The organism is Arenivirga flava (assembly GCF_030161575.1).
GTDB lineage: Bacteria > Actinomycetota > Actinomycetes > Actinomycetales > Microbacteriaceae > Arenivirga > Arenivirga flava.
Window position 1 is genome coordinate 2,929,006 of record NZ_BSUL01000001.1, and the last position, 221,010, is coordinate 3,150,015.

General features: G+C 71.8%; 221 protein-coding genes, 5 tRNA genes, 8 pseudogenes and 1 riboswitch (2 of these 235 cut by a window edge). Of the genes and pseudogenes, 149 read left to right on the plus strand and 85 right to left on the minus strand.

Annotated elements, in window-relative coordinates:
* The 3 genes from QQK26_RS14355 to QQK26_RS14365 form a co-directional block, all read left to right on the plus strand.
* Positions 1-483 carry the 3' portion of a DUF1206 domain-containing protein gene (locus QQK26_RS14355; RefSeq protein ID WP_284233968.1) on the plus strand. Its footprint begins 315 nt before the window's first position, so only the last 483 of its 798 coding nucleotides appear in the window; the start codon falls outside the window, past its left edge; the stop codon is at positions 481-483.
* An 81-nt stretch (positions 484-564) separates the two neighbouring features.
* Complete coding sequence (locus tag QQK26_RS14360; protein ID WP_284233970.1) at positions 565-972, plus strand: GAF domain-containing protein; 408 nt, start codon at positions 565-567, stop codon at positions 970-972.
* Positions 945-1,733 (plus strand): sensor histidine kinase, encoded by a 789-nt coding sequence (locus QQK26_RS14365; protein WP_284233972.1) that lies wholly within the window; start codon positions 945-947, stop codon positions 1,731-1,733. The genes QQK26_RS14360 and QQK26_RS14365 overlap by 28 nt, the downstream gene beginning before the upstream one ends.
* A 287-nt stretch (positions 1,734-2,020) precedes the next feature.
* Here the strand turns inward: QQK26_RS14365 and QQK26_RS14370 are convergent, their stop codons facing one another.
* Entirely contained in the window at positions 2,021-2,653 is a 633-nt protein-coding gene (locus QQK26_RS14370) for a TetR/AcrR family transcriptional regulator (RefSeq protein WP_284233974.1), read from the minus strand.
* Positions 2,654-2,761: 108 nt separating this feature from the next.
* Between QQK26_RS14370 and QQK26_RS14375 the strand changes: the two genes are divergently transcribed.
* Entirely contained in the window at positions 2,762-3,145 is a 384-nt protein-coding gene (locus QQK26_RS14375; protein WP_284233976.1) for a VOC family protein, read from the plus strand.
* A gap of 5 nt (positions 3,146-3,150) precedes the next feature.
* Here the strand turns inward: QQK26_RS14375 and QQK26_RS14380 are convergent, their stop codons facing one another.
* Positions 3,151-4,839 carry a hypothetical protein gene (locus QQK26_RS14380; RefSeq protein ID WP_284233978.1) on the minus strand — a complete coding sequence of 563 codons (1,689 nt, stop codon included), beginning with the start codon at positions 4,837-4,839 and terminating at the stop codon, positions 3,151-3,153.
* Between the two features lie 99 nt (positions 4,840-4,938).
* Between QQK26_RS14380 and QQK26_RS14385 the strand changes: the two genes are divergently transcribed.
* The 4 genes from QQK26_RS14385 to glsA all read left to right on the plus strand — a co-directional run bounded on the left by QQK26_RS14385 (position 4,939) and on the right by glsA (position 8,022).
* Positions 4,939-5,484 carry an MOSC domain-containing protein gene (locus QQK26_RS14385; protein WP_284233983.1) on the plus strand — a complete coding sequence of 182 codons (546 nt, stop codon included), beginning with the start codon at positions 4,939-4,941 and terminating at the stop codon, positions 5,482-5,484.
* A gap of 22 nt (positions 5,485-5,506) precedes the next feature.
* Positions 5,507-6,436: an antitoxin YezG family protein gene (locus tag QQK26_RS14390; RefSeq protein ID WP_284233986.1), complete on the plus strand. Its 930-nt coding sequence runs from the start codon at positions 5,507-5,509 to the stop codon at positions 6,434-6,436.
* Between the two features lie 88 nt (positions 6,437-6,524).
* Positions 6,525-7,046 (plus strand): hypothetical protein, encoded by a 522-nt coding sequence (locus tag QQK26_RS14395; RefSeq protein WP_284233988.1) that lies wholly within the window; start codon positions 6,525-6,527, stop codon positions 7,044-7,046.
* Positions 7,047-7,107: 61 nt separating this feature from the next.
* Complete coding sequence (gene glsA, locus QQK26_RS14400) at positions 7,108-8,022, plus strand: glutaminase A (RefSeq protein WP_284233990.1); 915 nt, start codon at positions 7,108-7,110, stop codon at positions 8,020-8,022.
* A 1-nt stretch (position 8,023) separates the two neighbouring features.
* Here the strand turns inward: glsA and sufU are convergent, their stop codons facing one another.
* Positions 8,024-8,467 (minus strand): Fe-S cluster assembly sulfur transfer protein SufU, encoded by a 444-nt coding sequence (gene sufU, locus QQK26_RS14405; RefSeq protein WP_431308018.1) that lies wholly within the window; start codon positions 8,465-8,467, stop codon positions 8,024-8,026.
* Entirely contained in the window at positions 8,464-9,753 is a 1,290-nt protein-coding gene (locus tag QQK26_RS14410) for a SufS family cysteine desulfurase (RefSeq protein ID WP_284233992.1), read from the minus strand. Before QQK26_RS14410 ends, sufU begins: the two co-directional genes overlap by 4 nt.
* Before the next feature lie 401 nt (positions 9,754-10,154).
* On the opposite strand from QQK26_RS14410, the gene QQK26_RS14415 reads away from it, so the two are divergent.
* The 3 genes from QQK26_RS14415 (at position 10,155) to QQK26_RS14425 (ending at position 12,552) form a co-directional block, all read left to right on the plus strand.
* Positions 10,155-11,000: a DUF3097 family protein gene (locus QQK26_RS14415; protein ID WP_284233994.1), complete on the plus strand. Its 846-nt coding sequence runs from the start codon at positions 10,155-10,157 to the stop codon at positions 10,998-11,000.
* Positions 11,001-11,091: 91 nt separating this feature from the next.
* Positions 11,092-11,721 (plus strand): spermidine/putrescine ABC transporter substrate-binding protein, encoded by a 630-nt coding sequence (locus tag QQK26_RS14420; protein ID WP_284233996.1) that lies wholly within the window; start codon positions 11,092-11,094, stop codon positions 11,719-11,721.
* Between the two features lie 222 nt (positions 11,722-11,943).
* The gene (locus QQK26_RS14425; protein WP_284233998.1) at positions 11,944-12,552 is read left to right on the plus strand and encodes a hypothetical protein; all 609 of its coding nucleotides are present in this window, start codon (positions 11,944-11,946) and stop codon (positions 12,550-12,552) included.
* A gap of 139 nt (positions 12,553-12,691) precedes the next feature.
* Here the strand turns inward: QQK26_RS14425 and QQK26_RS14430 are convergent, their stop codons facing one another.
* Positions 12,692-13,354 (minus strand): NAD(P)H-binding protein, encoded by a 663-nt coding sequence (locus tag QQK26_RS14430; protein WP_284234000.1) that lies wholly within the window; start codon positions 13,352-13,354, stop codon positions 12,692-12,694.
* A gap of 101 nt (positions 13,355-13,455) precedes the next feature.
* Positions 13,456-14,010 (minus strand): YceI family protein, encoded by a 555-nt coding sequence (locus QQK26_RS14435; protein ID WP_284234002.1) that lies wholly within the window; start codon positions 14,008-14,010, stop codon positions 13,456-13,458.
* A 192-nt stretch (positions 14,011-14,202) separates the two neighbouring features.
* Here QQK26_RS14435 and QQK26_RS14440 point away from each other — a divergent pair, with 192 nt between their 5' ends.
* Together QQK26_RS14440 and dinB are read left to right on the plus strand one after the other, a co-directional pair.
* Entirely contained in the window at positions 14,203-15,078 is an 876-nt protein-coding gene (locus QQK26_RS14440) for a glycosyltransferase family 2 protein (protein WP_284234004.1), read from the plus strand.
* Complete coding sequence (gene dinB / locus QQK26_RS14445; RefSeq protein ID WP_284234006.1) at positions 15,075-16,289, plus strand: DNA polymerase IV; 1,215 nt, start codon at positions 15,075-15,077, stop codon at positions 16,287-16,289. The genes QQK26_RS14440 and dinB overlap by 4 nt, the downstream gene beginning before the upstream one ends.
* Before the next feature lie 124 nt (positions 16,290-16,413).
* Here the strand turns inward: dinB and QQK26_RS14450 are convergent, their stop codons facing one another.
* Positions 16,414-17,214 (minus strand): TerC family protein, encoded by an 801-nt coding sequence (locus tag QQK26_RS14450; RefSeq protein ID WP_284234008.1) that lies wholly within the window; start codon positions 17,212-17,214, stop codon positions 16,414-16,416.
* Positions 17,215-17,310: 96 nt separating this feature from the next.
* Positions 17,311-17,411, plus strand: a riboswitch (TPP riboswitch).
* Positions 17,412-17,466: 55 nt separating this feature from the next.
* Here QQK26_RS14450 and QQK26_RS14455 point away from each other — a divergent pair.
* The 7 genes from QQK26_RS14455 to QQK26_RS14485 all read left to right on the plus strand — a co-directional run bounded on the left by QQK26_RS14455 (position 17,467) and on the right by QQK26_RS14485 (position 23,582).
* The gene (locus QQK26_RS14455) at positions 17,467-18,522 is read left to right on the plus strand and encodes a thiamine ABC transporter substrate-binding protein (RefSeq protein WP_284234010.1); all 1,056 of its coding nucleotides are present in this window, start codon (positions 17,467-17,469) and stop codon (positions 18,520-18,522) included.
* Positions 18,523-18,836: 314 nt separating this feature from the next.
* On the plus strand, positions 18,837-20,174 hold the full coding sequence (locus tag QQK26_RS14460; protein WP_348520030.1) for an ABC transporter permease: 1,338 nt from the start codon (positions 18,837-18,839) through the stop codon (positions 20,172-20,174).
* A complete protein-coding gene (locus tag QQK26_RS14465) occupies positions 20,174-20,899 on the plus strand; it encodes an ABC transporter ATP-binding protein (protein ID WP_348520031.1) in 726 nt (241 codons plus the stop codon). Before QQK26_RS14460 ends, QQK26_RS14465 begins: the two co-directional genes overlap by 1 nt.
* Complete coding sequence (locus QQK26_RS14470) at positions 20,896-21,447, plus strand: AAA family ATPase (protein WP_284234012.1); 552 nt, start codon at positions 20,896-20,898, stop codon at positions 21,445-21,447. The genes QQK26_RS14465 and QQK26_RS14470 overlap by 4 nt, the downstream gene beginning before the upstream one ends.
* A gap of 20 nt (positions 21,448-21,467) precedes the next feature.
* Entirely contained in the window at positions 21,468-22,487 is a 1,020-nt protein-coding gene (fgd, locus tag QQK26_RS14475; RefSeq protein WP_284234014.1) for a glucose-6-phosphate dehydrogenase (coenzyme-F420), read from the plus strand.
* 10 nt (positions 22,488-22,497) lie between these two features.
* On the plus strand, positions 22,498-22,866 hold the full coding sequence (locus tag QQK26_RS14480) for a CidA/LrgA family protein (RefSeq protein ID WP_284235362.1): 369 nt from the start codon (positions 22,498-22,500) through the stop codon (positions 22,864-22,866).
* Positions 22,863-23,582 carry an LrgB family protein gene (locus QQK26_RS14485; RefSeq protein WP_284234016.1) on the plus strand — a complete coding sequence of 240 codons (720 nt, stop codon included), beginning with the start codon at positions 22,863-22,865 and terminating at the stop codon, positions 23,580-23,582. The genes QQK26_RS14480 and QQK26_RS14485 overlap by 4 nt, the downstream gene beginning before the upstream one ends.
* A gap of 310 nt (positions 23,583-23,892) precedes the next feature.
* On the opposite strand, the gene QQK26_RS14490 is transcribed toward QQK26_RS14485, so the two are convergent.
* Together QQK26_RS14490 and clpS are read right to left on the minus strand one after the other, a co-directional pair.
* Positions 23,893-24,483, minus strand: coding sequence for a DUF2017 domain-containing protein (locus tag QQK26_RS14490; protein ID WP_284234018.1), 591 nt, complete (start codon positions 24,481-24,483; stop codon positions 23,893-23,895).
* Positions 24,480-24,824, minus strand: coding sequence for an ATP-dependent Clp protease adapter ClpS (gene clpS, locus QQK26_RS14495; RefSeq protein WP_284234020.1), 345 nt, complete (start codon positions 24,822-24,824; stop codon positions 24,480-24,482). Before clpS ends, QQK26_RS14490 begins: the two co-directional genes overlap by 4 nt.
* A gap of 188 nt (positions 24,825-25,012) precedes the next feature.
* Between clpS and QQK26_RS14500 the strand changes: the two genes are divergently transcribed.
* A complete protein-coding gene (locus QQK26_RS14500; protein WP_284234023.1) occupies positions 25,013-25,465 on the plus strand; it encodes a hypothetical protein in 453 nt (150 codons plus the stop codon).
* Between the two features lie 10 nt (positions 25,466-25,475).
* On the opposite strand, the gene QQK26_RS14505 is transcribed toward QQK26_RS14500, so the two are convergent.
* Entirely contained in the window at positions 25,476-25,832 is a 357-nt protein-coding gene (locus QQK26_RS14505; protein WP_284234025.1) for a metallopeptidase family protein, read from the minus strand.
* Positions 25,833-25,853: 21 nt separating this feature from the next.
* On the opposite strand from QQK26_RS14505, the gene QQK26_RS14510 reads away from it, so the two are divergent.
* Positions 25,854-26,285 carry a VOC family protein gene (locus QQK26_RS14510; RefSeq protein WP_284234027.1) on the plus strand — a complete coding sequence of 144 codons (432 nt, stop codon included), beginning with the start codon at positions 25,854-25,856 and terminating at the stop codon, positions 26,283-26,285.
* A 42-nt stretch (positions 26,286-26,327) separates the two neighbouring features.
* On the opposite strand, the gene QQK26_RS14515 is transcribed toward QQK26_RS14510, so the two are convergent.
* The 3 genes from QQK26_RS14515 to QQK26_RS14525 form a co-directional block, all read right to left on the minus strand.
* A tRNA-His gene (locus tag QQK26_RS14515) sits at positions 26,328-26,403 on the minus strand.
* A 36-nt stretch (positions 26,404-26,439) separates the two neighbouring features.
* Positions 26,440-27,060 carry an oligoribonuclease gene (gene orn / locus QQK26_RS14520; protein ID WP_284234030.1) on the minus strand — a complete coding sequence of 207 codons (621 nt, stop codon included), beginning with the start codon at positions 27,058-27,060 and terminating at the stop codon, positions 26,440-26,442.
* Positions 27,061-27,119: 59 nt separating this feature from the next.
* Positions 27,120-27,770, minus strand: a complete 651-nt coding sequence (locus tag QQK26_RS14525) for an SGNH/GDSL hydrolase family protein (RefSeq protein WP_284234032.1) — start codon at positions 27,768-27,770, stop codon at positions 27,120-27,122.
* Positions 27,771-27,929: 159 nt separating this feature from the next.
* On the opposite strand from QQK26_RS14525, the gene QQK26_RS14530 reads away from it, so the two are divergent.
* The 4 genes from QQK26_RS14530 to QQK26_RS14545 are packed head-to-tail and all read left to right on the plus strand — an operon-like array spanning position 27,930 to position 29,716.
* Positions 27,930-28,616, plus strand: a complete 687-nt coding sequence (locus tag QQK26_RS14530) for a DUF2510 domain-containing protein (protein WP_284234034.1) — start codon at positions 27,930-27,932, stop codon at positions 28,614-28,616.
* Between the two features lie 25 nt (positions 28,617-28,641).
* Complete coding sequence (locus QQK26_RS14535; protein WP_284234036.1) at positions 28,642-28,860, plus strand: SCO4848 family membrane protein; 219 nt, start codon at positions 28,642-28,644, stop codon at positions 28,858-28,860.
* A 23-nt stretch (positions 28,861-28,883) separates the two neighbouring features.
* Positions 28,884-29,228, plus strand: coding sequence for a hypothetical protein (locus tag QQK26_RS14540; protein ID WP_284234038.1), 345 nt, complete (start codon positions 28,884-28,886; stop codon positions 29,226-29,228).
* Positions 29,228-29,716 (plus strand): Lrp/AsnC family transcriptional regulator, encoded by a 489-nt coding sequence (locus tag QQK26_RS14545; RefSeq protein WP_284234040.1) that lies wholly within the window; start codon positions 29,228-29,230, stop codon positions 29,714-29,716. The genes QQK26_RS14540 and QQK26_RS14545 overlap by 1 nt, the downstream gene beginning before the upstream one ends.
* Before the next feature lie 24 nt (positions 29,717-29,740).
* Here QQK26_RS14545 and QQK26_RS14550 read toward each other — a convergent pair.
* The 8 genes from QQK26_RS14550 to xseA all read right to left on the minus strand — a co-directional run bounded on the left by QQK26_RS14550 (position 29,741) and on the right by xseA (position 36,649).
* Positions 29,741-29,813: transfer RNA gene (locus QQK26_RS14550), tRNA-Arg, on the minus strand.
* Between the two features lie 85 nt (positions 29,814-29,898).
* A complete protein-coding gene (locus QQK26_RS14555) occupies positions 29,899-30,534 on the minus strand; it encodes an NADPH-dependent F420 reductase (RefSeq protein WP_284234042.1) in 636 nt (211 codons plus the stop codon).
* A gap of 431 nt (positions 30,535-30,965) precedes the next feature.
* Entirely contained in the window at positions 30,966-32,216 is a 1,251-nt protein-coding gene (locus QQK26_RS14560) for a serine hydrolase family protein (protein ID WP_284234044.1), read from the minus strand.
* Positions 32,217-32,352: 136 nt separating this feature from the next.
* The gene (locus QQK26_RS14565) at positions 32,353-33,750 is read right to left on the minus strand and encodes a class II fumarate hydratase (protein WP_284235364.1); all 1,398 of its coding nucleotides are present in this window, start codon (positions 33,748-33,750) and stop codon (positions 32,353-32,355) included.
* 53 nt (positions 33,751-33,803) lie between these two features.
* Entirely contained in the window at positions 33,804-34,445 is a 642-nt protein-coding gene (locus QQK26_RS14570; RefSeq protein WP_284234046.1) for a carbonic anhydrase, read from the minus strand.
* Positions 34,442-35,116: a DUF4245 family protein gene (locus QQK26_RS14575; RefSeq protein ID WP_284234048.1), complete on the minus strand. Its 675-nt coding sequence runs from the start codon at positions 35,114-35,116 to the stop codon at positions 34,442-34,444. Before QQK26_RS14575 ends, QQK26_RS14570 begins: the two co-directional genes overlap by 4 nt.
* Positions 35,116-35,370 carry an exodeoxyribonuclease VII small subunit gene (locus tag QQK26_RS14580; protein ID WP_348520032.1) on the minus strand — a complete coding sequence of 85 codons (255 nt, stop codon included), beginning with the start codon at positions 35,368-35,370 and terminating at the stop codon, positions 35,116-35,118. Before QQK26_RS14580 ends, QQK26_RS14575 begins: the two co-directional genes overlap by 1 nt.
* A gap of 1 nt (position 35,371) precedes the next feature.
* A complete protein-coding gene (gene xseA / locus QQK26_RS14585; protein WP_284234052.1) occupies positions 35,372-36,649 on the minus strand; it encodes an exodeoxyribonuclease VII large subunit in 1,278 nt (425 codons plus the stop codon).
* 151 nt (positions 36,650-36,800) lie between these two features.
* Here xseA and QQK26_RS14590 point away from each other — a divergent pair, with 151 nt between their 5' ends.
* The 4 genes and pseudogenes from QQK26_RS14590 (at position 36,801) to QQK26_RS14605 (ending at position 41,171) form a co-directional block, all read left to right on the plus strand.
* Positions 36,801-37,823, plus strand: a complete 1,023-nt coding sequence (locus QQK26_RS14590) for a 4-hydroxy-3-methylbut-2-enyl diphosphate reductase (RefSeq protein WP_284235366.1) — start codon at positions 36,801-36,803, stop codon at positions 37,821-37,823.
* Positions 37,824-37,868: 45 nt separating this feature from the next.
* Positions 37,869-38,552: a FadR/GntR family transcriptional regulator gene (locus QQK26_RS14595; protein ID WP_284234054.1), complete on the plus strand. Its 684-nt coding sequence runs from the start codon at positions 37,869-37,871 to the stop codon at positions 38,550-38,552.
* 216 nt (positions 38,553-38,768) lie between these two features.
* Positions 38,769-40,204: pseudogene (locus QQK26_RS14600) on the plus strand (four-carbon acid sugar kinase family protein).
* Positions 40,205-40,280: 76 nt separating this feature from the next.
* Positions 40,281-41,171, plus strand: a complete 891-nt coding sequence (locus QQK26_RS14605) for an NAD(P)-dependent oxidoreductase (RefSeq protein ID WP_284234056.1) — start codon at positions 40,281-40,283, stop codon at positions 41,169-41,171.
* 54 nt (positions 41,172-41,225) lie between these two features.
* Here the strand turns inward: QQK26_RS14605 and QQK26_RS14610 are convergent, their stop codons facing one another.
* The 6 genes from QQK26_RS14610 to QQK26_RS14635 all read right to left on the minus strand — a co-directional run bounded on the left by QQK26_RS14610 (position 41,226) and on the right by QQK26_RS14635 (position 46,571).
* A complete protein-coding gene (locus tag QQK26_RS14610) occupies positions 41,226-41,831 on the minus strand; it encodes a DUF6264 family protein (RefSeq protein WP_284234057.1) in 606 nt (201 codons plus the stop codon).
* Positions 41,831-42,859, minus strand: a complete 1,029-nt coding sequence (gene fbaA / locus QQK26_RS14615; protein WP_284234059.1) for a class II fructose-bisphosphate aldolase — start codon at positions 42,857-42,859, stop codon at positions 41,831-41,833. The genes QQK26_RS14610 and fbaA overlap by 1 nt, the downstream gene beginning before the upstream one ends.
* Before the next feature lie 38 nt (positions 42,860-42,897).
* The gene (locus QQK26_RS14620; protein ID WP_348520033.1) at positions 42,898-43,470 is read right to left on the minus strand and encodes a FadR/GntR family transcriptional regulator; all 573 of its coding nucleotides are present in this window, start codon (positions 43,468-43,470) and stop codon (positions 42,898-42,900) included.
* A 176-nt stretch (positions 43,471-43,646) separates the two neighbouring features.
* Entirely contained in the window at positions 43,647-44,087 is a 441-nt protein-coding gene (locus QQK26_RS14625) for an RbsD/FucU family protein (RefSeq protein WP_284234061.1), read from the minus strand.
* On the minus strand, positions 44,087-45,811 hold the full coding sequence (locus tag QQK26_RS14630; RefSeq protein ID WP_284234063.1) for a D-apionate lactonase family protein: 1,725 nt from the start codon (positions 45,809-45,811) through the stop codon (positions 44,087-44,089). Before QQK26_RS14630 ends, QQK26_RS14625 begins: the two co-directional genes overlap by 1 nt.
* Before the next feature lie 4 nt (positions 45,812-45,815).
* On the minus strand, positions 45,816-46,571 hold the full coding sequence (locus QQK26_RS14635) for an SDR family NAD(P)-dependent oxidoreductase (protein WP_284234065.1): 756 nt from the start codon (positions 46,569-46,571) through the stop codon (positions 45,816-45,818).
* 283 nt (positions 46,572-46,854) lie between these two features.
* On the opposite strand from QQK26_RS14635, the gene QQK26_RS14640 reads away from it, so the two are divergent.
* From QQK26_RS14640 to QQK26_RS14660, 5 genes are all read left to right on the plus strand, one after another.
* The gene (locus QQK26_RS14640) at positions 46,855-48,138 is read left to right on the plus strand and encodes an MFS transporter (protein ID WP_284235368.1); all 1,284 of its coding nucleotides are present in this window, start codon (positions 46,855-46,857) and stop codon (positions 48,136-48,138) included.
* 63 nt (positions 48,139-48,201) lie between these two features.
* A complete protein-coding gene (locus tag QQK26_RS14645; RefSeq protein WP_284234067.1) occupies positions 48,202-49,017 on the plus strand; it encodes a sugar phosphate isomerase/epimerase family protein in 816 nt (271 codons plus the stop codon).
* Positions 49,014-49,880 carry a phosphogluconate dehydrogenase C-terminal domain-containing protein gene (locus tag QQK26_RS14650; RefSeq protein WP_284234069.1) on the plus strand — a complete coding sequence of 289 codons (867 nt, stop codon included), beginning with the start codon at positions 49,014-49,016 and terminating at the stop codon, positions 49,878-49,880. Before QQK26_RS14645 ends, QQK26_RS14650 begins: the two co-directional genes overlap by 4 nt.
* Positions 49,881-49,975: 95 nt before the next feature.
* Positions 49,976-50,959, plus strand: a complete 984-nt coding sequence (gene glpX / locus QQK26_RS14655) for a class II fructose-bisphosphatase (RefSeq protein ID WP_284234071.1) — start codon at positions 49,976-49,978, stop codon at positions 50,957-50,959.
* 114 nt (positions 50,960-51,073) lie between these two features.
* Positions 51,074-51,415, plus strand: coding sequence for a hypothetical protein (locus QQK26_RS14660; protein WP_284234073.1), 342 nt, complete (start codon positions 51,074-51,076; stop codon positions 51,413-51,415).
* A gap of 120 nt (positions 51,416-51,535) precedes the next feature.
* On the opposite strand, the gene rmuC is transcribed toward QQK26_RS14660, so the two are convergent.
* Positions 51,536-51,979, minus strand: a complete 444-nt coding sequence (gene rmuC / locus QQK26_RS14665; RefSeq protein WP_284234075.1) for a DNA recombination protein RmuC — start codon at positions 51,977-51,979, stop codon at positions 51,536-51,538.
* Entirely contained in the window at positions 51,973-52,824 is an 852-nt protein-coding gene (locus QQK26_RS14670; protein WP_284234076.1) for a DNA recombination protein RmuC, read from the minus strand. Before QQK26_RS14670 ends, rmuC begins: the two co-directional genes overlap by 7 nt.
* Positions 52,825-53,011: 187 nt before the next feature.
* Here QQK26_RS14670 and QQK26_RS14675 point away from each other — a divergent pair, with 187 nt between their 5' ends.
* On the plus strand, positions 53,012-54,322 hold the full coding sequence (locus QQK26_RS14675) for an MFS transporter (RefSeq protein WP_431308041.1): 1,311 nt from the start codon (positions 53,012-53,014) through the stop codon (positions 54,320-54,322).
* Between the two features lie 239 nt (positions 54,323-54,561).
* Here the strand turns inward: QQK26_RS14675 and QQK26_RS14680 are convergent, their stop codons facing one another.
* Positions 54,562-55,176, minus strand: coding sequence for an exonuclease domain-containing protein (locus QQK26_RS14680; protein WP_284234080.1), 615 nt, complete (start codon positions 55,174-55,176; stop codon positions 54,562-54,564).
* Positions 55,177-55,584: 408 nt separating this feature from the next.
* Complete coding sequence (locus tag QQK26_RS14685) at positions 55,585-56,520, minus strand: NAD(P)-dependent oxidoreductase (protein ID WP_284234082.1); 936 nt, start codon at positions 56,518-56,520, stop codon at positions 55,585-55,587.
* 60 nt (positions 56,521-56,580) lie between these two features.
* Here QQK26_RS14685 and ychF point away from each other — a divergent pair, with 60 nt between their 5' ends.
* From ychF to QQK26_RS14710, 5 genes are all read left to right on the plus strand, one after another.
* Complete coding sequence (gene ychF, locus QQK26_RS14690; protein WP_284234085.1) at positions 56,581-57,654, plus strand: redox-regulated ATPase YchF; 1,074 nt, start codon at positions 56,581-56,583, stop codon at positions 57,652-57,654.
* An 80-nt stretch (positions 57,655-57,734) separates the two neighbouring features.
* Positions 57,735-58,244 (plus strand): DUF1877 family protein, encoded by a 510-nt coding sequence (locus QQK26_RS14695; protein ID WP_284234088.1) that lies wholly within the window; start codon positions 57,735-57,737, stop codon positions 58,242-58,244.
* A 43-nt stretch (positions 58,245-58,287) separates the two neighbouring features.
* Positions 58,288-58,512: a ribbon-helix-helix protein gene (locus QQK26_RS14700; protein WP_284234090.1), complete on the plus strand. Its 225-nt coding sequence runs from the start codon at positions 58,288-58,290 to the stop codon at positions 58,510-58,512.
* The gene (locus tag QQK26_RS14705; RefSeq protein WP_284234092.1) at positions 58,505-58,846 is read left to right on the plus strand and encodes a type II toxin-antitoxin system PemK/MazF family toxin; all 342 of its coding nucleotides are present in this window, start codon (positions 58,505-58,507) and stop codon (positions 58,844-58,846) included. Before QQK26_RS14700 ends, QQK26_RS14705 begins: the two co-directional genes overlap by 8 nt.
* A 42-nt stretch (positions 58,847-58,888) precedes the next feature.
* Positions 58,889-59,350 carry a DUF8821 family protein gene (locus QQK26_RS14710; RefSeq protein ID WP_284234094.1) on the plus strand — a complete coding sequence of 154 codons (462 nt, stop codon included), beginning with the start codon at positions 58,889-58,891 and terminating at the stop codon, positions 59,348-59,350.
* Between the two features lie 26 nt (positions 59,351-59,376).
* Here QQK26_RS14710 and QQK26_RS14715 read toward each other — a convergent pair whose 3' ends face one another.
* Positions 59,377-60,843 (minus strand): alanine/glycine:cation symporter family protein, encoded by a 1,467-nt coding sequence (locus QQK26_RS14715; protein ID WP_284234096.1) that lies wholly within the window; start codon positions 60,841-60,843, stop codon positions 59,377-59,379.
* A gap of 113 nt (positions 60,844-60,956) precedes the next feature.
* On the opposite strand from QQK26_RS14715, the gene QQK26_RS14720 reads away from it, so the two are divergent.
* From QQK26_RS14720 to QQK26_RS14745, 6 genes are all read left to right on the plus strand, one after another.
* Positions 60,957-61,454, plus strand: a complete 498-nt coding sequence (locus QQK26_RS14720) for a 4'-phosphopantetheinyl transferase family protein (RefSeq protein ID WP_284234098.1) — start codon at positions 60,957-60,959, stop codon at positions 61,452-61,454.
* 183 nt (positions 61,455-61,637) lie between these two features.
* Complete coding sequence (locus QQK26_RS14725; RefSeq protein ID WP_284234100.1) at positions 61,638-62,297, plus strand: GTP cyclohydrolase II; 660 nt, start codon at positions 61,638-61,640, stop codon at positions 62,295-62,297.
* A gap of 26 nt (positions 62,298-62,323) precedes the next feature.
* Positions 62,324-63,331, plus strand: coding sequence for a bifunctional diaminohydroxyphosphoribosylaminopyrimidine deaminase/5-amino-6-(5-phosphoribosylamino)uracil reductase RibD (ribD, locus tag QQK26_RS14730; protein ID WP_284235370.1), 1,008 nt, complete (start codon positions 62,324-62,326; stop codon positions 63,329-63,331).
* 163 nt (positions 63,332-63,494) lie between these two features.
* Positions 63,495-63,818: a hypothetical protein gene (locus QQK26_RS14735; RefSeq protein ID WP_284234102.1), complete on the plus strand. Its 324-nt coding sequence runs from the start codon at positions 63,495-63,497 to the stop codon at positions 63,816-63,818.
* A gap of 172 nt (positions 63,819-63,990) precedes the next feature.
* Positions 63,991-64,842, plus strand: a complete 852-nt coding sequence (locus QQK26_RS14740) for a hypothetical protein (protein ID WP_284234104.1) — start codon at positions 63,991-63,993, stop codon at positions 64,840-64,842.
* Complete coding sequence (locus tag QQK26_RS14745; RefSeq protein WP_284234109.1) at positions 64,794-65,126, plus strand: hypothetical protein; 333 nt, start codon at positions 64,794-64,796, stop codon at positions 65,124-65,126. Before QQK26_RS14740 ends, QQK26_RS14745 begins: the two co-directional genes overlap by 49 nt.
* Before the next feature lie 52 nt (positions 65,127-65,178).
* On the opposite strand, the gene QQK26_RS14750 is transcribed toward QQK26_RS14745, so the two are convergent.
* The 3 genes from QQK26_RS14750 to QQK26_RS14760 form a co-directional block, all read right to left on the minus strand.
* Positions 65,179-65,949 carry an isocitrate lyase/PEP mutase family protein gene (locus QQK26_RS14750; protein ID WP_284234112.1) on the minus strand — a complete coding sequence of 257 codons (771 nt, stop codon included), beginning with the start codon at positions 65,947-65,949 and terminating at the stop codon, positions 65,179-65,181.
* A gap of 86 nt (positions 65,950-66,035) precedes the next feature.
* A complete protein-coding gene (locus tag QQK26_RS14755; protein WP_284234114.1) occupies positions 66,036-66,899 on the minus strand; it encodes a M56 family metallopeptidase in 864 nt (287 codons plus the stop codon).
* Between the two features lie 12 nt (positions 66,900-66,911).
* A complete protein-coding gene (locus QQK26_RS14760) occupies positions 66,912-67,286 on the minus strand; it encodes a BlaI/MecI/CopY family transcriptional regulator (protein ID WP_284234116.1) in 375 nt (124 codons plus the stop codon).
* 485 nt (positions 67,287-67,771) lie between these two features.
* Between QQK26_RS14760 and QQK26_RS14765 the strand changes: the two genes are divergently transcribed.
* The 5 genes from QQK26_RS14765 (at position 67,772) to QQK26_RS14785 (ending at position 73,654) form a co-directional block, all read left to right on the plus strand.
* Complete coding sequence (locus tag QQK26_RS14765) at positions 67,772-69,379, plus strand: ABC transporter substrate-binding protein (protein WP_284234118.1); 1,608 nt, start codon at positions 67,772-67,774, stop codon at positions 69,377-69,379.
* A 188-nt stretch (positions 69,380-69,567) separates the two neighbouring features.
* Entirely contained in the window at positions 69,568-70,497 is a 930-nt protein-coding gene (locus QQK26_RS14770) for an ABC transporter permease (protein ID WP_284234120.1), read from the plus strand.
* Positions 70,487-71,434, plus strand: coding sequence for an ABC transporter permease (locus QQK26_RS14775; protein WP_284234122.1), 948 nt, complete (start codon positions 70,487-70,489; stop codon positions 71,432-71,434). The genes QQK26_RS14770 and QQK26_RS14775 overlap by 11 nt, the downstream gene beginning before the upstream one ends.
* Positions 71,435-71,454: 20 nt before the next feature.
* Positions 71,455-73,113 carry an ABC transporter ATP-binding protein gene (locus tag QQK26_RS14780; RefSeq protein WP_284234124.1) on the plus strand — a complete coding sequence of 553 codons (1,659 nt, stop codon included), beginning with the start codon at positions 71,455-71,457 and terminating at the stop codon, positions 73,111-73,113.
* Between the two features lie 151 nt (positions 73,114-73,264).
* Entirely contained in the window at positions 73,265-73,654 is a 390-nt protein-coding gene (locus QQK26_RS14785) for a PH domain-containing protein (protein ID WP_284234126.1), read from the plus strand.
* Between the two features lie 33 nt (positions 73,655-73,687).
* On the opposite strand, the gene QQK26_RS14790 is transcribed toward QQK26_RS14785, so the two are convergent.
* Entirely contained in the window at positions 73,688-74,497 is an 810-nt protein-coding gene (locus QQK26_RS14790) for a CPBP family intramembrane glutamic endopeptidase (RefSeq protein ID WP_284234128.1), read from the minus strand.
* A gap of 95 nt (positions 74,498-74,592) precedes the next feature.
* Between QQK26_RS14790 and typA the strand changes: the two genes are divergently transcribed.
* From typA to QQK26_RS14845, 11 genes and pseudogenes are all read left to right on the plus strand, one after another.
* Positions 74,593-76,497, plus strand: a complete 1,905-nt coding sequence (gene typA, locus QQK26_RS14795; RefSeq protein WP_284234130.1) for a translational GTPase TypA — start codon at positions 74,593-74,595, stop codon at positions 76,495-76,497.
* Positions 76,498-76,598: 101 nt separating this feature from the next.
* Complete coding sequence (locus tag QQK26_RS14800) at positions 76,599-77,075, plus strand: hypothetical protein (RefSeq protein ID WP_284234132.1); 477 nt, start codon at positions 76,599-76,601, stop codon at positions 77,073-77,075.
* On the plus strand, positions 77,072-77,509 hold the full coding sequence (locus tag QQK26_RS14805; RefSeq protein WP_284234134.1) for a hypothetical protein: 438 nt from the start codon (positions 77,072-77,074) through the stop codon (positions 77,507-77,509). Before QQK26_RS14800 ends, QQK26_RS14805 begins: the two co-directional genes overlap by 4 nt.
* Positions 77,510-77,570: 61 nt before the next feature.
* Positions 77,571-77,891, plus strand: a complete 321-nt coding sequence (fdxA, locus tag QQK26_RS14810) for a ferredoxin (protein ID WP_284234136.1) — start codon at positions 77,571-77,573, stop codon at positions 77,889-77,891.
* Positions 77,892-77,893: 2 nt separating this feature from the next.
* Positions 77,894-78,983, plus strand: a pseudogene (gene dapC, locus QQK26_RS14815) (succinyldiaminopimelate transaminase); the annotation flags it as partial.
* Positions 78,984-79,108: 125 nt separating this feature from the next.
* The gene (locus tag QQK26_RS14820; RefSeq protein WP_284234138.1) at positions 79,109-80,395 is read left to right on the plus strand and encodes a citrate synthase; all 1,287 of its coding nucleotides are present in this window, start codon (positions 79,109-79,111) and stop codon (positions 80,393-80,395) included.
* Between the two features lie 39 nt (positions 80,396-80,434).
* Complete coding sequence (locus tag QQK26_RS14825; RefSeq protein ID WP_284234140.1) at positions 80,435-81,481, plus strand: Rv2578c family radical SAM protein; 1,047 nt, start codon at positions 80,435-80,437, stop codon at positions 81,479-81,481.
* A gap of 84 nt (positions 81,482-81,565) precedes the next feature.
* Positions 81,566-82,816: a sensor histidine kinase gene (locus tag QQK26_RS14830; protein ID WP_284234142.1), complete on the plus strand. Its 1,251-nt coding sequence runs from the start codon at positions 81,566-81,568 to the stop codon at positions 82,814-82,816.
* Positions 82,813-83,967: a hypothetical protein gene (locus QQK26_RS14835; RefSeq protein WP_284234144.1), complete on the plus strand. Its 1,155-nt coding sequence runs from the start codon at positions 82,813-82,815 to the stop codon at positions 83,965-83,967. Before QQK26_RS14830 ends, QQK26_RS14835 begins: the two co-directional genes overlap by 4 nt.
* Positions 83,954-84,619, plus strand: a complete 666-nt coding sequence (locus tag QQK26_RS14840) for a LuxR C-terminal-related transcriptional regulator (protein ID WP_284234146.1) — start codon at positions 83,954-83,956, stop codon at positions 84,617-84,619. The genes QQK26_RS14835 and QQK26_RS14840 overlap by 14 nt, the downstream gene beginning before the upstream one ends.
* Positions 84,619-85,212: a thymidine kinase gene (locus tag QQK26_RS14845; protein WP_284234148.1), complete on the plus strand. Its 594-nt coding sequence runs from the start codon at positions 84,619-84,621 to the stop codon at positions 85,210-85,212. Before QQK26_RS14840 ends, QQK26_RS14845 begins: the two co-directional genes overlap by 1 nt.
* Before the next feature lie 57 nt (positions 85,213-85,269).
* Here QQK26_RS14845 and QQK26_RS14850 read toward each other — a convergent pair.
* From QQK26_RS14850 to QQK26_RS14860, 3 genes are all read right to left on the minus strand, one after another.
* Positions 85,270-85,346, minus strand: a tRNA-Pro gene (locus QQK26_RS14850).
* Between the two features lie 62 nt (positions 85,347-85,408).
* Positions 85,409-86,341, minus strand: a complete 933-nt coding sequence (locus QQK26_RS14855) for a metallophosphoesterase (RefSeq protein ID WP_284234150.1) — start codon at positions 86,339-86,341, stop codon at positions 85,409-85,411.
* Positions 86,338-88,959: a transglycosylase domain-containing protein gene (locus tag QQK26_RS14860; RefSeq protein ID WP_284234152.1), complete on the minus strand. Its 2,622-nt coding sequence runs from the start codon at positions 88,957-88,959 to the stop codon at positions 86,338-86,340. The genes QQK26_RS14855 and QQK26_RS14860 overlap by 4 nt, the downstream gene beginning before the upstream one ends.
* A 51-nt stretch (positions 88,960-89,010) precedes the next feature.
* Here QQK26_RS14860 and sp36 point away from each other — a divergent pair, with 51 nt between their 5' ends.
* Together sp36 and QQK26_RS14870 are read left to right on the plus strand one after the other, a co-directional pair.
* Entirely contained in the window at positions 89,011-89,169 is a 159-nt protein-coding gene (sp36, locus tag QQK26_RS14865; RefSeq protein ID WP_284234154.1) for a Sp36 family protein, read from the plus strand.
* Entirely contained in the window at positions 89,166-89,633 is a 468-nt protein-coding gene (locus QQK26_RS14870) for a RidA family protein (RefSeq protein WP_284234156.1), read from the plus strand. The genes sp36 and QQK26_RS14870 overlap by 4 nt, the downstream gene beginning before the upstream one ends.
* Before the next feature lie 62 nt (positions 89,634-89,695).
* Here the strand turns inward: QQK26_RS14870 and acs are convergent, their stop codons facing one another.
* Positions 89,696-91,657, minus strand: a complete 1,962-nt coding sequence (acs, locus tag QQK26_RS14875; protein WP_284234158.1) for an acetate--CoA ligase — start codon at positions 91,655-91,657, stop codon at positions 89,696-89,698.
* A gap of 470 nt (positions 91,658-92,127) precedes the next feature.
* Here acs and QQK26_RS14880 point away from each other — a divergent pair, with 470 nt between their 5' ends.
* From QQK26_RS14880 to QQK26_RS14940, 13 genes are all read left to right on the plus strand, one after another.
* Entirely contained in the window at positions 92,128-93,141 is a 1,014-nt protein-coding gene (locus QQK26_RS14880; RefSeq protein WP_284234160.1) for a TadA family conjugal transfer-associated ATPase, read from the plus strand.
* Complete coding sequence (locus tag QQK26_RS14885; RefSeq protein ID WP_284234162.1) at positions 93,125-94,048, plus strand: type II secretion system F family protein; 924 nt, start codon at positions 93,125-93,127, stop codon at positions 94,046-94,048. The genes QQK26_RS14880 and QQK26_RS14885 overlap by 17 nt, the downstream gene beginning before the upstream one ends.
* 106 nt (positions 94,049-94,154) lie before the next feature.
* On the plus strand, positions 94,155-94,373 hold the full coding sequence (locus QQK26_RS14890; RefSeq protein ID WP_431308019.1) for a DUF4244 domain-containing protein: 219 nt from the start codon (positions 94,155-94,157) through the stop codon (positions 94,371-94,373).
* Positions 94,374-94,389: 16 nt separating this feature from the next.
* A complete protein-coding gene (locus tag QQK26_RS14895) occupies positions 94,390-94,734 on the plus strand; it encodes a TadE family type IV pilus minor pilin (RefSeq protein WP_284234164.1) in 345 nt (114 codons plus the stop codon).
* Positions 94,731-95,117, plus strand: coding sequence for an Rv3654c family TadE-like protein (locus tag QQK26_RS14900; RefSeq protein ID WP_284234165.1), 387 nt, complete (start codon positions 94,731-94,733; stop codon positions 95,115-95,117). The genes QQK26_RS14895 and QQK26_RS14900 overlap by 4 nt, the downstream gene beginning before the upstream one ends.
* 149 nt (positions 95,118-95,266) lie before the next feature.
* A complete protein-coding gene (topA, locus tag QQK26_RS14905; protein WP_284234167.1) occupies positions 95,267-98,017 on the plus strand; it encodes a type I DNA topoisomerase in 2,751 nt (916 codons plus the stop codon).
* Positions 98,014-98,652 (plus strand): dTMP kinase, encoded by a 639-nt coding sequence (tmk, locus tag QQK26_RS14910; protein ID WP_431308020.1) that lies wholly within the window; start codon positions 98,014-98,016, stop codon positions 98,650-98,652. The genes topA and tmk overlap by 4 nt, the downstream gene beginning before the upstream one ends.
* A 59-nt stretch (positions 98,653-98,711) precedes the next feature.
* Positions 98,712-99,869 (plus strand): DNA polymerase III subunit delta', encoded by a 1,158-nt coding sequence (locus tag QQK26_RS14915; RefSeq protein WP_284234169.1) that lies wholly within the window; start codon positions 98,712-98,714, stop codon positions 99,867-99,869.
* Between the two features lie 101 nt (positions 99,870-99,970).
* Positions 99,971-100,588, plus strand: coding sequence for a TetR/AcrR family transcriptional regulator (locus QQK26_RS14920; protein WP_284234171.1), 618 nt, complete (start codon positions 99,971-99,973; stop codon positions 100,586-100,588).
* A 43-nt stretch (positions 100,589-100,631) separates the two neighbouring features.
* Positions 100,632-100,704 (plus strand) — tRNA-Thr (locus QQK26_RS14925).
* A 77-nt stretch (positions 100,705-100,781) separates the two neighbouring features.
* A complete protein-coding gene (locus QQK26_RS14930; RefSeq protein ID WP_284234173.1) occupies positions 100,782-101,789 on the plus strand; it encodes an ATP-grasp domain-containing protein in 1,008 nt (335 codons plus the stop codon).
* 161 nt (positions 101,790-101,950) lie between these two features.
* Positions 101,951-103,330 carry an FAD-binding oxidoreductase gene (locus tag QQK26_RS14935; RefSeq protein WP_284234175.1) on the plus strand — a complete coding sequence of 460 codons (1,380 nt, stop codon included), beginning with the start codon at positions 101,951-101,953 and terminating at the stop codon, positions 103,328-103,330.
* A gap of 68 nt (positions 103,331-103,398) precedes the next feature.
* A complete protein-coding gene (locus tag QQK26_RS14940; RefSeq protein WP_284234177.1) occupies positions 103,399-104,256 on the plus strand; it encodes a DUF817 domain-containing protein in 858 nt (285 codons plus the stop codon).
* Between the two features lie 2 nt (positions 104,257-104,258).
* On the opposite strand, the gene QQK26_RS14945 is transcribed toward QQK26_RS14940, so the two are convergent.
* Together QQK26_RS14945 and dapD are read right to left on the minus strand one after the other, a co-directional pair.
* Positions 104,259-104,711: a hypothetical protein gene (locus tag QQK26_RS14945; RefSeq protein ID WP_284234180.1), complete on the minus strand. Its 453-nt coding sequence runs from the start codon at positions 104,709-104,711 to the stop codon at positions 104,259-104,261.
* A 452-nt stretch (positions 104,712-105,163) separates the two neighbouring features.
* Positions 105,164-106,105, minus strand: a complete 942-nt coding sequence (dapD, locus tag QQK26_RS14950) for a 2,3,4,5-tetrahydropyridine-2,6-dicarboxylate N-succinyltransferase (RefSeq protein ID WP_284234182.1) — start codon at positions 106,103-106,105, stop codon at positions 105,164-105,166.
* A gap of 47 nt (positions 106,106-106,152) precedes the next feature.
* On the opposite strand from dapD, the gene dapE reads away from it, so the two are divergent.
* The 3 genes from dapE to QQK26_RS14965 all read left to right on the plus strand — a co-directional run bounded on the left by dapE (position 106,153) and on the right by QQK26_RS14965 (position 108,673).
* Positions 106,153-107,229: a succinyl-diaminopimelate desuccinylase gene (gene dapE / locus QQK26_RS14955; protein WP_284234184.1), complete on the plus strand. Its 1,077-nt coding sequence runs from the start codon at positions 106,153-106,155 to the stop codon at positions 107,227-107,229.
* A complete protein-coding gene (locus QQK26_RS14960; RefSeq protein ID WP_284234186.1) occupies positions 107,211-108,428 on the plus strand; it encodes a mannosyltransferase family protein in 1,218 nt (405 codons plus the stop codon). Before dapE ends, QQK26_RS14960 begins: the two co-directional genes overlap by 19 nt.
* 68 nt (positions 108,429-108,496) lie before the next feature.
* Positions 108,497-108,673 carry a DUF3117 domain-containing protein gene (locus QQK26_RS14965; RefSeq protein WP_284234188.1) on the plus strand — a complete coding sequence of 59 codons (177 nt, stop codon included), beginning with the start codon at positions 108,497-108,499 and terminating at the stop codon, positions 108,671-108,673.
* 66 nt (positions 108,674-108,739) lie between these two features.
* Here the strand turns inward: QQK26_RS14965 and QQK26_RS14970 are convergent, their stop codons facing one another.
* Positions 108,740-109,369, minus strand: coding sequence for an O-methyltransferase (locus tag QQK26_RS14970; RefSeq protein ID WP_284234189.1), 630 nt, complete (start codon positions 109,367-109,369; stop codon positions 108,740-108,742).
* A gap of 83 nt (positions 109,370-109,452) precedes the next feature.
* Here QQK26_RS14970 and QQK26_RS14975 point away from each other — a divergent pair, with 83 nt between their 5' ends.
* Positions 109,453-109,815: a twin-arginine translocase TatA/TatE family subunit gene (locus QQK26_RS14975; RefSeq protein ID WP_284234191.1), complete on the plus strand. Its 363-nt coding sequence runs from the start codon at positions 109,453-109,455 to the stop codon at positions 109,813-109,815.
* A 25-nt stretch (positions 109,816-109,840) separates the two neighbouring features.
* On the opposite strand, the gene QQK26_RS14980 is transcribed toward QQK26_RS14975, so the two are convergent.
* From QQK26_RS14980 to QQK26_RS14990, 3 genes are read right to left on the minus strand one after another with little or no spacing between them, the layout of a single operon-like run.
* On the minus strand, positions 109,841-110,962 hold the full coding sequence (locus QQK26_RS14980; protein ID WP_284234193.1) for an Mrp/NBP35 family ATP-binding protein: 1,122 nt from the start codon (positions 110,960-110,962) through the stop codon (positions 109,841-109,843).
* Positions 110,959-111,459: a DUF1003 domain-containing protein gene (locus QQK26_RS14985; protein WP_284234195.1), complete on the minus strand. Its 501-nt coding sequence runs from the start codon at positions 111,457-111,459 to the stop codon at positions 110,959-110,961. Before QQK26_RS14985 ends, QQK26_RS14980 begins: the two co-directional genes overlap by 4 nt.
* A complete protein-coding gene (locus QQK26_RS14990) occupies positions 111,434-112,732 on the minus strand; it encodes a magnesium transporter MgtE N-terminal domain-containing protein (RefSeq protein WP_284235376.1) in 1,299 nt (432 codons plus the stop codon). Before QQK26_RS14990 ends, QQK26_RS14985 begins: the two co-directional genes overlap by 26 nt.
* A gap of 194 nt (positions 112,733-112,926) precedes the next feature.
* On the opposite strand from QQK26_RS14990, the gene QQK26_RS14995 reads away from it, so the two are divergent.
* Positions 112,927-113,427 carry a YflT domain-containing protein gene (locus tag QQK26_RS14995; protein ID WP_284234196.1) on the plus strand — a complete coding sequence of 167 codons (501 nt, stop codon included), beginning with the start codon at positions 112,927-112,929 and terminating at the stop codon, positions 113,425-113,427.
* A 77-nt stretch (positions 113,428-113,504) separates the two neighbouring features.
* Here the strand turns inward: QQK26_RS14995 and QQK26_RS15000 are convergent, their stop codons facing one another.
* On the minus strand, positions 113,505-114,968 hold the full coding sequence (locus QQK26_RS15000) for an aminopeptidase P family protein (RefSeq protein WP_284234197.1): 1,464 nt from the start codon (positions 114,966-114,968) through the stop codon (positions 113,505-113,507).
* A gap of 112 nt (positions 114,969-115,080) precedes the next feature.
* Between QQK26_RS15000 and QQK26_RS15005 the strand changes: the two genes are divergently transcribed.
* On the plus strand, positions 115,081-115,932 hold the full coding sequence (locus QQK26_RS15005) for a PHP domain-containing protein (protein ID WP_284234199.1): 852 nt from the start codon (positions 115,081-115,083) through the stop codon (positions 115,930-115,932).
* 8 nt (positions 115,933-115,940) lie between these two features.
* Here QQK26_RS15005 and QQK26_RS15010 read toward each other — a convergent pair whose 3' ends face one another.
* Positions 115,941-116,375, minus strand: coding sequence for a DUF805 domain-containing protein (locus tag QQK26_RS15010; RefSeq protein WP_284234206.1), 435 nt, complete (start codon positions 116,373-116,375; stop codon positions 115,941-115,943).
* Positions 116,376-116,514: 139 nt separating this feature from the next.
* Complete coding sequence (locus QQK26_RS15015) at positions 116,515-117,954, minus strand: DEAD/DEAH box helicase (protein WP_284234211.1); 1,440 nt, start codon at positions 117,952-117,954, stop codon at positions 116,515-116,517.
* Positions 117,955-118,077: 123 nt separating this feature from the next.
* On the opposite strand from QQK26_RS15015, the gene QQK26_RS15020 reads away from it, so the two are divergent.
* Positions 118,078-118,797, plus strand: coding sequence for a ferritin-like fold-containing protein (locus QQK26_RS15020; protein WP_284234213.1), 720 nt, complete (start codon positions 118,078-118,080; stop codon positions 118,795-118,797).
* Between the two features lie 12 nt (positions 118,798-118,809).
* The gene (locus QQK26_RS15025) at positions 118,810-118,950 is read left to right on the plus strand and encodes a primase-helicase zinc-binding domain-containing protein (protein WP_284234215.1); all 141 of its coding nucleotides are present in this window, start codon (positions 118,810-118,812) and stop codon (positions 118,948-118,950) included.
* A gap of 443 nt (positions 118,951-119,393) precedes the next feature.
* On the opposite strand, the gene QQK26_RS15030 is transcribed toward QQK26_RS15025, so the two are convergent.
* The 3 genes from QQK26_RS15030 to QQK26_RS15040 form a co-directional block, all read right to left on the minus strand.
* The gene (locus QQK26_RS15030; RefSeq protein WP_284234221.1) at positions 119,394-120,896 is read right to left on the minus strand and encodes an SDR family oxidoreductase; all 1,503 of its coding nucleotides are present in this window, start codon (positions 120,894-120,896) and stop codon (positions 119,394-119,396) included.
* A 78-nt stretch (positions 120,897-120,974) separates the two neighbouring features.
* The gene (locus QQK26_RS15035) at positions 120,975-121,268 is read right to left on the minus strand and encodes a hypothetical protein (RefSeq protein WP_284234223.1); all 294 of its coding nucleotides are present in this window, start codon (positions 121,266-121,268) and stop codon (positions 120,975-120,977) included.
* A gap of 2 nt (positions 121,269-121,270) precedes the next feature.
* Positions 121,271-121,495, minus strand: a complete 225-nt coding sequence (locus tag QQK26_RS15040; protein WP_284234225.1) for a DUF3107 domain-containing protein — start codon at positions 121,493-121,495, stop codon at positions 121,271-121,273.
* Positions 121,496-121,604: 109 nt separating this feature from the next.
* On the opposite strand from QQK26_RS15040, the gene QQK26_RS15045 reads away from it, so the two are divergent.
* The 4 genes and pseudogenes from QQK26_RS15045 to QQK26_RS16320 all read left to right on the plus strand — a co-directional run bounded on the left by QQK26_RS15045 (position 121,605) and on the right by QQK26_RS16320 (position 127,955).
* On the plus strand, positions 121,605-122,081 hold the full coding sequence (locus tag QQK26_RS15045; RefSeq protein ID WP_284234226.1) for an AAA family ATPase: 477 nt from the start codon (positions 121,605-121,607) through the stop codon (positions 122,079-122,081).
* On the plus strand, positions 122,072-124,714 hold the full coding sequence (locus tag QQK26_RS15050) for a PD-(D/E)XK nuclease family protein (protein ID WP_284234230.1): 2,643 nt from the start codon (positions 122,072-122,074) through the stop codon (positions 124,712-124,714). The genes QQK26_RS15045 and QQK26_RS15050 overlap by 10 nt, the downstream gene beginning before the upstream one ends.
* Before the next feature lie 98 nt (positions 124,715-124,812).
* A pseudogene (locus QQK26_RS16315) lies at positions 124,813-125,634 on the plus strand (UvrD-helicase domain-containing protein); the annotation flags it as partial.
* Positions 125,635-125,921: 287 nt separating this feature from the next.
* Positions 125,922-127,955: a 3'-5' exonuclease gene (locus QQK26_RS16320; protein ID WP_348520034.1), complete on the plus strand. Its 2,034-nt coding sequence runs from the start codon at positions 125,922-125,924 to the stop codon at positions 127,953-127,955.
* Positions 127,956-127,988: 33 nt separating this feature from the next.
* Here the strand turns inward: QQK26_RS16320 and QQK26_RS15060 are convergent, their stop codons facing one another.
* The gene (locus QQK26_RS15060; RefSeq protein ID WP_284234232.1) at positions 127,989-129,368 is read right to left on the minus strand and encodes an LLM class flavin-dependent oxidoreductase; all 1,380 of its coding nucleotides are present in this window, start codon (positions 129,366-129,368) and stop codon (positions 127,989-127,991) included.
* 121 nt (positions 129,369-129,489) lie between these two features.
* On the opposite strand from QQK26_RS15060, the gene QQK26_RS15065 reads away from it, so the two are divergent.
* Positions 129,490-129,825: a cytochrome b5 domain-containing protein gene (locus tag QQK26_RS15065; RefSeq protein ID WP_284234234.1), complete on the plus strand. Its 336-nt coding sequence runs from the start codon at positions 129,490-129,492 to the stop codon at positions 129,823-129,825.
* 25 nt (positions 129,826-129,850) lie between these two features.
* On the opposite strand, the gene QQK26_RS15070 is transcribed toward QQK26_RS15065, so the two are convergent.
* Complete coding sequence (locus QQK26_RS15070; RefSeq protein WP_284234236.1) at positions 129,851-130,738, minus strand: LysR substrate-binding domain-containing protein; 888 nt, start codon at positions 130,736-130,738, stop codon at positions 129,851-129,853.
* Between the two features lie 90 nt (positions 130,739-130,828).
* Here QQK26_RS15070 and QQK26_RS15075 point away from each other — a divergent pair, with 90 nt between their 5' ends.
* Positions 130,829-132,154 carry an MFS transporter gene (locus QQK26_RS15075; RefSeq protein WP_284234238.1) on the plus strand — a complete coding sequence of 442 codons (1,326 nt, stop codon included), beginning with the start codon at positions 130,829-130,831 and terminating at the stop codon, positions 132,152-132,154.
* A 664-nt stretch (positions 132,155-132,818) separates the two neighbouring features.
* Here the strand turns inward: QQK26_RS15075 and QQK26_RS15080 are convergent.
* Positions 132,819-134,021 (minus strand): phosphotransferase, encoded by a 1,203-nt coding sequence (locus QQK26_RS15080; RefSeq protein ID WP_284234240.1) that lies wholly within the window; start codon positions 134,019-134,021, stop codon positions 132,819-132,821.
* 73 nt (positions 134,022-134,094) lie between these two features.
* Here QQK26_RS15080 and nudC point away from each other — a divergent pair, with 73 nt between their 5' ends.
* On the plus strand, positions 134,095-135,033 hold the full coding sequence (gene nudC / locus QQK26_RS15085) for an NAD(+) diphosphatase (protein WP_284234242.1): 939 nt from the start codon (positions 134,095-134,097) through the stop codon (positions 135,031-135,033).
* Positions 135,034-135,043: 10 nt separating this feature from the next.
* Entirely contained in the window at positions 135,044-136,777 is a 1,734-nt protein-coding gene (locus tag QQK26_RS15090) for an ATP-dependent helicase (RefSeq protein WP_284234244.1), read from the plus strand.
* Here the strand turns inward: QQK26_RS15090 and QQK26_RS16325 are convergent.
* Positions 136,764-137,495 (minus strand): annotated as a pseudogene (locus QQK26_RS16325) (TOMM precursor leader peptide-binding protein); the annotation flags it as partial. The gene QQK26_RS15090 and the pseudogene QQK26_RS16325 sit on opposite strands and share 14 nt — an antisense overlap.
* Before the next feature lie 57 nt (positions 137,496-137,552).
* Positions 137,553-138,914: a zinc-dependent metalloprotease gene (locus tag QQK26_RS15100; protein ID WP_284234247.1), complete on the minus strand. Its 1,362-nt coding sequence runs from the start codon at positions 138,912-138,914 to the stop codon at positions 137,553-137,555.
* A 139-nt stretch (positions 138,915-139,053) separates the two neighbouring features.
* Between QQK26_RS15100 and QQK26_RS15105 the strand changes: the two genes are divergently transcribed.
* From QQK26_RS15105 to QQK26_RS15120, 4 genes are all read left to right on the plus strand, one after another.
* Positions 139,054-139,635, plus strand: a complete 582-nt coding sequence (locus QQK26_RS15105; RefSeq protein ID WP_284234249.1) for a hypothetical protein — start codon at positions 139,054-139,056, stop codon at positions 139,633-139,635.
* Positions 139,632-140,156, plus strand: coding sequence for a S16 family serine protease (locus QQK26_RS15110; protein WP_284234251.1), 525 nt, complete (start codon positions 139,632-139,634; stop codon positions 140,154-140,156). Before QQK26_RS15105 ends, QQK26_RS15110 begins: the two co-directional genes overlap by 4 nt.
* Before the next feature lie 84 nt (positions 140,157-140,240).
* On the plus strand, positions 140,241-143,168 hold the full coding sequence (locus QQK26_RS15115) for a UPF0182 family membrane protein (RefSeq protein WP_284234253.1): 2,928 nt from the start codon (positions 140,241-140,243) through the stop codon (positions 143,166-143,168).
* A 119-nt stretch (positions 143,169-143,287) separates the two neighbouring features.
* Positions 143,288-143,361, plus strand: a tRNA-Met gene (locus QQK26_RS15120).
* Between the two features lie 153 nt (positions 143,362-143,514).
* On the opposite strand, the gene QQK26_RS15125 is transcribed toward QQK26_RS15120, so the two are convergent.
* The 6 genes and pseudogenes from QQK26_RS15125 to QQK26_RS15150 all read right to left on the minus strand — a co-directional run bounded on the left by QQK26_RS15125 (position 143,515) and on the right by QQK26_RS15150 (position 149,592).
* Positions 143,515-144,513 (minus strand): IS481 family transposase, encoded by a 999-nt coding sequence (locus QQK26_RS15125; RefSeq protein WP_284234256.1) that lies wholly within the window; start codon positions 144,511-144,513, stop codon positions 143,515-143,517.
* 267 nt (positions 144,514-144,780) lie between these two features.
* Positions 144,781-145,818, minus strand: a complete 1,038-nt coding sequence (locus tag QQK26_RS15130) for an L-idonate 5-dehydrogenase (RefSeq protein WP_284234258.1) — start codon at positions 145,816-145,818, stop codon at positions 144,781-144,783.
* A 1-nt stretch (position 145,819) separates the two neighbouring features.
* Positions 145,820-146,593 carry an SDR family oxidoreductase gene (locus QQK26_RS15135; RefSeq protein WP_284234261.1) on the minus strand — a complete coding sequence of 258 codons (774 nt, stop codon included), beginning with the start codon at positions 146,591-146,593 and terminating at the stop codon, positions 145,820-145,822.
* A 16-nt stretch (positions 146,594-146,609) separates the two neighbouring features.
* A complete protein-coding gene (locus QQK26_RS15140; protein WP_348520035.1) occupies positions 146,610-147,542 on the minus strand; it encodes a D-2-hydroxyacid dehydrogenase in 933 nt (310 codons plus the stop codon).
* Positions 147,543-147,657: 115 nt separating this feature from the next.
* Complete coding sequence (locus QQK26_RS15145) at positions 147,658-148,287, minus strand: RraA family protein (protein ID WP_284234263.1); 630 nt, start codon at positions 148,285-148,287, stop codon at positions 147,658-147,660.
* Positions 148,288-148,315: 28 nt separating this feature from the next.
* Positions 148,316-149,592, minus strand: a pseudogene (locus tag QQK26_RS15150) (Glu/Leu/Phe/Val family dehydrogenase).
* 465 nt (positions 149,593-150,057) lie between these two features.
* On the opposite strand from QQK26_RS15150, the gene QQK26_RS15155 reads away from it, so the two are divergent.
* From QQK26_RS15155 to QQK26_RS15185, 7 genes are all read left to right on the plus strand, one after another.
* On the plus strand, positions 150,058-151,392 hold the full coding sequence (locus QQK26_RS15155; RefSeq protein ID WP_284234265.1) for an MFS transporter: 1,335 nt from the start codon (positions 150,058-150,060) through the stop codon (positions 151,390-151,392).
* A gap of 75 nt (positions 151,393-151,467) precedes the next feature.
* Positions 151,468-152,274, plus strand: coding sequence for a 5-oxoprolinase subunit PxpA (locus QQK26_RS15160; RefSeq protein ID WP_284234267.1), 807 nt, complete (start codon positions 151,468-151,470; stop codon positions 152,272-152,274).
* 5 nt (positions 152,275-152,279) lie between these two features.
* Positions 152,280-153,002 (plus strand): 5-oxoprolinase subunit B family protein, encoded by a 723-nt coding sequence (locus QQK26_RS15165; RefSeq protein WP_284234269.1) that lies wholly within the window; start codon positions 152,280-152,282, stop codon positions 153,000-153,002.
* Positions 152,999-153,985, plus strand: coding sequence for a 5-oxoprolinase subunit C family protein (locus QQK26_RS15170; RefSeq protein ID WP_284234271.1), 987 nt, complete (start codon positions 152,999-153,001; stop codon positions 153,983-153,985). Before QQK26_RS15165 ends, QQK26_RS15170 begins: the two co-directional genes overlap by 4 nt.
* Before the next feature lie 34 nt (positions 153,986-154,019).
* The gene (locus QQK26_RS15175) at positions 154,020-154,814 is read left to right on the plus strand and encodes an SDR family oxidoreductase (RefSeq protein ID WP_284234274.1); all 795 of its coding nucleotides are present in this window, start codon (positions 154,020-154,022) and stop codon (positions 154,812-154,814) included.
* Positions 154,815-154,839: 25 nt separating this feature from the next.
* A complete protein-coding gene (locus QQK26_RS15180) occupies positions 154,840-156,015 on the plus strand; it encodes a pyridoxal phosphate-dependent aminotransferase (RefSeq protein WP_284234276.1) in 1,176 nt (391 codons plus the stop codon).
* A 5-nt stretch (positions 156,016-156,020) separates the two neighbouring features.
* Positions 156,021-156,656: a TetR/AcrR family transcriptional regulator gene (locus tag QQK26_RS15185; RefSeq protein ID WP_284235381.1), complete on the plus strand. Its 636-nt coding sequence runs from the start codon at positions 156,021-156,023 to the stop codon at positions 156,654-156,656.
* Between the two features lie 49 nt (positions 156,657-156,705).
* On the opposite strand, the gene QQK26_RS15190 is transcribed toward QQK26_RS15185, so the two are convergent.
* The 5 genes from QQK26_RS15190 to QQK26_RS15210 all read right to left on the minus strand — a co-directional run bounded on the left by QQK26_RS15190 (position 156,706) and on the right by QQK26_RS15210 (position 160,758).
* Positions 156,706-157,026 carry an ectoine synthase gene (locus tag QQK26_RS15190; protein ID WP_284234278.1) on the minus strand — a complete coding sequence of 107 codons (321 nt, stop codon included), beginning with the start codon at positions 157,024-157,026 and terminating at the stop codon, positions 156,706-156,708.
* Positions 157,027-157,052: 26 nt separating this feature from the next.
* Positions 157,053-157,532, minus strand: a complete 480-nt coding sequence (locus QQK26_RS15195) for a hypothetical protein (protein ID WP_284234280.1) — start codon at positions 157,530-157,532, stop codon at positions 157,053-157,055.
* 23 nt (positions 157,533-157,555) lie between these two features.
* Positions 157,556-158,842 carry an ABC transporter substrate-binding protein gene (locus QQK26_RS15200; protein WP_284234282.1) on the minus strand — a complete coding sequence of 429 codons (1,287 nt, stop codon included), beginning with the start codon at positions 158,840-158,842 and terminating at the stop codon, positions 157,556-157,558.
* 52 nt (positions 158,843-158,894) lie between these two features.
* Entirely contained in the window at positions 158,895-159,710 is an 816-nt protein-coding gene (locus QQK26_RS15205) for a carbohydrate ABC transporter permease (protein ID WP_284234284.1), read from the minus strand.
* A gap of 67 nt (positions 159,711-159,777) precedes the next feature.
* Positions 159,778-160,758, minus strand: coding sequence for a carbohydrate ABC transporter permease (locus QQK26_RS15210; RefSeq protein WP_284234286.1), 981 nt, complete (start codon positions 160,756-160,758; stop codon positions 159,778-159,780).
* 267 nt (positions 160,759-161,025) lie between these two features.
* On the opposite strand from QQK26_RS15210, the gene QQK26_RS15215 reads away from it, so the two are divergent.
* Positions 161,026-161,655 carry a TetR/AcrR family transcriptional regulator gene (locus tag QQK26_RS15215; protein ID WP_284234288.1) on the plus strand — a complete coding sequence of 210 codons (630 nt, stop codon included), beginning with the start codon at positions 161,026-161,028 and terminating at the stop codon, positions 161,653-161,655.
* 94 nt (positions 161,656-161,749) lie between these two features.
* On the opposite strand, the gene QQK26_RS15220 is transcribed toward QQK26_RS15215, so the two are convergent.
* Complete coding sequence (locus QQK26_RS15220; protein ID WP_284234290.1) at positions 161,750-162,808, minus strand: LacI family DNA-binding transcriptional regulator; 1,059 nt, start codon at positions 162,806-162,808, stop codon at positions 161,750-161,752.
* Between the two features lie 237 nt (positions 162,809-163,045).
* Here QQK26_RS15220 and QQK26_RS15225 point away from each other — a divergent pair, with 237 nt between their 5' ends.
* The 4 genes from QQK26_RS15225 to QQK26_RS15240 all read left to right on the plus strand — a co-directional run bounded on the left by QQK26_RS15225 (position 163,046) and on the right by QQK26_RS15240 (position 167,996).
* Positions 163,046-164,308, plus strand: coding sequence for an ABC transporter substrate-binding protein (locus QQK26_RS15225; RefSeq protein WP_284234292.1), 1,263 nt, complete (start codon positions 163,046-163,048; stop codon positions 164,306-164,308).
* A gap of 79 nt (positions 164,309-164,387) precedes the next feature.
* Positions 164,388-165,341: a carbohydrate ABC transporter permease gene (locus QQK26_RS15230; protein WP_284234294.1), complete on the plus strand. Its 954-nt coding sequence runs from the start codon at positions 164,388-164,390 to the stop codon at positions 165,339-165,341.
* Positions 165,338-166,234 carry a carbohydrate ABC transporter permease gene (locus tag QQK26_RS15235; RefSeq protein WP_284234296.1) on the plus strand — a complete coding sequence of 299 codons (897 nt, stop codon included), beginning with the start codon at positions 165,338-165,340 and terminating at the stop codon, positions 166,232-166,234. Before QQK26_RS15230 ends, QQK26_RS15235 begins: the two co-directional genes overlap by 4 nt.
* A gap of 4 nt (positions 166,235-166,238) precedes the next feature.
* Entirely contained in the window at positions 166,239-167,996 is a 1,758-nt protein-coding gene (locus QQK26_RS15240) for a DUF5605 domain-containing protein (RefSeq protein ID WP_284234298.1), read from the plus strand.
* 271 nt (positions 167,997-168,267) lie between these two features.
* Here the strand turns inward: QQK26_RS15240 and QQK26_RS15245 are convergent, their stop codons facing one another.
* On the minus strand, positions 168,268-168,705 hold the full coding sequence (locus tag QQK26_RS15245) for a transposase (protein WP_348520036.1): 438 nt from the start codon (positions 168,703-168,705) through the stop codon (positions 168,268-168,270).
* Positions 168,662-169,513: an EamA family transporter gene (locus tag QQK26_RS15250; protein ID WP_284234301.1), complete on the minus strand. Its 852-nt coding sequence runs from the start codon at positions 169,511-169,513 to the stop codon at positions 168,662-168,664. The genes QQK26_RS15245 and QQK26_RS15250 overlap by 44 nt, the downstream gene beginning before the upstream one ends.
* A 127-nt stretch (positions 169,514-169,640) precedes the next feature.
* Here QQK26_RS15250 and QQK26_RS15255 point away from each other — a divergent pair, with 127 nt between their 5' ends.
* From QQK26_RS15255 to QQK26_RS15265, 3 genes and pseudogenes are all read left to right on the plus strand, one after another.
* The gene (locus QQK26_RS15255) at positions 169,641-170,540 is read left to right on the plus strand and encodes a LysR family transcriptional regulator (RefSeq protein ID WP_284234303.1); all 900 of its coding nucleotides are present in this window, start codon (positions 169,641-169,643) and stop codon (positions 170,538-170,540) included.
* 378 nt (positions 170,541-170,918) lie between these two features.
* A pseudogene (locus QQK26_RS15260) lies at positions 170,919-171,026 on the plus strand (transposase); the annotation flags it as partial.
* Positions 171,027-171,094: 68 nt separating this feature from the next.
* A pseudogene (locus QQK26_RS15265) lies at positions 171,095-172,089 on the plus strand (IS3 family transposase).
* 25 nt (positions 172,090-172,114) lie between these two features.
* Here QQK26_RS15265 and QQK26_RS15270 read toward each other — a convergent pair.
* Positions 172,115-172,384, minus strand: a complete 270-nt coding sequence (locus QQK26_RS15270) for a sigma factor (RefSeq protein WP_284234304.1) — start codon at positions 172,382-172,384, stop codon at positions 172,115-172,117.
* Positions 172,385-172,636: 252 nt separating this feature from the next.
* On the opposite strand from QQK26_RS15270, the gene QQK26_RS15275 reads away from it, so the two are divergent.
* Together QQK26_RS15275 and QQK26_RS15280 are read left to right on the plus strand one after the other, a co-directional pair.
* Positions 172,637-172,924 (plus strand): transposase, encoded by a 288-nt coding sequence (locus QQK26_RS15275; RefSeq protein WP_284234306.1) that lies wholly within the window; start codon positions 172,637-172,639, stop codon positions 172,922-172,924.
* Positions 172,925-172,932: 8 nt separating this feature from the next.
* Positions 172,933-173,796, plus strand: a complete 864-nt coding sequence (locus QQK26_RS15280) for an IS3 family transposase (RefSeq protein ID WP_284234308.1) — start codon at positions 172,933-172,935, stop codon at positions 173,794-173,796.
* Positions 173,797-173,833: 37 nt separating this feature from the next.
* Here the strand turns inward: QQK26_RS15280 and QQK26_RS15285 are convergent, their stop codons facing one another.
* The 3 genes from QQK26_RS15285 to QQK26_RS15295 form a co-directional block, all read right to left on the minus strand.
* A complete protein-coding gene (locus QQK26_RS15285) occupies positions 173,834-174,142 on the minus strand; it encodes a hypothetical protein (RefSeq protein ID WP_284234310.1) in 309 nt (102 codons plus the stop codon).
* 84 nt (positions 174,143-174,226) lie between these two features.
* Positions 174,227-174,487 (minus strand): thioredoxin family protein, encoded by a 261-nt coding sequence (locus QQK26_RS15290; protein WP_284234312.1) that lies wholly within the window; start codon positions 174,485-174,487, stop codon positions 174,227-174,229.
* 28 nt (positions 174,488-174,515) lie between these two features.
* Positions 174,516-176,000: a SulP family inorganic anion transporter gene (locus QQK26_RS15295; RefSeq protein WP_284234314.1), complete on the minus strand. Its 1,485-nt coding sequence runs from the start codon at positions 175,998-176,000 to the stop codon at positions 174,516-174,518.
* A gap of 106 nt (positions 176,001-176,106) precedes the next feature.
* Here QQK26_RS15295 and QQK26_RS15300 point away from each other — a divergent pair, with 106 nt between their 5' ends.
* On the plus strand, positions 176,107-176,457 hold the full coding sequence (locus QQK26_RS15300; RefSeq protein ID WP_284235383.1) for a MerR family transcriptional regulator: 351 nt from the start codon (positions 176,107-176,109) through the stop codon (positions 176,455-176,457).
* 4 nt (positions 176,458-176,461) lie between these two features.
* On the opposite strand, the gene QQK26_RS15305 is transcribed toward QQK26_RS15300, so the two are convergent.
* Positions 176,462-177,730: an amidohydrolase family protein gene (locus tag QQK26_RS15305; protein WP_284234317.1), complete on the minus strand. Its 1,269-nt coding sequence runs from the start codon at positions 177,728-177,730 to the stop codon at positions 176,462-176,464.
* 201 nt (positions 177,731-177,931) lie between these two features.
* On the opposite strand from QQK26_RS15305, the gene QQK26_RS15310 reads away from it, so the two are divergent.
* The 6 genes from QQK26_RS15310 to QQK26_RS15335 all read left to right on the plus strand — a co-directional run bounded on the left by QQK26_RS15310 (position 177,932) and on the right by QQK26_RS15335 (position 184,570).
* Positions 177,932-178,978, plus strand: coding sequence for a BMP family ABC transporter substrate-binding protein (locus QQK26_RS15310; protein WP_284234319.1), 1,047 nt, complete (start codon positions 177,932-177,934; stop codon positions 178,976-178,978).
* 81 nt (positions 178,979-179,059) lie between these two features.
* Positions 179,060-180,616: an ABC transporter ATP-binding protein gene (locus QQK26_RS15315; protein ID WP_284234321.1), complete on the plus strand. Its 1,557-nt coding sequence runs from the start codon at positions 179,060-179,062 to the stop codon at positions 180,614-180,616.
* Complete coding sequence (locus tag QQK26_RS15320; RefSeq protein WP_284234323.1) at positions 180,613-181,845, plus strand: ABC transporter permease; 1,233 nt, start codon at positions 180,613-180,615, stop codon at positions 181,843-181,845. The genes QQK26_RS15315 and QQK26_RS15320 overlap by 4 nt, the downstream gene beginning before the upstream one ends.
* A gap of 1 nt (position 181,846) precedes the next feature.
* Positions 181,847-182,767, plus strand: a complete 921-nt coding sequence (locus QQK26_RS15325) for an ABC transporter permease (RefSeq protein ID WP_284234325.1) — start codon at positions 181,847-181,849, stop codon at positions 182,765-182,767.
* A 16-nt stretch (positions 182,768-182,783) separates the two neighbouring features.
* Complete coding sequence (locus QQK26_RS15330) at positions 182,784-183,740, plus strand: nucleoside hydrolase (protein WP_284234327.1); 957 nt, start codon at positions 182,784-182,786, stop codon at positions 183,738-183,740.
* Between the two features lie 2 nt (positions 183,741-183,742).
* Positions 183,743-184,570 (plus strand): SDR family NAD(P)-dependent oxidoreductase, encoded by an 828-nt coding sequence (locus QQK26_RS15335; protein ID WP_284234329.1) that lies wholly within the window; start codon positions 183,743-183,745, stop codon positions 184,568-184,570.
* A 46-nt stretch (positions 184,571-184,616) separates the two neighbouring features.
* Here QQK26_RS15335 and QQK26_RS15340 read toward each other — a convergent pair whose 3' ends face one another.
* The gene (locus tag QQK26_RS15340) at positions 184,617-185,210 is read right to left on the minus strand and encodes a phosphoribosyltransferase family protein (protein ID WP_284234331.1); all 594 of its coding nucleotides are present in this window, start codon (positions 185,208-185,210) and stop codon (positions 184,617-184,619) included.
* 104 nt (positions 185,211-185,314) lie between these two features.
* Here QQK26_RS15340 and QQK26_RS15345 point away from each other — a divergent pair, with 104 nt between their 5' ends.
* Entirely contained in the window at positions 185,315-186,121 is an 807-nt protein-coding gene (locus QQK26_RS15345; RefSeq protein WP_284234333.1) for a carbon-nitrogen hydrolase family protein, read from the plus strand.
* Between the two features lie 225 nt (positions 186,122-186,346).
* Here the strand turns inward: QQK26_RS15345 and QQK26_RS15350 are convergent, their stop codons facing one another.
* On the minus strand, positions 186,347-187,543 hold the full coding sequence (locus tag QQK26_RS15350; protein WP_284234335.1) for an aminotransferase class I/II-fold pyridoxal phosphate-dependent enzyme: 1,197 nt from the start codon (positions 187,541-187,543) through the stop codon (positions 186,347-186,349).
* 335 nt (positions 187,544-187,878) lie between these two features.
* On the opposite strand from QQK26_RS15350, the gene QQK26_RS15355 reads away from it, so the two are divergent.
* The 8 genes from QQK26_RS15355 (at position 187,879) to QQK26_RS15390 (ending at position 196,046) form a co-directional block, all read left to right on the plus strand.
* Positions 187,879-188,274, plus strand: a complete 396-nt coding sequence (locus QQK26_RS15355) for a hypothetical protein (RefSeq protein WP_284228783.1) — start codon at positions 187,879-187,881, stop codon at positions 188,272-188,274.
* 50 nt (positions 188,275-188,324) lie between these two features.
* Positions 188,325-188,882 carry a hypothetical protein gene (locus tag QQK26_RS15360; protein WP_284228784.1) on the plus strand — a complete coding sequence of 186 codons (558 nt, stop codon included), beginning with the start codon at positions 188,325-188,327 and terminating at the stop codon, positions 188,880-188,882.
* Positions 188,883-189,160: 278 nt separating this feature from the next.
* Positions 189,161-189,721: a PKD domain-containing protein gene (locus QQK26_RS15365; protein ID WP_284234340.1), complete on the plus strand. Its 561-nt coding sequence runs from the start codon at positions 189,161-189,163 to the stop codon at positions 189,719-189,721.
* Between the two features lie 356 nt (positions 189,722-190,077).
* Positions 190,078-191,838: a S1C family serine protease gene (locus QQK26_RS15370; protein WP_284228787.1), complete on the plus strand. Its 1,761-nt coding sequence runs from the start codon at positions 190,078-190,080 to the stop codon at positions 191,836-191,838.
* Positions 191,839-191,904: 66 nt separating this feature from the next.
* Complete coding sequence (locus QQK26_RS15375; protein WP_284228788.1) at positions 191,905-192,942, plus strand: glycosyltransferase family 2 protein; 1,038 nt, start codon at positions 191,905-191,907, stop codon at positions 192,940-192,942.
* Complete coding sequence (locus QQK26_RS15380) at positions 192,942-193,748, plus strand: CDP-alcohol phosphatidyltransferase family protein (protein WP_284228790.1); 807 nt, start codon at positions 192,942-192,944, stop codon at positions 193,746-193,748. The genes QQK26_RS15375 and QQK26_RS15380 overlap by 1 nt, the downstream gene beginning before the upstream one ends.
* 137 nt (positions 193,749-193,885) lie before the next feature.
* Complete coding sequence (locus tag QQK26_RS15385) at positions 193,886-194,725, plus strand: glycosyltransferase family 2 protein (RefSeq protein WP_284234354.1); 840 nt, start codon at positions 193,886-193,888, stop codon at positions 194,723-194,725.
* A gap of 34 nt (positions 194,726-194,759) precedes the next feature.
* Positions 194,760-196,046: a CDP-glycerol glycerophosphotransferase family protein gene (locus QQK26_RS15390; protein WP_284228795.1), complete on the plus strand. Its 1,287-nt coding sequence runs from the start codon at positions 194,760-194,762 to the stop codon at positions 196,044-196,046.
* A 21-nt stretch (positions 196,047-196,067) separates the two neighbouring features.
* Here the strand turns inward: QQK26_RS15390 and QQK26_RS15395 are convergent, their stop codons facing one another.
* Positions 196,068-196,940, minus strand: coding sequence for a hypothetical protein (locus tag QQK26_RS15395; RefSeq protein ID WP_284228797.1), 873 nt, complete (start codon positions 196,938-196,940; stop codon positions 196,068-196,070).
* 139 nt (positions 196,941-197,079) lie between these two features.
* On the opposite strand from QQK26_RS15395, the gene QQK26_RS15400 reads away from it, so the two are divergent.
* The 5 genes from QQK26_RS15400 to QQK26_RS15420 all read left to right on the plus strand — a co-directional run bounded on the left by QQK26_RS15400 (position 197,080) and on the right by QQK26_RS15420 (position 203,212).
* A complete protein-coding gene (locus QQK26_RS15400; protein ID WP_284228799.1) occupies positions 197,080-198,000 on the plus strand; it encodes an ABC transporter ATP-binding protein in 921 nt (306 codons plus the stop codon).
* Positions 197,997-198,797 carry an ABC transporter permease gene (locus tag QQK26_RS15405; protein WP_284228801.1) on the plus strand — a complete coding sequence of 267 codons (801 nt, stop codon included), beginning with the start codon at positions 197,997-197,999 and terminating at the stop codon, positions 198,795-198,797. Before QQK26_RS15400 ends, QQK26_RS15405 begins: the two co-directional genes overlap by 4 nt.
* A 159-nt stretch (positions 198,798-198,956) precedes the next feature.
* Positions 198,957-199,793, plus strand: coding sequence for an HtaA domain-containing protein (locus tag QQK26_RS15410; protein WP_284228803.1), 837 nt, complete (start codon positions 198,957-198,959; stop codon positions 199,791-199,793).
* Positions 199,794-199,902: 109 nt separating this feature from the next.
* A complete protein-coding gene (locus QQK26_RS15415) occupies positions 199,903-200,889 on the plus strand; it encodes a heme/hemin ABC transporter substrate-binding protein (protein WP_284234342.1) in 987 nt (328 codons plus the stop codon).
* 124 nt (positions 200,890-201,013) lie between these two features.
* The gene (locus QQK26_RS15420) at positions 201,014-203,212 is read left to right on the plus strand and encodes an HtaA domain-containing protein (protein ID WP_284228805.1); all 2,199 of its coding nucleotides are present in this window, start codon (positions 201,014-201,016) and stop codon (positions 203,210-203,212) included.
* Between the two features lie 147 nt (positions 203,213-203,359).
* On the opposite strand, the pseudogene QQK26_RS15425 reads toward QQK26_RS15420, so the two are convergent.
* The 3 genes and pseudogenes from QQK26_RS15425 to QQK26_RS15435 form a co-directional block, all read right to left on the minus strand.
* Positions 203,360-204,108 (minus strand): annotated as a pseudogene (locus tag QQK26_RS15425) (ABC transporter ATP-binding protein).
* Positions 204,108-204,926, minus strand: coding sequence for an ABC transporter permease (locus tag QQK26_RS15430; protein ID WP_284228807.1), 819 nt, complete (start codon positions 204,924-204,926; stop codon positions 204,108-204,110). The pseudogene QQK26_RS15425 and the gene QQK26_RS15430 overlap by 1 nt, the downstream one beginning before the upstream one ends.
* 117 nt (positions 204,927-205,043) lie before the next feature.
* Positions 205,044-205,736, minus strand: coding sequence for a phosphocholine cytidylyltransferase family protein (locus QQK26_RS15435; RefSeq protein WP_284228809.1), 693 nt, complete (start codon positions 205,734-205,736; stop codon positions 205,044-205,046).
* 697 nt (positions 205,737-206,433) lie between these two features.
* Between QQK26_RS15435 and QQK26_RS15440 the strand changes: the two genes are divergently transcribed.
* From QQK26_RS15440 to QQK26_RS15450, 3 genes are read left to right on the plus strand one after another with little or no spacing between them, the layout of a single operon-like run.
* Positions 206,434-207,186 (plus strand): ABC transporter ATP-binding protein, encoded by a 753-nt coding sequence (locus QQK26_RS15440; protein WP_431308021.1) that lies wholly within the window; start codon positions 206,434-206,436, stop codon positions 207,184-207,186.
* Complete coding sequence (locus QQK26_RS15445) at positions 207,162-208,736, plus strand: hypothetical protein (RefSeq protein WP_284228811.1); 1,575 nt, start codon at positions 207,162-207,164, stop codon at positions 208,734-208,736. Before QQK26_RS15440 ends, QQK26_RS15445 begins: the two co-directional genes overlap by 25 nt.
* A gap of 59 nt (positions 208,737-208,795) precedes the next feature.
* Positions 208,796-209,059 (plus strand): DUF3039 domain-containing protein, encoded by a 264-nt coding sequence (locus QQK26_RS15450; RefSeq protein WP_284228813.1) that lies wholly within the window; start codon positions 208,796-208,798, stop codon positions 209,057-209,059.
* 418 nt (positions 209,060-209,477) lie between these two features.
* On the opposite strand, the gene QQK26_RS15455 is transcribed toward QQK26_RS15450, so the two are convergent.
* On the minus strand, positions 209,478-210,776 hold the full coding sequence (locus tag QQK26_RS15455; RefSeq protein WP_284234344.1) for a nicotinate phosphoribosyltransferase: 1,299 nt from the start codon (positions 210,774-210,776) through the stop codon (positions 209,478-209,480).
* A gap of 81 nt (positions 210,777-210,857) precedes the next feature.
* Here QQK26_RS15455 and murI point away from each other — a divergent pair, with 81 nt between their 5' ends.
* From murI to rdgB, 3 genes are read left to right on the plus strand one after another with little or no spacing between them, the layout of a single operon-like run.
* Complete coding sequence (gene murI / locus QQK26_RS15460; RefSeq protein WP_284228815.1) at positions 210,858-211,688, plus strand: glutamate racemase; 831 nt, start codon at positions 210,858-210,860, stop codon at positions 211,686-211,688.
* A gap of 45 nt (positions 211,689-211,733) precedes the next feature.
* Positions 211,734-212,465: a ribonuclease PH gene (gene rph / locus QQK26_RS15465; RefSeq protein ID WP_284228816.1), complete on the plus strand. Its 732-nt coding sequence runs from the start codon at positions 211,734-211,736 to the stop codon at positions 212,463-212,465.
* Positions 212,462-213,052: an RdgB/HAM1 family non-canonical purine NTP pyrophosphatase gene (gene rdgB, locus QQK26_RS15470; RefSeq protein ID WP_284228817.1), complete on the plus strand. Its 591-nt coding sequence runs from the start codon at positions 212,462-212,464 to the stop codon at positions 213,050-213,052. Before rph ends, rdgB begins: the two co-directional genes overlap by 4 nt.
* 60 nt (positions 213,053-213,112) lie before the next feature.
* Here rdgB and QQK26_RS15475 read toward each other — a convergent pair whose 3' ends face one another.
* Together QQK26_RS15475 and QQK26_RS15480 are read right to left on the minus strand one after the other, a co-directional pair.
* On the minus strand, positions 213,113-213,715 hold the full coding sequence (locus tag QQK26_RS15475) for a response regulator transcription factor (RefSeq protein ID WP_284228818.1): 603 nt from the start codon (positions 213,713-213,715) through the stop codon (positions 213,113-213,115).
* Complete coding sequence (locus QQK26_RS15480; protein WP_284228819.1) at positions 213,712-214,860, minus strand: sensor histidine kinase; 1,149 nt, start codon at positions 214,858-214,860, stop codon at positions 213,712-213,714. Before QQK26_RS15480 ends, QQK26_RS15475 begins: the two co-directional genes overlap by 4 nt.
* Positions 214,861-214,993: 133 nt before the next feature.
* On the opposite strand from QQK26_RS15480, the gene QQK26_RS15485 reads away from it, so the two are divergent.
* The 7 genes from QQK26_RS15485 to QQK26_RS15515 form a co-directional block, all read left to right on the plus strand.
* Positions 214,994-215,890: an ABC transporter ATP-binding protein gene (locus tag QQK26_RS15485; RefSeq protein ID WP_284228820.1), complete on the plus strand. Its 897-nt coding sequence runs from the start codon at positions 214,994-214,996 to the stop codon at positions 215,888-215,890.
* A 28-nt stretch (positions 215,891-215,918) separates the two neighbouring features.
* Complete coding sequence (locus tag QQK26_RS15490) at positions 215,919-216,644, plus strand: ABC transporter permease (protein WP_284228821.1); 726 nt, start codon at positions 215,919-215,921, stop codon at positions 216,642-216,644.
* Between the two features lie 199 nt (positions 216,645-216,843).
* On the plus strand, positions 216,844-217,770 hold the full coding sequence (locus QQK26_RS15495; protein WP_284228822.1) for a metal ABC transporter substrate-binding protein: 927 nt from the start codon (positions 216,844-216,846) through the stop codon (positions 217,768-217,770).
* Entirely contained in the window at positions 217,767-218,552 is a 786-nt protein-coding gene (locus tag QQK26_RS15500; RefSeq protein WP_284234346.1) for a metal ABC transporter ATP-binding protein, read from the plus strand. Before QQK26_RS15495 ends, QQK26_RS15500 begins: the two co-directional genes overlap by 4 nt.
* Positions 218,549-219,475: a metal ABC transporter permease gene (locus QQK26_RS15505; protein WP_284228824.1), complete on the plus strand. Its 927-nt coding sequence runs from the start codon at positions 218,549-218,551 to the stop codon at positions 219,473-219,475. The genes QQK26_RS15500 and QQK26_RS15505 overlap by 4 nt, the downstream gene beginning before the upstream one ends.
* Complete coding sequence (locus QQK26_RS15510; protein ID WP_284234348.1) at positions 219,472-220,143, plus strand: metal-dependent transcriptional regulator; 672 nt, start codon at positions 219,472-219,474, stop codon at positions 220,141-220,143. Before QQK26_RS15505 ends, QQK26_RS15510 begins: the two co-directional genes overlap by 4 nt.
* A 125-nt stretch (positions 220,144-220,268) precedes the next feature.
* Positions 220,269-221,010 carry the 5' portion of a cation diffusion facilitator family transporter gene (locus QQK26_RS15515; protein ID WP_284228826.1) on the plus strand. The gene runs 170 nt beyond the window's last position, so only the first 742 of its 912 coding nucleotides appear in the window; the start codon lies at positions 220,269-220,271; its stop codon lies beyond the right edge, outside the window.

Consider the following 221,010-nt stretch of genomic DNA (forward strand, 5'->3'; position numbering starts at 1 on the left):
CTCAAGGACCTCGGCAAGGGCGTCGCGTACGGCGCCATCGGCGTGCTCGCCGTGCGCACGGTGCTGGGCGCCGGCGGCGGTTCCGGCGGATCGCAGGGTTCCGCGATCGCCGCGCTGCCCGGCGGGATCGTGCTGCTCGTGCTGGTCGGCCTGGGCATCCTCGGCGTCGCCGGGTACTCGATCGTCAAGGGCGCGCGCAAGAAGTTCCTCGAGGACGTGTCGCCGTCGGGCTCGGCAGAGCGCGTGGTCGAGCTGACCGGCACGATCGGCTACATCGCTCGCGGTGTCGCGCTCGCGGTGCTCGGCGTGGTCTGGATCGTCGGCGCCGTGGCCGCCGACCCGGAGCAGGCGGGCGGCATCGACGTGGCGCTGCAGACCGTCGCGGGGCTGCCGTTCGGCCAGGTGCTGCTCGTGCTGGTGGGTGCCGGCTTCGTGGCCTACGGCGTCTACTCCGTGCTGCGCGCCCGCTCCGCGAAGCTCTGACGGCACCGCGCCGGGGAGGAATCCTCACGAAAGCGCCGTTCTTCGGTAATCTCGGAGGTCACCCCGCTCGGAAGGACCGTCGTGCCCGCTGCCCTCGAGACCGCCCGCCGCGAGGCGATCGCCGCCTACGACCTCACCGACGGACCGCGGATGCTCGACCTCGACGGCCTCGCGCAGGTCGCCGCCGCCCTCTGCGGGGTTCCGACGGCGGTCGTGAACATCATCGACGAGCGGCATCAGCACCAGATCGCCGCGGTCGGTCTCGAGCCGACCATCTGCTCGCGCGAGGACTCGATGTGCGCGGTGACCCTCGACGACCCCAAGCTGCGGGTCGTGCGCGACGCGAGCGAGGACGAGCGCTGGGCGGCGAACCCCTTCGTCTCGGGCGAGATCGCGAACGTGCGCTTCTACGCCTCGAGCCCGCTGGTCACGCCGGAGGGGTCGCGATCGGCACGCTCTGCGTGTTCGACGAGCAGCCCCGTGAGCTGACGGTCGCGCAGCGACTCGCCCTCGACACGCTCGCCGATCAGGTCGTCGACGCGCTGGAGCTCCGCCGCATCGGCCGCGAGCTGCAGTGCTCCAACGAGCAGCTCGGGCGCTTCGCCGCGCAGGTCAGCCACGACCTGCGCAACCCGCTCGCCGCCATCGCGGGCTTCGTCGAGCTCGCCGCCGACAGTCCCGAGCTCGCCGACGCCCCGCAGGCTGCGGCCGCCCTCGACCGGGCCGAGGCCGCAGCCGAGCGGATGTCGGCGCTCATCGACGACCTGCTCGTCTTCGCCAAGCTCGGGGGCGCCCTGCCTCGGCGTGAGCCCGTCGCGCTCGACGAACTGGTCGAGGCCGTGCGCGATGACCTGCAGGGCGAGATCGTCGGCACGGGCGCGGAACTCGCGGTCGACGCCGACGTCGACCTCATCGGCGACCCGACGCTGCTGCGGGCGATGCTGCAGAATCTCGTCGGCAACGCCATCAAGTTCACCTGGGCCGACGGCCGCGTTCCGCGCGTGCTCGTGCGGGCCGAGACGATGCCGGGCGCCCTGCGCCTCACGGTCGACGACAACGGGCCCGGCGTGCCGGCCGGGCAGCGCGAGCGCGTCTTCGAGCTCATGGAGCGGGGCACCACCGCCGAGCCGACGGGGCTCGGCATCGGGCTGTCGACCTGCCGCCGCATCGTCGACGCTCACGGCGGCACGATCGGCATCGATGAGGCGCCGACGGGCGGCGCCCGCAGCTGGGTCGTGCTGCCCCGCTGAGATGACCGTCGTCGTCGACCTCGCCGGCGAGCTCGTGCTCGTGCATCCGAACGGGGGCGCTCTTTGGCGTTCCGCGGCGAGCGGGCTCGCGTCCGCTGCGCATCCGCCGGCCTGATCGCGGCCTCGAGCACGGCGTACGGCTCCTCGGTGTTCGGTGCCGCCGACTTCCCAGCGCCGCACGCGGTCGTCTCCGCCGCCCGCGACTCCGGGGCGCGGCGGTCACCGCGGTCGTGGCACTCGGACCGCGCCAGGGATTGCGGGGACGGCGTTCTCGAGAGTCGACGCGCTCAGAGCCCGCGATCGACCATGAGCAGCAGCCGCTCGGTGGCGCCGTCGAGCATCTCGTCGGTGAGGCCGCGCAGCGGGCCGTCGAGCGCGAGCATGCCGAGGCCGTGCACCGTCGACCAGGCGAGCAGCTCGGCACCCTGGCGGCGCTCGTCGGGGAGGACCCCGGCAGCGTGCAGTGCGTCGAGGGACTCGGCGAGCACCTGGAACGGGGTGCGCCCGCGACGGCCGGCCTTGTCGGCGTCGAAGGCCCGGCTCAGATCGTTCGGCACGGTGAACGCGGTGCGGAACAGGCCGGGCTCGTGGCGTGCGAACGCCAGGTACCCGCGGCCGACCGCGCCGACCCGCAGCCGGGCGTCGACGGCGGGGTCGCCGGTGCCGTGGACCGCCTCGAGCGCGTCCTCCATCGCATCCGCCGCCAGGCCCTGAGCGGATGCGCTGGCCGCCTCGAGCAGGTCCCGCCGGTCGGCGAAGTGCCGGTAGGCGGCGTTGGGGGAGACGCCGGCGCGACGGGTGGCCTCACGCAGCACGACCGCATCCGGTCCGCCCTGACGGGCCATGTCGAGCGCGGCGTCGATGAGCGCCTGCCGCAGGTCGCCGTGCCGGTAGCTGGACCGTGCCGGGGCGTCGCTCATCGCGTCTTGTCCACGACGGCACCCTGTGTCATTGTGGACAGCGTACACATCCTTTCCGGCCGCGGCAGGCGAGCGACCGTTCGATGACGAGCGCGAGACGAGGACGACATGTTCAGCACCGACCAGGCCTTCAGCGGATTCGCCGTCGACGACATCCCCGCGGCCCGCGCATTCTACGAAGACGTGCTGGGCGTCGACGTGCGCACCAACGAGATGGGCTTCCTCGACCTGCACTTCCCGAACGGGCACAGCGTGTTCGTCTACGGCAAGGAGGTGCACGAGCCCGCGTCGTTCACGATCCTCAACTTCCCGGTCGCCGACATCGACGCCGCCATGCGCGACCTGCGCGCGAAGGGCGTGGAGACGAAGATCTACGCGGACGACGAACTGGAGACCGATGACCTGGGCATCGCCCGCGGCATGGGCGGCGGACCGGACATCGGGTGGATCCGCGACCCCGCCGGCAATGTGCTCGCCGTCATCCAGGCCTGACGGCGCTACTGGTAGGTGATCAGGTCGGGCGTCGGCGAGACCTGCGTCATGGTCTCCTGCGGGGTCAGCATGGGCTGGTCCTCGTCGATGAAGTTCTTCCAGCCCCACCAGAAGTCCTGCTGCTCGGTCTCCTGCGTCAGCGCGCCCCAGGTGGCCTGCTTGGCGGGCTGACCGCCCTGCCCGTCGATGTGCACGAGCGTCTCGAGCTCGGGGCGGTCTGTCACGATGCGCTCGCGGTCGGGCAGCATGCTGTAGCGGAACTGGTGCAGCACGAAGAGCTTCGGCGGCAGATCGTGCGCCACGGTCAGCTCCGCCAGCCAGTCGCCGACCCGGTTGACCTCGTCGGCGCCCACCGAGCCGATCTGCACGAGGTGGGTCTGGTCGGGGCCGAGGCGCCACTCGGGGTCGAGCGCGAGACCGACCCAGGGGTAGCGCAGCAGCGGCTCGAGGGCCTTCGCCTGCTCGAGGAAATCGCTGCGGCCCGGCTGCAGGTCGAGCACGACGTACTGCCCGGCGGCCCCCGCGGCCTCGATCCAGGGGACGAAGGCCTCCGCGTCGAGTTCGTTCGAGTAGTTGCCGTCGCCGCCGGCGCTGCCGGAGGCGACAGTCGCGATGATCTCGAAGGCGGGGATGACCGTGCGGTCGGTGAGCGGCTGGTACTGCGCGGCGTAGCCGGCCGCGCGGGCCACGCTCGCCTCGACGTCCTGCTCGCCGAGGATTCCGAGCACTGGGGCGCCGGGCGTGCCGTACATGGCCACCATCATGTGGTCGGGGAACATGCGCTGCCCGCCACCGGGCAGCTGCGCACCGGTCGCCGACGAGGCGACCTTCCACTCCAGCTGCCGCTCGGCGGCCAGCGCCGGCCCGATCGCGAGCCGCGTCGTGACGCCGTCGGCGCTCAGCGCGGCGATCGCGTCGGGGGAGTCCTGCGGGTTCGGCGCATCCGCCGCCAGCACCGTGATCGGCACGCCGGCGGCCCGCGCGGTGGCCACGGCCGGCACGGAGGCGGCCTCCTCCGTCGCCACGCCCGTCACGTCGCCGAGCGGCTCGCCCGCCTCGATGCCGTCGAGCGGAGGGAGGGGCGCGCGGCTCGATCCGTCGTCACCGGCCTCCGGCGTGGCCGAGTCGATGAGCGCCGTGCCGTCGTCGAGGGCGGCGAGCCCGGCCACGGGTGCGTCGCCGGCCTCGACGAGCTCGACGTCGTCGCCGAGCAGCTCCTGCAGCCGCCCGCGGTCGAGCGGCACGGAGGTCAGGTCGCGGCCCTCGCCGAGGGCGTCGCTCGCGGCGTCCTCGCCGTCCGATGCCGGGCCGTCGACCCCGAGGGCGAGCACGAACCCGGCGCCCAGCCGGTCGAGCTCGCTCAGCAACGGGTCGTCTTCGCCGCGCTCGCCATCGTCGAGCAGCAGCGGTACGCGCAGGTGCACGGCGACGCTTGCGGCACCCACCTGAGCGGCGGGGTCGTCCGCGGGGGCGACCACGGCGGCGGGCGAGCCGGCGAAGAGCGCGGCGCTGGCCGCGACCGACTCCGATTCGGCGTCCTCGCCGGCGGCGAGCACGGTCAGCTCCTGCTCCGGCACCCGCGTCTCGACCGGTCCGTCGGGCGCCGGGGCGGGTTCCGCGGTGCCGGTGCAGCCGGCCGCGAGCAGCGCCACGGCGGCGATCGGGGCGAACAGGACGGTTCGGGTGCGGCGCATCACCGAGCCACCGTACCGGCCGTGCATCCCCCGAACGCGGCGCACAGGCTGGACGTCGCCTCCGATCCGCTCGGCGGCGGCGCGGGCTAACCTGTGTCCATGCCCAGCCTCCTCGCCGCCTGCGTCGTGCATCAGCTGCGCTCCGATGCGGGCACGGTGGGCACCACCGCGATCGACAAGCGCCCCGTCGAGGGGCCGGTCGCGGTCAAGCGCTTCGGCCTCTACGCCGACGTGCAGGTCGACCGCAAGCACCACGGCGGCGACGAGAAGGCCCTCTACGCCTATGCGCAGGAGGACGCCGAGCACTGGGCCGCCGAGCTCGGCCGCGAGCTGCCGCCCGGCTGGTTCGGCGAGAACCTGCGCCTCGACGGCGTCGACGTCAGCGGTGCCGCGATCGGCGAGCGCTGGCGCATCGGCGGCACCGTCGAGGTCGAGGTGACCATGCCGCGCACGCCCTGCGCCACCTTCGCCCGCTGGGTCGGGGGAGCGGATGAACGGGGCTGGGTGCGCCGCTTCGCCGCGGCCGGCCGCCCCGGCGCGTACCTGCGCGTGCTGCGCACCGGCGCGGTCGAGGCCGGCGACCCCGTCACCGTGCTCGAGCGACCGGATGCGCCCACCGTGGCCGCCGTGCTCGCCCGCGTCTGAACCCGAACACCGAGAGGACCCCGTGGACGTCGAGAAGGCCCACGCCCTGCAGACCGAGATCGCCGGCAACCTCTATACGGTGCTGCGCGCCCTGGGCGGCGAGCGGATCGTCTACCTCTGGGCGCGCGTATCGGGCGAGAGCCTCGCCATCGGCCGCCTCGTCGCGGCCGACGGTGGCGAGAGCCGCCCGGCGATGCCGCGCGACCTGCCCTCGGCCTTCCTCGAGCTCAAGCGCACCATGGTGCACGAGCAGGGCGGCACCTGGTTCTCGGCGGAGTTCACGGTCACGGCCGACGGCGACTTCGAGGTGGACTACAACTACGACCGCCGCATCTGGTTCGACGGCACCGAGCCGTTCGCGCCGGGCAGCCAGCCGGACGACGCCGACTGGGCCGCCGAGCTCGAGCTGTTCCCGCGCGTGCCCGAGGCCGTGCCGGCGTGGCTCGGCGGCGAAGCCGCGCCGGTCGCGCCGGAAGCGGCGCAGGTCGGCACCGAGCCGGTCGTGCCGACCGCCGCGGAGCACCGCTCCCCGGTCGACGAGGCGGAGGCGCTGCTGCGCGCGGCCTCGGAGCCGCCGTCCGCGTCGGGCCCGGACGAGGCGGCGCTCGCCGCGGCGCTCGCCGTGCGCCCGCCGCTGCCGGAGCGCCTGCGCGGACTCGCCGAGACCAGCACCTGGCCGCCGGTGCTCGCGAAGGTCGTCGCCGAGACCGAGCGGGCCCTGCCGACCAGCACCGATCCCCGCCGCCTCGAGCGCGAGGTGCTCGACGCGGTGCTCGCCGCTGCGCTCGATCTCGACGCGCCCACGAAGCGGATGTGGACCGAGCTCATCGACGTCGCCGATCTGCCCAAGCCGCCCCGGTTCGGCGGCGGCTCCGGCCGGATGCGCCAGGAGCTCACCGGCGCGATCGAGGAGCTCGTGCGCGCCGAGGTGCGCGGCCGCCTCGAGGCCTGACCGCTCACCGGCGGCGCGGAGCCGGCGCAGCGCGTGCTGGGAGCGAACTCCCCGGAGGCTCCCCAGCGTGCGCTCGTATCCTGACGGCATGTGGCTGCGCAAGCTCCTCCTCCCCGTCATGATCGGCGCCACCGTCGCCCTGCCCCTTTGGGTGCTCATCGCACCTGGGCTGCTCGGCGAGGTCAGCGGATGGGACGCCGTCTCGATGCTGCTCCTCGCCCCGCTCGCCTTCGTGGCGCTCCTCGTCACGCACCTGCTCACCGGTGCGCGGCGCTCCGTGCGCGAGCAGCGGGCGCTTGCGTGGCGCGACCTCGCCTCCCTCGTGCCCTGGTGGGTCGCCATCGCCGTCTTCCCGGTGCCGACGCCGTTCAACGGCATCGCTTGGGCGCTCTCCATCCTGCTCGGTGTCGTGGCGCTGGCGAACGCCGTGACGCAGCTGGTGCGCGAGACGCGCCGCCGCTTCGAGGAGGCGGTCACCACCATCCAGTACCAGGCGCAGCACCAGGGGCAGATGCCGCCGCGGCAGGCGGGGCACTGGGATGCGACACCGTCGAGCCCGCGCGTCGTGATCCTGCCGCCGCAGGGTCAGGGCGACGCCCCGCTGCACTGACCGCCTGGACGCCGACGCAGCGAACGCCGTCGCCCGCGCTCGTGCCTGCCAGCATCGTCGGATGATCGATCTCGACGCGTTGCGCGAGCGACTGCTGCCCGAGCGCGACGGCGCGGTGCACGACAGCATCCCCGAGCTGGCCGACGCCGACCCTGAGCGTTGCGGTCTCGCGATCGCCGGTGCCGACGGCGCGGTGCGCCGCAGCCGCGACGCCGACCTGCCGTTCAGCGTGCAGTCCGCAGTGAAGCCGTTCCTGTTCGCGCTGGCCCTGCTCGACACCGGCGGTGCCGCCCATGACCGCGTCGGCATCGAGCCGACCGGCGAGGCCTTCGACGCGATCAAGCTCGAGAGCGGCACGGGCCGGCCGCCGAACCCCATGGTGAACGCCGGCGCGCTGCTCACGGCCGCGCTCGTGGACGGCGGCGATGCACAGGGGAGGGCCGAGCGCATCCGCTCGGGCCTGTCGGCGTTCGCCGGCCGCGACCTCGTCGTCGACGAGGACGTCGCCCGCAGCGAGCACCTGCTCGGCGACCGCAACCACGCGCTGGCCCACCTCATGCGCGCCGAGGGCACCCTGGCGCTCGAGGCCGACGACGCCGTGGCCGCCTACGCACGCGCCTGCGCCGTGCTCGTCGACGCGGAGGCGCTGGCCGTGATGGGCGCGACACTGGCGCTCGGCGGCTGCAATCCGGTGACGGGGGAGCGCGTCGTGCCGACGCACATCGCCCGCGACGTCGTCTCGGTGATGGCCAGCTGCGGCGTCTACGACGGCTCCGGGCGCTGGATGCGCAGCGTCGGCGTGCCCGCGAAGTCGAGCGTCTCCGGTGCGATCGTGCTCTCGGCGCCCGGCGTGCTCGGCGCGGCGATCGTGAGCCCGCCGCTGGACGACCAGGGCACCAGCGTGCGCGGACGGATCGGCAGCGAGCTGCTCAGCGCCGAGCTCGGCCTGCACCTGTTCGGCGCGGACCAGCCCTAGCTCAGAGCCCCCGTGCGGTGTCCAGCGCGTGCTCCGCCGCCATCCACGACAGCAGCGCGCACTTCACCCGGGCCGGGAACTTCGAGACGCCGCTGAGCGCGATCGCGTCGCCGAACAGCTCCTCGTCAATCTCCTGCCTGCCCTTCGAGCGCATCGCGTCGCGGAACAGCTCGATGCGCTCGCCGAGCTCGTCGAGGCTGAGGCCCACGACCACGTCGTGCAGCACCGACGCGCTCGCCATCGAGATCGCGCATCCGCTGCCCTGCCAGCTGACGTCCGCCACGCGGTCGCCCTCGACGTGCAGGCGCAGCAGCACCTCGTCGCCGCAGACTGGGTTGCGCTGGTGGCTCTCGCCGGCGGCGCCGTCGCGCAGGCCGTGCCCGTGGCGCTCGCGGTCGTGCTCGAGGATCAGCTCCTGGTAGAGGCCGGCATCCGTCGTCATCATCGTCCTCCGAAGACGCGCCGCACCGCGTCGAGGCCGTCGACGAGCGCGTCGACCTCCGCGGGCGTGTTGTACAGGTACGTGCTCGCGCGCGCGGTCGCGGTCACGCCGAGGCGGCGGTGCAGCGGCTGCGCGCAGTGGTGGCCGACGCGCACGGCGATGCCCTGCTCGTCGAGCAGCTGGCCGACGTCGTGTGCGTGCACGGTGCCGATCGTGAACGCGGCGAGGCCGACGCGGTGCGGCGAGTCCGCCGGTCCGATCAGGCGCACGTCGGGCTGCTCGGCGAGCCGTGCGGCCAGCCGGGCGCCGAGCGCAGCCTCGTGGGCGGCGATCCGCTCCATCCCGATCGTCTCGAGGTAGTCGACGGCCGCCGCGAACGCGACGGCCTGCGAGATGCGCTGCGTGCCGGCCTCGAAGCGCTGCGGCGGCGGCAGGAAGTCGGCGCCGTCCATCGTCACGGTCGTGATCATCGAGCCGCCGGTGAGGAAGGGCGGCAGGTCGCGCAGCAGCCCGCGGCGACCGTAGAGCGCGCCGATGCCGGTGGGCGCGAGCATCTTGTGACCGCTGAGCACGGCGAAGTCCACGTCGAGCGCACGCAGGTCGAGCGGCAGGTGCGGGGCGCTCTGGCAGGCGTCGAGCAGCACGAGCGCCCCGACGGCGCGGGCCAGGGCCACGAGCTCGGCGACCGGGTTCTCGACGCCCACCACGTTCGACACGTGGCTGAAGGCGACGAGCCGGGTGCGCTCGCCGATGACCTCGGCGGCGTGGCCGAGGTCGAGCGTGCCGTCGTCGTGGGTGCGGATCCAGCGGAACGTCGCCCCGGTGCGCGCCGCCAGCTCCTGCCAGGGGATGAGGTTGGCGTGGTGCTCCTGCTCGGTCGCGACGATCTCGTCGCCGGGCCCGATGCGGAAGCCCTCGGCGGCCGCACCGCCGCGTCCCAGCGACGCGTTGCCGATCGCGTAGGCGACGAGGTTCACCGCCTCCGTCGCGTTCGCGGTCCACACGAGCTCGTCCTCGCGGGCGCCGACGAAGCGCGCCACGCGCCGGCGCGCGTCCTCGTAGTCCTCGGTCGCCTCCGCCGCGAGCGTGTGCGCGCCGCGGTGCACGGCCGCGGTGCGGGTCTCGGCGAAGCGCCGCTCCGCATCCAGGACCGACCGGGGCTTCAGCGAGGTCGCCCCCGAGTCGAGGTAGACGAGCGGATGCCCCTGCACGACCTCGCCGAGCTGCGGGAAGTCGGCGCGGATCGCCGCGAGCTCCGCCTCGGTCAGCGGTGCTGCGATGCTGCTCATGGGTGCTCCAAGCTGGCGGATGGGATGGGCGACTCTCCAGGGTAGGCCGTGCGCCGGCTCGGCGCGCCGCCGTCACGAGGGGCAACGCGCGCGGTCGCCGCGCTGTTCCCGCGGCGCTCGAGGTCGCGGCCTCGAGCGTCCGCCCGCGCCCGCGCCCGCTCGCGCCCGCTCGCGCCCGTCGTCCCTCCTCGCAGACTCGACCACCACTCTGGTTTGGGGCGCCTCGGCGACAAGGGGGCATGCGCGCGCAAGCCCCGATGTCGCCGAGGCGCCCCGAAGCAGAGCTGACGCGACTCGGCCGCCCCGCCGGGACCCGGCTGCCCTGCCCCGCTGCGACCTGCCCCGCCGCGACGCGGCCCGCCGTGCCGGCCGGCCGCATCCGCTCGCCTAGCCTGGTGACGATGAACCACCACGACGACCCCTACGGCGCGGACGTGCTCGCCGGCGACTGGCGCAAGGCCGGCGCGAAGCCCATCCCCAAGGTGCCGGTGGCCCGCGACCTCGTCGTCGAGGAGCCGGCGAGCGGATGGGTGGGTGCCGTCGTCGGCGTGCAGGGCGGCGTCGTGGAGCTCGAGGACCGGCGCGGCAAGGTGCGCGCCTTCCCGCTGGGCACCGGCTTCATGATCGACGGCGAGCCGATCGAGCTCGTGCCGCCCGTGTCCGCGGCGAAGGGCCCGGCCCGCACGGCGAGCGGCTCGGTGGCCGCGCCGACGAGTCGCGCGCGCGTCGCCCGGGCCAGCCGCATCCTCGTGGAGGGCCGCCACGACGCCGAGCTCGTCGAGAAGGTCTGGGGCGCCGACCTGCGCGCCGAGGGCGTCGTCGTCGAGTTCCTCGGCGGCGTGGACGACCTCGTCGCCGCGCTCGGCGAGTACGGCCCCACCCGCGACAAGCGCATCGGCGTGCTCGTCGACCACCTCGTGCCCGGCTCGAAGGAGCACCGCATCGCGACCGCCTCCGAGCGGGCCTTCCCCGGCACCGTGCGCGTGGTCGGGCATCCCTACATCGACGTCTGGCAGTCGGTGAAGCCGCAGCGCCTCGGCCGGGACGCCTGGCCGGTGATCCCGCGCGGCACCGAGTGGAAGCACGGCGTCTGCGAGGCGTTCGGCTGGCCGCACGACGATCAGGCCGACATCGCGCGGGCCTGGCAGCGCATCCTCTCCCGCGTCGACCACTTCGGCCACCTGGAGCCCGAGCTGCTCGGCCGGGTCGAGGAGCTCATCGACTTCGTCACCGTCGACCCGCGCTGAGCCCGCACCGCCGGACGAGCGACGAGCGGATGCGCGACGCCCCGCTGCGGGGAACGTGGATCCCGGGCGCGTCGCCGGGTACCCTCCGACCATGGAGCAGTCGATCGACGGACGCGTGCACGCCGCCGTCGACGCCTGGCTGCGCTGGCTGCCCCGGTGGGAGGTGGGCGACGGCCGCGGTCGCGCGAAGCTCTGCCGCACCTGCTTCGGGTCGCCGGTCGCGAAGGCCGCCGGTTTCGACGCCGATGTGCCGCATGCCGTGCAGCACGCGCTGCTGCAGCGGCTCAAGCGCATCGTCGACGATGAGGTGCAGCACTACACCGACCGCAACCTGCCGCTGCTGCGCAAGGAGCTCGGCGCGATCGACCGTCGTCGCGCCGCGCGACCCTACCGGCCCTCGGAGGGGCTCGCCCCCGAGTACGAGGGGCTCGACCTCGATCCCGAGCCGGAGCCCGGATCGCCGTTCCTCTTCACCCTCGCCGAGCTCGCCGCGGAGGAGCCGGCCGAGTCGCATCCCGAGCCTCCTCCGCTGAGCGAGGAGGCGAAGCAGGCGCTGCGCAGCGAGGTCGCGCTGGCCGACGGCTGCGCCAGCAGCACCGGCTTCGCCGTCTGCGCGGCCCTCGAGCCGCAGCGCGAGCGCATCGCCCAGGCCGTCCACCGCCACGTCGAACCGCAGGTGCAGGCGCTGCTCGACGAGCTCACCCGCGAGCTGTTCGCCTGAGCCCGACCACGGCGTGCGCAGGGGTGCGCCGTACCCGGCGCTTTCTTATGCAGCGACCATCCCCGTCGCATGCAGCTGCCAGCCTCCTCTCGGCACGCTGCTCGTACAGTTGTCCCCGAGGGCGGCGCCGCATTCCCCCGTGACGGCGCCGCCCCTCTTCCTCCCCTCGGAGGAGGTCCTCCCGAGGTGACGAGGAGTCGACCACGACCCGAGGAGACGACCATGGGATTCCTTGACCGCCTGCTGGGCCGCGAGGAGCAGCCTCCGCAGCAGCCGCAGTACGCCCGGCAGGGCTGGCAGCAGCAGAGCGCACCGCAGCAGCCGGCGCAGCGCAGCGACGACGAGATCGCGATCGAGCGCTACCGCTACCTGCTGCGCACCGCGCCGCCGGAGCAGCTGGAGCAGGTGCACGCCGAGGCCTTCGACAAGCTCACCCCCGAGCAGCGCCAGCAGGTCTACGCCGACATCGCCGCGAACGGCGAGCAGCCGCAGAGCGACAGCCCGCAGGACCTGGCCCGCTCGGCCACGCGCGCCGAGGTGCGTCAGCCCGGGTTCATGGAGCGCTCCTTCGGCAACCAGCAGGGCCGCCAGGGCCCCGGCTTCGGGTCGATGCTCGGCGCCTCGATCCTCGGAACGGTCGCGGGCTACGTGATCGGTTCGACGATCATGAGCGCCTTCCTGCCGCCGATGGACGGCGGCGCCGACACGGCGGGCGGTGAGGATGCGGGCGGCGACGCCGGCGCGGAGACCGACCTGGCGAGCGACGGCGGTGACGCGGGCGGATTCGGCGACTTCGGCGGCGGCGACTTCGGGGGCTTCGGCGAGTTCTGATCACCGGACCGGAGCGATCCGGACCGGCAGCGCGAAGGGCGGCACCCGTCGGGTGCCGCCCTTCGTCGCGTCCGGGCGGGGCCGGGCCGTCGCGAGCGGATGCGCTCAGCCGCGGGTGCGCATCAGCCCCGGGTGCGCGTCAACCCGCGACCGCGGCGTCGATGGCCTCGTCGATCGAGCGCTCGCCGGAGACGAGCTCCAGCTGCTTGCCGATGGTGCGGTCGTCGAGCACGGCGGCGAGCACGACGGCGGCGACGTCGGCGCGGGGCACCGAGCCGCGCTCCACCCGCTCGGCGAGCTCGATGCGGCCGGTCGCGGGCTCGTCGAGCAGACCGCCGGGGCGGATGATGGTCCAGTCGAGGTCCGCAGCCCGCAGCTGTTCGTCGGCCTCCCGCTTGGCCTCGACGTAGGCGACCCAGTCCTCGGCCGCGTCGTCGTCGAGTGGCTCGTCGACGCCGATCGCGGAGACCTGCACGACGCGTCGCACGCCGGCGAGGCGCGCGGCCTCGGCGGTGAGCACGCTGCCGCCGTAGTCGACGGTGCGCTTGCGCTCGGGGCCCGATCCGCCGCCGGCGCCGGCGCTGAAGACCACCGCATCCGCTCCGACGAAGGCCTGGGCGAGCTCCTCGGCCGTCGCCGATTCGATGTCGACGATCTGCGCCTCGGCGCCGAGCTGCTCCAGCTCCTCGATGTGCTCGGGGTTGCGGATGATGCCGATGGCCTCATCCGCTCGTTCGACGGCGAGGCGCAGCACGAGCTGCCCGACCTTGCCATGGGCTCCGACGACGGCGATTCGAGTCATGCATCCATCCTGTCGCGATCGCCGCCCGAGCGGCTGAACGCCCGCGCAGAACGCGAACGGCGCCCGGCCGCAGCCGGACGCCGTTCGGCGGAGCAGGAGGGTCAGGCCTTCGCGAACTGCAGGTCGAGGTTGATGGTCACGTCGTCGCCGAGCATGAAGCCGCCGGCCTCGAGGGCGGCGTTCCAGCTGATGCCGAAGTCGTGGCGGTTCACCTTCGTGGTGGCCTCGAGGCCCGCCTTCTGGTTGCCCCACGGGTCGGTGGTGATGCCGCCGAACTCGGCCTTGAAGGCGACGGGCTTGGTCACGCCGCGCAGGGTGAGGTCGCCGTCGACGATGTAGTCGTCGCCGTCGACGCGCACGCCGGTCGAGGTGAAGGTGAACTGCGGGTGCTCCTCGGCGAGGAAGAAGTCGCCGGTGCGGAGGTGGCCGTCGCGGTCGGCGTTCTTCGTGTTGACCGAAGCGACCTCGACCGTGGCGGTGACCTTGCTGTCGAGCGGGTTCTCGGCGGCCTCGAGGGTCGCGTCGAACGCCTCGAAGGTGCCCTTGACCTTGCTGATCGCGAGGTGGCGCACGGAGAAGGAGACCTCCGAGTGCGAGGGGTCGAGCTTCCAGGTGCCGGTCGCGTAGCCGGGGATGGAGTCGGCGGTGATGCTCATGGGATGTCCTCCGTGATGTCGTGGTCGTGGATGCGGGAACTTGAAGCTTCAAGCGTTCCCCGCACATCTCCATGCAAGCGGATGGACCTGCGCGCTATTCCCAGGCGCGCGAAGAATTCCCCGAACGGTCATCCGCCGGGCGCAGGGCGCGCTCACCACCCGATGGCGGCGGCGCGGGTTAGTGTGATCGCGATGATCAGCTCAGCGCCCCGCGTCTCGGTCGTGGTACCGGCGTACAACGAGGAGAAGGCGATCCGCCAGTGCGTCCTCGCTGCGCTCGACCAGACCGTGCCGGCGCACGAGATCATCGTGGTCGACAACCGCTCGACCGACCGCACCGCGGCGATCGTCGCGGAGCTCGCCGCCGAGCATCCGTCCGTGCGGCTGATCGAGCAGCACGCGGTGCAGGGGCTCATCCCCACCCGCAACGCCGGGCTCGACGCGGCCACCGGCGACGTGCTGGGCCGCATCGACGCCGACTCGCTGCTCGAGCCGACCTGGGTCGAGGAGGTCGCGGCGGCCTTCTGCGACGAGACCGTCGACGCCGCGACCGGCCCGGTGGCCTACTACGACATGCCGCTGCGACGGTTCGGGCTGAAGGCCGACGACCGCATCCGCCAGCTCATGCTGCGCCTGTCGAACGAGTACCACTTCCTGTTCGGGTCGAACATGGCGCTGCGAGCGGATGCGTGGCGCACCATCCGCGACGAGGTCTGCCTGGACGAGGACGATCAGTTCCACGAGGACATCGACATCTCGCTGCACCTCGCCGAGGCGGGGCTGCGCGCGCGCTACGTGCCCACGATGGTGAGCGGCATGTCCGCCCGCCGGCTCGAGGACTCGCCACGCGACTACCAGTACTACGTCTGGCGCTTCGAGCGCACCTACGCCCGTCACAACGTGCGCAGCCGTGCGGTGCGCGCGCCCATGTGGGTGTATCTGGCGATCTACCCGCCGCTCAAGATCATCCGCTCGGTCATGGCGCGCCGCGAGCAGCTGGCCGAGCGGGCCGCACGCTCCGGGGCGGCCCTGCCGCCCGGGCCCGGAACCCCTCCGGCCCTGCCGTGACCGCCGTGGCTCCCGACGACGAGGGCGCCACGATCCTGCACGTCGACATGGACGCCTTCTTCCTGTCGGTCGAGCTGCTGGACTTCCCGCAATTCCGCGGCGTGCCGGCCGCGGTCGCGCACGAGTCGGACCGCTCCGTGATCACGTCGGCCAGCTACGAGGCGCGCCGCTTCGGCGTGCGCTCCGCGATGGCCGTCGGCACCGCGCGGCGGCTCTGCCCGCACCTCGTGCTGTTGGAGCCGCACCATGAGAAGTACCGCGCCGCCTCGCAGCAGGTGATGGCGGCGTTCCACGAGGTCACCCCGCTCGTCGAGCCGTTGAGCATCGACGAGGCATTCCTCGACGTCGCCGGGGCGCGCAAGCTCATCGGTCCGCCGGCCGTCGTCGGCGCGCTGCTGCGCGAGCGGGTGAAGGAGCGCACCGGGCTCACCTGCTCGGTCGGGGTCGCCGGCACCAAGTTCGTGGCCAAGGTCGCCTCCGGCAAGGCGAAGCCCGACGGCCTGCTCGTGGTGCCGGTCGCGCGCACGCTGGAGTTCCTGCATCCGCTGCCCGTCGGTGCGCTCTGGGGCGTCGGCAAGGCCAGCCAGGAGCGGCTCGAACGGCTGGGGCTGCGCACCGTCGGCGACGTGGCGGCCACGCCGCGCGCGGCGCTGATCCGCGCGCTCGGCGAGGCCGGCGGTGCCAAGCTGCACGACCTCTCCCGCGGCATCGACCCGCGCCGGGTGCAGACCTCGCGCGAGGAGAAGAGCGTCGGGCACGAGCACACCTTCGAGCGCGACGAGACCGACCCCGAGCTGCTGCGGCGCGAGCTGCTGCGCCTCGCGGACCGCACGGCCGAGCGGCTGCGGCGCTACGGCACCACCGGGCGCACCGTGCAGCTGAAGCTGCGCTACGCGGACTTCCGCACGGTCAGCCGCTCGCGCACGCTCGCGGACCCGACTAGCGTCGGCCGGCGCATCTACGAGGAGGCGGTGGCGCTCTTCGATGCGCTCTACCGACCGGGCGACGCGATCCGGCTGCTCGGCGTGCGGATGGAGGGCCTCGGCGAGAGCGCCGGGCTCGGCCTCTGGGAGCCCGACGAGGAGTGGCGTGACGCCGAGCGCGCCGTCGACCGGGTGAGCGCCCGCTTCGGGCTCGGCTCGGTGCGGCCCGCCTCGCTGCTCGGCAAGGGGCCGCGCAAGACGGGGGACACCCGCTCGATCGAGCACTGAACCGCCGGCCCGACACCGACCCCGCTCACCAGAACGACGGAGATCTCGACGACGCACCGGGCCCGGCGTGGCGGGCCGCGGCGTGTCTCGAGAATCTCCTTCGTTTTGGAAGGGGAGGGAGGGGTCAGGAGACGGGTGCGTCCTCGTGCGTGCCGTCCTCCTTGAGGCGGGCCGGGCGCAGGTGCACGGGCTCGACGGCCTGAGCGCGCTTCTTGTCCTTATTGCGCTTGTAGAGCAGGTTGAGCACCTCGACGGCGATGGCGAAGCCCATCGCGCCGTAGAGCACGGCCTTGTCGATGTGGATGTCGAAGCCCTCGGCCGCGAGCATCGCGCCGATGAGCACCAGGAACGACAGGGCGAGCATCTTGACGGTGGGGTGCTTCTCGACGAAGCCGCCGATCCAGCCGGCCGAGAGCAGCATGACGGCGACCGCGATGACGACGGCGGCGACCATCACCGGCAGGTGCTCGGTGACGCCGACGGCGGTGATGACGGAGTCGAGCGAGAAGACGAGGTCGAGCGCGAGGATCTGGGCGATCACGGCGCCGAAGGTGGCCGCCTTGCCGGCGTCGCCGTGCGCCTCCTCGCCCTCGAGGCGCTCGTGGATCTCGGTGACGGCCTTGTAGAGCAGGAAGGCTCCACCGCCGATCATGATCAGATCCTTGCCCGAGAAGCCCATGCCGAAGAGCGAGAAGAGGTCGGCCGTGAGCGACACCACCCAGCTGGCGGCGAAGAGCAGTCCGATGCGCAGCACCATGGCGAGCGTCAGGCCGATGGTGCGGGCCTTCTGCCGCTGCGACTCGGGCAGCTTGCTCGCGAGGATCGAGATGAAGATGACGTTGTCCACCCCGAGCACGATCTCGAGGATGAGCAGCGTGCCGAAGGCGACCCACGTGGCGGGATCGGCGAGGAAGGTCCAGTCCATGCGCGAATCCTAGTGAGCGGAGGCGACGCGCCCGTGCCGATGCGATCATCCGCTCGGCGCGCCCTCGGCCAGCCGCGGCGGTAGACTCCCGATGAACACGGGAGTCCGGTGCGCCGGGCTGAGAGGAGGGCTCGGAGCCCTCGACCGTCGAACCTGATCCGGATCATGCCGGCGCAGGGAGGCTTCTCTGGCGGCCGCGGCGAGGTCGCGGCCCGAACCCGTGCCCGTTCAGCGATCGAAAGGGCACGACACGTGCGCAGGACCACCGCCGCGATCAGCGCGGCATCCGCACTCCTCCTCCTCACCGGCTGCGCGAGCAGCGGCGGCACCGAGGAGGGACCCGTGGAGCTCACCCTGGTGACCCACGACTCCACCGACTTCGGCGAGGGCACCCTCGAGCGGTTCACCGAGGAGACCGGCATCGAGGTGACGCTGCACGCGGCGGGCGACGCCGGGCAGCTCGTGAACCAGCTGGTGCTCACGAAGGAGAACCCGCTCGGCGACGTCGTCTTCGGCATCGACAACACCTTCGCCTCGCGCGCCGTGAACGCCGGGGTGCTGGCCGACCACGTCGCCGCCGGAGCGCCCGCGGAGTACCTGCTGCCCGCGGGCATGGGCGGCGAGCAGCTGACCCCGATCACCAGCGGCGACGTCTGCGTGAACGTCGATCGGGAGTGGTTCGCCGAGGCGGGCCTCGCCGAGCCGACGACGCTCGACGACCTCGTCGACCCGGCCTACGCCGACCTCTTCGTCACCTCGGCGGCCAACACCTCGTCGCCGGGCCTCGCCTTCCTGCTCGCCACGATCGCCGCGAAGGGCGAGAGCGGATGGCAGGACTACTGGTCCGCGCTCGTCGACAACGGCGCGAAGGTGGTCGCCGGATGGAGCGATGCCTACTACGTGGACTTCTCCGGCCCGTCGAGCGAGGGCGACCGCCCGATCGTGCTCAGCTACGCATCCTCGCCGCCCTTCGAGGTGACGGAGGAGGTCAGCGCGGCCGGAGGCCCCGCCCCGACCGCCGCGCTGCTCGACACGTGCTTCCGCCAGACCGAGTTCGCCGGCGTGCTCGCGGGCACCGAGCACGAGGCCGAGGCGCAGCAGCTCGTCGACTTCCTCGCCTCCACCGAGGCGCAGGAGCAGATCGCGCCGGCCATGTTCGTGTTCCCGGTCGACCCCGAGGCGCAGCTGCCGGAGGAGTGGGCCGCCTACGCCGAGGTCGCCACCGATCCGTTCACGATCGACCCGGCCGAGATCGACGCGAACCGCGAGCGCTGGATCGAGGAGTGGGCGGCCATCGCCCTGCCGTGACCCCCATCCGCTCCCGCCGCGCGTCCCCGGGCGCGATCCTCGCGATCGCGCTCGGGGCGGCGGTGCCCTCGCCTTCATCGCGGCCTTCCTCGGCTGGCCGGTGCTCCGCATGCTGGGGCTCGGCCTGCTGCCCGACGGGCAGCTCAACCTGGAGGGTGCGCTCGACGCGCTGCTGCGCGAGCGCACGCTGCGCCTGATCGGTCTGACGCTCGGCCAGGCCGCGGCGGCGACGGCGATGACGGCGGTGCTCGCCCTGCCGGCGGCGTTCGTGCTCTACCGCCTGCGCTTCCGGGGAGGGGCTGCTGCGCGCGCTGGTGATCGTGCCCTTCGTGCTGCCGACGGTGGTCGTCGGCATCGCGTTCCGCATCCTCTTCCGCGACGGCGGACCGCTGGGGGCGCTGGGCTGGGACGGCACGGTGCCCGCCATCCTCGGCGCCCTCGTCTTCTTCAACGTCGCGGTCGTCGTGCGCACGGTCGGGGGCGCCTGGGAGGGGCTCGACCCGCGCGCGGAGGAGGCGGCCCGCGCGCTCGGCGCCTCGCGGACCCGCGCCTTCCTCGACGTCACGCTGCCGCGGCTCGCGCCGTCCCTGGTCTCCGCCGGCGCCGTGGTGTTCCTCTTCTGCGCGACGGCGTTCGGCGTCGTGCTCGTCCTCGGCGGCCCGGGCACCGGCACGATCGAGACCGAGATCTACGTGCTCACCACGCAGTTCCTCGACCTGCAGGGGGCCGCCGTGCTCTCGATCCTGCAGCTGCTCGTCGTGGTGGCAGCGCTCTCCATCGCCGCCCGCGCCCGGGCCGCGGGGGAGACGGCGCAGCGTCGCGTCGCGCACGCCGCGCGGGCGCCTCGTCGCGGGGACGCGCCCGTCATCGCCGCGACGGTCGTCGTCGCCGCCCTGCTCGCCCTGCCGATCGTCGCGCTCGTGGTGCGCTCGCTGCGCACCCTCGACGGCTGGGGCCTCGGCAACTACCTCGCGCTGGGCGGTGACAACGACGTCATGCCGGCGCCGGTATGGCAGGCGGTGCTCACCTCGCTCGCCACCGCGGGGCAGGCCGTGCTCATCGCGGTGCCGCTCGCGCTCGTCGCCGCGCTCGTGCTCGGTCGGCGGCCGCGCACGCCCGCGCTGCGCCGGCTGCTCGCCGTGCTCGACGGGGCGCTCATGCTGCCGCTCGGCGTCTCGGCCGTGACCGTGGGCTTCGGCTTCCTCATCGCGCTCGACCGGCCCCCGCTCGACTTGCGCGACTCGCCGCTGCTCGTGCCCATCGCCCACGCGCTCGTGGCGCTGCCGCTCGTGCTGCGCACCGTGCTGCCCGTGCTGCGCGGCATCGACCCTCGCCTGCGCGAGGCCGCCGCCGCGCTCGGCGCCCCGCCCTGGCGCGTGCTGCTCGGCGTCGACCTGGCCATCGTCGCGCGTCCGGCGCTCGCCGCGGCGGGCCTGGCCGGCGCCGTCTCGCTCGGCGAGTTCGGGGCCACCGCCTTCCTCGCCCGTCCGGACGGGCCGACCCTGCCGATCGTCATCGTGCGGTTGCTCGGCCGCCCCGGCGGCGAGCACCTCGGCATGGCCATCGCGGCCTCCGTGGTGCTCGCGGCCGTCACCGTCCTCGTCATGGCGCTCGTCGAGCGCCTGCGCGTCAACTCGTTGGGAGCCTTCTGATGCAACCCGCCCTCCGCCTCGACGCGATCAGCGTCGACTTCGGCGGCCGCACCGTGCTCGACGGCATCGACCTCGCGGTCGACCCCGGCCAGGTGCTCGCCCTGCTCGGCCCCTCCGGCAGCGGCAAGTCGACGCTGCTGCGCGTGATCGCCGGCTTCGAGGACCGCTACACCGGTACCGTCTCGTCCGCCGGCACGCGCATCGACGGCGTGCCGCCGCATCGCCGCGGCTTCGCGCTGCTCTTCCAGGAGGGCCAGCTCTTCCCGCACCGCGACGTCGCGGGCAACATCGGCTACCCGATGCGGCTGCGCCGGATCGACCGCGCCCGCACCGCCGAGCGGATCGCCGAGCTGCTCGAGCTCGTCGGGCTCGCCGGCTTCGAGCGGCGCGACGTGAGCACCCTCTCCGGCGGCGAGCAGCAGCGCGTGGCCCTGGCCCGCGCCCTGGCGGCCGAACCGCGGCTGCTGCTGCTCGACGAGCCGCTGAGCGCCCTCGACCGCGAGCTGCGCGAGCGCCTCGCCGGCGATCTGCGCCGCATCCTCACGAGCACCGGTACGAGCGCGGTCTTCGTCACCCACGACCACGGCGAGGCGGCGGTGCTGGCCGACCGCGTCGCCGTGCTGCGCGCGGGGCGCATCGGGGCGTACGGGCCGACGGGGGAGGTGCTCGCGGGTCTCGCCGCGGGACCGGGGGAGGGCCGCGACCGCGACGGGGCGAGCGGATGAGCGGGGCCGGCACCGCATCCGGCGCCGACCCCTTCGCGGGCGCGCTGGGCCGCATCCGCTCGCCCCGCCCCCGGATCGTGCTCGTGGACGGCGCCGCCGGCAGCGGCAAGAGCACCCTCGCCGAGCGGATCGCGCACGCCATCCCGCGGGCGCAGCTGCTCGCCCTCGACGACCTCTACCCGGGCTGGGACGGCTTGGACGCGGCCGCCCGCACGGTCGCCGACGACGTGCTGCGCCCGTACCGCCGCGGCGGCCGGCCGCGCTACCGGCGCTGGGACTGGACCCTCGCCGCGCACGCCGAGACGCGCGTGCTCGACCGCACGCGACCGCTCGTCGTGGAGGGTTGCGGGTCGTTCGGCGCCGGAGCCGCCGCGCTCGCCGACCTGCGCGTCTGGGTCGAGACCCGCGACCACGAGCGGCGGCGGCGCCTGCACGAGCGCGACGGCGACGCCTTCGGCCCGTTCTGGCCCCTCTGGGAGGCGCAGTTCGCCCGCTACGCTGGCCGTGAGCGGCCCCGCACCGCGGCCGATCTCGTCGTGCGCACCTGAGCCGCGCCTAGGCTGAGGCCATGACCCTCAAGCTCGGCCTCAAGGCCTCCGCAGAGCAGTTCGCCCCGCGCGAGCTCGTCGAGATCGCCGTCGCGGCCGAGGGTCACGGCTTCGACTCGGTGACGGTGAGCGACCACTTCCAGCCGTGGCGGCACAGCGGCGGGCACGCCCCGTTCTCGCTCGCGTGGCTGGCGGCGGTCGGCGAGCGCACGAGCACCATCACGGTGGGCACGTCGGTGCTCACGCCGACCTTCCGCTACAACCCCGCGGTCATCGCGCAGGCCTTCGCCACGCTCGGCAGTCTCTACCCGGGTCGCGTCCTCCTCGGCGTCGGCACGGGCGAGGCCCTCAACGAGATCGCCACCGGGTTCCGCGGCGCCGGGGCGCAGGACTGGCCCCAGTTCACGGAGCGCTTCGCCCGGCTGCGCGAGGCGGTGCGCCTCATGCGGGCGCTCTGGACCGAGGAGCGGGTGAGCTTCGAGGGCGAGTACTACTCGACCCGCGACGCCTCCATCTACGACCGCCCCGAGCAGCCCGTGCCCGTCTACGTCGCCGCGGGCGGCCCCGTCGTCGCCAAGTACGCAGGGCGCGCCGGCGACGGCTTCATCTGCACCTCCGGCAAGGGCATGGAGCTCTACACCGAGCAGCTGCTGCCCGCGGTCGCCGAGGGCGCCGCCGCATCCGGGCGCACGATCGACGACGTCGACCGCATGATCGAGATCAAGCTCTCCTACGACGCGGATGCGGATGCGGCGCTCGAGAACACGCGCTTCTGGTCGCCGCTGTCGCTGAGCAAGGAGCAGAAGCACGACATCACCGACCCGGTCGAGATGGAGCGGGCGGCGGATGCGCTGCCGATCGAGCAGATCGCGAAGCGCTGGATCGTGGGCAGCGACCCGGACGCGGTCGTCGAGCAGATCCGGCAGTACACGGACGCGGGTCTGAACCACCTCGTCTTCCACGCGCCCGGGCACGACCAGCGCCGCTTCATGGCGCTCTTCGAGCGGGACCTGGCGCCGCGCCTGCGCGCGCTCGCCTGAGTTGGGGCGGGTGCTGCCGGGGCTGCTCGGTATCGTCGCCGCGCAGCTCGCCGGCGAGTTCCTCGTCGCGCTGCTCGGGCTGCCCGTGCCGGGCACGATCCTGGGCATGGCGCTGCTGCTCGCGGCGCTGCTGATCGTGCGACCGAGGCCGGAGGCGTCGGTCTTCGCGGCCGCCGACGAGCTGCTCGGCTGGTTGCCGCTGCTGTTCGTGCCGGCGGGCGCCGGCCTCGTCCTGTACCTGCACCTCTTCGCCGAGCAGTGGCTGCCGATCGTCGCCGGCGTGCTGCTCTCCTGGCTCGCCGCCGTGCTCGTGATCATCGGCGTCGGCGCCGGCATCCTCCGGGTGCAGCGCGCCGTCGCGGGCAGGAGGGCGTCGTGAACCTCACCGCCGCCTGGGGCGCCGTGCTCGACTCGCCGCTGCTGGGCATCCTGCTCACGCTCGCCGCGATGGTGCTCGCCCGCTGGCTCGCGGCCAAGGCGGGACACACGCCGCTCGTGAACCCCATCCTCATCGCCATCGGGCTCGTCGGGGGCACGCTGCTGCTCACCGGCATCGACTACGCGACCTACCTCGAGGGTGCGCAGCTGTTCTCGCTGCTGCTCGGACCGGCCACCGTCGCGCTCGCGATCCCGCTCTACCGCGAGGCCCGGCGCATCGCGGCGTCGGCGGCGATGATCCTGCCGGCCGTGATCGCGGGCTCGCTCGCCGCCATGGTCGTCGCGCTGCTGGCGGTGCGCTGGCTCGGCGGCGACGAGCAGCTGGCCCTCTCCATGGCGCCGAAGTCGGCGACCACCCCGGTCTCGATCGCCGCGGCCGAGGCGATCGGCGGCGTCGGATCGCTCGCCGCGGTCTTCACCCTCTGCGCGGGCATCCTCGGCGCGCTGCTCGGCCCCGAGCTGCTGAACCTGCTCCGCATCCGCGACCCGCGGCTGCGCGGCCTCGGCCTCGGTGTCGGCTCGCACGCGATCGTCACGGCGCGGCTGCTGCGCGAGGAGCCGCAGGCGGCGGCCTTCGCGGCCCTGGCGCTCGCCATCACCGCGCTGGTCACCGGCGGCGTGCTGCCGTTCCTGGCGCCGCTGCTGCTGGCGGTCTGACCCGTCGAGCCGCTTCGCAGCATCGGAACGACCAGGGCGCACGCATCCCGGTACTCCGCTGTCGTCGCGGTGCTCCGCTGCAGCGGACGCGGCCGAGCGGATGCACTCCGCCGCCCCGCGTATCCGCCGCTCCGCTCGCGCAGTATCGGAACGACGCCGCAGTGCGCGTTCCGCTACCGCGGTGTCGTTCGGGTACTGCGCGGCTCCCGAGGAACATCGATCGCAGAGGGGCCAGCGGGCCCGGCGGCCGGGGTGCGAGGGCGCTCGGCCAGCAGGCTTCTCGCCTCGGGCATGCTGCTGGACGAGCTGCTCAGGCTTCGGGCTGCAGGGCCGCCACCAGCGACTCCTGCACGAGGCCCAGCCAGTCGTAGACCGCGAGCAGGCCGACGACGTCCTCGTCGGGCTGCTCGGGGCCGCGCGGCGTCGCCGACTCGATGCCGAGGCGGGCGGCCAGGGCCAGCCGCAGGTCGGTCAGCGCGCGCAGCCAGGCCAGCGCACCGGCCTCGTCGAGCACGACCGGAAGGTCCTCGGCGTCCTCCTCGGTGACCGTCTCGATGCTGGTGAGGTCGGCCATGACGGCGCGCAGCTGCGCGACCTTGCGGTCGATGAGCCCGGGCTCGGTGAGCCGGCGGAACTCGGCCGACGCGGACTCGTCGTCGCGGTAGGCGTCCGGCAGCAGCCGGGCGAGCACCGGGTCCACCGAGATGGAGCGCGGTCCGCGCTGCTCCAGGCGGGCGAACACGTCGAGGCCCTCGCTGTCGACGCTGTGGCCCTCGTCGGCCTCGCCGCTGCGATCGCGCAGCAGCGTGATGAGCTGCGCCGCCAGATTGACGATCAGGCGCGCCTCGGCGCTCTCGAGCTCGGCGTCGAAACGCTCGTCGCGGCGGCGGAACGGCCTCATCCGCCCACCTTCTGCAGGCTGGCCCACAGACCGAAGTCGTGCATCGCCTCCACGTGGCGCTCCATCTCCTCGTGGCTGCCGGTCGCGACGACCGCGCGGCCCTCCTCGTGCACCAGCAGCATCAGTCGGTGCGCCTCGCCCTGCTCGAAGCCGAAGTAGCTGCGGAACACGTACGTCACGTACGACATGAGGTTGACCGGGTCGTCCCAGACCACGAGCGCCCAGGGGTGGTCCGGCAGCTCCCGCAGCTGCGGGGCCTCGCTCCGCCGCGTCTCGGGCGCCGTGCCGGCAGCGCCGGGGGCGCCGGGCGTCGGCAGCAGCGTGGAGGCGGAGGAGGGCATCCGTCCCATTCTGGCGCAGGCGGCACCGCTCGTGCGCGCCGCGTCCAGGGTGCATCCAGTGCCTCGGTCGTCGAGGGCCAGCCGAGCGGATGATGCGCCCGGCCGGCGAGCACCGGTAACGTCGGCGCCGTGGGGACGAGGACGACGGGGATCGCGGCGCTGCTCGCGAGCGGACTGCTGCTGACCGGATGCGCGACGGCGGCGCCGGGGAGCCCGTCGCGACGAGCGAGCCCGCACCGGAGCCCGCATCGACCGCGATCGAGTGCGCGCCCGCCTCGGCGGCCGCGCTCGCCGCCGTCAACGCGAGCATCGCCGCCGAGCCGGGGTACCAGCAGCCGGGCGTCGAGCCGTACCCGCAGGTGCTCACCGAGCTGACCACGACGCGTTACGAGCCGCTCGACATCTGGACGCTCGGCGGCGTGATGGCGGCGGGCGGCAGCGAGGGCGGCTTCCTCGTCGTCTGGGCGACCCGCGAGGATCCGACGGACGAGGACTTCTCGGGCGAGATCTTCTCCTTCGCCATGTCGTCCTCGGAGTCGGAGTCGGCCGCTCCCGTGCTCGACCCGGGCTATGTCGGCGAGCACGACATGGACGTCGTGCCGGGGCCGGGCATCGTCTGCACCGATCGCCTGGGGAGCTGATCCGCGCGGCTCAGGCCCAGCCGAGCTCGTGCAGTCGGGCGTCGTCGATGCCGTAGAAGTGCGCGATCTCGTGCACGAGCGTGATGTGCACCTCGTCGCGAAGGTGGTCCTCGTCGTCGCAGAGCGCCAGCAGCGGCTCGCGGTAGAGCACGATGCGGTCGGGCATCTCGCCGAAGCCGTACTGGCCCCGCTCGGTGAGCGCGACGCCCTCGTAGAGGCCCAGCAGGTCCGATCCGTCCTCCGGCCGGTCCTCCACGACGAAGACGACGTTGTCGAGACCGTCGACCATCTCGTCGGGCAGGTCGTCGAGCTCCTCGGTGACCAGCTGGTCGAAACGGTCGGCGCTCATCTCCACGCGTTCCAGCATCGCAGAACTACCCTGGGCGCCATGCGCCAGGACCTGCACTTCGTGACCTTCGCCACCCGCGACCTCGACGCGGCGCGCCGCTTCTACGTCGACGGCCTCGGCTGGCGGCCGCTGCTCGACGTGCCGGGCGAGATCCTGTTCTTCCAGTCCGCGCCCGGCCAGGTGCTCGGGCTCTTCGACGCGGTGGGGTTCGCCGAGGACCTCGGCCTCGATGCGCCGCCCGCGGTGGCGGGGGTGACGGTCGCCCACAACGTCGGCAGCGCGGATGCGGTGCGCGAGCTGGCCGCGGCGATGCAGGCGGCGGGCGGTCGCGTGCGCGTGGCACCTGCGCCCGGGGCGTTCGGCGGTGTCTTCCACGCGATCATCGAGGACCCGAACGGCGTCGTGTGGGAGCTCGCGCACAACCCGGGCTGGCACGTCGCGGACGACGGCACGGTCTCGTTCGGCGCGTGAACGACGAATCCCCCGGAGCGCCGCTCCGGGGGATTCGTCACGTGGGGTGAACGACGGGACTTGAACCCGCGACATCCGGCACCACAAGCCGGCGCTCTACCAACTGAGCTACGCCCACCATGACTGCCGGCGCACCGGCAACTAGGAGAGTGTATTACAGATTCGGGGCGAACTCCGCCACCACCTCGGCGGAGATGGCCTGCACCTGCTCGGTGGTCGGACCGGGCTGCTCGACGAAGAGCGCGCGGCGGTAGTAGTGCAGCTCGCGGATCGACTCGAGGATGTCGGCGAGGGCGCGGTGGCCGCCGTGCTTGGCGGGCGCGTTGAAGTACACGCGCGGGAACCACTCGTGGGCGAGCACCTTGAACGACGAGACGTCGACGCTGCGGTAGTGCAGGTGGCCGTCGACGAGCGGCATGTACCGGGCGATGAAGGAGCGGTCGGTGCCGATCGTGTTGCCGGCGAGCGCAGCCTTGCCGGGCAGCGGGACGAGGCGCTTGATGTAGTCGAGCACCTGCTGCTCGGCGTCGGCGAGCGTCGCGCCCCCGTCGAGCTCGTCGAGCAGACCCGACTCGGTGTGCATGTTCGTGACGAACTCGCCCATGTTGGCGCGCGCCGCATCCGACGGCTCGATCACGATGGAGAAGCCCGGGTCGACGAGGTTCAGCTCGAAGTCGGTGACGACCACGGCGACCTCGACGAGCTCGTCGACCTCCAGGTCGAGACCGGTCATCTCGCAGTCGATCCAGACGAGACGGTCGATCGCAGCAGCCATGGGCACGAGTCTAGGACGTGCCGCGGACACGGCCGCCCGCATCCGCTCGTCGTGCGTGCTCACGCCTCGGGCGAGGCCCGCGGGCGCCCGGCCTCGGCGTAGGCGACGCCGAGGCAGTGCGCCGCGCGGTTCGCGAGCAGCCGGTGCCCGACGGCGTCGAGCCGCACGCGCCCCTGCACCCAGTGACGAGGGCTCTGCAGGTCGCGCATGCCCCAGACGTCGAGCACGAAGGTTCCGTGACGGCGGGCGATGCTCCAGAGGTGCGCGTTGAACACCGCAGCCCGGCCGCGCCGGACTCGCAGCGACGGCGCGGAGCGCGGGTCGAAGCTCGTCGCCAGCAGCACGTCGGTACCGGCGGCGCGCAGGGCCGAGACGCCGGCCTCCAGGCGCGCGGCGACAGCGTCGGGATCGGCGCCCGTGGCGAGCAGCTCGCGTCCTCCCGTCACGATCGAGACGAGATCGGCCCGCGCCGCGAGCGCGCGCGGCACCTGCTCGCGCACGACCTCGGTCAGCGCGTGGTCGCGGTCCGTGCGGTCCGAGAACGCGACGCCGCAGCGCTCGGGGTCGCCGAGCCGCGCGTCGCGGTCGAGGATCGCCGCCAGGTGCGCCGCCCAGCCCGGCGCCGACGTGCGACCGGGCGCCACGCCGTCCGACCCGTCGGCCAACGGGTCCCCGAGCGCGATGTAGCGCTGCCACGGTGCGTGCGACACGCAGCCATCCTGGGCGAGCGGGGGCGCGCCCGGCGGCAGCCCGCGGCAGGGTTCGCCGCCCGGACACGGAGCGTTCGCCCCCCGTATACGGACGATGACAGGGCGACGGCCGTCGGGTTGACTGGGATGCTCGGGGACGCGACGCATGGAGTATCGGGAATGACGCAGGCAGCACCGGGCTGGTACGACGACGGCACGGGACGGCTCCGCTGGTGGGACGGCGCGGCCTGGTCCGGCGATGTGCTGGACCCGGCGCCGGCCGACCCCATCCGCTCACTGCGCGTGGAGCGCCACGATGACGATGTCGACCCCGTCGTCGCGTGGGCCCGGCAGCAGGCCGCGGCGCAGGAGGCCGCCGCGCCCGTCGCGACGCCCGACTCCGCCGCGCTCCGTGCGCGCCCGCGCAGGCGCGCCCTGCCCTGGGTGCTCGGCGGGCTGCTCGGCGCGATCGTGCTCGCCGGGGCCGGCGGCGCGGTGCTGGCGATGAGCGGTGCCGTCGGCGACCCGGTCGACCCCGGCGCCGCATCCGTCGTCGATGCCTACAACGAGCTCTGGGCGGGCGGCGCCTGCGAGACCGCCGGCTCGGTCGGCACGGCCGCCTTCATCGCCGACCTCGGCTGGGACGACTGCGCCCTGCTCGCCGACAGCCAGCGCTCGTTCCTGCAGAGCTACGAGGACTACCGCGTCACCGTCGACGAGACCTCGGTGCAGGGCGAGCTCGCCTGGGTCGACACGAGCGAGCGCTACCGGGTGCCCGGCGACGAGGAGGAGCGGATCGACACCTACCGCTACGAGCTCGTGTGCGAGGGCGACGCGTGGCTGATCGACTCGATCAGCGCCCGCTGAGCGGGCCGGCTGCCAGGATGGTCGCATGATCGTGCTGCTCAGCGTCCTCCTGCTCGTCAACGCCGTCTGGAACGTCGTCGTCTGGCCGCAGTTCCTGAAGCGCGTGGCCAAGGACGCCCGGGCCCGCGACGAGCACGGCAAGGCGACCCCGTTCCTCATCGTGCACGTCGTGCTCGTGAGCGTCTCCCTCGCGCTCGCCGTCGCCTCCGGAGTCGCCGGCATCGTCGGCCTGCTGCACGCCTGAGCGCCGGAACGGGGGATGAGCGGATGAGCGAGCAGCCGGCCGAGGAGCCCACCGTCTGGAGCGTGGTCGCCGACCCCGATGAGGAGCGGATCGCCGGCATGCCCGCCTTCCTGCGTGGCACGATGTTCGGCGGCACGGGGCCGACCGTCGGCTGGCTGCTGCGCAACGAGGGGCCCCACGCGGCGCGGCGCGTCGAGCTGCTGCCGGAGGACCCGGAGCAGCCCGTCGACGGTCCGCTGCGCTGGGAGTCGGTGCCCGCCGGCGGTTCCGTGCCCTTCCGCGCCGGACGCCGCCTGCTCCGGCTGCGGTGGTTCCAGCGCCGCGAGGACTCGCGCTACTGGCGGCTCGTCGCCCTGCCGAGCAGCTGATGGCCGCGCAGTTCGACGCTGTCGACCGGGCGATCCTCGCGGAGCTCGCCCGCAACGCCCGGCTGCCCAACAACGCCCTCGCCGCGGCGGTCGGCATCGCGCCGTCCACCTGCCTCACCCGCGTGCGCGCGCTGCAGGCCGCCGGGGTCATCACGGGCTTCCGCACCGAGGTGTCGATGCGCGCGATCGACCGCCCGCTGCAGGCCATGATCTCGGTCGGGCTGTCGGCGGACGTGCGCGCCGACATCCGCGACTACGCCCGGCGGTTCATCCGCTACCCCCAGGTGCTCGACGTGTACTACCTCGCCGGGCGCGACGACTTCCTCGTCAACGTCGCGGTGCGCGACACCGACGAGCTGCGCGATTTCGTCACCGACTACCTCAGCGCCGACCCGGGCGTCGCGCGCACCGAGACGAGCATCGTCTTCGAGCACCTGCGCGACCTGCGGCTGTTCCCCGACCCGGATGCGGGGCCGCCGGTCTTCTGAGGACGCTGCGGCGTGCGGACGCGGTGCCCCCGGCAGGAATCGAACCTGCGACCAAGAGATTAGAAGGCTCCTGCTCTATCCGCTGAGCTACGGGGGCGCGATGGCCAGTGTAGTCAGGAGCGGGCGTCGAGCGGATGGCGCGGCGCGGGTGATGAGCAGCCCGGTCGACCTCGTCGGACCGGTCAGGCCGCGACGCGCTCCACCGCGGCGGCGAGTGACTCGGCGTCGTGGAAGACGCCGAACACCGGACCGCCGGGCTGCAGCGCGGCGCCCGCGGCGAGCGGGCCGACCGGCACCGGGTCGAAGCCGATCCGGTCGACGAACGCGCTCACGACGGCGACCGCCTCGGCGTCGTCGCCGGCGACGCCCAGCGCGCGTCGGCGCTGGTGGCCGGCGGCGCGGGCGTCCTCCTCGAGCTCGTGGTAGCCGAGCTGGTTGAGGGTCTTCACGAGGCGGGTGCCGGTGAAATGCCGCTGCACGATGGTGCTGCTGCCGTCCTCGGCCGCGTCGAGCTCGGGCAGCGGTCCGTCGACGGGCTCCCACTGGTTCATGAGGTCGATGACCACCCTGCCGGCCAGGATCGCGGGGTCGACCGTGCGGAACTCGTGCATCGGCACCGCCAGCACGACCAGGTCGGCGCCGTCCACGGCCTCCGCGGCGGTGGCGGCCCGGGCGCCCGGGGCGAGCATCTCGACGATGAGTCGGATGCGCGCCGGATCGCCCGACGCGGCCACGGTCACGTCGTCCCCGGCCGCCAGGGCGGCTCGGGCGAGGCTCGTGCCGACGCGGCCGGCCCCCAGGATCGCGATGCTGCTCATGCTCCATGCAACCGCATGTATCCGCCCGCTATTCCGGCGCCCGCCCGAGTGCCCGACCGCTCGCGCGCTCGACGGCCCCGCCCGCATCCGCTCGCCCCACAGCCCTCTTGCCAAACGACGGAGATTGGACGGAGCGGCCAGGAGCGAAGGCTGCAGAACCAGGGAAGTCGGCGACGACGATGCCCCCGAACGCTCAGATCTCCGTCGTTTGGTAAAAGGCTGAGCGGGGAGAGGCTGAGGGGGAAAAGCTGAGCGGCGAAAGGCTGTGCCGCGAAGGGCTGAGCGGGGAGAGGCTGAGGGGCGAGCGCCAGAGGGGCGGGGGTGAGGGGGTGAAGGGGGCGAGGCGAGGGGCTGGTGCGCGGTCGGTGACCGGGCGAGCAGCGCCCCGGCGGTCGGTGACCGGGCGGTGAGTGCCGGCGCGCGGCGGGCGCTCAGCCGCGGAACGCCGAGCCGAGCATGTCGAGCGGATGCGTCAGCCGCCAGGCGAGGCCCGGATCGCGGAGCGCACCGCCGGCCTCCACGCGAGCGGATGCGGTGCGCTCCGCCACCGTCGCCACCGCCTCGCCGGCCTTGGCGCCGGCGCGGATCGTCCGGATCTCGTCGAGCTGGTAGTCGATGTCGTCCGGCGACGGCACGCCGCCGACGGTGACGAGCGGCTCGCCGAGCACCAGATCGATGCGCTCGCCCCACGCGGTGCGCAGTTCGCCGACGACGGTCCCCGCCGGCAGCGCCTCGATCTGCGCGGTGGCCGCGGCGGCCGACTCCATGAACGTGGTGACCGTCGCCGCCATGGCGTCGTAGGAGGGCTGGCGCATGAACGCCGCGGTGAGCGTCTCGCCCGAGTCGGTGGTCAGGCTGAGCACGACGGTGACCGCGGCCGCGTTCGTGTAGCTGCGCGAGACCGTCGTAGCGGCGCCGGCAGGCTCGTAGCGGTTGGTGTTGGTGATGCTCGCGCCGTTGACGGCGCCGATGCCGTCGGTGGTGACGAGCGAGGCGATGAGGGGATCGGCGGCCGCGAGCGCGCCGATGCGCACCAGGTCCTCGGCCGTGGAGACGCTGTCGCCGCTGAGCCCCGAGGCGTCCGCCAAGGCGGTGCCGTCGAAGCCGTGCTCGACGAGCCACGCCTCGGCGGCCGCCAGGTACTCGGCCTGGCTGCCGAACGCCCAGCGCACGAGCATGTCGGCGTGGTTGTTGCTGGCCGAGAGCAGCGAGGCGGCGATCATCTCGCGCTCGGTCCACCGCGAGCCGACGGTCACCGGGATCGTGCGCGCGCCGGCGAAGACGAGCGACTGGTAGGCGGCGAAGTCCTCGTCGGTCACGACGACGCTCTCGCCGTTGCGCCCGGCCTCGAGCGGATGCGCATCCAGGGTCACGAGCGCCGACACGAGCTTGGCGGAGCCGCCCATCGGGATCGACTCGAAGGCGCCGACCTCGTCGCCGCCGGTGCTCGCGAGCAGCGTCTCGCCGTCGCCGACGATGACCGCGGACTGCCCGTCCTCCGGCAGCGCCAGCGGCGGGCTGGCGATCTCGGCGTCCTCGAGCTGCGCCAGGTGCACGGATGCGGCCGGCAGGCTGGGCAGGATCGTCGTCCCGAGGAACAGTCCGGGCAGCAGGATCGCCACGGTGCCGATCGCGATGCCGATGCCCCGTCCGCTGCGCCGCCGCGCGATCTCCTCAGCCATGGGGACAGGCTACGGGCGGGCCGCGCCGCCTGACCGCATCCGATGGCCGCGTCGTCGTCGATCGTGATCGACCCGAGACCGCCGGGGGCGGCGGAGGGGATGGATGCGCGCATCCGTCCCCCTCCGCTCCAGGCGATCAGCCCGGGTGCGTCATCGAGAGCACGTCGAGGGCGGCATCGAGCTGCTCCTCGGTGATCTCGCCGCGCTCGACGAAGCCGAGGTCGACGACGGCCTCGCGCACGGTGAGCTTCTCGGCGACCGAGTGCTTGGCGATCTTCGCCGCCGCCTCGTAGCCGATGATCTTGTTCAGCGGGGTCACGATCGACGGGCTCGACTCGGCGAGCGCGCGGGCGCGCTCGACGTTCGCCTCGAGGCCGTCGACGGTCTTGTCGGCGAGCACCCGCACCGAGTTGGCGAGCAGGCGGATCGACTCGAGCAGCGCGGTGCCCATGACCGGGATCGCCACGTTGAGTTCGAAGGAGCCGCTGGCGCCGGCCCAGGCGATGGTCGCGTCGTTGCCGATCACGCGCGCGCTCACCATCAGCACGGCCTCGGGGACCACGGGGTTGACCTTGCCGGGCATGATGGACGAGCCGGGCTGCAGGTCGGGGATGTGCAGCTCGCCGAGGCCCGTGTTCGGGCCCGAGCCCATCCAGCGCAGGTCGTTGTTGATCTTGGTCAGGCTGACGGCGATGACGCGCAGCGCACCGGAGGCGTCGACGAGGCCGTCGCGCGCTCCCTGCGCCTCGAAGTGGTCGAGCGCCTCGGTGATCGGCAGGCCGCTGTCGCTCGCGAGCTCGGCGATGACCTCCTGCGGGAATCCGACGGGGGTGTTGATGCCGGTGCCGGTGGCGGTGCCGCCGAGCGGCACCTCCGCCACGCGGGGGAGGGCGCTCTCGACGCGCTCGATGCCGAGGCGGATCTGGCGCGCGTAGCCGGCGAACTCCTGGCCAAGCGTGACGGGGGTGGCGTCCATGAGGTGCGTGCGGCCGGCCTTGACGACCGACCTCCACAGCTCGGCCTTCGCCTCGAGCGCCTTCGCCAGGTGGTCGAGCGCCGGGATGAGGTCGTGGATCAGCGCACCGGTCACGGCGACGTGCACCGAGGTCGGGAAGACGTCGTTCGACGACTGCGAGGCGTTGACGTGGTCGTTCGGATGCACCGGAGCGCCGAGGATCTCGGTCGCCAGCGTGGCGAGCACCTCGTTGGCGTTCATGTTCGACGACGTGCCGGAGCCGGTCTGGTAGACGTCGACCGGGAATTGGTCGAGGTGGCGGCCGCCGATGATCTGCTCCGCGGCGCCGACGATCGCCTGCGCGACGTCGTCGGCGATGATGCCGCGCCGACCGTTGACGATCGCGGCGGCCCGCTTGATGCGCGCCAGCGCGATGATCTGACCGGGCTCGAGACCGGCCCCCGAGATCGGGAAGTTCTCCACCGCGCGCTGGGTCTGCGCCCGGTAGAGGGCCTTCGCGGGCACCCGCACCTCGCCCATGGTGTCGTGCTCGATGCGGAAGTCCTGGTTCTCGTCCACCACGTCGTGGGTCTCCTTCTGCTTGCCGGATTCGGAACGTTGCAGGTCGGCGCTCAAGCGAGCCCGACGATGCTGTCGGGCACGGCACGTCCTTCGGACAGCACGTAGTTCGCCCCGACGATCGCCAGGCTACCGTCGGCGACCGCGGCCGCGATGATCTCCGAGTGCTCGAGCAGTCCTGCCACGGTGTTGCGCAGGTGCACCCGTCCGACCTCGCCGGCGTCGACCGTCGCGGGGTCGATCGATCCGGTGACGGGAGCGGTGTGCGCCACCGCGCGCACGGCGGGAGCGATGCGGTCGGTGAGGAAGCGGATCTGCGGCGGCAGCGGGGCCGCGTCCTTGGCCGTCGCGTCGATGGCCGCGCGCACGGCGCCGCACTCGTCGTGGCCGAGCACCACGAGCATCGAGACGCCGAGCACGGCCACGGCGTACTCGAGGCTGCCGACGACGGAGTCGCCGAGCACCTGGCCGGCGTTGCGCACGACGAACAGGTCGCCCAACCCCTGGTCGAAGATGACCTCGGCGGCGAGGCGCGAGTCGCTGCAGCCGAACAGCGCCACCGTCGGCGCCTGCGAGTGCGCGAGCGCGGCGCGGCGCTCGGCGTCCTGGCGCGGGTGCAGCGGGGTGCCGTCGATGAAGCGCTGGTTGCCGGCGAGCAGATCGTTCCAGGCCTCGGCGGGGGTCGTGCGGGTCATTCGGATCCTTCTCCCTGGCCGCTGCGGTCGGTTGCGGCTGCGAGCATCGCGGCGGCGAGCTGCTCGAAGTCCTCGGGATCGGCGCGCCCGCTCAGCACGTAGGCGTCGGGGCCGACCCAGGTGACGAGCGAGTAGGCGAGGTTGCCCGCATCGGGGTCCTCGCGGTCGTCGTAGACCGTCCACTCGCGGCCGCCGATGGTGGTCACCCCGGTGGCCGGCTGCAGCTCCAGCTGCACCGCGACCCAGGTCTCGTTGGCATCGAGCGCCTGGGTGGCGCCGATGTAGCCGTCGCCGAGCACCGCATCCTCGTCGGTAAGGTAGCCGATCGTCCAGGTGGTGATGCCGTCGCGCCCCGTGCGCACCTCGGCGCGGTTGGCGGCCCATCCGTCCGGCATCTCGGCGACGGTCAGGTCGGAGCCGATCTCGCCGGCCTGGGCCGCGATGGCCGCGGGGTCGACGAACTCGCGCTCGGGTTCGCCGGGGCGCACCACGACGAGCACCATCACGAGCACGACGGCCAGCGACACCAGGGTGGCGATCACGAGGTTGAAAAGGGTCTGATTGGCCCGGTGCCTGCGCGAGTTCTCGGCCTTGCGGGCGGCGGTCTCGTCCGGGGTCTCGGGGCGGCCCAGCTCGGCGACGATCCGCGGCTCGGCGGCCCTGCGCGCCATCAGGACCCCTCGGCGGCGGCGCGGGCCGCCTCGAGGCGCTCGCGAGCGCCGAGCAGCCACTGCTCGCAGCGGGCGGCGAGCGCCTCACCGCGCTCCCAGAGCGCGAGCGACTGCTCGAGGGTGGCGTTGCCCTGCTCGAGCTCGCCGACGACGCGCACGAGCTCGTCGCGCGCCTGCTCGTAGCTCAGCTCGGCGACGCCTTCGAGGGGCGCGGCGCCGGCCGGGGTCACGGGGTTCTCGGGCACGGTGGCCATCCTATTCCCGGCCCGCTGGGGCCGATTCCGAGCGAGCGGATGCGGGGTCCTCGCCGGGCCTGGCGGCCCGCTCGCCCGCGGTGGCGGTGACCGCTCCGCGGGCCAGGGTGAGGGTGAGGGCGGAACCGCTCGGCGCCTCCGCAGCGTCGCGCAGCACCGCGCCGTCGGCGGTCTGCGCGATGGCGTAGCCGCGGTCGAGGGTGCTCTGGGGCGAGAGGGCGCGCAGGCTGGAGCGGAGCGCCTCGACACGGTGCGCGGCGAGCTCGAGGCGCCGGTCGACGATCTCGCGACCGCGGGCGGCGGCGCGCGCCACCTCCTCCGCGCGCGTGTCGACGAGCCAGGCGGGGTTCGCCAGCGCAGGCCGCGAGCGCAGCTGCTGCAGGCGGTCGAACTCGCTGCGCACGAACGCGCCGAGGCGCAGCGTGAGGCGCGAGCGCGCCTGCTGCACCCGCGCGAGCTCCTCGACCACGTCGGGCACGACGCGCTTCGCGGCGTCGGTCGGGGTCGATGCGCGCAGGTCGGCCACCTCGTCGAGGATCGGCCGGTCGGCCTCGTGCCCGATCGCCGAGACGATCGGCGTGCGAGCGGCCGCCGCGGTGCGCACGAGGCGCTCGTCGCTGAAGCCGAGCAGGTTCTGGAAGTCGCCGCCGCCGCGGGCGACGATGATGACGTCGACCTCCGGATCGGCATCGAGCAGCTCGATCGCCGCGCTCACCTCCGCCGCCGACCTGTCGCCCTGCACCGCGGTGTGCACGGTGCGGAAGCGCACCTGGGGCCAGCGCAGCTGGGCGTTGCGCAGCACGTCCTTCTCGGCGTCGGAGTCCTTGCCGGTGATCAGGCCGATGCAGTGCGGCAGGAAGGGCAGCGGCTTCTTACGCGCCGGATCGAACAGCCCCTCCGCGGCGAGCGTGCGCTTCAGCCGTTCGAGGCGCTCGAGCAGGTCGCCGAGCCCCACATGGCGCATCTCGAAGACCTGCATGCTGAGCGTGCCGCCCTTGACCCAGTAGTTGGGCTTGAGCGCGGCGATCACGCGGTCGCCCTGCTTGAGATCGGCGGGCACCTTCGAGCGGACGGACGACCAGATCGAGAAGGAGACGGTGGCGTCGGCCTCGAGGTCCTTGAGCTTGCCGTAGACGTTGCCGCCCGAGACCGACCACTGGGTGATCTCGCCCTCGACCCACGCCGTGCCGAGCCGGTCGATCCAGCCCTTGATCTTGCCCGCGAGCAGCGAGACCGACCAGGGCGCGTCGGGGGTGGGCGGGCCGACCTCGATGGTCATGCAGCTCCCTCGGTCGATGGTCTGGTGGAACGCTCCGCGCACGCTGCACGCACGGGACCGGAGCGGGGCCCGAGCGTAGACTCCGGGCGTGCCCGAGACCGCAGCGACGACCGACCCGCGCAGGGTCGGCGCGCCGCTCACGAGCCTGGCCATGCCTCGTGCTCGATCGCCTCGAGCGCCGCTCCAGGCTACCGCGGGCGACCGACACGGCCGGGTGCTGCTGGCCGCACCCCGTGGATACTGCGCGGGTGTGGACAGGGCGGTGCTCGCCGTGCAGCAGGCCCTCGAGCGCTTCGGCGCCCCCGTGTACGTGCGCAAGGAGATCGTGCACAACAGGCACGTGGTCGACACCCTCGAGCGGATGGGGGCGGTCTTCGTCGACGAGGTCGACGCCGTGCCCGAGGGTGCGAACGTGGTCTTCTCGGCCCACGGCGTCTCGCCGGCGGTCGTCCAGCAGGCCGCCGACCGCGGGCTCGCGGCCATCGACGCCACCTGCCCGCTCGTGACCAAGGTGCACCGGGAGGCGCAGCGCTTCGTCCGCGACGAACGCCACATCCTGCTCATCGGCCACGCGGGGCACGAGGAGGTCGAGGGCACGATGGGCCAGGCGCCGGGGCGCGTGACGCTCGTGGAGTCGCCGGCGCACGCCGACGTCGTCGAGCCGCCGGCGGGGCGTCCGCTCGTCTGGCTCTCGCAGACCACGCTCTCCGTCGACGAGACCATGGAGACCGTGCGACGGCTGCGGCTGCGCTTCCCCGACCTGGCCGATCCGCCGAGCGACGACATCTGCTACGCCACGCAGAACCGTCAGCTCGCGATGCGCAAGCTGGCCGCCCGGAGCGACGTCGTGCTCGTGGTGGGCTCGGCGAACTCGTCGAACACGCTGCGGCTCGTCGACGTCGCGCTCGAGCACGGCGCCCGCGCGGCCTACCGCGTCGACTTCGCCGAGGAGGTGCGTCCGGAATGGCTCGCGGGCGCGCGCACCGTCGGTGTGACGAGCGGCGCCAGCGCACCCGAGGTGCTCGTGCAGGAGCTGCTCGACGACCTCGCCGCGGCGGGCTTCGACACCGTCGAACCGGTCGTCACGGGTTCCGAGGACCTCGTCTTCTCGCTGCCACGCGAGCTGCGCCCCGATCGCGGGGGAGCGGCGCGCGGAGGACGTCGGACGTCCTGACCCTAGACTCGACGCGTCCGGCGCCGAACAGCAGGGGAGAGCCCGATGAGCCGTCCGAGTCTCGTGAGCGTCGTCGCCGACGACCTGCTGGAGCGGATCGTCGCCGGTGAGTTCGCCGAGGGCGACGCCGTGCCCACCGAGTTCGAGCTCGCGGAGCGCCACGGCGTCAGCCGCATGACGGTGCGCGAGGCGATCAAGGGGCTCATCGCCCAGAACGTCGTGGCGGTCGTGCGCGGCCGCGGCACCTACGTGCAGCCCGTGCGGCAGTGGACGGCGCTCGAGCCCGTGCTGCGCGCCACGGGCGGGGCCGATGCCGCCGTGCAGCTCATCGAGCTGCGTCGCATGTTCGAGGCGGAGGCCGCGGCGCTCGCCGCGGGGCGCCGCGACGACGAGCACCTCGCCGCGCTGGACGCGGACCTCGAGCGGATGCGGGCGGCCGCCCGGGCGGGCGACGTCACCGCCTTCGTCGAGGCCGACATCGCCTTCCACGACGTGATCCTGCGCGCGAGCGGCAACGTGCTGCTGCCCGTGCTCTTCGAGTCGCTGCGGCGCTTCCTACGCGAGACCCGCGCGCAGACGAGCCGCGTGCCGCTCATCCAGGAGCACGCCATCGACCGGCACGCCGCCGTGCTCGACGCGCTGCGCTCCGGCGACTCCGCGGCCTCGCGCGCCGCGATGCTCGAGCACATGGACCAGACCGAGGCCGACCTGCGCCGCTACGTGCTCTGAGTCCATCGCTGCGCAGCCGTTGCTGCGCTTCGGGGCGCCTCGGCGACGATGGGGCATGCGTCCGCGCGCCCCGTTGTCGCTCAGGGGCCCCGATCCTCGTGGAGAGCGATGCTCGGAGGCATCACGGGCAGGCGGGGTACGATGTCTGACGTCTCCGCTACGAGCTCCGGCTCCGCGACGCCGACTACGAAGGAGTAGCCCACCGTGCATCCCACGATCCCCGCCGAGCGCCCGGTCGACGAGGCCGCCCTGCTCGCGGCGTACCCGCATCCGCTCGACACGTCCGCCGCCGAGGTGGCCGCCCGCGTCGCCGGCAGCGGCCGGGTGCTCGTCGTGCTCGACGACGACCCCACCGGCACGCAGTCGGTCGCCGACCTGCCGGTGCTCACCCGTTGGCAGCGCGACGACCTGGTCTGGGCGCTCGGCCGCGGCGCCGCCGCCGTCTACGTGCTCACGAACACCCGCAGCCTCGGCCCGGACGACGCCGCGCAGCGCAACCGCGAGGTCGTGCGCGCGGCACTCGCCGCTGCCGACGAGGTCGGGGTGCGCGTCGGCTTCGTCAGCCGCAGCGACTCGACCCTTCGCGGGCACTTCCCGCTCGAGACCGACGTGATCGCCGAGACGCTGGCAGAGGCCGGTGCGCCGCGCCCCGACGGCGTGCTCGTCGTGCCCGCCTTCCCCGACGCGGGCCGCATCACGATCGGCGGCGTGCACTGGATGCGCGGCGACGGTGGCCTGACCCCCGTCGCCGAGACGGAGTTCGCCCGCGACGCCACCTTCGGCTTCGGCAGCAGCGACCTGCGGGACTACGTCGCCGAGAAGACCGGCGGCACCGTGCCCGCCGAACGCGTGCTCGCGCTCACCCTCGACGTCATCCGCAGCGGTCCGGAAGCCGTCGCCGCACTGCTGCGCCGGGCGGCGGATGCGACCCCGTCGTCGTCGACGCCGTCGAGGAGAGCGACCTGCGCACCGTGGCGCTCGGCCTCGAGCTCGTCGAGGTGGAGGGGCGCACCTTCCTGTACCGGGTGGGCCCGCCGTTCGTGCGCGCCCGCATCGGCCAGGCGGTGCGCGCGCCGCTCACCGAGGCCGAGGTGTTCGCCGACGTGACCCCGAACGAGCGCGGCGGCCTGGTGGTCGTCGGCTCGCACGTCGGCCTCACCAGCCGGCAGCTGGCCAGACTCAGCGAGGACCGGCCGGGCACCGCCGTCGCGGAGATCGACGTGCAGGCCGTGATCGAGGGCGATCGCGAGGCGGAGCTCGCCGCGGTCGTCGACGCGGCGGTCGCGGCGCTCGCCACGGGCGACGTGATCGTGCACACCAGTCGACTGCTGGTGCGCAGCGACGATCCGGAGGCGAGCCTCGACATCAGCCGCCGCGTCAGCGCCGCCGTCGTCGAAGTCGTACAGCGCGTGCTCGCCGCGGCCCCGCCGCGCTTCGTCATCGCGAAGGGCGGCATCACGTCCAGCGACGTCGCCGCCTTCGGTCTCGACATCCGCCACGCGATCGTGCGCGGCCCGATGCTGCCCGGCATCGTCTCGCTCTGGCAGCCGGTCGACGGACCGGCCGAGGGCATCCCGTACATCGTCTTCGCCGGCAACGTCGGCGACGACGCCTCGCTCAGCCAGGTCGTCGCGACGCTCTCGCGCGACTGACCGCATCCGCTCGTCCACGATCGACGCGACTCGTACCGCTGCCGGCGGCGGGTCCGCACCGCAGAAGGAGAACCCGATGACCACCACCACCGTCGCCGTCCTCGGCCTCGGCGCCATGGGCCTGCCCATGGCCACCCGCCTCACCGCCGGCCTCACCGTGCACGGCTTCGACATCGCCGAGCCGCGGCTCGAGCTGGCCCGTGCGGCCGGCATCCGCACCTTCGACGGCGCCGCAGCGGCGGTGGATGGAGCGGATGCGGTGCTGCTGGCCGTTCGCGACCGCACCCAGCTCGAGGACGCGCTGTTCGGCGCATCCGGCGTCGCGGCGTCGCTGCGCGACGGTGCCGTGGTGATCCTGACGAGCACCGTCGGCACGGACGGCATCGCCGAGCTGGCGGAGCGCCTCGCCGAGCGCGGTGTCGGGCTGGTCGACGCACCGCTGAGCGGCGGGCCGGTGCGCGCCGGCGAGGGCGACCTGCTCATCGTGGTCGGCGCGGAGCCCGCGCACTTGGAGGCCGCCCGCCCGGTGCTCGAGCTGCTCGCCTCCACGCTGACCGTCGTCGGCGAACGGGCCGGCGACGGGCAGGCGCTGAAGACCGTCAACCAGCTGCTCTGCGGCGTGCACATCGCGGCGGCGGGGGAGGCGCTGGCGCTCGCCCGCGCCCTCGGGCTCGACCCGGAGCGCACCCTCGACGCGCTGCAGGCCGGAGCGGCGGCGTCGTTCATGCTCGGCAACCGCGGGCCGCGCATGCTGCGGGCCTACGACGAGCAGAGCCCCGAGGTGCTCAGCCGCCTCGACATCTTCGTCAAGGACCTCGGCATCGTCGGCAAGGCTGCTCGGGGCGCCGGTCTCGCGACGCCGGTCGCAGCGGCGGCTGAGCAGCTGTTCCTGCTCGGCCAGGCGCAGGGGCTCGCGGAGGAGGACGACTCGCAGGTGCTGCGCGTCGTCGCGCCGACCGCCGACTGACCGCACGACGCAGGGGCCGGATGCATCGCATCCGGCCCCTCCGTCGTGCTCGGTCTACGAGGACGGCGGCGTCGAGAACATCTCCATGACACCCGGCGACGCGGCGACCACGGCGGCCAGGATCACGAACTGCACGATGAAGAACAGCGCCCCGGCGGCCAGCGGCACCCAGAAGGCGAGCTTGCGGGCGCGCAGGCGGCGCACCGTCCAGACCGCTGCGCCGAGCCAGAGCCCGGTGCCCACGCCGGCGATGATCGCCCACGAGTTGCCGAAGTCGAACGCGACCCCGTCGGTGTCGAAGCCCAGCGACCGGTAGGCCGCCAGCAGCTGGGGGCCGATGTCGGTCGCGGCGGCGGAGAAGGCCGACAGCACGAAGGCCAGCCCGATGCCGAGCAGCAGCACGCTCGCGACGAGGTCGCCCGTGCGGAAGCGCCCCGAGGCGCGCACCGGCTTCGGGGTGCCCCAGTCGTAGGAGCCCTGCTGCGGCGCGGGCGCCTGCTGCACGGGCTGCTGCTGCCGGGCGGCGGGCGCCTCGTCGGTCGCGGACGAGGGCTCCTCGCCCGTCACCGGCGACACCCACCCGGGCGGGGCGTACTCCCCGTACTGCGGGCGCGGGCGCGGTTCGGCCCCGGTGCCGCCGGTGCCGGACGGGTCGCTCATCAGGACTCCGACTTGCCGAACGAGCCGAGCTGCTGCGTGGCCTCGAGCACGCGGGCGGCCATCGCCGTCTCCGCCTTCTTGCCCCACGCGCGCGGGTCGTACAGCTTCTTGTTGCCGACCTCGCCGTCGGCCTTGATGAAGCCGTCGTAGTTCTTCAGCACCGTGTCGGCGACCGAGCGGCTGAAGGCGTACTGGGTGTCGGTGTCGATGTTCATCTTGATCACGCCGTTGGCGACCGCGGTGGCGATCTCCGCATCCGTCGAACCGGATCCGCCGTGGAAGACGAGGTCGAGCGGCTTCTCGCCGGTGCCGTACTTCTGCGCGATGCCGGCCTGGATCTCGCCGAGCAGCTCGGGGCGCAGCTTCACGCCGCCCGGCTTGTACACGCCGTGCACGTTGCCGAAGGTGAGCGCGGCGATGTAGCGGCCCTGCTCGCCGAGGCCGAGGGCCTCGACGGCCTGCTCGACGTCACCGAGGGTCGTGTAGAGGGCGTCGTTGCTGCCCTCGTGCTGCACGCCGTCCTCCTCGCCGCCGACGACGCCGATCTCGACCTCGAGGATGGCGTTGATGGCCTTGGTGCGCTTGATGACGTCCTGCGCGATCTCGAGGTTCTCGGTGAGCGGCACGGCCGAGCCGTCCCACATGTGCGACTGGAAGATCGGCTCGCCGCCGGCCTTGACGGCCTCCTCCGATGCCGCCAGCAGGGGCAGCAGGAAGTCGTCGAGCGCGCCCTTCGGGCAGTGGTCGGTGTGCAGGGCGACCGTCACCGGGTAGGCCTTGGCGACCTCGCGGGCGAAGGCGGCGAAGGCCAGTGCGCCGCCGGCGCGGTTCTTGACCGTGTGGCCGGCGAAGTAGTCGGCGCCGCCCGTGGTGACCTGGATGATGCCGTCGGAGCCGGCCTCGGTGAGGCCCTGCAGCACCGCGTTGAGCGTCTGCGAGGACGAGACGTTGAAGGCCGGGTAGGCGAAGCCTCCGGTCTTGGCCTTCTCGAGCAGGGCCGCGTACTGGTCGGGGGTGGCGATGGGCATGCCGGGCTCCTCGGTGAGTGTCGTCGATGGGCCCGGTTTCAGGACCCGTTCGAGTCTAGTGACGCGACCAGGCGCTGGCTGGCAGTGCGCATGTGATCCTGCATCGCCGCATCCGCCCGCTCCGGATCGCGCGAGGCGATGGCGTCGTAGACGCGGCTGTGCTCCTCGGTGGCCAAGCGGATGTGGTGCTCGTCGTGCAGGGCGCGGTCGACCCACACGCGGATCAGCGAGCGCAGGCTCTGCAGCAGGTCGAGCAGCACCGGGTTGCGCGCGCTGAGGCCGATCTGCAGGTGGAACCGCAGGTCCGCGTCGACGAACTGCTGCAGGTCGTCGTGGTGGGCGCGCATGGCGTCGAGGTGCTCGCGCAGCAGCGCGAGCTCGTCGTCGGTGGCCCGTTCCGCGGCGAGGCGGGCGGCCTGCACCTCGAGCTCGTTGCGCACCTCGATGAGGTCGCGGGTGCGCTGCTGGCCGAGCATGAGCCCCCAGCTGAGCGTCTTCGGCAGCAGCTCGCTGGCGGCGCCGCGCAGGTAGGTGCCCGAGCCGGGCCGCACGTCGACGATGCCGAGCAGCTCCAGGGCGGCGAGGGCCTCGCGCACGGCGGAGCGTCCCACGCCGAGCGACTCGGCCAGCGCGCGCTCGGGGGCAGGCGGGTGCCGGGCTCGATGTCGCCACTGGTGAAGCGCTCGAGCAGGCGGCGGGCGACCTCGCTGACGACGCTGCCGCGCGGCAGCGTCTCGAAGGCGGAGGCGATCTCGCGGGTGGCGTCGCCGGGGTACGCGGGCACCGGTCAGGCGCCTTCGGGGAAGACGACGCCCTTGTGCAGCACGAAGCAGCCCCAGGGGGCGGGATCGAGCACGTGCACCACGGCGAAGGCGCCCTTGGCGCGCTCGTAGAAGTCGAGGCGGGGGATGACGCCCCACTCCAGCGGTGCCGGGTGGCTCGCGCGCGCGAGCTCGAGCACCGCGTCCTGCTCGAGGGTGGTGCGCGCAGGGTCGCCGTCCACCTCCATCCGCTCGATCGGGGTCTCGAGGAACACGTCGAGCGGCAGCACGGAGAGGATCGCGCCGATCGCGCGCGACATGGAGGCCTCGCCGAGATGCACCACGGGCCGGCCCGTGGCGACGGCGGGGAAATTGCGGTCGACGACCAGCAGCTGGTCGCCATGGCCCATGTCGTCGAGGAGGTGCAGCAGCGCGCCTCCGAGCAGCGGGTCGATGCCCTTCAGCATCAGTCCTCCTCGTGGTCAGCCGGCACGTCGATGATCGACCAGGTGCCGGGCTCCAGCATGGCACGCACCGTCCGGCCGTCCGCGGCGATCGCGAGCTCGTCGGCGGTGTCGCCCAGCCGTGCCGCGAGCACGCGCACGCCGTCGGGGGTGCGCGCGGCGAGGGCCCAGGTGCGCGCGTCGTCGGGCGCGGGCGCCTCGGGCACGAGCAGCGGCAGCCCCGAGAGCGCGCGCACAGCGGCCACCGCCTCGGCGGCAGGCATGCCGTCGAGCCCCCGCGGCCCCCACTCCTCGAACCAGGCGACGGATGCGGCGCCGCCCTGCGCGAGGGCGGCCGCGCTGGCGACGACCCAGGCGGCCAGCTGCGGCGCGGCCTGGCGCTCGTCGGTGGCGTCGTCGCGCAGCGCCGGCCCGTAGCCCGCGTGGAGGTCGGCGGGCGGCTCGGGCGGCGCGGTCGTCGCGACCGCGTTGAACCGCGGCCGCAGGGTGATCGGTCCCACGTGCAGGGGAGCGCCGCCCGCGATCGCGACGGCGTCGGCGGCGACCCTGCGCTGCAGGCCGATCGACTCCTCGATCTGGAAGGTCTCACGGGCGTGCATCTGCGGCGTGATGCTGATCGTCCAGGCGTCGAAGCGCGGCAGGCGCTCGTGCGTGCGGTTGAGCTCGGTGAAGTGCGAGCGCGCCCCGCCGATGAGCTCGGCGTCGAGGCCCGCCGCCGCCTCGACCAGCGCGGCGTGCAGCGGCTCCTCGCTCACGTGCGTGAGCGCATCGAACACGGCGAGGCGCACGGGCGCGTGCGGTGCGGCGAGCGCGACCGCGCCGGCGACCTGCGAGGGGTCTGCGGCGACGATGCGCACGTCGAGCGGCAGCCCGCTCGCCGCGGCGCGCGCGAGCACGGCGGCGGCGTTCGGGGCGTCAGCCTCGATCTCGACCAGCACTGCATCCGCGGCCGGGGTCGGATGCGCGGTGCCGTCCGTCGGGGCGGTCGAGGCTCCGACGAGCACCGACGGCACCGCCCTGCCGGCGTCGACGAGGCGCAGGGCCGACGCCTGCGCATCCGCATCCGCCGCCGAGCCGGTCGCACGGAACACGATCGACTGCTCGACCCGCCCGCCCTCGGCGAGCTCGTAGGGGAACGGCAGCGCGAGCGGGCGCGAGTACGTCTTGTAGGAGGCGTCGGTCCAGTTGCGCTGGTCCTCCATCTCGAACACGTCGCCGGTGAAGTCGGCCGACAGCTCGAGCCCTCCGTGCGGCCAGTCGAGGCCGGTGATGCCGAAGGCGGGCTGGTGGGGGCTGATCGTCCCGGGGAACACCGTCCGCTCCGACGACCCGTCGGCGTGACGGATGCGCAGCGCCGCCCCGGACACGACGGGCGGATGCAGCAGCACGAGACCGGTGCGGTTGGTCGTGACGTGCCCGTCGGCGGTCAGCTCGAGCGAGACCGACAGCTCGGCGCCCCGCTCCTCGATGCGCAGCGTCGCGTCCGCCGTGATGCCGAGCCCGTCGTAGCGCAGGGCGAGCACGGCGGCGCCCTCCTGGTGCGTCATGGCCGCCACGGTGACGGGCACGGTGCCCCAGTCGCGGTCGCGCACCACGGCGCGCACCGACCTCGCGACGAGCACGCCGTCGACGCGCAGGTCGGCCAGCTCGTCGCCGCGCAGCTCGGCGCGCCAGCGTCCGCTCGTCCAGGGCTCGCCGCGGTGCGGACCCCAGGTGCTGAGGCTCATCGGCTCAGAGGGTGGTCATGCCGCCGTCGACGCGGAACTCCGCGCCGGTGGCGAAGGCGGCGTCGTCGCTGGCGAGGAAGACCATGGCGCCCTCGACGTCGCGCGGGCTCCCGGCGCGGCCGAGCGGGATGCGCCCGACGATCGCGGCGCGCGACTCGGGGTCCTCGCTGATCGTCGTGACCAGGGTGGTCTCGGTGTAGCCGGGTACGACCACGTTGGCGCGGATGTTCTCGTGCGCGTAGGCGCCCGCGACGGCGCGCGCCATGCCGTGCATGCCGGCCTTGGAGGAGGAGTAGGCGGTGAACTCGTTGCCCTCGCCGTTGAGCGCGGTGGGCGAGCCCGTGAAGAGTATGGAGCCGCCGCGGCCGTGGGCCCGCAGGGCGCGCACGCCGTGCTTGACGGTGAGGAAGGTGCCGGTGAGGTTGACGTCGACCGTGCGCTGCCAGGTGGCGAGGTCGAGGTCCGCGATCTTCGCATCGTGGCCGAAGAGCTGCACGCCGGCGTTCGCGACGATCACGTCGAGCTGCCAGTCGGCCGCGGCGACGGCGGCGTAGGCGGCCTCGACGGCGGCCTCGTCGCTGATGTCGACCGTCGCGGCGAGAGCGTTCGGCCCCTGGGCGGCGGCCTGCGCCCCGGCGGCGTCACGGTCGGCGTAGACGACGCGGGCGCCCTCGGCGACGAAGCGATCGGCGATCGCGCGGCCGATCCCGGTCGCGGCTCCCGTCACCAGTGCGGTCTTGCCGTCGAGTCGTGCGTTCACGGGGTGCTCCTCGTCATCGAGATGGGGCCGGAATCGGTCAACCGGTTGCGATGGTACAAGCATGCGCCCCGAAGCGAGTGATGCGGTCCGGTGGCATCCGTCGATTGGTCAACCGGTTGACATGTCGGTGGTGGATGCTCACAATGGTCTGCGGCGCGGAACCCCCGCGACAACGTCGTCACACCGCTAGGAAGTCAACGTGGACAACCCCACTGCCACCGCGGCCGTCGAGAAGTCGGCCATCCGCAAGATCTCCATCAGGCTCGTGCCCTTCGTGGCCCTGATGTTCTTCATCAACTACCTCGACCGCACCGCCATCGGCTTCGCCGGTCCCAACGGCATGAGCGACGACCTCGGGCTGAGCGCCGCGCAGTTCGGCTTCGCCAGCGGCGTCTTCTTCATCGGCTACATCCTGCTCGAGGTGCCCAGCAACCTCGCGCTGCACAGGTTCGGGGCCCGCAAGTGGCTGTCGCGCATCATGGTCAGCTGGGGCATCGTCGCGCTGCTCTTCACCTGGGTCGGCAGCTTCGAGCACCTCGCGATCCTGCGCTTCATCCTCGGCGTCGCCGAGGCCGGCTTCTTCCCGGGCGCGATCCTCTTCCTGAGCCTCTGGGTGCCCGCGAAGCACCGCGGCAAGATCCTCGCCCTCTTCTACCTGGCGCAGCCGCTGACCAACGTCATCGGCGCCCCGCTCGCCGGCTGGCTGATGACGCACGACGGCATCTTCTTCGGCCTCGAGGGCTGGCGCTTCATGTTCTTCGGCGTCGCGCTGCCCGCGATCATCGTGGGCGTCATCGCCTGGTTCTACCTGGCCGACAAGCCCTCCGAGGCCAAGTGGCTGACGCAGGAGGAGCGCACCTGGCTCACCGGCGCCCTGCAGAAGGAGCGCACCGCCACCGAGGCCGTCAACACGAAGGCCCACGGCAAGGGCGGCCTCAAGGTCGCCTTCTCGAGCGGCCGCGTGTGGGTGCTCAGCGGCATCTACTTCGGCTTCATCTACGGCCTGTACGCGCTCGGCTTCTTCCTGCCGACGATCATCGGCGGCTTCGAGGCGCGCTTCGACGTGACCTACGACGTCTTCCAGCGCGGACTCATCACGGCGATCCCGTACATCCCGGCCGCCCTCGTGCTGTTCCTCTGGTCGCGCGACGCCAGCCGTCGCGGCCTCAAGACCTGGCACATCGCGCTGCCGGCCGTGCTCGGCGGCGTCAGCATCCCCCTGGCGCTCTTCGCCGACAGCCCGGAGCTCACGATCGCGATCATCGCCGTCACCGCCTCGGCCATCTTCGCGGCGCTGCCCAACTTCTGGACCCTGCCCACGCAGTTCCTGACGGGTGCCGCGGCCGCCGCCGGCGTCGCGCTGATCAACACCATCGGCAACCTGGCCGGCTTCGCCGCACCGTACGTCACCGGTGCGCTGAGCGACCTGACCGGTGGCACCTACACCGTGCCCATGTTCGTGGTCGGCGGCTTCATGCTGCTCTCCGCGGTGCTCATGATCGGGCTCTCGCGCCGCGGCCGGGTCAGCGCCTCGAACGTGCCGAGCGCCGACGAGATCGCCCACTGAACCCGAGGGCCGGCCGGACCCCACACGGCCGGCCCTCGCATCCCATTCCGACGGAGGAACCGCATGACGACCGCGAAGCTCGGCATCAGCACCTACGCCTACTTCTGGCAGCACTCAGATCTCGTCCCAGCACCGCTGGACGCCTTCGCGATGCTCGACGACGTGGCCCGTCTCGGCGCCGACGTCTTCCAGATCTGCGACTACGCGCCGATCGAGTCGTTCTCGGACGAGCAGCTGGACGCGCTGAAGGCGCGAGCGGATGCGCTCGGCGTCACGATCGAGCTCGGCACCCGCGGCGTCACCCCGGAGCACCTGGCGCGCTACCTGTCGCTGGCGGGCGCCCTCGGCGCCACCGTGGTGCGCTCGATGGTGAACACCGCGACCCACCGTCCGACGGAGGCGGAGGCGGAGGCGGAGGCGCTGCTGCGGCAGGCGCTGCCGGCTTACGAGGCCGCCGGCGTGGTCATCGCGCTCGAGACCTACGAGCAGGTGCCCACCTCGGTGAACCTCGCACTGGTGGAGCGGATCGACTCGCCGTCGCTCGGCATCTGCCTCGACCCGGGCAACACGGTCGCCGCGCTCGAGAGCCCGGCGGACGTGGTGGCGCGCTGCGCGCCGCGCACCCTCAACCTGCACGTCAAGGACTTCGCCTTCAGTCGTCGTGACGGCTGGGTGGGGTTCACCTTCGCCGGCACCCCGCTCGGCGAGGGCCTGCTCGACTACGACGCCATGCGCGCCGCGGTCGACCCCGCCGGGCGCGGGATCACCCAGGTGATCGAGCACTGGCTGCCCTGGCAGGGCGACCCCGAGACCACCGTGCAGCTGGAACGGCAATGGACCCAGCACAACCTCGAGTACCTCAGGAGCAAGAACTCATGACCGACACCACTGGAACCCTGACCGTCGCCGTCCTCGGCGCCGGCGGCAAGATGGGCATGCGCGTCTCGAACAACCTCGTCAAGAGCGATTTCGACGCCCTCTACGTCGAGAACTCGCCAGCCGGCCAGGAGCGCGTCCGCGAGGCGGGCCGCGAGCTCACCGACAGCGACACCGCCGTGGCGAGCGCGGACGTCGTCGTCCTCGCCGTGCCGGACGTCGTGCTCGGCAAGGTCAGCGAGACCGTCGTCCCGCAGATGAAGTCGGGCGCGATCCTGCTGACCCTCGACCCCGCCGCCGCCTACGCGAACCTGCTCTTCAAGCGCGACGACATCGAGTACGCGGTCGCCCACCCGGCGCACCCGTCGGTCTTCCTCGAGCGCCGCACCGACGAGGAGTACGCGGACACCTTCGGCGGCATCGCCGCCCCGCAGCACGCGATCGCCGCGCTCGAGTCGGAGAACGCCGACGCCAAGGCCAAGGCCGAGGCCGTCATCCGCACCATCTACGCGCCCGTCATCGAGGTGCACTGGGTCACCGTGTACCAGCTCGCCGTGCTCGAGCCGACCCTCGTCGAGACCATCGCCTGCATGATCGGCGCGCTGCTCAACGAGGCGCTCGAGGAGACCGTGAACACGGTCGGCGTGCCCCGTCCGGCGGCGGAGGCCATCCTGCACGGCCACGTGCAGATCGCGCTGACGAACTCGCTGCGCGGTTCGAACCCGTTCTCCGACGCCTGCCTCATCGCGATGGACTACGGCAAGGAGTCCATCGTGCGCGACGACTGGAAGAAGATCTTCGACCCGGCCGAGCTCGACGGCGTCCTCGCCAAGATGCTCCACCTGGACAAGCCGATCGAGCGCTGAACCCGCTCGTTCCTCGGAAGGCCGCGCACTCCCGGGTGCGCGGCCTTCCGCCGTTCCGACATGGTGCCGGGCCCGTGCCGAACTAGGATCGAGGGGTGACTGGAACCGACGCCCCGCTGCTCTCCCACCCCGACCGGAACCTGGCTCTCGAGCTGGTCCGCGCGACCGAGGCGGCGGCGATCCGCGCGGTGCCGTTCATCGGCCGCGGCGACAAGAACGCCGCCGACGGGGCTGCCGTCGACGCGATGCGCAAGTTCCTCGGAACGGTCGACTTCGACGGCGTCGTGGTGATCGGCGAGGGCGAGAAGGACAACGCTCCGATGCTCTTCAACGGTGAGCACGTCGGCACCGGCCGCGGCCCTGCCTGCGACATCGCGGTCGACCCGATCGACGGTACGTCGCTGACCGCATCCGGCCGTCGGAACGCGATCTCGATGATCGCCGCAGCCGATCGCGGCTCGATGCTCGACGCCTCGAGCGTCTTCTACATGCGCAAGCTCGTCGCCGGCCCCGAGGCCCACGGCGTGCTCGACATCCGCGCCTCGATCGGCGAGAACATCCGCGAGCTCGCGAAGAAGCTCGGCAAGGACGTCGCCGAGATCCAGGTCGCCGTGCTCGACCGCCCTCGGCACGAGGAGCTCATCGAGGAGATCCGCGCGGCCGGCGCCGGCACCCGCCTGCTCCTCGACGGCGACGTCGCCGGCGGCATCGACGCGGCGTCCATCGGCGGCACCTTCGACCTCTGCGTCGGCACCGGTGGCAGCCCGGAGGGTGTCGCCACGGCCTGCGCGATCAAGGCGCTCGGCGGCTTCATCCAGACCATGCTCGCACCGAAGGACGAGGCCGAGAAGGCCAAGGGGCTCGAGGCGGGCCTCAAGTTCGATCACGTCTACACGGCCGACGAGCTCGTGACGAGCGACAACACCTTCTTCGTCGCCACCGGCGTCACCGACGGCAACCTCGTCGGCGGCGTGCGCCGCAAGGGCGGCATCATCCGCACCGAGTCGATCGTGCTGCGCTCCCACTCGGGTACCACGCGGCGCGTCGTCGCCGATCACCTCGCCTCCAAGTGGCTCTGATCGGCTGAGGGCTTCTCTCGGCTGCGCTTGCATTGTTCGGTTTGCTTACTAGACTAACTAGTAAGAAGCTCGCCGAGCGAGCTATGCATCCGCGCAGTCCAGGAGGGGCACCCGATGACCGAGATCCCGACGATCGAGCGCCTCGACCGGACCGCCGCCATGGACGCGGACGCCGTCATCGCCTATGCGATGACCTCGGCCGGGGTCGAGGGCGTCATCGTCGAGGTGCGCGACGCCCGCGAGACGCTGCTGGCCCGCACGATCGTGCAGGGGGCTCCGTCGCGGGAGGCGGCAGCGGATGCGGTGATGCGGCGCTCCGCGATCGAGCGCTACGGCGACTACATGGTCGTGCCGGCGACCGGCAAGCGCAAGCTGCGCGCGGTCGTGGGCGTGCGACTCAGCGCCGGGACGTCCGTCCAGCTGCGCGACGCGCAGCCCCGCTCGCTCGCCGGCTGAGCGGGTCCGGCGCCGCTCGGCGGTTCCGGTTCCGCTGGGCGGTCGCAACGCTGCGGGGCGGTCCCAGCTGTGCCGAGCGTTCCCAGCACTGCTGAGCGGTCACGGTGGAGCCCGTCCCGATCACCGATCGGCGCTCACGCGTCCCGTGAGCTCGTGCGCGGTCACCTCGCGCGGCACGTCCTCGATGCTCGACGCGGGCGCGAGCACCGTGGCCTCGTCCAGTTCGCCGAGCTTGCGCGCCGACACCAGCACCCGGCTCTCGAGCGTGCCCACGAGACGGTTGTAGTCGCGTACCGAGGTGGTGATCGTGCGACCGAGCTTGTCCACGTGCTCGCCCAGGGTCGACAGGCGCGTGTAGAGCTCGCGGCTGAGGTCGAAGAGCGCCTTCGCGTCCTCGGTGAGCACGTCCTGCTGCCAGCTGAAGGCCACGGTCTTGAGCACTGACCACAGGGTGACGGGCGAGGCGAGGGCGACGCGCTTGCCGAAGGCGAACTCCATGATCGTGGGGTCGGCTTCGAGCGCCGAGGAGACCAGCGACTCGCTCGGGATGAACGCGATCACCATCTCGGGGCTCGCCGGCAGGCCGTCCAGTAGCGGCGGTCGCCGAGGGCGCTGACATGGTCGCGCACCGCCTTCACGTGCTGACGCAGCAGTGCGTCGCGACGGGCGAGCTCGGCGTCGCCGGCCGTCGCCGGGATCGCGCTCGCATCGAGGTAGGCGTTGAACGGCACCTTCGCGTCCACCGCGATGCTCTTGCCGCCCGGCAGCCGCACGATCATGTCCGGACGCCCGGTGCCGCTCTCGCTCGTGATGCTCGACTGCACGTCGAAGTCGACGCGCTGCAGCAGACCCGCGGCCTCCACCACGCTGCGCAGCTGGGTCTCGCCCCAGACGCCGCGCGTGCTGTTGTTGCGCAGCGCCGAGGCCAGCGAGTCCGCGGTGGCGCGCAGCCGCTCCTCCGACTCGGTGGCGCTGCGCAGCTGCTGACTGAGTTCGCCGTGCTGCATGCGCCGCTGGTGCTCGAGGTCGGTCACCTTCGACTGCATGTCGGCGAGGCTCTGCGCCACCGGCGCCAGCGCCTCCAGCACGCGGCTCTCGCCGCGCTCGCGCTGCTGCGCGGAGGCCTGCTCCGAGCGCTGGCGCTCCATCAGCTCGCGCACCTGCTGCTGCGATCCGCCGAGCTGGCGCTGCAGCCCCTCGGCGGTGGCGGTGGCGGCGGCGAGCTCGGCGGCGAGCTCGCCCTCTCGGCGGGTCCAGTGCATCCGCTCGTCCGTCCATCGTCGCTCGGCGGCGACGAGCGCGGCGTCCGCCGAGCCCGCCGGGCCGCCGCGGCGGATGAGCGCGAGCGCGGCGGCGCCGAGCGCGGCGCCGATCACGAGGCCGAGCAGCAGGGCGATGACGGGGTCCATGCCCGCAGTGTGGCAGGGGGCACCGACATCGCCGCGACGCCGGGGGACTTGACAACCGTGGACACCGTCTTGAGAATGTTCCCAGTCTGTTCGAATGTTGACAATCGAACTCGACGGCCCCACGCAGCGGTTCGGACCCCACCCGAACGCGAAGCATCAAAGGAGATACCTCGTGTCCAGCACGCAGATGACCGGTGCCCCGGTCGGAGGAACCGCGCACCGCAAGCGCGTGGCCATCGGCTCCGCCGTCGGCACCACCGTCGAGAACTACGACTTCATCGGCTACGGCACCGCCGCGGCCCTCTACTTCGGCGTCGCCTTCTTCGAGGCCACCGACCCGTTCACGGCCACGCTGCTGTCGTTCGCCACGCTCGGCGTCGGCTTCGCCGCGCGTCCGATCGGCGGCATCATCGGCGGCTACCTGGGCGACAAGATCGGCCGCAAGCCGGTGCTCATCTACTCGCTCATCCTCATGGGCGTCTCGACCTTCGCGATCGGCCTCCTGCCGACCTACGCGCAGGTGGGCATCCTCGCCCCGATCCTGCTTGTCACCGTGCGCATCATCCAGGGCCTGGCCTTCGGCGCGGAGTGGGGCGGCGCCATCCTCATGACCTTCGAGCACGCCCCGTGGCGCAAGAAGGGCCAGTACACCGCCATCCCGCAGGCCGGCTTCCCCCTCGGGCTCCTGCTCGCCAACCTCGCCTTCCTCGCCTCGGCCGCCCTGCCGGGGGACTGGGCGTGGCGCGTCCCGTTCCTCCTGAGCTCGGTGCTCATCGGCGCCGGTCTCTACATCCGTCTCAAGGTGGAGGAGAGCCCCGACTTCGAGCAGATCAAGGAGCAAGGCGAGATCGTCAAGAACCCGCTCATCGAGGTGCTCAGGACCGACTGGCGCAACCTCGTCCGCGCCGTGGGTCTGCGCATCGCCGAGACCGCCGGCTACGCCATCTCGATCACGTACGTCACCAGCTACCTCATCTCCGCCGAGCTGGCGGACCGTCCGACCACCATCCTCGCGATCGTCGTCGCGGCCCTCTTCGGCTTCCCGGCCACGCTCTTCTGGGGGTGGCTGACCGACCGGATCGGCCGCAAGCCGGTCTACCTGTTCGGCACCGGGTTCATGGTGCTGTTCGGCGTGCCGCTCTTCCTGCTGGTCAACACCGGCCTGGTGGGCGTGATCGTCGTCACCTTCGTGCTGTCGTTCGCCGTCGCGCAGAACTCGCTCGCCGGTACGCAGGGCTCCTGGTTCGCCGAGCTGTTCAGCGCGAAGACCCGCACCTCGGGCGCCTCGCTGGCCTACCAGTTCTCGGCGATCATCTCGGGCTTCACCGCCGCCATCGCGCTCGCCCTCTACGGCGCCTTCGGCTTCTGGGGCCCGGCGATCCTGTTCTCGGCGTACGGACTCATCGGCTTCATCGCCGCGCTGTCGACGAAGGAGACCTGGGGCGCCGAGCGGCGCGCCGAGGTCGCCCGCCTGGAGCGCGAGGCCGTCGAGGCCTGATCCGACCCCACGTCACGACGGCCGGCCCCCTCGGGGACCGGCCGTCGTGGCGTCCGCCCGCGCTGCCCGCCCCGCAGATCGGCGTGATTCAGTCGCTCCAGCATCCTGGAAGCGGCCGGATCGCGCCGATCTGCGAGGGATCGGCGGGCGCAGCCGAGCGGATGCAAGGGCTCGGGTGCCGGCGGGCCCGTGAACGAGCGGATGCGCCCGCGAGCCGACGCGTGAGGGTCAGGCGAGGCTCAGCCGAGCGCCATCGGCCGCGCGACCGCGGCGGCGGCCTCCGCCGCGGCACCGATCGAGCGGATGCGCAGGCTCGCGATCTGCGCCAGGTGTCGCACCGACTCGGCCTCGTGCCGCTTCGCCGCGTGCGAGACGATCGCAGCGCAGGCCGCCGCATCCTCGAGCGCGTCATGGTGCGTGAAGTCCTCGAAGCCGGCGGCCATCGCGGCCACGGGCAGCTTGTAGGAGTCGAGGTGGTAGGTCTTGCGGGCGAGCTGCAGGCTGCAGAGGTAGTCGTAGCTCGGGGTCTCGATCTCGCTCGCCATGCAGGCGGCGGTGATCACACCCATGTCGAAGCCCGCGTTGTGCGCGACGAGGACGTCGTCGCCCGCGAAGGCGACGAGGTCGGCCAGCTGGTCGCGCCACAGCAGCGCGTCGACGACGTCCTCGGCGCGGATGCCGTGGATCCGTGTGTTCCACGGGTTGAAGCCGTCGTGCCCGAACGGCGGACGGATCAACCACCCGGCCCGGTCGACGACCCGGCCGTCGCGCACCTTCACCATCCCGACGGAGCACGCGGAGGCGGCGGAGGCGTTGGCGGTCTCGAAGTCGATCGCGGTGAAGTCGATGGGCATGTCGTGGTCCATGGTCGCACGCCCCACCGACGCCGCCGACCACGCGGCGCGGCGCCCGGCGACTTCGCCCCCTCGCGAGCCCCCCGATCCCGAATGACGGAGAACGGAGCGGATGCCCCTGTGTCACCGCAGCGAGCTCCGCATTCCGCTCCGGACATCCGTCATTCGGGATCGCCGGCCGAGCGGGCGGGCGGCTCGTGAACCGGCCGGGCAGGGAAGCCGAGGTTGGGAGGAGCACCGGGCAGGGAAGCCGAGGTCGGGAGGAGCACCGGGCAGGGAAGGAGTAGCACCGGGCAGGGAAGCCGAGGTCGGGACGGGGCACGGGGCAGCGAACCCGGCCTCGGAGGCGAGCTACGTGCAGAGAGCGAGGAGCAGGACGCAGGGCACACCCCACGAACCCTGCGTCCTCTACCGCGCGATCACGTTCTCCAGCTCGCCACCCGTCGCGAACGCCTCGATGTTGCGCTGGACGAGCTCGGAGGCGCCCAGCGGACGTCCGCCCGCAGCGTGCGGCGTGATGATGAGGTTCGGCTCGCCCCAGAGCGGCGAGTCCGCCGGCAGCGGCTCCGGGTCGGTGACGTCGAGCGCCGCGCCGCGGATGGCGCCCGAGCGCAGCGCCGCGAGCAGCGCCACCTGGTCGATGGAGGTGCCGCGCCCGACGTTGACGACCCAGGAGCGGGTCGGCAGCGCGGCGAGCCGGTCGTGGTCCAGCGCGTGCTCGGTCGCGTCGCTGCCGGGCAGGATCATGACGAGCACATCGGTCTCGGGCAGCACCGCGTCGATGTCGTCGACGACCCGCACGTCGCCCTCCTGGCGAGCGGATCGCGCCACGCCGGTCACCGAGGCGCCGAGCGCAACGAGGTGCGGTGCCAGCTCGCGGGCGATGTTGCCGTAGCCCCAGATGGTCACGCGGGCGCCGCGCAGCGTGGTGGCCGCAGTCGGGTCCCACTCGGGCTGCGGCCCGCCGATCTCGAAGGCCCAGCGCGACTCCTGCTGGGCGCGCACGGCCAGGTGCACCCGGCGCAGGCCCGCGAGCACGAGGGCGAGGGCGTGCTCCGCGACGGGCTTGTCGTGCAACCCGCTGCCGCCGGTGACGGTCACGTCGGAGGGGGTCGCGTCCAGCACGGTGTTCGGGCCGGCGGCGAGCGACTGCACCCAGCGCAGGTCGGGCAGCGCCTCGACGAGGGCGGCCACCTGCTTGCCGCTCATCGCCCACTCGACGAAGCCCGCCGCATCCGCGTGCTCCGACGGCAGGGGAGCGGTCTTGTCGATGGCGACGACGTCGACCCCCTGGACGGGCTCGAGGTGCAGTTCGAAGTCGGAGGGGATGAGGATCTTCGTCACGCGGGGCTCCATTCGATCGGTGCGAGAAGCCTAGTGAGGCCCCCGGTAGACTCGCCTCCCGTGGCTCTCACTATCGGCATCGTCGGCCTGCCCAACGTCGGCAAGTCCACCCTCTTCAACGCGCTGACCCAGAACGACGTGCTCGCGGCGAACTACCCGTTCGCCACGATCGAGCCGAACGTCGGCGTGGTCGAGCTGCCGGACAGCCGCCTCGCCGAGCTCGCGAAGCTGCACGGCAGCGAGCGCCTCGTGCCCGCCACGGTCAGCTTCGTCGACATCGCCGGCATCGTCCGCGGCGCCAGCGAGGGTGAGGGCCTCGGCAACCAGTTCCTGGCCAACATCCGTGAAGCGGATGCGATCGCGCAGGTCGTGCGCGGCTTCGTCGACGCCGACGTGGTCCACGTCGACGGCGCCGTCGACCCGGCAAGCGACATGGCCACCATCAACACCGAGCTGATCCTGGCCGACCTGCAGACCCTCGAGAAGGCGGAGCCCCGCATCGAGAAGGAGGTCAAGGGCAAGAAGACCGACCCGGTCGTGCTCGAGACCCTCAAGGCCGCCCGCGCCGTGCTCGACGAGGGCACGCCGCTCTCGGCCGTGGACCTCGACCTCGCTCCCGTCAAGGAGCTCGGCCTGCTCACCTCGAAGCCCTTCATCTACGTCTTCAACGTCGACGAGTCGGTGCTGACCGATGAGGCCAGGCTCGCCGAGCTCGCCGCGCTGGTCGCCCCCGCCAAGGCGGTCTTCCTCGACGCCAAGATCGAGAGCGAGCTCATCGGCCTCGACCCCGAGGACGCAGCGGAGCTGCTCGAGTCGACCGGCCAGGCCCAGAGCGGCCTCGACCAGCTCGCGACCGTCGGCTTCGAGACCCTCGGACTGCAGACCTACCTCACCGCCGGACCGAAGGAGGTGCGCGCCTGGACCATCCCGGTCGGCGCGAAGGCCCCGCAGGCCGCCGGCGTGATCCACACCGACTTCGAGCGCGGCTTCATCAAGGCCGAGATCGTCTCCTACGACGACCTCATCGACGCCGGCACCATGGTCGAGGCCAAGAGCCGCGGCAAGGTGCGCATGGAGGGCAAGGAGTACGTCATGCAGGACGGCGACGTAGTGGAGTTCCGCTTCAACGTCTGACCGTTCCTCCCCAGGGAGTCGAGTTCACCGATCAGGCCCGCCCCTCCTCGCGTCGTCGGTAGTAGGGCGAGGCTGCTCCCATGGGCATCCGCTACTACGCATACGCATTCGACCCCCAGAACGCCGATCTCGCCGTCGCCGATCCGGACGGCTTCATCTCTGCCGATCCGCTCGCGGACGCCTGGGGCTTCCCGCATGGCGCCGAAAGCGCCTCGCCGACCTTCGAGCAGGCCGTCCCGCCGCGCGACATGCTCTACCTCGACAAAGCGTGGAGCGCGTTCCAATCGCTGACTCGGGCTGCGGAAGGGCACTCCGCCCGTCCTTCGTTCCGGATGTTCGAGGGCGCTGTCGTGCAGCATGCCTACGGCTGGGAGCGTTTCGTGCGAGCGCTCGTCCCCGAGGAGATGCCCGCCATCGCCGCAGACCTCGCCGACATGGACCAGGACTGGCTCGAGCGGCACCTCTGCGTGCCGCCGCAGCGGGACTCGGACGAGGAACTCGAGTACCTGACCGAGTTCCTGGGTCGAGCACGGAGATTCACCGCCTCGCTCGTCGAGGACGGACGCGGCATGGTCTACATGATCGGATGAGCTACGGTAGCCCGATCGGTATACCGCGGCGTAGCATCGTGGCATGGCGATGACGACGATCAAAGTGACGACCGAGCTGCGCGACCGCATCAACCGCGATGCGAGCGAGCGCGGCGTGACCGCGGCCGGCCTCATCGAGCAACTCCTCGACGCGCACGAGCGACGGCAGCGGATGGAGGCCTTCGGGAGGTCGTTCCGCACCGCCGACGCCTCCTACCGTGACGAGTTCGCGGCCTGGGACCTCTCGATGCCGACGACGGATGCCTGAACTGCGCAGGGGCTTCGTCGTCTGGGCGGATCTCGATCCGGTGCGGGGCCGGGAGCACGCGGGCCGACGACCCGCGCTGGTCATCGCGAGCGACCTCTTTCTCGAGCACGCCGACACCCTCGCGATCGTCGTCCCGGCGACGACGGCCGATCGAGGCTGGCCCAATCATGTCCCCCTCCGGGGTCCGACCGGGCTCGCCCATCCGACCTTCGCCATGACCGAGCAGCCGCGCACCGTCGCGCGAGAACGCCTCGCATCCGTCTCCGGCGCCGTCGACGCCGCCACGATGCACGAGGTCGACCGATGGCTGCGCGACTTCCTCGCACTGCCCTGACCCGGGCGTACCCTCCAATCACCCGGCCCGAGGAGCCCCAGCATGACCGCCACCCCCGTCGACTTCACGACCGTCTCCACCGTGGGCCTCGAGCGCTCCCCGCACGCCGACGCCCTCGCCGGCCTGCGCGCCAACGAGGCCCGCTACTTCTCGAACAGGTACGACGCCGTCTTCGCGACCAGCCCCGCGGATGAGGTGTCCGAACTGGTCGGCTACGTTGCACGCGTCCTGCGCGAGCGCGGCATCGTGATCGCGAGCCCGGCGCTCGAGGCGACCGAGCTGCTGGTCGACGGCATCCGCTGGACTCATGTCTTCTTCGAGTCCGGCCTCGCCGTCAACGTGCTCTACACGCTCGAGCCCGGCGGCAAGCGCGCGGTCGGCTTCAAGCTGTCGCAGGGCATGGAGGTGCCCGACGAGCTGGGCGCGTTCAAGTTCGCCCGCCAGAGATCGAAGCTGGCCGGCGAGATCCGAGGCTCCTACTTCGTGCTCCATGGGGAGTACTGACGGCGCTCGCCTCGGGGCGCAGCGGGCTACCGTCGCGAGCGCGCGGGCAGGTCGATCGGGCCGGTGACCGACAGCTGGTCCTCCCACAGCTCGACCCCGCGCACCTCGGGCAGCCGGTCCCTGGTGAAGACCGGGTCGAGTCCGGCGCGCCGCTGCTGCGTGTAGTCGCGCAACAGCTTGAACGCGACGCCCGAGAGCAGTCCGATCGCCACGAGGTTGACGAGCGCCATGAGCCCCATGGCGCCGTCGGCGAAGTTCCAGACGAGATCGGCGGAGACCACCGAGCCCAGGAGCACCGCGACGACCGTGAGCACGCGGTAGCCGGTGAGCACGCTGCGCCGCCCGGTGATGAACTCGATGTTCGACTGCCCGTAGTAGTAGTTGCCGAGGATGGAGCTGAAGGCCAGCAGGAAGACGATGACGCTCAGCAGTACGTTCGACCACTCGCCCAGCGCCCCGATGACCGCGTTCTGCGTGAGCGCGATGCCCTGCTCGGCACCCACCAGATCCGGCACCGAGACGAGCACGATGAACGCGGTGATCGAGCACACCAGGAACGTGTCGAAGTACACGCCCAGCGTCTGCACGAGGCCCTGCTTGACCGGGTGGGTGACCGCCGCGCTGGCCCCGGCGTTCGGTGCCGAGCCGAGTCCCGCCTCGTTGGAGAACATGCCGCGCTTCACGCCGGTCAAGATGATGTAGCCGAGCGCGGCACCGAGCACCTCGTTCGGTCCGAACGCCTGCGTGTAGATCGACGCGAACACCTCGGGCACCCGTTCGATGTTCATGCCGACGATCACCAGCCCGAGCAGCAGGTAGAGCAGGGCCATCAGCGGCACCAGGGTCTGGGTCACCGAGGCGATGCGGCGCACGCCGCCGAACACGACCAGGGCCGTGAGCAGGGCGAGCACGCCCCCGATCACCCACGGCAGCCACGCGCCTCCGCCGCCCTCGATGCCCCCGGCGATGGTCGCCTTGATCGTGTTGGCCTGCAGCGAGCTGAAGGCGATGGGGAAGCACACGATGAGGATGACGGCGAAGAGCACGCCCATCCAACGCGCGCCGAGACCCCGCTGCATGTAATACGCCGGGCCTCCGCGGAAGCCGTCGGCGTCGCGGGTCTTGTAGAGCTGGGCGAGCGACGACTCGATGAACGACGACGCGCCGCCGACGAAGGCCATGGTCCACATCCAGAACACGGCGCCCGGGCCGCCGAGCGCGATCGCCGTGCCCACGCCGGCGATGTTCCCGACGCCCACGCGCGAGGCGGCGGAGATGGTGAACGCCTGGAACGACGACACCGACTGGGCGCGTCCCTCGCCGTCCGTGGGCGTCCTGTCCCGCAGGACGCGGAACATCTCGGGCAGCAGTCGCAGCTGCACCACACCGGACCGCGCGGTGAAGTACACGCCGAGCAGCACCAGCACGGGCAGCACCGCCCAGGTCCACAGGTGATCGCCCCAGGTCAGCAGCCAAGCGTTCGCAGCGTCCATCGGGTCAGTATGCCCGGCCGGGTCGGAGCAGCACGACCTCGACGAGCGCTCGACAGCGTGAGATGCGGTGCTCCCGCGCCCCCGGTGCGATGATCATCGGGCGAAGGGGGCGGATGCGCGGCGTCACCACCGCATGGTCGGCCGACGGTCCCGACGGTCGTCGCGCCACCGGGCGCGCGCTGCTCGCGGGCCTCGGCGCGGAGGACGTCACCGCCCTCCGCCCGAGCTGCGGTGGGGCGCACGGACGGGTCTCCACCGCGAGCGGCCACGCGAGCGTCGCCCACGCCGACGGTGTGACCGTCGTGGCGTTCAGCCCGGACCGACCCGTCGGCGTCGATCTCGAACGAGCGGATGCGCGGACGCCCGGCGCGACCGTGCGACGCCGGACGCGGATCGAGGCCGTGCGCAAGGCCGACGGCTGCCGGCCCGGGATCGCAGCGGAGCGCATCCGCTTCACCGGTGACGGGCGCGCCGTGCTCGACGGCGTCGTCTACGATCTCGAGCCGATCCCCGTCGACGGGTTCATCGCGACGCTGGCGCGAGCGAGGGCGGTCCCGGCGACCACCGCCGTCGGGCCTCGCATCCTGCCGCATCCCCGCCGTCCTCGATGAGGGCCCGGGCCCTCGGAGGATCCGCTCCGTGGGAGGCTCGCCGCTGCGTCTCCGCCGAGCGCGGTCCGCCACGTCAGGGGCTCGTGCGAGGATCGACCAGCTCGGATGACGGATCGCGGCGAGGCAGGGAATAATCCGTCGAGCACGAGCGGTTACTTGAGCGTTGAACCATCAGGAGTGGCCATGAACGAGAACCTCCCTCCCGCGGCCGTCCGCACCAGCGTGCGGGTGCCGCTGCGCTTCGCCGACGGCTACGAGACCGTCGCGCAGGTCGTCACCTTCGCCGACCTCGTCGACGACCGGGAGCACCTGCTGCTCGGCCTCGGCGACTGGCAGGCTGCGCTGGAGCGCTCGGCCACCGGCGGCACCGCGCCGCTGGTGCGCCCGCATTCCGAGTGCCTCACCGGCGACGTCTTCGGCTCGCTGCGCTGCGACTGCGGCCCGCAGCTGCGCGAGGCCGTCGAGCGCATCGCCGAGACCGGCGGCTTCCTGCTGTACCTGCGACAGGAGGGCCGCGGCATCGGCCTCTACGCCAAGCTCGACGCCTACGCGCTGCAGGACTCCGGCCTCGACACGTACGAGGCCAACGTCGCGCTCGGCCGGGGCGAGGACGAGCGCGAGTACCGCGCGGCCGCGCAGATGCTGCTCGCGGTGGGCGCCCAGCGCATCCGCCTGCTCAGCAACAATCCCGACAAGGCGGCGCAGCTCGAGGGGTTCGGCGTCGCCGTGGCCGAGCGCGTGCCCACGGGCGTGCACCTGTCGAGCTCGAACCTGCACTACCTCGAGGCCAAGCGCGACCACACCGCGCACACCCTCGATCTCGAGCACCCCGCCGCGTCGTGACGTTCGGAGCGGCCGAGACCGCCGCGATGCGACGCGCCCTCGAGCTCGCCGCCGACCCGGCGGTGCCGCTCGGCCCGAACCCCCGCGTCGGCAGCGTGCTGCTCGCCGCCGACGGCTCGGTCGTCGCAGAGGGCTTCCACCGCGGCGCGGGCACCGCGCACGCCGAAGCGGATGCGCTGAGCCGCGCCGGCGAGGCCGCCCGCGGCACGACCGCCGTCGTCACGCTCGAACCGTGCAATCACACGGGGCGTACCGGCCCCTGCGCGCAGGCCCTCATCCGAGCGGGGGTCCGCCGCGTCGTCTTCGCGCAATCGGATCCGAACCCGCTCGCGAGCGGTGGCGCCGAGACGCTGCGGGCCGCGGGCATCGAGGTCGCGCAGGGTCTGCTCGCCGACGAGGCGCGCGCGCTCAATCGCGCATGGCTGCACGGCGTGGCCTCGGGCCGTCCGCTCGTCACGTGGAAGTTCGCCGGCTCGCTCGACGGGCGCAGCGCCGCCGCGGACGGTACGAGCCAGTGGATCACCAGCGCCGCGGCCCGCCGCGACACCCACCGGCTCCGCGCCGAGGCCGACGTGATGCTCGTCGGCACGGGCACCGTGCTCGCGGACGACCCGCGGCTCACCGTGCGCGGCGACGACGGCGAGACGATCGCCCGCCAGCCGCTGCGCGTCGTCATGGGGCAGCGAGCCGTGCCGACCGGCGCCCGGGTGCTCGATGACGCCGCGGAGACCCTCCTGCTGCGCACCCGCGAACCACGCGAGGCGCTCGCCGAGCTGTTCGAGCGCGGGCGCCGCCACGTGTTCCTCGAGGGCGGGCCGACGCTCGCCGCGGCCTTCCTGCGCGCCGGCGTCGTCGACGAGATCGTGGCCTACGTCGCTCCGGTCCTCCTCGGTGCCGGGCGCAATGCGGTCGGCGATCTCGGCATCACCGCGATCGATGGCGCCCTCCGCCCGACGGTGACGGATGCACGACTGGTCGAGGGCGTGGACGGCGAGCCCGCCAACGTGCGCTTCACCCTCGCGTTGTCCTCGTAGCGCAGCCGCCGCCGCGGATGACGCTGCGACGACCTCGAAACGGGGAAGCGGCTGGACGGCGCTTGAGGCATGTTCGCGAAGTAAATAGGGTCTCTAGCGATATCCGGAGCATCGCCGCGACCGTCCGAATCGGCCGTCGCGACCCGGAGGAAGGCGGATCGCCGTGTCCGACATCCCCACGCTGCGCAACCTGCCGCGTACCGTCGCGACCCGCGCGCACGCCGTCTCCGCGTACACCATCGACGATCGCCACGAGGTTGTGGTCGAGGTCTTCGACGAGCACGACACCGTGCTGGCCCGCTCGGTCATCGAGTCCGAGGCTGGTCGCGAGACCGTCGTCGACGCCCTGCTCGAGGACAGCTACCTCGACCGCTACAGCGGCTTCGCCATCGACCCGCTCGGCGGACGGCGTCGGCTGACCGCGCTCGCAGGCCTGCGCCTCTCCCTCGACCCGGACCCGTACCGGGGCACCCGACTCGCCGGCTGAGCCGGCGCCCGACGCGCAGGACTGAACCTCCGCGCGTCCGCCCTCCCGTCCAGTAGGGGTGCTGGCCGGGAGGGCATTCTCATCGGTGGGCCGATCGGATGCGCCGCTCGCTCCCAGGCGGACGGCACCGCATCGGAGGCTCCGGCTCCACGCGCTCGCTACCATGACGCGGATGACCAGCACCGAGTCCGCAGCGGATGCGCGCACCGCCGGGATCGCGGACGCCCCGCCACGCTCGCGCATCCCGCGCGGGGTCTCCGTCGAGTCCAGGGCGCTGCTCGTGGCCATCGGCTCGGTGGCCGTCGCAAGCGCCGCCGCCGCGGTGCTGTTCCTCGAGATGCGGGTGCCGCTCTCGGGCGGACTGGCCGCGGGCTTCCTCGACGAGGGCCTCTCCGTCGGCGTCACCGCCGCCGCGGCCGTCGCCGTGCTCGGCGTGCCCGCCTTCCTCAGCACCTACGTGAGCGCTCCGCGGCCGCGACGTCCCCGGCGGATCGGCCATCGCATCCGCTCGGTCGTCGACCTCGCCGCGCTCGTGCTCGTGCACATCGGCATCGCCGCGCTCGGTCTGCTCGGCAGCTTCGCGGTGCTGCAGGACGCCTTCCTGCGCCTCGCCCTCGACAGCTGGACCGCCGCCGGCATCGTCGGACTCGTCTCGGGCCTGGCCACGTACTTCATCGCGCTGAGCGGCGCTCGGGTGAGCACCACGTCGCTCTCCTCGCTGCTCGGCCTGTTCCTCATCGCCGGGGCGCTCAGCGCCATGCTCACCGCCAACGATCCGCTGTGGTGGGACAAGAACCTCAGCGCCCTCGGCGTCGGCATCACGGCCTCGGCGGTCATCTTCAACGCCACGCTCATCGTGGCCGGCCTCGTGGTCGTCGGCATCGCCGACCGCGTCGCCGTCGACCTCGCCGGCTGGCGGGGAGGCCCGGATCGCGGCGCAGCACCTCGCGACGGGTCCGCATCCTGCAGGTGGGCGTGCTGCTCATCGGCCTGCTGCTCGCCACCGTCGGGGCGGTCAGCGTGAACGCGAACATGCCGTTGCACAACACCGCGGCCAGCGGCATGGGCCTGGTCTTCGTCGTGCTCGCCTGCGGGCTGCCGGCGCTGCTGCCCGGCCTGCCCCGGCCGTTCCTGCTGCTCAACTACCTCATGGTCGCCGGCGTGCTCGGTTCGACCGTGCTCTTCCTCAGCGTCGGCTACTACAACTTCACCGGCTACGAGCTCGTCGCGACGGGGCTGGTGCTCGTCTGGCTCATCGTGTTCGTGCGCAACACGGCCGCCGTGCGCTCGGACCGGGCGCAGCGCTGAACGCCGCGAGGGCCGGCCCGCAACCCGCGGACCGGCCCTCGTCATGCGGCGATCAGTTGAGCTTCTCGGTGCCCTCCGGGATCGCGCCGCCGTCGTAGAGCGACACCGCGAGGTTCTTGAGGGCGGTCAGCGCCACGTTCTGCGTCCACGGGCCGTAGGAGATGCGGGCCACACCGAGCTCCTCGTACTCCTGCGCGGTGAGCGCGCCGGGCACGCCGATCACGTTGAGGCGCCCGGGCCCGAACGCCCCGACGAGCTGCTCGGCCGCCGCGCGGTCGATCGGACCCGGCACGAAGACGGTGCTGGCGCCGGCCTCCAGGTAGGCCGTGCCGCGCGCGATCGCGTCGTCGAGGATGACCTCGCGCGGCCGGTCGCCGCCGCGCACGAAGGCGTCGGTGCGCGCGTTGAGCTGGAACGGGATGCCCTCCGCCTCGCCGGCGCGCACGATCGCCTCGACCCGGGCGACGGCCTCGTCGAGGGGTCGCAGCCGGTCCTCGACGTTGGCGCCGACGACGCCCACGCCGATGGCCTTGCGCACGGTCTCACCCGGGTCGGCGTAGCCGTCGTCGAGGTCGGCGCTGACGGGCAGGTCGACGGCGGCGACGATGCGCGCGACGGCGGCGATCATCTCGTCCGCGGGGATCTCGCCGTCGGCGTAGCCGTGGCTCGCTGCGATCGAGTGACCCGCCGTGGCGAGGGCGCGGGTCTCCGGCAGGTCGGCGACCACCTTGGCGGTGATGGCGTCCCACACGTTGACGACGCGGAGGATGGTCGAGGAACGGTGCAGCTGCTCGAGGCTCGCCGCGTGGCTCTGAATGCTCATGCGATCACGCTAGAGCGGATGCGGTGGCCGCGGTGCGGACTCGCACCGGGGGCTCATCCGACGTCCGGCGAGTGGAGCGCCGGCGCTCAGCCGACCGGCCAGAATGCGATCGCCAGCGGGATGAGCGGTGCCGCCCAGATGGCTGTGGCGGCGAGCTTCCAGCCGTTGCCCGCCCTGCTGGCTCCCGCTCGCAGTCTCGCCGCCCGCAGGGCCGTGGTCTCGCTGTCGCCGCCGAGCTTGACGAGCGCGCTCGCGACGTTGCCGGCGCCGCTGTGCGCCGCCGCTCGGTCGTCGGCGATGAGCTCGACGACGAGGCTCGTCGCCTGGGCCATGCGCTCGGCGGCCGGCAGCATCGGCACGCAGCTCTGCGCGAGCCGGCCGATGGTCACCGCTGCGGAGTGCCGGTGCGCGAGATGGGTGTCCTCGTGCCAGAGCACCGCGCGCAGCTCCCGCTCGCTCAACCGGTCTCGCGCCTCGGTGCTCACGATGATGCCGCGCGGCGACTGCAGCGCCGCCACGATCGGCACCGGGAACTCGACGAGCCGCACGTACCAGCGCCCCATCGCCATGTGCCGCACCGAGCGGCCGAAGAAGACCGAGAAGCGGTCGGCGGCCTCGCGGGCCTCCTTCGCCAGCGCATCCGCCTGCCACCAGATGCGCACGCCGATGACGCCGAGGATCGCGAGCGCTCCCCAGGCGAGGATGGCGGCGGCGAGCGGATCGAGCCACCCGATCGCGCCGGGGTGCTCCACCTGGGCGAGCACGCCGTTGGCGATGAGGATGCCCAGGGCCAGCAGCAGTGCGAGCGCCGCAGTCAGCAGCGAGGAGTGCCAGGCGCTGAGCAGCAGCATCGGATGCTTGGAGGCCAGCTTGCCGCGCACGAGCACGATCGGCGCGAGGAGCGTCAGCATGATGCTGAGCTCCATGAGGAGCATGATCTTGAGGGCCATGGGGCCTCGGAGTCAGTCGGCCGCGTTACCGGCGATCGCGGCGCGCAGCAGGTCGCGGTCGGCGATCGAGAGCTCGCCGGCGAACTGCATCAGGGCGGCGGAGCGGTCGCTCGTCGAGGCGAGCGCGGTGGCCATGGCGCCGGCGACGCGGTGCTCGCGGCTGAGGGTGGGGGCGAAGAGCAGGCCGCGGCTCGACCCGCTCTCGCGGTCGACCCAGCCCTTCTCGCGCAGGCGCTCGAGCACGGTCAGCACGGTCGTGATCGCCGGCTGCGGCTCCTCCACGGACTCCTGGACCTCGCGCGCGGTGAGCGGGCGGCCCGCATCCCACAGCAGATCCATGACGGCGGATTCGAGTTCGCCGCGCTGGCGTGATCTGGGGGAGCGCATGCTCGGATTCTATCTCCTGTAGAAGCGTTCCTGCCGCCATGCAGCGTCATCGGGCGCCGCATGCCGACACGGTGCTCCGCCTGGGTGGGGGCCGACGATCGCGGAGGATCGCGCGTTTGTACCCCGTGGATGCGCGGTGCGCCGGTCCTCGGTGGCCGCCGTGGACGGATGGTCCGTCATCGCGCAGTTCGCGGACGTCGCGTCACGGCCCTGCGGCCCCGAAAGGAATGGCCGGTCATCGGCAGTTTCGGCAGTCCTCGAGGATCGAGTGCTCCTCGGGCGCGGGACTGCTTTTACCACAACGGGACCGCTGCCCGATCGATCACGCGGAGGCCTCCGCGCACGAATGGGGGACGGCCGGGAAGATGTAACACGGTTGTAATGTCCCCCGTTTGGCCCGGACTAGGAGCTCGCTTAGAGTGCCTCTGGTTCGGCGACACCCGACAGGCGTCGTGACCGGACACCCTTTGCGCAATGGAGGCATAGTGAAGAAGAAGGCAGGCATCGCTCTCGGCGTGCTGACCGCGGGGGCCCTGGCCCTCACCGGTTGCGCGCCCGACGGAGGCGGCAGCGGCGGCGGCACCGACACGGAGTTCGCCATCGCGTACAACGCGGACGGCGGCCACGCTGCCTGGGTCGACGCGGTCGTCAACTCGGTGGCCGGCACGCTCGACATCACCGCGATCGGCGAGCCCTACCCCGACTTCGCCGGCCTGCGCGAAGAGGTGACCGACCGCGTCATCGAGTCGGCCTTCCGCACCGGTTGGCAGGCCGACTACCCCGGCCTCTACAACTTCCTCGGCCCGCTCTACGCGACCGGCGCCGGCTCGAACGACGGCGACTACTCGAACCCGGAGTTCGATGACCTCATCGCCGCCGGTGCGGCCGAGACCGACCTCGACGCGGCCAACGAGCTCTACCAGCAGGCGCAGGAGGTCCTCCTCGCCGATCTGCCCGTCATCCCGCTCTGGTACTCGAACGTCGTCGGCGGCTACAGCGAGAACGTCGACAACGTCGAGTTCGACTGGCACTCCGTCGCGGTCTTCGATCAGATCACCAAGGCCGACGGCTCCGTCGTCACGGCCAACGGCTCCGAGCCGCAGAACCCGCTGATCCCGACCAACACCAACGAGGTCGGCGGCGGCAAGATCCTCGACGCCATCTTCGCGGGTCTCGTCAAGTACGACACCGACGGCAGCGCGGTCAACGACGTCGCCGAGTCGATCACCGTCGACTCGCCCACGCAGCTCACCGTCAAGCTCCGCCAGGGACTCACCTTCTCCAACGGCGAGGAGGTCACGTCCGACAACTTCATCAAGGCGTGGAACTACGGCGCGCTCGCCTCGAACCAGCAGCTCTCCAGCTACTTCTTCGAGGACATCGAGGGTTACAACGCCGAGGAGGACTCGGAGCTGACCGGTCTCGTCGAGGTCGACCCGTACACGTTCACGATCACGCTGAACAAGCCGGCCGCGGACTTCGCGCAGCGCCTCGGCTACTCGGCGTACTTCCCGCTGCCCGACGTCGCGTTCGACGACATGGCGGCCTTCGGTGAGAACCCGATCGGCAACGGCCCGTACAAGCTGGCCGCCGAGGGCGCCTGGCAGCACGACGTGCAGATCGACCTCTCGGTGAACGAGGCGTACGACGGTCCGCGCACCCCGCAGAACTCCGGTCTGCAGATCGTCTTCTACGCCGACCAGGTCGGCGCGTACAACGACCTGCTCGCGAACCAGCTCGATGTGCTGGACGCCATCCCGGACTCGGCTTTCGGCACCTACGAGGAGGAGCTCGGCGACCGCGCGGTCAACCAGCCGGCCGCGATCTTCCAGTCCTTCACCATCCCCGAGCGCCTCGAGCACTTCGAGGGCGAGGAGGGCATCCTGCGCCGTCAGGCGATCTCGATGGCGATCGACCGCCAGCAGATCACCGACGTCATCTTCCAGGGCACCCGCACCCCGGCCAGCGACTTCACCTCGCCGGTCATCGACGGCTGGACGGACTCGCTCGAGGGCGCCGAGGTTCTCGAGTACAACCCGGAGCGCGCAGCCGAGCTGTGGGCCGAGGCCAACGAGATCTCCCCCTGGGAGTGATCTCCGCGCAGTAACTGATCACGGGGCGGTGGCGGTCGACGCCACCGCCTCGTGACGTGTGCGGCGCCCACGCCGGCTCCATGCGACAGAATGGAGCCGGCGTTCACGCCGGTCCCCACACAGGCGTGCGCGACCCCCTCCTCGCGAACGTGAACCCACCCGAACCCCCTCGAAGGGAAGTGAGACCGATGGGGAGCTACATCCTCAGGCGAGTCCTGCAGGTGATCCCGGTGTTCTTCGGCGCCACCCTGCTGATCTATTTCATGGTCTTCGCCATGCCCGGCGACCCCATCGCCGCGCTGTTCGGCGACCGCGTGCCAAACCCCGCGCTGCTCGAGGCGCTGCGGGCGCAGTACCACCTCGACGAGCCGTTCGTGGTGCAGTACTTCTACTACATCATGGGCGTCTTCCAGCTCGATTTCGGTACCAGCTTCTCCGGGCAGCCGGTCATCGAGGTGCTGCAGCGGACGTTCCCGGTCACGCTGCGCCTGGCGGTCATGGCGATCGCGCTCTCCTTCCTGCTGGCCATCGTCATCGGCCTGTTCTCCGCGATCTTCAAGGGCAAGCTCTTCGATCAGGTCTCGCTGATCGTCTCGTTGATCTTCGTCTCCGTGCCGGTGTTCGTGATCTGCTTCCTCGCGCAGTACACGTTCGGCGTGCAGCTCGGCTGGTTCAGCCCGACGGTCGGTGCCGACAACGGCTGGCTCGGTCTCACGCTGCCGGCCATCACCCTCGGCGTCGGCATCTATGCGACGAGCATGCGGCTCACCCGCTCGTCGACGATCGAGACCCTCGGCCAGGACTGGGTGCGCACGGCGTACTCGAAGGGGCTCTCCCGCGGGCGCGTCGTCCCCGTGCACGTGCTGCGCAACTCCCTCATCCCGATGGTCACCGACACCGCGACGACCTTCGGCATCCTCATGGTCGGCGCGACCGTCACCGAAGGCATCTTCAACGTGCCCGGTGTCGGCAACACGCTCTACCAGGCGATCCTGCGCCACGAGGCGCCTACCGTCGTCTCCTTCGTCACGGTCTTCGTGATCGCGTACGTCTTCGTGAACCTGCTCGTCGACCTGCTCTACGGTCTGCTCGACCCGAGGATCCGCTATGTCAAGTAACAACCCGACCCCGCAGCACTACGTCGCGCCGGTCAAGAACGCCTCGGTCACCGTCGATGCCGTGCGCATCGACGAGAAGCCGAGCAACCTCTGGCTCGACGCCTGGCGCGATCTGCGCCGGCGCCCGACCTTCTGGGTCTCGCTCGCCTTCGTCGCGGTGCTGATCTTCGTCGCGGCGTTCCCGTGGCTGCTGACGCAGATGAATCCGATCCGCGACTGCAACCTCGCCTTCAGCAACCAGGGTCCCGAGGCCGGCAGCCCGCTCGGCTTCACCCGGCAGGGCTGCGACGTCTGGTCGCGCATCGCCTGGGGCACCCGCACCTCGCTGATCGTCGGCCTGCTCGCAACCCTCATCGGCACGCTGATCGGCGTGATCATGGGCTCGCTCGCGGCCTTCTACGGGGGCTGGCTCGACTCGCTGCTCTCGCGCGTCGGCGACATCTTCTTCACGATCCCCTACATCATCGCCGCCATCGTCGTCATGACCGTGCTGAGCGACTATCGCAGCGAGCTCACCCTCGCCTTCGCGATCGGCGGGTTCTCGTGGGCCGGCACGGCTCGCATCGTGCGCGCCGAGGTGCTGCGCGTCAAGCAGTCCGACTACGTGATGGCCTCCATCGCGCTCGGCCTCTCGCGTTTCAAGACCCTGGTCGTGCACGTGCTGCCCAACGCCATGGCGCCGGTGATCGTCGTCGCGACCATCGGTCTCGGCACCGCGATCGTCGCCGAGGCGACGCTCTCGTTCCTCGGCGTCGGGCTCGGATTCACGACCATGTCGTGGGGCAACGAGATCAGCCAGGCGCAGACGACGATCCGCACCGCGCCCTGGACGCTCATCTACCCCTCGATCGCGCTCACCCTCACGGTGCTCGCGTTCATCACCCTGGGCGAGCTCCTCCGCGACGCCCTCGACCCGAAGGCGCGGGCCCAGCGTTGAGCGATCGGACGGAACACTCCATGAACCAGCCGCTGCTGAGCATCCGCGGCCTCAAGGTCGCCTTCGGCACGGGCGCCAAGCAGCGCGAGGTGCTGCACGGCGTCGACCTCGACGTCTTCCGTGGCGAGACCGTCGCGATCGTCGGCGAGTCGGGCTCCGGCAAGTCGACGACGGCGGCCGCGGTCATCGATCTGCTGCCCGGTACGGGCTCGATCACCGCGGGCAGCATCACGCTCGACGGTCAGGAGCTGACCACGATCGGCCGCCGCGAGATGGAGGCCCTCCGCGGCCGCCGCGTCGGCTACGTGCCCCAGGACCCGATGTCGAACCTCAACCCGGTGTGGTCGATCGGCTTCCAGGTCAAGGAGGCCATCAAGGCCAACGGCCTGGCGACCGGGCGCAAGGCCGTCGAGGCACGAGCCATCGAGGTGCTGCAGCAGGCGGGTCTGGCCGACGCCGAGCGGCGCCTGCACCAGTTCCCGCACCAGTTCTCGGGCGGCATGCGCCAGCGCGCGCTCATCGGCATCGGTCTCGCGGCCGACCCCGCCCTGCTGATCGCCGACGAGCCGACGAGCGCGCTCGACGTGACGGTGCAGCGGGTCATCCTCGACCACCTGTCGACCCTCACGCGGGAGAAGGGCACCTCGGTGCTCTTCATCACCCACGACCTCGGCCTCGCAGCCGACCGCGCGGACCGCATCATCGTGATGAACCAGGGCGAGATCGTCGAGTCGGGCCCGAGCCGGGCGATCCTCGAGAGCCCGCAGCACCCGTACACGCAGCGCCTCGTCGCAGCGGCGCCGAGCCTGGCCTCGCAGCGCATCCAGGCCAAGGCGGAGGCGAGCGGCATCGAGACGACGACCGAGGTGCTGCAGGAAGCCCCGGCCGTCGTCGAGGTGCGCGACCTCGTGAAGGACTACAAGATCCGCCGCGGCGGCTTCCGCAGCGAACCCTTCCGAGCGGTCGACGGCGTCTCCTTCTCGATCCCCAAGGGCAAGACGCTGGCGCTGGTCGGCGAGTCCGGCTCGGGCAAGTCAACCGTCGCGAAGATGGTGCTGCAGCTCGAGCAGGCCACGAGCGGCTCGATCCTGATCGACGGCGTGGATGCGACCACGCTCTCGAGCAAGCAGGTGTTCGACCTGCGAGGTCGGATGCAGCCGGTCTTCCAGGACCCCTACGGCTCGCTCGACCCGCTGCGCTCGATCGGCGCGCTGATCGCCGAACCGCTCGTGGTGCACAAGCTCGGCGACGCCGAGTCGCGCCGCCAGCGCGTCCTTGAGCTGCTCGACCAGGTCTCGCTGCCGCGCGAGCTGGCCTCGCGCTACCCGAACGAGCTCTCGGGCGGTCAGCGCCAGCGCGTGGCGATCGCCCGCGCGCTCGCGCTCAAGCCCAGCATCGTCGTGCTCGACGAGGCGGTCTCGGCGCTCGACGTGCTCGTGCAGGATCAGATCCTGCAGCTGCTCGCCGAGCTGCAGGCCGAGCTCGGCCTGACCTACCTGTTCATCACGCACGACCTCGCCGTCGTGCGCGTCGCGGCCGACCTGGTCTGCGTCATGGAGCAGGGGCGCGTCGTCGAGCAGGGCGCGGTGGACGAGATCTTCGCGCGTCCGCAGCAGGAGTACACCAAGCGGCTGCTCGCCGCGATCCCGGGCGCGTCCGTGGAGTACGGCGGCCGATGACCGATCGCCCACCGCACCCGTCGGCGGCGGGCCGGACCATCCGCGGCACCGCGGGTCCCGTCTGGCTCGTCGTCGTAGGGGTGCTGGTGCTCGGGCTCCTCATCGACGTGCTCGTGCGGGGGAGTCTCCTCGACGCACTGCTGATCGCGCCGTGGCTGCTGCTGCCCGTCTGGGCGGTCTGGGCGTTCCTCGCATCCCCCGAGTCTTCGCCGACGGCGAGGGCATCGCGGTGCGCAACCCGCTGCGCACCACCAGCGGCCCGTGGGCGTCGGTCGACGACCTCCGTATGCGCTGGCAGGCGGAGGTGGTCTTCCATGACGGCCGTCGGGTGCAGGCCTGGAGCATGGCGGCCCGCAAGGCGAATCCTCGCAACCCCGAACAGCCCGCCGAGCGCGAGCTCGAGATCCTGCGCGAGCTGCGCGAGGCGGCCGCGCCCAACGCCTCGGCCCCGGTATCGTCCGTCCGCTGGAACGCGGACGTGCTCCTCGGGCTCGCCGCGCTCGTGGTCTGGGCGGCGATCGCCGTCGCGGTCACGCGCTGACCGCATCCGCTCGTCCCTCGCGGACCCGCCCGCTCAGCCGCCCGACGGCAGCCCGAACAGCTCCGGCCACGCCGCCGCCGCGAACGGGTAGCCCACGAAGACGACCAGGTCGATCACGAAGTGGGCGATCACGAGCGGCAGCACCCGCCCATAGCGCTGGTAGAGCCAGCCGAAGAGCACGCCCATCGCGACGTTGCCGAAGAACGGCCCGACGCCCTGGTACAGGTGGTACGAGCCGCGCACGACGGCGCTGACGCCGATGACCGCCCAGGCGCCCCAGGCGAGCTGGCGCAGGCGCGCGAAGAGGTATCCGACGACGATGAGCTCCTCGATGAGGGCGGCGCGGGCGGCGACGAGCACCATCACCGGCACGGTCCACCAGTACTGGTCGATCGCCGTGGGCACGACCGTGGTCGTCAGGTCGAGCGAGCGGCCGACGAGGTAGACGACCAGGCCGGGGATGCCGACGGCGAAGGCCAGTGCGACGCCCCAGAGGGTCTGCCGCCCCCAGTGGCGCCGCTCGAGGCCGATGACGCTCAGGTGCGGGCGATCCCGTCGCCAGAAGAGGTAGAGCACGAGGGCCACCGGCATCAGCCCGAAGGCGATCGAGACCAGCTGGTAGGCGAGGTCGAAGAGCGGACGCTCGTCGTACGACCGCGTGATGGTCGCCGTCTGCTGCGACAGCGCCACCTCCATCGTCAGGCGGTTCACGATCGTGATGATCGAGTTGAACGTCGAGGCTCCGAAGGCGATCGCCAGCACCACCAGCAGCTCGAGGCCGAGACGGCGGCGATCGTAGGGATCGGCGACGACGGGGAGCAGCGGATGCCGGAGGCGGGCCATGCGCGGATGGTACCGCTCGCGCGCGCGGTAGACTCTGAGTCTCCGGGGTGCTCCGTCGCGCCCGAATCCCTTACTCAAGTCTCGAGGACACCTCCATGGCCCGCGCCCTCCGCTCCGACCTGCGCAACGTCGCGATCGTCGCCCACGTCGACCACGGCAAGACCACCCTGGTCGACGCCATGCTCAAGCAGACCAACTCCTTCGACGCCCACTTCGAGGCCGAGGACCGCATGATGGACTCGAACGACCTCGAGCGCGAGAAGGGCATCACGATCCTCGCGAAGAACACCGCGGTGCGCTACGAGGGCGAGCACGCCACCGAGGGCCCGATCACGATCAATGTGATCGACACCCCCGGCCACGCCGACTTCGGCGGCGAGGTCGAGCGCGGGCTGAGCATGGTCGACGGCGTCGTGCTGCTCGTCGACGCGAGCGAGGGCCCGCTGCCGCAGACCCGCTTCGTGCTGCGCAAGGCGCTCGCCGCCAAGCTGCCCGTCATCCTGCTGGTCAACAAGACCGACCGCCCCGACGCCCGCATCGTCGAGGTCGAGGGCGAGGCGCAGGACCTGCTGCTCGGCCTCGCCAGCGACCTCGCGGACGAGGTCGAGGACCTCGACCTCGACGCGATCCTCGACGTGCCCGTCGTCTACGCCTCGGGCCGTGCCGGCGCCGCCAGCCGCAACCGCCCTGAGAACGGCACGCTGCCGGACAACGACGACCTCGAGCCGCTCTTCGAGGCGATCCTCGAGCACGTGCCGGCCCCCGAGTACGACGACGAGCACCCGCTGCAGGCGCACGTCACCAACCTCGACTCGAGCCCCTTCCTCGGCCGCATCGCGCTGCTGCGCATCTTCCAGGGCGAGCTCAAGAAGGGCCAGACCGTGGCCTGGGTCAAGCACGACGGCTCCGTCGCCAACGTGCGCATCACCGAGCTGCTCATCACCAAGGCGCTCGAGCGCTTCCCCGCCGAGAAGGGCGGCCCCGGCGACATCGTCGCGATCGCCGGCATCGAGGACATCACGATCGGCGAGACCATCGCCGACCCCGAGGACGTGCGCCCGCTGCCCGCCATCACGGTCGACGACCCCGCGATCTCGATGACCATCGGCGCCAACACGAGCCCGCTCGTCGGCAAGGTCAAGGGCCACAAGCTCACCGCCCGCATGATCAAGGACCGCCTCGACCGCGAGCTCATCGGCAACGTCTCGATCAAAGTCGTCGACACCGGCCGTCCCGACGCGTGGGAGGTGCAGGGCCGCGGCGAGCTCGCGCTCGCCATCCTCGTCGAGAACATGCGCCGCGAGGGCTTCGAGCTCACCGTCGGCAAGCCGCAGGTCGTCACCAAGGAGATCGACGGCAAGGTCCACGAGCCGTACGAGCACCTGACCATCGACACCCCCGAGGAGCACCTCGGCGCGATCACCCAGCTGCTCGCCGCCCGCAAGGGCCGCATGGACAACATGTCCAACCACGGCACCGGCTGGGTGCGCATGGAGTTCATCGTGCCGAGCCGCGGCCTCATCGGCTTCCGCACCGAGTTCCTCACCATCACCCGCGGCACCGGCATCGCCAACGCGATCTCGCACGGCTACGAGCGCTGGGCGGGCAACATCGAGACGCGCGTCAACGGCTCGATCGTCGCCGACCGGATGGGCGTCGTCACCCCCTTCGCGATGATCAACCTGCAGGAGCGCATGAACTTCTTCGTGCAGCCCACCCAGGAGGTCTACGAGGGCATGATCGTCGGCGAGAACTCGCGCGCCGACGACATGGACGTGAACATCACCAAGGAGAAGCAGCTCACCAACATGCGCTCCGCTACGGCCGACAACTTCGAGAAGCTCGTGCCGCCGCGCCAGCTCACCCTCGAGGAGTGCCTGGAGTTCGCCCGCGAGGACGAGTGCGTCGAGGTGACCCCCGAGGTCGTGCGCATCCGCAAGGTCGAGCTCGACGCGAACGCCCGCGCCCGCGAGGCGTCGCGCCGCAAGAAGCAGAGCTGATCCGCTGAGCAGGGGGCGTCGGACCGATGGTCCGGCGCCCCTTCCGCATCCCCGGTCGCTACACTGACCGCGCCCCGACCGCCCCGTCCCGAGGAGCCCCGATGCCCCGTCGCGCCCGCGCGATCGCGCCCGCCGTCCTGGCGCTCGCGCTGCTGCCCGTCCTGACCGCCTGCTTCCCGAACCCGTTCTTCGATCCGCAGCAGGCGGCGGAGGACGCGATCGAGGAGGCCACGGGCGGGGACGTCGACTACGTGCAGGGCGAGCTGCCGCAGGGCTTCCCCGAGGCGGCCGTTCCGCTCGCCGAGGGCGAGCTCGGCATGGGTGTCTACCTCGGCGGAGGCGGGGCCGGAGGCTGGCAGGTCTCCGTCACGCCGACCGATGTCGACGCGGCCATCGCCACGCTACGGGCCGACTTCGAAGCTGCCGGCTACACGACGGTGAACGAGGTCACCGGCGAGGCGTACTCGGCGGTCTTCAGCAGCACCGAGTACCTGGTGCAGGTCAACCGCGACGGCGACGCGCTCACCTACCGCGTCGGCGATCCGTCGGCCGCGGGCTCGGAGGAGCCGGCGGCATGAGCGAGCCCGCCGCCGACGGACTGTCCGCCCCCATCCGCTTCGCCGACCTCGACCGGCCCGGTCGCGTGCTGCTGACCGCCCTCGCAGGCGTGCTCGGCGCCGCGGCGGGCCTGCTCGGCACCCTGCAGCACCTCGCAGTGCTCGAGATCGGCGCGGTGCCCATCCGCTTCGGCATCGCCCTCGCCTTCGCGGTCGGCCTGCTGCTGCTCGTCGGCCTGCGGGGCACGATCGACGCGCGTCTGCCGGTGGTGGTCGCCGCGGTCTGCCTCGGTGTCGTGGTGGTCGCCGCCCAGCTGCCCAGCCCGGCCGGCACCGTGCTCATCGGGGTCGAGGCGCTCTCGCAGGTGTGGGGCTTCGGCATGCCGGTGCTCGCGCTGCTCGTCGCCGCCTGGCCCCGCTTCGCGCACACGCCGCGTCCGGACGGCGGGGTCTGACCTCGCAGCTGCGCGACGGTAGGATCGGGGCACGCCTCGACCCTCGAGAGGAACCCCCGCTGTGACCTATGTGATCGCCCTGCCGTGCGTGGACGTCAAGGACCGCGCCTGCATCGACGAATGCCCCGTCGACTGCATCTACGAGGGCGATCGGATGCTCTACATCCACCCCGACGAATGCGTCGACTGCGGTGCGTGCGAGCCGGTTTGCCCGGTCGAGGCCATCTACTACGAGGACGATCTGCCGGACGAGTGGGCCGACTACTACAAGGCCAACGTCGAGTTCTTCAGCGAGATCGGCTCGCCCGGCGGCGCCGCCAAGCTCGGCGCGGTCGACCACGACCACGCGCTCGTCAAGGCGCTCCCGCCCCAGGGCGACTGATCATGGCGCTCGCGCTGCCGGACTTCCCCTGGGACACGCTCCGGCCGCTCGCCGCGCGCGCCCGCGAGCACGTCGACGGCATCGTCGACCTCTCCGTCGGCTCACCGGTCGACGCCACGCCGCAGGTGATCCGCGATGCGCTCGTCGCCGCGACGGACGCGCACGCCTACCCGGCGACGGTGGGCACCCCCGCGCTCCGCGAGGCGATCGCCGCCTGGTTCGCGCGGCGGCGCGGCGTGCCCGGCCTCGGCGCCGAGCACGTGCTGCCGACGATCGGCTCGAAGGAGTTCATCGCCGGGCTGCCGTTCCAGCTCGGCCTCGGGCCCGGCGACGTCGTCGTGCACCCGGCCACGGCGTACCCGACCTACGCGATCGGCGCCCTGGCGGTCGGCGCGACGCCGCTCGCGAGCGACAACCCGGCCGAATGGCCCGAGGCGACGAAGCTCGTCTGGCTGAACAGCCCCGGCAACCCCGACGGCCGGGTGCTCGGCGTCGACGAGCTGCGCGCCGCCGTCGCCCGCGCCCGCGAGCTCGGGGCGCTCATCATCGGCGACGAGTGCTACGCCGAGCTCGGCTGGACGGGGAGTGGGCGCACCGCCCGACCCCTGCATCCTCGATCCCGAGGTCGTCGGCGATTCGGTCGACGGCGTGCTCGCCGTGTACTCGCTCAGCAAGCAGTCCAACCTCGCGGGGTACCGCGCCGCGTTCGCCGCGGGCGACCCCGGCGTGCTCGCCGACCTGCTCGAGGTGCGCAAGCACCTCGGCCTGCTGCCGCCGGCCCCCGTGCAGCACGCCATGACGGTCGCGCTCCGGGATGACGAGCACGTGGCCGAGCAGCGCCGCGTGTACGCGTCGCGACGGGCGGTGCTCGAGCCCGCGCTGCGCGAGGCGGGCTTCCGCATCGACCGCAGCGAGGCGGGGCTCTACCTGTGGGCGACGAAGGACGACGACGCCTGGACCACGCTCGCCGAGCTCGCCGAACTCGGCATCCTCGCGGCGCCCGGCACCTTCTACGGGGAGGGATCGGGGCGGCACGTGCGGGTGGCGCTCACCGCGAGCGACGAGCGCATCGCCGCCGCGGCCGCTCGGCTCCGGCGGAAAGCGGATTCTCCGCTCCCAGGGGTCACCCCTAGGCTGGTCGAGCGGTCATCGACGGGGAGCCACGAACCCCCGGTGCGGTGCCGGATGCGAGTCCATCACACACCTGAGGAGGCGAAGTGAGCGGTGACGGCGAGAAGGCCTTCCTGCAGTTCCCCGGAGGAACGGCCGAGTTCCCGATCCTGGGAGCCGCCGACGGCGCAGCCAGCATCGACTTCTCGACGCTGACGAAGCAGACCGGCTACACGGCCCTCGATTACGGGTTCGTCAACACCTCGGCGACCCGCAGCGCGATCACCTACATCGACGGCGATGCGGGCATCCTGCGCTACCGCGGCTACCCGATCGAGCAGGTCGCGGCCAACTCGACCTTCCTCGAGGTGGCCTGGCTGCTCATCTACGGCGAGCTGCCCACGCCCGACGAGCTGCAGGGCTTCGACGAGCGCATCCGCCGGCACACCCTCCTCCACGAGGACATGCGCCGCTTCTTCGACGCGCTGCCGCACGACGCGCACCCGATGTCGGTGCTCTCCTCCGCCGTCTCGGCGCTGTCGACCTACTACCAGAACTCGCTCTCGGTGCGCGACCCGGAGCAGGTCGAGCTGTCGATGATCCGCCTGCTGGCGAAGCTGCCTGTCATCGCCGCGTACGCGCACAAGAAGAGCCTTGGGCAGGCGTTCCTGTACCCCGACAACTCGCTGAGCTTCGTCGACAACTTCCTGCGACTCAACTTCGGCACGCTCGCCGAGCCCTACGAGGTCAACCCGGTGCTGAGCAAGGCGCTCGACCGCCTGCTGATCCTGCATGAGGACCACGAGCAGAACGCCTCCACCTCGACCGTGCGCATGGTCGGCTCGACCGAGGCGAACGTCTTCGCGTCCATCTCCGCGGGCATCAACGCGCTGTACGGCCCGCTGCACGGCGGCGCCAACGAGGCGGTGCTGGGCATGCTGGCCCGCATCCGCGACTCCGGCGACAGCGTCGCCCAGTACGTGGAGCGGGTGAAGAACAAGGAGGACGGCATCCGCCTCATGGGCTTCGGTCACCGGGTCTACAAGAACTACGACCCGCGCGCCAAGCTCGTCAAGGAGAGCGCCAACGAGGTGCTCGCCGACCTGGGTGTCAAGGATCCGCTGCTCGACATCGCCATGGAGCTCGAGCAGATCGCCCTCGACGACGACTACTTCAAGGAGCGCAAGCTCTACCCGAACGTCGACTTCTACACGGGCGTCATCTACAAGGCCATGGGCTTCCCGCCCCGCATGTTCACCGTGCTCTTCGCCATCGGCCGTCTGCCCGGCTGGCTCGCCCACTGGCGCGAACTCAACCAGGACCCGGCCACGAAGATCGGCCGCCCGCAGCAGCTCTACACCGGAGCGGCCGAGCGGGACTGGCCGCAGCGCTGACGACTTGACCCGTGTTCGAACGTGTGTTCGAATGACGGGATGCGGTGGAGCGGGCAAGCGGTCGAGGCCGCCTCGGCGACGGGGCTGATCGGCGTGTCCGGGCTCGTACGCAGCGTGCGCACGCCCGAGTTCGCCGGCATGACCTTCCACGAGGTGCTCGCGAAGAGCGCGCTCAACCGCGTGCCCGGCCAGAGCGCGATGCCGTTCGGATGGACGGTCAACCCGTACCGCGGATGCTCGCACGCGTGCGTCTACTGCTTCGCGCGCAGCACGCACCGCTACCTCGATCTCGACGCCGGTGCCGACTTCGACAACGAGGTGGTCGTCAAGGTGAACGTCGCCGAGGTGCTGCTCGCCGAGGTCGCGAAGCCGAGGTGGGGGCGGCACCCGGTCGCGCTCGGCACCAATACCGATCCCTACCAGCGGGCCGAGGGGCGCTACGCGCTCATGCCGGGCATCGTCGAGGCGCTCGCCGGCAGCGGCACACCGTTCTCCATCCTCACCAAGGGCACGCTGCTGCGGCGTGACCTGCCGCTGCTCAAGGCGGCGGCGGAGCAGGTGCCGGTCGACCTGGCGATGTCGATCGCGATCTTCGAGGACGAGCTGCAGCAGTCGATCGAGCCCGGGACGCCCAGCACGGCAGCGCGGCTCGCGACCGTGCGCGCGGCGACCGAGGCGGGCTTCGACGTGTCGGTGTTCCTCATGCCGGTGCTGCCGTACCTCACCGACACCACGACGCACCTCGACCGTGCCTTCGCGGCGATCCGCGAGTCGGGGGCCAGCTCGGTCAGCTGGACGGCGCTGCACCTGCGCCCCGGTGCCAAGGAGTGGTTCCTGCAGTGGATCGCCCGCGAGCATCCGGAACTGGCCGGACGGTACCGCGCCATGTACCGGGACAGCCCGTACGCCCCGAAGGACTACCGGCGCTGGCTGCGCGAGCGCGTCACGCCGCTGCTGAGCCGGCACGGGCTGACGCGCCGTGAGGAGGACCCGTCCACCGGGGGCGTGCGCTCGACCGCCCTCGGCCGGGTCGCCGTCGAGGCGCTGCGCGTCGCCGAGCCTGCACCCCGACCGACCCTGTTCTGACGACCCGACGCCCCCGGTCTGGGGTGCGCGGAGCACCGCGGCTGTACCCCAGAATGGTGCCGTCGGGAGGAGGTGCGCAGCGCGATGACCTTCGGCCTCCCACCCCATCTCAGCGGACCGGCGACCATCCAGGCGTACAGCCGGGCGACGAAGACCATCGCAGCCGTGCTCCTGATCGGTGCGCTCTGCAGCCTCGCGGCGCTGCAGTCGGCGGCGCCGGACGCGGTGCTCTGGCCCGCCGCCCTGGCGCTCGTACCGATGCTGGGCCTGCTCTGGTACGCGCATCGGCACCGCAGCGGCTTCGCGGCGGCGGCCTTCCTCGGGCTCGGCGCGGCCTGCCACTACGCCCACGCCCTCGTGCTCTTCGCCGCTCTGCGACCGCACGTCGGCGACGACATCGATGCGGTCGTCCTGCCGCAGATCGCCCTCGTGCTCGGCGGGGGCGCCGGGGCGGGACTGCGCTCGAGCGTGCTGTGGGCCACCGGCGGCTTCGTCGCCGCCGGCCTCACCACCTCGCTCGCCGTGGCGCAGACGGGCGGGACCCCGCGGTTCGCGGTCGTGGCCTGCTCCGCGCTGGTCGCCTACGCCGGGCTGCTCGCGATTCTGTGGTACGACGTGCGCCGCACCGGCGAGGCCCGGCCGCGGCTCTACCAGGCGGTCCGCGAGCAGCGGCTCGCGGATCTGCGCGCCAACGCCGAGCAGCGGGCGGCTGCGGTGCTGCACGACACGGTGCTGGGCCATCTGGCGGCCGTCGCGGCGGCGCCCGACGGGCGGCTCGACCCGGCGCTGGCGGACCGCATCCGCTCGGACCTGATCGCGTTGGTGGGGGAGGAGTGGCTGCAGTCGGCCACGCAGCGCGAACGCAGCACCGCCGCGCGGTGGCGCAGCGGCGAGCTCGGCCGCACCATCGACGAGCTGCGTGCGGAGGGACTCGACGTGCAGGTCTCCGGCGATCCGCACGCCACCGACCTGCTCGATCCGGAGCGCGCGACCGCGCTCGTGCAGGCGGCGCGCCAGTGCCTCGTCAACGTGCACCGGCACGCCGGCGTCGACCGCGCCGAGCTCACCATCCAGGTCTCCGACGACGACGTGTCGGTCCTGGTGGTCGACGCGGGCCGAGGGTTCGCGGTCGGCGAGACCGGAGCGGACCGCCTCGGCCTGCGGACCTCGGTGGCGCAGCGGATGGAGGCGGTCGGCGGTAGCGTGCGCGTCTGGTCGAGTCCCGGCAACGGCACCGCGGTGCTGATCTCGGCGCCCTTGGCGGACGCGGGCGACGCGCGCCACCCCCGTGAGCGGATGCACGACGGTTCGGCAACCGCCGGAGGCATCGGATGACGCGACGTTCGTCGTCGCCCTCCAGCGGCGCGGAGGGGCTGTGGGATCCGCTCTCCCGGATGGACGGCGGCTCCTTCGTCGTCACGGGGGCCGTCTGGGCGTTCGGCTTCGTCGTCGTCATGACGTTCGCGGGCGCACGGCAGATCGACGTACCGCTCCTCGCCGCCGTCGCAGTGGTCACGGGCGGCGCCGCGCTCGGCGTGCTGGTCCACGCGACGCGTCCGGGCGCACCGGTCGTCACGACCGGTCGGCATCTGGTCATTGTGGCGCTCGCACTGGCCGCGGCAGCGCTGGCCGCCGCGGCCGGCTGGTCGTGCAACAGCAGCCTGCGGGACGACTGGGGGCCCGTGCTCGTCGGTGTCGTCACGATGCTGCTGGCCATGCACCGTCCGCCGCGAGAGCTCGTGGTCGTGGGCGTCGGTGCGGGTCTGCTGATCGGAGCCGTGACGGTGGGGCAGGTGCTCGCCTCCGGCGCCGATCACCGCCAGCCGCTCGTCGCCCTCGCGCTGCAGACGCTCGTGCCGGCGATCGCGCCGCCGCTCGGCGGAGCCGCGTTCGGCAGCTCGCTCATCGCCGCGCTCGCGCGCTGGCGCGCGCGTTCCAGCAGCGAGCACCGCGCCGAGGTCGCGGGTCTCGACGCAGGCATCGCCCGCTCCGTGCAGCAGGGGCACGTCAGCCTCCTCAACGCGGCGGCGGTGCCGTTCCTCTCCGGGCTCCTCGAACGCGAGGAGGTGCGCCCGCAGGACCGCGCCGAGGCGGACCGCGTCGCCGCATCGGTGCGCCGTCACCTGCTCCACGACGCGGATCGCACCTGGCTCGACGTGCTCCTCGCCGAGAACGGCGGCGCGCCGCTCGACGATCCGGGCCGGCCGGCTGCCGCCGTGCCGGAGGAGGAGCGCGCGGTCCTGCGCGCGCTCATGCGTCTGCTCGTCGAGCAACCCGAGTACGAGGCGGGCAGCCTGGCCGCGACGGTCGTGCCGCGCGGCGAGGGGTTCGCCGTGCGCGTGACGGCCACCGCGCACACCTCCGAGCAGCGGATCCAGCACGCCGCCGCTCCCTATCTCGCCGCGCTGCGCAGCCGCGGCGCCGACGTGCACCTGGACCTGGACGCCCCGAGGGTCGCAGTACAGTTGAACCATGGTGGGGGCTGACGTGGTGACGACGGATGCGGCGCCGGTCACGTTGTCGCTGCTCGACGACCACGAGGTGCTGCTCGACAGCTTCACCTCCTGGGTCCGCGAGCACGCGACGGACTTCGATCTCGTCCTCAGCGCCAGCACGTGGTCGCAGTTCGTGCACAGCGCGGCGTTCCCCACGCAGCTGGTCATCCTCGACTTCCAGCTGCGCGAGCAGGTCTCCATCGAGGCGCGGGTGCGCACCTGCCGCGCGGCCGGAGCCAAGGTCATCGTGCTCAGCGGGCTGGACTCGCAGGAGGCGCGCGATCGCGCGCTCGACGCGGGCGCGGCTCTGTTCCTCTCGAAGTCGATGCCCCTCGCCGAGGTCATGGACGCGGCGCGCCGCCTGATGGGCCGTGCCGGCCGGACCCGCGCCGTGGCGCCGGCCGACGAGCCCGCGGAGGCCCCGCTGCACCGCCCGCGGCTCAGCCAGGGCGAGCAGTCGGCGCTGACGCTGTACGCGCTCGGCAACTCCACGCAGGAGGTCGCCGACCAGCTCAACGTGCAGTACGAGACGGCGAAGACCTACCTGCGCCGCGTGCGGGAGAAGTACGCGAAAGCGGGCCGCCCGGCGAGCCGCAAGGCGGAGCTCATCCGTCGGGCCGCCGAGGACGGCTACCTGCGCTGATGGCCAAGCTGTACTTCCGATACGGCGCCATGAACAGCGGCAAGAGCACCGCGCTGCTGCAGGCCGCCTACAACTACGAGGAGCGCGATCAGCACGTGCTGCTCGCGAAGCCGGCGATCGACAGCAAGGGCGGCGGCTCCATCGTGAGCCGCCTGGGCGTCACGCGGGAGGCCGACTTCACCATCGCCCCGGGCGAGCGGATGCGTGAGGCCTTCCTGCGGGAGCGCGCGTCCGCCGAGCAACCCGTCGCCTGCCTCCTCGTCGACGAGGCCCAGTTCCTCGGCGAGGAGCAGGTGGACGACCTGCTCCGCATCGCCGTCCTGGACGGCGTGCCGGTGCTGGCGTACGGCATCCGCACCGACTTCCGCACCAGGGCGTTCCCGGGCAGTCGCCGGCTGCTCGAGGTGGCGCACTCGTTGGAGGAGCTCAAGACCATCTGCCGGTGCGGTCGCAAGGCGGTCTTCAACGCGCGGCGGTTGGGGGACCGGTACGTCTTCGACGGTGGTCAGGTCGCCATCGACGGCGTCGAGGTGGCGTACGAGTCGCTCTGCGCCCAGTGCTACCTGCGGGAGTCGGGCGGCGTGCTCGCGTAGCCGTCGCACGACGACGAAGGGCCCGTGACCGCCATGCGGTCACGGGCCCTTCGATGCTGGTCGGGGTGACAGGATTTGAACCTGCGACCTCCTCGTCCCGAACGAGGCGCGCTACCAAGCTGCGCCACACCCCGTCACCGCGGCGAACCGTGGCAACCGGTCCAGCATACAGGATGCGGGAGGGGCTCGCTGACGCTCAGTCGATCCGCGGCACGAGATCGATCACGACGGCCTCCGGCGGGCAGGCGAAGCGCACCGGGGCGTAGATCGAGGTGCCGACACCGGCCGAGACGTTCAGGTAGGCGGCGTGCTGGGCGCGGGTCCAGACGTGCATCCCACGGGCCATGGAGCGCGGCAGATCGCAGTTCGTCACCAGGGCCCCGACGCCCGGCGCGCAGACCTGACCGCCGTGGGTGTGGCCGGCCAGGATCAGCTGCGACCCGTTCGTCGTGAGCGAGTCGAGCGCGCGCACGTAAGGCGCGTGCACGACGCCGATGCTCAGCGTCTCCGGACCCTCGTCATCGCCCTCGCGCAGGGCCTCGAGCGCCGACGGCACGAGGTCGAGACGGTCGCGGCGCAGGTGCGGGTCGTCGAGGCCGACGAACTCGATCAGCCGGTCGCCCACGGGCAGCAGGGCCGCCCGGTTGTTGAGGCCGACCCAGCCGAGGCGCTCGTAGACCGCTTCGAGCGCCGCGGTGTCGAGGTGCTCCGGCTCGCGGTGCTGCCTCGACGGGCCCGAGAAGTAGGTGAGCCAGCTCTTCGGCTTCGGCGCGAAGTAGTCGTTCGAGCCGTGCACGTACACGCCCGGCACACCGGCGAAGACCTCGAGTGCTCGACCCACGGCTGGCACCGCGTCGCGATGGCCCAGGTTGTCGCCGGTGTCGACCACGAGGTCGGGCTCGAGCTCGGCGAGCGAGCGCAGCCAGTCGATCCGGTGCTCCTGCCAGGGGGCCAGGTGCAGGTCGCTGAGGTGCAGGATGCGCAGCGAGGGGCTGCCGGGCGGCAGCAGGGCGACGGTCTCCCGACGCACGGTGAAGGCGTTGCGCTCGACGAGCGCGCCGTAGGCGAGCATGCCGCCCGCCAGCGCCGCGGCACCGGCCGCCACGGCGATGCCGTGGCGGCCGGTCATGCTGCGCTCCGAGAGTCAGTCCTCGTCATCGTCCGGGCCTCCCGGTGGGGCGCCGTTGCCAGGGCCGTCGCCGCCCCCTGACCGCTGCTGACGATGATGGTCACCGCGTCGCCGAGTCCGACGTTCTGGCCGGCCGCGGGGCTGGTGCCGATCACCTGGCCCTGCGGCACGTCCGCCGAGGGCTGCGTGACCGGCGCGCCGGCGATGTTCGTGAATCCGGCGGACTGCAACGTTGCTCGTGCCGCATCGAAGCTCGCGGCGCCGGCGACGTCCGGCATGGTCGTCTGGCTGCCGTCGCTGGGGCGTACCGTGATCGACGTGCCGCGCGAGACGGTGGCTCCGGCGCCGGGTTCGGTGACCGCGACGCGACCAGCCTGCTCGGTCGAGGCGATCGGGTCGCCCAGCGTGTAGCGGAGTCCGAGGCTCTCGAGCAGCGCCTGCGCCGCAGCCGGGTCCTGGCCGACGAGCTCGGGGACGGTCTCGACGTCGCCGCGCAGGGCCTGGTCGGTCGGACCGGCCCAGTCGTCGCCGCCGAAGGCCTCGGTGGCGTACCGGAAGACGTCGCGGGCGACGTACTGGCCGAGGATGCGGTCGCTGACCCCGAGCGGGTTGCTGTACTGGCGGTTCAGCTTGGTCGAGCCGCTGATGTTGCCGGTCCAGGAGGCCGTGGCGAGCTTGCTCGAGGCCATGGCGATCCAGTTCTGCACGTAGTCGTCGGCCGTTCCGGTCTTCGCGAACAGCGGCACGCCGTTGCTCACGTTCGCAGCCGTACCGGTGCCGGCGGTGAGCACCGGCTTGAGGGCGTGGATCGCGGCCTGGGCGACCGTCGGATCGAGCACCTCCTGGCAGTCCGCCTGCGGCACCTCGACCTCGGTGCCGTCGCTCGTGGTCATCCGGTCGATGACGATCGGGTTGCAGTGGGTGCCGTTCGCCGCGAGCGTGGCGAAGGCGTTGGCCATGCTGAGCGGCGCGATCGTGTTCGTGCCGAGGATGGCGGCCGGGTTCTGCTCGAGCGCCTGGTAGCCGTTCGCATCCGCTCGCTGGTCGCCCGTCGCCACCGCGGCGCGGTGGACGCCCATCGCCTCGGCGGTCTCGGTGATGTCGCACATGTCGAGCTGCTGCGCCATCGTCGCGAAGGTGGTGTTCGCGGACTGCTGGGTCGCCTGCATCACCGACATGTAGGGCGCCATCGACGTGTAGTTCTTCGGGTTCCAGTCGTCGACGCCGCTGCCGAGGCAGCGGTTCGCGAAGCTCGAGCCGGGGTAGACCTGGCGGCGCGAGTCGACGACCTCGTTGAGCCCGCGACCGGCCTTGAGCCAGTCGACGAGCACGAAGACCTTGTAGGTCGAGCCGGACTGGAAGCCCGTCGAGCCGCCGTAGTTCTGGTCGGTGTTGAAGTTGACCGAGGTCTCCGACTCGCCGGCGTTCGAGGTCTCGTTGAAGTTCTTGTTCTGCACGAGGTAGCGCACGCGGCCGGTGCCGGGCTCGATGCCCGAGCTGGCGGAGCCGAGCCGGTAGCCGCTGCCCTCCTTGGGCACGTACTCGTCCATCGCCGCCTGGGCCGCGCCCTGCAGATCGAGGTCGATCGAGGTGTAGATGCGGTAGCCGCCGGTGCGGAAGTTGTACTGGCGCTCCGCGGCGCTCTCGCCGAACGTCGGGTCGTTCTCGATCGTCTTGCGCACGTAGTCGCAGATGTACGGCGCGGTCGAGTTCATGCAGCCGTTCTGCACGGGCTGGATGTTCAGCGGCACCACGACGTCCTTGATGCCGTCGTAGGTGGGCTGATCGATGTAGCCCTCCTCCAGCAGGTTGCCGAGCACGTACTTGCGGCGGCTGTCGTTGGGCGCCGGGTCCTCGCGGTCGGGCAGGTTCAGCGTGGGCGCCTGCACGATGGCCATGAGGGTCGCGGACTGGTTGTAGTCGAGGTCGGCGGCGTTGACGCCGAACCAGTACTGCGCGGCCGTCTGGATGCCGTAGAGGTTCGAGCCGAAGGTGGCGATGTTGAGGTACGCCGCGAGGATCTCGTCCTTCGAGTACTGCTGCTCCAGCGAGATGGCGTACTTCATCTCGGCGAGCTTGCGGTCGACCGTCGTGACGGTCGCCTGCTCGTAGAGCTCCTTGGCCTTCTCGGGATCGCTGCTGGCGTAGCGCTCCGACTCGGTGACGAGGAGGTTGCGCACGAGCTGCATGGTGATGGTCGATGCGCCGGCGTCGCTGCCGCCGGTGACCTGACCGACCGCGGCGCGCAGCACGGAGGGCAGGTAGACGCCGCCGTGCTCGTAGAAGTGGGGGTCCTCGGCCGCGACGGCGGTCTGCTTGACCGCATCCGACATCTGGTCGAGCGGCACCTCTTCGCGGTTCTGCTCGAAGATCGTCGCGATCTGCACGTCCTGGCCGCCCTGCTGGGCGTAGATCTCGGTGCGCTGCGACTGGTCGGTGATCTCGATGAAGTCGGGCAGCTCATCGAAGATGTCGATCGTGCTCGCGGCGGCGACGCCGGTCACGGCGATCGCCGGAGTCATCAGGGCCGCGACCAGCAGGCCCGCGACGGCGCTGAAGCCGAGGAAGCCTGCCGTGGCGCCGAGCACGCCCGACGGCCTGTTCTTCTGAGGGGACATAGGCTCGATGGTAAGCGATCCGCGAAACACCAGAGCTGAATGGAACACCATATGCCCCGCTGGGAGTACGTCACTACGCCCCTGCTCGTACACAACGAAGCCGCGATCCTGAACAATTGGGGGTCGGAGGGGTGGGAGCTCGTGACGATCATGGCCGGTCCCGCCGGCGGCCCGGTCGCCGTCCTCAAGCGCCCCGTCGCGGAGGCATGAGCGTGGGCCGCATCGACGACCGCCTCGCGGAGCTCGGACTGACCCTGCCGAAGGCCCCAGCGGCAGCGGGCGCCTACCTGCCCGCCGTGACCTCCGGCAGCCTGCTCTACACCGCCGGCCAGGTGCCCTTCGTCGACGGAGCCTTCCCCGCGCACGGCAAGGTCGGCGCCGAGGTGGACGCCGAGACCGCCAAGTCGCTCGCCGCGGTCTGCGCCCTCAACGGCCTCGCTGCGGCCGCCGAGCTGCTCGGCTCGCTCGACCGGGTGACCCGGGTCGTGAAAGTCGTCGGCTTCGTGGCGAGCGATCCGTCCTTCACCGGGCAGCCCGGCGTCATCAACGGCGCCTCCGAGCTGCTCGGCGAGATCTTCGGCGAGGCGGGGCAGCACGCCCGCTCGGCCGTCGGCGTCGCGGTGCTGCCGCTCGACGCGCCCGTCGAGGTGGAGCTCGTCCTCGAGTTCGTCTGAAGAGTTCGCCCGAGCGGATGCGAGAGGGCCGTCGCCGGCATCGGCGGCGGCCCTCCGTCGCCTCAGCCGGCGCGCATCCCGCTCTCGATCGTGCGCATCACGCCGGTGTCCGCGAGCGTCGTCGTGTCGCCGACCTCGCGGCCCTCGGCCAGGTCGCGCAGCAGCCGGCGCATGATCTTGCCGCTGCGGGTCTTGGGCAGCTCGGCGACCACGTGCACGCGGGCCGGCCGGGCGATGGCGCCGATGCGGTCGGCGACGTGGGCCCGCAGGACGGGCGAGGCATCCGCATCCGCCAGATCCGCAGCCGCGCGCAGGATCACGAAGGCGACGACCGCCTGACCCGTCGTCTCATCCGTCGCGCCCACGACCGCCGCCTCGGCGACGGCCGGATGGGCCACGAGCGCCGACTCGATCTCGGCCGTCGAGAGCCGGTGCCCGGACACGTTCATGACATCGTCCACGCGGCCGAGCAGCCAGAGGTCGCCGTCCTCGTCGAGCCGCGCCCCGTCGCCGGCGAAGTAGCGGCCCGGGAAGGCCGACCAGTACGTCTCGCGGAAACGCTCGGGGTCGTTCCAGATCGTGCGGGCCATCGACGGCCACGGCTCGGTGACCACCAGCAGGCCGTCGCCACCGGCCGGTGCCGGCCGACCCGACTCGTCGAGCACCGCGATCGCGATGCCCGGGATCGGCGTCTGCGCCGCACCCGGCTTGGCATCGGTGATGCCGGGGATCGGCGAGACCATGATCGCGCCGGTCTCGGTCTGCCACCAGGTGTCGACCACGGGCGTGCGCCCGCCGCCGATGACCTCGCGGTACCAGAGCCAGGCCTCGGGGTTGATGGGCTCGCCGACGCTGCCGAGCAGGCGCAGGCTCGTGAGGTCGTGCGCGTCGGGGATCGCGCGGCCGGCCCGCATGAAGGAGCGGATCGCGGTGGGCGCCGTGTAGAGGATCGTCACGCCGTACCGCTCGATGATGCTCCACCAGCGCCCCGGATCCGGGCTGTCCGGAGTGCCCTCGTACAGCACCTGCGTGGCGCCGTTGGCGAGCGGACCGTAGACGACGTAGCTGTGCCCGGTGATCCAGCCGACGTCGGCGGTGCACCAGTAGACGTCCCGCTCAGGATGCAGGTCGAAGACGGTCCGGTGGGTGAACGCCGCCTGGGTGAGGTAGCCACCGCTCGTGTGCAGGATGCCCTTCGGCCTCCCGGTCGTGCCGGACGTGTAGAGGATGAAGAGCGGATGCTCCGCGTCGAACGCGCGGGCGTCGTGCGTGGTGTCCATGGCCGCGATCTCCTCGTGCCACCAGAGGTCGCGCTCCTCGGCCCAGTCCACGTCGTTGCCGCCGCGGCGCACGACCAGCACATTGCGCACCGTCCGCTCGCCGGGCAGCTCGAGGGCCGCGTCCACCACGGGCTTGAGCGGCGCGACGGCGCCCTTGCGCCAGCCGCCGTCCGCGGTGATGACCAGCACCGCGCCGGCGTCGTCGATCCTCGCCCGCAGGCTCTCCGCGCTGAAACCGCCGAACACGACCGAGTGGACGGCGCCGATCCGCGCGATGGCGAGCATCGCGATCACGGCCTCGGGGATCATCGGCAGGTAGACGGCCACGCGGTCGCCGGCGCGCACCCCGAGATCGGCCAGCAGGTTCGCCGCGCGGCTCACCTCGCCGAGCAGCTCCGCATAGGTGATGGTGCGCGTGTCGCCGGGCTCGCCCTCCCAGTGCAGCGCCACGCGATCGCCGTTCCCGGCGACGACGTGGCGGTCGACGCAGTTGACGGCCACGTTCAGGCGGCCGTCGGCGAACCAGCTGGCGTGCGGCGCATCCGTCCAGTCCAGCACCTGCGTGAAGGGCCGCTCCCAGCGCAGCGCGCGGGCCTGCTCGGCCCAGAACGCGAGGCGGTCGCGATCCGCCGCCTCCGCCAGCTCCGGACCCGCGATCGCGTTCCTGCGGAAGGCCTCGGAAGGCGGGAACCTGCGCTGCCCTCCCTCGGCTCCGGCGATCGGGTCGGTGGGTGCGTCGGTCATCTCGGATGCGCTCCTCGCGTCGTTGCGTGGCGGCCGTGGCGGTTCGGGTTCGGCCGTCCTGCCGAGCGTAGACCCGCGCTCGGGGGCCGGTGCGGCTTTTCGACGAGGGGAGTTGCGCGGCGGGGGTGCGCGGGGTACAGTTGGCGAATCGGATGAAATACTCCGGTCGCGACGGCCGTGATTCCCCCAATCCGCCGTCGCCGTGGCGGCGCCGGTTCCCCCAACTGGCGCCGCCCCTCTTCGTTTAACGGGCTGGTCGCGCCGCACGCTGGAACAGTGTTCCAGTGTGCCGGGGCGCTTTCGAGGCGAGCGCCGGATCGGTCGGCGCACGCGACAGGTGGCGGCTAGAGCGACAGGCGTCGTGCTGACGGGGTACAAAACACGCCCTCCACAGCGCGGTCGACGGGTTCCACGCCACCCGGATGCGCGCACGACGCCCACGGCCCGCGGCAGGTGCCTAGCGTCGCCGCATGACCTTCGAGCCCTTCATCGCGCGGCCCCCGGCGGCGCTCCGCGACGTCACCCCGGTAACGGCGCCGCGATCCTTCGAGGGCTTCGGCGAGCTGACGCCGTTCCTGGAGGACGAGGCGGTCACCGATCTCTTCGTGAACGGCGGAGGCGCTGTCTGGGTCGACCGCGGGAACGGGGCCAGCGCGCATCCGCTGCCCGAGCTCGACGACGAACGCCTCCGTGAGCTCGCGGTGCGCCTGGTCGCGCTCGGGGGTCGGCACCTCGACGAGGCGAGCCCCTGCGTCGATGTGCGCTTGCTCGACGGGATCCGCGTGCACGCGGTGCTCGCGCCGGTGTCGGTCAGCGGCACGCTGCTCTCCATCCGCGTCCCGCGCGGCCGCGCCCTCGGGCTCGACGAGCTCGAGGCCGACGGCTTCCTGGGCGACACCCGCGCCGAAACGCTGCGGGCGCTGGTGTCGCGGCGTGCGAACCTGCTCGTGACGGGGGCGGGCGGCGTCGGCAAGACCACCTTCCTGGGCGCACTGCTCGGCGAGGCTGCTCCGCACGAGCGGATCGTCATCATCGAGGATGTGGCGGAGCTGCGTCCGCGGCATCCCCACTGCGTCTCGCTTGAGACCCGGCAGGCGAACCTCGAGGGCGCCGGCGCGCTCGGCCTGGACCGGCTGCTGCGCGAGGCGCTGCGCATGCGACCGGACCGTCTGGTGCTGGGGGAGTGCCGTGGCGCCGAGATCCGCGAGCTGCTCGCCGCGCTGAACACGGGGCACGACGGCGGCGCCGGCACGTTGCACGCGAACTCGCTCGACGATGTGCCGGCGCGCCTCGAAGCGCTCGGCTCGCTCGCCGGACTGCCGCCGGAGGCGATCGCGCGGCAGGCGGTGAGCGCGATCGACATCGTGCTCCACCTCGAGCGCACCAAGCGGGGGCGGGGCCTGCGCGCCGTCGGCGCGCTCGAGATCGACGGCTCGGGTCGCCTGCGCGCCAGGGAGGTGGGGGCGGATGCGCTCGCGGCATGAGCGGGCGCGGCCGGATGCCGCGCTGATGGCCGGCAGGGTGCAGCGCCTCGCCGTGCTGCTGCGCGCCGGGCTCACGCCCGCCGCGGCGTGGCACCAGCTGGCCGAGTCGGAGCAGGACGCGCCGGAGGTGCGGCGGATCGCCGACCGCATCGAGGCCGGCGAGCCGGCAGCCGCCGCCATCGAGGCGGAGTACGGCGGAGTCGCGCCCTGGAGCTCCGTGGCAGCCGCGTGGAGCGTGGCCTCGCGTGCCGGGAGCCCGCTGGCCGCCACGCTCGGCACCCTCGCCGCCACGCTACGGGTGCTCGCACAGCAGGAGCGCGAGGGTCGGATCGCGCTCGCCGGCCCCAACGCCACCGCGCGCCTCGTCGCGGTGCTGCCGCTCGTGGCCCTCGGGTTCGGCGCGGCGCTCGGCGTCGACGCCCTCGGCCTGCTGCTCGGCACCGGCTGGGGCCGGGTGTGCCTCGCCGTCGGCGTCGGCCTCATGCTGCTCGCGCGCCTCTGGTCGCGGCGCATGGTCGCGCGTGCGGCGCGAGGCCCGGTCTCACCCGGTCTGCGCATGGACCTGCTCGGCATCGCGCTCGTGGGCGGCGGCGCGCTCGACGCCGCGCGAGCCTGGGTCGACGAGGCCTGCGCTCGGCACGGGGTCGACGACCCGGGCGCCCAGGAGCGCACCGAGACGGTGCTCGCGCTCGCCGAGCGCGCTGGCGTGCCCGCGACCGCGCTGCTCGCGGCCGAGGCGGAGGAGCTGCGCCGCGAGGCCGCGGCCGGACGGCAGGAGCGTCTCGCGCGGCTCGGCGTCACGCTGCTCGTCCCGCTCGGCGTCTGCATCCTGCCCGCCTTCCTGCTGCTGGGGGTCGTGCCGCTCGTCGCCGGCGTCGTCGGCGGCACGATCTCGGGGCTCACCTGACCCGCGGCGACGGCCGGACGCCGCAGGCCCGCCCGGGTCCCCTCCGGCCACCGTGCGGCGCCGCGACGGCCGTCGCGGCGCACCCCAGAGAGAAAAGAGGAACGAGATGGACCAGATCACCGACGCCGGCCGCCCGCGAACGCCCAGGAGGATCGCACTGCTCCGCCGGATGCGCGACGACCGGGGCGCGGCCACGGCCGAGTACGTCATCGCCACCATGGCCGCCGTCGGCTTCGCCGGGCTGCTCGTCGTCATCCTGACCAGCGACGAGATCCGCACCGTGCTGACCGACATGGTGAACAGTGCGCTCACGTACGCGAGCTGAACGCGCCGCCCGCGCCGTGCTTCGGCGCGGCGCGGGCGAGCGCGGCAGTGCGACGGCGGAGACGGCCCTCGTGCTGCCCGCCATTGTGCTGGTGCTCGCCTGCTGCCTGGGCGCCCTCCAGCTCGGCGCTCGTCAGCTCCGGCTGCAGGACGCCGCGGCCGATGCGGCCCGCACCCTCGCGCGGGGAGAGCCCGCGAGCAGTGCCGCGGGCCGGGCCGCCGGTGCCGTGAGCGATGCGAGGCTGGCGATCGAGCAGGACGCCGACCTGGTGTGCGCCGTGCTCAGCGCGCCGGCGTCGACCGCGTGGTTCGACCTCGGCGAGCAGCGCGCCCGCTCCTGCGCGCTCGGAGGCGGGCGGTGAGACCGGCGAGTCGGCGGCGCAGTCGCGCCGTGCACGCGCTGCGCGACGAGCGGGGCGCCGGTTCCGCGCTCGGTCTCGGCGTGGTCGCCGTCACGGTGGCGCTGCTGCTCCTGCTGCTGCCGCTCGCCGTCGCGCTGCAGGGACGTCAGCTCGCAGCGAACGCGGCCGACGCCGCCGCGCTGGCGGCGGCGGACACCGCGATGGGCGCGGTGCCGGGGGAACCGTGCGGCAACGCGGGCCGCGTCGCCGCCGCCGGAGGCGCGGAGCTGCTCGACTGCCGGCTCGAGGGCGCCGTCGCGACCGTGCTCGTCGCGCGTGCGGTGCTCGGCGGTGCGGCGCGCGCGGCCGCCACCGCCGGTCCGGAGGGAGCGGGTCGAGGCTGAACGCCCCGTGGCGGCGCATCCGCGAGTGTGTATGGTGTGCAGGGCCGAGCCCCTCGGTAGCGGGGGCGCCGCACCCGGTGGACCCCGAGGGTCGCCGACGGCCGCGCCGGCCCCGCGAACGAAGCGCATGTGAAGGAAGAGGTACGCCCGTGCCCGCAACGAAGAAGCTGGTCATCGTCGAGTCGCCCGCGAAGGCGAAGACGATCGCCCAGTACCTCGGCGACGGCTACGAGGTGCAGGCCTCGGTCGGGCACATCCGCGACCTCATCGAGCCGAAGAACCTGCCCGCCGACCTCAAGAAGGGCTCGCTCGGCAAGTTCTCCGTCGACGTCGACAACGGCTTCGAGCCCTACTACGTCGTCTCCGACCAGAAGAAGAAGACGGTCACCGAGCTCAAGCGGGCGCTGAAGGGCGCCGACGAGCTCTTCCTCGCCACTGATGAGGACCGCGAGGGCGAGGCCATCGCGTGGCACCTCCTGCAGGAGCTGAAGCCCAAGGTCCCGGTCAAGCGGATGGTGTTCCACGAGATCACCAAGGACGCGATCCAGCACGCGCTCGGCAACACCCGCGAGCTCGACACCGCGCTCGTCGACGCGCAGGAGACCCGGCGCATCCTCGACCGCCTCTACGGCTACGAGATCTCGCCCGTGCTCTGGCGCAAGGTCGGTCCCGGGCTCTCCGCGGGTCGCGTGCAGTCGGCCGCGACGCGACTGGTCGTCGACCGCGAGCGCGAGCGGCTCGCGTTCGTCTCGGCGGAGTACTGGGACCTGGCGACCCTGCTGGCGCCCGGCGCCGACGCGGCGACCTTCGCGGCGCGCCTGTCCCGACTCGGCGGCAAGCGCGTCGCCAGCGGCCGCGACTTCGGCGACGACGGCGCGCTCAAGGGCGACGCGGTCGCGCTCGACCAGGCCGGCGCCACGGCGCTCGCGGAGGCGCTGCGCGCATCCGACGTGCCCGTCACCGTCACGAGCGTCGAGTCGAAGCCGTACACGCGCCGCCCGGCCGCGCCCTTCACGACCTCGACGCTGCAGCAGGAGGCAGCACGCAAGCTCCGCTTCTCGGCGAAGCAGACCATGAGCGTCGCGCAGAGCCTGTACGAGAACGGCTTCATCACCTACATGCGAACGGACTCGCCGAGCCTGTCCCAGCAGGCCACGAACGCCGCCCGCACGCAAGCCGCCAAGCTCTACGGCGCCGAGACCGTGCCCGAGAAGCCGCGCGTGTACACCGGCAAGAGCAAGAACGCGCAGGAGGCGCACGAGGCGATCCGTCCCTCCGGCGACGTGTTCCGCACCCCGGCCCAGCTCGAGGGCACCCTGCGCGGCAACGACTGGAAGCTCTACGACCTGATCTGGAAGCGCACCGTCGCGAGCCAGATGGCCGACGCGAAGGGCTCGACCGCATCCGTCGCCATCACGGCCGGACCGCTGAGCCTGCCGGGAGCGGATGCGCCTCAGACCGCGGAGTTCAGCGCCAGCGGCACCGTCATCACGTTCCGCGGCTTCCTCAGCGCCTACGAGGAGGGCCGCGACGAGGAGCGCCACGGCTCGGCCGACGAGAAGGACGCGAAGCTGCCGCCGCTCACCGAGGGACAGTCGCTCGTCGTGGCCGAGGTGGAGGCCAAGGGCCACGAGACCAGCCCGCCGCCGCGCTACACCGAGGCGAGCATCGTCAAGACGCTCGAGGAGCTCGGCATCGGGCGCCCCTCGACCTACGCCTCGATCATCTCGACGATCATCGACCGCGGCTACGTGACCCCGCGCGGCACCGCGCTCGTGCCCAACTGGATCGCGTTCAGCGTGGTGCGCCTGCTCGAGGAGTTCTTCCACGATCTCGTCGAGTACAGCTTCACCGCCGAGATGGAGGACGACCTCGACCGCATCGCCGGCGGCGACGCCGACCGCGTCGAGTGGCTCAAGGGGTTCTACTTCGGCCGCGAGTCGCACCAGGGCCTGCGCGGCGTGATCGACAACCTCGGCGAGATCGACGCACGCGAGATCAACTCGATCCCGCTCGACGACGAGATCACCCTGCGCATCGGCAAGTACGGCCCCTACCTCGAGGTGGCGCCGGGTGCCGACCCGCACCAGACGGGCGACACCGCGCGGCGCATCAACATCCCGCAGGACCTCGCCCCCGACGAGCTGACCGCCGCGAAGGCGCACGAGCTCGTCGAGGCGCCGGTGCAGACCGACCGCGTGATCGGCATCAACCCGGTCAGCGGCAAGCAGGTGCTCGCGAAGGACGGCCGCTTCGGCCCCTACGTGACCGAGGCCGCGCCCGAGCCCGAGGTGCAGGCGGATGCGGCCACCGGCGAGGTCGTCGAGGAGCCGAAGAAGAAGCCGGCCAAGAAGGCGGCTGCGCCGAAGGAGCGCACGGCCTCCCTCTTCAAGTCCATGGACCTCGCGACGATCGACCTGGACACCGCGCTCGCGCTGCTGGATCTGCCTCGTGTGGTCGGCACCGACCCGGAGAGCGGCGCCGAGATCACGGCGCAGAACGGCCGCTACGGTGCCTACCTGAAGAAGGGCACCGACACGCGCTCGCTCGACGGCGAGGACCAGATCTTCGACATCGACCTCGCCGGGGCGCTCGAGAAGTTCGCGGCGCCGAAGTACGGTGGCCGCGCCGCATCCAGCGCGCTCAAGGAGTTCGAGGCGGACCCGGTGAGCGGCAAGCCGATCAAGGTCAAGGACGGCCGATTCGGCCCGTACGTGACCGACGGCACCACGAACGCGACGATCCCGCGCGGCGAGGACGTCGAGGCGGTCGACTTCGACCGCGCCGTGCAGCTGCTCGCCGACAAGCGCGCGAAGGGACCGGCCAAGAAGCCCGCGGCCAAGAAGCCCGCCGCGAAGAAGCCCGCCACGCGCAAGCCGGCTCCCAAGAAGAAGGCGTGACGCACGTGCATCCCGGCCTCTTCGTCACCCTCGAGGGCGGCGACGGGGCCGGGAAGTCGACCCAGTCGGCGCTGCTGACCGCCTGGCTCGAGGAGGCTGGCCGCACGGTCGTGCACTCCCGTGAACCGGGCGGCACCGAGCTGGGCCTCGAGCTGCGGCAGATCATCCTGCACCGCCGCGGCTACATCGCCCCGCGTGCGGAGGCGCTGCTCTACGCGGCCGACCGCGCGCACAACATCGCCACGAAGGTGCGGCCGGCGATCGAGGCCGGCAGCGTGGTCATCCAGGATCGCTACCTCGACTCGTCGGTCGCCTACCAGGGTGCGGGTCGCGTGCTCGACGGCGGCGAGGTGCGCGAGCTCTCGCTCTGGGCGAGCGAGGGGCTGCTGCCCGACCTCACCGTGCTGCTCGATCTCGATGTGGCCGTCGGACGCGCCCGGCGCGACGCCGACGAGCGGGCGTGGGACCGCCTCGAGGCCGAGGCGCAGGACTTCCACCAGCGGGTGCGCGACGCCTACCTGCGGCTCGCCGCCGCCGAGCCCGAGCGTTTCCTCGTGCTCGACGCGACGCTGCCGCCCGAGCAGCTCGCCGCGGCGATCCGCGATCGGGTGGAGCGGATGCTCGCCGCGCGCTGAGCGCATCCGTCCGTTCCCGCGTGGTCGGCCGTGTCTGGGGTCGCCGGTAGCCTGGATGCGTGGCGTCGTGGGATGAGCTGACCGGGCAGGACCAGGCGGTCGCGACCCTGCGGGCCGCGGCCGAGGCCGCGCTGAGCGCTGAGGGCGGCGCCGCGATGAGCCACGCCTGGCTGCTCACCGGGCCGCCGGGTTCCGGCCGTTCCAACCTCGCGTTCGCGTTCGCCACGGCGCTGCTCGGCGGCGACCGCGACCCGAACGTCGCGCAGCAGGTTCGCGCGCGCAGCCACCCCGACCTCGAGGTGCTGACGACCTCGGGTGTGATCATCCCGATCGAGGCGGCCCGCAAGGCCGTGAAGCGCTCGTACTACGCGCCGTCGGTGTCGCCCTACCGGGTCATCGTTGTCGAGGACGCCGACCGCATGAGCGAGCACTCGTCGAACACCATGCTCAAGGCCATCGAGGAGCCGCCGGAGCGCACCGTCTGGATCCTCTGCGCGCCGAGCGAGGCCGATCTGCTGCCCACCATCCGCAGTCGCGCGCGCAGCCTGCGCCTCACCGTGCCCTCGGTCGCCGACGTGGCGGCGCTGCTCGTGCGCCGCGACGGGGTCGATCCGCAGCTCGCCGAGCGCGCCGCGCGCGAGGCGCAGAGCCATGTGGGCATGGCGCACCGGCTCGCCACCGACGAGGAGGCGCGGCGGCGCCGGGCGCACACGCTCGACCTGGCCCTGGGCATCCGCTCGGTCGGTGATGTGATGACGACCGCCGCCGCGTACCACGACATCGCGAACGAGGACGGCAAGGCGATGAACGAGGAGCGCGACGCCCGCGAGCGGGCCGCCGCGCTGCGCTCGCTCGGCGTCGAGCCGGGTGGCACGGTGCCGCCGAAGCTGCGCGGCGCCCTGCGCGAGCTCGAGGAGGAGCAGAAGCGGCGCTCACGGCGCGGGCTCCGCGACGGGCTCGACCGCATCCTGGTCGACCTGCTCTCGCTCTACCGCGACGTGCTGCTGCGACAGCTGGGGGCGCCCGCCGAGCTGGTCAACGAGGCGCTGCGCGATCGGATCGAGGACGTGGCGCGCCACACCGCGCCCGCCACCACGCTCGCCGTGCTCGACGGGATCGCGGAGGCGCGCACGCGCATCGAGGCGAACGTCGCGCCGCTGCTGGCGCTCGAGTCGATGCTGGTGACGGTCGCGATCGGGGCGCCGGCGCCGCGCTGACCGATCGACGACGCATCAGACCTCCGCATGCGAGCGGATGCGCGGAGCGCGGCGGTGACAGTGCGGGACTGCATCATTGCAGTGCGTGCAAGAATGAGGGCATGCACCCCGAACCACTCGGCCTGCGCGAGCGCAAGCGCCGGGCCACCCGACGAGCCATCCAGCTCGCCGCCCTCCAGCTGGTCGACGAGCGCGGCGCCGACGCCGTGACCGTCGAGGACATCGCCGAGCGCGCGGACATCTCGCCGCGCACCTTTTTCAACTACTTCGGCACGAAGGAGGGGCCGATCATCGGCGACCTGCCGAGCCTGCCCGACGACGCAGTCGTCACCGACGTGCTCGAACGCGGACCGCTGTGGGACGGCATCCGCGACCTCCTCATCGCGGCGACCGAGCAGAGCGTCTCCGACATTGAGCTCATGCAGCTGCGCCGCTCCGTGCTCGCCCGCTACCCGCACTACTTCGCCCTGCGGATGGGGGCGATGCACGAGGTCGAGGAGACGTTCACGGCGCAGCTCGAGCAGCGGTTCCGCGCCGACGGGCTCGACGACGAGCAGGCGCACTCGCGCGCGGCGCTCTGCACGCTGCTGGCGCTCGGCGCCGTCCGGCACGCCTGGAAGGTGTGGGCCGAGCACGAGGGCGCCGAGCCGCTCGTCGAGCACATCACCGCCAGCTTCGCCTCGGCGCCGAGCATCGTGGTGCAGCAGCACGCCTCCTGATCCGCTACGATGATCACTTGTGTCCGGCGCTCGCGCAGGCCACGCCGCCTTAGCTCAGTCGGCAGAGCATCTCACTCGTAATGAGAAGGTCGTGGGTTCGATTCCCACAGGCGGCTCCCCAGCCCCGTCCTCCGGTCACCGGAGATGACGTCCCGCATCCGCTCCCCAGCGCGACCGGCCTAGCCTGGTGGGCATGACCCTGCGCATCGCGGACCGGCCGACCGTCTACATCCTCCACGAGAACGCCGAGTGGCTGCCGCCGTTCACCCGCGCGCTCGACGAGGCGGGCGTGCCGTGGATCGACTGGGAGCTCTCCTCCGGCTCGATCGATCTCACGCAGGCACCGCCGGAAGGCGTCTTCTGGTCGCGGCTCAGCGCATCCTCCCCGTCGCGCGGCCACGCGCACGCCAAGGAGGTGGCCCGCTCGGTGCTGCGCTGGCTCGAGGCCGCCGGCCGTCGCGTGATCAACGGCAGCGGCGTGGTCGAGTTCGAGGTGAGCAAGGTCGCGCAGTACACGGCGCTCGCCGCCGAGGGTTTCGACGTGCCGCGCACGATCGCCGTGTTCGGACGGGATGAGCTGGTCGAGCGGGCGCGCACGCTGCCGACCCCGTTCATCACGAAGCACAACCAGGGCGGCAAGGGCATCGGCGTGCGCCGCTTCGACAGCCAGGACGACTTCGCGGCCTATGCCAGCAGCGATGGCTTCGAGGAGCCGGTCGACGGCGTCACGCTGCTGCAGGAGCACCTGCTCGCCGCGGAGCCCTTCGTGACCCGCGCCGAGTTCATCGGCGGGCGCTTCGTCTACGCGGTGCGCGTCGACACCTCGGGCGGCAGCTTCGAGCTCTGCCCGGCCGAGGCCTGCGCGGTGCCGCCGACGGGTCTCTCGCCCGCGGTCTGCGACGTGCCGGATGCGCAGGGCGGGTTGCCGGCGCCGGCTCCGCTGTTCACGGAGCGCACGGAGATCACGGCGGCGCATCCGCTCATCGTGCGGCTCGAGGCGTTCCTCGCGGCGCGGGGCATCGAGATCGCCGGCGTCGAGTTCTTCGAGACGGTTGATGGCAGGGTCGTGCCGTACGACGTCAACACGAACACGAACTACAGCCCCGACGTCGAGGCCGCGAACGGGCATCGCGCGGCGCGGGCGATCAGCGAGCTCCTCGCGCGCGAGCTGACCGAGCGCTACGCACCGGCCGCCGTGTGACGGTGCGGTGCCGGTTCCTGCGGACATGACGCGTCGGTCGCCGTACGACCGCTCAGCGGTGCCGGTATCCGCGGACGGGATGCCGTCGAACCGCCTGGACTGGCACCTCCAGCGGGTCCGCGGGCGCGGATAGCCTGGAACCGGACCACCCAGGAGGAGCGATGCCCCAGCCCCTGACCGACCTCGTCGCCGCCGTCGGCGCCGACGCCGTCCTCACCGGCGATGCGACCCTGCCGTACCGGCGCGACCACGCCGACGGCACGCCGGTGGGCGATCCGCTCGCGGTGGCGCTGCCCAGCAGCACCGAGGAGGTCGCCGCCGTCGTGCGCATCTGCGCCGAGCACGCCCTGACGATGGTGCCGCAGGGAGCCCGCTCGGGCCTCGCCGGTGGGGCGAACGCGATCGACGGGGCGGTGCTGATCTGCCTCGAGCGGATGCGCCGCGTGCTGGAGCTGGACGCCGTCGACCAGGTCGCGCGCGTGGAGGCCGGCGTGCTGACCATCGACCTCGCGCGCGCCGCGACGGACGCCGGGCTCTTCTACCCGCCGGACCCGGGCTCTTGGGAGATCAGCACGATCGGCGGCAACATCGCCACGAACGCCGGCGGCATGCGCTGCCTCAAGTACGGGGTGACCCGCGACTTCGTGCGCGAGCTCACCGCGGTGCTCGCCGATGGCGAGATCGTGCGGGTCGGGCACCGCACCGTGAAGGGCGTCGCCGGGCTCGACCTCGTCGGGCTGCTGGTCGGCTCGGAGGGCACGCTCGGCATCGTCACCGAGGCGACCGTGGCCCTGCTGCCGGCACCCGCGCCCTCCGCCGGGCTCTCGGCCGCCTTCCCGAGCGCTGCGGCGGCGCTCGCCGCGGCCGACGCCCTCGTCGCCGACGCGCGCCGGCCCAGCGTGCTCGAGTTCCTCGACGCCGGATGCATCGCCGCCATCGACGCCCTCATCGCCCGCGGCGACGCCCCCGGTCCCCGGCTGCCCGTCGCCGAGGCGCTGCTGCTGGTGCAGTCGGATGCGGCGGATGCGGTCGGCGACGTGCGCCACTACGCCGCGATCGCCGCGGCCCACGGCGCCACCCTCGTCGAGACGGCCGACGACCCGGAGCGGGTGGACGCGCTCATGGACGTGCGCCGCCTGCTGCATCCGGCCCTGCGCGCGATCCGCGGGGCGAGCCTCAACGAGGACGTCTCGGTGCCGCGCTCGCAGCTGCCCGCGCTGCTCGAGGGCATCGCGGCGCTGGGGGAGGAGCTGGGCATCACGATCGTGACCGGCGGGCACCTCGGCGACGGCAACCTGCATCCGACCGTCGCCTACGACGCCGACGACCCGGCGGACGTCGCGCGCGCCACCCGCGCGTATCTCGCCGTGATCGAGCTCGCGCTGCGCCTCGGCGGCACCGCGAGCGGCGAGCACGGCATCGGCAGCCTCAAGCTGCCCGCCATCGGCGCCGAGCTCGGACCGCGGGTGCACGAGGCGCAGCGGGCGATCAAGCGCGCGCTCGACCCGCGCGGGCTGCTGAATCCGGGGCGCAAGTACTGACGCGGGGCTGACGCCCTTCATCCGCTCGTCCGACGCGAGGGCGGCGATGCCCCGGCCAGGCTCGGAGCATGCACCCCCGAGGCCTGACCCCCGTCGAAGCGCGCATCGACCGGGCGGCCCGCCGGCTGCTCGACCGCAGCGGGCAGCGGCGCAGCGAGGCCCGCCGGCGGTGGGTGGAGTTCCTGGTGTTCGGCGCCAAGCAGGCCTGGGCCTGCGTCTTCGGCGGCGCGCTGATCGTGCTGATCCTGCTCTCGCGGCTCGTCTACCCGGCGGATGCTCCGATCGCCCGCGACGACGCCCTCACGATCGCCGCGGTGCTCGTGCAGGTGCTCATGCTCGCGTTCCGCCTCGAGTCGTGGCGCGAGTTCCGCGTCATCCTGCTCTTCCACGTCGTCGGCACGGTGATGGAGCTGTTCAAGACCGACGTCGGCTCGTGGACCTACGACGGCGAGGGGCTGCTGCGCATCGGCGGGGTGCCGCTGTTCAGCGGCTTCATGTACGCGGCGATCGGCTCGTACCTCGTGCGCGTGCACAACCTCTTCGACCTGCGCTTCGCCCACTACCCGCGCCGCTGGCTCACCGCGCTCGTCGCGGGCGGCATCTACGTCAACTTCTTCAGCCACCACTGGCTGCCGGACGCCCGCTGGGTGCTGCTCGCGCTGGTCGTGCTGCTCTACGCGCGCACGGTCATGCACGTGCGCATCCACGAGACGGTGCTGCAGATGCCGGTGCTCGTCGCCTTCGGGCTCGTCGCGCTGTTCATCTGGATCGCCGAGAACGTCGGCACCTGGGCCGGTGCGTGGCGCTACCCGTCGCAGCTCGACGGCTGGCACCTGGTCGGGCCCGAGAAGTTCGTCTCCTGGTACCTGCTCATGCTGATCTCGGTGGTGCTCGTGACGTGGGTGTACCGGCCGCGGGCGCCGTGAGCTCAGTCCAGCGTCAGGTCCGCCGCGACCGTGCCGTCATCGGCTCGGAGCGCGATGCCGAGCGGGCGACCGTCCGCGCCCTCGGGCAGCTCGATCGTCTGCGTCGTCGGCGCCATGTCCATCGTGCACATGCCGTCGCTCGGCGGCGCCAGCTGCAGCGTGACGCGGTCGGGAGCGTCGAGCAGCACCTCGGCGACCTCGGCCGGGCAGCTGGAGCTGCCGTAGGTCGTGAGCTCGAAGCTCGCGCCCTCCTCGAGCCAGGCGACGCTCGGCTCGAAGTCGTCCACGGGAGCGCTCGTCTCCGGGGCGGGCGCCGTCTCGGCCGGTGCGGTCTCCTCCGGGTTCCCGTCGAGCGAACCGCCCGCTCCGCCGCCGCTCGCGCAGCCGGTGACCAGCAGTGCCACCGAAGCCGCCGCGATCATGGCCGCCCGCATCCGTCCCGTCGTGATGTCCATGCTCTCGACGCTAACGAGCGGATGCACGGAGCGCAGCCCAACGTTCCGCCCGCCTCGCGCGTCGGCGCTGCGGGCATCCGGTACCCGGCGCCCGCGGCCTGCCCCGGCCCCGCGCCGCCCCGCCGTCCGCCGTGCTGTGGTCGCTCCGCTCTCTCCATCTCCTCGATCCCGAATGACGGAGTTCGCCGGGAGCGGAGGTCGGCACGGGCCGAACGCTCGGTGCTGCGCCGTCAGACTCCGTCATTCGGGATCGGGATCGGGATCGGTCTCGGCGGTCGCGAGACGTCGGAAGAGGCGAGGTGAGGGGCAGGTCCGCAGCGCCAGTCCGCCGGGACGTCGGAGGGACGGGCCCGCAGCGCGAGGGTGTCGGTCGGAGGGGCTGCCCGCAGCGCCACGGCGTCCGGACGACGGAAGGGGCCGGCCCGCAGACCGACCCCCTCCCGTGCGCGTGCCTACGCGTGCAGCGCCGCGTTGAGCTCGACGCCCTTGCCGTCGCGGGGCAGCACCTCGACGGCGCCGGTGACGCTGTTGCGGCGGAAGAGCAGGTTCGGCACGCCGTTCAACTCGCGCGCCTTCACGGTGCGCTGCTCGCCGCCGAGCACGACCACCTTGGTGCCCGCCGTCACGTACAGACCGGCCTCGACGACCGTGTCGTCGCCGATCGAGATGCCGATGCCGCTGTTGGCGCCGAGCAGGGCGCGCTCGCCGATGACGACGCGCTCTTTGCCGCCGCCGGAGAGGGTGCCCATGATCGACGCGCCGCCGCCGATGTCGCTGCCGTCGCCGACGACGACGCCCTGCGAGATGCGGCCCTCGACCATGGAGGTGCCGAGCGTGCCGGCGTTGAAGTTGACGAAGCCCTCGTGCATGACCGTGGTGCCCGGCGCGAGGTGGGCGCCGAGGCGCACCCGCGACGCGTCGGCGATGCGCACCTTCGGCGGCACCACGTAGTCGAGCAGGCGCGGGAACTTGTCGGCGCCGTACGCCTGGATGCCGTGGCGCAGCAGCACGGGCGCGAGGCGCGCGAAGGCGTCGGGGTGCACGGGGCCGGCGTTGGTGAAGACGACGATCGGCAGATGGCCGAAGATCCCGTCCAGGTTGAGCGAGTTCGGGGCCGCGAGCAGGTGGCTCAGCAGGTGCAGCCGCAGGTAGGCGTCGGGGGTCGACGCGGGCGCCTCGTCGAGGTCGATGGCCACGAGCACGGCCTCGACCGTCACGTCGCGGCGCTCGTCGCGGCCGAGCAGACCGGCGTGCTCGGCGGGCAGGTCGGGAGCGGATGCGGGCGCGTCGCCGAGCGCGGGAGCGGCGAAGTACGTGTCGAGGATCGTGCCGTCGGCGGCGATGGTGGCGAGGCCGTGGCCCCAGGCGCGGCGGGAGGAGGTGGGGTTGCTCATGATGCCGCCAAGCCTAGCGACGGCACCTCGCGGATAGGGTTGCAGCCATGCCTTCGCTCGACGTCACCGCCTCCTCCATCGAACTCACCCGGCAGCTCTGCGACATCGAATCGGTCTCCGGCGACGAGAAGGCCGTAGCGGATGCGATCGAGGCCGCCCTCGCCGGCGCGGCCCACCTTGAGGTGGTGCGCGACGGCGACGCGATCGTCGCCCGCACGAACCTGGGTCGGGCGCAGCGCGTCGTGATCGCCGGGCACATCGACACGGTGCCGCTCAACGACAATCTGCCGACCCGCTTCGAGACCGTCGACGACGTGGAGGTGCTCTGGGGTCGCGGCACCGTCGACATGAAGGCCGGCAGCGCCGTGCACCTCAAGCTGGCGGTCGAGCTGACGGAGCCGAGCGTCGACGTGACCTGGGTCTGGTACGACCACGAGGAGGTGGCGGATGCGCTGAACGGCCTGGGCCGCCTCGTGCGCAACCGCCCGGAGCTGCTGACCGGCGATCTCGCGATCCTCGGCGAGCCGACGGACAACGGCATCGAGGGCGGCTGCAACGGCAACCTGCGCGTCGCGCTGACGACCAGGGGTCAGCGCGCCCATTCCGCCCGCGCCTGGATGGGATCGAACGCGATCCACAAGGCCGGCGCCATCCTGCAGACCCTCGCCGCCTTCCAGCCGGAGGACGTCGAGGTCGACGGCCTCGTCTACAAGGAGGGACTCAACGCGGTCGGCGTCACCGGCGGCGTGGCCGGCAACGTGATCCCGGACGAGTGCGTGGTGACGGTCAACTTCCGCTTCGCACCGAGCCGCAGCCCCGAGCAGGCGGTCGAGTACGTGCGCGCCCTCTTCCCCGGCGTGGAGCTCGAGGTGCTCGACCTCGCCGCCGGAGCGCGCCCGGGCTTCGACAGCGCCATGTCGCAGGAGCTGCTGGCGGCGGTCGGCGGCGAGCCGCGCGCCAAGTTCGGCTGGACCGACGTCGCCCGTTTCTCCGCCCTCGGCGTGCCCGCCATCAACTACGGCCCCGGCGACCCGACCCTCGCGCACAAGGATGACGAGCGGGTGCCGGTCGCGCAGATCCCCGAGTTCGAGCGCGGTCTGCGCGCGTGGCTGACGCGCGGCTGAGCGAGCGCACCCGGCGCGGCAGCGCGCATCCGCTCTCCTGGCCCTGGTGGGCGCAGTCGCTCGCGATCTTCGCGGTCACCCGCATCCCCACCACCTGGCTGCTGCTCGCCGCGGCCGCCCGCCAGGAGGCGAACCCCTTCACGGATGCGGCGCCCGGCTACGCCGACTTCGCCACGATGTGGGACGGCGCCTGGTACGCGCTGATCGCCGAGCACGGCTACCCCTCGCAGCTGCCCGTGGACGACGCGGGTCACGTCCGCGAGAACGCCTGGGCCTTCATGCCCGTCTACTCGGCCGTCGTGCGCCTGCTCATGCTGGCGACGGGCCTGCCCTACGACGTGCTGGCGGTCGTGGTCGCGGTGGTCTGCGGCGCGGGGGCCGCGGTCGTGCTGCACCGCCTGCTGCTCGACGTGCTGCCGGCCGGCACCGCCGCCTTCGCCGTCCTGCTGTTCTGCGTCGCCCCGGTCTCGCCGCTGCTGCAGCTCGGTTACGCCGAGTCGCTGTTCGCGCTGCTGCTCGGCGTCGCGCTGCTGCTCGTGCAGCGAGGCCGCCTGCTCGCAGCCTTCCCGGTCGTCGCGGTGCTCGCGGTCACCCGCCCGGGCGCACTGCCGCTCGCGCTCGCCCTGCTGCTGGTCTGGATGCTGCGGCACCGCCGCCAGCGGCGCGAGGGCGTGCCGTTCCCCACCGCCGAGCGCTGGCGGCTCGGCGCCCTGGCCGTGTGGAGCGGATGCTGGGGCCTGGTCTGGCTGGTCGCCGCCGCGATCGGCACGGGCTCGCCGACGGCCTACACCGACACCGAGCTGGCCTGGCGCAGCGCCTACCTCGGCCGGCAGGAGCTCGTGCCCTTCACGCCGTGGTTCCAGGGTGCGCAGTGGTGGGTCGACGACGTGCTCGGCCCGATCGCCCTCGTGCTGCTGCTCGCGCTCGTCGCGGTCGCGCTCCTCACCCCGGCGGTGCGGCGGCTCGGCCCGCTGCTCGTGGCGTGGACCGTCAGCTACGGGCTGTACCTGCTGGCGGTGTGGTTCCCGCAGTCGAGCACGTTCCGCATCCTGCTGCCGGCCTTCCCGGCACTCGGCGCCGTCGCCGCGCCGCGCTCGCCGTGGTTCCGGTGGCCGCTGGTCGCCGCCTGCCTCGCGGGCCAGCAGCTCTGGATCGAGTGGTGCTGGCTCGTGCTGGGAGCCGACTGGACCGTTCCGTGATCGATTGATTTCCGGATCCCCTCGCGTTGCAGGGATAATGGGGGAGTAAGCCACGAAAGGGGAGCACGATGGCAGCGATGAAGCCCAGAACCGGTGACGGTCCCATGGAAGCCGTCAAGGAAGGGCGACTGATCATCGTGCGGGTGCCCCTCGAGGGCGGCGGACGACTCGTCGTCTCGGTCAACGACGCCGAGGCGAAGGAACTGCACGACGCGCTCGGCGCGGTCGTGGCCGCCGCGTCCTGACGCACCGAGCACGAACGAAGCGGGCGCCCGATCCTCGGATCGGGCGCCCGCTTCGTCCGTGCGGCCTCAGCCGCGCTTGACGAGCTGCAGCAGACCGTCGCCGAGGGGCGAGAGCGAGGCGATCACCGCATCCGACGTCGCGATCTCGGTGAGCAGGCTGCGGATGCCCACCACGGTGTCCTCGCGGCGCACCGGATCGGCGACGCGGCCGTGGAACAGGGCGTGGGTCACGAGCACGAGTCCGCCGGGACGGACCAGGCGCAGGCCGTGCTCGACGTACTCCAGGATCGACCCGGCGTCGGCGTCGACGAGCACGAGGTCGTAGCTCTCCTCGTTCATGCGCGGCAGCACGTCGAGCGCACGGCCGGTGATGAGGCGGATGCGGTTGGCGGGGACGCCGCCGTCGGCGAACGCCTTGCGGGCGGCCTGCTGGTGGTCGCTCTCGAGGTCGATGGAGGTGAGGTGCGCCTCGGGTGCGCCGCCCAGCAGCCGCAGGCCGCTGACGCCCGCGCCGGTGCCGATCTCGATGATCGTGCGCGCCCGCAGCGTCGCGGCCAGCACGGCGAGCTGCGCGCCGGTGGCGGGCGAGACGCTGTCGATGCCGAGCTCCTGCGCCGTGCGGCGCGCCTCCAGCACCGCCGCGGACTCGACGACGAAGTCCTCTGCGAACTTCCAGTTCAGCTCTCGTTCCACCACGTGCTCCTGCCTCCTCGGCAACTCTAGGGCGAGCATCCCTCGACCCGCAGGAGGCGCGGCGGTGGCGGCGTTAGTCTGTCGTCGTGTCCTTCCTCGGCTTGACCTTCGACAAGCTGCTGCTCATCGGACTGCTCGCCGCCCTGCTGCTCGGGCCGGAGCGGCTGCCGATCTACGCGAAGAAGCTCGGCGAGCTCGTGCGCTCGCTGCGCCGCATGACCGACGGCGCCAAGAGCCGCATGCGCGACGAGATGGGTCCGGAGTTCGACGACATCGACTGGCAGCAGCTCGACCCGCGCCAGTACGACCCGCGGCGCATCATCCGCGACGCGTGGGCGGAGCAACCGGACCGGCCGACGGTGAAGCCCGCGGCGCCGCAGGCGGCGCGCATGCGGGCGCAGGCGCTCGACACGACGAGGCCCGCGCCGTTCGACTCCGAGGCGACCTGACCCGCTCACGGTCGGCGCGGCCCGCTCAGCGCGGTGACAGCCCCAGGCTGCGCCCGGCGAGGCCGCGACCGCGTGCGGCGAGGCGGTCGGCCAGCGCGGCGATCGCGCGTGCGGCCGGGTCCTCCGGGGCGCCGAGCACCACCGGCGCGCCCGCGTCGCCGCCGCTGCGCAGCCCCGTGCTCAGCGGCACGCTCGCGAGCAGCTCCACGGGCTCCTGCTGCCCGGCCGAGAGCCGTCGGGCCACCTCGGTACCTCCGCCGGTGCCGAAGAGCTCCATGACCGAGCCGTCCGGCAGCGTCAGGCCCGCCATGTTCTCGACGACACCGACCACCCGCTGGCCCGTCTGACGGGCGACGACGCCGCTGCGCTCGGCCACCTCGGCGGCGGCCTGCTGCGGGGTCGTCACCACGAGCACCTCGGCCTGGGGGAGCAGCTGCCCCACCGAGATCGCCACGTCGCCGGTGCCGGGCGGCAGGTCGAGCAGCAGCACGTCGAGGTCGCCGAAGAACACATCGGTGAGGAACTGCTGGATGGTGCGGTGCAGCATCGGCCCCCGCCACGCGACCGCGGTCGACGCGTCGTCGACGAACATGCCGATCGAGATGGTCTTCACCCCGTGCGCGACGGGCGGCAGGATCATGTCGCCGACCTGCGTGGGCTTCTCGCCCGCGATGCCGAGGATCGCCGGGATGGAGAACCCGAACACGTCGGCGTCGACGAGGCCCACGGCGAGCCCCCGCTCGGCGAGAGCGACGGCGAGGTTGGCGGTGAGCGTGGACTTGCCGACCCCGCCCTTGCCGCTCGTGACGGCGATCACGCGGGTGAGGCTGTCCGGCCCGAACTGCTGGGCGCGCGACCGGCCACCGCGAAGGCGCTCCGTCAAGGCCTCGCGCTGCTCGCGGGTCATGACCGAGACGTCCACCCGCACCTGCTCGACCCCGTCGACCGACAGCGCCGCCTCGCGGACGTCGCGCTCGATGGAGGTCGCGGCCGGGCATCCGACGATCGTGAGGCGCAGGTCCACCGTGACGGAGCCCGCATCCGCTCGCACATCGCCGACCATGTCGAGCTCGGTGATGGGCTTGCGGATCTCCGGGTCGATCACCCGGTCGAGGGCGCGGCGGACCGCGGCGGCGACGTCGATCACTCGCGGTTGCGGTCCTTCTCGAGCTCCTCGAGCAGGCTGCGCAGCTCGTCGCGGATGAAGTCGCGCGAGGCCATGTCCTTCATCGCCAGGCGCAGCGCGACCACCTCGCGGGCGAGGTACTCGGTGTCGGCGAGGTTGCGCTCGGCGCGCTGGCGGTCCTGCTCCATCGCGACGCGGTCGCGGTCGTCCTGCCGGTTCTGGGCGAGCAGGATGAGCGGGGCCGCGTAGGACGCCTGCAGCGAGAGGATCAGCGTCAGCGCCGTGAAGCCGATCGCCGCGCTGTCGAAGCGCCACTCCTCCGGCCCGACGGAGTTGTAGACCATCCAGACGACGCAGACGAGCGTCAGCCCGATCAGGAACCACGGCGTGCCCATGCCGCGGGCGATCGACTCGGTGATGCGGCCGAAGCGGTCGCGGCTGGGGCGTCGGCGCAGCAGGGGCTGGCGCACGCCCTTGGGCGCGTCGAGCCGGCTATCGTCGCGTGGTGCGCGGGCCATCGGCCGACCTCCTCCGGGTGGTGATGCTGCTCGTATCGGTGCTCACGGCAGCGGCGGGCTTGCTGGGCTCGTCGGGATGACTTCGCCAGTCGTCGGGCAGCAGGTGGTCGAGGACGTCGTCGATGGTCACCACCCCGAGCAGTCGGTGCTTCTCGTCGACGACCGGCACGGAGACCAGGTCGTACGAGGCGAGGATGCGGCTGACCTCGGCCAGGCTCGTCTCCGGCGTCACCGGGTCGAGGTTGCTGTCGAGCAGGGTGCCGAGCCGCTCGTGCGGCGGGTAGCGCAGCATCCGCTGGAAGTGCACCATGCCGAGGAAGCGCCCGGTGGGCGGTTCGTAGGGCGGCAGCACGACGCAGATCGCGGCGCCCAGCGCCGGCGCCAGCTCGTGGCGGCGGATGAGGGCCAGCCCCTCCGCGACGGTCGCGTCGGCCGAGACGATGATCGGCTCGGTGGTCATCAGACCGCCGGCGGTGTCCTGGCCGAAGCTCAGCAGCAGACGCACGTCCTCCGCCTCCTCCGGCTCCATGAGCTCCAGCAGGGCCTCGCCCTGCTCCTCGGGCAGCTGGGCGATGAGGTCGGCCGCGTCGTCGGGCTGCATGCGGTCGAGCACGTCGGCCGCGCGGTCCTGGTCGAGGTGGGTGAGGATCTGCACCTGATCGTCCTCGGGCATCTCCTCGAGGGCGTCGGCGAGGCGCTCGTCGGGCATCTCGTCGACGACGTCGAACATGCGCTGCTGCGGCAGGTCGAGCAGGGTCGTGGCGAGGTCGGCGGCCTGCAGCTCGGAGTACTGCGCCACCAGGTGCTCGGCCGACTGCGACTCGCCCGCGGTGCTCTGCTCCTGCAGGTCCTTCCACTCGGCGAAGGTCGACTGGCCCTTGCCGAACGGCGAGGCGCTCGTCTTCGGACGGCGCAGGTAGACCTGCTCGATCTCCCACTCGCCGGGAGCGGATTCGGTGATCGCCACGTCCTCGACCGTCGCCTCGCCGGAGCCGTCGCGCAGCCGCATCCTGCGGCCGAGCAGTTCGGCGATCACCCGCACCTCGCCGCCGCGCTGCGCGAAGCGGCGCAGGTTGATGAGGCCGGTGGTGATGACCTGGCCGGCGCCGATGCTCATGACGCGGCCGATGGAGAGGAAGACCCGGCGCTTGCCCGGGACCTCGACGATGAGGCCGACCACGCGCGGCGAGCTGTCGGCGCGGTACACGACGAGGGCGTCGCGCACCTTGCCGACGCGATCGCCCGCGGGGTCGAAGACGGAGCATCCGGCCAGGCGGGCGACGAAGACGCGGGGGAGCTCACGCGGCCATCGTAGTCTCGGCCTCTGACCGAGCTCTGACCGGCCGGTGGCGGCGCAGCCGGTGCCACCGGGATGCGCGCTGCGAACCCCGCCGGGCCGCCGTGCGGTTCGCCGAGGGCATAGCTCAGCGCCAGCTGCGCGCCAGCCGGAGGCGCGACAATGGTGGCATGAGCGCTCAGACCCCCTTCGGCCGCCGCAGCCGCGTCATCCCCACCGTGCCGACGGGGGACGTGCTCGGCGAGTACGGCACCTACCCCGAGGCGCAGGCCGTCGTGGACCGCCTCGCGAAGGCGGAGTTCCCGGTCAGCCAGGTGGCCATCATCGGCAACGACCTCAAGATGGTCGAGCGGGTCACCGGCCGCCTCAGCTACGGCCGAGCCGCCCTCACCGGCATGGCGAGCGGTGCGTGGATGGGCCTCTTCCTCGGCCTGCTGCTCACCCTCTTCAACCCGACGGCGGGCGCGCTGGCCTACCTCGGTGCGGCCGTGGCCATCGGCGCCGGCTTCGGCATGCTCTTCAGCATCGTGACCTACTCGGCCAATCGCCGGCGCCACGACTTCACCTCGGTGCACCAGGTGGTCGCGAGCAGCTACCGCATCGTCGTCGACCCGAACCTCGGCGCGCAGGCCCGCGCCGCGCTGGAGCGCGGGCCCGCCGAACCGCAGTGAGCTGAGACCGACCCCCGGAGCGCGGCACCGTCGGCCCCTGGACCCGGTTCCATCGGGCCCCGATGCCGCTCGATCCGTCAGGCGCGCAGCGACGCCATCCAGGCCTCGACCTCGTCGGCGGTGCGGGGGATCCCCGCGGAGAGGTTCTCGTAGCCGTCCTCCGTCACGAGCACGTCGTCCTCGATGCGCACGCCGATGCCGCGCAGCTCCTCGGGCACGGTCAGGTCGCCGGGCTGGAAGTAGAGCCCCGGCTCGATCGTGAACACCATGCCCGGCTCGAGCACGCCGTCGAGGTACATCTCGCGCCGCGCCTGCGCGCAGTCGTGCACGTCGAGGCCCAGGTGGTGGCTCGTGCCGTGCACCATGTAGCGGCGGTGGAAGCCGGCGTCGGGCTCGAGCGACTCCTCGGCGCTCACCGGCAGCAGCCCCCACTCGGCGGTGCGGCGGGCGATGACCTCCATCGCGGCCGCGTGGATCTCGCGGAAGCGGATGCCGGGACGCACGATCGCGAAGGCCGCATCCGCCGCCTCGCGCACCGCCTCGTACACGCGGCGCTGGGCGGGGGTGAACACGCCGTCGACCGGCAGCGTGCGGGTGATGTCGGCCGTGTAGTAGCTCTCGCGCTCGACGCCCGCGTCGAGCAGGATGAGATCGCCCGGCAGCACGGGGCCGTCGTTGCGGGTCCAGTGCAGGATGCAGGCGTGCGGCCCGCTCGCCGCGATCGTGTCGTAGCCGACGGTGTTGCCCTCGGCGCGAGCGCGCCGGTCGAACGTGCCCTCCACGAGGCGCTCGCCGCGCGGATGCGCGACGATCTCCGGCAGGTCGCGCACGACGTCCTCGAAGCCGCGCTGCGTCGCGTCGACCGCGGCGCGCAGCTCGGCCACCTCGTAGGCGTCCTTGACCAGGCGCAGCTCGCTGAGCTCGCGGGCGAGCGTCGCATCCGCCTCCACCGCGTCCGCGCCGCGCGCGGCGTCCACCCGGGCGGTGATCGCCGGGTCGGCCTCGCGCAGCACGAGGGCGTCGGCGCCCAGGCCGTCGAGCAGCGCCGGCAGCTCGAGCACGCTGCGCGTGTCCACGCCGAGGTCGGCGGCGACGTGGCCGAGGCTCGGTCGCGCGCCCACCCAGAACTCGCCGATGTCGGAGTTCGCGTAGAACTCGTCGGTGTCGCGGCCGGCGGGCTCGCGGAAGAAGAGCGTGGCGACGTGCCCCTCGCCGGCGGGCTCGAGCACGAGCGCGGCGCCGGGCTCGCTGTCGGCGCCCCAGCCGGTGAGGTGGGCGAAGGCCGTGTGCGCGCGGAAGGGGTAGTCGGTGTCGTTCGAGCGCTGCTTGCGCTCGCCGGCCGGGATGACGATGGTCGCCCCGGGGTGCAGCGCGGCGATGCGCGCCCTGCGCTCGGCGGCGTGCGCGGCCTGCTCGCGCTGCGCCGGAGCCGGCAGCGGCTGCTCGGCCCACGCTCCGGCGATGTAGTCCTTGAAACGGTCGGACCCGGGGGTGGTGGATCGGTTCGCCGTGGCGCGCGGTGCCTTCTGGGTGTCGCTCATCCGTCCATTCTCCACCGCATCGCGGGAGAGGCGCTCAGGTCAGCCGGGCGGGTACGCCGAGACGCCTTCCCGGGCGCGCAGGCCGGGCCCCCGCCGACTCTACGATGGGGGGATGCGCTCCGGTCCGGTCGATCTGCACTGCCACAGCAGCGTCAGCGACGGCACGCAGCCGCCCGGGGTCCTCGTCGCCGAGGCCGTGGCCGCGGGGCTCGGCGCGATGGCGCTGACCGACCACGACACGACGGCCGGATGGGATGCCGCTGCCGCCGCCGTCCGCGGCACCGGCATGACGCTCGTGCCCGGCATGGAGCTCAGCACCCGGCTCGGCTGGAACAGCGTGCACCTGCTCGCCTACCTGCCCGATCCGACGGATGCGGGTCTGCTCGCCGAGACGGAGCGCATCCGCGAGGGACGGCGCACCCGCGCCGAGGCGATCGTGCGGCGGATCGGCGCCGACTACGCCATCACCTGGGACGACGTGCTGCTGCACACCGGCGCCGGCTCGACCGTCGGCCGGCCGCACATCGCCGACGCCCTCGTGGCCCTCGGCCTCGCCGCCGACCGCAGCGCGGCGTTCGCGGGCATCCTGCATCCGCGGGCCGGCTACTACCAACCGCACTACGCGCCGACCCCGCTCGAGGGTGTGCGCCTCGTGGTCGCGGCGGGCGGCGTGCCGGTGCTCGCGCATCCGGCCACGCACGGCCGCGGCGTGAACCTGCTCGAGGGCGACATCGCCGAGCTCGTCGACGCGGGCCTGTTCGGGCTCGAGGTCGAGCACCGCGAGAACACGCCGGACGGCAAGCGCGCGCTGCGCCGGCTCTGCGAGCGCTACGGCCTCGTGGAGACGGGCTCGAGCGACTACCACGGCAGCGGCAAGCCGAACCGGCTCGCCGAGAACACGACGGCCCCCGAGGTGCTCGAGCGCATCGTCGCCGCCGGCCGCGGCACCGACGTCGTCGGCTGAGCGGTCGCTCAGGTGCGGGCGAGCGACTGCCGGCTCGGCGGGAGGATCGCCAGGATCAGGAAGACCAGGCTGCCGAGGTAGGGGACCAGCTGGATGAGCACCAGCCAGCCGCTGAAGCCGGCGTCCTGCATCCGCCGCGCTCCGATGGCGATGGATGGGATGAGGCTGCCGAGCACGACGACGGCCGTGACGACCAGCGCAACGGCCACCGGGACCGGCATGCTGCCGTCGACGGACGGGGACAGCGCGGTGAGCGGGCCCGCCAGCAGTATCGGCCCGAAGATCGCGAGCACGAGGAAGAGCGCGGCCCACCAGTACTCGCTGCGGCTCGCGGTGCCCGAGAAGGTCGCGTAGCGCGTGTAGAAGAGGCGGATGGCGGTCAACGGCCCCGCGCGTCGGACGGCGAGAGCGGGCGTGGTCGGGCTGGCGGTCGGCTCGGTCATGCCCCCATCCTGGCGAAGGCGGCCGACGACGACGAGTCATCCTCCACAGCGCCGTCGCCCGCGTCCTCGTCAGCGCCGCGGACGGCCGAGGGCCGGGCCGAGGACATCCTCGACCCGGCCCTCCGGATGCTCTGCGCGATCAGCTCGCGGGCGGCGTCGGTGCGCCACCACCGCCGGCGGGGCGGCGGCGACGGGTGCGGCGGCGGCGCGCCGGTGCGGCGCCGTCGTGGGTGCCGGTGCCCGGAGCGTGCTGCTCCGCGCCCTCGGCGGCGTTCTCGGAGCTCGCGCCCGCGCTGCGGGTCTCCCCGGAGCCGCCGCGGCGGCTCCGCGTGCGGGTACGGCCGCCGTCACGATCGCCGCGCGGGGGGCGCTCGCCCTCGGCCTTGGGCGCCGGCGTGCGCTTGAGGCGGCCCTTGGAGCCCTCGGGGATGCCCAGGTCGGTGTAGAGGTGCGGCGACGACGAGTAGGTCTCGACCGGCTCGGGCTGCCCGAACTCGAGGGCGCGGTTGATGAGGGCCCACTTGTGCAGGTCGTCCCAGTCGACGAACGTCACGGCGGTGCCGGTGCGGCCCGCGCGGCCGGTGCGTCCGGCGCGGTGCAGGTACGCCTTGTCGTCCTCGGGGATCGTGTGGTTGATGACGTGGGTCACGTCGTCGACGTCGATGCCGCGGGCGGCGACGTCGGTGGCGATCAGCACATCCTTCTTGCCGGCCTTGAAACTCGCCATCGCCCGCTCGCGGGCCTCCTGCGACATGTCCCCGTGCACCGCGGCGGCGTTGAAGCCGCGGTCGTTCAACTCCTCGACGAGGCGTGCCGCGGCACGCTTTGTGCGGGTGAACACGACGGTCTTGCCGCGGCCCTCGGCCTGCAGGATGCGGCCGATGACCTCGTCCTTGTCGAGCGAGTGCGCGCGGTAGATGACGTGCTTGATGTTGGCCTGGGTGATGCCCTCGTCGGGATCGGTCGCGCGGATGTGGATGGGCCGGTTCATGAAGCGGCGCGCGAGCGCGACGATCTGGCCGGGCATCGTGGCCGAGAACAGCATGGTGTGGCGGGTCGCCGGGGTCTGCGCGAACAGCTTCTCGACGTCGGGCAGGAAGCCGAGGTCGAGCATGCGGTCGGCCTCGTCGAGCACCATCACCTCGACGTTCGCGAGGCTCAGCAGCCGCTGGCCCGCGAGGTCGAGGAGGCGTCCGGGGGTGCCGACCACGATCTGGGCGCCGGCCTTGATCTGCTCGACCTGGCCCTCGTAGGCCTTGCCGCCGTAGATGGAGACGACCTTCGTGGCGCGGTTGCTCGTCGCGAGCTCGAGGTCCTCGGTCACCTGCACGGCGAGCTCGCGGGTCGGCACGACGACGAGCGCCTTCACGCCGGGCTCGGGGTTCTCGCCGAGCGCCTGCACGAGCGGCAGACCGAAGCCGAACGTCTTGCCGGTGCCGGTCTTCGCCTGGCCGATGATGTCCTGGCCCGTGAGGGCGAGGGGGATGGTCTGGGTCTGGATGGGGAACGGCTCGAGGATCCCCTTGGTGGCGAGGGCGTCGACCATGTCCTGGTCGATGCCGAGTTCGCTGAACGTCACGTGTCCGCCTGTCGGTCTTGAGGTGAAGGGCCCCGCAGTCGGCAGGGCACGGGCCGCGCGCTCCGTCCGGGCGCGGCGTTCCCGCGAGTCTAGCCCGGTGCGGCCGTGGTCTACGCTGATCGGGTGCTCTCGCTCTTCGGTCGCCGGCGCCGCAAGTCGGCGGAGGCGCCCACCCTCAACTCCCGCGACGACGCGACCCTGCGCTCCGAGCGCGTCGCGCTCGCCGAGCTGACCCCGCCGGTGGAGCGCTTCCTCGGTCAGGCCGCCTACCTGCAGCTCTCGCTCTTCGAGTCGGCCTCGCGCGCCGCGCAGCTCGGCCCGACCGTCGCCGCCAAGCGCGCGTCCGCAGCCATCGCCGAGTTCCCGCTCGAGAAGCACCGTGCGCTCGTCGGCCTCATCGAGGACCGCGACCTCGATGCCGTCGACCTCATGGAGCCCTTCGCCCCCGCCATCGATCGCTTCCGCACCGTGACCACCGGTGCCGACTGGCACGAGTCGCTCATCACGAGCTACGTGTGCGCCGGGTTCCTCGACGACTTCTTCGCCGCGCTGGGCCGCGGGCTGCCGAAGGACCTGCCGCAGCGGATCGGCTCCATCCTCGAGGTCGAGGACGCCGAGAGGCTCATCATCGCCGAGCTGCGCTGGTCCATCGACGCGACCCCGCGCCTCTCCTCCCGCCTCGCCCTGTGGGGCCGCCGTCTCGTCGGCGACGCGATGCTCGTCGCCCGCTCGGCCACCGAGCAGGGCGTCGACGCCGACACCGAGACCCGGCTCGAGCCGGTCTTCACCGAGCTCATCGGCGCGCACACCCGTCGCATGGACAAGCTGGGCCTCACGGCCTGAACGGGAGAGCGGATGCCCGGCCCCCGTAGGAGTCCGCGCCCCTGCCCCGCGTGCGGCGGACCCCTGCGGTTCGAGGTGCTCGACGACGAGCGCTTCCTCGTCGCCTGGACCTGCCTCGACTGCGGTCACGCGAGCACGACCGAGCCGGGATGACGCATCCGCTCGCCAGTGCTCGCCTGCCTGCCCCCGGTGCCCGCTCCCAGCTCGCATCCGTCCGCTCGCATCCGCTCACCCCCGGCGCCCGTGCCTACTCGCCCCTCGCTCGCATCCCGCTCGCACCCCTCGCCCCTCGCTCGCCCCTCGCTCGCCCCTCGCTCGCATTCGCTCGCCGGTGCGATTCGGAGGACATCGGATGCGCGGTGCTGCTGCACCGAGCCCGTGCGCCCGGGGCGGCGGGGCCGGCGAGCTTCGGGAACGCCCGATCTCCTCCGAATCGCACACGCGGAGTCGCGAGGGACGAGTCGTACATCCCGCGTCGCGAGGGACGGGTCGCGAGGAACGGGTCGCGAGGGATGGGTCGCACGTGCCGAGTCGCGAGGGACGAGTCGTGCATCCCGGGTCGCGGGGGACGGGTCGCGCATCCCGGGTCGCACGGGTCAGTCGCGCTCGGCCGTCTGCGCGATGCGCTTCGCCATGCCCGGGAAGATGAAGGCGTGGAAGGGCAGCACCGCCCACCAGTACAGGCGGCCGCCGAGGCCCTTCGGGAAGAAGATCGCGCGCTGCTCGTAGAGCGAGCCGCCGTCGGCCGGCGAGACCCGCAGCTCGAGCCAGGCGCGGCCGGGCAGCTTCATCTCGGCGCGCAGGCGCAGCAGATGCCCGGGCTCGATCTCCTCGACCCGCCAGAAGTCGACGGCGTCGCCCTGCCGCAGCCGCGTCGCGTCACGACGGCCACGGCGCAGGCCGATGCCGCCGACGATGCGGTCCATGAGGCCGCGGATCGCCCAGGCCGTCGCGAGCGAGTACCAGCCGTTGTCGCCGCCGATGCCCTCGATGACGGGCCAGACGCGCTCGGGCGGCACGCTGGTCGTGGCGCTGCGCGCGTCCACGTAGACGGTGTGGCCGGCCCAGTCCGGGTCGCTGGGCAGCGGATTCGCCGGGGCGCCCTGCACCGTCGCGTCCTGCCAGCTGGTCTCGACCTCGCCGTCGCGCATCCGCTCCAGGGCCAGCCGCACCGCACGACGGTAGCTCGTCAGACCGCCCTCGGGCGGCGGGATGTGGGCGTCGATATCGTGCTCGCGCGCGACGCACTCGTACTGCAGCGAGGCGATGATCGGGCGCGCGAGGGAGCGCGGCACGGGCGTGACCAGGTTGACCCAGTGCGCGGCGAGCCACGGCGTGAGCACCGGCAGCGAGGCGATCGGGCGCTGGTGCAGCCCCGCCTCGACCGCGTAGCCGTTCATCATCTGGCCGTAGCGCAGCACGTCCGGTCCGCCCAGGTCGAAGGTGCGGCTCACCTCGGCCGGCAGCTCCGCGGCGGCGATGAGGTAGTGCAGCACGTCGCGCACGGCGATCGGCTGGATGAAGTTGCGCACCCACTTCGGCGCCGGCATGTAGGGCAGCACCTCGGTGAGGTGCCGGATCATCTCGAAGGACGTGGAGCCCGAGCCGATGATGACGCCGGCCTGCAGCACCGCGGTGGGCACGCCGGAGCCGAGCAGGATGCGACCGACCTCGCGGCGGGAGCGCAGGTGCGGGCTCAGCTCCTCCTGATCGGGGTGCAGTCCGCCGAGGTAGACGATGCGGCCGACGCCTGCGTCCTTCGCCGCGCGGGCCACGTTGCGGGCGCTGCGCCCCTCCGTCTCCTCGAACGACTCGCCGCCGCCGGAGCCCATCGAGTGCACCAGGTAGTAGAGCACCGCCACGCCGTCGACGGCGCGCGCGACGGCGTCCGCGTCCAGCAGGTCGCCCTCTGCGACCTCGACGCGGTCGGCCCACGGGACGTCGCGCAGCTTCGCCGGGTTGCGGGCCAGCACGCGCACGGTCCAGCCGGCGTCGAGCAGGCGCGGCACGAGGCGGCCGCCGAGGTAGCCGGTGGCACCGGTCACGAGGACGCGGCCGCGTGAGGGAACGGAGGGGACGGATGCGGTGGCGTCGCTCATCCGCTCAGCGTGCTGAGACGGGCTGGACGGAGTCGGGAGGTCGGCTGGATGCGCGATGCGCGCATCCGCTCGCACCGGTCAGGCGCGGCTGAGCTCCGCGAGCAGCTTCGCGTCGGCGGCCTGGCGGCGGGCCGGGAGCACGAACGGGACGGCGAGCGAGGCGGCGGCGCCGACGAGGAGGCTGATGAGCCAGATCCAGCCGCCGTCGAAGGTGAGGCCGGCCCAGAGCAGGGCGACCCACACCGCGACCGTCACGGCCGTGCCGATGGCGGGGGTCAGGAGCACCCCGTAGGTGTCGCGGGCGCCGGGGACGACGTAGCGGGCCGCCAGGCCCAGCAGCGCGCCGCCGACCGCGACGAAGAGCAGCTCCACGATCAGCTCACGAAGCCGACGCGGCGGGACTCCTCGGCACCGATCTCGACGTAGGCCACACCCGCGGTCGGCACGATGACGCGCTTGCCCTTCGCATCCTGCAGCACCAGCGCGGGGGTGCCCTTGTCGAGCGCCTCGGTCACCTGCTGCTCGATCTGCTCCGCGGTCGCGTTCGACTCGAAGGCGAGCTCACGGGCGGTGTTCTGGATGCCGATGCGAATGTCCACGGGGCGAGCCTACGACACGGCGGATGGGCGCTCGGGTCCGTTCACCGACAGCGGACGGGACGGCCGACGCGCGCGGGCCGTGTCGGTCGTCTGCCCTAGCGTGATGGCCATGACGGATGCGCGCGACCCGGCCCTGGAGGCCGTGCTGTCGCTGCCGCCCGAGGCCTCCGCCGTGGTGCTGGGCGCGCCGGGCACGGGCAAGACCGGCGCCCTGCTCGGCCTCCTCGAGCGCAGGCTCGCGCAGGGCGCGCTGGCCGCCGACGAGGCCGTGATCCTCGCCCCGAGCCGGCAGGCCGCCACCCGCCTGCGCGATGTCGCCGGCGTCCGCCTCGGTGTTCCGACCAACGGCCCGCTCGTGCGCACGGTCACGTCGCTCGCGTTCGACCTCGTCGGCGCCGCCCGGCTCGAGGCCGGGCTCGAGCCGCCGCGGCTGCTGAGCGGCGCCGAGCAGGACCGCGTGATCGCCGAGCTGCTGGCCGGCGAGGCCGAGGAGCGGGCGACTCGCGATGGCCCGGGGGCTTCGACGCGGAGGTGCGCCGCCTGCGCGGATTCCGGACCGAGCTTCGCGAGCTGGCCATGCGCATGACCGAGCTCGGGCTCGATCCCGTGGCGCTCGAGCGGCTCGGCGACCGCGAGGGCCGGCCCGCGTGGAGCGCCGCGGGGCGGTTCCTCGGTCGGTACCAGCTCGTGCTCGACCAGTACCGCGCCGAGTACCTCGACAGCGCCGAGCTGCTGGCCTCGGCCGCGCTGCTCGCCCCGACCTCGCCGCGGCTCGACCGTCTGCGCCTGCTGCTGATCGACGACGTGCAGGACCTACCCCGCGGCGCGCTCGACGTCGTGCGCGCCATCGCCCGACGCGGCGTACCCGTGGTCGCCGCGGGCGACCCCGACGTGGCCGGGAGCGGCTTCCGCGGCGGCGGGCTCGAGCTCATCGGCCGGCCCGAGGGGCTGATCGGCGCCGCCGGCGCGCGGCTGCTGCGCCTCGAGCGCTCGCACCGCCAGCCCGCGGCGCTGCGGGCCTTCACCGCGGCGGTCACCGAGCGGATCGGCACGGCCGGCGCCGTCGGTCACCGGGCGGCCTCCGCGACGCGCCCGGGCGGCGCCGTCCTGCGCATCGAGGGGGAGTCGCGCGCCCGCGAGCTCGCCGCCGTGGCCCGGCGGTTGCGCGAGGCGCACCTGCTCGAGGGCGTCGCCTGGGAGGACATGGCGGTGGTCGTCCGCTCGGGCTCGCTCGTGCCGCTCGTCGAGCGCGCGCTGCGGCTCGGCGAGGTGCCGGTGCGCACGAGCGCCGCGGGCACCCCGGTGCGCGAGGCGCCCGCCGCGCGGCACCTGCTGCTGGCCGTCGCCGCAGCGGTCGGGGCCCGCGAGCTCGACGCGGCGCTCGCCGAGGAGCTGCTGCTCGGTCCGCTCGGCGGCCTCGACCGCATCGCCGTCCGCCGCCTGCGCCTCGCGCTGCGCACCGAGGAGCTCGCCGGCGGGGGAACGCGGGGCAGCGACGAACTGCTCGTGGAGGCCCTCGCCGAGCCCGAGCGCCTCGCCACCGTCGACAGCTCGCAGGCCCGTCGCGCGGCCAAGCTGGCGCACAGCCTCGCGCAGCTTCGCGAGCGCGCCGAGCGATCGAGCGTCGAGGAGCTGCTCTGGGCGCTCTGGGAGCGCAGCGGCCTCGCCGAGATCTGGGGGACGCAGGCCGCCGGGTCCGGCACGACGGCGGTCGAGGCGAACCGGCATCTCGACGCCGTCGTCGCGCTCTTCGAGGCCGCACGCCGCTACGCCGAGCGCAGCCCGGACGCCGACGTCGGGTACTTCCTCGACGAGATGCTGAACGCCGACGTGCCCGAGGACACGCTGGCTCCGCAGGCCGACGAGCAGACGGTGCTCGTCACCACGCCGCCCGGCACCGTCGGTCGTGCATTCGCCGTCGTGGCCGTGGCGGGGCTCCAGGAGGGGGTCTGGCCGAACCGCCGGCTGCGCGGGGCGATCTTCGCGCCGCAGGAGCTCGCCGAGGTCGTCGACGGCGTCGACTCCGGCACGGTCGATCGCCGACGCGAGGTGCTCGGCGACGAGCTGCGCATGTTCGCGCTCGCCGTGTCGCGCGCCAGCGCACTGCTGGTGCTCTCCTGCACCGCGAACGACGAGGAGGAGCCCTCGCCCTTCCTGCGCCTGCTGCCGCCGGACACCGCCGTGCAGGCCGGCGCGGCCGAGCGGCCCTTCACCCTGCGCGGGCTCGTCGGCCGGTTGCGCCGGGAGGCGGCGGGCGGCGTGCTCGAGTCCGCGCCCGGGGCGCCGTCCAGCGAGCCGGTGCTGAGCGCGCGGGCGGGCGGCGCGGCGCGAGCGCTCGCGCGGCTCGCGGCCGAGGACGTGGTGGGCGCGCACCCCGACGACTGGTACGGGCTCGCGGAGCCCAGCACCGTGCATCCGCTCGTCGACCTCGACGCCGTGCACGACGACGGCGAGCCGGCCCGCGTCGCCGTCTCGCCCTCGGCCATCGACACCTTCGAGACCTGCCCGCTGCACTGGTTCCTCGACCGGGTCGGCGGCGGATCGAGCAACGTGTCCTCCGGGCTCGGCACGATCATCCACGACGTCATGGAGCGCGCCGAGACGCACGACGTCGAGCGGCTGTGGGCGGGCGTCGACGAGCGCTGGCCCGAGCTGGTCATCGAGGCCGGCTGGCAGGAGCAGGCGGAGCGGCGCAAGGCGCGCTCGCTCACGGAGGCGCTCGCGGAGTACCTGCAGGACTTCGAGCGACGTGGCGGCGAGCTGCTGGGCGCCGAGTCGGGCTTCGAGATCGCCGACGGCCGCGCCAGGCTGCGCGGCACGATCGACCGGGTCGAACGCGATCCCGACGGCTCGGTCGTGATCGTCGACCTCAAGACCGGCCGCGCGGTGCCGAGCGCCGCCAAGGTCGCCGAGCACCCCCAGCTCGCCGCGTACCAGCTGGCCGTCGAGGCCGGCGCGGTGCCCGCGGTGCCCGCCGGCGCCCAGCTCGGCGGCGCGAAGCTCGTCATCGTCTCGAGCGGGGTGCGCGGGCGGCGCTACCGCGAGCCGGTGCAGGAGCGCTTCGACGAGGAGCGCCGCGAGGCGTTCCGCCGCCGCGTGCAGGCGGCGGCGGAGGGCATGGCCGGGCGGGTGTTCCTGGCCCGCATCGACGAGCACTGCCTCGCGCCGCACGCGTTCGGCGACTGCAAGGTGCACGTGATCGGGGAGGTGAGCGGATGAGCGACGCCGGCTCCGCGCGCATCAGCGCGGTCGACCTCGCCGCGGCGATCGGCCTGCCCCGGCCGACCGACGAGCAGGCCGCCGTGATCGAATCGCCCATGGAGCCCTCGCTCGTCGTCGCTGGCGCCGGCAGCGGCAAGACCGAGACGATGGCGAGCCGCGTGCTCTGGCTGCTCGCGAACGGCCGCGTCGGCGTGCCCGGCATCCTCGGGCTCACCTTCACGCGCAAGGCGGCCGGCGAGCTCGGCAAGCGCATCGGCGAGCGCATCGCGCAGCTCGAGGCGGCCGGGCTGCTGCCGGGCGAGTTCGACCCCTTCGACGCGCCGACGATCACCACCTACAACGCCTTCGCGAACACCGTGTTCCGCGACAACGCCCTGCTGGTGGGCCGCGAAGCCGAGGCCACCGTGCTCGGCGAGCCGAGCGCCTGGCAGCTCGCCCGGGGACTCGTCGCCCGCAGCCTCGACGACCGGCTCGCGCAGCTCGGCAAGTCGCCCGACGCGCTCACGCAGGCGGTGCTCGACCTGGGCCGCGCGATGGGCGAGCACGTCGCCGCCCCCGACGCGGTGCGGGCCGAGGCCGAGCGTTTCGCGGGGCTGCTCGACCTGCCCGCCGGCAAGCGGACGCCCTACGCCTCGGTGCTCGCCGCCGTCGAGTCGGTCTCGGCGCTGCCGCCGCTGGTCGACCTCGCCGTCGCGTTCGCCGAGCTCAAGGAGCAGCGCGGGCTCGTCGAGTTCAGCGATCAGGTCGCCCTGGCCCTGCAGGTGGTCGAGGGCTCGCCGCAGGTGGCCCGCGATCTGCGCGAGCGCTTCCCGGTCGTGCTGCTCGACGAGTACCAGGACACCTCGGTGGTGCAGACCCGGCTGCTCGCCGGGCTGTTCCGCGGTGCGGCCGTCATGGGCGTGGGAGACCCGCACCAGTCGATCTACGGTTTCCGCGGTGCCAGCGCCGCCAACCTCGGGCGCTTCCTCGTCGACTTCGCGGCGCCGCCCGCCGCACGTGGCGAAGGCCCCGGCCCGGTCGGCCGCTACGCGCTGGCCACGAGCTGGCGCAACGCCGAGTCGGTGCTCGCAGCCGCCAACGCCCTCGTCGACCCGCTCTCGCGCGCCTCCGCAGTGCCGGTCGAGCGGTTGCGCCCCGCCCGGGCGCGCCGGCCGGCACGATCGAGCTGGCCTACCCCGAGACCCTGCCCGAGGAGGCGGATGCGGTGGCGGCGTGGTTCGCCGACGCCCTCCGATCCGCCCGCCGCGAGGGGCGCGAGCCGCCGACCGCGGCGATCCTGTTCCGCTCCCGATCGACCATGCCCTCCTTCGGGGCCGCGCTCGAGGCGGCCGGGGTGCCGTACCGCATCCTCGGACTCGGCGGGCTGCTCGCCCAGCCCGAGATCGTCGACCTCGTCAGCTGCCTGCGGGTGCTGCACGATCCGCAGGCCGGCAGCGCCCTCATCCGCCTGCTCGCCGGTGCCCGCTGGCGCATCGGCCTCGCCGACATCGCCGCGCTGCGCGACGTGGCCCGCTGGCTCTTCGACCGAGACCACGCGCTCGGCCGGCTCGACGACGAGGTGCGCCGCAAGCTGCGCTCCTCGGTCGCCGCGGGCGAGGACGGCTCGCTCGTCGACGCCCTCGACTTCGTCGCGACGGCGCCCGAGGGCCACGGCCGCCTGGCCGCCATCAGCCCGGACGGGTTGCAGCGGATGCGCGCCCTCGGCCGCGAGCTGACCGGGCTGCGCCGGCACGGCGGCCTCGACCTCGTCGAGCTCGTCGCGCTCGTGCAGCAGCAGCTGCGCCTCGACCTCGAGGTGACGGCGAACGACCGCAATCGGCACGGCTCCGCCTACCTACACGCCTTCGCGGAGGAGGTCGCCGGCTACGCGGCCGCCGAGGAGCAGGCCACGCTGGGCGGGCTGCTCGGTTGGCTCGACGCCGCCGCGCGCCGGGACGACCTCGGGCCTCGCCAGGACGAGGCCGAGCGCGGCACCGTGCAGCTGCTCACCGTGCACGGCTCGAAGGGGCTCGAGTGGGACCTCGTCGCCGTGCCACGTCTCGTCGAGGGCGAGTTCCCCGGCAGCTTCCGCGAGGGGCGCGGATGGACGGCGTTCGGGCAGCTGCCCTTCCCCTTCCGGGGCGACGCGGCCGAGCTGCCCGAGCTGGGCTGGCAGGGCTGCGAGACGCAGAAGGAGGTCGACGAGCAGCTCACTCGGTTCAAGGACGCGCTCGACACGCGGCACCACGCCGAGGAGCGCCGGCTCGTCTACGTCGCCCTCACCCGCGCTCGCAGCGCGCTGCTGCTCAGCGGCGCGTACTGGGCCGGGCAGAGCAGGCCGCGCGGCCCCAGCGTCTACCTGCGCGAGCTCGAGGCGCTCGGTGCCATCCCGGCACTGCCCGAGGCGACCGCGCTCGAGGAGGACCCGCTCGACGAGGCGAAGCGCTCGCTGGCCTGGCCGGTCGACCCGCTGGGGGAGCGGCGCGCGCGGGTCGAGACCGCCGCCGCCGCGGTGCGCTCCGCGATCGCCGGATCGCGGGGCGCTGCGGATCCCCGTGGCGACCGAACCACCGACTGGGACACCGAGATCGATCTGCTGCTCGCCGAACGCGAGCGGACGCGTGCCGGCGCCGCCGCGACCAGCCTGCCCACCCGCGTGCCCGCCTCGCGCTTCAAGGACTACGTCTCCGATCCGGATGCGGTGGCCGCCGAGCTGCGCCGTCCCATGCCGCAGCGCCCCTACAAGGCGACGCGGCTCGGCACGCTCTTCCACCGCTGGGTCGAGCAGCGCTCGGGCCTCACCGGGCTCGGCGAGTCGATCGACGGCGTCGCGAGCGAGCGCGACGACGAGCTGGAGCACGGTCCCGAGGCGGCGGCGCTGGCCGGGCTGCAGGCCACGTTCGAGCGATCGCCGTGGGCGGGGCTGGCACCGAGCGAGGTCGAGGTCGAGGTGCATCTGCCCTTCGACGGGCGCATCGTGGTCTGCAAGCTCGACGCCGTCTACGTCGACGGATCCGGGCGCTGCCAGATCGTCGACTGGAAGACGGGGCCCTCCCCGAGGAGCGACGCCGAGCTCGAGCTGCGCCAGCTGCAGCTGGCCCTCTACCGGCTCGCCTACGCGCGCTGGAAGGGGCTCGACCCGGCCCTCGTCGACGCCGTCTTCTACTACGTGGGCGAAGACCGCATCCTGCGTCCGGAGCGGCTCGACGACGAGGCCGCGCTGCTGGCGCGGTGGCGGGCGGCCGTGCCCGCGGCCTGAGTGCTCCGGTCGGGCACGGCCCCGCCGTGCGCGCTACCGCGTCCGCGAGCCGATCGTGAAGCGGGCGCCGTGGTGCTCCTCGGGCAGCCGGTCCCCGCGCCCGTGCAGCTTGTGGCGCAGTGTGCCCTCCTCGTACGCCTCGGGGTAGACGCCGCGGCGGCGCAGCTCGGGGATGACGAACTCGACGACGTCCTCGAAGGTGCCCGGCGTGATCGCGTAGGCGAGGTTGAAGCCGTCGACGTCGGTCTCGTCGACCCAGGCCTGCAGCTCGTCGGCGACCTCGGTGGGCGAGCCGACGAGGAACGGGCCGAGACCGCCGATGGCGCCGAGCCGCGCGATGTCCCGCACCGTCCACTCGCGTCCCTCCTCGTCGGCGCCCTGGAAGTTCGCGACCGCCGACTGGATCGCGTTGCTGCGCACGTCGCCGATCGGGTCGTCCAGGTCGTACTGCGAGAGGTCGACGCCCATCCATCCGGACATGAACACCAGCGCGCCCTCCTCGGACGCGTAGGAGAGGTAGTCGGCGTGCTTGGCGTGCGCCTTCTCGCTGGTCTCATCGGTGATGATCGTGAGCAGGGTGTAGATCTTCGCGGAGTCGCGGGCGCGGCCGGCGGCCTCGAGGGCGTCGCGGATGCGCGAGACCGTGCCTTTGAGCACCGCCTTCGTCGGCGCGGCGACGAAGATCGCCTCCGCGTTGCCGGCGGCGAAGGCGACGCCCCGCGGTGAGGCCCCGGCCTGGTAGATGACGGGGGTGCGCTGCGGCGAGGGCTCGGAGATGTGGATGCCCGGCACCGTGAAGTGCTCGCCGTGGTGGCCGATCTCGTGCACCTTCGACGGGTCGGTGAAGACGCCGGCCTCGCGGTCGCGCACGACGGCGTCGTCCTCCCACGACCCCTCCCAGAGCTTGTAGAGCACCTCGAGGTACTCGTCCGCCACGTCGTAGCGCTGGTCGTGCTCGAGCTGGTCGTCGTGTCCCATGTTGCGCGCGGCGCTCGGCAGGTATCCGGTCACCACGTTCCAGCCGACGCGACCCTTCGTGAGGTGGTCGAGCGTGGTCATCCGGCGCGCGAACGGGTAGGGGTGCTCGTAGGCCGTGCCGGCGGTGATGCCGAAACCGAGGTGCTCCGTTACCGCCGCCATCGCCGAGACGAGCAGGATGGGGTCGTTGACCGGCACCTGCGCGCCGTGCCGGATCGCGGCCTCGTTGGATCCGCCGTACACGTCGTAGGTGCCGAGCACGTCGGCGATGAAGATGCCGTCGAAGGCGCCGCGCTCGAGCAGCTGCGCGAGCTCGGTCCAGTACGAGAGCTCCTTGTAGCGCCAGGACTGGTCGTCGGGGTGCCGCCAGAGTCCGGAGGACTGGTGCGCGACGCAGTTCATGTCGAACGCGTTGAAGCGGATCTGCTTGGTCATCCGGCCATCGTGCGGTGCGGCTGCGCGGCTGTCGAGCGGCGTGCAACACGGCGTCACAGGCCCCGTCGAGGCGGGCGGGCCAGGCTGGGCATCGACGATCCAGCGGATGAGAGGAACCACGATGCGGCGACGCCTCGCGACGACCACCCTGACCGGCCTGGCGGCCGTGCTCCTGCTCGCGGCGTGCGCCGCACCCGAGGCCGCGGAGGAGGCGGACGGTCGCGACATCGCCCTGAGCGAGGTCGAGCAGAACGCCTCCGCCGAGTCGTGCTGGGTCGCGATCGACGGCGATGTGTACGACCTCACCGAGTGGATCCCGCAGCACCCGGGCGGCGCCGACCGCATCGAGGCGCTCTGCGGCACCGACGGCACCGCGCAGTTCGAGGGCCAGCACGGCGGGCAGGGTGGTCCCGAATCGCAGCTCGAGGAGTTCCGCATCGGCGAGCTCGCCGACTGAGCCGGCGCGTGCATCCGCTGCCCGCCTACCGCCCGTCGCCGCGCCGCTCCTCGTAGCCGACCCCGGTCGTCGTCGCTGGCCGGTCGAGGATCGCGGCGCTGAGGGCGTCGACGGGGCCGCGCGCCGCCGTCGGGTTGTCGAGCAGCACGAAGTCGATCTCGGGCAGCGCGGGCAGAGCGGATGCGGCGGGCACGTGCACGAGGTCCTGCGGCACCAGCGACTGCGGCAGGGCGGTGACCCCCAGGCCGGCCCGCACTGCGGCGTGGACGCCGTGCACCTCGCGGCTGGTGCAGGTGATCCGCCAGGTGCGCCCGCCGCGCTCGAGCGCCGCGAGCGCCGCCGCCCGGCTGAGGCTGGGGGAGGCGTAGACGACGAGCGGCACCGGCACCCCGGCCTCGACCACGTGATCGCGGTGCGCGGCCCAGACCAGCCGGTCGCGGCGCACCAGCCTGCCGCGCTCCGTGCCGGCCTCCTGCTTGACGAACACGAGGTCGAGCTGGCGCGCGTCGAGCCGGCGGGCGAGGCCTCCCGATTGGGCCACCGTCAGCTCGAGGTTGATCTGCGGATAGGACTGCCTGAAGTCCCGCAGGATGCGCGGCAGCTGCGTGAGCGAGAGATCGTCGGAAGCGCCGAAGCGCAACCGCCCCTTCACCGCCGAGCCGGTGAAGTAGCCGGCGGCGTGGTCGTGCGCCGCGAGGATCGTGCGGGCGAAGCCGGCCATCGCGTCGCCGTTGTCGCTGAGCCGCACGCCGCGGGTGTCGCGCAGCACGAGCTGCCGACCGGCGGCCTGCTCGAGGCGCTGCACGTGCTGGCTGACGGTCGGCTGGCTCAGCCCGAGCTGCGCCGCGGCCTGCGTGAAGTTGTGCGTGTCGGCCACGGCGAGGAACGTGCGCAGCAGGACCGGATCGAACATGGCCGTCCCCTCGTCATTGAGCTATCCAATGGCACTGATAGCCGTGATCGTATATCGCAATGGCGAGTCGGTCCATAGCCTGGAAGGGCCATGCCGACGATCGAGATCCCGCCCACCGCCCCCGTCCCGATCCAGACCGAACGCCCGCGCTGGCGCGACACCTTCGCGGCCCTGCGCATCCCGAACTACCGGCTCTACGTCATCGCCCAGGCCGTGTCGAACACGAGCTTCTGGATGCAGCGCATCGCCATCGACTGGCTCGTGCTCGAGCTCACCGGCTCGCTCGCCGCGGTCGGCCTCACCGTGGCCATGCAGTTCCTGCCCGTGCTGCTGCTCGGTCCCTGGGGCGGCGTCCTCGCCGATCGCTTCTCCAAACGCATCCTGCTGATCATCACCCAGTCGAGCGCCGCGGTGCTCGTCGCGACGCTGGCCGCCCTGGCCCTCACCGGCGCCGTCGAGCTCTGGCACATCTACGCGATCTCCGCGGCGCTCGGCCTCGGTGCCGTCGTCGACCAGCCGGCCCGGGCCGTCTTCGTCAGCGAGATGGTCGGCACCGCGATGCTGCGCAACGCCATCAGCCTGAACGCCTCGATCTTCCACCTCGGCGGGCTGCTCGGCCCCGCCGTGAGCGGCGCCCTGATCGTCGTGATCGGCTCCGGCTGGTCGATCGCGGCGAACGCGCTCGCCTGCCTCATCGTCGTGGCCAGCCTGCTGCTCATGCGCACCGCCGAGCTGCACCCGGTGACGCCCGCGCCGCGCGAGAAGGGGCAGATCCGGCAGGCCCTCGCCTACGTGCGCCGCAAGCCGGCCATCGCCTGGACGCTCGTGCTGCTCGCCTCCGTGTCGGTGTTCGGCATGACCCTGCCGACGCTGCTCGCCGCCTTCGCCGACCGCGTCTACGGCAGCGGCGCGGCCGGCTACGGCCTGCTCTCCTCCATCGCGGCCATCGGCGCCTTCGCCGGCGCGCTCGGCTCCACGCGGGTGCGCGTGGTGCGGCTGCGCAGCACCGTCACCTTCGCCGGGCTCTTCGGCCTCGCCATGGTGCTGGCGTCGATGGCCCCCGTGATGGCCGTCTTCGCCATGGCCATCCTCGGCGTCGGCCTGGCCCGGCTACTCTTCGTCATCTGCTCCGACTCGCTCGTGCAGCTCTCGTCGAATCTGGCCATCCGCGGCCGGGTCATGGCGCTCTTCGTCATGGTGCTCACCGGCGGCCAGGCGATCGGCGGCCCCGTCATCGGCTGGATCAGCGAGGAGCTGGGACCGCGCGTGGCCATGTCCATCGCCGGCGGCGTGCCGCTGCTCACCGCCGTCGTCGTGGCGCTCGTGCTGGCGCGCACCCGGCAGTGGACGCTGCGCTTCACCCTGCGCCGCGGCTCGGCGCTCGTGTCGATCGTGCGCGCCGGCCGCGCGGTCTGAGCCTGTCCGGGTCCGAGCGCCCGCGGGGTGCACCCTCAGCGGCTCGGGCCGCAGTGCGCCCCGGCATCCGCGTCGGGTGCTCCCCGACGTTCCGCCCCGCGGCCTCGAGTCGCTGCGCGGATGCGCGCATCCGCTCGGTGACTCAGTGCCGTGACGACGTGTCAGCGGCGTGCACGGTGCTGAGTCGTCGCGTCGGTGCTGTCTCGGGTGCGTCGGTGGTGACCGGTTGCGTCGGTGGTGACCGGGCGCGTCGGTGCTGGTCGGGTTCGTCGGTGCTGGGGCGTCGCCACGGTGCTGACTCGGGTGCGTCGGGTGGGATGCGCGCATCCGCCCGGTGACTCAGCGCCGTGACGACGTGTCAGCGGCGTGTACGGTGCTGAGTCGTCGCGTCGGTGCTGTCTCGGTCGCGTCGGTGCTGTCTCGGTTGCGTCGGTGGTGACCGGTTGCGTCGGTGGTGGTCGGGTTCGTCGGTGCTGGTCGGGTTCGTCGGTGCTGGGGCGTCGCCATGGTGCTGGCTCGGGTGCGTCGGGTGGGATGCGCGCATCCGCTCGGTGACTCAGCGCCGTGACGACGTGTCAGCGGCGTGTACGGTGCTGAGTCGTCGCGTAGGCGCTGACTCGAGCGCGTCGGCGCTGATCGCGCGCGTCCGTGCTGACTCGCGCGCTCAGGCGGACGCGGAGGCGGTGCGCGCGTTGTCGCGGTCGGCGACGGGTCGCACCGCGTCGGCGGCGGCAGCGGATGCGGCGACGGCGGCCGCGAGGCCGCTCTCGGCCTCGGCGGGGCCGGTCGGCGAGGCACCCGAGGTGCTGCGCGGCGAGGCACCCGGGCGAGCACCCCGCGTGGCACCGGCGGGCGATGTCGCGGACGCGGGGCTCGGCGTCGCGGACCGCACGGGCTCGCCGGCGGCCACGGCGGATGCGCTCGCCCGGGCGGCCGCGGAGGTCGCCCCCGTCACCGGGTCGTCGAGGTCGTCGGCGGTGCTGTCGACGATCGCGTGCAGCATCTCGACGGCGTCGTCCACGATCTCCGTGCTGCGGGTCGTCGTGCCGTGCAGCAGCCACTTGGCCACCTCGAGCTCCGCCTGCAGCACGGCGCGGGCGCGCAGGTGCCGGTCGTTGCCGCCGCGCTCGCGGGCGTAGCTGGCGAAGGCCGCGGCCGTGACATCCTCGGCACCGGTGCCGAGCAGCCACGCGAGGTCGCTCGCCGGGTCGCCGACCTTGAGCCCCTGCCAGCCGAGCACGGCCGTGACCGATCCGCCCGCGCTGAGGAAGGAGTCGGGGGAGAGGGCGTCGTTGATCACGGTCGGGGCGAACTGCCAGAGCACGGGCTCCTCGGTGGCGCGCTCCCAGCGGCCGAGCAGTGCGGAGGGGACCAGGCCGGTCGCGCTGGCGCGGTCCATCACGCCGACGCAGGTGCGCAGCACCTCGTGCGCGGTCAGCTGCGGCAGCCCCGCATCCGCCACGAAGCTGGTCGGCAGGGAATGGATGGCGGCGATCGCGTGACCGATCGAGCCGGCCAGCTCCGCGTCGATGCGCGCCAGGCGCACGACGGAGCCGTAGAGGTAGTCGGAGACGATCGCCCGGGTCGGCCCGATCGAGGCCTGGCCGGCGATGGTCGGCACGGTGAAGGGGAGCCGGCTGCGCACGCCGGTGCTGAGGGCGCGCAGCCCCACGGCGTCGGCGGACTGCGTCGACTCCGCGGCCTGGCTGCGCGGGGCCCGGATGATCCACTGGCCGCCGTCGCGCGCCGTGAGCAGGGCGGCGTCGTAGTCGCCCTCGCCGGTGCCGTGCGCGCTGGCGCCGACGACGTCGAGACCCGAGACGGCCGCCGTCGCGAGGGCGGCTAGAGTGAGATGCGATCGGGCCATGCCCTCCAGGGTAGGTCGAGGCCATGTCCTCCCGGCCCAACGCCACGCACGTTCTCCCGACGATCGGCCTTCCATGTTCCCTCCCTTCCTCGAGCGCCTGCCCCTCTCCCGGGGAGGGCTCGACCGGGACTACCTCGCCCGCGACGAGGAGGGTCTGCTGGCGCGTCTGCGCTCCGAGCCGGGCACCCGCTACCTCCCGATCTTCCGCGACGAGGTGCTGCTCGAGACCGGCGGCCCGGTGCGGCTGCGGCTGCTGCCGTCGGCGACCGCGCCGGCGGGGCTCGAGCTCTACCTCGGCCGGCTGGTGACGTCGCGGGGCGACGACGCGGCCGGCACGCGGATCGTCGCGGTCGTGCTCGACGAGGAGGCTCGCACCCTGCTGGCGCCCGCCGAGCAGTGGGTCTCGCTGCGCACCCTCGCGCACGAGCTCGACGCCGTCGACGCCAGCGCCGCCACCGAGGCGATCGCCCTGGCCAACTGGCACGCCTCGCACACGCACTCGCCGCGCAGCGGCGCGGCGGTCGAGGTCGAGAAGGCCGGATGGGTGCTCCGCGACAGCGAGGAGCGCCACGAGCTCTTCCCCCGCACGGACGCCGCCATCATCGTGGGCATCACGGATGCGGACGACCGCCTGCTGCTCGGCAGCAACGCCATGTGGGCCAGCAACCGCTACTCGCTGCTGGCCGGCTTCGTCGAGCCCGGCGAGTCGCTGGAGGAGGCGGTGATCCGCGAGGTCTTCGAGGAGTCCGGCGTGCGCGTCAAGGACCCGGTCTACCTCGGCTCGCAGCCGTGGCCGTTCCCGGCCTCGCTCATGATGGGGTTCCGCGCCACCGTCGACGGCGCCACCGCGGAGCTCGCGCCCGACGGCACCGAGATCCTCGACCTCCGCTGGTTCAGTCGCGACGAGCTGCGCGACGCGCTCGACGAGATCCTGCTGCCCGGCCCGACCTCCATCGCCCGCACGATCATCGAGGAGTGGTACGGCGGTCCGCTCGAATCGGGCCAGTGGTAGTCGGCCCCTCGTGGTAGCCAGCGCAGAGGAGCTCCTCGCCGGCCTCGACGAGCAGCAGCGCTCGGCGGCGCGCACGCTGCTCGGCCCCGTCTGCATCCTCGCCGGCGCCGGCACCGGCAAGACCCGCACGATCACGCACCGCATCGCCTACGGCGTCGCGACCGGCGCCTACTCGCCGAACCGGGTGATGGCGCTCACCTTCACGAGCCGCGCCGCGGCCGAGCTGCGCGCCCGGCTGCGCGGTCTCGGCGCCGGCGGCGTCTCGGCGCGCACCTTCCACGCCGCGGCGCTGTCGCAGTTCGGCTACTTCTGGCCCCAGGTGGCGGGCGGGCAGTCACCGCGCATCCTCGACGGCAAGGCCCGCGTGATCGGCCAGGCCAGCGAGAAGCTCGGGCTGCGCCTCGACTCCGCCGCGCTGCGCGACGCCGCCGCCGAGATCGAGTGGCGCAAGGTGAGCCGGCTGACGATGGAGCAGTACGGACGCGAGGCGGATGCGCGCATCCTGCCGGGCGAGCTGACCCCCGAGCGCATGCTCGACCTCATGACCGCCTACGAGCACCTCAAGGACGAGCGCCGCGAGATCGACTTCGAGGACGTGCTGCTGGCGACCGCGGGCATGCTCGAGTCGGAGCCCCGGGTGCTCGCCCAGGTGCGCGAGCAGTACCGCTTCTTCACGGTGGACGAGTTCCAGGACGTGTCGCCGCTGCAGCACGATCTGCTGCAGCTCTGGCTGGGCCCTCGCAACGACGTCTGCGTGGTCGGCGACGCCAGCCAGACCATCTACTCCTTCGCCGGCGCCAGCAACCGCTACCTGCTCGGCTTCGGCGGCCGCTACCCCCAGTCGACGGTGCTGCGCCTCGAGCAGAGCTACCGCGCGACGCCGCCGCTGCTCGAGGCGGCGAACACGCTCATCGGCGACCGGCCGGGCGCGGTGCACCTGCGGGCGGTCGATCCCTCCGTCGGCGGTCCCGCCCCGACCGTGACCGAGCATCCGGACGATCGGGCGGAGGCGCGGGCCGTCGCCGCCTCGATCGCCGATCGGCTGCGAAGGGGCGAGGCGCCCGAGTCGATCGCGGTGCTCTTCCGCGTCGGCGCCCAGTCGGCCCTGCTCGAGCAGGCGCTCGGCGACCAGGGCGTGCCCTTCGTCACGCAGGGTCAGAAGCGCTTCTTCGACCTGCCCGAGGTCAAGCAGGCGATGATGCTGCTCAAGGGCGCCGCGATGGAGGTGCGCCACGAGCCCCTCTTCCAGGTCGTCAGCGACGCGCTGCGGCACGTCGGTTGGAGCCAGCACCCGCCGGAGGGGCGCGGCGCCGAGCGGGCTCGCTGGGACTCGCTCGACCTCGTCATGCGCATGGCCGAGTCGACGCGCGAGGGCACCAGCCTGCGCGAGTTCGTGAACGAGCTCGTCGAGCGCCAGCAGGAGCAGCACGATCCCACCCGGCCTGCGGTGACGCTGGCGACCCTGCACGCGACGAAGGGCCTCGAGTGGGACTCGGTCTACCTGGTCGGTCTCATCGACGGCATCCTGCCGATCGGCTTCGCGAGCAGCGAGGCGGAGGTGGAGGAGGAACGCCGTCTGCTGTACGTCGGCATCACCCGCGCCCGCCGTGCGCTGGCCCTGTCGTGGAGTCGGCAGAGCCTCGTGCAGCTCGGATCGGCACGACCGGCGCAGCGCGACGCGAGCCGCTTCCTGGCAGACCTCGGCAACCGCACTCGGAGTGCGGCGCCCAGCTCCGCCGGCTGACCGCGCCCGTCGCCAGGTCGACGCGCAGCTCCTCGCCGTCGCCGAGCTCGTCCCGGTGCTCGAGCAGCGCGAGCACGGTCCTCGCGGCGAGCGCGGCGACCTGCACCACGACGACGGCGCGCGGGTCGGCCGCGGTGCGGTCCAGCAGCTGACTGGCGATGGCCGTCCAGGCGGGGTCCGCATCCGCTCGATGCCGCTCGAGGCAACCGAGGCACGGGGTCCGGCCGGGCATGACCAGCGGGCCGATCCTCGCGTCCCGGTCGCCGAGCAGCACGGGCAGGTGCGGCACATCGCGGCGTAGCCAGGCGGCGTGCACGGCCGGAGCGAGCACGTGGCCGCCGCAGAGCACGACCAGGTCGGGCTCGGCGCCAGGCTCGGGCCGCTCCGGCACGTCGTGCTCGCGCAGCACCCGCGCGAGCAGCCCGGCGACCGGTCCGGTGCCGAGCACGGAGACGACGGATGCGCGGCGCGGCGCAGGGGCCTCCAGCAGGCCGTCGAGGCGGTCGAGCAGCGCGCTCGCGGCCTCGACCCGACCGCCGGCCTCGCGCGCGATCACCTCGAGCGCCGGACGGGTCGTGCCGAGCGCCAGCGCGGCGAGCAGCCGCTCCACGACGGGGTCGAGGTCGTCGAGCACCAGCCTCGGTTCGTCCACGCCGAACTGCAGGGCGGTGGGGGAGCGCCAGACGAGGGGGACGGATGCGCGCAGCTTCAGGACCATGCCGCCAGTGTGGGCGGACGGTCGCGCACCGCGGTGGGGCCGTCCACAGGACCGACGCTAGGGCTGCGGGCGCCCTTCGTCGTCGCCGTTCGGAGTCGCCGGTCCGTCGGCGTCGCCGTTCAGCAGGTCCTCGAGGGCGCGATCGAACTCGTCGGGCTCCGGCGCCGGGCCGGTGAGGCGGGCCACGAGCGCGGCGGGGTCGTCGATGTCGGCCGCCGTGGGCACGACGTCGGGGTGCGCCCAGAGCTCGTCCCGGCCTTCGGCCCCGACGGCGTCCTGCACCGCGCGCCACATGGCCGCCGCCTCGCGCAGACGGCGCGGGCGCAGCTCCAGACCGACGAGCGTGGCGAACGCCGACTCGGCGGGCCCACCGGACGCGCGCCGCCGACGCACCGTCTCGGCGATCGCGCCGGCGGCGGGCAGCCGCTGGGCGGCCTGCTCGGTGACGACGTCGACCCAGCCCTCGACGAGCGCGAGCATGGTCTCGAGGCGGCCCAGCGCCACGAGCTGCTCCTCGCTCTTCGGCGGGATGAGCCGGCCGTCGCTCAGCGCGCGCTGCAGCTCCTCGGTGTTCGTCGGGTCGAAGCCCTCGGCGAGCTGCTCGAGGCGCTCCGTGTCGATCGTGATGCCGTGCGCGTACTCGGTGATCGCGGTGATGAGGTGCAGCCGCAGCCAGCGCGCGTGCCGGAAGAGCCGGGCGTGGGCGAGCTCGCGCACCGAGAGGTAGAGGCGCACCTCCTCGACCTCGACGCCGAGGTCGCGGCCGAACTCAAGCACGTTCTGCGGCAGCAGCGCCGCCTGGCCGTCGAGCAGCGGGATGCCCGCATCGCCGCCCGAGACGACCTCGCCGGAGAGCTGCCCGACGACGTGGCCGAGCTGCATGGCGAAGAGCGTGCCGCCGAGGCCGCGCATCATCTTGCCGGCACCGGCCATCATGCCGTCCATGCCCTCGGGCAGGTTCTCCTGCAGCACCCGGGTGAGCGCATCCGCGATGCTGTTCGCCACCGGCTCGGCCAGCTGGCTCCACACCGGCAGCGTCTCGCGCGCCCACTCGGCGCGGCTCAGCAGGCGCGGCTCGCCGGCGAGCTCGCCGATCTGCGTGGCCTCGCCCAGCCAGAGCGCGGCGAGGCCGAGGGCGCGCCGCAGCGCCTCCTTCTCGTCCTCGATGCTCGGCACCATGCCGCGGCTGGCGATCTGCACGGCCTGGTCGCGCGCCAGGTCCCAGTTCACGCCGTCGCCGCTCGCGTTCATCGCGGCCTGCAGCTGGCTCATCAGCCGGGCCACGCTGGCAGGGTCGCTCGGCAGGCCGGCGGCGCCGGCGAGCTTGGACGGGTCGATGTCGCCCTCGCCCGCCAGGAAGCGCTGCAGCATCTCCCGCATCTCGTCCTCGGGGCCGTCGGGGCGTGCAGGGTCGCTCATGCCGTTCACGTTACTTCGGTGCATCCGGGCATGGACCGGAATCGACCTAGGATGGGCGGTCGTGGCGTGCGCCCTGCGCGAACGCCATCGGCTTCGGGGGACCGCCGCGACCGCCAGCAGTGAGAGGACCCCGTCCGCCGTGACCGACAGCGCGAGCAGCAGCACCATCGAACCCCGACGTCCCGCATCCGCTCTCCGCTCCTGGATCGCGCTGGGACTCGCGCTCGTCGGCATCGTCCTGCTGGGAGCTCTGCCCGCGCCCTACGCGATCGACGGCCCCGGCCCAGTCACCGACACCCTCGGCAGCATCGAGGTCGACGGCGAGGAGGTGCCCCTCATCACGATCGAGGGCGCCGAGACCTACCCGACGGAGGGCCGCCTCGACCTGCTCACCGTCACGCGGGCCGGCAACCGCGAGCAGCAGCCGCGCTGGCTCGACGTCGTCGGCGCCTGGTTCGACCCGCAGCGGGTCGCCGTGCCGCTCGACACCGCCTTCCCGCTGGGCACCAGCACGGAGGCGGTCGAGCAGGCGAACGCCGCGGCGATGACGTCGTCGCAGCAGCGGGCCATCGCCGCGGCGCTCGTCGGCCTCGGCTACGACGTGGGCGCGGAGCTGACGGTCGGCACCGTCGCGGAGGGCTCGCCGGCTGCGGGCGTGCTGCGCGAGGGGATCGCATCGTCTCGGTCGACGGCGAGGCGTTCCTCAGCGTCGAGGCGATGAGCGCGACGATCGGCGAGCACGGCACGGGCTCCCCGGCGACCGTCGCGATCGAGCGCGACGGTGCACCGCTCGAGTTCGAGCTCACTCCGGTCGAGGGCCGCGGGGCGAGCGCCGACGCGGTGCTCGGCGTCGGCGTGGTCGCCGCCTACGACTTCCCGATCGACGTCTCCATCCGCATCGACCAGGTCGGCGGCCCGAGCGCCGGCATGATGTTCGCGCTCGCCATCACCGACGACCTCACGCCCGGCTCCCTCAACGGCGGCGAGCACGTGGCCGGCACGGGCACGATCACCGCCGACGGCGAGGTCGGGCCGATCGGCGGCATCCGGCAGAAGCTCTTCGGCGCCGAGGACGCGGGCGCCGAGTACTTCCTCGCCCCCGCCGACAACTGCGACGAGGTGGTCGGGCACGTGCCCGGCGACCTGCGGGTCTTCGCCGTCGACACGCTCGACGACGCGATGGCCGCCCTCGCGGCGATCCGCGGCGAGACGGATGCGGACGCGCTGCCGACCTGTGGCTGACCCCCCCAGCGCCCTCGGTACTCGTTCAGAGGCGGCACCTAGGATGGTCGGAATCACTTCCTCCCCCGAGCCAGGAGCACCCTCTTGACGTCGACCTCCTCCTCGCAGCGCCCTGCCCGATCGCGGACGGCCCTCGCCGTCACGGTCGGTGCTCTCGCGGCGCTCGTGGTCCTGTTCCTCATCTTCGCCGGCCTCTTCACCGACTACCTCTGGTTCGACCAGCTCGGATTCGCCGAAGTCCTCACGACCCAGTGGCTGGCCAGCGCGGCCATGTTCGCCGTCGGATTCCTCGGCATGGCGCTGCCGCTGTTCATCAGCATCGACGTCGCCTACCGCTGGCGGCCGGTGTACGCGAAGCTCAACGCGCAGCTCGACCGCTACCAGCAGGTGGTCGAGCCGCTGCGCCGTGCGGCGAGCTTCGGCGTGCCGATCGTGTTCGGCTTCTTCGCGGGCGTCTCCGCCGCCAACCAGTGGCCGACGGTGCTGCTGTGGATGAACGGCGGCAGCTTCGGCGAGGTCGACCCGCAGTTCGGTCTCGATGTCTCCTTCTTCGTCTTCGCGCTGCCGTTCCTGCGCGGCCTGGTCGGCTTCGCGAGCGCGGTCGTGCTGATCTCGCTCGTCGCGGCCGTGGCCACCAGCTATCTCTACGGCGCGATCCGCGTCGCCGGCCGCGAGGTGCGCATCTCCCGCACCGCGCGCATCCAGTTCGCCGTCACCGCGGCGCTCTACCTGGTGATCCAGGGCGTCAGCCTGTGGCTCGACCAGTATTCGACGCTCACCCGCCAGGGCGAGCTCATCACCGGTGCGACCTACGCCGACGCGAACGGCACGATCCCGGCGCAGCAGATCCTCGCCGGCGCGGCGATCGTGGTCGCGATCCTGTTCGTCATCACCGCGATCATCGGGCGCTGGCGTCTGCCGATCGTCGGCACGGCCGGTCTGCTCGTCGCGAGCCTCATCATCGGCCAGGGCTACCCGGCCCTGATCCAGACCTTCCAGGCGACCCCGAACGAGAGCGCCTACGAGGCGCCGTTCATCGAGCGCAACATCGAGGCGACCCGGTCGGCCTACGGTGTCGCGGACGTGCAGGAGGAGACCTACGCGGTCACCACCGAGCCGGAGCAGGGCGCCCTGAGCGACGACGCCGAGACCACGGCGAGCATCCGCATCATCGACCCAGCGCAGGTCACCGACGCGTTCGGCCAGCTGCAGCAGTTCCGCCAGTACTACGGCTTCCCGCAGTACCTCGACGTCGACCGCTACGAGATCGACGGCCAGATGCAGGACACCGTCATCGGCCTGCGCGACATCGACATGGGCAGTGTCAGCGGCAGCTGGGTCAACCAGTCGATCGTCTACACGCACGGCTACGGCGTGGTCGCCGCCTACGGCAACCAGCGCGCCACCAACGGCCAGCCGGTCTTCCTCGAGTCGGGCATCCCCGTCTCGGGTGCGCTCGGCGAGTACGAGCCGCGCGTCTACTTCGGCGAGACCAGCCCGGAGTACTCGATCGTCGGCGGCGGCGAGAACCTCGAGTTCGACTACCCCGGCAGCGAGGACGGCGAGGAGGACTCGTACTACACCTACACGGGTGAGGGCGGCCCGAAGCTCGACAACATCTTCAAGCGCGCGCTCTACGCCCTGAAGTACCAGTCGACCGATCTGCTCGTCTCGGAGTACGTCAACGACGACTCGCAGATCCTCTACGACCGCGACCCGGCCGAGCGCGTGCAGAAGGTCGCGCCGTACCTGACCCTCGACTCCGACCCGTACCCGGCGGTGGTCAACGGCCGCATCCAGTGGATCATCGACGCCTACACGGTCAGCGACAACTACCCGTACTCGCACATCGAGTCGCTCTCCGAGCGCATCGCGGACACGTACACCCCGTCGCCGACGCTGCCGCTCGACGACATCAACTACATCCGCAACTCGGTGAAGGCCACCGTCGACGCCTACTCGGGCGAGGTCACCCTCTTCGCCTGGGATGACCAGGACCCGGTGCTCGAGGCCTGGCAGAGCATCTTCCCGACCTCGCTCACCCCGATGTCGGAGATGACCGCCGAGCTGCTCGACCACGTGCGCTACCCCGCCGACCTGTTCAAGGTGCAGCGTGCGGTGCTCGGCACCTACCACGTGACGAGCCCCGGCACCTGGTACGAGGGCAACGACGCGTGGATCTCGCCGGCCGAGCCGACGCAGTCCGGCGACAATGTGCCGCAGCAGCCGCCGTACTATCTCTCCATGCAGGTGCCCGGCACCGAGGAGGCGAACTTCTCGCTGTACTCGACCTTCATCCCGCGGGCCACCGGTGCCAACACGCGCAACGTGCTCACCGGCTACCTGTCGGTGAACGCGGATGCGGGCACGGGTGCCGACGGTGAGATCTCGGAGGAGTACGGCCGGTTCAGCCTGCTGACCGTGCCGGGCGACGAGACCGTGCCGGCCCCGGCGCAGGTGCAGAACAACTTCAACGCGGACCGCACGGTCTCCACGGAGCTGAACCTGCTGCGCCAGGGCGACACCGAGGTGATCAGCGGCAACCTGCTGACGCTGCCCATCGGCGGCGGCTTCCTGTACGTGCAGCCGGTCTACGTGCAGTCGACCGGTCAGAGCGCCTACCCGGTGCTCCAGCGCGTGCTGGTCTCGTTCGGCGACCAGATCGCCTTCGAGGACACCCTCGATGCGGCGCTCGACGTCATCTTCGGCGGCGACTCCGGTGCGAACGCCGGTGACGACGACGTGCCCACGGTCGACCCGGAGACGGGCGAGCCCGCCGACCCGGGCACCGAGCCGACCCAGCCCGAGTCGGACTCGCTCCAGCAGGCGCTGGCCGACGCCCAGGAGGCGCTCACCGCCCGCCAGGAGGCGCTGACCCAGGGCGACTGGGCCGCGTACGGCGTCGCGGACGAGCAGCTGCAGGACGCGATCGAGCGCGCGCTCGTGGCCGGCGGCGACATCCCCGGCGGCGAGCCCGCGACGCCCGAGGAGGACGCGCCGGCAGGGGAGTGACCCCGGCCCGATGGAACGCCCCCGCTCCCTCCGGAGCGGGGGCGTTCCGCGTCCCGGGCGACGGAGATCGATCCGGACTTGCGCGCTGCAGGAATCCGTACTATGTTTATCTCTTGTGCCGCAGGGTGGAGCAGTTCGGTAGCTCGCTGGGCTCATAACCCAGAGGTCGTAGGTTCAAATCCTGCCCCTGCAACAAGAAGAAGGCCCGGTTCCGTCAGGAACCGGGCCTTCGTTTATACTCCCGCGAGTCCGCGGCTCCGGTCTGTACGGATCCGTCGCGCTGATCCGCGTCAGATGATGTGACGCGCTCGCCAGATCAGGCGACGCGACTTGAGCCGTGCAACGCCTAAATGTGATGTCCAGGGAGGTTGTTGGCGATTCTGCTGATGGGTGGGCCTCCGATTGCGGAGTGGTGCCTGTGGTGATTTAAGAAGTGCAGCCAGCTGGGGAGTGCTTCTCGCCGTGCTGTTTCTGAGGGATAGAGCTTCGCGTAGGCCCAGCCGTCAGCGAGGGTGCGGTGGAAGCGTTCGATCGTCCCGTTGGTCTGTGGCCGGTAAGGGCGGGTTTTCTTCGCGGTGATCCCGAGTGCCGTGCAGGCATCGCACCATGCGTAGGACTTGTAGGCGGAACCGTTGTCGGAGAGGAAGCGTTCGACGCTGACGCCGCGGTCGGCGAACCAGGAGACTGCGCGGCGCAGGACTCCGATCGCTGTTGCGGCTTTCTCATCAGAGCAGATCTCGGCGTAGGCGACGCGGGAGTGATCATCGATGACGGTGTGCACGAACGCGGTGCCCAGGCGAGGCTCGTAGCGGTGGTTCCGGCTTTGCAGGCGGGTGGCGGTGGCTTCACGGTTTCGTTCGCCCTGGACGCGGCCGACGAACCGCCATCCTCCGCCGTCGGGGATGTTGCCGAACTTCGTGACGTCGACATGGATCAGCGACCCGGGATGGTCGTGCTCGTAGCGACGGATCGGTTCGCCCGTGGCTCGGTCGATCGATGAGAGCCGGTTGATGCGGCAGCGCACCAGGACGGCGTGGACGGTCGAGGCGGGAAGATCGAGTTCACCGGCGATCTGGACCGGACCGAGCCGCCGACGCCACCGCGTTGTGACGATCCGCTTCACGATCGCCGGTGGCGTCTTCGTCGGCATCGACCGCGGCCGACTCGGACGATCGGTCATCCCGGCGGGTCCCTCCAACCGCAGCCGGGCCGCCCATTTGCGGGCAGTGACGGGCGAGACCATGAACATCTTCGCCGCGACCGACGGCGACCACCCGTCCTCGACGACCAAGCGCGCCAGCCGAAGCCGGGCGCGCGGGGTCAAAGCAGCATTAGCGTGGGACACGAGGGCCTCCTGGTTCGTGAAGCGGCTCCTTGAACAGCTCCACTTCACAACCGGAGGCCCTCGCCCCTCAGCTCCTCACGACCGTGTCGCCGAAACAACGTCCCTGGACATCACAGCTAGGAAGCGCAGGAGCGCTCGATCAGTGCTACCCAGAGACGTCGCTGTGCCCAGACGAAAGCAGCGTGTTCGCGTGAGGCCGCGGGTGGAAAACGGCGCAGCGTTGACTGAATGGGAAGCCGCACACCACGCAGATGCCTGGACCGTCGTTCATGCACCGAAGTCCAACAACACTTTGCCTGAGGAGGACGCGTCGGCAGCTATCTGGAGTGCCCGCACCGCCGCTGTCGCCGGCAGAACGTGCGTGACGACCGGGGCAACGTCGAGTGATCTGTCGCCAAGTGCTTCGAGCACGTCCTCGATTTCGTTGTGGAAGCGGAACGAGCCGACGAGCTCGAGTTCGCGGGTGATTGCGAGCGAAAGTAGCGCGTGTTGTTCTCCAGATGGGATGAGGCCGACCATGACGACGCGGCCTCCTCGGGTTGCGCCGCGCACCGCGGAGAAAAGTCCGCGCACACTCCCGGAGGATTCGATGACGACGTCGGCGTCGGCTACAGCAATACCTTCCGTATCCGTGGCCTGCAGCACGCGGGTTGCGCCGACGGCGGTGGCGATGTCGAGCGGCATCTCGTGCAGGTCGGTAGCGATGATCTCGGCAGCGCCGGCGCGCTTCGCGACTGCGACGCAGAGCGCGCCAATTGGACCACTGCCGATGACGAGCACGGACTTGCCGCGGAGCTCGCCGGCGCGGCCTACTGCGTGCCACGCGACGGCCGCCGGCTCGGCGATCGCCGCGGTGCGCAAGTCGAGCCCGTCAGGCAGGATGCGGAGCATCGATGCGGGCAGCACGACGCGCTCGGCGAAGGCGCCGGCGGTGTGAGGAAGGCGCGCGGCTGAGCCGAGGTAGCGCACGCCTGGAGAGAGGTTGGGTCGGTCAGCGGGGAAGCGCTCCGAGGCCTCGTCGCGCCGCGCAGGGTGCACGGCCACGGCCGTGCCGGCGGCCGGGCCGCTGCCATCGGCTGCGGTGCGCTCGACGGTGCCCACAACCTCGTGGCCGAGCACCATGGGCTCGCGCAGAACCGATTCGCCGGCGGCGCCGTGCTTCCAGTAATGGATGTCGGAACCGCAGATGCCGCCGTAGCGAATGCGTAGCACGACCTCATTAGGCGCGGGCTCCGGCAGCTCGATGTCCTCGTAGCGGACGTCGTCGACGCCGTGGACGACGATGGCCGGGGTGGTGTTGCTCATTTCAGACCACCACGCTCATGCCGCCGTCGACGAAGACGACTTGGCCGTTGACGAACGCGGAGGCGTCGGAGGCCAGCCAGACGGCTGGGCCGACGAGGTCGGTGGGCTTGCCCCAGCGGGTCGCGGGAGTGCGTCGCAGCACCCAGCCGTTGAAGTTCTCGTCGTCAACGAGGGCTTGTGTCATCTCGGTGTGGATGTAGCCGGGTGCGATCGCGTTGACCTGCAGGCCCTTTCCTGCCCATTCGGCGGTCATCGCGCGGGTGAGGTTGCGCAGTCCGCCTTTCGACGCCGTGTAGGGACCGATGGTGGGGCGGGCGAGGTCGGACTGGATCGAGCAGATGTTCACGATCTTGCCGCTGCCGCGATGCGTCATGCGTCGTGCAACGGCTCGACCGACGATGAAGGCGCTGGTGAGGTTGGTGGTGATGACGCGGGCCCAGTCGTCGAGGGAGACATCGAGCAGCGGCTCGCGGTGCTGCACGCCGGCGTTGTTGAACAGCACCTCGATGGGGCCGACTTCGTCCTCGATCGTGGCGACGGATGCCTCGGAGGCGGCGTCGTCGGTCACGTCGAAGGCGTAGGCGTGGATGCGGTCGTTGCCGTGCACGGCGGCGAGCTCTGCCCGTGCCGACTCGAGCCGTTCGGAGTTCGTGCCGTTCAGCACGATCCGAGCGCCAGCCTCGGCTAGGCCCTCGGCGATGGTGCGACCGATGCCGCGGCTGGAGCCGGTGACGAGCACGATGCGGTCGGTGATGTCGAAGGACGGGATGGTCATGAGGTGGCTCCGGGGGTCAGTAGAACTCGACGGTGTCGACGCGGTTCACGAGCTCGCGACCGTCGAGGAATCGTGTGGCATTATCGGCGAAGAGCTCGGCGATGCGTCGCTCCTCGGTGTCGGTGAGCGCGGCGGTGTGCGGGCTGACGAGCACGCGCGGGTGCCTCCACAATGGGCTGTCCTGTGGCAGCGGCTCGACGGCGAAGACGTCGAGGGCAGCGAAACCGATCCGTCTGTCGTCGAGGGCTGCGAGGAGCGCTGCCTCGTCGATGACGGTGCCGCGACCGACGTTGACGACGGTGGTGCCGGGGCGCACCGCGGCAAGCAGCTCGGCACCGAGGAGGCCCTCGGTGCTGGCCGTGCCGGGCAGCGTCGTCACGATCGCATCGGCGCGTGCCGCTTCGGTCACCAGCGCGTCCGTGCGCACGACCTCAGCGACCCCGGCGACGGGCGTCCCAGTGCGGCTTGCGCCGACGACCGTGGCGCCGAGTGCGGAGAGTAGGCGGGCGACTTCGGCACCGATGCCACCGAGGCCGAGGACGAGCACCCGGGATCCGGCGACCTGGCCCATGGTCCACCGGTCTGCCCAGACGCGATCGTGCTGCAGCTCATTCAGACGTGGAAGGTGCTTGGCGCCGGCGAGCACGCCGAGCACCGCGAACTCGGCCAGGGCGGTGCCGTGCACGCCCGCCGAGGTGGTGAAGGCCACCCGGGCGAGGTCGATGGTGTCGAGGCCGGCGGCCTTCACCTGGCCGCCGCCGCCGGCGGCCATGGTCTGCACCCAGCGCAGTCGGGGGTTCGCCCGCACCGTGCGGTGCAGGGCGACGGGGTCGACATCCGGGATCCCGTAGAGGATGTCGGCCCCGTCGATCATGGCCTCGTAGCGCCGCTGCTGCTCGGGGGAGCGCCGCCAGGCGGGATCCCCGGAGTAGTCCGCGGCGAAGCGCATCGGAGGCAGGAGGTCGGGCTCGTAGGCGAGGTCGAGGCGCGGCTCGAGCTCTGCGATCCGCGCCGCAAGGTCCTGGGGGAGGGGGCGGCGATGGCGACGAGGGGGCGCTCGCCGCTCATCGGGCGGCCTTGGCGGCCTCGACTTCGGCGTCCTTCTCCGCTTCGAGCGCGACGACGGCGTCGGCTGCCGCGAGAACCTCCTCGGCGCGGGCCTGGGGGATGACGATGACGCCGTCCTCGTCGGCGACGATGATGTCGCCGGCGTTGACGACGACGCCGCCGATCGCAACAGGTTCGCCGATCACGCCGGGGCCGTTCTTCCACGGTCCTGCCGGGTTCACGGCTCGGGCGAACACCGGGAAGCCGAGGCGTTCGATGATGGCCTTGTCGCGGGCGGCGCCGTCGACGATGGCACCGGTGGCGCCGAACAGGTCGAAGCGCTGGGCGAGGTTGTCGCCCAGGATTGCGCGGCCGTCGAAACCGCCGGCGTTGATGGCGAGGAAGTCGCCCGGCTGGATGTGGTCGAGCGCCTCGATGACGGCGAGGTTGTCGCCGGCGACGGTGAGCACAGGCAGGGCGGAGCCGACCGCGTAGGCGCCGGTCCAGATCGGGGCGATGCCGCCGTCGACGATGTTCAGGCGTCCGAAGGCGTCGCCGAGGTTAGCGACGGAGTGGACGCGGAAGCGCTCGAGCAGTTCGGGGGCGGGGCGCTGCCAGGTTGCGGCAATGCGGATGTTGTCGGTCATCGTGGTCTTCCTTCGGGGGCGTTGCGGTTCAGGGGTAGAGGCCTCGGCTGAGGTGCGCGTCGGCGACGCGCTCCACGGCGGTGATCATGGCGGTGCGCCGCAGACTGCGACCGGTGCGCTCCGACCCGGCACGGACGTCGTCCCACGCTGCGATCATCCGCTGGCGCAGGCGCTGCTCGACGACCTCGAGTGGCCAGCGGTAGGTCTGATTGGCCTGTGCCCATTCGAAGTAGGAGACGATCACGCCGCCCGCATTGGCGAGGATGTCGGGCACGACGAGGACTCCGCGCTGCTCGAGGGCGGCGTCCGCGGCAGCGGTGGTGGGGCCGTTGGCGGCTTCGACGATGATCGGCGCCTGGATGCGGCGGACGTTGCCGTCGTGGATGACGCCTTCCACGGCCGCCGGGACGAGGAGATCGACCGGTAGCTCAAGCAGCGCCTCACCGTCGATCGCGTCGGCACCGCTGTAACCGACAACACTGCCGGTGCGATCGACGTGGCGTGCGACAGCCTCGATGTCGAGGCCCAGGTCGTTGCGCAGCGCTCGAACTGATCGCTGACCGCGATGATGCGCACACCCGCCTCGGCGAGGAACAGCGCCGCGCTGCGCCCCACCTTGCCGAACCCCTGCACCGCGGCGCTCGTGGCGGCATAGCGCAGCCCGCGGGAGCCCAGGGCTGCGAGTGCGACGTGGGCGACGCCCCGGGAGGTAGCGGTGGCCCGTCCGAGTGAGCCGCCGAGGCTGACAGGCTTGCCGGTGACCACCCCGTGTACGGTGTGGCCCTGGGTGACAGAGTAGGTGTCCATCATCCAGGCCATGGTCTGCTCATCGGTGCCAATATCGGGCGCAGGGATGTCGCGCTCCGGACCGATGATCGGCAGGATTTCGCTCGTGTAGCGTCGGGTGACTCGCTCGCGTTCGGCGACGGAGTACCGGGAGGGGTCGAACGCGACGCCTCCTTTGGCGCCTCCGTATGGCAGGTCCATGAGCGCGCACTTCCAGGTCATCCACATCGCCAGCGCACGCACTTCGTCCAACGAGACCTGCCGGCTGAAACGCACCCCGCCTTTCGCCGGGCCGCGCGAGTAGTTGTGCTGCACCCGATAGCCCTGCAGCACCTCGACGGAACCGTCGTCGCGTCGCAGCGGTACCCCGACAGCGATCTCACGGCGGGGCATGGCGAGCAGGTGCAGCAACCCGTCGTCGTAGCCGAGAGCCTCCGCAGCCTGCGTCAACTGGGTTCGGGCGTCATCGAGTGGAGTGGGTGGGGCCTGGGCCGGCACCGTATCGATCACGGACATCATCGCTCCTGCCGATCGGACGCTTATCTGCGAGCAAAGTCGCAATTAGTAGAGCAGTGTGCACCGACGAACCGACCGGCGCAACCCCTCTGGCAATGCTCCTCCCGGCCGTGAATCCCTTTTCATTCAAGCCGAAACATGCTCGAAACAGGTCTTTTACCTGGGCGTCGTCATTGCTCCTTGCGCTGACTGAAATGCGACCGTAGTCTCATCTGCAATCCGGTCCCCGCCGGACCACGATGTCGACGCCGACCCGGGAGGAGCCTCCAATATGCGCCGCTCGCTCCCGATGCTCCACCGGCTGTCCGCCATCCCGAACTCGCGGCCCACCCCCTCCGGCACCACCCCGTGCCCTGCCGCCGCGATCCGTCGCGCCTGCACGCCCACGAAGCGAGTCGACGCCGTCACCTACGAACCCGCACCATTGACCTGAACCCCTCACGGGTTCCCCATCTTTGAGGATTGAGCATGAGCACTTCGGACCGTCTCGACACGACTCAGGTCGCTGTCGTCACCGCGGACGGAAAGGTCGTGCGCCGCGCGACCGTCGCCGGCGCCATCGGATCGTTCGTCGAGTGGTACGACTACGGCATCTACGGCCTGCTGGCCACCTACCTCGCCATCAACGTCATGGGCGGCGCCGAAGTCGGCAGCCTGTTCCTGACCAACATCGGCTTCCTGGTCAGCTTCATCGCACGCCCCTTCGGCAGCGTGATCTGCGGCTACCTCGGCGACCGCATCGGCCGCAAGGCGCTGCTGTCGACGCTGCTCATCCTGATCTCCGGTGCGACCTTCGCCATCGGATGCATCCCCTCGCAGGACGTCATCGGCGTCGCCGCGCCGATCCTGCTCATCGCGCTGCGCGTGCTGCAGGGCTTCTCCGCGGGCGGCGAGGTCGCCGGGGCGATGGCGTTCGTCGGCGAGTACGCCCAAGACGCCAAGCGCAACTTCGCGATGAGCTTCATCGCCGTCGGCTCCTTCTTCGCCCTCATGTTCGGCAGCGTCTTCTCGGCCGTGCTCATCACCACCCTCGGTGACGCGAGCATGGAGGCCTGGGGCTGGCGCATCCCGTTCCTGTTCGCCGCCCCGCTCGGCTACATCGGCTTCTACATCCGTCGCCGCATGGAGGAGACGCCGCACTTCGAAGCGCTGCGCGAGCGCAAGGCCGTCGCCCGCAACCCGCTGCGCGAGGCCTTCGCGCAGAAGGAGCACCGCCGTGCCATCGCACTGACGATCTTCCTGCCCGCGTTGAACGGCCCCGGCTACTACCTGCTCTTCGCGTACATGCCGACCTACCTCAAGACCTCGCTCGGCGAGAACAGCTTCTCCCTGGTCGACGCGCTCGTCGTGACCGCTTGCAGCCTCGTGGCGATCATCATCGCCATCCCCCTCATGGCGCGCCTGTCCGACCGCATCGGCCGCAAGCCCGTGCTGATCATCTCCGCCGTTGCCGTCGCCATCGCGGCGTACCCGGCATTCAGTGCGATCACCACCGGGCAGATGGGTCTCGCCATCGTCGGCGCCGTCGTCATGGCGCTCGGCTTCTCCGGCCACGCGGCCGTCGTGCACACCGTGCTCACCGAGCTCTTCCCGACCACGGTGCGCTACAGCGCGTACAGCATCGGCTTCTCGATCTCGACGATCATCTTCGGCGGCAGCGCCCCGCTGGTCATGACGGAGATCATCAAGGCCACCGGCAGCAGCGTCGTCCCCGCCTACGCGGCGATCATCACTGCCGCCATCACGCTCGTCACGACCCTCCTGCTCAAGGAGACCAAGGGGCAGTCGCTCCGCGTCGAGTGATCCACTGGTGCCGGCGCCCGAATGGGTGCCGGCACCGCCGGCCCCGCACCAACCCGCAACACACCAGGAGAGACCATGGTCAACCACTCCGTCGCCGTCGTCGCCGACCTCGGTGAAAGCTACGGCAACTACGTCATCGGCGACGATGAGGCGCTCCTCGGCCTCGTCACCGCCTCCAATATCGCCTGCGGCTTCCACGCCGGCGATCCGAGGGTCATCGACGCCACGGTCAAGGAGTGCGTCGCTCGCGGCATCGAGCTCGGCGCTCACCCGGGCTACCCCGACTTGGTCGGCTTCGGCCGCCGCCTCATCGAGGCCAGCGAGGAGGAGATCCGCACCGACGTGCTCTACCAGATCGGCGCCCTCGACGCCTTCGCCCGCGTGCACGGCGGCACCATCAGCCACGTCGCCCCGCACGGCCGCATGGGCAGCATCGCGCAGACCGACCTCAAGCACGCCCGCGCGATCACCGACGCGGTCGCCGCCTACAACAAGGACTACATCGTCGTCTGCCAGCAGGGCGTGCTCGCCGAGGAATCGCGCAAGCGCGGCCTCGAAGTCGCCTACGTGTTCCTCGCCGACCGCGGCTACGGCGCCGATGGCTGGCCCGTCGCCCGCAGCCACCCCGGCGGCCTCATCCACGACCCCGAGCTCATCGGCCAGCGCGTCGTCCAGGTCGTCACCGAGGGCACTGTTGTGACCGTCGACGGCGAAACCGTGCCACTCGGCCACGACGCCGACGTGGTACTGCTGCACGGCGACCACCCGCAGGTCCTCGAGAACGGAACCCGCCTGCGCGCGGCCTTGGCGACCGCAGGGGTGCGCGCCACGGGCCTGCGCGAGGTGCTGCAGGAGAAGGCAGCTCGCGCCGGGCGCGTCTGAGCATCATGCCGATCCTGCGCGAGACCGTGACCGTCGAGCCCTACGGGGACTCGGCGGTCATGGTTTCCATCCCCGCCCCCGACGCCGCGGCCCGCCGCTGCGAGATCGTCGCCTTCCGTAGCCGCCTCTTGGCGCGCCGGCCGCACGGCGTCGTCGACGTGGTCTCGGGTCTGGAATCGCTGCTGGTCTCCTTCGACCCGCTGGTCACCTCCTTCGAGCACGTGGAGTACGCCGCACGCCTGCTCGCCGAGCTGCCCGACAGCGGGACAGGTGCGGCGCAACCGGCCCGACGTTTCGCCATCCCGGTGCTGTTCGATGCGGAGGCGGCTCCCGATCTCGACGAGGTCGCCGGCGAGCTCGGCCTCACGGCCGACGAGGCCATCGAACGCATCTGCCGTTCGCAGTTCAGCATCTCGTTGCTGGCGGCGGCCATGGCGCCCATGATGGACGGCTTGGACACGCCCCGTCCCGTGCGCCGCCGCGCGGAGCCTCGCACTGACGTGCCGGCCGGTTCCATCATGATCGCCGGTGTCAACGCCATCATCCAGCCGTTCCCCGGACCGACCGGCTGGCGCGTGGTCGGCCGTACGCCGCACACGATCGTCGACATCCACCGCGAACGCCCCGTCAGCTTCGACCCTGGAGACCTCGTGCGCTTCACGCGGATCGACCGTGCTGGAGCGGCGCGCCTCGACGGGGCGTTCCTCACCGAGGAGGGCGTTTCGTGATCGACTTCGCGCTCACCATCACCGACACCGGCTGGCTGACGACGTTCCAGGACCTCGGCCGCCGCGATGCGGAGCGCCTGGGCGTGCCCTCCGGCGGCGCAGCCGATCAGCACTCCGCCGCAGTGGCGAATCTCCTCGTCGGCAACACTCGTGACGCCGTCCTGATCGAGTCCATGGGCGGCGAGCTGGCCTTCGTGCCCGAGCGCGACGTGCTCGTCGCGGTCACCGGCGCGCCCTCGCGCGTCACCGTGGGCGGCGCCGACGTCGTCCAGTGGTCTCCGGTGCTCGTGCCCGCGGGCGCTGAGATGCGCATCAGCGAGACCCCGTTCGGCATGCGCGTCTACGCGGCCGTCGCGGGTGCCCTGGAGACCGAACGCTTCCTCGGTAGCGCAGCACCTGACGCGCGGATGGGGTTCACCCAGCAGATCGCGCGCGGCTCGCGCATCGTGCTGAGGAGCTGGTTCGCCGGCTTCCCCGGTGCGACTTTCCCGCAAGCGCTCTTCCGCCTCCCCGTCCCCGTGCCGACGTTCCCCGCTGGGCCCTGGGCGATCGACGCGGTGCTTGGACCGGATTCGGCGCGTATCCGCGGCATCCGCGAGCTCATCGAATCGTCGACCTACGCCGTCACGGACCGCTCGAACCACGTGGGACTTCGGCTCAACGGGCCGGTGCTGCACCCCGAGGGCGATGACGAGATCGTCTCGCACGGAGTGCCGATCGGCGCCCTCGAGGTACCGCACGCCGATGAGCTCATCGTGCTCGGCCGGTACCGGACGCTGACGGCCGGCTACCCGATCGTCGGTTTCGCGACCAGGACGGCGCTCGCTCGACTCGGGCAAGCCGGGCCCGGTCGTGAGCTGCGCTTCCGGTGGGTCGAGCGCAGTGCCGCTGCGCATGCCGCCGCCACCGCCGAAGAGTCGTTGCGAGTGCTGGAGACCAGCGTCCACTCGGCCTTCGACGCGCTCGCCCCCGCACGTCTGTAAAATAAGAAACCATTCGCATTTAGTGGAGGACGATATGACTGCGAAGTCGCAGGGACCGATCGCTGTCGTTACCGGAGCCGGCTCGGGCATGGGATCGGAGACCGCGAAGGTGTTAGCTGCCGATGGCGCCACCGTCGTGCTCGTGGGCCGTCGCCTCAGCCCGTTGGCCGCGGTCAAGCATGAGATCACCGCCGCCGGTGGAACAGCGCACGTGCGCGCCGTCGACATCACCGACGCCACCGCGGCCGCGACGCTCGTGTCCTGGGTGGAGGACCACCTCGGACCGATCGACGTCCTCGTCAACAACGCGGGCAGCTCCTCGCCGGTGCAGAACCCGCAGTACATCGATGACGACCAGTGGGCGGGCGTCATCGACGTCAACCTCGACGCCGTCTTCCGCCTCACCCGCGCGGTGCTGCCGTCCATGCTGGTTCGCGAGACCGGCACGATCGTCACCGTCTCGTCGCTCGCCGCCGTCACGCCGAACCTGCTCGGCGGCGCCGCCTACGGTGCGGCGAAGGCTGCCGTGCGCAACTTCATGACGTTCCTGCACACGACGTTCCGCAACCAGGGCCTGCGCGCGATTACGATCCTGCCCGGCGAGACCGACACCCCGATCCTCGACAACCGTGCGCAGCCGCCGAGCGCGGAGCTGCGCGCCAACATGGTGCAGCCGGTCGATGTGGCCCGCACGATCGCGCTGGCCGTCGCTCTGCCGCAGCGGGTCGTGCTGCAGGAGATCGTCGTCGCTCCCACCCGGCAGCGCGACGTCGCCGCCGATCTCGAGATCAGCCGCTGGACCGGTGCGCCGGCCGGCGCCCGCCCCTGACCCGCTCCAACCGATCGGAACCATCATGAGCATCACCACGACCGCCCCCTCATTCACCCCGTCCGAGGCCGTCGACCGCATCGAGCGCGCATCGCGCCGCGTGCAGCAGCCACAGTCGACCGGCGATCTCGTCTCGCTCGCGATGGGGGAGCCAAACTTCGACACCCCCGCCGTTGTGCGCGAGGCTGCCGAGGCAGCCCTGGCAGCCGGCCGCACCCACTACTCGCCGCTGTACGGCGAGCAGAGCCTGCGCGACGAGATCGCCGCGCAGCTCACCGACCGCATCGGTGCCGCGGTCTCCGCCGCGGACGTGCTGATCACCCAGGGCGGCACGGGCGGTCTCGGAGCCGCGCTGCTATCCCTCGTCAGCCCCGGCGACAAGGTCGTCATCCCCGACCCGACGTACTCGCTGTACGCCGACCTCGTCGCGATGGCCGGCGGCGAGCTCGTCCCGGTGCCGCTCGGCGACGACCTGCACTGGGATCTCGACGCCCTCGCGGCGGCGCTGCGGGGCGCCCGGCTGTTCGTGTTCTGCAACCCGTCGAACCCCACCGGCATCGTCCACAGCCGCGCTGAGCTCGAGGCCCTCGCCGGCATGCTCGACGGCACGGAGACGATCGTCGTGTCGGACGAGGCGTACTCCGAACTCGATTTCACCGGTGAGTCGTTCACCTCGGCGATCGACGTGCCGGCGCTGCGCGAGCGGACGATCTACTGCCAGACCTTCTCCAAGACCTACGCGATGACCGGATGGCGGGTGGGCTACCTGTGGGGACCGACTGACCTCATCCGCTCGGCGGCACGCGTGCACAACACCTTCAACGGCTCCGTCAACACGGCCGTGCAGGACGCCGCCCTCGCCGCCCTACGTCACGCCGGATCCGATGTCGCAGCCATGAAGGAGGCCTACCTGCGCCGTCGGGAGCTGCTTACCGAGGCGCTCAGCGGCGTTCCTGGGCTCAGCTTGAGCAGCCCGGAGGGGGCGTTCTACCTCTTCCCGAAGTACGACTTCGACATGCCTTCAGTCGAGGTCGTCGCTGCGCTGCGCGAGGCCGGGGTCGCTGTGCGGCCGGGCTCCGAGTTCGGTGCGGCCGGCGAGCACCACCTGCGGATCTCGTATGCCGCCAGCGAGGATGCGTTGCGCGTCGGCGCCGAGCGCCTGGCAGCGGGGATCACCGCGCTACGCTCGTCCCAGCGGTGAGGGCGATGCGGGGCGGTCGGGAGCCCTCGGCGCCGGACGCCCCGCCCCGCCCCCGGAGGAGGAACGTGCGCAGCGACACGGAGCGCAACCGTCGACGGCTGATCCGCGCGGCCGCGTACCTCGTGGCCCGTCGCGGACGAGCCGTGAAGATGACCGACGTCGCCGAGCGCGCCGAGGTCTCCACAGCGACGGCCTATCGGCACTTCGGCTCCGTCGAGGAGATCGTCGCTGAGTTCCGCACCGACGTGGGCCGGCAACTGCTCGAGTTCAGCAATGCTGAGCGCGCGACGGGCGTGGCGCGCCTACGCGCCGTGTGCGGAGAATGGGTGCGCCTGACCGTCAAGCACGGCGGCGCCATGGTGCACACCCGATCCGAGGACGGGTACCTGCAGCGTCTACGGGCAGGAGCAGGGTATCTTTCGGCGCAGGCGGAGGCTCTTGCAGAGCCGATCTCGTCCGCGACCGCGGAGCTCGGCTTTCCCGACCCAGGTGACATCGGGCTGTTCCTGTGGAACATCCTGTTCGACCCGCGTGAGATCTTCGACCTGCGCGACACCGAGCTGCTGGACGACGAGCAGATCACCGAACGGCTCACCGGAGCGTTCCTCGGCGCCCTCCAGGGCTGGTCGAACCGGCTCTGACCGGGCATGCGAAGAGGGGCCGTCGATCGACGGCCCCTCTTCGCGTTGATCAACGCGACGGTGTGCAGCTCACCGCCATGACCAGGCCGGCCGGTCCGACGGCGTGGTGGTACTCGTGCTCACGCGGCAGATACACGGCGTCACCGGGGCGGAACTCGTGCACGGTGCCGTCCGGCAGCGTCTGCGTCGAGCCGCCGTGCAGACAATAGAGCACGCTCTCGTGCTCGCCGTCCCCGCGCGCTTCGTGCTCGAAGCCCGCTGCGATCGAGGTGATGTGGAAACTGAAGGACGAGCCCTGACCCTCCTGCGTGATGAGGCGGTGGCTGTACTCGATGCCCGGCTTCAGCTCGATCGTCGGGACGTCCTCCACGCGCGACCAAGCGATCCTGTCGACGCTCACGACCCAGCTCCCGCCAGGAACACGTCGCCGGGTTCCCACCCCACGGCGTCGCCGAACGGTAGGGCTCCGAAGCCGAGGCGGTTGCCGCGCGTGTAGAAGTGCGGGGTCCAACGACCGCCGTCCGCGGAACGGTAGACGGTGTTGGACTCGCCGACGAACTCCCCGGGGCCGTCCGGACCGAGCTCGAGGACCGCGAAGAGGTCGGCGAGCGAGGCGTCGTGCGGCAGCGACGGTGCGAGCGCTGCATCGTCGGTCCACTCCGCGAGACGGAGGTGGTGCACGTCGCGCGGAGGCTGCGCCTCGACCCGCTCGTCCCCGAAGAGCCTCAGGAAGTTGGGTCCGACGTAGGTGACGGTGAACGCCCCGAAGGACGTGCCGAGCGCGACTCGATCGCGCACGGCGAAGGCCTCGCTGCGGGGCAGCTCGATGCTGCCCTGGCGCTCCAGCGCCGGCGCCGCAGTGGTGCTCTGGGTCATAGCGGTGATTCCCTTCGTGATGGTCAGAGGTAGCGGTCCGCGTCGGAGAACAGGGCGCTTGCGGCCTCGGCGGGCGACATCCGCCCGTACGCCACCTCCTGCGAGAAGCGGGTGAGCGAGGCCGTGAACTGCTCGGACGTCTCCGGCAGCACCGGGGTGGGACGGGTGGGGTTCGAACGCTCCTCGTTGAGGTAGGCGATGATCTCCTGGTCGTCCTCCGACAGCAGCGGGGCGATGCCCTCGGAGACCGACGTCGGGGTGGGCGTGCCCATGCTGATCTTCGAGATCTCCGCGGACTCGAGGTCGTTGACCAGCGTGTTCAGCAGCGCGGCCGCGACCTCGGGGGCGGGCGTATTCGCAGCAGCGGTCACGAGCAGGGCGGTGTAGAAACGCCAGTCCTCCGCGACACCGTCGATCTCGGGGTAGCCCAGCAGGGCGAGACCGCCGTCGCGCAGCACACCGGCCTGATTCAGGTGGGTCGCGCTGGAGAGGCGGATGGCGGCCTTGCGCGCCACGAGCAGGTCGTTCGTGAAGCCCTGCGAATCGCTCTCGATCTGCACGTCGGGCGTCGGCGCCACGCCCTCGTCGCGCAGTGCGGCCCAGTACTCCCACCAGTCGACGAGCAGATCCTCGTCGAAGCCGAGCTGGCCTTCCTCGTCGAAGAGCTCCTGGTCGTGCTGGCGCACCCAGGCCTCGAACGGCCGCTGCGTGATACCGACGGTCGGATCGATGATCCCGTAGTAGCCCTCGTCGGTCCGCGCCATCTCGCGGGCGAGATCGGCCAGATCGTCCCAGCTCTCCGCCGAGTACTCGATGCCGCGTTCGTCGAAGACGACCTGGTCGATGAGCACCGCCTGCCCGTTGAAGTGAGAGGGCAGCGCGTACACGGTGCCGTCGTACTCGCCGTAGGGGAGCCAGTCCTCGCCGATGTTGTCGACGTCGATCTGCTCGCCGAGGTAGGGGGTGAGGTCGAGCAGGGCGCCGGCTCCGGCGTAGCGGCCGAAGTGGGTGTCGGTGAGCCAGAACACGTCCGGGAGGTTGCGGGAGGCGGCATTCGTGGTGAGGCGTTCGAAGTACGGCCCGCGGTCGGCGAACTCCATCGTGGCCGTGACATCGTCCTGGGTCTCGACGAAGCCGTCGAGCACCTCCTGGTAGAGGTCGGCTCGAGCGACCTCACCCCAGACCGAGACTGTGAGATCGACTTCGTCTGGACGTCCGGTGCTGCCACCGGCCGAACAGCCTGCGAGGAGGCCGGCCGTTGTGAGGCCGGCGACCGTAGTGAGGATCGTGCGTGAACGTCGTCGTGTCATTGCAGTGTTCCTTTCGAATGCGGTGCGGGAGGGGTGATGCGGGGGAGTGCGGTCACTTGAGGCCGCTCGTCGCGATGCCGTTGACCAGGTGGCGTTGCGCGAACAGGAAGATCAGGAAGACGGGTAGCAGGGACAAGCACGACATGGCGAACATCGGCCCCCACTGCGAGGCGCCCTCCGAGTCGAGGAACGCGTTGAGCGCGAGGGGAACGGTGTAGCTCTCCCGCGAGTTCAGGTAGAGCAGCGGCGAGAGGAAGTCGTTCCACGTCCAGATGAAGGTGAACGCCGCGGTGACGACGAGCGCCGGGCGCATCAGGGGGAGCAGGATGCGCGTGAAGACGGTGAAGGGACCGCATCCGTCGATCGCCGCCGCATCGTCGAGGGTGCGCGGCAGGCCGCGGATGAACTGCACCATGAGGAAGGTGAAGAACGTGTCGACAGCCAGGAACTTCGGGATCAGCAGCGGCAGGAACGTGTCGACCATGCCGAGGTTGTTGAAGAGGATGTACTGCGGCACGAGGATCACCTGGAACGGCAGCATGAGCGTCGCGAGCATCGCAGCGAAGAGCAGCTTCTTGAACCGGAACTCGAGCCGGGCGAAGGCGTACGCCGCAAGCGTGCAGGAGAAGAGATTGCCGACCACCGAGATCACGGCGACGAGCGCGGAGTTGCCGAGGAACAGCAGGAAGGGGAACCCGACCGCATCCCAGCCGACGACGTAGTTGTCGAGCGTCCAGGCGCTGGGCAGCCCCGGGTTCGAGAAGATCTCGTCGTTCGGCTTCACCGAGCTGACGACCATCCACAGCAACGGGTAGATCATGCCGATCCCCACCGCGATGATCGCCACGTGGGCGAGCACACGCTTCATGGACCAGCCGCGGCGGGGGCGAGGCGAGGCGTTCGAGCGACGAGCAGGGGTGACGAGAGCCACGGGGTCAGTCCTCTCCGTAGTGGACCCAGCGGTTCGACGTCGCGAACGCCAGCCAGGTGAACAGGGCGATGATGAGCAGCAGGATCCAGGCCATGGCGGACGCGTAGCCCATGTCGAAGTCACGGAAGGCCTTCTGGTAGAGGTACAGCGTGTAGAACAGTGTCGAATCGACCGGACCGCCGGAGCCACCCGAGACGATGTACGCCTGCGTGAAGGTCTGGAAGGCGCCGATCATCTGCAAGATGAGGTTGAAGAAGATGACCGGGCTGATCATGGGGATCGTGATCCTCGCGAACCGGGTCCACCGCCCGGCGCCATCGACCGCTGCGGCCTCGTAGAGCTCCGACGGCACCTGTCGGAGTCCCGCGAGGAAGATCACCATGGGTGAGCCGAAAGTCCAGACGTTGAGCGTGATGAGGGTGCCCAAGGCCAGCTCCGGCGTTGCGATCCAGTTCGGGAGGTCCTCGAAACCCGCCAGGCCGAGCAGCTGGTTGAAGAGCCCATCTGCGCCGAAGATCTGACGCCACAGGATCGCGATCGCAACGCTCGTGCCGAGCAGTGACGGCAGGTAGTAGACGGACCGGTAGAACGCCAACCCGCGAAGGCCCTGGTTGAGCAGCACCGCGATCCCGAGCGCGAACGCCAGTTGCAGCGGGACCGAAACGACCACGTACGTGAAGGTGACCCCGAGCGAGGTGAGAAAGCGCGGGTCATCGGCGAATATGCGCGCGTAGTTGTCAATGCCGACCCACTCCGGGGCGCGGAGAAAGTTGTAGTCCGTGAACGACAGCAGCAGCGACGCGATCATCGGCCCGAGCGTGATACCGATCATGCCGATGAGCCACGGCAACAGGAACACCAGGGCGACGAGGCTGCGACGTCGCCGTCGCGGCGGAGGAAGTTTCACAGGGAGCTGATCCAGTGGTGCAGAGGGAGCTGCCGAAAGGTCGTCATCGATTTCGGTCTCGAGCATGCGTTGCTTCACCGTGCCTCCTTTGGCAGACCTCCACAGATTGAAGATGCGACTCCAGTCCGTATTGAGAGATCACTCTCAATTACTAGGTGGCCCCCGTCAAGGCTTTTTTAGAAGCTGCATGACCCTGGAACGCGGGCGAAACAATGCCGAAACGACAACGCCTCGGGAGCGAGCGCTCTCCGGCTGAACGTCCTTGACGAGGGTGAAACGGGAACCTAATCTCATCTGCATCATCGATGACGGCGCGGTCTGTCATCTCGCAAGGGGGCGGATGGCATGCGGAGCGATACCGAGCGCAACCGGCGTCATCTCCTGCGCGCAGCTGGCGAACTCGACTGGTGGTCCGGCGCTCCCGTGAGGATGTCCGATATTGCCGAGCGAGCAGGAGTGTCCGCCGCGACTGCCTACCGCCACTTCAGTTCAGTGGCAGACCTGTTTGCCGCCTATCGCACGGAGGTTGGCGAGCAGCTCCGCGCCTACAGCCGTTCACTGCCTGACGCTGGGCAACGCTGGTTGTATCTCGTGTGCGAAGAATGGGTGCGCCTTGTGCTCGCCCACGGCGTGGTCATGGTGCATACGCGCTCAGATGACGGTTACCTGCGCCGACTGCGATCAGGTGCTGGCTATCTTACCGCCCAGGCGGAAGCTCTCCACGAGCCCATCAGAAGCGCTGCAAGAGAACTCGATATCGCTGACCCCGGCGACGTCGGCTTGTTCCTCTGGAACATCCTCTTCGACCCCCGCGAGGTCTTCGACCTTCGCGACACCGAACTCCTCGATGGTGATCAGATCACGGGACGGCTCGTCGGAGCTTTCGTCGGCGCGCTACATGGTTGGCAGCAACCGCCGTTTGCAGCAGCGCGCGAGACGCGGACCACGCGCCAGAGCCGCGGGGGTGCGACTTAGGCGGGCTCGTGTGCCGGTACTGGTGCGCCTGGCGGAATGATGTATTGCTTGTCCGATGATGTTGATTCTGTCGGGGCCGCCCCAGTTGCGTCGATCATGAGTTTGGCGAAGGTGGGGGAGGGGCGGTGGATGCTCGTTGGATCAATTCAGCCTCGATGACGAAGCCGTGCGCCGGTTCTCCATCACGTATGCGCGAGAGCATCATGCGCAGCGTCTGCCGCCCGAGCGAGCGAAAGTCGAGCCGCATCGTGGTGAGCGGCGGTGCAAAGTAGGCGGCCTCGGCCATATCGTCGACGCCGATAATCGAATAGTCGCCGGGCGCGTGGTAGCCGCGTTCGCGCATGGCGCTCATGAAGCCGAGCGCGATCTCGTCGTTGGCCGCGAAGATCGCGGTGAAGTCGGCGGGATCGACCGAGGCCCCCGAGTCGTGGCCGCCTTCGGCGCTCCAGTCGCGCTGGGGCAGCACGGGCAGCGGTTCGACACCGGCCTCGGCGAGGGCATCGTGGTAGCCGCGTTCGCGCTCGTAGGTCTCGTTACGGCCGGGCGGACCGGCGAGATGCAGGATCCGCGTGTGCCCGAGGGCGAGCAGGTGCCGGGTGGCTTGAAGTCCGGCCGAGTAGGAGCTCGCAGTGGTGACCACCGTGTGCTTGGGGTCCTCGGAGCGCGCGGCCATGGCTACGACGGGCAGGTCCGGCGCGATGCGGTCGAGCAGCAGATCCGTGCCGGGGAACGGCGTGGTCAGCACGACCCCGTCGACCTGGAAGCCGAGGAAGCGGTCGATCGCGTGTTGCGCCTGCTCCAGCCCGGCGGGGTCGCCGCGCTCGAGTTCCAGCTGGGTGATGATGAGCGAGTACCCGGCGGTCTGCGCCTCGGCGCTGAGACCCGAAACGATCTCGGCGTTGCCGTAGTTGAGCGGGCCGAGGCAGAGCACGCCGATGGTGTCGGTGCGGTCGACCCGCAAGTTGCGAGCGACCTGGTTGCGCACGTATCCGAGCGCGGCGATGGCCTCGGCGATGCGCTCGCGAGCCTCGTCGCTCACGTAGCCCTTGCCGGTGAAATACCGGGAGACGCTCTGGGCCGAGACGCCGGCGTGATTGCCGACGTCGACCATGCTCGGCCGGGGCGTCTTCGGCACGCGCTTCGACTGCGCCATCGCGACCTCCTCGGGTGAGCCTGCGAGCGCGGCGGTCGCGAATCGCCGTCACTCGTCGCGGAGTCTATCCGTCGCTCGGTCCCGCATCGATCTCGTCGAACGGGACTTCTGCGAAGTGGTTGACCGGTGCATAGGTTATCGATAACTTAGCTGCACCCCGTCGGGCCACCCTGGTCCGACGACATCGCCGTCGCCAGTGCATCCGACGACGACGTCGTGCATCGAGAGAAGGACGCAATGACGCGTACAGCCATCAAGACCGGCGCCATCCTGGCCGCCTCCATCGTGCTCGCCGGCACCGCCGCCTGCTCCTCCGGCGGCGACGCCGCGGGAAGGACCGAGGTCACCTGGTTCAAGCTCAACGAGACCGCCGAGACCGCCAACGCCGCGATCACCACGATCGTCGACGATTTCGAAGCCGCAAACCCCGACATCGTCGTCAAGGTCGAGGAGCGCGCGGTCGACGCGCACAAGGACGCGCTGCGCACCACGCTCGGCACGAGCGGTGCCCCCGACATCTTCTTCTCCTGGGCCGGGCCCGGCCTCGGCGGCGAGTTCATCGAAGCCGGCGCCAGCCTCGATCTCGAGCCGTACTACGAGGAGTACGGCTGGGCGGACCGCTTCAGCGACACCACTCTTTCGACCGTCACCCAGTACGGCGGCTACGACGGCGTGCCCTACACGCAGCGGACCGAGGCCGTCTTCTACAACAAGGAGCTCTTCGCGCAGGCGGGCATCGACGCGCCGCCCGCGACCTACGACGAACTCGTCGAGGACGCGCAGAAGCTGGCCGACGCCGGCATCATCCCGATCGAGTTCGGTGGCACCGTCAACTGGCACGTCATGCGCCTGCTCGACAGCCTGCTCGAGACGGAGTGCGGCGAGGACGGCTACCAGGCACTCGTCACCAAGGAGGCCAGCTGGGCCGACGAGGACTGCGTCACGGCGACGTTCGAGGAGTTCGCGACGTGGACGAGCGACTACCTGAACCCCGGGTTCGTCTCGATCAACAACGACGAGGCGAGCGCGCTGTTCTACTCCGGCGAGGCTGCGATGGCGCTCGAGGGCGACTGGTTCAACCAGGCGATCCGCGACAACGGCATGGACGAATCCACCGTGGGCCTGTTCGCCTTCCCGACCGGCTCGGGCCGGATCTACGGGTTCAACGAGAACAACTACATCTCGGCGAACAGCGAGCACCCGGACGAGGCCGCGAGGTTCCTCGACTACCTGACGGGTGAGGAGGCGCAGCAGACCTTCATCGCCGCGTTCGGCAGCCGCTCGGTCAACACCGCAGTGCAGTCGGAGGGCCAGAGCGAGCTCGACGCGGCCTGGACCCCGATCGCCGAGAACGCGACCGGTGTCTACATGAACAACGACCAGAACCTGTCGTTGGCCGAGACCACCGAGTACTGGCGCATCCAGAATCTGGTCGCCACCGGCGATCTCGACCCGGCAGACGCCGGCGCCGAGTTCCAGCAGTTCATCGACCAGCAGTGATCGGCGCGGGGCGGGCGCCGCGCGCCCGCCCCGCATCCCTCATCACCCCACGCCCGACACCGTCGTCGAGAGGCTCCTCATGACCGCAACCGCCGCGCCCGCGCGCCGCGCGCATCCCTCCCCGGTCCGCAAGCGCGCCGCCCGGGTCACCCGCACCGGCTTCGTCGCCGCCCTGCCGTTCCTCGCCCCGGCGCTCGCCGCCTACGCCGTCTTCGTAGTCGGGCCGATGGTCGAGTCGATCCGCCTCAGCTTCTTCGAGTGGAGCGGCTTCCAGGGCGCGCCGCAAGAGTTCGTCGGCATCAGGAACTACGTGCGCATCTTCACGCAGGACCCGGTGTTCTGGACCGCCTTCTCGAACACGCTCGTCTGGGTCGTGCTGTCGCTCTTCATCCCGCTGGGTCTGGGCCTCGTGATGGCACTGGCCCTGAACCGCCCGTTGTTCGGGCGCAACGCCTTCCGCTCGATCTTCTACATCCCGGGCGTGCTCGCGCCCATCGCCATTGCCAACATGTGGCGCTGGATGTACAACCCGAACTACGGCGTCGGTCAGACTCTCGCCGACCTACTCAACGCACCCTGGCTGGGTGAGATCCAGTGGCTCGGCGACAAGAACCTCGCCCTCTACTCGATCTTCGCCGCCTTCGTCTGGCAGATCGCCGGCACCAACATGGTGCTCTTCCTCGCCGGTCTGCAGGGCGTGACGCCCGAGCACATCGAGGCCGCCAAGCTGGACGGCGCCAACGCCTGGCAGGTGTTCCGCAACGTGACGTGGCCGGCGCTGCGCCCCACCACGGTCGTCGTGCTCGTGCTCACCATCATCAACTCGATCAAGGTCTTCGACCTCATCGTCGGCATGACCGGCGGCGGGCCCGCGCAGCAGACCCAGGTGCTCGCGCTGTGGTCGTTCCAGCAGAGCTTCGGCAACCACGAGTACGGCATGGGCAACGCCATCGCGACCGTGCTGCTGGTCGTCACCCTCGTCATCGTCGTGCCGTACATGGTCTGGACCGCCAGACAGGAGAAGAACTCGTGAGCGTCGTCACCGTCCCCGTCGCCCCCTCGGCGGTGCGCCCCTCGCGCCGCCGCCCCTTCGGCCGCCAGCCGCGCGACTGGGTCCGCGTCGGGCTCTGGATCGCGCTGCTCGTCGCCGTGCTCATCTGGGCCGTGCCGCTGATCTTCATGGTGTTCACCTCGCTCAAGAGCGAACCCGACATCTTCGGCACCCCGGCGTTCGTGCCGCCGTGGAACCCCGAGTGGGGCAACTACGTCGAGGCGCTCGATCGCGGCAACCTGCTCACCGCGGGCGGCAACAGCCTCATCATCGCCCTGGTCAAGGTGCCGCTCGGCCTCTTCCTCTCGGCGGCCGCCGCCTTCGCCCTCTCGCGACTGCGCTTCAAGCGGCAGCGTCTGCTCATGGGCGTCATCGCGATGGGCGCCATGGTGCCGATCCAAGTGGCCATCGCCCCGCTGTTCCAGGTGATCAACGGCCTTGGCCTCCTGAGCACGCACATCGGCGTGATCCTGCCGTACCTCGCCTTCGGGCTGCCCTACCAGACCTTCATCCTGTACGGCTTCTTCCGGCAGATCCCGGAGGAGATCGACGAGAGCGCGCGGATGGACGGCGCGGGCAACTGGCGCCTGTTCCTGACGATCATCCTGCCGTTGGCGAAGCCTGCTCTCGCCGCGCTCTTCATCCTCGACTTCGTCGCCACCTGGAACGAGTACTCGATCGGCCTCGCCTTGCTGCAGAGCCAGGAGTCGTGGACCATCCCGCTTGCCCTGCAGGGCTTCCAATCGCAGTTCACGAGCTCCTACGGCCCGCTGAATGCCTTCACCATCATGTCCATGCTGCCTGTGCTGATCGTCTACCTGATGTTCCAGCGCTACTTCGTCGAGGGCGCCTTCGCCGGCGCCGTGAAGGGTTAACCCCGTGAGCACCACCGCCCCCGCCCGCTTCGACGAGACCACACCGCTCATGCGGGTGCTCGCCGATCCCCGCGGCCACGAGATCGTGCAGCGCGCCCTGCCCGAGCTGGTCGGCAGCTCGATCCTGCACACCCTGCACGGGTTCCCGATCGGCCGTGTCGTCGGCACCGAGGAATCGCTCGCTCCGGAGCAGCGCTCCGCGCTGCTGGCCCAGGTCGCCGCGATCGACCTGACCCTGACGGCGCCCGAACCGCAGCGCGAGCGCTACACGGTGCCCTCCGCCGGCTACGAGAGCGCGCCACGCGCGTCCGCTCGTGCATCGCACACCGCCGAGGTGAGCCTCTACGGGCGCTTCGAGCTCGAGCTGCGGGGGCCCAGCCACGGCAACCCCTTCGTCGACGTCGAGCTGCGCGCCCGCATCGAGGGGCCGGGAGCGCGCCGATGGGAGGTGCCGGGCTTCTACGACGGCGACGGCGTCTACCGGCTGCGCTACCTGCCGGAGGAGGAGGGCGAGTACCGCTTCGCCACCCGCAGCAACGCGGCCAGCCTCGACGGCCACGAGGGCGCCTTCTCAGTGGTTCCCGCGGCGACGGGCGCGCACGGCCCGGTCCGAGTGCGCGGCACGCATCACTTCGCGCACGCTGACGGCACCGTGCACCGGCCGATCGGCACGACGGCCTACGTCTGGAACCATCAGGGTGACGCGCTCGAGGAGCAGACGCTGCGCTCCCTCGCGAACGGCCCGTTCAACAAGATCCGCATGTGCGTCTTCCCCAAGGCCTACCTCTTCAACGAGAACGAGCCCGAGCGCTTCCCCTTCGTCGGCTCCGTCGAGGAGGGCTTCGATCACCAGCGCTTCGACCCGTCATCGTGGCGTCGCCTCGAGCACCGCATCGAGCAGCTCGGCAGGCTCGGCATCGAAGCCGACCTCATCCTGTTCCACGCCTACGACCGCTGGGGCTTCTCGACCATGGACCCGGTGGCCGACGACCGCTACGTCGCTTACGCGGTGGCCAGGCTGGCGTCCTTCGCGAATGTCTGGTGGTCGCTCGCCAACGAGTACGACCTGCTGCCCGGCAAGAGCGAGGACGACTGGGAGCGCTTCGCCGGCATCATCCAACGCGACGACCCGAGCGACCATCTGCGCTCGATCCACAACTGCCGCGAGTTCTACGACCAGACACGTCCGTGGATCACCCACGCGAGCATCCAACGTCAGGACATCGTGAAGACCGCCGAGATGGTCACCGAGTGGCGCCGCTTCGGCAAGCCGGTCGTGGTCGACGAATGCGCCTACGAGGGCGACATCGACCAGGGGTGGGGCAACATCACCGGAGAGGAGATGACCCGGCGGTTCTGGGAGGGCGCGATCCGCGGAGGTTACGTGGGCCATGGTGAGACCTACGTGCACCCCGACGACGTGCTCTGGTGGGCCAAGGGCGGCGAGCTGCGCGGTACGAGCCCCGAGCGCATTGGGTTCCTGCACCGGATCATGCAGGAGCATCCGGGCGACCTCGAGCCGAGCACCGTCGACTGGGACATCCAGCGCGCCGGCGCCGAGGGCGCGCAGCTGCTCTACTACTTCGGCTTCTTCCAGCCGAGCTACCGCCGGTTCCTGCTCGACCCGGCTCACGAGTACGTCATCGATGTGATCGACACCTGGGGCATGACGATCGAGCGGATGGAGGGCAGCTACCGCGGCCGCTTCCGTATCGACCTGCCTGGTCGGCCCTACATCGCCCTCCGCTTGACGGCGATCTGAAGCGGAGCGCGGGCGGCGCCGTGGTCGGAGCCGCCCGCATCCGCGATTCGGGCAAAAAGACGCCCGCTGCGCACCGATGGGAAACCGTGCCGTCGCCATTCGGCGGTGGACTTCGGCGCCGCCCACGAATTCTATCGGCTTGCCCACGCTGGATTCGGGACCGCCTTGACAACGGCGCCGGCTGCGGAGCGACTTGCGGTGCGCGCCTCGCTGCTCGAGCAGCGCGTCGACCTCTCGTCGCGTGGCTGCCTGCTAGGACATGTTGCTGAACTCATTGGAGGGTCGCGGCGAGGCAGATCGCAGCGTGGTAGTTGCGGGCGGTCTTGTCTGAGCGCATCGCGATGCCGCGCCACTGCTTGAGCGTGTTGAAGCAGCGCTCGACGACGTTGCGTCCCGTGTAGCACTCCTTCTGCGCGTCGCCGAAATCGATTGGTTGGCCCGGGCGCTTGCGGCGGTGGGCGATCTGGTCGTTGCGCTCGGGGATCGTGGCCGCGATGCCGTGCGCGCGCAGCCAGGCGCGGTTCGCCTTCAAGGGGTAACCCTTGACGCCCTCGACCAGGTCGCCGAAGGTCCAGATCTGCTTGCGGGATGCCCAGCGCAAGAGCTCCGTCTCAGCGATGAAATGCACTCGAACTGTTCGTTCGCAAGCACAAGTAGTTTTGCAGTCATCGTCTTCTTGCCGACAACGAGATCCCGATGCTCGCACCACTCACCAGCGCTAGCGCGACGACTTCCTGCCAGCGAAGTGCTTCGGCCAGAACAAGGTATCCGGCCACCGCTCCAGCGGCAGGGCCAAAGCTTTGAAGTACTCCGAACACGTAAGTTGGAAGCGTTCGTAACGCCTTCAACTCGATGGAATAAGGCACCACCGAAGACATCAGTGCCACCGCAACGAAGATGAGTAGCAGGACGGGGTCGCGCAGTGCCTGTGATGCATCGCCTGCTCCGAGAGGCGCGGCCGCAATCGCTCCGACGAGCATCGACACGGCGAGCCCGCCACTACCAGCTTTGGACCGACGGCTGAGATTGGCGCTTGCCAAGATGTACCCTGCCCAACACGCACCCGCGGCGAGGGCGAGAAGAACGCCGAAAGCGTCGAGCCCGTCGACTATTTGAAAGCCAATGAGTACCACGCCGAACAAGGCGAGAGCAGCCCAGACAAACTCGACCCAACGACGCAGCTGCACAAGAGCGAGTGTTAGCGGCCCGAGGAATTCGATCGTGATGGCTATCCCTAAAGGAATGCGATCCATCGCTAGATAAATGAGTTGATTCATTGCCCCAAGCGCAAGCCCAAGTAGCACTGCAGCAAGCCAGGTCGACCGGTCCCACCGGAACATGCGTGGCCTCATGAGGATCATCAGGATGATCGCGGCGATAAGCAATCTGAGGAAGGTGGCGCCGATGGCCCCGACATCCTCGAAATGCTGGCGTGCAATGGCCCCACCGAGTTGCAGACAGAAGACACCGCCGACGACTGCCGGTGCCGCGATGCGGGAAAACGAGAGCGCGGGCAAACCAATCCTTTGTGAAAATTGCAGACCGACCGAGACTATGTGGCACTCGGCGTTCGTCCAAGGGGAACATATGCAACACTTTGTTCACTCGAAACGAACGGTTGTTCTTATGCTTGAGCCTCGTCGATTGCGCCTTCTCATCGCATTTGCCGAGAACGGCACGGTGCGCGGAGTCGCCGACGCTCAGCGCCTGAGTCCGTCCTCGGTCTCCCAGCAGCTTTCCCTTCTTGAACGCGAAGTCGGCGCCGCCTTGCTCGAGCGACATGGCCGTGGCCTGGTTCTGACGCCTCCAGGGCGTGTGCTCGTGCGACGAAGTCGCGAGATTCTCGAACTCATGGATTTGGCGCGGGCCGAGGTCACCGAAGGGGTCGACGAGCCGGTAGGTACCGTTCGCCTGGCGGCGTTCAGCAGCGCTCTGAACCGCATTGTCATACCGGCTTTGCGACGTCTTGAGAAGCGATGGCCGCGCCTGCGCATCGAGATCAGTGAGCTCGACCCGCACGAGAGCCGGCCGGCGTTGCATGCTGGGATGCTCGATCTTGCCGTGATTGCTGACCTGACGCCGGCGGGAGACACGAGCGGCTCCGCATCGGGACTGCTCTTGAACGACCCCGTCGTTGTGGTCTCAGCGAAGGATCACCCGTTCATGGAGCACCGTGAGCAGGAGCTTCGCGCTCTTGCATCCGCGCGCTGGGCATCAAATCGCCCCGGCACGTATCTTTCAGACCTGCTTGAATCGGCCGCTGCGCGAGCCGATTTCGTGCCAGACGTGATTGGTCGGTTCACGAGCGATGATCTCCTCATCGATGCCGTTCTCGAGCGCGGAGTCGTAGCCTTGCTGCCGGCGCTTGCGGTACCCGACGACGTGCCAGTTGCACTCACGCGGCTCCCGGAGCTACCCGAGCGTTCGATCAGCCTCTTGTCGTCTCGCTCCTCAAGAAGCAGGGCCGCGACCCGAGCCGTGGTAGATGCAATCCAAGAACGGTGTGAAGCGATTTCTTCCGTGGACATCAGGGACCGCCGCTAATGCGTCGACGCTCCTGATTCGACGGGTACGGCACGTTCATGATATCGAGCTTTCGTCAGGAAGAGCCGCCCTCGACCAGCTTGAAAGAGCTTTGTACTCTGCGCGGCATGGCAACCGTGCTTCGTTCGATGAGTGAAGCGAGCGATTCGACTGCGGTCTCTGCCATGCGTCGATGATCCGGCTCGATGCTCGGTAGAGCCGGTGGGCCACCCCTTCATTCGGTCCGGACGTTCTGTGAGTCGTCGGTTTCGATGTGATGGGTGCATTGCCGAGCGTACTCGGCTGGGGGCAAGTAGCCGAGCGTACTCGGCTGGGGCAAGTAGCCGAGCGATGAGTCCCGGCGGTGACGGTTGTACTCGTCCTTCCAGTCGCCGGTGCCGGCACCGCGACCTCGACACGAGGGCCGGCACGATCGATGTCGCGATCCCGAAGCTGCGCTCCGGCACGTACTTCCCGGAGTGGCTCCTCGAGCGCCGTAAACGCTCAGGCGTGAGGAACGAAGTGGTGACAACTGATCGTTAGTGCCGGGAGGCGCTGGCGGGAAGGATGTCATCATGCCCGGCCCCTATCCCCGGGAGTTCCGCGAGGATGTCGTCGCGGTCGCGAGACGCCGCGAGGGCGGCGTATCTGTCGCAGGCGAACCTGAAACTCGGTGGCTCCCCAACATGACGTGCCCGCTCGTTGCTGAGCTCGCCGACGCGGGGATTCCCGTGACCGTGTCGTGCCGGGTCCTCAAGTTCGCAAGACAGCCCTACTACCGCTGGCGCAACGACCCGGTCCGGGACGCCGATGTGCTCCGCGCGTATCGGATCAACGCGCTGCATGACGCGCACCACGTCGACGATCCGACGTTCGGCTACCGCTACTTGGCCGATGAGGCGCGGCGGGCAGGGTGGCGGATGAGTCGGCGGACTGCGTGGAAGCTGTGCTCTCAGGCCGGGATGCTCTCGTCCGCGCAGCGCCGCCGCTGCGGGAAGGGCAGGAAGGCCGGCCCGCCGGTGTTCGACGATCACGTGCAACGGGTGTTCCGCGCCGACGCGCCGAACCGACTCTGGCTCACCGACATCACCGAACATCGCACTGCCGAGGGCAAATTCTACTGCTGCGCGATCAAGGACGTCCACTCGAACCGGATCGTCGGCTGCTCCATCTCGGATCGGATGACCGCGAAGCTCACCGTCGACGCCGTCCGAGGCGCCGTCGCCCGCCGCGGCGAGGTTGCCGGCTGCATCCTGCAGGCCGACCGGTTGAAGACGGCCAACTTCGCAGCCGGGCCATGGCCCGCGAACTGCGCCGTCACGACATGGTCGGTTCGATGGGCAGAGTCGGCGCCGCCGGAGACAACGCGGCAATGGAGTCGTTCTGGTCGCTGCTGCAGACGAACGTTCTCAACCAGCAGCGGTGGGCGAGTCGGCAGGAGCTGCGGCTCGCGATCGTTGTCCGGATCGAGCGGAAGTATCACCGCCAGTGCGCTCAGGACGCCCTCGGCGGGTTGACGCCCATCGAGTTCGAGACCAAGCAAACCGAGCCGCTCACACTCGCGGCCTGAACCGAACTTGTCACCAGTTCGTTCCTCACGCCCCTGCATGGTGTTGTTCGAGTAGGTGTTCGAGGTGTTCCCGCGCGGGGATGCTGCTGCGGAGTCGTGGCGCGAGGAACCAGAGTCCGAGGAAGGTTTTTTGGAGGATGCGTTCTGCGTCGTTGCCGTCTGAACCGTGGGAAAGGAGGAGGCGGTACAAGGTGGGTGAGTGCCGGTCGTAGATCTCGGCGAACGCAGCGGTGTCACCCGCGGCGACGCGTTCGAGGAGCTCCGCCTCGGTGTCGGCGCCGTGCAGGCTGGTCATGGTTCCTCGTCTCGTCCGCGGGGTGGACCTCCATTCCCGCGCATGCGGGCTGTGACGGCGGCGCTGTCGGGGTGGCGCTCAGGTGCTGCGGTTGGTCGGAGCCCTAATTTGCTGGGGTGGCCACTGGGGTGGCCCACGTTTTGGGGGAAGAGGGACCCTCTCTCTCGGCACCCCTACTGACGTGTCCTGACCTGTGCCGGGTTTTCCGGGCACCTGAGTTGGGGCGATGGTCGTCCTGGACAGGAGTCCGTGATGCCTGCTGCGAAGTCTGAGGAGTTCCGTCGGAGGGCGGTCGAGCTCGCCCGGTCGGGTGAGAGGCCGGTTGCTGAGATCGCTCGTGATCTCGGGATCAGCGAGTCGGGGCTGCGACGGTGGATGGCGCAGTCCGAGGTCGAGGAGGGCCGTGCCGAGGGGCTGGCTCGGGACGAGCGTGCCGAGCTGGTGCGGTTGCGGCGTGAGAACCGGGTGCAGGCGATGGAGCTCGAGATCCTGAAGCGAGCGTCGGCGTCTTTCGCGCGGGAGAACGTTCTTCCAAAATAGGGTTCCGGTTGGTCCACGAGCTCAGCCGTGACGGGTTCCCCGTCGCGGTGGCCTGCCGGGTGCTGAACGTGTCGAGGTCGGGTTACTGCGAGTGGGCTTCTCGCGGCCCGTCGGCTCGTGTTTTCGATGATGCGCATCTGATTGACACGATCCGTGATCTGCATGCGCTCGCGCGAGGAACGTATGGGGTGCGGCGGGTGCATGCCGAGCTGGTCCTCGGCAGGCGGCTGCGGATCGGGCGCGGCCGGGTCGGCCGGCTGATGCGCTTGGCCGGGTTGCAGGGTGTTCACCATCGGAAGTGGCGTCGTGGCGGTGCCGGGCGGCTGCCGGCGGTGTTCGAGGATCACGTGAAGCGGGTCTTCGCCGCGGACGCCCCGGACAAGCTCTGGGTGATGGACATCACGCAGCACCGCACCGACGAGGGATGGGTGTACTGCGCTGCCGTGATCGACGTGTTCTCGAGGCGCTGCGTGGGCTGGTCGATCGCCGATCACCTGCGCACTGAACTCGTCGTCGACGCGATCGACATGGCCAGGTGGCGGCGCAAACCCGTCGGCACGATCGTTCACGCGGACCGCGGCGCTCAGTTCACGTCGTGGCTGTTCGGGTCGCGGCTGCGCGAAGCGGGACTCATGGGGTCGATGGGCCGGGTCGCTTCCGCGTATGACGACGCGCTGATGGAGTCGTTCTTCGGCTCGATGCAGATCGAGCTCCTCGACCGGCGAGGCTGGGCCACCAGGGCCGAGCTCGCGAACGCGATGCTCGAGTGGATCGAGGCGTTCTGCAACCCGCGCCGGCGACACTCCGCGCTCGGCTACGTCACCCCGATCGAGTACGAAACCCTTCACACCGCGGCTCCCGCCGCGGCATGATCAACACACGAGAACCGTCCGGAAAACCCGGGACAGGTCAGAGGAGCCCCATCTTCTCGGAGAGTGCTGCGAGCGAGAGGCCGGCTGCGTAGAGCGCCTCGGCGTTCTTGGCCGTCAAGACGTCAATTGCTCGGCGACGCAGCTGGACGTCGTGGCGACGGAATAGGTCTGCGAGCGCCGTCTTACTGACGCCATGCTCTTCGGCAAGGTCGATCAGGATCTCGCCCGTCTTGTACCACTCAATGAGCTTGTCGACCGTCTCAGCGCCAAGCCTCCAATCGATGGCGTGGATGCGAATGGGCTGATCAGAGCGAGCGTCGCCCAGCGTGACCTCAGGCAGGTTCACTTTCGAGTGCAGCATGATGAGGTCAACAAAGAAGGCCCGGTTCCGTCAGGAACCGGGCATTCCGCCATGAGCGGCGGCTTCGGGTCACAGCGCCGCGGCCACCGCCTGCAGCACCTGCGGCACGGTGGGCACGCCCTCGGCCCGCAGAACCTGCGCGCCGGCGTCGTCGCGCAGGATGACGGTCGGCGTGTTGCGGATCGACTCCGCCACGGCCCGCTCCTCGTGGCGCACCACGTCGAGCTCGCGCACCTCGAGTGCCGGCACGAGCCGCGACGCCTCGGCGAGCACCGCGCGGGTCGCGTGGCAGGGGCCGCAGAAGGCGGAGGTGTAGAGCTCGGCGATCACGTGAGGGTGAACGCATCCGCTCGTGCGCTCATTCCGCGCTGCCGAGGGTGCCGGCGAGGCGGCCGTGGAAGCGGCTGCTGGCCTCGTTCATGCCCTCCAAGCGCACGGTCGCGCCGTGGCGGCGGTAGCGCTCGGCGACCGCGTCGAGGGCGGCGACCGTCGAGGCGTCCCAGACGTGCGATCCGCTGAGGTCGATCACGATCGACGCGGGGTCGGCGGCGTAGTCGAACTGCTGCACGAGGTCGTTGCTCGAGGCGAAGAAGAGCTCGCCCTCCACCCGGTAGCGCGCCTCGTCGTCGTCGCGCGCGACGAGCGTCACGGTCGCGAAGTGCGCGACCCTGCGGGCGAAGACGACCATCGCGGCGAGCACGCCGAGGCCCACGCCGATGGCCAGGTTGTGCGTGATCACGGTGCCGGCGACGGTGAGCACCATCACGGCGGTCTCGCCGAGCGGCATGCGCCGCAGCGTGGAGGAGCGGATGCTGTGCCAGTCGAAGGCCGCAGCCGCGACCACGATCATGACGGCGACGAGGGCGGCCATCGGGATCAGCCCGACGATCGGGCCGAGCGCGAGCAGCAGCGCCAGCAGGAAGGCGCCGGCGAGGAAGGTGGAGACCCGGCTGCGCGCGCCGGAGGTCTTCACGTTGATCATCGTCTGGCCGACCACCGCGCATCCGCCCATGCCGCCGAACAGCCCCGAGGCGATGTTGGCGACGCCCTGGCCCCACGACTCGCGGGTCTTCGACGAGCCCGTCTCGGTGATCTCGTCGACGAGCTTCGCGGTCATGAGCGACTCGAGCAGGCCGACGACGGCCATGCCGAGCGCGTACGGCCCGATGATCTGCAGCGTCTCGAGCGTGAGCGGCACCTGCGGCAGCCCGAGCACGGGCAGCACGTCGGGCAGGGCGCCCTGGTCGCCGACCGTCGGCACGTCGAGGTTCGCGACCACGGCGACCACGGTCACGAGCACGATCGCGACGAGGGGACCGGGCACCGCCTTGGTGAGCTTCGGCAGCAGGAGCACGACGAGCAGTCCGCCGGCGACGAGCGGATAGACGACCCACGGCACGTCGATGAGGTGCGGCAGCTGCGCGGTGAAGACGAAGATCGCGAGCGCGTTGACGAAGCCGGTCATGACGCTGCGGGGGATGAAGCGCAGCAGTTTGGCGACGCCGAGCAGGCCGAGCACGATCTGGATGAGCCCGCCGAGCAGGATCGTGGCGATGAGGTAGTCGATGCCGTACTGCGGCGCGATGGGCGCCACCACGAGCGCCACGGCGGCCGTGGCGGCGCTGATCATGGCGGGGCGGCCGCCGACGATCGCGATCGCGATCGCCATGACGACGGAGGAGAAGAGCCCGACCCGCGGGTCGACCCCGGCGATCACGGAGAACGAGATGGCCTCGGGGATGAGGGCGAGCGCCACGACGAGGCCGGCGAGCGCCTCGCGCAGGAGCAGCCGCGGGCTGCGGAGCACGGCGAGCACGCCGAGGGGGCGGGATGAGGGCGTCACGGGGCGTCCGTTCGAGCGGGGAGAATGAGGTGCGGTCCGAGTGGCCGCGAATCCCTACCCTAACGTAAGGGTAAGGTTGCGGTGACGGGAGGGTGCTCGGGTGGACATGATGCAGATCGGCGAGCTCGCCGACCGTGCCGAGCTCTCGTTGCGCACCATCCGCCACTACGACGAGGTCGGTCTGCTGAAGCCGTCCGGGCGCAGCGACGGCGGCTTCCGCCTCTACACCGAGGGCGACCTCGAGCGCCTGCTGCTCATCCGCCGCATGAAGCCGCTCGGCTTCACGCTGGACGAGATGGGCGAGCTCCTGGCCGCGATCGACGCGCCGCAGGATCCCGCATCCGCTCGTCGCCTGGCCGATTTCCACACCGAGGCGCTGCAGCGGCGTGAGAAGCTGGCGCGGCAGGTGGCCTGGGCCGACGAGTTCCTCGGGCTGCTCGAGGCGCGCGAGGGCTGACGGCTCAGCGCAGCCGCGCCGCGATCCTCGCGACCTCGAAGCGGATGCGCTCCTCGTCGAGGGTCAGCAGCTCGCCATCCCGCAGCAGGGGCCGTCCGGCCACGACGACGTCGGTGACGTCGGCGCCGGTCGCGACCCAGCCGAGGTAGCCGGCGGGGGAGTGGAAGGGCTCGGCGTGCACCGAGTCCGCGGAGACCGCCACGAGGTCGGCGGGGTCGCCGGGCTCCAGCGCGGTCGGCTCGAAGCCGAGCGCCTCGTAGCCGTTCACGGTGAGCATCGCCAGTGCGTCGTCGACGCTCAGCGCATCCGCCCGTTCCAGCGAGCCGCGCTGCAGCTGCAGGGCGAGACGCAGCTCGCGCAGCGGGTCGAGGGCGTCGTTGGAGGCCGGGCCGTCGGTGCCGAGCGCCACCCGGATGCCCGCCTCGCGCATGCGCGTGACGCGGGCGATGCCGCTGCCGAGCTTGAGGTTGCTGCCGGGGTTGTGCACGACGCTCGCACCGCTGGCGGCGATGAGCGCCAGGTCGTCGTCGGTGGTGTGCACGGCGTGGGCGACGATCGTCGACGGGGTGAGCAAGCCGGTGCGCGCCGCCGTCTGCACCGGGGTCTCGCCACGGGCCGCGAGCGCCTCGGCGACCTCGGTGGGCGACTCGGAGAGGTGCACCTGCACGCCCATGCCGTTGCCCGCGGCGTGCTCCGCAACCCTGGCGAACACCTCGGGTCCGCTCGTGTAGACGGCGTGCACGCCGTAGGTGGGGCGCACGAGCGGATGCCCGCGGAACGCCTCGCCGATCCGCTCGGCCATCGCGATCTGTCCGTCGAGCGGCTGACCGCCGGCGGCCGCGTAGGGCACGCCCTCGGGCCCGAACACGGCGACGCCCGGTGCGATGCGGATGCCCGCCTCGACCGCCGCCTCGACGAGGCGCTCGTTCCAGAAGAAGGCGTCGGCCACCGCGGTCGTGCCGCCGCGGATCATCTCGGCGAGCGCGAGCCGCAGGCTCCACAGCACGTCGTCCTCGGTGAGCAGCGACTCGGCGGCCATCACGACCTCCAGCCACTCCAGCAGGGGCAGTCCGTCGCCCAGGCCGCGCAGCGCGGCCATGCCCGCGTGCGAGTGGCCGTTGGCGAAGCCGGGCACCAGCACGCGCCGCGGGGCCGTGCCCGCCGGCAGCGCCTCGAGCGAGCGGATGCGGCCGTCCGCTCCCGTCTCGATCCGCGCGTCGAGCAGATCGGGCCGGCCGGCGCGCACGAGCGCGCCCTCGAAACGCAGGGTCATGCCCAGCATCGTACGGCCGAGCGGATGCGCCGCCGCTTGCCCCGGACGGACGTCTCGTGCGCGTCCGCCCGCCCCGTTATCGTCATTCCGGGTCATGCACGCGTGCAGCGCGTAACGCGCGTGCAACATGGGCTCGAATACCCTGCAACGGGAGCACCCCGTCCCGCACCGCACAGCACCCACTTCACCCGAGGAGTCCCCGTGTTCAAGGCATCCCGTCTCGGCGTCGCCGCCGTCGCGCTCGGCGCGCTGGCGCTGACCGCCTGCTCGACCGGCACCACCGGCGGCACGTCGTCCGACGGCCCCAGCTTCGTCTACATCACCCCCGAGGCGCTCGGCATCAACGAGTTCCTCAAGCTCGGCGACGCCGGCACGAAGGCCGCGGCCGAGGAGCTCGGCGGCACCGCCAAGACCTTCGAGAGCGACGGCACCGAGCAGACCATGCGCTCGAACATCGAGGCGGCCCTCGACGAGGCCCCCGACGCCATCGTGCTCACGACCTTCCAGCTCACCAAGTTCGCCCTCGAGTACGCGACCGACAACCCCGAGCAGCCCTTCGTGCTCATCGACGACTGCCCCGTCGTCGAGGGCGACCTGCCGAGCAACCTCTACTGCGGCCAGTTCGCCGAGTACGAGGGCGCCTACCTCGCCGGCGTCGAGGCGGGCCACCTGACGCAGACCGGCGCGGTCGCCTCGGTCGGCGCGCTCGACACCCCGTTCATCAACCGCTACACCGACTCCTTCGCGCTCGGCGCGCAGAGCGTCGACGCGGCCATCACCGACAACCAGAGCTTCGTGGGCGGCGACAACCCGTTCGCCGACCCGGTGGGCGCCAAGGAGAACGCGCTCGCCGCGCTCGAGGGCGGCGCGGATCAGGTCTTCGCGGCCACGGCCGGCGGCAACGGCGGCGTCTTCGAGGCGGCGCAGGAGCGCGGCGCCTTCGCCTACGGCGTCGACATCAACCAGTGCGGCCAGGCCGAGGGCGTCGTCGTCGACAACGTCATCAAGAAGATCGACGTCGTGGTCCTCGATCTGCTCACCAAGATCACCGACGGCGAGCCCGGCGGCGAGTCGACCGTCTACGACCTCGCCTCGGGTGGCCTCTCGCTGACCGGTCTCGAGGAGGGCGTCGCCGACAGCGGCTGCGTCATCGCCGAGCACCCCGAGGTGATCGAAGCGGTCTCGGCCGTGCGCGACCAGATCGTCGCGGGCGACATCGAGGTGCCGGACCCCATCCTGGCCGGCTGACACCGACAGCATCGAGGGGAGGCGGCGCCGCGCGGCACCGCCTCCTCATCCCGTTCCCGCACCAGATCCGATCGGCAAGGCATGCGAGCCCTCGAACTCTCCGGCATCACCAAGCGCTACCCGAAGGTGGTGGCGAACGGCGGGATCTCCCTCGCGGTCGAACAGGGCGAGATCCACGCGCTGATCGGCGAGAACGGCGCCGGCAAGTCGACCCTCGTGTCGATCCTCTACGGCTTCGTGCAACCGGATGAGGGCACCATCGTCGTCGGCGGCGAGCGCCGATCCTTCAAGGACCCGACCGACGCGATCGCCGCCGGGCTCGGCATGGTGTTCCAGAACTTCAACCTGTTCCCCGAGCTCACGGTGGCGGAGAACGTCGTCTTCGGCGCGGAGCCCGGGCGCCTCGGCCTGGTCGACCGACGCGCCGCCGCCGCCGAGGTGGGCGACCTCGCCGAGCGCTACGGGCTGCAGGTGCCGGTCGGGGAGCGGGTCGAGCACCTGCCCGTGGGCGTGCTGCAGCGCGTCGAGATCCTCAAGTCGCTGTACCGCGATGCGCGCATCCTCATCCTCGACGAGCCCACCGGCGTGCTCACCCCGCAGGAGAGCGAGGGGCTCTTCGAGGTCATGCGCTCGCTGAGGGCCGCCGGCAAGTCGATCATCTTCATCACCCACAAGCTCGACGAGGTCATGGCCGTCGCCGACCGCGTCACCGTGCTGCGCGACGGCCGGGTCACGGCCTCGCTCGTGACCGCCGAGACGAGCCCGCGCGAGATCTCGCGGCACATGACCGGGCGCGACGTCGAGCTCAGCCAGCGCCTCGCGCGCAGCGCGCCGGGCGCTCCCGTGCTCGAGGTCGAGGGCGTCACCGTCGAGGTCGACGGCCGCACCGCCGTCGACGACGTCTCGCTCAGCGTGCGGGCGGGCGAGATCGTCGGCATCGCCGGCGTGGCCGGCAACGGGCAGGACGCGCTCGCTGCGGCCATCGGCGGTCATCATCCGCTGCGCTCGGGTCGCATCCGCATTGCCGGCACCGACGTCGACGGCGCGGACAACCGCCGCCGACGCGACCTCGGCTTCACGCACATCCCCGAGGACCGGCACGTCACCGGCAGCGCCCCGCTCGGCGACGCCGTGCTCAACCTCGCGGTCGGCTACCACCGCCGCTCGCCGCTGCGCGAGCGCGGACTGCTGCAGCCGAAGCGGATGGTCGAGCACGCGGAGCGCCTGATCCGCCGGTTCGGCGTGAGGATCGCCGGCCCCGCCGTCGCCGTCGGCACCCTCTCGGGCGGCAACCTGCAGAAGATCGTCGTCGCGCGGGAGCTCGGTCACGACGCGCCGCTCCTCGTCGCCGAGCAGCCGACCCGCGGCGTCGACATCGGCGCCATCGAGTCGATCCACGGCGAGCTCGACGAGTACCGCGCCCGCGGGGGCGCCGTGCTGCTCGTCTCGAGCGAGCTCAGCGAGGTGCTCAACCTCTCCGACCGCATCGCGGTCATGTTCGAGGGCCGGGTCATGGCCGTGATCCCGTCCGCCGAGGCCACCGTGCCTTTGCTGGGGCTGATGATGGCCGGCGTCCCCTACGAGACGGCGCTCGCCGAGGAGGCGGCCTCGGCCGCGGAAGGAGGGACGGCACGATGACCGCCGTCACCACCGCTGCACGGCGACGGGACCCGGCCGTGCTCGGCCGCCGCGTGCTCGCCGCGCTCACGGGCACCGTGACGGTGTCGATCCTCGGCGCGCTCGTCGCGGTCGGCGTGCTGCTCGTCGCGATCGGGCAGAACCCCTTCGCCGTCTACGGCACGCTGCTGGAGGGCTCCCTCACCGGGCGCGGCCTCGTCACGACGCTCCAGCGGTCCGTGCCGCTCGTCGGCCTGTCGATCGCGCTCATCTACTCGTTCCGCGCCGGTGTCTTCAATCTCGGCGGCCAGGGGCAGTTCCTGGTCGGCGGGCTCGCCAGCGTGGTCACCGCGCTCGCGCTCCCCGGCACCGGCGTGCTCGGCATCCTGGCCGCGTGCGCCGCGGGCGTCGTCGCGGGCGCGGCATGGGGCACGGTGCCCGGCGTCATCCAGGTGACCCTGGGGCCGCCCGTGCTGGTCACGAGCCTGCTGCTCAACTACATCGGCATCGCCGGCGTCTCGTACGTCATCTCGCTGCTCAAGCCGCCGTCCGCGAGCGATCAGGCGACGCCGACCATCTCGGAGGACCTGCAGATCAGCGCGCTCGTGCCCGCGCGGAGTCCGCTCGGCGAGGCGATGGGCCAGGCGCTCGAGCGCAACGACGTGCTGCTGCTCGCCGCTCGGGGCCTCAACTGGTCGTTCGTCGTCGTGATCCTGCTCGTCATCGCGACGATCCTCTTCAACCGCCGCACGGCGACCGGCTTCGAAGCGGGCGTCACCGGCTTGAACGGCGCCTTCGCGCGCAACGTCGGCATCCGCAGCAGCCGCGTCGTGCTCACGAGCCTGGCGATCAGCGGAGGGCTCGCCGGCCTCATCGGCGCCCTCGTCGTGCTCGGCACCAACTTCCGTCTGCTCGACGGCCAGTTCGAGGCCACCGGCTACGCCATGACGGCGATCCTGGTGGTGCTGCTCGGCCGCAGCTCGCCGATCGGCGCCGTGCTCGCCGGGTTCTTCTTCTCGATGCTGCAGGTCGGGGGCGAGGAGCTCAACCGGACGTTCGCGCTCTCGCCGGCGATCGCCTCCATCATCCAGGCGCTCGTCATCTTCCTCGTCGTGCTGCGCCTCGGCATCCCCTACGTCACGCAGCGGTTGCGCAGGCGCGCCGAGGCCGCGGCGACGGGGGAGCGGATCGAGGAGGTACCGGATGCGGCGCCCACCCCGCGCGACACCACGACCGTGAAGGAGGGCTGAGATGCTCGAGATCCTCATCGCCCCCGAGACCTTCGCGGCGCTGGTGCGCAGCCTCGTGCCCCTGCTGCTGCTCGGCCTCGGCGGTCTCATCTGCCACCGGGTCGGCGTCTTCAACGTCTCGCTTGAGGGCATCATGCTCGCCGGCGCCTTCGGCGGCCTCGCCGGCAGCGTGCTCACGGGCAGCGCGATCGCGGGCGTCGCGATCGCGATCGTCAGCGGCGTCATCGTGGCCTCGCCGCTCTCCTTCGGCGGCATCGTGCGCGGCGCCGACCCGATCGTCATCGGCATCTCGGTGAACCTGCTCGTCGTCGGGCTCACGAGCTTCCTGCTCTTCGCGATCTTCGGCGTGCGCGGGTCGCTCCAGCAGCCCGGCACCGACGGGCTCGACGCCATCCGCCTGCCGCTGCTCGGCGACGTGCCGTGGCTCGGCTCGATGCTGAGCTCGCTCACGGTGCTCGGCTACGTCGCGATCCTCGCCACCGTCGCGATGCAGCTCTACCTGAGCCGCACGCGCTCGGGCCTGCGGCTGCGTGGCGTGGGCATGAAGCCCGGCGCCGCGGCGACCCTCGGCATCAGCCCCGCGCGCTACCAGACGGCCGCGGTGCTCGTCTCGGGCGTGCTCGGCGGCCTCGCCGGCGCGCAGCTCTCTCTGGGCAACGTCGTGCTCTTCACCGAGAACATGTCGGCCGGGCGCGGATGGATCGTGGTCGTCGCCGTGCTGCTCGCGAACGGCCGCGTGCTGCCGCTGGTGGGCGTGCTCGCGCTCTTCGCCTACGTGGATGCGGTCGGCATCCGCCTGCAGTCGTTCGGGCTGCCGGTGCAGTTCGCCGACGCCGCACCCTACCTCGTCACCCTGATCGCCCTCGTCGCGATCGCCGCGCTGCGCCGCCGCCGCGGCGGCGTCGCGCTCGTCACCGCCTGAGCCCACGGAGCGCACCATGCCCAGCCCCTACCTGCTCGACGTCGACACCGGCATCGACGACGCCCTCGCCGTCGCCTGGATGGCGACGCATCCGGAGGTCGACCTCGTCGCCGCGACGAGCATCTTCGGCAACGTCAACACCCGCCAGGCTGCTCGCAACACCTGCGATCTGCTCGCGCTGCTCGGCCGCGGCGACGTGCCCGTGGCCGCCGGGCCGGACGCCGCGATGGGCCGACGGCTCGGCGAGGACGCCGCCTTCGTGCACGGCGTCAACGGCATCGGCGAGGTGGAGCTGCCCCGCGCCGGCCGCGACCCCGAGGCCGATCTCACCGCGGCCGAGATGATCGTGCGCAAGGCCCGTGAGCACGAGGGCGAGCTGCACATCGTCGCGGTCGGCCCGCTCACCAACCTGGGGCTGGCCCTGCAGCTCGAGCCCGAGCTGCCCAGGCTGGTCGGGAAGGTCACGACCATGGGCGGCAACGTGCTGGTGCCGGGCACCAACTCCGCTCGACTGGATGCGAACACCGCCAACGACATCGACGCCGCGGCGCTCGTCTACGCGGCCGACTGGGACATCACGATGGTCGGGCTCGACGTGACCATGCGCAACGTGCTGCACGCCGAGCAGCGCGCCCGACTGGAGTCGGACGGCAACCGCGCCGTGAGCTCCATCGGGGAGATGCTGCGCTTCTACTTCGGCTTCTACGAGACCATCTTCGGCAGCCCCCAGTGCGCCCTGCACGACCCCCTCGCCGCCGCCATCGCGACCGGCGACATCGTGCCGACCGTGGCGCCGAAGCTGCCGACCTTCGTCGACGTGAGCGACGGCCCCGAGCAGGGCTCGACCGTCGTCGACGCCCGCACCATGTGGCGCGGTTTCGACATCGAGCCCGAGGATGCGAACGTGCGCGTCGTCCTCGAATGCGGCGAGGACTTCGGCGCGCTGCTCACCGAGCGGCTGCTGGAGGTCTGAGCGTGAGCAAGTTCTCCACCATCGACAGCTCCGGCGTGCACCCGCTGCGCCTGCCCCCGGTGCTGCCGAGCCATGCCGGCAAGCGCTACCTGGTCACCGGGGCGGCGCGCGGGCTCGGCAAGGCCGTCGCAGCGCTGCTGACCGCGCAGGGCGCATCCGTCTGGGCCGTCGACATCCTCGACGGCGAGCTTGCGGCGACCGCGGCGGAGCTCGGCCTCGCCGGCCACGGGCGCATCGACGTCGCCGACGAGCAGTCGATCGCCGACGCCGTCGACGCCGCTCGGACGGGGCTCGGCGGCTTCGACGGCGTCGCGAACATCGCCGGCATCGTGCTCCACGCCGACCCGCTCGAGATCAGCTGGAGCGACTGGCGCCGCCTCGTCGACATCAACCTCATCGGCACCTACGAGGTCTCGCGCCGCGTGGCGAAGGCGATGATCGAGGACGGCGTGCGCGGCGCGATCGTCAACACCGCGAGCGAGGCCGGCAAGGTCGGTCACGCCGACTCGCTCGCCTACAGCGCCACGAAGGCGGCGGTCATCAGCCAGACCCGCGTGCTCAGCGAGAGCCTCGCCCCGCACGACATCAACGTCAACTGCGTGTGCCCCGGCGGCCTGCCGACGGCCATGCTGCGCGAGGTGGCGGATGCGTACTCCGAGATCGTCGGCGAGGATGCGGCGTCGATCTTCGACAAGATGGTCGCGACCCAGCTGGGCCGTCACACCGCGCTCGAGGAGGTCGCCGCGGTGTACTCGTTCCTGCTCTCGGACGCCGCGTACGTGATCCGCGGCCAGGCGGTCAACGCGGACGCGGGCGGCACGCCCTACTGAGCCCGGAACGGCGGCAGGGCGCCATTTCCGCGACCGCAACGGCAGGTCAGCCCTGCGGCGGCACCGGGAACGGCACCTCGCCGAGGGCGCGCACGTTCGCCGCGTGGGCGCCGAGGCGCTCCACCCAGAGGTCGCTCTCGGTGAGCATCGCGCCGATGCCGACGACCTCGGCGCCCACCTGCTCGAGCAGCTCGACGCTGGTCGCCACGCTCGCACCGGTCGAGAGCACGTCGTCCACGACGACGACGCGCTTGCCGCGCACGAGCGGGATGCGGCTCTTGTCGAGGATGAGCGTCTGCGTGTCCTGCGTGGTGATCGAGTTCACGTCGAGGCGCGGGCTGTCGCGCAGATACCACTTGCGGCTCTTCTGCAGCACGACGTAGTCCTCGTGGCCGAGCGCGCGGCTGACCTCGAGGGCGAGCGGGATGCCGAGCGTCGCCGGCGCCGCGATCACGTCCGGGCGCAGGTCGCGCAGCAGCGCCGCCAGGTCCTCGCCGGCACGAGCCATGAAGCCCACACCCATGTCGACCGTGATCATCAGCGCCATCCGCTCGCCCTGACCGAGCTCGACGATGGGCAGGTCGGTCTCCTGGCTGCCGATGGTCACACGGTAGGTCTCGGGGTTGCTGGTCGCGGGCACGCTGCTGCTTTCGTGAGGAGGGGAGGATGGGCGGATGCGCCCCTGTCGAGGGTACCCGCCGTGCGCCGGGCGACGAGGAACGGCGTCGCCCCTAGGCTGGCCGGATGAGCGACTCACTCGCCGTCGGCATCGCCCAGTTCGCGCCCGGCGCCGACCGCGCCGCGAACCTCGCCGCGATCGACGGCCTGGTGCGCGCCGCTGCCGCTCGCGGGGCCCGGCTCGTCGTGCTGCCCGAGTACGCCTCGTACTTCGGCGACGAGCTCGGTCCGCACTACGTCGAGCACGCCGAGACCCTCGACGGTCCCTTCGTCACCGAGCTCGGCGCCCTCGCCCGCGAGCTCGACCTGTTCCTCGTGGCCGGGCTCATCACGACCGTAGCCGACCCCGCGCGCTTCGCGAACACCGTCGTGGCGATCGACCCGAGCGGCGACGTCGTCGCCCGCTACGGCAAGGTGCACCTCTACGACGCCTTCGGCGTGCGCGAGAGCGACTGGATGGAGGCGGGCGAGGTCAGCGCGGCCGCGGTCTTCGATGCGGACGGCTTCGCCGTGGGCCTGCAGACCTGCTACGACGTGCGCTTCCCCGAGGTCAGCCGCACCCTCGTCGATGCGGGCGCGGAGGTGCTGGTCGTGCCCGCCGAGTGGGTGCGCGGCCCGCTCAAGGAGCACCACTGGCGCACGCTGCTCACGGCGCGTGCGATCGAGAACACGGCCTTCGCGGTCGCCGCCGATCACATCCCCCCGGTCGGGGTGGGCACGAGCCTCGTCATCGACCCGAAGGGCGTCGAGCTCGCCGGCCTGGGCGAGTCGGAGGGCACGGCCGTCGCCTGGCTCGAGCGGTCCCGGCTGGACGCGGTGCGCGCCGAGAACCCAGCGCTCCGGCTGCGCCGCTTCACGGTCGCGCCCCGCTGACCGCCACGCAGCCCGAGTCGGCGGCCGCGCCGCGCGCTGCGCTTCGCATCCCCGCCCCCTGTGCGAAACGGAGGAGATCAGCCCCGCCAGCGGTATCGTCCGAATCGGCAACCCCGCAGATCAAGCATCAGGGCTTGATCTCGCCCTGCGTCGCGGCGAGCATTCCCTCGTCCCTGCGCCGGAGGCCTCGGTGCTCCTCCGAATCGCACGGGTGATCGCATCCGCTCAGGCCCGCGCGAGGCCGGCCAGCCGTCCTGCGGCCTCCTGCAGCACCTCGGGCCGCTTGCAGTACGCGAAGCGGATGAGGGACCGGTACCCCTCGCGATGCTCCGGCAGCACGAAGGCCGTCAACGGCACGCCGACGACGCCGGCGAGCTCGGGCAGCCGCCGTGCGAAGTCCGCAGCGTCCGTCACGCCGAACGGCGCCGCATCCGCGACGACGAAGTAGCCGCCCTGCGGGGTCGAGACGGCGAAGCCGGCCTCGCGCAGGCTGGCGCTCAGCAGGTCGCGCTTGGCGCGGAGCGCATCCGCTGCTCCCGTGAAGAAGGCGTCGGGCAGCCGCAGCCCGACGGCGATCGCCGGCTGGAACGGCGCGCCGTTCACGTAGGTGAGGTACTGCTTGACCGCCGTGATGGCGCGCACGAGGTCGAGGGGGCCGCTGAGCCAGCCGATCTTCCAGCCGGTCGTGTTGAAGGTCTTGCCGCCGGAGCTGATCGTGACGGTGCGCTCGAAACCGCCGGGCAGCGAGGCGATCGGGATGTGCGGGGCGTCGAACGCGAGGTGCTCGTAGACCTCGTCGGTGACGATGACGGCATCGTGCTCGTGCGCGAGGTCGATGACGAGCTCGAGGGTCGTGCGGTCGAGCATCGTGCCGGTCGGATTGTGCGGGGTGTTGATCAGGATGAGTCGGGTGCGGTCGGTGACGGCGGCGCGCAGCTCGTCGTGGTCGGGCCGGAAGCCGGGCCATCGCAGCGGCACCGTGCGGAGCACGCCTCCGGCCAGGGCCACGGCCGCGGCGTACGAGTCGTAGAACGGTTCGAGCACGACGACCTCGTCGCCGTGGTCGACGAGCGCCAGGATCGTCGCGGTGAGCGCCTCGGTCGCGCCGGCCGTGACGAGCACCTGCGCAGCATCGAGCGGGATGCCGTAGAACCGCAGCTGATGCTCGGCGACCGCCTCCCGCAGCGCCGGCAGGCCGGGCCCGGGCGGGTACTGGTTGACGCCGTCGGCGATCGCCCGGCGCGCCGCCTCGAGCACCTCGGAGGGGCCGTCCTCATCGGGGAAGCCCTGCCCCAGGTTGATCGCCCCGGTCGCCGCGGCGAGGGCGCTCATCTCGGCGAAGATCGTGGTCGCCAGCTCGCCGGCGTCGTCGAGCAGCAGGGCGCCGCGGGCGGTGCGCTGCCAGGGGCCGGGGATGTCCATCGCTACCTCACGTCGAGCTCGGGGTCGGGCGGTCCACCAGCGGCGCGACCGCCCACCGCGAGGCTAGTGCCGTGGGCGTCACGTCCTCCACAGCTGCTCAGCCCTGCGTCTCTTCACGGAGAGCGGATGCACGGCGCCGGCAGCGCCGCCGCCCCGTAGGTTCCCGTGCCATGCACACCCCACGGACGCTCCTGCTCCCACTCATCACCCTCCCGCTCGCCGGCTGCGCTCTGCTGCCGATTCCGGGACCCGGTCGGGGCGACGTCGCTGCCCCGACGACAGCGCCGGACTCGTCCGCGACCGCGTCGGCGGAGCCCGTCAGTGACGAGGACCTCATGCGCGTCGCGGTCGCCGACTACCAGGACTACGTCGTCGTCGCTGGCGAGGTCGCCACGGGCCGGGCGGACCCGAGTGCGCTGAGCGCTCACCTCGACCCGTCGCTGCTCACGGCAGAGACATCCCTGAACGAGCGCCTGCACGCGGCCGGCCTCACGTTCGGCGCCGTCCCGGAGCTGGGCGAGGTGCGCGGCACGATCCTGCAGCAGAGCGACGAGCTGGCGCAGGTGCAACTCGAGGTGTGCCTGGAGGGCGAGCACGTGGCGCTCGGCGACAGCGGCCGCACGCTTGGCCGACTCGAGCAGACCGTCGACCTCGTCGCCGCGCCCGAGACGGGCTGGGTCTTCGTCGTCGAGCGATTGGCCGAGGGCACTGCCTCGCCCATCTGCCGATGACCCTGTGGACGGCCGGTTCGCGGAGCAGCGGGTGCGGCTACGGTGACGCCATGCTCCTCCGCCGCGCCGCCGCCCCGATCGCGCTCTTCACCGCCGTGGCATTCGCCGGCTGCACCGCGCCCGAGCCTGAACCGGAGCCGACGGTCGCGCCCCCGACGGACGAACCCATCTTCGCCTCGGAAGAGGAGGCGCTGGCGGCGGCGGAGGAGGTCTATCGCGCGTACGTGAAAGTCATCGACGACATCCTCAAAGACGGAGGGGCGGAACCCGAACGACTCGATCGATATGCCATCGGGCAGGCCGCCGAACTTCAGAAGGCCGGGTTCGCCGAAGCGCTGTCCAGCGGCGTCAGGAGCCAGGGTGAGACAACCTTCGTGATCGACAAGCTGCAGCATTGGAGTGGCAACCCCTCTGAGGGCTCGGAATCGATAGCCATCTTCGTTTGTCAGGACGTCTCAGCCACAGATTTGGTCAACGCCGACGGAAAGTCCGTATCCGATCCGGGCCGGCCACCGGTCCTTCCGTTCGAGATTGGATTGACGAGTACAGCGTCGGGCGCACTCGTGGTCTCGAGGGATGAGTTATGGCGCGGTCCAAACTTCTGCTGACACTCGCAGTTGTGACGCTACTAAGCCTCCTCCCAGGTGCCGCCTCGGCAGCTTCCGGGGCTGGCGGCACCGAGTGCGGGAGACTGCAGCAAGTCGCCGGATCCTGCCCGGTCATTGAGAGCGACAGCGACGGTCGGACTGTGACGTTGGACGGAGCAGTTGGTGCTCGTTCTGACGCCAACCAGTCGCGCTCCTCGGAGGCGACTGGTTCGGGTCCGGGCAAGAACGACTCCCCGTCGATGAAGCCCGAGGCGCCTGACCCGCGCGACTGCCTCCCGGTGAACGTCGTCGGCTCTGGAGAAGGATGCCTCGCGGGAGAGGACCAGCCGCCCCAGGACACCCCCGGCCCAGCCCCCACCGTCACGATCAACGACCTCGCCTCCTTCTCCCCGCGCGCCGACCGCCTCAGCGCCGAGCCCGGCGATTGGGCGATCACCGGGCTCCCCGTCAACCCGGTGGCCGACGACGCGCCGGTGTCCGCATCCGGGGAGCTGCTGGGCCTGCCCGCGGAGGTCCGCTTCACGCCGGTCGAGTTCCTGTGGGACCGCGGCGACGGGTCGACCCTGAGCACGCCTGACGGCGGCGCGACCTGGGCCGAGCTCGGGCAGGCGGAGTTCTCCGACACCAGGACGAGCCACGTCTACGACGATCCCGGCGTCTACACGCTGGCGCTCTCGGTGCGTTTCGCCGCGGAGTACTCCGTCGGCGGCGGGCCTTGGACGCCGGTCCCCGGCACCCTGGTGTCGGAGTCCGGCTCGTTCGAGATCACGGTCGGCCGCGCGGGCACCGTGCTCGTCGACCGGGACTGCCGCACGGGAACCCGCGGCCCCGGCTGCTGACCGAGCGCTGCAGCCCGAACGGAGCGGGTCCTACGGCGGACTGCTCGCAGAGGCGCTCCCGGACGCTGGCCGATGCGGCGAAGCGCCTCCGCACCCGTTCCGATCCTCATCGACGCGGTGTTGGGGCGCTTCGCCGACAGTGGGGCGCGTGCCCGCATGCCCCGCTGTCGTCGAGGCGCCCCAATGCGGAGGATCGGACGCGAGCCGGCGCCCTCGGTCGCCTCTAGCCCCCTCCGTTCCGCCCCCGGCGAATCGCGCTGGCAACGCCATAGACAAGGGCCAACCCGCTCACAGAATCGCCATACAGTTCATTCAGGTGTGCGCTGGAAGCTGGCTCCGCCTGAAAGGAAACCCCGATGAACGAGAACCCGAACACCGGCGCCGGTGACACCGACCCGAACCGTCAGCACGACAGCGCGTCCGTCCCCGCCGAGGAGGGCTCGACGCCGGAGCAGCAGCAGCACGCGAGCCAGCAGGGTGCCGAACCGCAGCATCCGGCAGCCGCCGACGCGACCGCGCAGACCGCGGCCCAGCGGCCCGACGCCGCGACCGCGCAGACCCCGGTCCAGCAGCCCGCCCACTCGGCCCAGCAGCCCGCCGCGAACCCGCAGCACGGCGAGCGCCAGCAGTTCGCGCCCCCGGTCGCGCCGCAGGCCGCCGCCCACGCGCAGCACGGCGCGCAGCACGCCGCCTACCAGCAGCAGGGCCACCCCCAGCAGCACGGCCACCCCCAGCAGCAGGGCCAGCCCCAGCCGCAGTACGGCCAGTACGCCCAGCAGCAGTACTCCCAGCAGCAGCCGAGCCCGGGCTCGCACCACCTCCCGGGCGCCGCCTTCGGCCCCGCGGCCACGGGACCGGGCACCCAGCAGTGGGCCCCTCCCGCGCAGAACGCGCAGAACGCGCAGAAGAAGCCGAGGAACCGCCGCGCCGGCGTCGCCGTCGCGGCCCTGGCGCTCGCCGCGCTGGTCGGCGGCGTGTCCGGTGCCGGCATCACGTCGCTCATCGGCGGCGGTGCGGGCAGCAGCTCGGTCGCCGGCGTCGAGCACGCCAACCCCACCTCCGTCACCGTCAACGACACCGAGGACGTCAACCTCGTCACGGCCGTCGCTGCGCAGGCGACCCCCTCCGTCGTCACGATCTCCGTCTCCGGCGGCGACGCCTCCGGCAGCGGTTCGGGCGTCATCATCAGCGACGACGGCTACGTGCTCACCAACAACCACGTCGTCTCGCTCGACGGCTCGGTCGCCGACCCGAGCATCCAGGTCACCGACTCCGAGGGCCGCCTCTACGACGCCACGATCGTCGGGACCGACCCCGTCTACGACCTCGCGGTCATCAAGCTCGATGGCGCCAGCGACCTCACGCCGGTGGAGTTCGCGAACTCCGACGACCTCAACGTCGGCGACCGCACGATCGCGATCGGCGCCCCGCTCGGTCTGAGCAACACCGTCACCGACGGCATCGTCAGCTCGCTCAACCGCAGCATCTCGGTCGCGTCGAGCGAGGTGCCCGACGGGGGATCGACCGACCAGGGCGAGGGCAACCAGCAGAGCCCCTACGACTTCTGGGGCTTCGACCTTCCCGGTCAGGAGCAGCAGCAGCAGGCGAGCTCGACCATCTCCCTCTCGGTCATCCAGACCGACGCGGCGATCAACCCGGGCAACTCGGGTGGCGCGCTGCTCGACGCCAACGGCGACCTCATCGGCATCAACGTGGCGATCGCGACCGCGGGTGGCGGCGGCACGAGCTCGAGCGCGGGCTCCATCGGCGTCGGTTTCTCGATCCCGTCGAATGTCGCAGAGCGCATCTCCAGCGAGCTCATCGCGAACGGCGAGGCGACGCACGGCCTCCTCGGCGCGACGGTCGGCGACGTGACCAGCACCGACCAGTCCTCGACGGTCGGCGCGCTCATCGACGACGTCTCCCCGGGCGGCGCGGCTGCAGCGGCCGGACTCCGCTCCGGCGATGTGGTCACCGCCATCGACGGCAAGCCGGTGACGAGCATGAGCGACCTCGTCGCCCAGGTGCGCGCCCAGGCCGCGGGTGCCTCCGTCACGATCACCTACAACCGGGGCGACGGCGCCGGCGAGGTCGAGGTGACGCTCGGCTCCATGTGAGCCGCCGCGCAGGCCCCGTCCCGGCAGGGACGGGGCCTGCGCCATGCCCCCACTACCATGGGGCTCATGCAGCAGGACGACTCCCTTCCCGGCGTCTCCTACGTGATGCCGGTGCTCAACGAGGTCGAGCACGTCGAGGCCGCCGTCCGCTCGCTGCTCGCCCAGGACTACGCCGGCGAGGTCGAGGTCATCCTCGCGCTCGGCCCGAGCATCGACGGCACCACCGAGCTCATCGAGGCGATGTCGGCGCGGGATCCGCGCATCCGCTTCCTCGACAACCCGGTCGGCTCGACGCCGGCCGGCCTGAACGTGGCGATCAGGGCGTCGGTCTTCCCGGTCGTCATCCGGGTCGACGCGCACTCGGTGCTCACGCCCGACTACACCGCCGTCGCCGTCGAGACGCTGCTGCGCACGGGCGCCGACAACGTCGGCGGCATCATGCTGGCGGAGGGGACCAGCGCCTTCGAGCGCGCGGTCGCCTTCGCCTACGGCTCGCCCGTCGGGCTCGGCGGCGGCAGCCACCACGTCGGTGGCGAAGAGGGACCCAGCGAGACCGCCTACCTCGGCGTGTTCCAGCGGCACCGTCTGCTCGAGGTCGGCCTCTTCGACGAGGACATCAAGCGCGGCCAGGACTGGGAGCTCAACCGCCGGCTGCGCCAGACCGGCGGCACGGTGTGGTTCACCCCGCGCCTCACCGTCACGTACCGGCCCAGGTCGAGCCTGCGCCGCCTCACCCGCCAATTCGTCGCCACCGGCCTGTGGCGCGGCGAGCTGGCCCGCCGGTTCCCGGCGCAGAACTCGGTGCGCTACTTCGTGCCCCCGCTCGCGGTCGTCGCGATGCTGCTCGGCACCATCGCGGGCCTCGTGGGCGCGATCACAGTGTCGCTCGGCGGCGCCGCCTGGCCGCTGCTCGGTTTCGCAGTGCCCGGCCTCTACCTGCTGGGTGTGATCGCGGTCGCACTGGCGTGCATCCCCCAGCTGGGTGCGGGCGCGGCCCTGCGTCTTCTCGTAGTCTTGCCCTGCATCCACATCGGATGGGGGCTGGGCTTCGTCATCGGCTTCGCCAAGCTCACCCGCAACATCTCCTACTACCGAGGGCGCTAGTGACCGCATCACCCGCCGGCGTCCGCCCGGCCTCGATCGCCGAGCTGCGCGCGGTCACCCAGCCGCCGGAGGTGCGTCAGCGCGCCAACGCCGAGCACTGGACCGCCAGCCTCTACCTGCGCGACCTCTCGCCGTACCTGACCTGGGTGCTGCTGAAGACCCCGATCAGCGCCAACGGCGTGACCGGGCTCATGATCCTCACCGGCTGGGCCACGGCCGCCGCCGTGCTCATCCCGGGCATCCCCGGCGCGATCGTCGCCGTGCTGCTCGGCCAGCTGCAGATGCTCGTCGACTGCTGCGACGGCGAGGTCGCCCGCTGGCGCGGCACCCGCTCGCCGATGGGCGTCTTCCTCGACAAGGTGGGCCACTACACGACCGAGGCGCTCATCCCGATCGCGCTCGGCGTGCGCGCCGCGGGCTGGCCCTTCGAGGCGCCGGCGGACTACCTCTGGACCACGCTCGGCCTGCTGCTCGCGCTCGTCATCGTGCTCAACAAGGCGCTCAACGACATGGTGCACGTCGCCCGTGCCAACGCGGGGCTCGAGAAGCTCGCCGACCGCAAGCACGAGTCGGTGCCGACCTCCGGTGCGCTCGCCACGCTGCGCCGCGCGGCGCGCTTCCTGCCGTTCCACCGCCTCTACCACTCGGTCGAGCTCACGCTGCTCATCGGCGCCTCCGCCGTCGTCGGCCTGTTCGTCGGCGACATCGAGGCGGCCCGTTGGCTGCTGATCGCGCTCGTCCCGCTGTCGCTGCTCGCACTGGCCGGCCACTTCGTTGCGATCCTGGCCTCGAAGCGGGTGCGTTGACCGCCGCCCCGGACGGCCGAGCGGATGCGGCGCCGAGCGTCCCCGCGGACCGAGCGGATGCGAGCACGCCGCAGCCGTCGGCCGCGCCGCACACGCAGCCGGCCGCACCCGCGGCGCCGAGCGTCGGCGTCGTCTCGCTGAGCCAGGGCACCCGCCCCGACGATCTGCGCCACGGCCTCGAGACCCTGCTCGCGCAGACCGGCGTCGAGCTCGACATCGTGGTGGTCGGCAACGGCTGGGCTCCCGTCGGCCTGCCCGAGGGCGTCCGCGGGCTGCACCTGCCCGAGAACCTCGGCATCTCCGCCGGCCGCAACCGCGGCGTCGACGCGGTGTCGGGGGAGTGGGTCTTCTTCCTCGACGACGACGCGAGCCTGCCGAGCCCGACCTTCCTCGCCGACGCGATCGCCCTCATCCGCTCGGATCCGTCGATCGGCCTGCTGCAGCCGCGCGTCGTCGACCCCGAGGGCCGAGCGAACCCGCGGCGCTGGATCCCGCGCATCCGCAAGGGTGAGGCCACCGACTCCGGCCCCGTGTTCTCGGTCTGGGAGGGTGCGACCCTGCTGCCCCGAGCGGTCTTCGACCGGACGGGCGGATGGGCGGCGCCCTTCTTCTACGCGCACGAGGGCGTCGAGCTGGCCTGGCGGGTCTGGGATCAGGGCCTGCGCGCCTGGTACGCCGGCGACCTCGTGGCGCACCACCCCGCCATCGACCCCGCCCGGCACGACTACTACTACCGGCTCAACGCCCGCAACCGGGTGTGGCTGGCCAAGCGCAACCTGCCGTGGGTGCTCGCGCCGATCTACGTGGGCAGCTGGACGGCCATCCAGGTGCTGCGCTGGGCGCGCCGCCCGGAACAGCTGCGCGCCTGGTTCGGCGGCTGGGCGGAGGGATGGCGCGAGACGCCGCCCGGACGGCGCCGTATCTCTTGGGTAACGGTCGCACGCATGTTCAGGGCCGGTCGAGGACCGATCATTTAATCTGGTGCCTCCCCACGTTCGACTGGAGTTCACCATGCCCTTCCGCCGCGATCTGGCCACGGCGCGCAAGCTGGTCGTCGAGGCGCTGCACGCGCGGCGGCTGCAGCGCCGGCTCTGGCCCCTCTACCGCGAGCGCGAGCGGCTCGAGCGGGGCGAGGCCGAGGTGGTGGTCTACTTCGCCGACAGCGACGTGAACATGTACCAGATCCGCCAGTGGTACGCACCGCTGGCCGAGTTGCACAGGACGCATCCGGTGACGATCATCGCCCGGCACCCGACGGCCGCGCTCGCGCTGCTGCAGGAGTCGCCGGTGCCCATCGTCTACGCCAGGAAGGTGGCCCAGCTCGAGGACTTCATCGACAAGCAGGAGCTGCGCGTCGTCCTCTACGTCAACCAGAACGCCAAGAACTTCCAGATGATGCGCTACGGGCGCATGTGGCACGTGTTCATCAACCACGGCGAGTCCGACAAGATGTACATGACCACCAACCAGTTCAAGGCGTACGACTACGCCTTCGTGGCCGGCGACGCGGCGCTCGAGCGGCTCGGCAGGGTGCTCTGGGACTACGACTTCGACAAGCGCGCGATCCCGATCGGCCGCCCGCAGGCGGACCACTTCGCCGGCGCGCTGCCCTACGAGCCCGACGACCGCACGGTGGTGCTCTACGCCCCCACGTGGGAGGGCGACCGACCGGCGGCGGCGTACGGCTCCATCGCCACGCACGGTCGCGAGCTGGTGCGCGCGCTCACCGCGACGGGACGCCATCGCGTGATCTACCGCCCGCACCCGCGCAGCGGCGTGCTCGACGAGGAGTACGGACGCGCGCACCGCGAGATCGTCGCCGAGCTCGCGCGCGCGAACGCCGCCGATCCGGGCGCGCAGCACGTCTTCGACGACGGCCCCGAGATGGGCTGGCAGCTCGCCGCCGCCGACATCGCGGTCTGCGACATCTCGGCGATGGTCTACGACCGCCTCGCCACCGGCAAGCCGATCATGGTGACCCGGCCCGCGCATCCGGAGGCCAGCGTCGACGAGTCGGGCTACCTCGGTGCCGCCGAGTGGCTCACGGTCGAGGGCGCAGCGGATGCGGTGGCCGAGCTCGATCGTGTGATCGGCAGCAGCGACGCGCAGGAGCGCCTGCAGCACTGGGTGCACCGGCACTTCGGCGACACGGCCCCCGGCGCCGCCACCGCGCGGTTCCACGCGGCGATCGAGCGTCTCCTGGAAGCCTGGGATCGTCATGCCCGCCTGCACGATGCCACGGACGTGCCGACCGCGTCGGACCCGTCGTCGCAGCATCCGCTCCGTCAGGCCGGCTGAGTCGGGCTCACGCCGGCCGAGCTAGGACCGCTCCCGCTTGCGGCGGCCGGGGAGGAGCGCCCTGCGAGGCGCGAGGTCGCGCTGCTTCCGCTCCCGCGGGGCCTTCGTCTCGATCGCGAGCGCGTCGGGGAACACGTCGGCAGGCGGGCCGAACGCCGTGCGCGAGGCCGCGATCACGCGCCGGCCCAGGATGAGGTTGCCGCTGCCGCCGATCGCCGCGCCGATGCCGAACGGCACGAGCCGGCCGATCGCGCCGGCACCGGTGTTGGCCGCGAAGCGTCGCAGGAAGGCGTTGCGCAGCTGATCGCCGATCGGCCCGAACGCCGTGCGCGGCAGCCTCTGCGCCAGGGTGCTGCCCCAGTAGCCGCTCATGCCGACGCCGCTGCCGGTGGCCTGCGCGGTGAGGTGCTTCACCAGCTCGACGCCCGGTCCGCCCATGATCATCGTCATGACGAGCGCGCGGGCCCGTGTCGGATCCTCCAGCGCGATGCCGTGCAGCTCGGTGATGGACTGGGCGTAGAGCGCACTCGCCTCGAGGAAGCCGGCCGTCTCGACGCCGGTGAGGGCGAGCGCGGCGCCGGTGCCGAGCCCGGGCACGGCGGCGCTCGCGCCGACCGCCGCTCCGCCCGTGGTGACGGCGGCGAGGTAGCGGCGCTCGAGGATGCGCGCGATCTCGGCAGGGCTCGCATCCGGCTTGGCGCGACGGATGCTGCGCAGGTGGGCGAGCACGGCCGGCCGGTGCACGCTGAGCAGCTTGTCGACCCAGCCGCCGAGGCGCTCGGCCATCGGGTCCTGCGGCGGGCGCAGGTCGAAGTCCGGCATGTCGTGCGGTTGCGGTCCGCCGGATGCGATCGGCGGCACGATCGGGCGGATCGGCTCCTGGGGCTGGGACATGCTCCTCCTGGTTCGGGTGATGCACACGCTACGAGGACGGGATGCATGACAGATGTCACACGTCCGCATGCCGCCTGACACTGGCCTGAGCGCACCTCAGGAAGCCAAGCTGGAGATCACTCAGAGGAGGGAGCGCCGCATGGCGAGACGAGGATCACCCATCGAGGTCAGGAACCTCACCAAGCAGTACGGGAGCGCGCGGGCCGTCGACGACCTGAGCTTCACGGTCGAGCCGGGCCGGGTCACCGGCTTCCTCGGCCCGAACGGCGCGGGCAAGACCACGACGCTGCGCAGCCTGCTGGGGCTCATCCGCCCCACCTCCGGCTCCGCGACGATCGGCGGCAAGCGCTACGCGGAGCTCGACAGCCCGCTCACCACGGTCGGCGCCGCCCTCGAGGCGAACAGCTTCCACCCCTCGCGCAGCGGTCGCGGGCACCTCGCCATCCAGGCGAAGGCCGCGGGCGTACCAGCGGCCCGCGTGGACGAGGTGCTGCTGCGCGTCGGCCTCGCCGAGGCCGGCTCGCGCAAGGTCGGCGGCTACAGCCTCGGCATGCGCCAGCGCCTCGGCCTCGCCGGAGCACTGCTCGGCGACCCGTCGGTGCTCGTGCTCGACGAGCCGATCAACGGGCTCGACCCGGAGGGCATCCGCTGGATGCGCTCGTTCCTCAAGGTGCTCGCCGAGGAGGGGCGCACGGTGCTGATCAGCTCGCACCTGCTCAGCGAGGTGCAGCAGACGGTCGACGAGCTCGTCATCATCGCGAAGGGCCGGCTCGCCTACCAGGGCGACCTGGCCGGCCTCGCCGGCGAGACCACCGTCACGGTCGACGCCCCGCGCCGGGCCGAGCTGCAGGCGGCGCTCGCGCCGCACGCCGCGGTGCAGCCGCTGCCGAACGGTCTCGTCGTCACTGGCCTCGACGCCGAGCAGGTCGGCGCGCACGCCTTCGCCGCGGGCATCCCGCTGAGCGCTCTGAGCACGACCGCGAGCGGGCTCGAGGACGTCTTCCTGAACCTCGTGACCGGCGAGCATACGACCACCGCGATGGAAGGAGCGGGGCGATGACCCTCATCCGCTCGATCAGCGCCGAGAGCGCGAAGCTCTTCGGCCTCAAGACCTGGTGGATCCTGCTGCTCGTCATGGTGGCGTACGTGGGCGCCTTCGCGGCCGGCATGGCCGCGATCTTCGGTGGTCTGCTCGGCGGCGATCAGCCGATCGAGGGCATCGCGGTCGCCGAGCTCGTCTACAGCCTGGGCAGCACGATCGCCTACGCCTTCCCGGTGCTCGTCGGCGCCTTCATCGTCACAGCGGAGTTCCGTCACGGCACCCTCACGCCCACCTTCCTCGCCACGCCGTCCCGTGCGGTCGTGCTCTCGGGCAAGGTCGTCGTCGCGGCGATCGTCGGCGCGGTCTTCGGCCTCGGCATCGTGCTCGCCTCGGTGGTGCCGGGTGCCGCGGTGCTCGGGGCGACGGGCGCCGAGACCGGGCTGGACGACCCCGACGTGTGGCTGATCATGGCGCGCACCGTGCTCGCCATGGCGATCTGGGCGGTGCTCGGCCTGGGGCTCGGCTCGGTGTTCCGCAACCAGGTGGTCGTCATCGTGATCGTGCTCGCGTTCACGCAGTTCCTCGAGCCCACCCTGCGCGTCGCGCTCGGCTTCACCGACCTCAACGCGAGCGTCGGGCAGTTCCTGCCGGGCGCCGCGGGCGACGCGCTCGTCGGGGGCAGCTCCTTCAACGCCATGATGGGCGGCGGGGGCGACCAGCTCGACTGGTGGCAGGGCGGGCTGGTGCTCGGCGGCATGGCCGCGGTGCTCGTGCTCATCGGGGCGCTGACCACCTGGCGACGCGACGTCGACTGACGGTCCTGGCGTGCATCCGCTCGACTGACGACGCGCGCGGATGCACGGGACGGGGCGGATCGCGCACGGCGCGTCCGCCCCGTCCGCCGTTCCCGGGCCGACCTCCTCGGAACTGGGATAGGTTAGGAGTTCCTAACCTCTCGCAGTCCTGGAGCCCCCATGCGCCCCCACCGCCTCCGTCACTCCGCGCCCGTCCTCGCGACGGCCCTGCTCGGCGGCGCGCTGCTCCTGCCCGCGTCGACCGTCGCTGCGGCGATGGAGGCGCCGACCGAGGGCTGCACCGTCGCCGACGCGAGCATCACCTGGGGCTTCAAGGAGTCGTTCCGCTCCTACATCTCCGGCTCGATCGCCAAGGGCACCTGGGAGGTGCTCGACGGCGCGACCTACGAGACGCCGTCCTTCGGCTTCAGCGGAGGCACGGGCACGGCGGACGCGGAGGCCGGCACGGGCTCGATCGCGTTCGGCGGTGCCATCCGCTTCACCGGGCACGGCGGCCTGCTCGACACGACCGTCGCCAACCCCACGATCGAGCTGACCGGACCGGATGCGGGCCGCCTGCTGCTCGATCTGCGCAGCGTGCCGATGGAGGCCGCGATGGCCGGGCAGACCGACGCCGAGACGCTGATCCAGGTGCCCTTCGCCGATCTCGACCTCTCCGGCGCGACGATCGTGCAGGACGGCGGGACGCTGACCATCGGCGGCGACGCCGTACCCGCCGCGATCACCGCCGAGGGCTTCGAGGCGTTCGGCAGCTACGAGGCCGGCACGGCGCTCGACCCGCTGACCTTCAGTGCGACGGGCACGTGCGCGGTTCCGACCGCCGCCGAGGCGACCGAGCCGTTGCCGGCCGCGTCGGAGGGGCCGGCGCTGGCGGCCGGTGACGACGACGTGCCGTCGCCCGGGCTCATCATCGCCATCGTCGGCGGCCTGATCGCCCTCGCCGGCGGAGTGACCGCGGCCATCGTCGCCGGCCGCAGGAAGTCCGGGGCGGCGTGATGCGGCGCACGGCGGGCATCCCCTCGGGATCCTCGCGATCGTCGCGCTGGCCGCCTGCGCCGGCCCGTCCGGCAGCGGGCCGCTCGAGGCCGTCGCCGAGCAGCCGCGGGTGCCGCTCAGCGAGCTCGCTACCCTCGACGATCCCGGGGCGTACGTGGGGGAGTCGACCGCTCTCGTCGCCGACGCCGCCATCGAGCCGGTGCTCGACGACCCGCGGCCCGAGCTGCCGGTGACGATCGCCTCGCACGACCTGGCGGGCGATGTGGAGGTCACCGTCGACGACGCCTCGCGCATCATCGCCATGGATCTCTCCGGGTCGCTCGCCGCGACCGTCTGGGGCCTCGGCCTCGGCGGCTCCCTGGTCGGCCGCGACGTCTCGACGACCTTCCCCGGCAGCGAGGACCTGCCGGTGGTCACCTCCGGTGGGCACAGCGTCAACGCCGAATCGGTGCTCGGGTTGGACCCTTCCGTCGTGATCACCGACGGCAGCATCGGGCCGAACGACGTGGTGCTGCAGCTGCGCGATGCCGGCGTGCCGGTGGTCTTCGTCGACACCGCGACGTCGTACGAGGGCGCCGAGCAGCAGGCCCGCGAGGTCGCCGCGGCGCTGGGCGTGCCGGAGGCGGGGGAGCTGCTCGCCGAGCGCATCCGCTCCGACATCGCGGACGCCGTGCGGCAGATCGCGGCGATCGCTCCGCAGGACGAGTCCGAACGGCTGCGCATGGCGTTCCTCTACCTGCGCGGCTCGGCGGGCGTCTACTACCTCTTCGGCGAGGAGTCCGGAGCGGATGAGCTCATCACCGCGCTCGGCGGCATCGACGCGGCGGGCGAGATCGGCTGGACCGGCATGATACCGGCAACGGACGAGGCGTTCACCGAGCTGGACCCGGACCTCATCCTCGTCATGACCGACGGCCTCGAGTCGGTCGGCGGCGTCGACGGCCTGCTGGCCGAGAAGCCAGCGATCGCCCTGACCGCCGCAGGGGAGCACCGCCGCTTCGTCGACATGGCCGACGGCCAGGTGCTCTCCTTCGGCCCGCGCTCGGCCGAGGTGCTCGACGCGCTCGCCCGCGCGATCTACGCGCCCGAGGCCTGAGCCTTCCTCCGTTACCGTTCCGTGATCGGCGGATGCCCATGCGTCCTTAAGGTAAGGCTAAGCTCAGTGAGGCTGCCCTCACTTCCGGGCGCCGACCCGACTCACAGCACCAGGAGGTCTTGTCGTGCACAGAACCAGGAGGGCGCCCGGACGGCGCACCCTCTCGAGCATCGCGATCGGAGCGCTGCTCGCGAGCGCGGCGGCCTTGGGCGTCGCGGCCCCGGCGAATGCGGCCGCAGCCGTGCCCACGCTGACGCTCTCCCAGGCGACGGGCCTCGACCCCGCAGGTCAGACGATCACGGTCACGGGGACGAATTTCGATCCGAACCAGGCGATCTACCTCGTCGAGTGCCCCGACGTGCCTCTGGCGCAGGTCTCCTTCGCGATGGCGTTCAGCTGCCAGTCGACCGCCAAGCGCGTCGTGCCGATCGACGATCCGTCGCCTTCCCCCACGGTCGTCCGTTTCGCCGCCGACGGCTCGTTCACCACCGAGCTCACCGTGCAGCCTCGGGCGAACGGCACCGCGGTCTTCACCCTCGCCGACCACACCGGCATGGATGTTCGCACGCAGGACGCCAAGGCGTCCGTCACCTTCGCCGAGCCGATCCCCCTGCCCTCGCTCGAGCTGTCGAAGTCCGCTGACCTCGACCCGGCCGGCGAGACGGTGAGGGTGACGGGGAGGCACTACGACCCGAACCAGGCCATGTACCTCATCGTGTGCGATGAGGCGCCGGTCGACGAGATCGATTTCAGGTTCGCCCAGTCCTGCACGGCTGGCGCCAAGCGCATCGTGCCGATGGACGACCTCACCGCCTCGCCGACGGCCGTCCGCTTCGCGGATGACGGCTCGTTCAGCACAGAACTGCACATCACGCCCAGGAGCGGCTCGACTGCCGTCTACACCCTGGCCGACCACACGGGCATGGACGTCCGCACACAGGACGTCAAAGTTCCAGTGAGCTTCGCCACGGTCGTCTCACCCGAGCCTGAGCCTGAGCCCGAGCCCGAGCCCGAGCCCGCGCCTGAGCCCGCTGCACCGGCAGTGACCGTGGCCCCGGGCACGGCACTCGACCCGAACGTCGCCAACACCCTCACGATCTCCGGCACCGGGTTCACCGGTCCGGGTGCCGCGAACGGCGCCTACGTCGTCTTCGGTGCGAAGACGCAGTGGGCTCCCGGGACCAAGCCCGGCCAGAACGCTTGGATCGCGCAGACTCACGTTCCGAAGGGCTCGATCGCCGATGGCGCCTTCACGACGACGCTCACCATCCCTCGCGGTGAGCTCGAGCCGGGCACCGAGTACCAGGTCGGCACGTTCGCCGCGCACGGTCTGTCGCAGTCCGACCGCACCCTCGACACGTCGACGACCATCACCGTGCAGGACGTCGCCGTGAAGCCCGCGATCAACCTCAGCGTCGACACCGTTCTGCAGGGCGGCGAGCTCACCGTGCGCGGCGCCGGCCTCGCTGCCGGCAAGACCGCCGTCGTCACGGTCAACTCCGACCCCTACGAGCTCGGCCGCACCACGGTCGGCAGCGACGGACGCTTCTCGGTCACGGGCGCCCTGCCCGCGGACTTCGCGACCGGCGAGCACACCGTGACGGTGTCGGTGGACGGCGTCGAGCTCGCCTCCGCTCCGCTCACGGTCGCCGCGGCGATCCTGCCCGCGGCCGTCGAGGCGCCGCCCGCAGAGACCTGCACGGCCCGTGCCGTCCGCGGCGCGAGCATCTCGTGGAACGTCAAGGAGAGCTTCCGCAGCTACGTCCAAGGTGGCACCGCGAAGGGTTCGTACTCGATCAACTGGGGCGGCGGCAACGGCGCGTTCAACACCGAGGACGACCGCGGTCGCGTCGCCTACAGCGGCTCGGCCACCTTCTCCGGTCACAGCGGCGCGCTCGACATGACCCTGTCGAACCCGCGCATCCAGGTGGCGAGCGCCACCAGCGCCTCGCTCATCCTCGACGTGCGCTCGGCCGGGCTCGGCTCCAACCCGGGTGTGGATGCGAGCGGCGTCGTCTTCGCGACCCTGCGCCTGCCCGCGGCGACCGAGTCCGCGGACCGCATCAGCTGGAGCGGCGCCTCGGCGACGCTCACGGCCGCCGGAGCCGAGGCCTTCGCCGACTTCTACGACGCCGGCGAGGCCCTCGACCCCGTGTCGTTCAGCTTCCCGCTGGGCGCCGAGGTGGAGTGCGACGCCACCACCAGCACGACGCTCGCCAGCACCGGTTCCGAGCAGGGCGCTCAGACGCTCTGGATCGGCCTCGGTCTGCTGGTGCTCGGCGCGGGTGTCTTCGCCCTCCGCCGCCGCACCGCCGGCGTCTGACCCCGGTGCCGGGCCGCGACGCGCGGCCGGCACCGCACGAGCCCCGTCCCGCATCCCGCGGGGCGGGGCTCCGTCGTCCCGCGGTGACGGCCGAGCGGATGCGGGACCACGCAGGCCGCATCCGCTCGGTGCGATGGGGAGGGGCGCCTACGCCTGGTCGGCGTTGTAGCGCTCCACGACCTCGTCGATCGGGCCGTCGAGCAGCAGGCGGCCGCCCTCGAGGTAGAGGCCGCGGGTGCAGAAGCGGCGCAGGTCGCGCTCGGAGTGCGAGACGAAGAACAGCGTGCGCCCCTCCGAGAGCATCTCCTCGATGCGGGCGTAGCACTTCTCCCGGAAGCCCTTGTCGCCGACCGCCAGCACCTCGTCGACGAGCAGCACGGGCTCCTCGACGCGCGACATGACCGAGAACGCGATGCGCACCTTCATGCCGCTCGAGAGGTGCTTGTAGGGGTGTCGACGAAGTCGCCGACGCCGGCGAAGTCGATGATCTCGGCGAAGGCGTCGTCGATCTCGGCCTTCGACATGCCGTGCAGTCCCGCGGTCAGGTACACGTTGTCGCGCACGCTCAGGTCATCGACGAAGCCTCCGGTGATCTCGATCAGCGGAGCGACGCCGCCGTTCACGCGCACGCTCCCCTCATCCGGAAGCTGCACCTCGGCGACGAGCTTCAGCAGCGTCGACTTGCCCTGGCCGTTGCGGCCGACGACGCCGATCGCCTCACCGGCGCGCACCGTGAAGCTGACGTCGCGCAGCGCCCAGAACTCGTCGGGCCGCTTGCGGCGCAGGTTGCCGGAGAGCAGGTCCTTGAAGCTGCGACGTCCGCGACGGTTGCGGCGGTAGCTGATGCCCAGGCCCTCGACCTCGATCATCGGGTGCCCCTCGGTGACCGCGGCCATCACAGCTCCTTCAGCACGGCGCGCTCGCACCGCTTGAACACGAGCAGGCCGATGCCCAGGATCGCGAGGCTCATCGCGGCGCCGATGCCGATCGTGAGCCACTCGAGCTCCTGCGGGAAGAACGCCGAGCGGTAGAGCGCGAAGATGCCGGCGAGCGGATTGAAGGACGCGAGCAGATGCAGCGACTGCGGCAGCAACGCGAAGCTGTAGACGATCGGCGTCGCGTAGAACATGAAGCGCATGATGAGCTTCACGGCCCGCTCGAGGTCGCGGAAGAACACGACGATCGGTGCGACGATCAGGCCGAGACCGACGATGAGCGCGGCCTGCAGGATGATCGCCGGGATCCAGAGCAGCGCGGTCCAGTGCAGCGTGAGGTCCGACTCCGCGTCGAAGAGCGCGAAGGCGAGAGCGAAGCCCGCGAGCACCGGGATCGAGAGCAGGAACTCGATGCCCTTCGACGCCACGACGCGCAGCACCCAGATGCTGCGCGGCAGCTTCGTGGAGCGCACGAGCTTGGCGTCCTTGAGGAAGGCCCGCGTCGACTCGTTGATCGACGTGCTGAACCACATCCACGGCAGCAGGCCGCAGAGCAGGAACACGATGTACGGGTCCTCGCCGACGTCGCGCTTGATGACCACCGTGAAGACGAACCAGTAGATCGCCGACATCATCAGCGGATCGAGGATCGACCAGAGGTAGCCGAGCACGGAGGTCGTGTAGCGCACCCGCAGGTCGCGCTGCGTCAGCAGCCAGAGCGAGTGCCGGTACCGCGCGAACGGGCTGCGCGCGGCGCGCGCAGTTGGTGCGGCGGTCATCCGCTCATCATATTGGGCGCGCCGGAGTGAGCGGGCCCGCGCACGACGAAGGGCGACCGGATGCTCGAAGCATCCGGTCGCCCTCCGGTCGCGCGCCGCAGCGGCGCGTCATGACGCTCAGACGAAGAGGTTCGCCCGCTCCAGGTCCTCGGCGAAGTCGACCTCGACCGCGTACAGGTCGGAGATGTCGACCGGCTCGATGCGCACGCCGTCCTGCTCGATGGCGAGCTCGAGGCCGCGCTCGAAGTAGTCCTGGTCGCCGACGCGGGCCAGCTGGCGCACGAGGGCCGCCTTCTGGTGCGAGGCGATGTAGTTGATGCCCACGGCCTCGCCCAGACCGCCCTTGACGGTCTTCGACAGCTCCTTGATGAAGCCCTCGGCGTCGGTCGTGTACTTGACCTCCTCGTCGCTCACCTTGGCGGTGTTGACGGTCACGAAGGACTGGTCGCGGGCGACGAGCTTGGCCGCGCGGCGCAGCGCCTCGGGGTCGAAGACGACGTCGCCGTTCATCCAGAGCGTGCCGCCACTGCCGCCGGCGCGCAGCGCGCGCAGCAGGCTCTTCGACGTGTTCGTCTGGTCGTACTCCTCGTTGTAGACGAAGTCGGCGTCGGGGAACGCCTCGACGATGTGCTCGAGCTTGTAGCCGACCACGATGGTGACCTTGGCGTCCGCGCCGAAGGCGGCGTGGATGTTGTCGAACTGCTGCTGCATGATGGTGCGGCCGTCGCTGAGCTCGGTCAGCGGCTTCGGCAGCGAACGGCCGAGGCGGCTGCCCATCCCGGCGGCGAGGATGACGATCTGCGTGCTCACGTGGAGTACCTCCCTGATACGTCGTGAATGCGGGAGGGACATGGCGGCGTCGTTCGCTCGCCATTCACCCGCAGGTGGCTTGCTAGACACGACGACGTGCCTCCTCGATCATGACAGAGCGCCTGCGATTCCGCGGTGAAGCGCTTGCTCTGTGGCCAATTCGTGACCCGCGCTCCAACCTCCCGGCGGCGTCCTCGGCCGTTGGTACGGTGGTGCGGTGGAGTCGAAGAATACCCCCGAACTGGGCACGGATGCCGAGTTTCCTGTGAACGCGCAGGAACCGGTTGCGGAGACCTCCGGCAGCGACCCCGAACCCTCCTCGGAGGAGTCGGCTCCCGCGAAGCCCGCGCGGGCGCCGCGCAAGCCCGTCGCGCGCAAGCCGACGACGAAGCCGGCCGGGGCGGCCGCGACGGACGCGCCGGTCGATGAGACCGAGCTGCCGGGAGCCGCTGCGGCCGCGACGAAGCCCTCGACCGCCGCGCGCAAGCCCGCCGCGGCGAAGGCGACGGCCGGGACGACCGGTGCCAAGCGACCCGCCGCGCGCAAGACGGCTGCCGCGAAGACGACCGCGGGAGCGAAGACGCCTGCGGAGACGCCTGCAGCCGCGAAGAAGCCCGCCGCCGCGAAGAAGCCCGCCGCACGCAAGCCCGCTGCCCGCAAGCAGCCCGCGCCGCCGCCGGCGCCGCCGAAGCCCGTGGTGCTGCAGGTCAGCGGTCTCGAGAAGCGATTCGGCCAGAAGGTCGCCGTCGCCGGGATCGACCTCGAGGTGCGCGAGGGCTCCATCTACGGCGTGGTCGGCCCCAACGGCGCAGGCAAGACGACGACGCTCTCGATGGCCACGGGACTGCTCCGTCCTGATGCGGGCGCCGTGACCGTCCACGGCGCCGACGTCTGGGGCGACCCCGAGAAGGCCAAGCGCAACATGGGCGTGCTGCCCGACCGGCTGCGGCTCTTCGACCGCCTCACCGGTGCGCAGCTGCTGCACTACTCCGGCGTGCTGCGCGGGCTCGACGTCGCCGAGGTGCGCCGGCGCAGCGCCGACCTCGTCGCAGCCTTCGGCCTCGAGGAGGCGACGGGCCGGCTCGTCACCGACTACTCCGCCGGCATGACCAAGAAGATCGCCCTGGCGTGCGCGATGATCCACTCGCCGCGCCTGCTCGTCCTCGACGAGCCCTTCGAGTCGGTCGACCCGGTCTCGGCGGCGAACGTCACCGAGATCCTGCAGCGGTACGTGGCCAGCGGCGGCACGGTGGTGCTGTCGAGCCACAGCATGGACCTCATCCAGCGCGTCTGCGACACGGTCGCGGTGGTCGTCGACGGCCACATCCTGGCCTCCGGGCCGGTCGACGAGGTGCGCGCGGGCGCGACCCTCGAGGAGCGCTTCGTCGAACTGGCGGGCGGACGCAAGGCAGCGGAGGGCATGGAGTGGTTGCACACCTTCTCCGACTGAGGCTCAGCCTCTTCGCGAACAACTTCAAGCGGTCCCCGTGGCAGGTCGTCGGCCTGGTCGTCGGCCTGCTCTACGGCGGCATCATGGCGGTCGTGCTGCTCGGCGGTCTCATCGCGCTGCGCTTCGCGCCGCTCGACATCGCCCGGCCCGCGGTGGTGCTCGGCGGTGCGCTCGTGCTGATCGGCGCGCTCGTCGTGCCGCTGCTGATGGGCAGCGACGACGACCTCGATCCGCGTCGCTTCGCGCTCTTCGGCATCCCGCTCGACCGGCTGGTGCGCGGGCTGTTCCTCGCCGGGCTGGTCGCGATCCCGTCCGTCGTGCTGGCGCTGGCCGGGATCGCGCAGATCGTCACCTGGAGCCGCGATCCGCTCGCCCTGGCGCTCGCCATCCCGGTCGCGGCGCTCGTGCCGCTCGCCTGGGTGCTGGGTGCGCGGCTCACGACGAGCATCGCCTCGCTCTTCCTCTCCACCCGCCGCGCCCGCGAGTGGACCGGCATCATCGCACTGCTGCTCGTCCTGATGGTCTCGCCCGTGTTCGTGCTGCTCGGCCAGGTCGACTGGTCGGAGGACGGCGCGGATGTGGTGAGCCTGCTCGCATCCATCGCCGGGTGGACGCCGTTCGGCGCGGTCTGGGCGGCTCCCGCCGACGCTGCCGCGGGACTCGTCGGGCCGGCGCTGCTGAAGCTGCTGATCGGCCTCGCGTACGTGGCGCTGCTCTGGTTCGGCTGGCGCGCGATGGTGGCTCGGATGCTCTCGGCCCCGGACCACGAGGGGGCGGCGAAGGAGTACTCGGGCCTCGGCTGGTTCGATCGCATGCCCGGCACCCCGACCGGGGTCATCGCCGCGCGCAGCTTCGTCTACTGGCTGCGCGACCCGCGCTACCGGGCCTCCCTGCTGGTGCTGCCGATCGTGCCGATCGTGATGATCGTGCCGCTGGCCGTGTCGGGCGTGTCCACGGAGGTGCTCGCGCTCATCCCGGTGCCGATGATCGCGCTGTTCCTCGGCTGGAGCCTGCACGACGATGTCGCCTTCGACAGCACCGCGTTCTGGATGCACGTGGCCTCCAACGTGACCGGTCGCGCCGATCGCTTCGGTCGCCTCGTGCCCGCCCTGACGATCGGCCTGCCGGTCGTGCTCCTCGGTTCGGTCGTGAGCGCTTGGGTGCACGGCGACTGGTCGGTGCTCGGCTCGATCCTGGGCGTGAGCCTGTTCACGCTGCTGTGGGGTCTGGGGCTGTCGAGCGTCATGTCGGCGGCGTTCCCGTACCCGGTGGTGCGCCCCGGCGACAACCCGTTCACGCAGCCGCAGTCCGGCGGCGGACTGACGGCGCTGCTGCAGTCGCTCACGTTCCTCGGCACCCTCGTGGCCGCGGTGCCGGTCATCGTGCTCGCCGCGCTCGGACTGTTCCTCGACCCCGGCTGGCACGTGGCGGCGCTCATCGTCGGCGCGGTGCTCGGCGGCGCGTCCCTCGTCGGCGGCGTGGTCTGGGGAGCGCGCATCTTCGAGCGCCGCGCGCCCGAGCTGCTCGCGTTCACGATCAAGCACGACTGACCTGTCGTTTGCGCCGCCGTCCCCGCCGTGCGCGGGCGCCGAGGCTTATCATCGAGGGCATGAGCAGCAACGAGCCGACCGGCGGTGGCACCGACGTCCTGGACCGCGAGCTCGAGGAGCTCCTGAACCAGGAGGCCATCGAGCCGGGCGACCACGAGCGCTTCTCGCACTACGTGCCGAAGGACAAGATCCTCGAGTCCGCGATGACCGGCAAGCCGGTGCGCGCGCTCTGCGGCAAGAAGTGGACCCCGGGGCGCGACCCGGAGAAGTTCCCGGTCTGCCCGGCCTGCAAGAAGGTCTACGAGAAGATGAAGGCCGAGTAGCACTCGGCCGCACCACGAAGGGCTCCGCCGCGGCGGGGCCCTTCGTCATTCCGGGGCGGCGCATTCGGCCCGGCTTCGGGCGGGCCCGGGAACCAGCCGCGCCCCCGGCCGCGTCCGCGGCACGGGCGCCGCGCATCCGCGCGCCGCGCATCCGCTCGCCCAGCTGGCAAACCGGCACCAGTTCCCAAATGACGGAGATTCGAGCGGATGCACGCCTCATCCAGCCCGGAAGTGCTCGAAATCAAGCCCTAAGGCTTGTTGCCGCCGATCGAGCGCCCGACAGTTCCGTCATTTGGCACAGGGGAGCTGGGGGCCGGGAAGCTGGGGGCCGGGAAGCTGGGGGCTGGGGGCTGGGGGCTGGGAGCAGAGTGCGGAGGCGGGGAGCAGCTTGGCGGCGAGCAGCGGGGATCGGGGTGCGTCAGTCGATGAGGGTGGGGATGCCGGCCTCGTCGCTGCGGCCGATGCGCAGCGCCTCGCGGGGGAGCTCGCCCATCGCGTAGGCGTGGTGGGCGCGGGCCGCCGTGACGCCCGCCGGGCCGGTCCAGCGCTCGTCGACGGCGCCATCGACGACGAGCGGCACGAGCAGCTCGCGGGCGCGCTCGGGCGGCAGCCCCCGGGTGCGCACGATCTCGGCGATGGCGGTGCCCCGCGCATCCGTCTGCCGCCAGGCGCGCTTGCGCCCGCCGACGCTGGCCTTCGAGGCGCTGCGCTTCGCCACGGGCACCCAGGCGCCGTCGTCGTCGACGTGCGCGACCAGCTTGTAGACCATGCCCGCGGTCGGGGCTCCCGAGCCCGTCACGAGCGACGTGCCCACGCCGTAGGAATCGACGGGGGCGGCGCGGAGCGCGCCGATGGTCGCCTCGTCGAGGTCGTTGGTGACGGTGATACGGGTGCCGGTGGCGCCGAGCCCGTCGAGCTGGGCGCGCACCTCGGCGACGAGCGCGGGCAGGTCGCCGCTGTCGAGGCGCACCGCGCCGAGGCCGGTGCCGGCGACGCGCACGGCGGTCTCGACGCCCTGGCGCACGTCGTAGGTGTCGACCAGCAGCGTGGTGCCGGGGCCGAGCGCCTCGACCTGGGCGCGGAACGCCTGCTCCTCGCTGTCGTGCAGCAGCGTGAAGGCGTGCGCCGCGGTGCCCATGGTGGGCACGCCCCAGGCGCGACCGGCCTCGAGGTTGCTGGTCGCCGAGAAGCCGGCGATGTACGCGGCGCGCGATGCGGCCACGGCGGAGACCTCGCCCGTGCGGCGCGAGCCCATCTCGCTGAGCGGGCGGCCGTCGGCGACCGACACCATCCGTGCCGCGGCGGCGGCGACCGCGCTGTCGTGGTTGAGGATGCTGAGGATCACCGTCTCGAGCAGCACCGTCTCGGCGAAGCCGCCCTCGAGCACGAGGATGGGGGAGTTCGGGAAGAAGGGCTCGCCCTCGCGGTAGCCGTGCACCGTGCCGGTGAAGCGGTAGTCGGCGAGCCAGGCGAGGGTCGCCGGCGTGACGACGTTCTCGCGCTCCAGCCAACCGAGCTCCTCGTCGCCGAAGCGGAAGTCGCGGATCGCGTCGAGCATGCGGCCGGTCCCGGCGACGACGCCGTAGCGGCGACCGTTCGGCAGCGAGCGGGCGAACACCTCGAAGACGCTGCGGCGGTGCGCGGTGCCGGCGCGCAGGGCGGCATCGACCATCGTCAGCTCGTAGCGGTCGGTGAGGAAAGCGGTCGTGCCGGTCACCGCGCCAGCCTAGCCATCCGCGCCGGGGGCCCATCCCATCCGGGCGGGACGGCCAGGCGCCCCGCACTAGACTCGACCCCCGTGAACGATGCGCCGATCGGAGTCTTCGACTCGGGAGTGGGCGGCCTGACGGTCGCCCGGGCGATCATCGACCAGCGGCCGAACGAGAGCATCCTCTACGTCGGCGACACCGCGCACTCGCCGTACGGGCCGAAGCCCATCGCCGAGGTGCGCCGCTACGCGCTCGAGGTGCTCGACGACCTCGTCGCCCAGGGCGTGAAGCTGCTCGTCATCGCCTGCAACACCGCCAGCGCCGCCATGCTGCGCGACGCGCGCGAGCGCTACGACGTGCCCGTCGTCGAGGTCATCCAGCCCGCCGTGCGCCGCGCCGTGAAGACCACCCGCAACGGGCGGGTCGGCGTGATCGCGACCGCCGGCACCATCGGCTCGCGCGCCTACGACGACGCCTTCGCCGCCGCCCCGCACCTCGAGCTCTTCTCGAACGCCTGCCCGCGCTTCGTCGAGTTCGTGGAGGCCGGCGTCACGAGCGGGCCCGAGCTGCTCGCCGCCGCCGAGGAGTACCTGGCACCGCTGCGCGCCGCCGACGTCGACACCCTCGTGCTCGGCTGCACGCACTACCCCTACCTCAAGGGCGCGATCTCCTACGTGATGGGTGAGGACGTGACGCTCGTCTCGAGCGACGTCGAGACCGCCAACGATGTGTACCGCGTGCTCGCCGACCGCCGCATCGAGCGCACCGCCTCGACGCCGCCGACCTACCGCTTCCGCGCCACCGGCGAGAGCGAGGACGAGTTCCTGCGCCTCGCGCACCGCTTCCTCGGCCCCGAGGTGAACACGGTGTCGCTGGTGGAGACCGGCGCGATCGCCCTGCCGCGCGACCTGCGCGCCTGACCCGACCCTCCGCATCCGTCCATCCCCTCGAGAAGGAGCACCCCCATGAGCGAGACCCGCGTCGACGGCCGCAGCAACGACCAGCTGCGCCCCATCACGATCGAGCGCGGCTGGAGCGCCCAGGCCGAGGGCAGCGCGCTCATCAGCTTCGGCGGCACGAAGGTGCTGTGCACCGCCAGCTTCACGAACGGCGTGCCGCGCTGGATGGCCGGCAAGGGCAAGGGCTGGGTGACGGCCGAGTACTCGATGCTGCCGCGATCGACGAACGAGCGGATGCAGCGCGAGAGCATCAAGGGCAAGGTCGGCGGCCGCACCCACGAGATCAGCCGGCTCATCGGCCGCAGCCTGCGCGCCGCCGTCGACATGAAGGCGCTCGGCGAGAACACCATCGTCATCGACTGCGACGTGCTGCAGGCGGACGGCGGCACCCGCACCGCCGCGATCACCGGCGCCTTCGTCGCGCTCGTCGACGCCATCGAGTGGGGCCGCGAGAAGAAGTTCATCGGGCAGAAGGCGCAGGCGATCGTCGACAGCATCCAGGCGGTCTCCGTCGGCATCATCGATGGCACGCCGATGCTCGACCTCGCCTACACCGAGGACGTGCGCGCGGAGACCGACATGAACGTCGTCATGACCGGCCGCGGTCTCTTCATCGAGGTGCAGGGCACGGCCGAGGGCGCGCCCTTCGACCGCGAGGAGCTGAACGCGCTGCTCGAGCTCGGCACCGTCGGCAACGCCGAGCTGGCCCGCATCCAGGCCGAGGTGCTCGAGCAGTGAGCACCGTCGTGCTCGCCACGCACAACCAGCACAAGGTGCGCGAGCTGGGCGAGATCCTCGGCCCGCAGCTCGGCGGCATCGAGCTCGTCGCCTACGACGGCCCCGCCCCGGTCGAGGACGGGCTGAGCTTCACGGCGAACGCGTTCATCAAGGCCCGCGCCGCGGCGGCGCACACCGGGCTGCCGGCCCTCGCCGACGACTCGGGCATCTGCGTCGACGTGCTGGGCGGCTCGCCCGGCATCTTCTCGGCGCGCTGGGGCGGCCCGGCGCGCGACGCCGACGCGAACCTGGAACTGCTGCTCTGGCAGCTCGCCGACGTGGCCGACGAGCATCGCGGCGCGCAGTTCGCCTGCGCGGCGGCGCTCGTGCTGCCCGACGGCCGCGAGCACGTGGAGGAGTCGCGCTGGCGCGGGAGCATCCTGCGCGAGCGCACCGGTGCGGGCGGGCACGGCTACGACCCGATCTTCCGCCCCGAGGGCTCCGCGATCTCGGCCGCCGAGATGACCGCCGCCGAGAAGAACGCGGTCTCGCACCGCACGCAGGCGTTCAGCGCCCTGCTGCCGACCCTGCGCGAGCTGCTCGGCTGAGCGCTCCTGCGCGCCGCCCCCTGCGGCGCGTGGCCGGGCGCGGTCGCTCGCCCCGCCGGCTCAGAGCCAGCTGCGCTCGCGGGCGACCCGCGCCGCCTGGTGTCGTGAGCTGGTGCCCGTCTTGCCCATCGCGCTCGAGAGGTAGTTGCGCACGGTGCCGCCCGCGAGGTGCAGGCGCGCGCCGATCTCGCGTACCGAGTAGCCCTCCACGGTGAGCCGCAGCGCGTCGAGCTCGCGCTCGGTGAGCGGGCAGTCGTCCATCATCGCCGCCGCGGAGATCTCGCTGTCGATGTAGCGCTGGCCGCCGTGCACGCGCTCGACGACCTCGGCGAGCTGCGCCGGGTCGATCGACTTCGACACGAAGCCGCGCACGCCCGCGCCGAGGGCCCGCTTGAGCAGGCCCGGCCGCCCGTGCCGGGTGAGCAGCACGATCGCGCGGTCCGGGAACGCCTGCAGGATGCGGGTGGTCGCCTCGATGCCGTCCATTCGCGGCATCTCCATGTCGAGCAGCACGACATCCGGTCGGTGCTCGGCGTCGAGGGCGACCGCATCCGCTCCGTTGTCGGCCTGGGCGACGACCTCGATCTGGCCCTCCAGCTCCAGCAGGGCGCCGATGGCACCGCGCAGCAGGTTCTCGTCGTCGGCGAGCAGCACCCGGATCATGCGCGCACCGCCTCGCGGCTGCCGGCGAGGCTCGCCTCGGTCGTGAAGACGCCCTTGTTCACCGAGGCCTGCAGTGCGCCGCCCGCGTCGCGGAAGCGCTCGCCGAGGCGGGCCAGCCCGCGCAGCTTCGGCTCCGCATCCGCCGCCCCATCGTTGCTGAGCAGGATGCGCCGGTCGCCGAAGCGCACGTCGACCCTGCTGGCCTGCGCGTGCCGCAGGATGTTCGTCGTGCCCTCGCGCACGACGAGGCCGAGCAGCTCCTCGCCCTCCTCGGGCGGTGCGCCGTGCACGGTGAAGCGGATGCCCGCGGCCTCGAACAGCGCCTGCGAGTTCGCGAGCTCGGCGCGCAGCGACACCTCCCGCTGGCCGTAGGCGAGCGAGCGTGTCTCGGCGAGCGTCTCGGCCACCAGCCCCTCGATCTCGGCGAGGTGCTGCCGAGCGGCAGCGGGGTCGCGCTCGAGTAGCCGGTCGGCGAGGCGCGCCTTGAGCCGGATGACGTGCAGGGTGTGGCCCTGGATGTCGTGCAGGTCGGCGGCGAAGCGGAAGCGCTCCTGCATGACGGCCAGGCTCGCGGTGGCCTGGCGCGAGTCCTCGAGCTCGAGGGAGATGTTCCAGGCGTAGCGGTTGAGCCACATCATGAGCACGAACGCGAAGATCGTGCCGACGCCGAGCCCCAAGCCGAAGCCGGGCCCGTTCTCGACCGCGGCGCCCATGGTGGGCGGCCCGTCGAGGTCGACCCCGAGCGCCCGGACGATGACGAGGGGCGCCCAGCCGATCGCGCAGGCGAGCAGCGCCCACCACAGCCGGTGCCGCGGGGCGTACGAGACGAGCATGCCGGCGCCGAGCGCGAAGGGCAGGGCTCCCAGCGGGTTCGTGAGGCAGAGCACCGACACCCACCAGAGCGCATAGCCGGCGGCGGTCATGGTCGGCACGATCCAGCGCGGGCCCTGCTCGGCCCAGTAGAGCGCCAGCACGACCGTGGCGAGCACGCTGAAGGCGAGGCTCGTGAGCAGCAGGCCGGGGTTGTCGAACCAGCCGAGGCCGACGAACATGAGCATGAGGATCGAGCTCAGCAGCGACCACGTGGTGTACCGGTGCATCCGGGTCAGCGGCGACGCCCGCCGCTTCACGCGCTTGGTCCTCATCACGCGTCCACGCTAGCGCGGCCGCACGGCACGGAGCAGAGCGGATGCGCACGCCGCGATGTGACATCCGTCACGCGGATGCGTGCTCGCCGGGCACTACTGCGCCGCCGTCCTCCGGCGTTGGATCGGAGCCATGACGAACTCCACCGTGATCCAGGCCACCGGCCTCCGCGTCTCCTACGGCTCCTTCGAGGCCGTCAGCGGCGTCGACCTCACCGTGCAGCGCGGCGAGATCTACGCGCTGCTCGGCACCAACGGCGCCGGCAAGACCACGACCCTCGAGACGCTCGAGGGCCACCGCGCGCCGAGCGCCGGCACCGTCGAGGTGCTCGGCGGCGACCCCGCCGACCGCAAGCGCATCCGCCCGCGCATGGGCGTGATGCTGCAGGAGACGGGTTTCGCCGGCGAGCTCACCACGATCGAGATGGTCGAGCTGGTGGGCCGGCTCTCGGGGCGCAGCGATGACGCGATGCGCCTGCTGCAGGCCGTCGGACTGGCCGACAAGGCGCGCACCCGCCTCGATCAGCTCTCCGGCGGGCAGAAGCGCCGGGTCGACTTCGTCATGGCCATCTACGGCACCCCCGAGCTGGTCTTCCTCGACGAGCCGACCACCGGCCTCGACCCGAGCGCCCGCGAGGCGCTCTGGCAGGTCGTGGAGGACGTGCGCCGGGCCGGCAGCACGATCGTGCTCACCACCCACTACCTGGAGGAGGCGGAGCGCCACGCCGACCGCATCGGGCTCATGCACGAGGGCCGTCTGCAGCGGGAGGGCTCGCTGCAGGAGCTCGTGGAGGCGCATCCCTCCCGCATCCGCTTCGCGCCCGTCGAAGGGCTGGCGGAGCTGCCGCTCGCGCACCGCCTCGACGACGAGCTCGTGACCATCGAGACCTCCGAGCTGCAGGACGACCTCACCGCCCTGCTCGGCTGGGCCGCCGCCCGGGGCGTGCGACTCGACCGCCTCAGCGCCACCAGCTCGAGCCTGGAGGACGTCTTCCGTCAGCTCGGCACCGCGCAGCCCGCGAACGCCTGACACCCCCGAACCCGACAAGGAGAACCTGATGCTCGCCATCGCCGCCGCCGAGTCCAAGATGCTCGTGCGCAACAAGCTCGTCGCCTTCAGCGCCCTGCTCATGCCGTTCCTGTTCGGCTTCCTCATGATCAACATGAGCGACAACTTCGGCGGCTTCGCCTTCGCCGCCTCGTCCCTGGTCATCAGCGTGGTCGCGACCGCGGTCTACCTGACGTCGACGACGACGCTCTCCGCGCGCCGCCAGAACCTCTTCCTGAAGCGGATGCGCTCCACCGCCGAGAGCGATCTCGGCATCATCACCGGGCTGCTGCTGCCCACCGTCGTGCTCGCCGCGGTGCAGCTCGCGGTGATCCTCACCGGCATGGTGGTGTTCGGCGGCACGACCATCGCGAACCCCGTCGTCGTGATCGCGGCGATCCTGCTCGCGGTCGTCATGTTCGTCGGTCTCGCGCTCGCGACCGCCGGCGTGACGAACTCGCCGGAGCACGCCCAGGTCACCACGCTGCCGGTCTTCTTCATCGCCATCGCGGCCTCCGTGTGGGCGGGCATCGGCTCGCGGATCGAGGAGCCGGGCTCGGTCTTCGGCCTGGTGCGCGCCTTCCTGCCCGGCGGCGGCGTGGCCGAGCTCGTCGGGCTGGGCTGGAGCGGCGCACCGGTGGGCGAGCTCCTGGCCCCGCTCGGCGGAGCGGTGCTCTGGGCGGTCATCGGCCTCGTCGCGGCGCGGCGGATGTTCCGCTGGGAGCCGCGGGTCTGAGCGATCCGGTGCGCCGCCGCCCCGCGGCGCACGCCCGGCGGGAGCGACCGAGCGCGGTCGCTCCTGCCGGGCCGATCGGCACCGGGCCCCGTCTCGGCGGGGCCCTCTGCCATGTCGGCCGCCAGGCCGTCCGTCCGCAGTCCGTGGCCGGGCACGGATCCGGGGCTACTGTCGTGCTGCCGTGGTCTAAGGTTTCGGTATGCCGAAACTTCGATCGTCGACGTCCCTCGCGGCGGTGCTCACCGCTGGTCTGCTGCTGAGCGGATGCGCGAACCCGTTCGCCGACGGGGCACCGCCGACCGCCTCCGACGCCGCCGAGCGCCCGGTGGTGCTGACCACCTTCACGGTGCTCGCCGACCTCGTCGCCGAGATCGGCGGCGATGCCGTCGAGGTGCGCTCCATCACGCGGGTCGGCGCCGAGATCCACGGCTACGAACCGACGCCCTCCGACCTCGTCGCGGCGCAGGACGCGGACCTCATCCTGGACAACGGCCTGGGCCTGGAAGGCTGGTTCGCGCAGTTCACGGACGGCATCGATGCGCCGCACGCGACGCTCAGCGACGGCGTCGAGACCATCGCGATCGGCACCGGCGAGTACGAGGGGCGGGTCAATCCGCACGCCTGGATGTCGCCGAAGGAGGCCGCCGTCTACGTCGACAACGCGGTGGATGCCCTCTCGGCGCTGGTGCCCGCATCCGCTCGCTCCTTCGAGGAGAACGGCGAGGCGTACCAGGCCTCCCTCGCGGAGCTCGAGGCGAGGATCGTCGACGCCGTCGCCACGATCCCGCCGGAGCAGCGGATGCTCGTCACCTGCGAGGGCGCCTTCAGCTACCTCGCGCGCGACGCCGGCCTCGACGAGGCGTACCTCTGGGCGGTGAATCAGGAGCGTCAGGGCACTCCGCAGCAGACCGCCGCGGTCGTCGACACGGTGCGCGAGCGCGGGGTGCGCGCCGTGTTCTGCGAGTCGACCGTCAGCGACGCCGCGCAGCGCCAGGTGGCGCTCGAGACCGGGGCGGTCCTGGCGGGACCGCTGTACGTGGACTCGCTCAGCGAGGGCGCCCCCGTGCCCACACTGCTCGACCTGCTCGAGCACGACATCGACACCATCGTGGCGGCGCTCGCGTGAGCGCCGTGGTGGTCGCCGACCTCACCGTGCACTACGGCGAGGTGCTCGCGTTGAGCGCGGTCGACCTGCGGCTCGAGGAGGGCCGCGTGATCGGGCTGCTCGGCACCAACGGTGCCGGCAAGTCGACGCTCTTCAACTCCGTCATGGGTCTCGTCGCCCCCACCCGCGGGCGTGTCGAAGTGCTGGGCGGCGCCTCGTCCGACGCCCGCCGCCGCGGGCTCGTCGCCTTCGTGCCGCAGAGCGAGCGGATCGACACCGACTTCCCGGTCTCGGTGCGCGACGTCGTGGCGATGGGCCGCTACGGCCGCCTCGGCATCACGCGACGGCTGCGCGCAGCGGACCGCGACGCCGTGGAGTCGGCGATCGCGCGCGTCGGACTCGCGGAGCTGGCCGACCGGCAGATCGGCGAGCTCTCCGGCGGGCAGCGCAAGCGCGCCTTCGTCGCCCGCGGCATCGCGCAGGACGCCCGCCTGCTGCTGCTCGACGAGCCCTTCGCCGGCGTCGACGTCACCTCGCAGGCGCTCATCACACAGCTGCTGCACGAGCTGCGCGACGAGGGCCGCACCGTGCTGATCTCGACCCACGACCTCGCCGGCGTGCCCGCCCTCTGCGACGAGGTGGTGCTGCTGCACCACCGCGTCGTCTTCCACGGCGACCCGGCGTCGGCCATGGCCCCCGAGCGGCTCGCGCACGCCTTCGTGGGGCCGGACGCGCCGGATGCGGCGCACGCCCCGCCCGCCGCCTCCGCGCATCCGCTCGACCGATCGGGGGAGCCCGCATGATCGACCTCATCCTCGAGCCGCTGCAGTACTCGTTCATGACACGCGCGCTCCTGGTCAGCCTCGTCGCGGCGGTCACCTGCGCCCTGCTCAGCGTCTGGCTCGTGCAGATCGGCTGGTCGCTCATGGGCGACGCGGTGTCGCACGCCGTGCTGCCCGGGGTGGTCATCGCCTACCTCATCGGCTGGCCGTTCGCGATCGGCGCCTTCGTGTTCGGCGTCGGGGCGGTGGCCCTGATCGGCGGCATCCAGGCGACGACGCGGATCAAGGCGGATGCGGCGATCGGCGTCGTCTTCACCGCGCTCTTCGCGCTCGGCGTGGTGCTCATCAGCCGCACGCCGTCGGGCGTCGATCTGAGCCACATCCTCTTCGGCAACGTGCTCGGCACCAGCGCCGCGGACCTCGTGCAGGTGCTGATCATCGGTGCGGTCACGGCCGCGGTGCTGCTGCTCAAACGCCGCGACCTGACGCTGTTCGCCTTCGATCCCTCGCACGCGCATGCGCTGGGGCTCAGCGTGCGGTGGCTGCGCGCACTGCTCCTGGGCCTGCTGGCGCTCACGGTCGTCACGGCGCTGCAGGCCGTGGGCATCATCCTCGTGGTGGCGATGCTCATCACGCCGGGCGCCACGGTCGTGCTGCTCAGCCGGCGTTTCGACCGCATGCTGCTGCTGGCCGTGCTCATCACGGCGGTGAGCGCCGCCGTCGGCGTCTACGCCAGCTACCACCTCGACGTCGCGACCGGCGGGTCGATCGTGCTCGCGCAGGCCGCGGCGTTCCTGCTCGCGTTCCTGTTCGGTCCGCGCGGCGGGATGCTCGTGCGGTTGCGCGGGCGGCGGCGGGCGCGGGCGGCGACGGCGCCGCCCTCCGGAGCCGGTCCGCTGCCGGCCGGCGGCGCATCCGCTCGTCTCGACGGAGTCGCGCCGTGAAGGCCGTCGCCGGGGCGCCCACCTCGGTCGCCGAGGACTATGTGAAGGTCGTCTACGGGCACACCGAGTGGCAGCCGGCGCCCATCACGACCTCGGGCATCGCGGTGCGACTCGGGCTCGCGGCCTCGAGCGTCACGGAGATGGTCAAGAAGCTCGCCGCGGCCGGCCTGCTCACCCACGTGCCCTACGGCGCCGTCGAGCTCACCGATCGCGGCCGCGAGCTCGCGCTGCGCATGGTGCGCCGGCACCGTCTGATCGAGACGTGGCTCGTCGAGCAGCACGGCTACGGCTGGGACGAGGTGCACGACGAGGCCGAGGTGCTGGAGCACACCGTCAGCGACCGGCTGCTCGACTCGATCGACGAGCAGCTCGGCCGGCCCGTGCGCGATCCGCACGGCGACCCGATCCCCGACGCGGCCGGAGCCCTGCACCGACCGGACGCCGTGCTGCTCGGCGAGGCTCCCGACGGCCACGTCGGGGCGGTCGTGCGCATCAGCGACCGCGACCCCGACCTGCTGCGCTACCTGGAGGCGGAGGGCATCGGGCTCGACACGACCATCTCGGTGCTCGGCAGGCGCCCGTTCGGCGGAGCGCTGGCCGTGCGCGCAGCGGAGGCGGAGCTCGACCTCGGCGAGGAGGTCGCGTCCAGCGTGTGGATCGCGCGCTGACGCGCATCCGATCGCGCAGGTGTCGGCGGTGGGCATCCGCTGTGCGTGAAAGCGCCGATCAGAGCGAGGATCGTTCTCATTCCCGAGATGCCCCACGGGTGACGGATGCGCCCTACGGTGGTCGCATGAGTCACGCGCACGAGCACGGTCAGGGATCGAACCGGCGGCGCCTGCTGCTCGCGATCGCGGTCATCGGCGGGTTCCTGCTCATCGAGGTCATCGGCGCCCTGCTGAGCGGTTCGCTGGCGCTGCTCGCCGACGCCGGCCACATGCTCGGCGACCTCGTCGGGCTCTGCGTCGCGCTCGTCGCGCTGTCGGTCGCCGCTCGGCCGGCCACGGATCGGCAGACCTTCGGCTTCCGCCGCGCCGAGGTGTTCGGCGCCCTGGTGAACGGCGTCATCCTCGCCGCCGTCGCGGTGAGCGTGGGCATCGAGGGCGTGCGCCGGCTCCTGGAGCCGGCTGAGGGCCACGTCGACGGCCCGCTCATGCTCGCGGTCGCCGCGGCGGGCCTGCTGGCGAACGTCGCGGCGCTGCTCGTGCTGCGCGGCGGCCGCGGCGAGTCCATCAACCTGCGCGGTGCCTACCTCGAGGTGCTCGGCGACCTGATCGGCTCCGTCGCGGCGATCCTCGCCGGCGCCGTCATCCTGACGACCGGATGGGCGCCCACCGACGCCATCGCCTCGCTCGCCATCGCGGCCCTCATCCTGCCCCGCGCCATCGCGCTGCTGCGCGAGGTCGTCCACGTGCTCAGCGAGAGCGCTCCGCGCGAGACGAGCGTCGCCGAGATCCGCGAGCACGTGCTCCGCGCCGACGGCGTCGTGGCGGTGCACGACGTGCACGTGTGGGCGATCACCTCGGGGCACCCGG

Bases quoted from the DNA above. Each gene is read 5' to 3' on its own strand.
- QQK26_RS15135 (WP_284234261.1), bottom strand. From the start codon at position 146,593: ATGACCATCCCGTCCTTCGACATCACCGACCGCATCGTGCTCGTCACC.
- typA (WP_284234130.1), top strand. From the start codon at position 74,593: ATGGCCCGCGCCCTCCGCTCCGACCTGCGCAACGTCGCGATCGTCGCC.
- QQK26_RS14470 (WP_284234012.1), top strand. From the start codon at position 20,896: ATGAGCGGGGCCGGCACCGCATCCGGCGCCGACCCCTTCGCGGGCGCG.
- QQK26_RS15450 (WP_284228813.1), top strand. From the start codon at position 208,796: ATGAGCAGCAACGAGCCGACCGGCGGTGGCACCGACGTCCTGGACCGC.
- QQK26_RS15350 (WP_284234335.1), bottom strand. From the start codon at position 187,543: ATGGACATCCCCGGCCCCTGGCAGCGCACCGCCCGCGGCGCCCTGCTG.
- QQK26_RS14420 (WP_284233996.1), top strand. From the start codon at position 11,092: ATGGAGCAGTCGATCGACGGACGCGTGCACGCCGCCGTCGACGCCTGG.
- QQK26_RS15405 (WP_284228801.1), top strand. From the start codon at position 197,997: ATGACCCTCATCCGCTCGATCAGCGCCGAGAGCGCGAAGCTCTTCGGC.
- QQK26_RS15410 (WP_284228803.1), top strand. From the start codon at position 198,957: ATGCGCCCCCACCGCCTCCGTCACTCCGCGCCCGTCCTCGCGACGGCC.
- QQK26_RS15160 (WP_284234267.1), top strand. From the start codon at position 151,468: ATGGTCAACCACTCCGTCGCCGTCGTCGCCGACCTCGGTGAAAGCTAC.
- QQK26_RS14395 (WP_284233988.1), top strand. From the start codon at position 6,525: ATGTGGCTGCGCAAGCTCCTCCTCCCCGTCATGATCGGCGCCACCGTC.
- QQK26_RS14920 (WP_284234171.1), top strand. From the start codon at position 99,971: ATGCACCCCGAACCACTCGGCCTGCGCGAGCGCAAGCGCCGGGCCACC.
- QQK26_RS15110 (WP_284234251.1), top strand. From the start codon at position 139,632: ATGAGCGCGACGATCGGCGAGCACGGCACGGGCTCCCCGGCGACCGTC.
- QQK26_RS14610 (WP_284234057.1), bottom strand. From the start codon at position 41,831: ATGAGCGACCCGTCCGGCACCGGCGGCACCGGGGCCGAACCGCGCCCG.
- QQK26_RS14800 (WP_284234132.1), top strand. From the start codon at position 76,599: ATGCCCCGTCGCGCCCGCGCGATCGCGCCCGCCGTCCTGGCGCTCGCG.
- clpS (WP_284234020.1), bottom strand. From the start codon at position 24,824: ATGCCCTCCTCCGCCTCCACGCTGCTGCCGACGCCCGGCGCCCCCGGC.
- QQK26_RS14880 (WP_284234160.1), top strand. From the start codon at position 92,128: ATGACCTTCGAGCCCTTCATCGCGCGGCCCCCGGCGGCGCTCCGCGAC.
- QQK26_RS15200 (WP_284234282.1), bottom strand. From the start codon at position 158,842: ATGACACGACGACGTTCACGCACGATCCTCACTACGGTCGCCGGCCTC.
- QQK26_RS14510 (WP_284234027.1), top strand. From the start codon at position 25,854: ATGCGCCAGGACCTGCACTTCGTGACCTTCGCCACCCGCGACCTCGAC.
- orn (WP_284234030.1), bottom strand. From the start codon at position 27,060: ATGGCTGCTGCGATCGACCGTCTCGTCTGGATCGACTGCGAGATGACC.
- QQK26_RS15030 (WP_284234221.1), bottom strand. From the start codon at position 120,896: ATGAGCGACGCCACCGCATCCGTCCCCTCCGTTCCCTCACGCGGCCGC.
- fbaA (WP_284234059.1), bottom strand. From the start codon at position 42,859: ATGCCCATCGCCACCCCCGACCAGTACGCGGCCCTGCTCGAGAAGGCC.
- QQK26_RS14570 (WP_284234046.1), bottom strand. From the start codon at position 34,445: ATGACCCGCACGACCCCCGCCGAGGCCTGGAACGATCTGCTCGCCGGC.
- QQK26_RS15490 (WP_284228821.1), top strand. From the start codon at position 215,919: ATGCTCGCCATCGCCGCCGCCGAGTCCAAGATGCTCGTGCGCAACAAG.
- QQK26_RS14860 (WP_284234152.1), bottom strand. From the start codon at position 88,959: ATGTCCCCTCAGAAGAACAGGCCGTCGGGCGTGCTCGGCGCCACGGCA.
- QQK26_RS15025 (WP_284234215.1), top strand. From the start codon at position 118,810: ATGCCCGGCCCCCGTAGGAGTCCGCGCCCCTGCCCCGCGTGCGGCGGA.
- QQK26_RS15100 (WP_284234247.1), bottom strand. From the start codon at position 138,914: ATGAGCGACCCTGCACGCCCCGACGGCCCCGAGGACGAGATGCGGGAG.
- QQK26_RS15220 (WP_284234290.1), bottom strand. From the start codon at position 162,808: ATGGCGCAGTCGAAGCGCGTGCCGAAGACGCCCCGGCCGAGCATGGTC.
- QQK26_RS15155 (WP_284234265.1), top strand. From the start codon at position 150,058: ATGAGCACTTCGGACCGTCTCGACACGACTCAGGTCGCTGTCGTCACC.
- QQK26_RS15070 (WP_284234236.1), bottom strand. From the start codon at position 130,738: ATGTTCGATCCGGTCCTGCTGCGCACGTTCCTCGCCGTGGCCGACACG.
- QQK26_RS14650 (WP_284234069.1), top strand. From the start codon at position 49,014: ATGACCGACACCACTGGAACCCTGACCGTCGCCGTCCTCGGCGCCGGC.
- QQK26_RS15005 (WP_284234199.1), top strand. From the start codon at position 115,081: ATGCGCTCCGGTCCGGTCGATCTGCACTGCCACAGCAGCGTCAGCGAC.
- QQK26_RS14605 (WP_284234056.1), top strand. From the start codon at position 40,281: ATGACCACCACCACCGTCGCCGTCCTCGGCCTCGGCGCCATGGGCCTG.
- QQK26_RS15430 (WP_284228807.1), bottom strand. From the start codon at position 204,926: ATGACCGCCGCACCAACTGCGCGCGCCGCGCGCAGCCCGTTCGCGCGG.
- QQK26_RS14705 (WP_284234092.1), top strand. From the start codon at position 58,505: ATGCCTGAACTGCGCAGGGGCTTCGTCGTCTGGGCGGATCTCGATCCG.
- QQK26_RS14695 (WP_284234088.1), top strand. From the start codon at position 57,735: ATGGGCATCCGCTACTACGCATACGCATTCGACCCCCAGAACGCCGAT.
- QQK26_RS14805 (WP_284234134.1), top strand. From the start codon at position 77,072: ATGAGCGAGCCCGCCGCCGACGGACTGTCCGCCCCCATCCGCTTCGCC.
- QQK26_RS15080 (WP_284234240.1), bottom strand. From the start codon at position 134,021: ATGGCCCGATCGCATCTCACTCTAGCCGCCCTCGCGACGGCGGCCGTC.
- QQK26_RS15390 (WP_284228795.1), top strand. From the start codon at position 194,760: ATGCCCTTCCGCCGCGATCTGGCCACGGCGCGCAAGCTGGTCGTCGAG.
- QQK26_RS14930 (WP_284234173.1), top strand. From the start codon at position 100,782: ATGACCCTGCGCATCGCGGACCGGCCGACCGTCTACATCCTCCACGAG.
- QQK26_RS14940 (WP_284234177.1), top strand. From the start codon at position 103,399: ATGCACCCCCGAGGCCTGACCCCCGTCGAAGCGCGCATCGACCGGGCG.
- QQK26_RS14645 (WP_284234067.1), top strand. From the start codon at position 48,202: ATGACGACCGCGAAGCTCGGCATCAGCACCTACGCCTACTTCTGGCAG.
- QQK26_RS15400 (WP_284228799.1), top strand. From the start codon at position 197,080: ATGGCGAGACGAGGATCACCCATCGAGGTCAGGAACCTCACCAAGCAG.
- QQK26_RS14760 (WP_284234116.1), bottom strand. From the start codon at position 67,286: ATGCGCTCCCCCAGATCACGCCAGCGCGGCGAACTCGAATCCGCCGTC.
- QQK26_RS15345 (WP_284234333.1), top strand. From the start codon at position 185,315: ATGAGCGACTCACTCGCCGTCGGCATCGCCCAGTTCGCGCCCGGCGCC.
- QQK26_RS14500 (WP_284234023.1), top strand. From the start codon at position 25,013: ATGCGCGACGGCGGCGCCGGGGAGCCCGTCGCGACGAGCGAGCCCGCA.
- QQK26_RS14660 (WP_284234073.1), top strand. From the start codon at position 51,074: ATGACCGAGATCCCGACGATCGAGCGCCTCGACCGGACCGCCGCCATG.
- QQK26_RS14545 (WP_284234040.1), top strand. From the start codon at position 29,228: ATGGCCGCGCAGTTCGACGCTGTCGACCGGGCGATCCTCGCGGAGCTC.
- QQK26_RS14775 (WP_284234122.1), top strand. From the start codon at position 70,487: ATGTCAAGTAACAACCCGACCCCGCAGCACTACGTCGCGCCGGTCAAG.
- QQK26_RS14790 (WP_284234128.1), bottom strand. From the start codon at position 74,497: ATGGCCCGCCTCCGGCATCCGCTGCTCCCCGTCGTCGCCGATCCCTAC.
- QQK26_RS14595 (WP_284234054.1), top strand. From the start codon at position 37,869: ATGAGCCGTCCGAGTCTCGTGAGCGTCGTCGCCGACGACCTGCTGGAG.
- QQK26_RS15145 (WP_284234263.1), bottom strand. From the start codon at position 148,287: ATGACCGACAACATCCGCATTGCCGCAACCTGGCAGCGCCCCGCCCCC.
- QQK26_RS14700 (WP_284234090.1), top strand. From the start codon at position 58,288: ATGGCGATGACGACGATCAAAGTGACGACCGAGCTGCGCGACCGCATC.
- QQK26_RS15230 (WP_284234294.1), top strand. From the start codon at position 164,388: ATGACCGCAACCGCCGCGCCCGCGCGCCGCGCGCATCCCTCCCCGGTC.
- QQK26_RS15315 (WP_284234321.1), top strand. From the start codon at position 179,060: ATGCGAGCCCTCGAACTCTCCGGCATCACCAAGCGCTACCCGAAGGTG.
- QQK26_RS14465 (WP_348520031.1), top strand. From the start codon at position 20,174: ATGCAACCCGCCCTCCGCCTCGACGCGATCAGCGTCGACTTCGGCGGC.
- QQK26_RS14825 (WP_284234140.1), top strand. From the start codon at position 80,435: ATGCGGTGGAGCGGGCAAGCGGTCGAGGCCGCCTCGGCGACGGGGCTG.
- QQK26_RS15130 (WP_284234258.1), bottom strand. From the start codon at position 145,818: ATGAGCAACACCACCCCGGCCATCGTCGTCCACGGCGTCGACGACGTC.
- QQK26_RS14840 (WP_284234146.1), top strand. From the start codon at position 83,954: ATGGTGGGGGCTGACGTGGTGACGACGGATGCGGCGCCGGTCACGTTG.
- QQK26_RS14385 (WP_284233983.1), top strand. From the start codon at position 4,939: ATGCCCAGCCTCCTCGCCGCCTGCGTCGTGCATCAGCTGCGCTCCGAT.
- dapD (WP_284234182.1), bottom strand. From the start codon at position 106,105: ATGAGCAACCCCACCTCCTCCCGCCGCGCCTGGGGCCACGGCCTCGCC.
- QQK26_RS15370 (WP_284228787.1), top strand. From the start codon at position 190,078: ATGAACGAGAACCCGAACACCGGCGCCGGTGACACCGACCCGAACCGT.
- QQK26_RS14555 (WP_284234042.1), bottom strand. From the start codon at position 30,534: ATGAGCAGCATCGCGATCCTGGGGGCCGGCCGCGTCGGCACGAGCCTC.
- QQK26_RS14535 (WP_284234036.1), top strand. From the start codon at position 28,642: ATGATCGTGCTGCTCAGCGTCCTCCTGCTCGTCAACGCCGTCTGGAAC.
- QQK26_RS14870 (WP_284234156.1), top strand. From the start codon at position 89,166: ATGAGCGTGGGCCGCATCGACGACCGCCTCGCGGAGCTCGGACTGACC.
- acs (WP_284234158.1), bottom strand. From the start codon at position 91,657: ATGACCGACGCACCCACCGACCCGATCGCCGGAGCCGAGGGAGGGCAG.
- QQK26_RS15195 (WP_284234280.1), bottom strand. From the start codon at position 157,532: ATGACCCAGAGCACCACTGCGGCGCCGGCGCTGGAGCGCCAGGGCAGC.
- QQK26_RS15000 (WP_284234197.1), bottom strand. From the start codon at position 114,968: ATGAGCGACACCCAGAAGGCACCGCGCGCCACGGCGAACCGATCCACC.
- QQK26_RS15045 (WP_284234226.1), top strand. From the start codon at position 121,605: ATGACGGATGCGCGCGACCCGGCCCTGGAGGCCGTGCTGTCGCTGCCG.
- dapE (WP_284234184.1), top strand. From the start codon at position 106,153: ATGCCTTCGCTCGACGTCACCGCCTCCTCCATCGAACTCACCCGGCAG.
- QQK26_RS14995 (WP_284234196.1), top strand. From the start codon at position 112,927: ATGAGCGCTCAGACCCCCTTCGGCCGCCGCAGCCGCGTCATCCCCACC.
- QQK26_RS14740 (WP_284234104.1), top strand. From the start codon at position 63,991: ATGACCAGCACCGAGTCCGCAGCGGATGCGCGCACCGCCGGGATCGCG.
- fgd (WP_284234014.1), top strand. From the start codon at position 21,468: ATGACCCTCAAGCTCGGCCTCAAGGCCTCCGCAGAGCAGTTCGCCCCG.
- QQK26_RS15010 (WP_284234206.1), bottom strand. From the start codon at position 116,375: ATGACCGAGCCGACCGCCAGCCCGACCACGCCCGCTCTCGCCGTCCGA.
- sufU (WP_431308018.1), bottom strand. From the start codon at position 8,467: ATGATGACGACGGATGCCGGCCTCTACCAGGAGCTGATCCTCGAGCAC.
- QQK26_RS15325 (WP_284234325.1), top strand. From the start codon at position 181,847: ATGCTCGAGATCCTCATCGCCCCCGAGACCTTCGCGGCGCTGGTGCGC.
- QQK26_RS14885 (WP_284234162.1), top strand. From the start codon at position 93,125: ATGCGCTCGCGGCATGAGCGGGCGCGGCCGGATGCCGCGCTGATGGCC.
- QQK26_RS15065 (WP_284234234.1), top strand. From the start codon at position 129,490: ATGCGGCGACGCCTCGCGACGACCACCCTGACCGGCCTGGCGGCCGTG.
- QQK26_RS14945 (WP_284234180.1), bottom strand. From the start codon at position 104,711: ATGGACATCACGACGGGACGGATGCGGGCGGCCATGATCGCGGCGGCT.
- QQK26_RS14575 (WP_284234048.1), bottom strand. From the start codon at position 35,116: ATGGCGCGCAGGGCCGCCGAGCCGCGGATCGTCGCCGAGCTGGGCCGC.
- QQK26_RS15140 (WP_348520035.1), bottom strand. From the start codon at position 147,542: ATGCGCTTCGCCGCGGACTACTCCGGGGATCCCGCCTGGCGGCGCTCC.
- QQK26_RS14675 (WP_431308041.1), top strand. From the start codon at position 53,012: ATGACCGGTGCCCCGGTCGGAGGAACCGCGCACCGCAAGCGCGTGGCC.
- QQK26_RS15320 (WP_284234323.1), top strand. From the start codon at position 180,613: ATGACCGCCGTCACCACCGCTGCACGGCGACGGGACCCGGCCGTGCTC.
- QQK26_RS14530 (WP_284234034.1), top strand. From the start codon at position 27,930: ATGACGCAGGCAGCACCGGGCTGGTACGACGACGGCACGGGACGGCTC.
- QQK26_RS14845 (WP_284234148.1), top strand. From the start codon at position 84,619: ATGGCCAAGCTGTACTTCCGATACGGCGCCATGAACAGCGGCAAGAGC.
- QQK26_RS14380 (WP_284233978.1), bottom strand. From the start codon at position 4,839: ATGCGCCGCACCCGAACCGTCCTGTTCGCCCCGATCGCCGCCGTGGCG.
- QQK26_RS14770 (WP_284234120.1), top strand. From the start codon at position 69,568: ATGGGGAGCTACATCCTCAGGCGAGTCCTGCAGGTGATCCCGGTGTTC.
- QQK26_RS14540 (WP_284234038.1), top strand. From the start codon at position 28,884: ATGAGCGAGCAGCCGGCCGAGGAGCCCACCGTCTGGAGCGTGGTCGCC.
- QQK26_RS15205 (WP_284234284.1), bottom strand. From the start codon at position 159,710: ATGAAGCGTGTGCTCGCCCACGTGGCGATCATCGCGGTGGGGATCGGC.
- nudC (WP_284234242.1), top strand. From the start codon at position 134,095: ATGTTCCCTCCCTTCCTCGAGCGCCTGCCCCTCTCCCGGGGAGGGCTC.
- QQK26_RS15360 (WP_284228784.1), top strand. From the start codon at position 188,325: ATGCTCCTCCGCCGCGCCGCCGCCCCGATCGCGCTCTTCACCGCCGTG.
- QQK26_RS15215 (WP_284234288.1), top strand. From the start codon at position 161,026: ATGCGGAGCGATACCGAGCGCAACCGGCGTCATCTCCTGCGCGCAGCT.
- QQK26_RS14640 (WP_284235368.1), top strand. From the start codon at position 46,855: ATGTTCTTCATCAACTACCTCGACCGCACCGCCATCGGCTTCGCCGGT.
- QQK26_RS14375 (WP_284233976.1), top strand. From the start codon at position 2,762: ATGTTCAGCACCGACCAGGCCTTCAGCGGATTCGCCGTCGACGACATC.
- QQK26_RS14985 (WP_284234195.1), bottom strand. From the start codon at position 111,459: ATGGCCCGCGCACCACGCGACGATAGCCGGCTCGACGCGCCCAAGGGC.
- QQK26_RS14450 (WP_284234008.1), bottom strand. From the start codon at position 17,214: ATGGACTGGACCTTCCTCGCCGATCCCGCCACGTGGGTCGCCTTCGGC.
- QQK26_RS14715 (WP_284234096.1), bottom strand. From the start codon at position 60,843: ATGGACGCTGCGAACGCTTGGCTGCTGACCTGGGGCGATCACCTGTGG.
- QQK26_RS14440 (WP_284234004.1), top strand. From the start codon at position 14,203: ATGATCAGCTCAGCGCCCCGCGTCTCGGTCGTGGTACCGGCGTACAAC.
- QQK26_RS15485 (WP_284228820.1), top strand. From the start codon at position 214,994: ATGACGAACTCCACCGTGATCCAGGCCACCGGCCTCCGCGTCTCCTAC.
- QQK26_RS15060 (WP_284234232.1), bottom strand. From the start codon at position 129,368: ATGACCAAGCAGATCCGCTTCAACGCGTTCGACATGAACTGCGTCGCG.
- rmuC (WP_284234075.1), bottom strand. From the start codon at position 51,979: ATGGTGATCGCGTTCATCCCGAGCGAGTCGCTGGTCTCCTCGGCGCTC.
- QQK26_RS15330 (WP_284234327.1), top strand. From the start codon at position 182,784: ATGCCCAGCCCCTACCTGCTCGACGTCGACACCGGCATCGACGACGCC.
- QQK26_RS15175 (WP_284234274.1), top strand. From the start codon at position 154,020: ATGACTGCGAAGTCGCAGGGACCGATCGCTGTCGTTACCGGAGCCGGC.
- QQK26_RS15075 (WP_284234238.1), top strand. From the start codon at position 130,829: ATGCCGACGATCGAGATCCCGCCCACCGCCCCCGTCCCGATCCAGACC.
- QQK26_RS15505 (WP_284228824.1), top strand. From the start codon at position 218,549: ATGATCGACCTCATCCTCGAGCCGCTGCAGTACTCGTTCATGACACGC.
- QQK26_RS15180 (WP_284234276.1), top strand. From the start codon at position 154,840: ATGAGCATCACCACGACCGCCCCCTCATTCACCCCGTCCGAGGCCGTC.
- QQK26_RS14855 (WP_284234150.1), bottom strand. From the start codon at position 86,341: ATGACCGGCCGCCACGGCATCGCCGTGGCGGCCGGTGCCGCGGCGCTG.
- xseA (WP_284234052.1), bottom strand. From the start codon at position 36,649: ATGACCATCGAGGTCGGCCCGCCCACCCCCGACGCGCCCTGGTCGGTC.
- QQK26_RS15270 (WP_284234304.1), bottom strand. From the start codon at position 172,384: ATGACCAGCCTGCACGGCGCCGACACCGAGGCGGAGCTCCTCGAACGC.
- QQK26_RS14560 (WP_284234044.1), bottom strand. From the start codon at position 32,216: ATGGCTGAGGAGATCGCGCGGCGGCGCAGCGGACGGGGCATCGGCATC.
- QQK26_RS15185 (WP_284235381.1), top strand. From the start codon at position 156,021: ATGCGGGGCGGTCGGGAGCCCTCGGCGCCGGACGCCCCGCCCCGCCCC.
- QQK26_RS14830 (WP_284234142.1), top strand. From the start codon at position 81,566: ATGACCTTCGGCCTCCCACCCCATCTCAGCGGACCGGCGACCATCCAG.
- QQK26_RS14750 (WP_284234112.1), bottom strand. From the start codon at position 65,949: ATGAGCATTCAGAGCCACGCGGCGAGCCTCGAGCAGCTGCACCGTTCC.
- QQK26_RS15375 (WP_284228788.1), top strand. From the start codon at position 191,905: ATGCAGCAGGACGACTCCCTTCCCGGCGTCTCCTACGTGATGCCGGTG.
- QQK26_RS15300 (WP_284235383.1), top strand. From the start codon at position 176,107: ATGATGCAGATCGGCGAGCTCGCCGACCGTGCCGAGCTCTCGTTGCGC.
- QQK26_RS14680 (WP_284234080.1), bottom strand. From the start codon at position 55,176: ATGCCCATCGACTTCACCGCGATCGACTTCGAGACCGCCAACGCCTCC.
- QQK26_RS14725 (WP_284234100.1), top strand. From the start codon at position 61,638: ATGAACGAGAACCTCCCTCCCGCGGCCGTCCGCACCAGCGTGCGGGTG.
- QQK26_RS14505 (WP_284234025.1), bottom strand. From the start codon at position 25,832: ATGCTGGAACGCGTGGAGATGAGCGCCGACCGTTTCGACCAGCTGGTC.
- QQK26_RS14935 (WP_284234175.1), top strand. From the start codon at position 101,951: ATGCCCCAGCCCCTGACCGACCTCGTCGCCGCCGTCGGCGCCGACGCC.
- QQK26_RS14835 (WP_284234144.1), top strand. From the start codon at position 82,813: ATGACGCGACGTTCGTCGTCGCCCTCCAGCGGCGCGGAGGGGCTGTGG.
- QQK26_RS15495 (WP_284228822.1), top strand. From the start codon at position 216,844: ATGCCGAAACTTCGATCGTCGACGTCCCTCGCGGCGGTGCTCACCGCT.
- QQK26_RS15305 (WP_284234317.1), bottom strand. From the start codon at position 177,730: ATGACCCTGCGTTTCGAGGGCGCGCTCGTGCGCGCCGGCCGGCCCGAT.
- QQK26_RS14755 (WP_284234114.1), bottom strand. From the start codon at position 66,899: ATGGCCCTCAAGATCATGCTCCTCATGGAGCTCAGCATCATGCTGACG.
- QQK26_RS14580 (WP_348520032.1), bottom strand. From the start codon at position 35,370: ATGGCCACCGTGCCCGAGAACCCCGTGACCCCGGCCGGCGCCGCGCCC.
- QQK26_RS15275 (WP_284234306.1), top strand. From the start codon at position 172,637: ATGCCTGCTGCGAAGTCTGAGGAGTTCCGTCGGAGGGCGGTCGAGCTC.
- QQK26_RS14425 (WP_284233998.1), top strand. From the start codon at position 11,944: ATGGGATTCCTTGACCGCCTGCTGGGCCGCGAGGAGCAGCCTCCGCAG.
- glsA (WP_284233990.1), top strand. From the start codon at position 7,108: ATGATCGATCTCGACGCGTTGCGCGAGCGACTGCTGCCCGAGCGCGAC.
- QQK26_RS14780 (WP_284234124.1), top strand. From the start codon at position 71,455: ATGAACCAGCCGCTGCTGAGCATCCGCGGCCTCAAGGTCGCCTTCGGC.
- ribD (WP_284235370.1), top strand. From the start codon at position 62,324: ATGCGACGCGCCCTCGAGCTCGCCGCCGACCCGGCGGTGCCGCTCGGC.
- QQK26_RS15165 (WP_284234269.1), top strand. From the start codon at position 152,280: ATGCCGATCCTGCGCGAGACCGTGACCGTCGAGCCCTACGGGGACTCG.
- QQK26_RS14415 (WP_284233994.1), top strand. From the start codon at position 10,155: ATGAACCACCACGACGACCCCTACGGCGCGGACGTGCTCGCCGGCGAC.
- QQK26_RS14490 (WP_284234018.1), bottom strand. From the start codon at position 24,483: ATGAGGCCGTTCCGCCGCCGCGACGAGCGTTTCGACGCCGAGCTCGAG.
- QQK26_RS14965 (WP_284234188.1), top strand. From the start codon at position 108,497: ATGGCAGCGATGAAGCCCAGAACCGGTGACGGTCCCATGGAAGCCGTC.
- QQK26_RS14370 (WP_284233974.1), bottom strand. From the start codon at position 2,653: ATGAGCGACGCCCCGGCACGGTCCAGCTACCGGCACGGCGACCTGCGG.
- QQK26_RS14890 (WP_431308019.1), top strand. From the start codon at position 94,155: ATGGACCAGATCACCGACGCCGGCCGCCCGCGAACGCCCAGGAGGATC.
- QQK26_RS14435 (WP_284234002.1), bottom strand. From the start codon at position 14,010: ATGAGCATCACCGCCGACTCCATCCCCGGCTACGCGACCGGCACCTGG.
- QQK26_RS14710 (WP_284234094.1), top strand. From the start codon at position 58,889: ATGACCGCCACCCCCGTCGACTTCACGACCGTCTCCACCGTGGGCCTC.
- QQK26_RS15475 (WP_284228818.1), bottom strand. From the start codon at position 213,715: ATGATCCGGGTGCTGCTCGCCGACGACGAGAACCTGCTGCGCGGTGCC.
- QQK26_RS14630 (WP_284234063.1), bottom strand. From the start codon at position 45,811: ATGAGCCTCAGCACCTGGGGTCCGCACCGCGGCGAGCCCTGGACGAGC.
- QQK26_RS15395 (WP_284228797.1), bottom strand. From the start codon at position 196,940: ATGTCCCAGCCCCAGGAGCCGATCCGCCCGATCGTGCCGCCGATCGCA.
- QQK26_RS15050 (WP_284234230.1), top strand. From the start codon at position 122,072: ATGCGCATGACCGAGCTCGGGCTCGATCCCGTGGCGCTCGAGCGGCTC.
- QQK26_RS15225 (WP_284234292.1), top strand. From the start codon at position 163,046: ATGACGCGTACAGCCATCAAGACCGGCGCCATCCTGGCCGCCTCCATC.
- QQK26_RS14720 (WP_284234098.1), top strand. From the start codon at position 60,957: ATGCGCGGCGTCACCACCGCATGGTCGGCCGACGGTCCCGACGGTCGT.
- QQK26_RS14670 (WP_284234076.1), bottom strand. From the start codon at position 52,824: ATGGACCCCGTCATCGCCCTGCTGCTCGGCCTCGTGATCGGCGCCGCG.
- QQK26_RS14625 (WP_284234061.1), bottom strand. From the start codon at position 44,087: ATGCTGAAGGGCATCGACCCGCTGCTCGGAGGCGCGCTGCTGCACCTC.
- QQK26_RS14430 (WP_284234000.1), bottom strand. From the start codon at position 13,354: ATGACTCGAATCGCCGTCGTCGGAGCCCATGGCAAGGTCGGGCAGCTC.
- QQK26_RS15480 (WP_284228819.1), bottom strand. From the start codon at position 214,860: ATGAGGACCAAGCGCGTGAAGCGGCGGGCGTCGCCGCTGACCCGGATG.
- QQK26_RS15355 (WP_284228783.1), top strand. From the start codon at position 187,879: ATGCGCGTCGCGGTCGCCGACTACCAGGACTACGTCGTCGTCGCTGGC.
- rph (WP_284228816.1), top strand. From the start codon at position 211,734: ATGAGCGAGACCCGCGTCGACGGCCGCAGCAACGACCAGCTGCGCCCC.
- sp36 (WP_284234154.1), top strand. From the start codon at position 89,011: ATGCCCCGCTGGGAGTACGTCACTACGCCCCTGCTCGTACACAACGAA.
- QQK26_RS14590 (WP_284235366.1), top strand. From the start codon at position 36,801: ATGCCTCGTGCTCGATCGCCTCGAGCGCCGCTCCAGGCTACCGCGGGC.
- QQK26_RS14410 (WP_284233992.1), bottom strand. From the start codon at position 9,753: ATGAGCAGCATCGCAGCACCGCTGACCGAGGCGGAGCTCGCGGCGATC.